The sequence below is a fragment of the Mucilaginibacter inviolabilis genome (assembly GCF_011089895.1).
GTDB classification, from domain to species: domain Bacteria; phylum Bacteroidota; class Bacteroidia; order Sphingobacteriales; family Sphingobacteriaceae; genus Mucilaginibacter; species Mucilaginibacter inviolabilis.
Genome location: NZ_JAANAT010000001.1, coordinates 2,709,260 through 2,939,945 on the forward strand (window position 1 = coordinate 2,709,260; position 230,686 = coordinate 2,939,945).

Sequence of the window (230,686 nt, forward strand, 5' to 3'; positions counted from 1 at the left end):
TTTTTGTATTCCACCTGGCTTTTTTGAGTCCTCATATACCGCTTTTCCCCAACCCCATATATAGCCCAGAGCGTCGGCTGCAATAACATTGGCTAAGCTCTTATCTGGGGGAGGAGGACCATTCACTGATTGCCCTGTGTTTAAATAATCAAAGTTAAAGTCATTTGATGATGAGGCTATACTTAATAACCCATTGAATAGCTCACCTTCGTTTGCGTTGTAAACAGTATTGGAATATTTGACTTTTATTGAGTTTAATTTCTCTTTAATTACGTTGTGATTCTCGGTGTTTGATAGTTGATTAGATGCATTTACCAGTACCTGCTCAATTTCTGCGACCATACCTTGTTCTCTCGTCGTAATTATTAATCCTGAGGTACTCACACTATTTACCGATGAGGTCCATTGTATTTGTAAATCATTGACGTTATTAATTGAAGCTGCATTTTGAAGGTTTTGTATAAGATTGGGGCTGGGCGTTGTTGCAAGAGCCAAGTAATCGCCTAAAGAACTTACATAAGCAGCGGCTTGTTGATAAACTTCTAAAGAAGTAGGTGCTTCAGCAGAGGTACTTGTAGTTTTTAAACGATTAGACTTGTTAAGATTACCGATAACATAAGCCATCCCACTATTATGATACTTACCGATGTTTGCAGTTGTTTTAAGCAAATCTTGAGTATCATCGTTTTTTGATGAGTTATTATTTTTTTTACAGGAATAGATAGCTCCAATAATTAACAGAGCACTAAATAAAAAGAATATTTTTTTCATTGGTGTGTGATTTATTATTAATAAGGTTAGTTTTTAAACATTTTTATACGAGTTAAACTCTCATGACGAATCCCAATAACAATTATTAAAAACAAGCATAGTATAGGTGCTATATGATATCCTAAAACATATGATCTCCAGCAAAGCCCCCATAACATCTTCTAATGAGTTTCCTCTGACAATTACGGAGGGAGTTAAATTATTGCCTTTGACATTTTATTACTATTCTAAACGATGTATATCACTAAGGATACCCAATTTACAGGATAGAGCCTTAGTGATTATACGGCTTGTCGGTACTAATAAAAACTCATCCAGGCCCGGGCATCAGTAGCATTAACCAAATCATAAGTTTTGGGGCCAGTTTGAATAACATAATAACCATTTGGATCCAAAAATTTATTGGTAGTTGCTGAAACTATTTGAGCCGAAGCAGCAGATGGAGCTCCTCCAAATCGTCCATAGTAGGTAAACACGATTTTTCCGTTAGCCGGTAATGATGCTACCAGGGCTGGGTCTCCGGCGCTATAGCTATTGGTAAAAAAGCCAAGCCTGTCATATACTGTTCCGGAGTCAAAACTTAACAGCCGATATACTAAATAGCTTAAACCGGGAATCGTTTTTATTTTGAATGCATCGGAAACATTATCCACCGTAAACCCTGCATTCGATAACCAATATGTATTACCGTTAGATGGCTTATTATGAAATGTAGTAGCGGCTGTCAAATCGTATTTTAAAGGTACAATAGCTTCTTTTATTTGTATTGCATTGTTATTTATCGTTAGGTTGACCCTGTGATTAACTGCATCGCCAGTTATTTTTTCTATAGTTGTTATTGAAGTTTTGCCAACTAAAAGAGGGGTACTAAGCACAATGTTATTAGTTGTACCATCAATATAAAAATTGCTGGAAACTGTTTTTAAATTTGTGTTGCCATCCAGATAAGAAAGATTTAGCACCTTATTTCCTTTATCAATATTGAGTTCGCAATCTATATCTCCTATGGCTATTCTTTTAAAATAAGTCCGTAAAGTGTTCAATGTATTAAACACTGTTGTGGTACCTGTTGTAAAAGAGGTGTATTCGGCCGTTGAAGCAGCTTTTATCAGGGTGAGCCTACTTCCCTTTTTATTGCCAATCAGGGTTATCGTATCGCCACTTGTTTTATCAAAAGAAAACTCAAAATCGGAGCTATAACCTGCGCCCGAACTACCACCAAGTACACTCGGATCAGGATCCGAAAGTAAATGTATATAGGAGTAGGTATCAAACACTAATGATGGTGCTTGCAGTTGTTTTATACTATAAGCGCTTTCCACCGCAGTAGTTGATGTTTCAGCATTTATATCAGAAAGCATGGTTGTTCTGTTGTCAGCTCCAAACTTTATTGAAAATAAATATATGCCGCCACCGCTGGGGTATAAAATAGCTTTCCAGCCATTTGGGGCAGTGGTTAATTGCGCCTGGTACTTACTAAGCGCTTCTGCGCTGCGCTCGGTAGGTGTTTTACCAAAATAGTCGGGATCATTTTTTTTACATGCCGATAAACCCGTTATCAGCAGCAGTAATAAATATGTCGGGTAAATATATTTTTTCATTGTATGTCTCAATTAATTTATTTCACAGTACACTCAACGCTTTGCGCGTCATTAAAACCGGTTATCATTTAATTGCTTATGGCTGCAATAGAAGCATGTACCCGTGTTTGTAAACTGTAAAAATCAATGTTAAAATTCTTCTTAAAATAATCTACTACAATAGCTTCTTTTTGCCTCATCTTAGCGATGCCGGCAGCATAAGCCGGATCAGGGATAAGTCGTTTTTTAGCGGGATCGGTAGGGTCAATGATGGTTTTGTTCAAATAAGCCTCATATCCATCCTTACCCCAGGTAAGCATCCATGAAACCATTTCGGCAATATCCTCGGTATATTTATCCCTTGCATATGCCGAAATAAAGCCCAATTGTAATGGGATCTCCTTGGCAGTAGCCCAGTTTCCGCTGTAATCCCCGGCAGATACCTTGGCATATTCAATTGGTATCACTTTTTTCTGGTTAAGGATGTGGGTAAATTCGTGGTTAATCACATGCACTAATTGTGTTACTGCACCTACATCTTTTAAATCTGTACCATTAACATTGGTCAATAAAATAGTGAGACCTCCCGATGCTTCACCCAGTACCTCGGTACCATCGGTATTTATTTCGGCACTTCCAGATAAGATTATTTGTTTAGGGGTATATATTTTCATGAATACATCGCTGCCGGTTTCGGCATTGTACGGATCAAGCCAGGCTTGTTTAACGCCCTCCATAAAAGGCATAATATTAGTCTCCTGAGGTGGCACCAAAACATATTGCTGGTCAAATAATGATTGATCCCATTTGTATTTAACATCAATGTTATAGGGTTTTACAAACTGAGTATTTAAATAGATATCAATAGCTGTTTTACCGGTAGTTTCGTTCCCTAAATAATTGTCTTGCAATACCAGTTTGTTATCCTTTTTACACGAAAAGAAAAATATCGTGAGCAAAAAAAGGACTAAGTATTTTCTGTCTTTCATCTTAATACTATTTTTTTATTAGAATTAAATATTGTTCAATGTTCTAAGCCTCATTATTAGATTACTCCTATTATGTAGCATCAACGCGGGTTAGGCGCAAGACCAGCCTGGCTTTGCGAGGTTTGCGGAATTTGCATTACCTTGCGCGGGTCATCGGCTGTAAGCGTGTAGCGTTCTACTTCTTTGCCTGAATTATCAAGTATGGTATGCGTTACCGGCAAATGATACCTCAAAATATCAAACCAACGCATTCCTTCATCTACATATTCATAGCGTTTTAAGTCAAGAATGGTACTGATCAGGGCATCTTTGGTAGAGCTTGTTTTATAATATGCCAGGGCTTTAGCTATGGTAAGGCTATTGGCAGCAGGGTCATAATTATTAATGATTGTACTTAAATAAGTGTTCAAACTGCTAACAGCAGCGTCATAATTTCCCTGCATAACCAATGCCTCGGCCCTGTTAAATAAAACTTCGCCGCTGCTTAATAAAGGGATATATATGTAGCCGTTGCCTATTTGAGTACTGCCTTGTACATAGATAAAGTTTTCCAAGAACTTATTTAGCCCTTTCATTTGTCCGGATGCTCCGTAACTCCTTATATCTACAGCCAGGGAGCCATTTACAATTCCTGGTATTTTAACAATATCAATCCTGATATTTGCATTAAGACCATATCTGAAATTTTGCCAATCTCTGGCCCAGTAGGAGGCTGTAGTAGCCAGCAACAGGTTGGCCTTTTGGGTTGATTTGGTGTATAAAGCCCTGAAGTCAAGGTCGGTGATTGGTTTGTAAACCGTATTCCAGGGTCTTAAATAGTTAATGGTCGTATTACCCGGAAAAGCCAGATCTGCTTGCTGAACCACTTTATCATACTGTTGTTTAAACAAGTAAAATCTGGCTGCAAAGGCATGCGCAGCCGTTGTTGTAAACCTGAAAGAAGGTACCTGATAAGCATTATCGTCTAGTAGTGGTATACCTGCAAGTATATCCTTCTCAATCATGTCGTAGACATAGGCCACCGTTTTACGATCATATTTTTTAAGCAATTGAGTTTCCGGCTCCGTTACATAAGGTATTCCCGGGTCAGTAGCTGCGGTAGCCGGGTTATAAGTTTTAGCATAAAGCGATACCAGCATAAAATGTGCGTAAGCCCTGGCCAGCAGAGCCTCGCCTTTATAAGGTTGATACGGCAGCGGGTTTGCAGCTTTATTACAAGCGTCAAGCGCCTGGTTAGCGGCGGCTATCGCGTTATAACAACCCAGCCAGTAATTGTCTGATGATCCTGAAATATTTGAAGGATAATCAATGTACTTGTAGGCATTTTCGTTTATAAGTGGATCAAGTGAACCCTGAGTAGCATATCCTCTGTCGCCGCTGTTATCAGACAGCGATTCACAAAAACTGATGTAATCAGCTGCAGGATATGCAGAAGTAAGTAACTGCGACACTTTGGTTGGGTTATCCAGTGTGGTACGGTTATCGGGTTGTTTATCCAGGTATTTATTACATGATGCCAATGTGATGGTGCTTACCAATGCAACAACGAGCATTAGCAAACTTCTCATAGATGTATTGCCACTTGCTTTTGATAACGCAGCAGCGGCGGTTCTATGAGCTGGTATATGTTGTTTTAAAACTAATTTCATAATGTTTGATGTATTTTTTAAAATCCAACTTTTAAAGAAAGTACCAATTGTTTTTGCAATGGCTGGGCCACACCGCCGGCGTTAAAAAATTCAGGATCCTGTCCATAAAGATTTTTATCGGCGAAAAGAAGCCACAGGTTTGTACCCGAGGCCGTAACCGAAGCATTACTCATGCCTATCCGCCTGGCAAAATCTACCGGAAGCTGGTAGGTGAAAGCCACATATTTTATTCTGACAAAACCACCGTTTGCTACCCTTGCCGATGAAAAATTATAATTATTATAAGGGTATGCATCTTGATTTACAGTGTAATAAGTTTCGGCATCAAGTATAGAAGGTACATTGGTTTTTGTTTCATCGCCAGGCACTTCCCATCTGTTGTTAAATTCTCTTGGAAAAGCATCCAGATCGGTGTATTTAGATTTAAATGCTGGGTTTAGTCGTATTTTATTACCCGCCTGGTAGGTGAGCTGTACTGTTAACGAAACAGGGCCGTAGCGGAAGCTATTGGTAAAACCACCTGTATAAGGCGGATCAACCGGACCCTCATATTTCAGATACTTAGTTACGTTTGATTGTAAATTAACAGCGTATCCTGTTTGTCCGGCTTCGTTCACAAACTTCGGGATACCGGTATAATGGTCGAGCCCTTTAAAATCAAGTGAGAACAGGGAGCTTACCGGATAACCTAGCTGATTAGCTCCCGCAGGCGCAAGCTGATCAAAAATAATTGGGGTATTTTTATAATTGGTTATTTTGTTGGTGTTGTAACTAAATATAAAAGTTGATTTCCATCCCCATTTTTTCTGCTTGATGATATCACCACCAATAGTAAACTCATAACCGTGTGAGCTAAGGTTGCCATAGTTTCCTTGTTTTATCTCCTGGCCGCCTATACCACTTGTACGGATGAAACCGATAAGATCAAACCCTCTCTTGCGATACACATCGGCAGTAAGGGTAAGCCTTCCATTAAAAAAGCCTGCATCTACCCCAATATTGCCCGAATATTGTTTTTCGAAAGTAAGATCAGAGTTTTGGAGATCTTTGATATAAATACCAGATTCAATATCCGAAGTATATTGTCTGAGTGTATTTTGGGTTTGCAAAACAACCGACGAATTTGTTGCCACTCCCGGAGCAGCAGACAAGCCATAACTTGCCCGCAATTTAAGAAGACTGATGCTGGATACATTTTGCATAAAGTCTTCCCTATCTATATTCCAGGCACCGCTTAGGCTCCAGGTTGGCAGCCAGTGCAGGTTACTTCCTATTCCAAACTGGTTGGAACCATCATATCGAATGGAACCGGTTAGTGTATAGCGCTCATTATAGGTATAATTTATATTTGAATAGTAAGATGCAAAGCGATCATAGGTGTAACCCATGCCAAAATATGGGTCATTTTGCTCGGTTCCTTTTTTAATAATACGTGAGTCAACCAAAACAGTACCTCCATAATCATATTGGTAGCCATAGCCATTGTTAAAGGCGTTTTGCCGCTCGGCATATTTTATTTCCTGTCCTAACAGGATATTAATGTTACTCTTCCCAAAATCTCTGACATAGGATAAATGATTTCTTACATCGTAACTCGATAATGAATTTTCTGTACGGTTATAAAGACCACCAGATGGCAGCACCACAACAGGCTCATTATTAGGAAAATCAGGATCTCTATAAAGAAAACTATTACCCTGAGCTATAGTTGGGTTGATATAAGCCCGGTAGGCATTGGCCTGGTTAGAGTTTTCGTTCACCAGGTTTTCCTGGGTAGTTTTTACATATCTGAACGCTCCCAGAAGATCATATCTTAAATATTTGCTTATCTGGTATGACAGATTGGTTTGCAGTTTAACATCAAGAGCAGTAAGCCTGATCTTGTTGTTCTGCAATTCATTAATAATATTAAAAGGAGCGTAATTACGCGTAAAATACTCCAGGTTCCCCTGGCTGTCGTATGGCGTAATAGCCCTGCTGGTAGTTAGCGCAAAATTATATGGATTAATATCAAAGCTTCGGGTTAACTGGCCATAAACCGGATCGGAGGCACGATTAACAGTACCGGGCGCATCCTGTTGCCTTAATGATGCCGTGGTTATGATACCAACTTTAACCTTATCAGAAATAGCGTAATTATTTTGTGAGTTAACCGTGTAACGCTTTACCTTATCGGCTATAGTCCATCCGTTATCATTTAAAAAACTTACGGAGGTATAAGATTGTGCTTTATCAGAACCGCTCGAAAAGCTAAGTGCATGTTCTTGCACTAAAGAGTTACGGAACAGCACTTTGAACCAATTGGTATTGGCTTCTGCATAACGTTTTAAAAAAGCGTTGCGGGCATCGGGGGTATTTAACAAACCAAAGGTTTTTGTGTCTGGGTCATACTGTAATGCATCGTACATTTTACCATATATACCCCTATCAGGATTATTACCGATATCACCCACATTGAGCATCCCTTTGCCGTACATCTCTGAGTAAACACTCATCTGTTCGGCCGAATTCATAATATTAAAGTTGTTGTAGCTGGGGCGCAATGAGGAGCTAAAATTACCGGTATAGCTTACTTGTAAAGGACCGGACTTGCCTTTTTTGGTATTAATAACCACCACCCCATTCATGGCCCTGGCACCATACAGCGAGGCTGCTGCCACATCCTTTAAAATATAAATGTCATCAATATCATTAACGTTTAAACCGGCAACAGATGAACCGAGAAGCGTAGAAGCATCACCACTGGATAGCTGGTCATTGGTCACATTGATTACATCCTCCAGCACAACGCCATCTACAACCCATAAAGGTTTATTGGCACCGGTAAGTGAAGTAACCCCTCTGATCCTGATTTTAGGGGCAGACCCAAATGTACCGGATACGTTTTGTACGGAAACACCCGCTACCTTACCCTCCAGCAAACGGCTAACATCAGTTGTACCATTCATTTTAATGTCTTCAGCCTTTAATCTGGCTGCGGCACCGGTAAACTTATTTTTGTCAAGTGTTTGATAACCAGTTACCACTACCTCTTTCAAAGCGGCAGCGTCTTCTTCCAGTCTAACAGACAATGTTGCGTTTTCCGCAGAAACTTCTATTTCCGCCTTTTTATAACCCAGCATCGAAAATAGCAGTTTGGCCCCCTTGTGAACCCGCAGCGTAAACTGTCCATTAGCATCGGTTTGAGTTCCGTTATTTAAACCTTTTTCTGTGATGGTTACGCCTGCGCCTTTTTCGTCTTTACCATTTTGCCGTCGCAAAAGCACTGTGCCCTTTACCGTAATTAGCTCATCCTGAACTAAAGGAGTATTGGATGTAACGATAATATTTTTGCCAATAACTTTAAAGCTAAGGGACATTTTATCGAAACAGTCATGTAAAGCTTTTTCAATAGTAGCGTCTTTTAAACGGATACTAATAGTTTTATTAGCCAGTTCCTTTTCATTATAAAAAAAATGATACCCAGATTGGTCACTGACCGATCGCAGGACTTTTTCAAGTGGAGCATTGGTTTCTTGTAAACTGATCTGGCTAAATCCTTTGGCGCTCGTCTGAAGAAGCGTAATAACCATCAAAAAGGTGGTTAATTTCATAACTTTTAAAAATTTGCGGAAATACCATGCCTTGGGCACAGCAAGAATAAACGAATAAAAATTCATTACATTTGTTTAGTTTGGGTTAATACATGGAATAGCGAAACAATTCTTTTTCCCGTAAGGGAGGGTTAATCCAACATTGCGCAGGGGTGCTCGAACACTTCTGCGCTTTTTTTGATTACCTTTTAGGAAGCTTGGTAGTTATTTTTCCATAATCTGTTTTTTAGTTTTTAATTAAGTTAATTGATCATTCGGTAACCGTTATTGTTATATCCTGGTTATTCTGTTTCATTTTGAAGTGTACCTTTAAATAACTTAATATATCCAACACCTCAGACATATTAACATTCCTGGTAATTTCACCAGAAAACTCAACGTCAGGTATCTTACCCTCATAATTCACATTCACATTATACCATCTTGAAAGCTGGCGCATTACTGTCGATAAACTGGCTTTATGAAATTTGAACAATCCATTTTTCCAGGCCAGGACTTCTGCCACATCGGCATTATCCGTAATTCTTATACCCTGATTTGTGGGCTGGTTTGGAAATTGTGATTGCTGGCCTGGCTTTAGGATAATGTTTTCTTTATTTCCACTGATCTTAACACTTCCTGCTATCAGCGTCACTTTTGTAAGCGGTTCATCAACATAGCTATTTACATTAAACTGCGTACCTAAATCTTCAATAACCTGATTTCCTGCTATAATTCTAAAGGGTTTAGCAGCGTTGTGTACCACTTCGAAATAAGCTTCGCCGGTAATTTCAACTTTCCTTTCGTCGCCATTAAAAGCTACGGGGTATTTTATGGAGGAAGCCGCGTTAAGCCAAACTTTAGTACCATCGGCCAGTACCAAACTGTATTGACCACCCCGCGGTGTACTGAGGGTATTGTATAACATGACAACTGTTGGATCCTGTTTTTCAGAAGCAGTATAAAGCACTTTTCCATCTGCTGTTCTGTCTACGGCTACGCCACCTTGTTCTGCCAATTTCCCAACCTGATTGGCAGATAGAACCACTTTTTTTCCATTTGCGAGTGTTAAAATCGCCTTATCACTTCCTGGCGGAACATTATAAGTATATTTTTCTACCCCCTGCGGTAAGCGGTGTTTATGCCATAAGAAATAACTGCCTATCGATAAACAAAACAACAAAACGGCAGCTGCCGAAGTTATCCAGGGGATTAATGATTTGATTTTTCGTTGAGGTAAGGCTGTTTGAATGGAAAGTATCTCGGCTAATTGATCATTAGTCAGTTCAGGCAATTTTTGGAATTCAAATTCGCTGTACCAGGATTCAAGCAACGTTTTTTCAGCCTCGGTGCATTTTCCGGCGTTGTATCGGTGTAATAATTTTTTAAAATCCTCGATATTCATTCCCCATTGGTGTAAAATATAACTGTAAGACAGTTATATCCCCACCCAGGGGCTAGTTGATTTAATAAAAATTTAACATTTAGTATAAATTCAATAAAATTCCAACCATAATTAACAGTTCAAATTTAGGCCGTAGCATTTTTAAGGCACTTTTGATGTGATTTTTTACGGTAAATACAGAAATATTTAATTTTTCCGCAATTTCTTTGTGAGAAAGATTCCCTTTTCTGCTTAAAACAAAAACTTCCTTCATTTTTTCAGGAAGGGCATTAATCTCTTTATCTATAAGAGCTACCAGCTCTTTTTCCCGTATCAAAAAGTCGGTTAAATGATTTTCGTCTGCAACAAATTGTATAAATGAAGAAGCATATTTCGATTCAACCTTTTTATGCTCAATGTAATTTAATATTTTATTACGAACAACGGTATACAAAAACCCGGCGAGATTTTTTGTATCAGGTATTTCACCCCTGTCTTTCCACAAAAAAGAGAAAGTTTCCTGTACTATATCTTTAGCCTCTTCAAAATCTCCAAGCTTTTTATAAGCATGTATAAGTAAAATGCCTTTATAGCGACGATAAATTTCGGTATAAGCTCCCCGATCTCCTGATCTAAGTAAAGTGATTAATTCAGTATCGTTCAAGGCTCTATATCATACTATTCTTTAAAGGCTAATATAACTTATAAATCGATTTAAAAAAATTTATAGGTGGAAAAAGCAGATCAAGCTTCAATAAATTTCACCATGCAGATAATGAATATCAGCCAACTAACTACATAAAATACCACCGTGACATGGCGAGAACAAGACAAGCATGTCTAATTTTCGGTTATTTCATTTTCCTACCGGTGATTATATAACATGCAAAGACTCGAATAGCTTATAAAAAGTAAAAACCAACCACTGTGGTTGGTTCTCTGTTGTGTTTACCTGTCCAGGTTACCACAAGCGGGGGCACTTGCGATAGTCGTGGAAGAATTATAAGCTATTAATATCGCTATTTTGATTCAGGTCAGCATCTGAAGAAATAACTACTGTTCTTCTTGTATAATCTAAAATCAGAACACCTATTATCACTTGTATAATATTAAATATAAAGCTGTTAAACTTTATTATTTTAAAATTATTATTAAAACCATCTAGTAAGTCAGCTATTGCGTCAAAGCCAAATGCGAAAATCAAGGCTATACTCACCCAAAGTATAATACATATTTTTGCATATCTATTTTTCATCAGAATTAAAACCAGCAATATAATATCAAAGCAAATTGATAATAGGCCCGACCAAAGAAAGAGCCTGATAGATACATAAGTATTATATATCAATAAAATACTTAAATAACTAATCAAAAGGGAGCGAAATGTTTTGTTTGTAAAAATTACTCTTTTCATCTGACGTTGATTAAAAACGTTTAAGTCCTACATAAAATAACACTACCCCCCCTAACATCATTACTATTGATGATAGAAGTAGATTAAAGTCATATACGCTAGAAATTTTGCTTCCATTATTGGTTTGTTTCATACTATATATGAATAAGGGTATTCCGAAGCCCAAACAAGCCAAACCTTCTAATATAATTTTCATTTATATATTGATATGCAACTCTTTAATTTTATTTTTCTTTATCTTCTATTTTTTCTTTCGCCTTATCCAATGCTTTATCTACCTTATCTCCAATTAATATCTTTTGTGTATCGTTTATAACTTTCTTCTTAACTCCGCCGTCTAACACCTTGTCCGTAACGGTTGATACACCATAAGAGAAAATAGAAAAAACTGCATTTTCATATTTTCCATCATAAAGTTGATTAAAAATATCCATTCCATTTGCAACGTTATCAGCAACGCCGACTGCGCCCAGTACAGGCACTGATACCTCTGGGGCAACAGGTGACACTGTCACCGCGGCTTTCTTTACAGGTGCAACAACCTGGTGAATGGCTAGAGGAACACCCTTTCTAATTACTTTAATAGCTCCCCTAACTACAATTGCTCCGTCTCTTGCTTCACTTGTAGTTTGAATTATTTTTCTTGTCTGATTACTCATTGGCACATCGTCTGGTACAGGCGAAGGTTTATTGGTTAATAATCTCATAAGTGCATTAAAAGCTACTTTATACCAAGGTGGATCACCTGGCCCCATCCCATCCGGGTCAACAAATCGTATCGGATTATTAAAACCGTAATTATACGGCGACCACCGTCTCATTTTTTCCGCCTTTGGATCTACACTCGTCCATCTGGCAATCACCGGATCATAGAACCTGGCACCGTAATCGTATTGCCCCAGTTCTTCCTGCAATTCCTTCTTGTTGTAAAGGTACTCATTCTTCGGACTCACCGTAGTACCCCTCGATATTTCCATCCCGAAAGGATAATAGTCATCTTGCTGTTTGATCGATGTTGCTGAGTTCTGATCGAAGCTTAAACGTGTATTCCCCAAATGATCTGTCAGGCTGTATTCATACAGATAACTGCTGCCGCTGTTGATCGCCCGCCCCTCTTCGGTTTCGATAAAGATAATGTTGCCATTTTCATAATGAATACCACTGATATAATCCGTTGTAGTTGCCCCGTTGTTTTTTCGTAACTTTTGGCCTGTTGCATCGTAGGTGTATGTCAGGTTAAAACCTGTTCCCGTTATATTCTGTGGCAGGTTCAGTAGGTTATAGGTGCTGACGGTCTTTTGGGTACGGGCATCGAATTTCACGTTACCATTGAAGTCATAGGTATAGATACCATTGGTTAACCCGCTTACTGACTGCAACTGGTTTCCTGCATAGTTATACGTATAAGTTGGCGGCGTGGGCAGTGAAGGTGCTCCTCTGGTTAAATGCTGAATGTTTCCCGCCAGGTCATAATCTATCCCCGATTCGCTATAATTGTCCGAGGAAGGGGTGTATATACCTGCCGTCAATCGGTTTAGTGCATCATAGCTGTAATTATACGTCTTACTTGCTCCACCCTGTATTTGCCAGGTCTGATTACTGATATTACCATTGAAGGGAGCTGTATTACCATTAGTGCCGCTGTTGTAAGTTAACTGCATAGCAAACAAAGGAGAGGTACTGCTCTTTAACCAGCCCCGTTCGTTATAGGTATAATTGATGTCTTGCAGGAATGGCGCTGCTCCAGAAGCTCCGTGCAGGTGCTTTGTCAGTACCTGACCGATCTCGTTATAATCGGTTTGGCTTAACAGCACATTCGGTCCTCCATTGATCTGTTCAAAGGTTTGTATTTTACGCCCCATATGATCGTATCTGTAAGTATTATTGATCGTCAGCTTGGGGGTACCGATCAGCGCTGAAGTAAAATGTCGCCGGCTAACGGAGGTATCCTGATTAGTAAAATTATAGGCAGTGAGCACCACATCAAAATTGGATACATTTGATGTTCCACCCAGGTAATGCTGTTGGTAAGTCCGTGTCTCTCTGCCCAGGTCATCATAATAATGTACCGTCCACAGGTAATCCGGAGTCGTATTGGTCGCCGTATTCAAGACCACGGTTTTACTTGCGGTTAACAACCCATCAGTCATCGTGCTCACGCCGCTGCTTACCTGGTAACCGGTCGGCAGACCTGGCATATTATTATAATTATCATAGTAATTTACCTGGAGTACCGTCCCCCTGGGATCAATGTTACTGTAACCTGTAGGTGTAGTTCCATCAGGACTTAACCATAATGTGGTCTGGGCATTGGCCCAGGTGATCAGCCAGTTCTTCAGCGTATGATCCGGCTTGCTTAGATTCGTATCTCCATTACTCCCGGAAGCTCCGGTTGAATTCCACAGCCCCCGGATCACTTCCCGGCCCACCCCATCATATTGCATATAGGTCCATATTTGCGGCGTTTGTGCACGCTGGTTTGCGTCCTGGGTAAAAATAACCTGATCCAATGTATTATATACCATAAACTCCCAGCCTTTGCCAGGCAGTTTTTTCTCTGTCAATCGGTTCCGTTCATCATAACAATACTGGTAGCACAGATTGTCCAGGGTGGATTGATTATTGGTACTATTTAGCCCGTTATCTGGGGTTGCACCTGGCGGCAATACAAAAGCCAGATTACCCAAATCATCATATACGTAATAGGTCGACAATACCTGTACAGTTGTACCCATCTGGTTAAAGGTCCTCTTCAGTACCACATGATTATCTTTATCCTTATACTCTTCCGTGGTACCTATTTTTCCGCTCACCCAGTTCTCATCTTTACTTACCGTTACATATAATTGGCCTGCGGCGTAGGTAGTTCCGCTTAACCAATTCAAGCTTCGGCTTTGGTCGCTATTGATTGTAACCGTATACAAGTTTGCCAGGTAACTGTTGGCATCTCCCAGCGCAGTGGTATTATTGGTGGTATAATCTATCTTATTGGTATGTCCGCTGGTACTGCCAGGCACCGGTTGCCAAACCGCTCCTGCCGCTCCCTGCTCTATTACCCGGTTTAGTGGAGAGGGCTCAAAGTTGGTCAATGCATACGGAGCTGTGATTTGTGACACGCCGGATCCAGATGGCGGACTATTATAAAATGTTCCCTGATCGCTGGTCGCTGTGCTTTTATAGCTCCCGTCAGCAGTACCCTGTACCACATAAGGCAGGTACTTCTGTACTTCCCGCCCTAACGGATCATAGACAATAGGTAGAACAACATCCTTGCCCAAGGCCGAACCCTTTACCTGTACGGTTTGCAGAGCACGGCCCAATCCATCAAAATACTGTACAGTTTGCATCAATTCACAGGTGCTTCGGCTGGCAAGATCTCCTGTGTTTGGTGTCGTACCTGTATTCTGCATCCCGCTTATACGCGGAATAGAAGTGACAATATAGTTCTGATTTGCATCAAAACTACTTGCCAGTGGCTGGCAGTCAGGATTGGCGATGTACAACCTAACACTTTGACCTGCTCCTGGTGTGACTGTTGTACCAGGGCCAAGGAAAATACTGCTATAATTATAATATTGGCCAGGAGCCACAGCGGTTCCGCTCAACTGGCTCGTTGTTACGTATTGTGCTTGGGAGCTAATTGCCGATAGCAAAAGAAACATTGCGATTAGCAAGCCTTTGAATCGGATTTTATATAGATGATAGATGATGATCATGTTGATAAGGTTTATGATGGATGCTTATTGGCCCTGATAATGATAATCTGTGTGTTTGATAATGTTCCCGTCTTTATCTTTCACATTAATCAATCGCTGAAAGCTATCGTATTCATAATATACGATCTCATTCTTCGTGTCTGTCATACTCGTCATTCCCACTAATGGATCGTAGGTATACGTGGTCATCTGCGCCCCCGCTGGGTAAAAACGCACATCATCTATTTGACCGCTAAGGTTAATAGTATAGGTATTATTTGTGACTGCTATATTAAAAAGGGTTTGCAGTACCCAATTACCCCCGTTCTTTTGCCAGTAACTCAGTTTATATGTCCCATTGTCGATGCCTGTTAACACTTTGGAATAACCACTGGCATTGTTAAAACTATAATGGCCGGTCTTGGCATCTCCAGAAGCTGTATTCCCGTCTCCTTCTTCAAATCCGGTATAAAAAATATTTTTCTTTAAAGCATTGCTTACCTGAACTGTTTGGTATTGTTTGTTATACCCCCATTGATAGGCATTGCTGGATACGCCTTTATTAGTTACCTGTTCTATATTATTTCCCGTATCATACTGGTCTAAGCTTTGGTCCAGATCGTAGTGGGCATCTTTGGAAATCCCGGAGGTTGAAACAACTGCCTGGGTAAAATTAGGCACTGCCATATTGGTGTGAAACACATAAGACATACTCGGAACCGGAAGGTCCGGCTTGTATGTAATAACGGTCCCGCTAACTGTGCTCAAACTGTTATCTGCATTTCTCTGTTGCGTGTAGCTCTCAACCAAAGAATTAATATTATTGCTGAACATATTCTGATAGCCCAGATAATCTACCTGGCTTGAGCTTTGCGAGAGGTCTATATCTTTTACAAAGGTCCGATGAGTAACCCAATGCTTACCATTGCTTTGATCTGATTCTTCAACATTTGGATTTAAGCTATTGTAATTATAAGTATATGATTTAGAAGTTGTCACATTATTATTGGTATAAAACTCTGTTACCGTTTCGCTTGACGGTACTTTAGCTACCTGGGTGATGGTCTGGTATTCAGCAATAACGTTGTAATGCGGTATTCCTGCGGTATAATTAACTCCGGGGTTGGCCTGATGGAAGAAAGCATAATTCCGTAATCGCCCCCTTTTGAGACCTCTGACCCATACAGGGCCTGTATTTTTTGGGGTAAATAGCTGATATTGGAAGGCATGTTCTTTAAGTTTAGTTCCCGAAGCATTAAAAAAAGTCTCATCGAGCAAAAGGCCGCGGTTCCAGTCATAGTTGGTATTGGGTGCAAACGGAAAAGTATTGGGTACCCCCTCATCCCCGGTATTTAATAAGCTAAATAAGACAGCTGGAGAATTGGGGTTATAGATATCATTACCATACACCTGCAAAGGCATGGGCGCTACAGCGGTAAACAGCCCATCACATGACCCGGACTGATCAACCAAACAGCCATTAATACTATAATCACCTAATATCCCGAAACCTCCGGGTACGCTATATTTTCTTATCGTTTTGCTATTATCAGCCAGGGTTTCGGTAATTTCCCGATAACCTACATTAACCCCGTCAAAACCGCTTAATACGCTATTTGATATATCCGAGCGCATCGTATTGCGCTGGTAGGTATTGATGGTGCCGTCATCGTAATGAGTAATCATTTCGTTATAAGCAAAAATGGGCATATTGAACAAAACGCCGCTAGAATTTACATTATCTGATGAGTTTAAATAACTATAGGTTTTTATTATATCATTGGCGTGATTTACACCATCATAAGCAACGGATTGCTTTAGCCGCAAGCCACCACCAGTAATATTATGGCCATTATAATTAAAGGTATGTGGTTCGAAGGTAAACTGTGTATATCCCCCTGTCGGAAATGTTATACTCTTAAGTGTGCCGGAAAGAATGGCCGCTGCATTTGTGTTCCTATCCGCTCCCGGAAGAACCAGTTCTGATCCCCAGTGATCCTGCTTAAAGATACTATACTGGTTCTCAACTGGTCCTCCATCCTCCGTGCTCGCGTTGGGATAAATATACAATTTGGGTATTGGGGTGCTGCAGCTATTATTGTTGAAATAGCCCCAGAAATCTTTTTGATAAGAAAAACGATCAGGCAAAGGAATGGTTTCATTATAGCCAAAAGAATAATATGAAATAGGGGTTCCGGAATTCCCCCCAACAGAAAGCGTATTTAGTAAAAGGTGAAGCCTGGAATCACCATATTTTGCAGCATTTACGGTGTCTCCATCAAATACCTTTTGAGGTTTAGTTAAGTCGGCCATAACGTGATAAATCAAATGAAATTCTTTGATTGGGTTGGGGTTCAATTGCCCGTTTGATTTGGAATAAACATCGATATAATCAAGGGAGTTCATCCCATTTACATCAGGTCGCGCGTTTTCTCCCGTAAAAGTTATTTTAAAACTGGTTCCTTCTATCGCTGTCAATCGCTTTCCAAACACATGTGAGGTAACCCGTTCCTGACCAAAGTCGACTCCATTATTAAAATCAGTTGGCTTGATGTTGCAACCATCGGCATCAGAGAGATTAATTGGCGAATTAATAGCCTGGGTATTGTTGGCAAGATCATAAATATACGTTTCATCGGCGTAGGTAAAGTTAACCGTGTCTTTTTGAGCAGTAACTATCTTGGATAGATACCAGGAGGATGTATAGATAGGCCCTTGGGACTGGTAATAATCTGAGCTAACACTGGCGGTTCCGCCACCTGACTCTTGATCTGTAATATCATAGGGATCGACATTGAAAGCCCCGAGATCTACACCTTGAACGGGATCTTCAGGTGTACCAACTAACTTTCCAAAAACATGCATGAATAATTTTTCAGGCACATCAAAATAATACCGATCTCCATTGGTATCTGTAATTATAAATTGGGTAATCGAGCCGTAATTATTATCCTCGCCTCCATAACCGTCCTGGGCCATACTATATTCTATTTTGAGGTCCTGATAAGGTATCATCAAAACCTGCCGGCCATTTGGGCCAGTGACATTATCATCCTTTGGCTTCAAAATGAACTTACCTGCTCTCCCATTAAAATTGAAACAAAAGATATCTGGTTCAGTGTCAAATCCAAAATTTCTAATAAGATTAACATCGGCGGACATTTTTTCCGGCTGTGTAGTATTGATATCTAATTTGGCCACTGCAAACGTAGGCGGAGGAGGGTTAACAAAGCCCGGTTGGTAATAATTATAATGAAGCATACCTGTATTATAATCGATGGTATGGTTACAATCATCCGCTATGTTAACGACACTTCTGGTAACCACTCCACCACAATTCAGAGACCAACCCAAGCCCACCCAGCTTGCTATTTGATCTACCTTAATACCGGAAGCATCATAGCTTAGGCTAAGCGGCAAATTCGTTTTTTTTAATTCGATATCAATCAAGGGAATATTGATGGCAGGCACACCCCGAAAATCACTTACTGGATAGTTGCCATAGACACCTAATGATGTGGCTGTCGGACCAGGTGGCGTGGTTTTCCCAACTCTGGAGTATATAGCTTGTCCGTGACCCTCTTTTAAAGAACAAAGGAGCGCTATCGATAGGAGTATTTTTTTCATTTTTTTACAAAGCGGTTTTATGAAACATGAGTGGTATTGTTGCACTTTTATGAGTAGCAGATGATATATGATTTAGTGGTTTCTAGTCCCCTGCTACTATTTCCTGTAACTGATATTTAATATTCTTAATTTATTTTCTTTGACTTTGATTGATCTGATGTTCTGCTTCTAATTATTTTTGATTTTCTATGAGATACAGTGCCAACCATCCACTTTCATCTCGCTCATATCCAATTTCTTTTTTATCATTTTTTGTTCGGACGGAATTTCTGGTAAATGCTTGTTTATTGTTATAGATATGGTTGCCTGCAGTTGTTCATTGAACATGAGAAATTTGTTCAACGCCGAGCCTTGTGTGCGTGCTTAATTTTCATGATTTAATCCAAAAAGGCTTAGTTTAACTGCATCAAGGTTGTTGACATCAGCCCAATTCATGGTCACTGATGAGGTTCCTTTGTTATTGAGTTATAGCTATCACATTAAAAAATATCCTGGATTATTTAGCTGTGAAGCCACTATTAAATGTGATGATTTTGAGTAAAATCTAAGGGAAAAAAGATTCATATCGTTGTGATAGGTTTAGTTAGATATTAGGGTTTAGATTATTTAATATATTGTCGATAAGTTGATATAAAACTATGTTCTTTAAGTACAAGAAACAATATCAATACCTCAAAAATGTTACATCTTCACAATTTCTTCACAATTTCTCATGTCCTTTTATGGACTAATATCAATTACGAAATTTTTATCGGGTGGAGGCAAGAGATTTGCCAATCGAGTTACATCCAGATGTATGGCATGCCATCCAACACAAGCAATTTCATTCGGTATTCTGCAATTTCGGTTTAAATCACAGAAAGCAAAAACTTGTCTTTTACAGAAAAGTCTTTTTCAAGTTGCTTTTCCCAGCAAAATAATTGATGGTAATGTAAGTTACTTTTCTATTGTGAGTCAATCGATACTTGATATTATAAGTACTGTCTCCTCTTTTGTGATGTCTGAGAACCAAACCTTTGATTAAAGTCGTACTAAATAAGTTCGATGTAAAACATTTTCGTCAAGATGGGCAATTTTTCGTCTTAAACACAACGCATCAGCTTACAAGTGACGAACATTATTTTTTATCAGAAACCTACCCAGAGGGCATAAAAAAAGCCCTTTTACTACTGTAAAAAGGCTTTTTAGAAAAGGGTAAATGATGGGGCTCGAACCCACGACCCTCGGTACCACAAACCGATGCTCTAACCAACTGAGCTACATCTACCGTTTGGAGAGTGCAAAAATAGAAATCTTACGGCTATTTGCAAACTCTTTTTAAAATTACATTCGGCTTACCTGTTTAATTTAGAACGATTTTAATTAATTATTAGATTTGTATTTATGGCTGAGCAATTAATTGAACTGAATGTGACAGGGATGCACTGTAATAATTGCGCCTTATCTGTGCATAAACTACTCGAAAAAAAGGGTTTACATAATATCCTGGTTGATTTTGCCAGCGAAGAGGTAAAATTTTCTACCAGCGATAGCTCCAAATTACCTGAGATAAAAAAAGGAATAGAAAACTTAGGTTTTAGAGTGATTGACGATATTTCACAACATCACCCTTCATTTTATGATAAAGTAGAGAACAAATTTATCTTCTGCGCGCTGTTTACCCTGCCCCTTTTGCTCAGCATGTGGCTGCCCTGGCACGTATTACAACAGCCAATAGTACAATTACTATTATGTTTACCGGTATTTATTGTAGGCTGCCTGCATTTTGGTAAAAGTGCCTGGAGTTCGGTTAGAGGCGGCGTACCCAATATGGATGTACTTATATTTATTGGTTCAACATCGGCATTTATATATAGTCTTACAGGTACACTGCAACACCTGGGTCCTCAATATCAGTTTTATGAAACTTGTGCTACCATTATTACCCTGGTATTATTAGGCAATGTGTTCGAGAAACGCTCCGTAACTCAAACCACATCGGCAGTAAAAGATCTGATCAGATTTCAACAGGTAGACGCCAACCGTGTTGTTAATGGCGGCGTAGAAGTGATCAGCGCTAAAGAAGTACGTCCGGGGGATACTTTACTGGTGAACCAGGGCGATAAAATACCCGTTGATGGCGAAATCCTGTCTGGCAACGCTTCTGTTGACGAGGCCATGCTCACTGGCGAAAGTTTACCTGTTGAAAAGAAAAAATATGACAGGGTAATAGGCGGTACTATATTAGTTAACGGCAATTTTCACATGCTGGCTACCAAGGTTGGTTCCAATACTATCTTGTCGCAGATCATTGAACTGATGAAGAAAGCCCAGGCCGCCAAGCCACCTATCCAAAAACTGGGTGATAAGGTTGCTTCCATATTTGTGCCGGCTGTACTGGGTATCTCCCTGCTCACTTTTGTATTGACTCTTTATGTTGGCCACGCCGGTCTGCAGCATTCCTTGCTGAACGCGATAGCGGTATTGGTGATATCATGTCCTTGCGCGATGGGTCTGGCTACTCCTACTGCAGTAATGGTTGGTCTTGGACGTGCGGCCAAAAATGGTATCCTGATCAAAGGCGGCGATACTATTGAAGCCGTGGCTCATACCAAATATGTGGTATTTGATAAAACAGGCACCTTAACAACGGGAAAATTCAGCATCAATGAGATCAAAGCCGAACCTGGCGTCGATATTGAGTTGATCCGCGGCATCATTATCGCCATTGAAGAACGATCAAATCACCCGATAGCACGTTCATTGGTTAATGGGTTAAAAAGCCTGCCCAAACAAAAGGTGATACTCAAAGTAGCCAAAGAAGAAAAAGGCCTGGGCATGCGTGCCGAAGACGTAGAAGGCAGCAATTACTTCCTGGGTACAGCTAAACTGAATAAGGACGATCATTTCAACCTCTCCCTGTATAAAAACCAGCAGTTACTGGCCCAGATAGCGCTCGACGATGAAATAAAGCCCGAAACTGCCACACTGATAGCCCAGCTCAAAAAGATGGGTATCAAACCCATACTCCTTAGTGGCGACAAAAAAGACCGTTGTACAAAAGTAGCCGCCGCCATAGGTATCAAAGAGGTACATGCCGAAAAACTACCCGACGAAAAGTTGAAAGTAATCGAGATGTACAAACAAAAAGGCAAAACCATTATGATAGGTGATGGCATCAACGATGCTCCTGCCTTAACCAAGGCCGATGTGGGCGTATCCATGAACGATGCCAGCCAGGTAGCCATACAATCGGCCAGTGTAGTATTGCTGAATACTGATCTCCATTCGGTGATTAAGTTTTTACAGATCAGCAAGCATACGCTGCTTACCATTAAACAAAACCTGTTCTGGGCATTTGCTTACAATATAATCGCTATCCCCGTTGCCGCTCTGGGCTTTTTAAACCCAATGGTAGGTGCGTTTACGATGGCTTTTTCTGATGTGATAGTTATTGGCAATTCACTGAGGTTGAAAATTAAAAAGGTAAACTAAGTCGAGCCCCCTAGCCCCCTGAAGGGGGAATTTTTGAAAATCTTATCGGCAATTAATGTAACTTATGCTACTTTTGTTCCCCCTTTAGGGGGTTAGGGGGCTTATGATAGAAATTTACACAGACGGTGCATCAAGCGGAAATCCGGGTCCGGGTGGTTATGGGGTAATTTTGCGTTCGGGCAAGCACTATAAAGAGCTTTCCGAAGGTTTTCGCAAAACCACCAACAACCGCATGGAACTACTGGCTGTAATAAAAGGATTAGAGGCGCTGAAAACCCCTAATCAACAGGTGATGATCTTCTCCGACTCTAAATACGTGATCGATTCCATCGAAAAACGCTGGGTAAACGGCTGGGTGCAAAAAGGTTTCGCGGGCAAAAAAAATAAAGACCTTTGGCTCCGCTATCTCGACATCAGCAAACACCACCAAATCAAATTTACCTGGGTACGCGGCCATAACGGTCACCCCGAAAACGAACGCTGCGATGAACTGGCCGTAGCAGCCGGGAAACAGAAACCGCTGTTGATAGATTCGGTTTTTGAGGTAGAGAATGGGAAATAATTAGTATCAAGTAGCTAGTATCAAGTATCACGACTTTTTTCTTTTTATATCGAAGAGGCATAGCATCTTGATACTTGATACTAGCTACTTGATACCCAACCAACCTACCACCTTCCCGCCAGCTCAATTACCTGCAGATCCTGTATTTTATCCCCATCAATGTTAAAACGCATGAGGGTGCGTACCTTGTGCCAGCCTTGCTGCCCCGCTGCGCCCGGATTCAAATGCAGACAGCCTATCGTTTTATCGGGCATTACTTTTAGTATATGCGAATGGCCCGAGATAAACAGCTTGGGTGGATTCAGGTAAATCTCCTTTTTTACCGCTGGACTATATTTGCCTGGGTAACCGCCAATGTGGGTCATCCATACATCAACACCTTCGCAATTGAAGCGCAGATTTTCCGGATACACCAATCGCACATCCTTACCGTCGATATTGCCGTATACACCTTTTAATGGCTTAAAAGCTGCCAGTTTATCGACCAGTTCCAGCGTGCCAAAATCGCCGGCATGCCATATTTCATCGCAATTTTCAAAATGCTTAAAAACAGCCTCGTCGAGGTAGCTGTGGGTATCGGATATCAGGCCTATGCGGGTCATGAGCGCAAATATAGATACAAGAGGTAAGAGTCAAGAATCAGGGAGTTAATAAATCCGTCATTGCGCGCAAAAATTCCCGAGAAAAGCCTAAAAGTGGGTTTACATGGGTTTACACTTTTTAGAGTTAATATTGATTTAATTTATTGACAATCAATACTTTAAATACAAATAGACCTTATTTTGTGTTAACCCACTTTTGGGGCTATTTTTGGTCGAATGTCATAAGTCAATTATTTCCTACATCAGCAACACAAGGTGCACGAAAACGCACAAAGATAAAATTTGTCATGCTGAACATAGTGAAGCATCTATTAGTCGACAGGCAAAGCTCACGAATACATCCTTTGTCCCTCAGGATGACAAATAAGAACTAAAATAGAGATTAAAATATCGTCAAAAAGTTCTCCAATACTTTTTGGTATTGCCTGCTGTAAACTTTAGGCGAATCGTAAATCACTAATTGCTCTACTTCTGATTTGCCTTTGTCAAAACCCAATGCCAGTATCTCCCGGTGTGCCTCATCGTTTTCAAACGAATGTATACTGATTACTTTTTGTAAATGAAGCTGCTGTTGCGCGGCCAAAGCTTTAACCACCCCCGCAGTATCTATAGGCAATACCAGCCAGCAAATCCCATTCTCCGTTAGATGTTCAGCCACAGCAGATATCAAACGCTCAAAAAAACCATCTCCGGCATGTTTGGCCAAATTCTTCTTTACTCCCGGTGATTGCAGGGAGTTGATATAGAATGGCGGGTTGGATACGATGAGGTCATATTTTTTATCGGGATGAACAGCAAAAAAATCTTCAAAGCCGGTTGCAAACAACGTGAGCCTGTCAGCAAAGGGCGAGCTCTTAAAATTACTTTCGGCGGTTATAGCTGCACTTTCATCAATCTCGACAGCATCTATCCGGGCATCGACAAAACGCTGTGCCAGCATCAGGGCAATTACGCCAGTGCCAGTGCCTATATCTAATATGGATAGCGATTTGTCGGCATCAGCTAATGCACCCAGTAAAACACCGTCGGTATTGATCTTCATAGCGCAACCGGTTTGGTCGACACTGAATTGTTTAAAACGAAACATCGATGCGAATTTATTATTAAATGTTAAAATGCGCATCAACGTTGACATTTACCGGGCGTATATTTGTTGGTGACAACACCAACAAAGTGCGGTTTAAAATAAAAATCTTCTTGTCGCCCGTTGTTGGTGTTGTCACCAACAACTTTCACCAACAAGCATAATTACTTTTCATAAAGCTCCAGCGGTAAACCATCCGGATCGGCAAAGAAAGTAAAGCGTTTGCCGGTGAATTCATCAATACGAATAGGCTCTGTGATAACGCCGTTAGCCTGTAAACTACCTACTGCCTCATCAATATCGTCAACCTCAAAAGCCAGGTGACGTAAACCTGCAGCTTCGGGACGGGAAGCTCTGGCAGGCGGCCCGGGGAAGGAGAAAAGCTCGATCTGGTACTGGTTGCCCACTTCCAGATCGAGTTTATAGGATTGCCGCTCTTCGCGATAAACCTCCAATAATATTTTAAAACCCAGTATCTCGCTATAAAAATGCTTCGACTTTGGGTAGTCGGAACAAATAATGGCGATATGATGTACCCGGTTTAGCTTCAGCATTATTCGCCTAATATGGAGTGTAATACGTTGCTGTGAACCATTTTCAAGTCGGTAACATGACCAAATGGAACTTCGTCAACAGTAAGGGAGCCATTGTTTACGGTACCCAGCAGGCTGAATTCTACATCGCTGGTAGCCATAAATTCAACAAAGCGTTCCTGCTCTTCGGGGGCTACGGTTACCACTACCCTGCTTTGTGCTTCACCAAACAGGAAGGCATCCTTACGAATGTCGTCATCAGTTTCGATGTCAAAGCCTAAACCATTTGGCATAGACGATTCCAACAGCGCGATGTATAGACCACCATCAGCCACATCATGTGCCGATTCGATTACGCGGTGTTGGATCAGTCCTTTGATAGCTTGTTGTACCTCGTATTCTTTGTCGATATCAAAATGCGGAGCTGGTGCTTTTAATATTTTGTGCCATGAAGCCAGGTATTGCGACGAGGCGATATCATTCACTGATTCACCGATCAGATAGATCAGGTCGCCGGGTTGTTTAAAGTCGGCTGTCATGATGTTCTCTACATCGTCCATTACACCCAGCATACCGATAGTTGGCGTCGGAAATACCGAACCACCATCTGCCGACTGGTTGTAAAAGCTTACGTTACCACCGGTAACCGGGGTTTCGAACTTGCGGCAAGCATCACCCATACCTTTTATGGCGCTTACAAACTGCCAGTAAACTTCAGGGTTATAAGGGTTACCAAAGTTTAAGCAGTTAGTGATAGCCACAGGCTCGCCACCGGCGCAGGTAATATTACGGGCAGCTTCGGCAACGGCAATGGCGGTACCTTTATAAGGATCGGCATATACATAGCGTGAGTTGCAGTCTGTTGTTAATACAATGGCTTTATCAGTATCCTTAACCGCTACAACGGCTGCATCGCAGGCCAGGTTGGCGGTCATGGTTTGTACACCTACCATGCTGTCGTACTGGTCGGTTACCCAACGTTTGGAAGCCAGGTTAGGATGTGCAGCCAGGTGCTCGGCTACTTCAACCAGGTTTTCAGGCTCTTTCACATCATCGATGTTGAATTTCTGGTTTTCGGCAAAGTAAGCAGGCTCACGGTATTCGCGCTGGTAAACCGGTGCGCCACCACCTAAAACAAGGTCGTCTGCAGGTACATCGGCAACCAATTCGCCGTTCACAAAATACTCCAGGCGTTTGGTATCGGTTACCTCGCCTATTACGGCGCAATTCAGGTCCCATTTGTCAAAAACAGCCTCTACATCTTTTTCGCGGCCTTTATGCACCACGATCAGCATACGCTCCTGTGATTCGGACAGCAAAATTTCGTAAGGCTTCATATGATCCTGGCGGGTTGGTACTTTATCCAGGTGGATACGCATACCATGCTCGCCTTTGGCGCTCATTTCGGAGTTGGAGCAGATGATACCGGCAGCGCCCATATCCTGCATACCTACTACAGCACCGGTTTTAATTACTTCTAAGGTAGCTTCCAGCAATAGTTTTTCCTGGAAAGGGTCGCCTACCTGAACGGCAGGAAGATCATTTACCGAATCGGCGGTGATATCTTTAGATGCGAATGCCGCGCCGTGGATACCATCCTTACCGGTTGCTGAACCTACTATATATACCGGGTTACCCACACCGTAGGAGGTTGCCGAAACGGTTTCGCCCGCTTTTACAATACCTGCCGACATGGCGTTAACCAGCGGATTTACATTATAACAATCGTCAAAAAACAGCTCGCCGCCTACGGTTGGGATACCAAAAGCATTACCGTAATGACTGATACCTTTTACCACGCCTTTTACCAGCCATTTGGTTTTATCCAGGCTCAGGTCGCCAAAACGCAGGGAATTTAACTGCGCGATAGGACGTGCACCCATGGTAAATATATCCCTGTTGATACCACCTACACCTGTTGCAGCGCCCTGGTAAGGCTCTAATGCTGATGGGTGGTTGTGCGATTCGATCTTGAAAGCGCAGCCAATGCCATCGCCCAGATCAACCAGACCGGCATTTTCTTCACCGGCCTTAGCCAGCATCCGCGGACTATCCTTAGGCAGTGTTTTTAGCCAGGTGATGGAATTTTTATAGGAACAGTGCTCGCTCCACATTACCGAGAATATAGAAAGCTCGGTAAAGTTGGGTACGCGGCCCAATATTTCTTTTATACGTTCAAATTCTTCGGGTAATAAGCCTAAATCTTTGGCGGTTTCAACGGTGGTTAATTCCTGGTGCTCCAATGTACTATTGTTTTATTTGAAAGGATGCGCAAAAGTAGGAAAAAAGGCTGAAAGCTGAAAAGGTAAAAGGCGAAAGGTTTTGACTCGTTCTAGGGTCGGGTTTCGGGCTGCGTGGTTCGGGTACCTGAATAGTTAGCGTACTTTCTTTACCTGAAAATGAAACCTATAAAATTCAACGTATGAAAACTTTTTAAACCTTCGATTTTAACACTTTTCTGCTCAAAAGGGGATAAAAAACCGATCAAAAACAACTCAAAACTTAATCAAAACCATCCATTTTAACACTTTTTAACAAATTTTTGATGGATTTTTAAATTTTAAAAAGTATTAAATAATTGGTAAAAAAGATTCAAGCGAAGAAGGAAGTTTGAATAGGCAGCGCTTCCGGCCCGCTTTCATCAAATTACTTAGTTACAGAAGCGCAGACGTTCTCGTAAAGAAACATTTAGCCAGTGGCCAGTGTTATTTACATAATACTTTATCAACACAATAGAAATTATGCTTTTTAATAAATAAACCTATGGCAAAAAGTAAATTACTGCGGATGGACAATATTGGCATCGTTGTAGAATCTCTTGATGACGCTATCTCTTTTTTCACGGAGCTAGGCTTAAAACTCGAAGGGCGGGGCACGGTTGAAGGAGAATGGGCCGGTCGCGTTACCGGACTGGGCCCGCAACACGTAGAGATTGCCATGATGGTTACTCCGGATGGCCACAGCCGGCTAGAACTTTCGAAATTTCTTACTCCACCCACGATCTCAGATCACCGGACTGCTCCTGTGAACGCACTGGGTTATCTACGCGCGATGTTTGCTGTTGAGGATATTGACGAGGTGGTATCCAGACTCATCAGGCATGGTGCTCAACTCGTTGGCGAAGTGGTTCAGTACGAGAACTCCTATAAACTCTGCTACATTCGTGGAGCCGAAGGACTTTTGATCGGCCTGGCGGAAGAACTCGGCAATAAATAACAGATATTTTAGCCCGGTGCAAATGTAAATGCTTCAAGCGTAATCAGCCCGAGCTAAGGTTTAGAGAGCGTATACGCTAATTTTTGTCCTCTCTGGAGACCCTGAGAGGACAAAAAATCAAGGATAGGCAAACCTTAAACTCCATAAGTGGCAGCCAGGAACTCTTTTAATCCTGATGCTTTTCTTCCTAATAACTTTTCCAGATCGCTTCGATGGGTATCAAACTCTCCGTTGGCTATTGCTGTTCCGAATCCTGCAAGGAAAGAAGCATTTTCCCGGGGAACTCCCGCCTTTACCAATTCATTAATATAAGTTTCTGTATCGGGCTTATGATATTTGATACTTTTACCTGTAACGTCTGAAAGTATCTGTGCAATATCTTCAAATGAATAGGTTGTATCGGCAGCCATGGCATATGCTTTGTTTTCGTGTCCCGGAGTTGTTAGTACAACTGCCGCAGCCTCTGCCATCTCTGTCCGGGCAACAAAAGGCGTTTTACCATCCCCGGCAGGGAAAAAAATACCGCTTTCGGAAACCTTGTCGCCTAAAAACAAAGGGATCACATCAGCATAAAGCGTATCGTTTAATAGCGTGTAAGGAATACCAACTTCCTGAAGATAATCGGCCGTGTCGCGATGAATATGACTAACGTACGGAATAGCGGTTTCTTCAAAGCTTTTAATATCTATGCCCGTATAAACTATATGCTTAACGCCATTCGCTTTAGCGGCATTGATAACGTTTTTATGCTGAACAAGTCGATCCACCATTTCGTTGGAAGAAATAAGCAATAGCTTGTCTACACCCCGAAAAGCGTTTTTAAGCGAGTCGTAATCATTATACTGACCGATCTTTATTTGCACGCCTTTATCTTTTAAATGAGTTGCCTTGTTTTCATCTCTAACTAAAGCGGCAATTTCATGAGCCGGAATACCTTTGTTTAAGAGCGATTCGATTGTCGCATTTCCTAAATGTCCTGTTGCACCTGTAACTAAAATCATCATTTGTATACTTAGAATTAATACTTATTTTTGTTTGTTACACAAAGTAACTAATAATGATTTCAAAAAGTAACTTGTTACCTTTTGGTAACTATAAAAATAGTGGTAACCTATACGTGACTAATGGATAATAAAGCAGAAAATAACCCCTGCCCATTTACGGCAACCATCGCTTTAATTGGGGGAAGATGGAAAACAATAATCATCTATTTACTTTTAGATCATACCCGGCGCTTTGGTGAAATAGCAGCACGAATGCCTTCTATTTCAAGAAAAGTGCTAACCGAACAACTGAAAGAGCTGGAAAGTGACGGACTAATTAGCCGGAAGCAATACAAAGAAATCCCACCACGTGTAGAATATTCACTAACAGAGTTGGGCCAAAGCCTTAAGCCGATATTATCTGATATGGCAGTCTGGGGCCAGGAAAAGTTATTAGATACGGTGTAATACAGCATCTTACTTATGGTGATAACGCCAACCATACGCTAAAAAATTACAGATCTAAAATATTTTAGCCGCTCAATCGTCATCAGGTTATGGTTATCACTCATTTACTTTTTGTTACGGCTTTATTTGTCCTGATGTTGGTTTGCGGTGTTTTCTGGGGCCTTTATTTTGCCCTGAGCCGTTCTTACCAGGTATTTACCCCAGCTGAACTGGCAAAAATGGCGCGCACTATCATAGCCAATCTCGAAGTACCGATGCGCAATATTTCGCTGCTTTGTCTCGCCCTAATGGGTCTGGCTATTGCTTTTTATCCAAACAAAAGCAGCTGGGGACTTTGGGCAATGATTGGCTCCCTTTTACTGATCATCTGTTCGCTCGTGATCACTACAGCTATCGAAGTACCCATAAATAACCAGGTAGTAACCTGGACAAATGAAAAAAAACCAGCCAATTGGGAACAACTGCGCAGCCGCTGGCAATATTATAATGTACTGCGAACCGTTATGGCGTTAATCAGTTTTGTTTTATTTACTACTGCTTTGATTATCGCTTAATTTGATTCAACCTGTGTAGTCGCTCGGCTCTTTTCTAACAGTTTCCTCTTGATTCTTCACTCTTGTATCCCCCTCCCGCTAAATGACAATTCTATAACCATGTATATTTGTTTAGAAGAACATTTGGTCCGATCTTTGAATTAGATGTTTAAACATTTATTAGGAATTGCAAAATGGAAATAGGAATAGATAGCTTCGCTTCGGCGATGTATGGCAGTAAGGAATTGAGCAGCGTTGATGCCATGGAACAATTGCTTGACCGCATCGCATTTGCCGATGAGGTTGGCCTGGATGTGTTCGGTATCGGCGAGCATCATAAAAAGGAGTTCCTGGATTCGGCAACAGCGGTGATCCTGGCTGCTGCTGCCGCGCGAACCAAAAACATTAAATTAACCAGCGCGGTAACAGTACTGAGTGCTGCCGATCCGGTACGGGTATACCAGAGTTTTGCTACATTAGACCTCATATCCAAGGGTCGCGCCGAAATGGTTGTTGGCCGCGGATCATCTGTTGAAGCCTATCCCCTGTTTGGTTTTAACCTGGACGATTACGACGCGTTATTCAAAGAAAAGCTGGACTTATTGCTCAAAGTGCGCGATAATGAGTTTATTACCTGGTCTGGCAAATTCCGTGCGCCTTTAAATAACCGGCCCGTATATCCAAGAGCTTTACAGGAAAAACTGCCCATTTGGCTGGGCGTTGGCGGCACACCGGAATCATTTGCCCGTGCCGGAACATTGGGATTACCCTTGATGGTAGCCGTGATAGGCGGCGAAACACACCGGTTCCGTCCACTGATAGATCTGTATCGCGAAGCCGGCAAAAGAGCAGGCTTTACACCCGATCAATTAAAAGTTGGGCTGCACTCGCCTGGCTATGTGGCAGCAACCAATGAACAGGCCATTGCCGATTATTACCCCGGTTATGCCGAACTTTGGACAAAACTAGGCCGGGAACGCGGTTGGCCGCCGGTAACCAAAGCGCAGTTTGACAGCCTTGTAGCCCCAAAAGGTGTACTGGTAGTGGGCGGACCAGAACAGGTAGCCGAAAAGCTATTACGTCATAGCGAAGCGCTGGGCGGCGTGGATCGTTTTACTTTCCAAATGGATAATGCCGGTTTAACGCATACCCAATTAATGAGCTCCATTGAACTGATTGGTAAAAAAGTTATCCCGCTGGTGAACGCAGTATAAGCTAAAAGAGACAAAAAGGGCTGTCAGTCTGAGCTCCGTCGAAGACTCGCGCGTAGAGGCCTGCCCACCATGCTTCGACGGAGCTCAGCATGACAGTCTATTTTTTACATTAACAATGGTGCCGCCATAATATCGGCCATAGACCAATAAATTAAAAAGCTATCTAAAAAATACAGAAATTGTGATCGAAAAATCGATACATGGAAATATCTGTACAAAATTTTCTTACTCCACCGCAGCTTCAAGCGGCTTATCAATTATGGAATGAGGAATATCCCGCGAAATTGCAATATCATAGTATCAATGATTTCAACAATTACCTGGACAATCTGGAGCAAAAAGCCTATTTCCTGTTAAGTGATCAGGATGGTGTTCTTTTAGGATGGTCAGCAACTTTTTTACGGGATGGGGAACGATGGTTTGCCATCATTTTAAGTAGTGCTGTTCAAGGGAAAAAACAAGGGACCAGGATATTGGAAGAAATAAAAAAACACGAAACCCACTTAGCTGGCTGGGTGATAGATAAAGAAGGAGAATTGAAGGCTAACGGAAACCGCTACACATCGCCACTGGCATTTTATATAAAAAATGGCTTTACGGTACTTAATGGCCAGCGAATTGAATCAGATAAGTTATCGGCGGTAAAGATCAGCTGGCGAGCTGATAGTTGAGGCGATAATACCGGACATAGGTTAAAAAAAAACGTGTCATTTCTCCTCGTACCTCGTTCGAAATGACACGTTTTTTATTCTTTTATCTTGATTCCTGACTCTAATCTCTTGACTCTCTCCCCTCACTTCATTACCGAAAGCACCTGCGAAACCGGTAAATAAGGAGCTAAAACTTTTCGGACAAACTTGCTAAAGAAAGTCGTCGCTTTTTTTTAAAGCGTTGATTACCTCGGCGGTATTTAATACGGTAGCAAACTCCTCGTTTATTTGCGCCAGGGCTGTTAAATGAATGGTTTCGGCATCATAATATTCACCATTGATGCCTGTTTTGGCGAATGCCGCTGTTGCATTGGCTACCACAAAAGTGTTGTAGCCCAAATTGCCGGCCATTCTTGCTGTGGTTGATACACAATGTTCGGTGGTGAGGCCCACGATAACTACGGTATCAATGCCGGCAGCATCCAGCCGTTGTTGCAGATCAGTATCGATAAACGAACTGTTCACCGATTTTTTGATCACCGGCTCGCCGGGCAAAGGTTTTACAATTTCTTTGTGCGCATTGCCGGGATTACCTTCGGCCAGCATAGAATTAGGGTTGGCGGAGCAATGCTGAATGTGAAAGAGCGGCAGCTTATTTGCCCGCCAGTAATCGAGCAGTTTACGGGCATTTGCTTCGGCATCGGGGTTATTGCGTTCGCCGCCCCAGTAAGGGATATTGTCAAAACCCTGCTGTATATCAATCAGTATCAGCGCCGGGTTGGTATTTGTTAATGTTTTCATACCTCAAAATTGCAGCTTTGCCGGCACCCGAATTTTGCTGTGAGGCTTTATTTGTTTGTTATGATAATATCTGTTGGTTACGCGCGCAACTGGGCGGAGCGCCAAACTTTTGCTTATACACTTTTGAAAAATGCGAAATATTCTCGAACCCGCTGCTATAAGCTATCGCGGATACCGGATGATTGGAGTTTTTGAGCTGATATGCCGCATATTCCAGCCGCCGGTTGATCTGCCATTTTACCGGTGTGGTATTAAAACGTTCGGTAAATTCCTTTTTAAAGGCGCTTACACTTCGCCCGGTCAGTTTAGCCATATCGGGTAAGGAAAGCTGCCGGTTAAAGTTTTGTTCCATAAAATAGGCCAGGTCAATTTTATTTTCGCTCACCAGGTGTTTTAAAAACGAAACAAAGGTTTTGGAGCTATCGTTCGACAAAATTTGAAGCAATACCTGGTGCGTAACAAATTTCACAATACAGCGTGAATAATCCTGCGGATGTGCAATATGCTGAATAGCCTGCGCAATGTTGGCTTTTATAAATTCGGATGTTTTAAAAACGAAGGGCGGCAGGTCATCAGTCAGTTTTTCCTGCCTGAATTCCGGCACATGACTTTCTATAAAGTAATCCACAAACTCATTTTCCATAAAAATGAGCATGCTGGTATAATCGTCAGATGGAAATATCTGATAATTCCCTCTCCTCCTGAATTGGATATCGCCTGCACCAAGATGCTGTACATGCCCGCCATACCAAACATCAATAGATCCGGTTAAAACCACCTCGAGGCAATGCATCGTTTGTAAGGTATCATCACAGCTGAAAGGCTGCTTTTTATCAATAACAATACCATACATATCACAAAAGCGCATCCTCATATGCACGTGATGTTCAAGCAGATCCTTTGGAATTTGTATCATCTTTAAAGATTATCCTACTAAGCTACGGACTGTGCGGCTATCTTTTTAGTTTTTGGACTAATTGTAACACAACGATGATAAAAGATGCGGGTAAAAAGAGAGCCCTCAGGGTCCCTTTCAGGAGACCCTGAGGGGACGAAATGATGATAAAAGGTCATTCCCAGATCCCCTCTTGAGAGGGGGCGCATGGGATGGTGTGGCAGCGGGGGTGTGTTCATGAAGCAGCAAAACACACCCCATACACCCCTCTCAAGAGGGGAATCGCACAAGCTCCCGCTTTTTTTGATCCCCCAACCTTTCTCTGCCGAAGCTGAGCGGCTGCCTGGGGCTGTCAGTCTGAGCCTGTCGAAGACTCGTGCGTAGAGGCCCCTGCCCACCATGCTTCGACGGGCTCAGCATGACAGCCATTTTTGATTCTAAAATTATCCCATCACTGCGTCACTCATCGCCAGATCTTCAATTACACTGAGCAATTGTTCCAGGTCGTCCGTTTGAGTAAGCGGGTTCATGAGCGTTATCCGCAGGTAAAACTCCTGTTTAATGGTGGTACCTACTATATAAAAGCGACCATCTTCTATCAAACGCTGCAGCACATCACGGTTCAGTTCGTTAGATTCGGCACCTGCTTTCAGTCGGAAACAAACAATATTACTTTGAGGTTCGCAGGCCAGCTCAAAATTTTCGTGCTGCTGTACCATACGGGCAAATTCTGCAGCCATGCCATACAATTTTTCAATATGCTGTTGGTACAATTGATCGCCATAAAGCCGCATAATGGTATAGGTATGTAAAATGGTCATAGGCTTGGTGCATTCAAAGGTTTGCTTGCCCGAGTTATACCATTCATCGGCCTGCTGATCCTGCCACAGATATTCGGCCTTTTGTAGGAAGGTTTTACCAGCCTGCCTGGCCGATTTAAATAACACGGCCGTTGATAAGGAGGGCGCCATCATCATTTTATGAAAATCAACCATTACAGAATCAGCCTTTTCGATCCCTTTGAGCAGATGGCTATAAACCGGTGAAAAAACAACCGGGGTGCCATGCGCACCATCTACATGAAACCAAATATTATGTTTTTGTGCAAATGAACCAATAGCATCCAGATCGTCGTAAGCTCCAATAGAAGTGGAACAGGCGCAGCCAACAATACAGAATACCTTTTTGCCTTTTGCCGCGGCCTCTTGATAATAATGCTCCAGCGTATCCGCACGCATCTGGAAACGGTTGTTAACCGGTATTTTGATGATATTTTCGGGAGGTAAGCCCATAATTCTTACGGCGCGTTCAATACTGTAATGTGCTTCTTCGGATACCATAATGGCTAACTGCCCGTACTCGGGCTTACCTAATACATTAGGCATAGCGGCGCGAGCAGCCAACAAGGCCGTCAAGTTACCCAAGGTACCGCCTGAAGTAACAATGCCCGATGCATCCTCGCCAAAACCAAATCTGGCAGCCATATGCGCAGTGACTACTTTTTCCATCGCATTACCGGCCATACCCATTTCATAAACAGCCATGCCGTTATTAAAAAAGGAAATCAATGCCGATGTTAAAGCCGTTACAGGCAAGGTTGTTGCTGTTTGGTGCCCGATATAACCGCGACTATGCAAATTAACCGACCGCGATATTACCGAACGGAAAAGCCCCTGAGGGTTATTAATTAAAGGCGAATTAAAATCGTTTTGCCAGTAAGCCAGCTGCTCTGCCGGGCTTTCCCAGTTGATGGTAGCTTTTTTTTGAGGGGCGGTATGCGCTTTTTCGAGCTCAGTAGCTAATAGCTCCACTAATTGGTGTGCCTCGCTCCGGAAAGTTTCGGGCTTAAATGCTTTGTTGATCAGATCTTCCATGGTGGTGGTGGTTTATTACTAAAGCAAAGGAAGTGTTTGCTACTAATAATAAAAAATACTTATATTTCATTAATTGATAACAAATTTGCATAAGTATGGATATTAATGTGCTCAAGAATTTCCTGGTACTGGCCGAAACATTGCATTTCACCAAATCATCTGATAAAGCATTTATTGCTCAACCTGCGCTGAGCCGGCAGATTAAACAGTTGGAAGAATCATTAAATGCGCAATTATTTAAGCGCGACAGGCGCAATGTGGAGCTTACGCCCGCCGGTAAATATTTTAAAACCGAAATGGAGCGACTGGTAAATCAGTTTGACCATGCAGCCAAACGTACTGCCCAACTGCATCAAGGCGAAGCCGGCGAGATCAGAATAGGTTATACTTATTCTGTTATGCAAAGTTTTTTACCGGGAATGATCAGGCATATCAATGAAATTTTGCCCGATATTCATACCGTATTGCTGGAGATAAACAATAAGCAACAAGCTATCGACCTGAAAAATAAAGAAATTGATATCGGCTTTTCTACCAACCCGGTTATTAGTGATGATTTAAAAAGCAAGGTATTACTGCGGGATAATTTCGCGGTGGTGCTGCCGCTCGATCACCCGGTGAGCCCGGAAAATTTCGAGGATTTATCTGTATTTGCCAATGACCGTTTTATTTTGCCGCCACGCTCTGAGGGATCATTGTATGTGGGCACTGTAGAATCTATTTTTATTGAAGCCGGTTTTTTACCCAACATTGTTCACAAAACGCCTTTTGCCAGTACTGGCATCCGCCTGGTTGAGGCTGGACTGGGCATTACTGTCGAACCTATGTCGAGCCTGCGCAACTATCCGGGCATTATTAAATACATTGAATTAAAAGATACCCTCCAAAAGGCCGAACTCACCATGCTCTGGCACCCCGAACTGGAAACAGACATGCCCCGGGTAATTGACCTGTTGATGAATTTTGGCATATAGGTGAGTGACTTTAAAAAATGAAGTGCAGGCCCAGTGCGATTCCCTCCCCACGGGAGGGGCAGGGAGGGGTTTATCCGTTATGTCTATCATAGAAACCCCTCCCTGCCACAACACCAGGCACCACACCCCTCCCGTGGGGAGGGAACTTAATTTACACAACAAAAAAGGGCAAACGAAAAATATTCGTTTGCCCACGGTGGTCATTTAACGATTTCTGTCCCCCCGGAGACGCTATACAACCACTTTATCTTGATTGCCTATGGCTATATACACCCATGGGCAACTTATGGTAACACTTCTGCTAGTTTTTTATTCATGGCCTCTTCATCACCCGATGCCAAAAGCACTTTTCCTTCTTTATCCAACAGCACATAAAAAGGGATAGTTGGGCTTGGAAATAACTCGCTCACTTTTCCTTTTGAATACTTCGAAGAACGTTCATCTATCACCTGCACCCATGGCATTTTTTCTTTATCCAAAGCGGGCAGCCAATTCTTCCAGGAATCGTCAATGGATACACTTACCATATTAAATCCTTTTGGATGGTATTTGGCATATACTTTTTTCCAGTTAGGGATGGCGGCTCTGCAAGGCACGCACCAGCTTGCCCAAAAATCTATCATGGTATATCCACCTCGTGTTGTGGAAAGCGTGAATTTTGTTTTATCCCTTTTTTCCAGCGTAAAATCGGGAGCAACGGTATTAGCTTCGTTATTTTTTAAATTTCCTGTCAGATCTGCCAGATCCTTATAATAGGCAGAAGCTTTTGCCGCACCTGAAAATTGAACAAGAACCGACTGTAAATAACCAGATGGGCTTCTGGATAATGCTTGCTCATAAAGCTCCTTAAATATAAAAATCCCAGCCACTGATGTGGGATATTGATGGATATAATTTTCGATCCATGCTTTTTGCTTTGGCCCCATCGCCTGGCGAACAGAATCCAATTTGGCACGTATAGCTGCAATATCCGATGCGCCGGTAGCCGCGTTAAGTTGCTTAAAAAGAGTTATGAAGTAAGTCGGGCCTGTTTCATCCTCATACCTGGCATAAACATCCCCCATCTTCGATCCTGTTTGTTTAATTTGCCATATCATCGGATAATCTTTGTTACCTTTACGCTGATGCATGGCCCCTGCGGTGTCTATTTCAAATGTCAGCAACGTATCCTCCACAATACCCCGAAATATCCAGTTCCCTGGAACAACCGTAAATGCCCTGATATTAGACGAGCCGGTTTTTCCCCGAAAAGTAAATTTCCCATTGGTAATAGTAGCACTATCTACCGCATTGAGCCCACCCCCAATAGCAAGCATACGCACTACACCCGAGTCTACACCTTTTATAGTGCCCTTAATCTGGAAGCCCTGTTTGTTATCCTGGGCATTGGCCCGCACAATAAACAATAATAAGAAAACGCCAATAGCTGTACCTGATAGTCTGGTCATATGATTTTATAAGGTTAATGTGGACAAAACACTTTTTGGCGTGTTCCCCCGGGCTCCGTCTACCAGCAGAACCCGGGTTAACACCTTGCCGAACTTGCATTTATCTATTGTTCACTTAGCTGAAAACTCATAGGGATATTGTACCGTACCCGCACCGGCTGACCGTTCTGGATACCAGGCTTCCAGGCTTTGGCCAGCTTGAGCACGCGCAGGGCTTCTTCATCAAACCCATACCCTGCGCCACGCTCAACTTTTATATTGGACAAAGAGCCGTCTTTCTCAATAATAAAACTCATGATCACCCTGCCTGATACGCCCTGCTCCTGGGCCACGCCCGGAAAACGAAGGTTCTTTTGCAAGAATTTAGCCCAGGCCGCCGCGCCACCTACTGGTTCGGGCATTACTTCAAGACCGCCATCCCCAATATTACGTACTTCATTATCAGCAGGCGCCGTGCCGGTGCCAGTCCCAGTTTCAGTTTTGGCAGTGACATTATCACCACCAGCCGGTCCTTTAATTGTTTCGGAACCTATAGCTCCATGAATATCTTTAATCACAGGAGGATCAACCGGAGGATCTGTTGGAACAATATGCGGAGTTGTAAATGCTGTTGTTTGTATGGGTGCAGCAGGTTTTACTGGAGCCGCAGGTTTTGCCGCAGGTTCAGCAGGTTTAGGCTTCGCTTCTACAGGAGGTTTCACCAAAGTTGGAGTGATATCCACCGGTATCATTTTAACCACTTCCTGAGGTTTTACCCTGAATACAAAACTTGCCACTACCAAAACAGCAACAGCAATAAAGCTAAGCCCAATGGCTTTGCTCATGGTGCGGCCATAATTCTTTCTCAGATCATAAGCACCGTACTCTTTGTTACGATGGTCAAATACAAGGTCGAGCCACTCGGCGTTGTACAAATCAAATTTGGCAATACTCATAATTTTCAGAATTAAATTTCTTATAAAACGAATATACATATATAATATTTTATAAAACAAGAATTATTTTAAAATAAATTTCATCGATAGTATAAGCCGCCAAATGCGGAGAGCTTTAAATTTTGCGCAAAAAGCCCATCTACTGAATTGGTTTAGCAATTGAAGACATTATTATTTATCCAAAAAATAATGTCATTTCGACGAGGAACGAGGAGAAATCCTTTACGTCAGGCTTTATAAATGAATTTATTGAGAAACTTTTCGACCATTAAGAGTAAAATCACAATATATATTCATTTATTGATTTTTATTTTGTAATTTTTAAACTAAAGTAACAATTTAAAATTATTTTAACTACATATTTATCACATAAACAAACAAAAAGTTAAAATATTTATAAAAAAAATGTATTTATTTTAATTTTTTACTACTTTTAAACATGATCAACAGGCTTTATCAATTTACTGCCTTATTTTTTTTCCTTTTTTTCGGATTTTCAGCGTCCGGACGGGATAGATCACACCATATTAACTATCAGGACGAAAAAAAAGCCTCTTTTAAGACAGCAAGTCCAAATCATCGTCCATCTAATTACGAATACAGCCTTAACAATGTACCTCTTCCGGTTATTAATGTACAGCAACATCGTGGAGCACATTCGCTGCAAGGCTTTTATCACAACCCTAATTTTTTCTCGATAGGGATAAAATACATCACTTTCACTTGCGGCCACGACACAAGTCAGCTGTCACGTTTCCGCAAACTCATCCTTTTTCCGTTTCACGCTTTTTGGTAGCAGAAAAAACAATGCTATCCCGGTGCCCTGATTAAGCATCCGGATCTTATTGTTTTTAAAAATTTAGTTTAATACCTCCGGCATTTTGATTGGATGCCGGGAGTTATTTAAGAATCAAGAGATAAGAATCAGGAATCAGGAATCAAGACAAAAAAAACAAAACAGTTGATCGTTAACCTCTTCGTTTGAATATTTATCCTTCAGATCAGGGACAACACCAAATTCATCACTGTTTTTCTTTTTGTCCTGATTCCTGGCTCTTAACATCCTGACTCCCAATACTGCCTGGTATTTTGATTGGTGCCAGGCAGTATTGATCAAACCTTACTAACACCCTAAAACCCGAAACATGAAAAAATTCATACCCTTTGGCGTACTTATCGTCGTAATTATATTGGCACTTGTATACCCCTCCGTTACCCTCACTACCATAAAAGACAGCAAAATTGATAGCGGCGATACCGCCTGGCTGTTAGTAAGCACCGCCCTTGTACTCATCATGACACCCGGTCTGGCCTTTTTTTACGGCGGCATGGTGAGCAAAAAAAACGTACTATCAACCATGCTGCAAAGCTTTGTTTGCATGGGTGTAATCACTGTTATATGGGTAATCTTCGGCTTTAGCTTGGCCTTCGGCGATTCGATCGGTGGCTTCATTGGCGATCCGCGCACCTTTTTTATGATGAAAGGCACACTGGGCAATGCCACCTGGAAATTGGCGCCAACCATACCGTTGGTATTATTCGCCATGTTCCAGTTAAAATTCGCGGTAATTACCCCTGCACTCATCACCGGAGCTTTTGCCGAGCGCATCCGCTTTAACTCCTATGTAATTTTCCTTTGCCTGTTCATGATATTTATATACGCCCCACTCGCCCACTCTACCTGGCACCCAGATGGATTCCTGTTTGGTAAAGGCGTATTGGATTTCGCTGGTGGCACGGTAGTACACATGTCGGCTGGCTGGGCTGCATTGGCTTCGGCCTTATACTTAAAACAACGCAACGATAAAGCACACGCGCCGGCCCGTATCAGCTACGTACTATTAGGTACCGGCTTATTGTGGTTTGGCTGGTTTGGCTTTAATGCCGGTTCAGCTTTAGGCTCTGGCACATTAGCCGCAACCGCTTTAGCTACCACAACCACCGCATCAGCTGCTGCTGCAATGGCCTGGATGTTTTTTGATATCCTGCGTGGTAAAAAACCTGGCGTTATGGGTGCTTGTATTGGCGCAGTTGTAGGCCTTGTTGCTATCACACCGGCAGCTGGCTTTGTAACCATCCCGCACTCTTTAATTATCGGTATAGTTGCCGCGGTAGTAAGTAACCTGGTGGTAATCTGGAGAACATCAACCAGCATTGATGATACCCTTGATGTATTTCCTTGCCATGGTGTAGGCGGCATGGTGGGCATGTTATTAACCGGCGTATTCGCGCATCAAAATGTAAACGCGGGCAATACTACCGGCAACGGTTTATATTATGGCGAAACCCATTTATTTTTCCTTCATCTCATTACATTGGTAGGTGTTTCCGCCTTCGCATTTTTTGGATCCCTGTTATTACTGAAGATCACAGACATGATCAGCACCTTACGCGTAACACCAGAACAAGAGTTGGCCGGTCTTGACGTAAGTCAGCACGACGAAGAGCTTTAAACTCCACCGTATTATTTATTAAACCAAACAACAAGAAAAAAACTAAAGCTGCATTTTTAAAGATGCAGCTTTTTTAATTATTGAATTATTGATTTAGTGAATTAGTGAGTTTTTTGTCTGAATCAGAATTTTCAGAATTAAAGAATTAACTCGGTTGAGGGCTGCGCCGTTTTCAGAATTTATCTAACTTGCTTACCAATTTTTCACATCTCACATCTCACATCTCACATCTCACATCTCACCATTCACCATTTAAACTACCACTCCTTCGTCGATATTTTATTGATTTTTTTCTGCTCTTTGGGCAAAGCCGATATTTTGAGCATATATGACCTTAATACCCCACCTACTTTGCGACTATTCTGCAATATACGGTTCAAAAACTCCGTAACATCACGCTTATCCAGCTTGTCTTTGGCTTTTTCCATGGGGATGGTAACGCCCGGCACAGGCTCATACACATTGTAACGATTGCGCTGATAGGGCACATATACAAAATCGGTAAACCAATAGCGATATTTATTATCCTTTACCTCCACCCGCAACGTATAGGTTATCTCGCCATCTTCATGAGTAGTTACAAATGATTTTTTCGACACCAGGAAACCACTGCTGCCTACCAGCACACCCTGCGCTTTATCGGTAGTTGATAGCTTTAGTTTATCTTTAGGATAGGCCGACTTAAAAAAATAGAACCCCCTGCTATACAAAGTATCGGCGCTCAGGCCTTCCTGGGTAACCGTTTGATAATAGATATACTTATCATTTTCATCAAAAGCCAGCGAATCTTTTTGAGCCGAAGCACTTTTCGCCAACAACACACAAGCAAACACTATCAGTATATTCTTCATTTTATAATTTATTAAGTTGAGTAAGGATTTGGGGATCAAGGAGCAAGGATTGAAAAAAATTAAAATCCGAGCAGACAAAAGTCCTTATTCCTTGCTCCAAAAACTCTTGTTCCAAAATCTTTATCCCCAAAGATAAAAGCCGTTCCGGTAATAGGAACGGCTTTTACGAAAAGATTTGAAATCTATTTTTTCTTAGAACGCGTAAACCGCTGCTAACACAAACTGCGAAGCCTTGTTTGTTGATACACCGCTGCTGTTAACAAAAGGCGCGTAGAATTTATCGCTCTTGTTGTCAAACCTCACCTCAGGTATCAGCGTTAGCGGGCCAGCCTTGATATTTGAAGTTACGGTGATCGCTTTTACATCACCGCCATCATTTTTCACTTTAAAGTACTCCCCTCTTAAACCAAAGCTTACAATTTTTGATACCGCTAACTGAGGATACAAGGCCACACCACTAAAGCCGCCACCATCATGTGGAGCAGAGAAAGTAGCACCGTTTAATCCTAATTTAAAGGCATCAGTTATTTGGTAAGCTGTGGTTAAATCAAACTCTGTTCCGGAATAAGAACCGGTTAACAAGTTCAGGTAAGCCGTCCAGCCTTTAACCGGGGTTACCACCAATTGAGCGCCAAAAGTTGATACATCGCCCGATGTTGTAGTAGTAGCCCCTACGGTTCTGTATGATGAGTAAGCATTCCAGTAGTTATTAAAAATACCAGCCATTAAACTTACTTTATCAGAAAAAGCATAAGTGGCTTTTAAACCTGCATTTTGGAACGGACCATTGGTAAACAGATACGAAGTGGAATAGTTATAGTTACCTGATGGCGCTATTACTTCATACCCAACAAATGTGGCCATATAACCCGCTGTTAAATTAAACTGATTGGTAACATCATATGAAACATACAGGTTTTGAATATGGTAATTAGGGTTTGGGATTGACTGATCATTTCGCGGACCAAAAGACAATTCGCCCACAAACGAAGCTTTGCCTACTTTTTTCTTCAACCCGAGATCAACCATACCTATCGAAACCGAATTCTGATCAGATGCGAAGCTGGTTGGTATATTGGCATGTTTAGAAAAATCATACTTATAATAAGCATCAACAGACCCGGTTATGGTCAATGGCGGATCTGCCGTTGCCGTTTTTGTGGTGTCTTGTGCTTTCACTGTAAAAGCCGCGATAGAAAAGAAACATAAAAGTAAAGCTGTTTTTTTCATGATAACGATTTAATTGTTAATAAAATTTGGTTTGTTAATTTTTTCGATATAAAATATTGATAATCAAACAATTAATACCATAAAGGACTTTTTATTGTCGGCATAAAAAATCCCTGTGCAGTTGGCGATGCCATTGCATTAAAGCCACACACCAACCACACAAGGTATTACAGGCCCCCGACCGGGGACCCACATTGTTATTTATTCGTCCTAAACTTCGGTAGTCGATTTAACCCCTTTGTCAAAAAGACCGCTTAAACTGATCTCTTCTTCTTGTTGAGGGTAAACCTCGATACCGTGATCAAACACATCGATACCGCCTAAACCTGCTTCGCCATGTTCTTCGATACGTAGTTTCCATGGATTTGGTAGTTTATTGATGATAAACATCATAACAAAGGTTACTACAAACACAGCTGCAGTAATAGCAAAGCTACCGATGGCCTGAGCTTTCAATACACCAAAACCACCACCATATAATAAACCGGTTACCGGTGCTGAATTATCGGCTCCTGTTGGGCCTGTAGCACCAAACTGACCTGATGCGAATAAGCCTAATGATAAAGTACCCCAGATACCGCAAAGACCGTGAACAGAAACTGCGCCAACCGGATCGTCGATACGGAACCACTCAATAATATAAACACCTGCAAATATCACGAAGCCGGCAACCGCACCTAATAAGATAGCACCAAAGGGACTAACCCAGTAGCATGGGCAGGTAATAGCAACCAAACCACCTAAAAAGCCATTGATGGTAAAGGCCAGATCGAACTTGCCTTTTGTCGGGCCCCACCAAAGGGCAGCCAGCATAGCGGCAAAACCACCGGCGCAAGCAGCAAGAGTAGTATTAGCAGCCACGCGACCAATACCCTGCATATCCATTGCAGACAGGGTTGATCCCGGGTTAAAGCCATACCAGCCAAACCATAATATAAAACCACCTACTGCAGCAACCAATAAGTTATGACCGGCAGGTAATCCGCCTTTTTCTTTATCGTCGCGGGCGAAAATCCTTCCTAAACGTGGGCCTAACACCATAGCACCGGCCAATGACGCCACACCACCAATAGTATGTACCACGGTTGAACCGGCAAAATCACGAAAAGGCTGACCTAATGTTGGCAGGAAACCACCTGTAGCTCCCATGGTAGCCAGGAAACCATCCGGACCCCAGGCCCAGTGACCAATTATTGGGTAAATAAAACCTGTAATACCTATACTGTATAAAATATCGCCACGGAAACTTGTACGACCAATCATGGCACCAGATACAATAGTTGAACAGGTATCAGCAAAAGCATACTGAAATATCCAGTGAGCCAAAAGCGGGATACCGGTTGCACCATAAGTAGCCGGAGTATTTTGTAAAAAGAACCAATTAGTAATGGTTTTGCCATCGGCGCCTAAACCACCCCAGCCAATAAAGCCATTACCGTTACCAAACATAAAGGCGTAACCTATTGCATAAAACAATAACCCGCACAGGCATGTATCAAAAATACACTCCATTAAAACGTTAACCGTTTCTCTTTTACGGGCAAAGCCAGCCTCAAGCATCACAAAACCTGCCTGCATACCAAAAACCAAAAAGGCAGCAACCAATGTCCACACCGTATTAACGGTATTGATGAGTGCTGTTTCATGAGCGGTATAAGTGTCGGCAGCGTGAGCAGATGAGCCTAATAAGCCAGGCAAACTGATCATGGCCACCAATACCAGCCCTAAACCAATCATTTTTCCTGTTAAAATGGTGGCTCCCAGCGCCCATTTTTCACGTGACAGTTGTCGGACTGCACTCAGGAGGTTGTGTTTTGTTGAACTTACTTTCATTTGTCTTTAATTTAGTTTGATTGTTTTTAAAAGTTTAATTTAGTTTGATTGTTTATATAATTAAGCTTGATTGTGGGTTAAATTTTACAAATTCATCAAATTCACTCAAAAATCCCCTCTTCTTCCCTTTAAATTATTGTTATTTTTATAAAAAACACAATAATTATGATGTTTCTGTAAATTATTTTCTGAAATTATGTAGTTATTTTAATAATAACAAATTTTTAACAAGAAAATAACGTTACAAAATACAATATTTATGAAAATTGTAAATCAAAACTAAAAATCAAGTCATATTTTGATGATTTTGAAATTTAATTCACTTAGAAATTGATATAAATTGTTTCAATGGAAAAAATTCAATCATTTTTTATAAAAAAGTCTGATTTTTTCATTTTTTAGAACAAAAAACAGGCAAAAAACTTTCAAAAGTTCAGTTTAAATCAAAATCAAGACATCAAAAGGGCATTTTTCAAAACATTCATCATTTTAGGATCATTAACTACTTACATCATATTTCCTTTAATTTTTGTGTATATTTTAAATGATAGTTCTATTTTTGAAAGTTGACCTTTATTTTAACCTCATATCTTATGTCTAACATCCGATTTAAAGCACTACAGGACGTTCTGAGCAGAACCATCCCGGAAGTGAAAGCTCCTTCTTCAAAAATTTCAGATTACTTTGGCGCCAACGTTTTCGATAAAAAGAAAATGAAGGAATATCTTTCTACAGAAGCTTACCAGGGTATCATTAACTCTATTGAAAAAGGAGAACCAATTCCGCGCGACCTGGCCGAGCAAATTGCTGCCGCCATGAAATCATGGGCATTGGGTAAAGGAGCAACACATTACACACACTGGTTTCAGCCCCTTACCGGTACCACTGCCGAAAAACACGATGCTTTTTTTGAACCTACCGCTGACGGTGGCGCTATTGAGCGTTTTTCGGGCGATGCCTTATCACAGCAAGAGCCGGATGCATCGAGCTTTCCTAGCGGCGGTATCCGCAATACATTCGAGGCCCGTGGTTATACCGCCTGGGATCCGTCATCACCTGCATTTTTGATGGCCCGTACCTTATGTATACCCACCGTATTTGTATCCTACACCGGCGAAGCCCTGGACTATAAAGTACCTTTATTAAAAGCGCTGAGCGTTTTAGATAAGGCCGCAGTTGATGTTTGCCATTATTTTGATAAGGGTATTGAAAAAGTAAATGCTTCATTAGGTATCGAACAGGAGTATTTCCTGGTTGATATTGCCTTATTTAATGCACGTCCAGATCTGTATTTAACCGGGCGTACATTGTTTGGCCATATATCGGCCAAAAACCAGCAGTTAGAAGATCACTATTTCGGGTCGATCCCGGAACGTGTATATGCTTATATGCAGGATATGGAAGCCGAGGCCTTATTATTAGGTATACCTTTAAAAACACGTCATAATGAGGTTGCGCCATCACAATTTGAGTGTGCACCTATTTATGAAGAAATAAACCTGGCCATTGATCACAATCAATTGCTAATGGACCTGATGGACCGTGTTGCCCGTCGTCATAACTTTAAAGTTCTGCTGCATGAAAAACCTTATGCCGGCATCAATGGCTCAGGCAAGCACAATAACTGGTCGTTGATCACCAACACAGGTAAAAATTTGTTGTCGCCAGGCAAAACGCCTAAGAATAACCTCATGTTCCTTACCTTCTTTGTCAATACCATCAAAGCGGTTTATGAACATGCCGATCTGTTAAGGGCATCTATCGCTTCGGTAAATAATGATCACCGTCTGGGTGCCAACGAGGCTCCACCGGCTATTATCTCTATTTTCCTGGGCAGCCAGTTGAATGATGTATTGGATGAAATAGAAACTTCAAGGATCAGCAAAAAGATCAAAGAAGATAACCTGCTATGGCAAGGCATCCCGAAGATTCCGCAGATATTGCCCGATAACACCGACCGTAACCGCACCTCGCCTTTTGCCTTTACCGGTAACAAGTTTGAGTTACGCGCCGTTGGTTCATCAGCAAACTCTGCCAGCCCGATGACGGTGCTGAACCTGATCGTTGCTGACCAGCTTAAAAAGTTCAAGTTTGACGTAGATAAGCTGATCAAAAAAGGTGAGAAAAAAGATGTGGCCCTGTTAATGGTGATCAAAAAATATATTAAAGAGTCGAAAAGCATCCGCTTTGAGGGTAATGGCTATAGTGATGCCTGGGAAAAAGAAGCAGAGGTAAGAGGTTTATCCAACATCAAAACCACGCCAAAAGCGCTGGATGCTATGTTATCTGAAAAAACCGATATCCTTTTTGCAGAAACCGGCATATTTACTCCGCGCGAAGCGCATGCCCGTCATGAAATTTTACTGGATGCCTTTTATAAGAAACTACAGATCGAGGCACGTGTTATTGGCGAGCTGGTACTGAATGTGATCATTCCATCGGCTATTGCCTACCAATCCAAACTCATCGAAAACGTAAAGGGCCTCAAAGACCTTGGTTTAAGCAACGACACTTACGCCGCCCAACTGGATATTATTACTAAAATATCTGAACATGTGAACTTTATTAAATCCAACGTGGAGCAAATGGTTAATGAGCGCAAAAAAGCCAATGTGATTGAAGACATACGCCAACGCGCCATTGATTATGACGAAAAGGTAAAATCATTCTTCCAACCGATACGTTACCATGTAGATAAACTGGAGCAGCTAATAGATGACACCTTGTGGCCACTGCCAAAATTTAGGGAGTTGCTGTTTATTAAATAAGCACTAATTGTTACGAATTAAAGCGAATTCCACTAATTTTTTGAAAGAGTCGGCTATGGCCGACTCTTTCTTTTTTAGCCCCTTCTTTCCGCACGTCATTGCGAGGCACGAAGCAATCTCTACAAAGGCAGGTCAACTATACATACTTGCTCTGTACAGCATAGAGATTGCTTCGTACCTCGCAATGACGCGCTTATAATTATGGATTTAAATTCATTAATCCGTATCAATTAGCACCTCTTTAAATTCGTGTAATTAGTATAAATTCGTGACAATTCGTGTCAAAATCATTAGTTTTGCGCCATGGTTTCTTCACAACGTTATGATCAACGTGGCGTATCTGCCTCTAAGGATGATGTACACAATGCAATAAAAAATATCGACAAAGGTATTTTCCCTCAAGCTTTCTGCAAAATTGTACCCGATATATTAACCGGCGATGAGGAATATTGCAATATTATGCATGCCGATGGTGCAGGTACCAAATCATCATTAGCTTATACTTATTGGAAAGAAACCGGCGACATTTCGGTATGGCGCGGCATAGCCCAGGATGCTATCATCATGAATCTTGACGATCTGCTTTGCGTGGGCGCTACGGATAATATCCTGCTGTCATCAACCATCGGCCGTAACAAAAATCTGATCCCCGGAGAAGTGATTACCGCCATTATCAACGGTACTGAAGAAATATTGAGCGAGCTGCGTGATGCAGGAATCGGCATCTACTCTACCGGTGGCGAAACCGCCGATGTGGGCGACCTGGTGCGTACCATCATTGTCGACTCGACCGTTACCTGTCGCATGAAACGCGAGGATGTAATATCCAATCACCGCATCCAGCCGGGTGATGTGATTGTGGGCTTAGCCTCGTACGGACAAGCTAATTACGAAAAAGAATATAACGGCGGCATGGGCTCCAATGGACTGACATCTGCCCGTCATGATGTATTTAACAAAACCATAGCTGATAAATATCCGGAAAGCTATGATGCTGCCATTCCTTATGAGCTGATCTTCAGTGGCAGCAAAAACCTGACTGATAAAATTGACATAGGCAACAACCAATCGGTAACAGCTGGTAAACTGGTATTGAGTGCTACCCGTACCTACGCTCCTATTATCAAAAAAATGCTCGATGCTTACCGTAGTCAGATACATGGCATGGTACATTGCAGTGGTGGCGCACAAACCAAGGTGCTACACTTTATTGAGAATCTACATATTATTAAGGATAACCTTTTCCCCGTTCCACCGCTATTTAAGCTCATCCAGGAAGAATCAAAAACCAGCTGGCAAGAAATGTACAAGGTTTTCAATATGGGTCACCGCATGGAGCTTTATGTGCCCCAGGAAATCGCTGCAGAGCTGATATCCATATCTCAAAGTTTTGGTGTTGACGCGCAAATTATCGGTCGCGTTGAAAAAGCTGATACTAAAAAAGTAACGGTAACATCAGAATTTGGGGTATTTGAGTATTAAAGGAGAAGCAAGATAATAAGAGTCAGGAATCAAGACAGAAAAATATCTATGCATAAAAACATGCTTCAATAGTTGTGTTTTTAAAGACCGTCAACTGTTATTGCTTTTTTCTTGTATCTTGACTTCTTGGTTCTTGACTCCAAAAAAATTCGCCTATGCTCAGGTTCTTGTCGGCACAATCATCTTTTAATCTTTGGGTGATATTTTTGGCCGAGAATCTACTCGTCACTGTACTAGCGTTGCTATTCGGCTGGTTGGTGCTTCAATTTAATCGCAAGCCCATCAAAGCAGCTTCCCGCAAGGAGGTATTCATCTGTATTTTAACCAACGTAATAAATACTGTGATAACCTATGCCGGCTTTTGGCTTTGGAAACATGGTTATATCCTGTTAAGCTATACCTTATCCTGGCGTATCCTCTTTGACTTTGTAACGCTTTTTATACTGATGGACCTGGCCATGTTCCTGTTCCATTACGCTATACACCGTTCTGTATTGTATAAAGCTATCCACCGGTTCCATCATCATTATGCCGATCCTATCCCTATTGATTTGTTTGTACTGCACCCGTTGGAAACAGTAGGTTTTGGCTCATTATGGCTCGTGATGCTCCTGCTATTCAACTTTAATTTTTACGCCGTTTTTATTTACCTGATGGCTAATGTATTCTTTGGCATTATGGGACATTTAGGCATAGAACCTATTCCTCAAAGCATCCGGAAGGTTACTCCCTTTAAGTACCTGGGAACGTCGTCTTTTCATCATCAGCATCATTTAAATATCAATCACAATTTTGGCTTTTATACCAACATTTGGGATAAACTTTTCGGAACTTATAAAGGGTGATTTGGGGAGTAAGGATTTGGGGAACAAGGAGCAAAGATTTCAGGACTATAAAAGAAAAAGCCCGGCCAAATTGGCCGGGCTTTTTCTTTTATAGTCCTGTTTCAGGAGCAAAGATTAGTTAAATATATATCTAACACCTAGCTGAGCCTGGAAACGTGAGAACTGGCTGAAATCTGTTTTGTATGAGTTAGTAACAGGTATCTGGTTATTAGCATCCAGATAAGGGAATGAGTAAGTAGCTCTGCCTGTAGTGGCATCTTTACCCATATACCTTAACACGCTTGCTGCACCAAAATTGTTACCGCTTATTGCTGATACCTGGTAGTTACCCCAGTTACGGTTCAATAAGTTAGTGAAGTTAATTACATCAAAAGTAACTTCAATGGTATTTTTGGTTTTGCCTGCTTTTACAAAAAAGTCTTGTGCAAAGTGCAAGTCAACTCTTTTATAAGTAGGCAATATAGTACCGTTTCTTTGAGCATACTGACCTCTGTGCTGGCTCAGGTATGGATCCTGATTGATAAAGTTGTTTAACTGAGTCCAGATTTGGGCTGGTGTACGTGTATCAACCTGACCATTTGCTGCCTTAGGAGCTGCAACCAGGATAAGATCACTTTGATTTTTAGGAATATACATCAAATCATTCGTAGCACCATCACCGTTAGGGTCATTGGCAGTAAGGTATGATATAGAACCATTGTTTGATGCTTCAAATACTAAACCAACAGTAGTAGCTAAGTTTTTAGCGTACTCTTTACGGTATGATACGGTTGCAATGATACGGTTTGGCTGTACATATGAACTGTTCGACAGGTTATCTGCATTTGGGTTACCTGCAACATAGCGGGTATTCCAAATGGTTGCAGCAGTTGAACCACCGTCGTTAACATCTTTTGATTTGGTGTAAGTGTAAGCTACACTGGCAGCAAAACCATTGGTAAAGCTTTTTTGTAACTGACCGGTAACAAAGTATGAGAAACCTTTGCTGGTGTTTTTCATATAATACAAACCGGTAATTGATGGGTTTTGAGCGGTTGCCGCTGCTGCTGCTGGTGTAGTGTTTTTAGAATCATACTGTATTTGACCTTCAACACCCGGAAGTGTGGTATAGCCATCAGACAATACTAAGTTCTGGTGATAGATAGCACGGATATCTTTGGTGTAAGCACCTTCGATAGTACCGATGATACCGCCAGGCAATTTTTGGTCAACAGCCAAGTTTGTTCTCCAGATTTTTGGATATTTCAGGTTCGGATCAGCCACATCTAGTTCATAAGATGTACTGGCAGCACCTGCAGCAGGGCGGTTTGCATTAACATTTGGGTTAAATATTAATTGTTGGTTTTGTGCCGGAGTATTTCCTTTAGCACCATTTACAATAGTATTTGCACCAAATAATAATCCGTTGTTTGAAGCCTGGTTAGATATCCATACAAATGGCACCGGACCGGTAAATAAACCAGAACCACCACGTACCTGGGTAGAGCCATCGCCATTTACATCCCAGTTAAAGCCTACACGAGGTGAAAGTTGCACTCTGTTTTTTGGCAATTTAGATACATCAACATGTGTACCACCCTGGAAAGTAAGCGCAGCCGCATTAGCGTTAGGGGCTAGTGAAGTTGGGAATACGTTATAATCGGCCCTTAAACCATAGGTTAACCTAAAGTTATCGGTAACATGGTATTTATCCTGTACATATACGCTATAGATAGATGCTTTGATTTTAGCAAACGGGAACCCGCTGCCTACCGCTGAATAACGTAAGGTGTAAGCCTGAGCCGGTAATCCATTGATAAAATCAGAAGCTGAATTATAAGTATATAAACCATTGTAATCCGGAGCAAAGCCGTTAGTGTAGCTTTGGATCTGGTTGCTGGTACCAATAGTGAACTCATGCTTACCTGAATAAATGGTAAAGTCATCAGCAAACTGCCATATATTGGTATTTAATACGTTACCAGCAGTATAAAGCTCAGAACCAAAACTGGTTGCTGTGGCATTTGCCGGGGAAGTAACTACACCATTAGCATCAGAAGCGCCGTTGCCGATATCAACCATTGGTAATGTACCATTCCCCAGGAAATTACGATAATCTCTTAATGCCGAATAACCTACAGTAAGTTTGTTCGACATAGAGTTGCTGATACGGGTATTTAACTCTACTATACCAATATTGAAATTATTATTAATGGTGTAGCCTGAACCGTAGAAAGGCAGGGTATTAATTCCCGGCGTACGGGTTGTACCATAACCTATACCAGCATTGGTGATACCTGAGTTACTGGCTGGCTGATCTTTAAATGATTTTAAGTAGAAATATTTCGCACTTAAAGTATTATTTTTATCAATGTTCCAGTCTAATTTAGCGGTTAATTTATTGCTTGAAGTTCTGTAAACATAGTTTTCATAAGCTCCCGGATCATAACCATAGCTGGCTAATTTGGCTTTAATAGCATCTAAAGTGCTGGCCTGAACGTTTGAAACGTTTGCACCACTTAAGCCCGGACGACCGGCAACATAAACGCTTGCAGGTGGCTGGCTGATTCTTTCCTGCTCACCGGATACAAACAAGAACAATTTATTTTTGATGATCGGACCACCTACGGCAACACCATCTGTATGATAATCAAACGGAGTGATTGGCACATTGGTTGTACCTGCATGGTAACCGGTTAATTTGGTACCACGACCATAATAATAAACTGTACCTTTTACCTGGTTGGTACCTGACTTTACTACAGTGTTAACACCAGCGCCGGTAAAGTTACCCTGACGTACGTCATAAGGAGCAATATCAACCTGGATCTGATCGATCGCATCTAATGATATTGGTTGTGAACTGGCCTGGCCCCCCAAAGTACCTGATAAACCAAAAGAGTTGTTGAACAAAGCACCATCAACAGTAATGTTGTTATAAGTACTTGCACGACCACCAAAAGCTAAACCATTAGCAGAAGGTGTTAACTTGGTAAAATCCTGTAATGAACGGGCAATAGTAGGCAGGTTTTCAATTTGCTGACGGCTAATGGTTTCGCGCGCGCCGGTACGTGATGAGTTGATCACTTTACCTTGTGAACCAGTAACTACTACCTCTTTTAAAGAGGTTAAATTATCCTCAAGTTTGGTATTGATCTTTTGATCCTGACCAATTGAAAGCGTGATACCTTCCTGAACAAAATTTTTGTACCCAACAAAACTTACTTTATAGGTGTACGGCCCACCTACTCTTAAGTTTGGAATGTTGTAACGGCCATCTGCGCGGCTTACTGTAGAGTATACAGTACCAGTTGGCACGTGGGTAATGGTTACGGTAGCGCCCGGAATGGCACCCTTGGCATCAGTAATGATACCGTTTATATTGGCGGTTGTAACACCTTGTGCAAAGGCATTCCTGTTAAGGAACATAAAACCAGCCAATAATAATAAAAGAAGTAAAGGCTTCCTCATAAATTGCTTTTTTAATTATACTTTAAGTTGATTAGCGGCAAAGATAAGTAATAGCCTGATTGCCAATGTTAATTTCATGTTAACAATTGTTCCATTTTTTTCAACATTGTCATCAATTAATAATATTAATAACAAGTAAACAGGTAGATATTCTATATCAATTTACCATTATGATATGATTATAAACACAATCCATTCTCATTATAAAGCATTTTTCATATTTATTCTAAAGTAATAACTTGTTAATCAATACGGCAAAGATCAAAATCTTTGCCGTATTGATATTTGGATACATATCTTTGATGCTATATAAATAAAGTTAATTTGACTTAACTTTTAGTCTGAATGCTTTTATTACAGCCACAACAGGACCGCCATTGTTAGGTACCACATTAAACGATATGCGCAGTAAGGGAGTAGACAATATAGTACCACTATTTACAAGTTGTGGTGGCTCAGGTGAAACCGATGACCATGTGCCTTGTATGCCGCCAGGGGTAGTACTTTGCGGCGACCAAGCCTGATATGTTAATTTTTTGTCATAAGGAAAAGCATATAACTCCAGATTATCTACATTTTCTTTTCGGATAGCGGAAGCATATTCATTAGGATAATCAGACAGTAGTTCCTGCTTTAAATTTGTAATAGCTGCTCCTGTAGGCGAATTATTAATTACATCTGGATTAAAAATGATTGAATATGAATTTTTCTCCAACTGGTAACTTACCAAATCATAATAAGTCATATCCTGTACTGCTCTATCATCAGTTTCACCCGGTGAACTATAAGACCATGCACTTTGACTAAAAACGCCGTCGATAACAGGCGGATTACTTAAACAAAAAAGCCCCATGGGTTTGGAATATAACGACAAAAATCCATTTACACTTGCGGTATCAGTAATCCTCGCCCCCGGCATAATTAAACTTGGGGAAAATATTAAAGAGTTATTTTCAATGCTACCTGTTAGATTAATCTGCGCGGAAGTTTTTAGACTTACATTTGTTACAGTTGAACTACTTTTTTCCCCTGAAGAAAAAATACCGCTCAAAACTGATTTGATAATGGATCCTGCCCCTCCTACTACTTGATTTAATCCTGTGGTTAAAATGCCTGTTAAAAACCCATCTAGCTTCAATTTTCCAATATCGCTTGCTACCGAATCTTTAAGGCCTTTATTAGCTACTGACGAAATACCGCCAAAAAGTAAATTACCAAAAAAATTACTAGATGTAGGCGCCTTAGGTTGTGTCAAAGTCCCGGTTACCGTACCTGAAGATGTTCCATTAATAGTCACATTACTGATATTAACTGAATTTACATCCCACTCTAACAAATTTGAAATTGCATCCAATCCTTTAGTAGCCGGATCATATGCCACCTCAAATTCGGCAGCATACCATGTTCCGCTTGCTGATGTTCTGTAAGGTTGTATCAAATTTCCAACAAGTTGTTTATTGGACATATCAACGGCATCACTCGTAGTATAATTTAATAATGATGTCGCGCCATTTTCTTTCAGTTTAAGTGTATGTGATACATAACTACTAGGTATCGGACTGGTTGGCTTCAAATAAAAAAAAGCTCTTAACAAACCCCGGTATTCATTATAAAGCGCAAAAAATTTTGGCGAAACATCGCGTTTTGTACTAAACGTATTATATACGAGTTGCCAGCCATCTGATTGTTTCTTATCGGTAATAAAGGCAGCCGGAAAAGCCTGATTAGCACCAACTGCAAAAGGAGACAAGATAGTTTCAGTTCCGGGTAAAGTTGGCATTACATCAGCTGTTTCCCAATTAAAATTATCAGGCTTAATGGCCAGCGTTTTAATTAAATGCTTGTCTGGATTTTTTTTATTATCATTAACTACCGACGACTTCTTGCAGCCTGGAAACGATAGTAAAACATAACTTACAAATAAGGAGCACAGGAAAAATAATTTTAAAGTTTTCATAGTATTGATTAATATTAAAAATCACAATATAGATATATAATATATTTCAACATATTAAAAAAGTGTTATACTTTCTTTAACAAGGTGAGCTATAATCGCTTATATACAAACTTTACTATAAAGCGTAAGAATATCTTATTCATACAATAAATAATATAAGATAAGACACTTGTAGCTAGAAAAAGTATTCATATTGTATAGCTCAAGAAAACTTAACCTTAATTTAACAGTACCTAGGAACAGCTCTAAATGACATTCTATTGATTTTTCCTTTTCAGCCCTTTTACTTAGCTTTGGGCCATTAAAATTAACGCCTGTGTGCAACAACACAGTTTAGCTTTAATCCGTACAAAGCGAAAATTTAAATTATACATCATTAAAATATGGATTACGATTTAATTGTTATAGGATCAGGCCCGGGTGGTTACGTAGCAGCTATCCGCGCTTCCCAACTTGGTTTAAAAACTGCTGTTATTGAAAAAGAGTCAGTAGGCGGCATATGTCTTAACTGGGGTTGTATCCCTACTAAAGCCTTATTAAAAAGCGCCCAGGTATTTGAATACATCAACCACGCTTCTGACTATGGCATCAATGTAAACGGTACCGGTGAGGTTAATTTTGAATCGGTTATTAAACGCAGCCGTGGTGTTGCTGATGGCATGAGCAAAGGCATCCAGTTTTTGATGAAGAAAAACAAGATCGATGTAGTTGCCGGTTTTGGTAAATTAAAATCAAAAGGTGTTGTTGAAGTAAAGGCCACTGATGGCTCAACCAAACAGATCACCGCTAAACATATTATACTGGCCACTGGTGGCCGCTCACGCGAATTACCAAACCTGAAACAGGATGGTAAAAAAGTGATCGGTTACCGCGAAGCTATGTCGTTACCAAAACAACCAAAATCAATAGTGGTTGTAGGTTCTGGCGCTATCGGTATCGAATTTGCTTATTTCTACAACTCTATCGGCACTAAAGTTACCGTGGTAGAGTATTTAGATAACATCGTTCCACTGGAGGATGAAGAAGTTTCAAAAGGACTGAACCGTATTCTGAAAAAACAAGGCATCAACATCATGACCAGCGCTAATGTAGAGTCTGTTGATACCAGCGGCGAACTTTGCAAAGTGAACGTTAAAACCGCATCAGGTGTTGAGGTATTGGAAGCCGAAGTTGTATTATCAGCCGTAGGTATCTCTACCAATCTTGAAGGTATTGGTTTAGAAGAGAACGGCGTTAAAACCGATAAAGGCAAAGTACTGGTTGATGATTTTTACCGTACCAATGTAGAAGGCGTTTACGCTATTGGCGATATTGTAAAAGGTCAGGCCCTGGCGCACGTAGCCTCTGCCGAAGGCATCATTTGCGTAGAGAAAATTGCAGGTCAAAATCCTGAACCTTTGAACTACAATAATATGCCGGGTTGTACTTATTGCTCACCAGAAGTAGCATCTGTAGGATACACCGAAAAAGCAGCTAAAGAAGCCGGTTACGAAATCAAAGTGGGTAAATTTCCATTCTCGGCATCAGGCAAAGCCAGTGCTGCCGGTAATAAAGATGGCTTTGTAAAACTGATATTTGACGCCAAATACGGCGAATTCCTGGGCGCGCATATGCTGGGCAATAACGTTACCGAACTGATTGCCGAAGTTGTTACAGCCCGTAAGCTGGAAGCTACCGGTCATGAGATCATCAAATCGGTACACCCGCACCCAACCATGAGCGAAGCTGTAATGGAAGCCGCTGCTGAAGCATACGGTGAGTGTATACACTTGTAGTTGTAAGTCAAAATTCAAAAATAAAAAGTCAAAAGCCGGTCGCTTACATAGCAGCCGGCTTTTGTTTTTATATCAATCGGAATGGAGATTTTGATTTTTACTTTTGATTTAATCAGCCGGAACAGAATTTTTGAATTTTGATTTTTTACTTTTGACTTAGCGAAGCCTGAACTTTTGAATTTTGACTTACCTACTATGAAACTCCACACGATAGATACCGGTTTTTTTAAGTTGGATGGCGGCGCCATGTTTGGCGTAGTACCCAAAACTATCTGGAACAAAACCAATCCTGCCGACGATAATAACCTCTGCACCTGGGCTATGCGCTGCCTGCTGGTAGAGGATGGTAAGCGGCTAACCCTGATCGATACCGGCATCGGCAATAAACAGGACGAAAAATTCTTCAGTCATTATTACCTGCATGGCACTGCCACTATGGATAGTTCGCTGGCAGCCCTGGGCTTTCACCGCGATGATATTACTGATGTATTTTTAACGCATCTGCACTTTGATCATGTTGGTGGCGCCGTATTGCGTGATGGCGATAAATTGCTCCCCGCGTTTAAAAATGCGGTTTACTGGAGTAATCCGCAACACTGGGACTGGGCGGTAAATCCTAATGAGCGCGAAAAAGCATCGTTTTTGAAAGAGAATATCATCCCCATACAACAAAGCGGGCAATTACAGTTTGTGGATAGTACAGATGGCATAAAATTTACAGAAAATTTTCATATACGCTTTGTTTATGGCCATACCGACGCTATGATGCTGCCATTGATCAATTATAAAGACAAAAAGATATTGTATATGGCAGATCTGCTGCCATCTGTCGGGCATCTGCCACTCCCCTATGTAATGGCTTATGACATGTTTCCGCTTAAAACACTGGGCGAAAAGAAACTATTTTTAAATGAAGCCGTAGATCAGGAATATATTCTGTATTTTGAACACGATCCTGTTAATGAATGTTGTATATTACAACAAACAGAGCGTGGGCCAAGGCTAAAAGAGGCGTTTAAATTAAGCGATATTTAATAAGTGTTTTAAGAACACCGCAAAAATCATACCGCTTGCAGGTTTAAACAATTAATAATGTAAAAATGAACAATTTGTTAACATTGAAATAGCTAGTCATTCATAATCAACCACTTATAATTGCAATTTGCAGCGTATTTTTTTTTCAAATACAACTTGCAATTATATTTTTTTAGAACAATTTTATAACTTTGCACGTTCTGTACTAAATAGAAAGTACCGAAGGTTTATTAAATAAATGAGACAACTCAAAATAACGCAATCCATTACCAATCGCGAGTCACAATCGCTGGACAAATATCTTCACGAGATTGGTAAAGTTGATCTGATAACTGCCGAAGAAGAAGTAATATTAGCTCAAAAAATACGCGAGGGCGACCAGGCGGCTTTGGAACGTTTAACCAAAACCAACTTACGCTTTGTGGTGTCTGTTGCTAAACAATATCAAAACCAGGGTTTAACCCTGGGCGATTTGATTAATGAGGGTAACCTCGGTTTGATCAAAGCGGCTAAACGTTTCGATGAAACCAAGGGTTTTAAATTCATCTCCTACGCGGTATGGTGGATCCGCCAGTCGATCCTGCAGGCTATTGCCGAGCAATCACGTATTGTGCGTTTACCGCTAAACCAGGTAGGCTCATTAAGTAAGATCAGCAAAGCGTTCTCCAAACTGGAGCAGGAATATGAGCGTGAACCTTCACCGGAAGAACTTGCTGATATCCTGGAAACAACTGTCGACAAGATCTCTGATACGCTGAGCAATTCAGGTCGTCATGTATCTATGGATGCGCCGTTTGTACAGGGCGAGGAAAACACCCTGCTCGACGTACTCGAAAATCAGGAACCTAACACCGACTCCATACTGATCAACGAGTCATTATCGGAAGAGATCAAACGCTCACTTTCAACCTTAACAGAGCGCGAACGTGAAATCATCGTACTGTTCTTTGGTTTAGGAACCAACCATCCGCTTTCATTAGAAGAGATTGGCGAGAAGTTTAACCTTACCCGTGAACGTGTACGCCAGATCAAGGATAAAGCGTTACAACGCTTACGTCACACCTCCAGAAGCAAAATCTTAAAATCATACCTGGGTTAATCTATAAACCCGCAACATATTTAAAAGCCACCGGTAATACTGGTGGCTTTTTTGTTCTTTATAAGAATGCCTGTTAGAAGACGCAAGTATGCGTCTCTACAATTTTTTCCCGTAGAGACGCATACTTACGTCTCCCCACAAATACCACCTGAGCTTTTCAACACATAAACATGAGCTATTAAACACAATCAAATAAGCTGTTTATGCTCAACTTTGTTTCATCAATTCAAACAAAAAGAAAATGAACAAAGTAATTTTAATAACAGGCGCTTCATCAGGTATCGGAAAAGAAAGCGCCAAATATTTCGCCGCCAAAGGCTGGCATGTCATAGCCACCATGCGCAATCCCGAAAAAGAAACAGAATTAAATACTATCGATAACATCCTGGTAACCAAACTAGATGTGCAGGATACCAGCTCAATAGCCCATGCCATTGAAACCGGCATCAGCCATTTTGGTCACATAGATGCACTGGTAAACAATGCAGGTTACGGCCAGATGGGCATTTTTGAGGCCATGAGCAAAGAACAGGTGATCAATCAGCTTGAGGTAAATGTTTTTGGGGTGATGGACACTGTTAAAGCCATCTTACCTCATTTTCGCGAGCGTAAACAAGGCACCATAGTCAACGTAAGTTCCGGAGCAGGTAAATTTACCTTACCCATGTTATCTATGTACTCGGCATCCAAATTCGCGCTGGAGGGTTTTTCTGAGGCATTATCCTTTGAGCTGTCAACACTTAACATCAAGGTTAAAATAGTTGAACCAGGTGGTACTACTACCAATTTCGGCAAGACCAGCCAGGATGTTTTTGCCGCGGGCATTGCAGATTATGATCCGTTTTTGGCTGCCGCAGGTAAAATGTTTGATGCCATGCGCAACGGGTTGGTAACCGCCGAAGATGTGGCTGCGCTGATTTATGAAGCCGCAACCGATAATACCGACACGCTGCGTTACGTCATAGGCAATGATGATTTTATGTTACGCATGAAGGCCCGCGAAGAAATGGCAGACCAGGATTACATGAATTTAATGCGCAGTAGTTTTGAAAAACATTTAAGTTAAAACCTGACTTTCAGAATAGCTGTAATACAGCTATTCTGCTTAACTTTAATTGATCATGAGCCAGGAGAAATTACCGTATATAGTTTACTCGTGTTATTTTAATGCCAGTCGCGGTGGTGAGCACTTTATAGCCGATCATATTTTCAGTTACCAGATTTCGGGCTCCATTGTGACCAACGACGGGCAGCGGGAATATGTTTTTGCCGAAGGCGATTTCAGGTTCAGCAGACGTAATCAGCTTACCAAGTATGTAAAGATCCCGCCACCAAATGGTTCATTTAAAACCGTCGCTATATTTTTTGATCAGCAAACATTGCGCGAATTCAGCGATACCTTTGGTTACACTGCTTCAAAAAAAGAGCCGACACCCGGGCTTATTAAACTCCCCGCGAGCAAGCTCTATAAAAATTTTATCGACTCCCTGCTCCCCTACCTGGAATCAGAACAACTGCATGACCAGGAACTATTTAAACTCAAAGTAAAGGAAGCCCTACATATCCTGCTCAAAGTAAACCCTGAATTAAAAAATATCCTGTTTGATTTTACCGAACCCGGAAAAATTGACCTGGAAGGCTTTATGCAAAAGAACTTCCATTTTAAAGTAGGCCTAAACCGTTTTGCCTATCTTACCGGTCGCAGTTTGGCTACTTTTAAGCGCGATTTTGAAAAGATCTTCAATACCTCACCCAGTCGCTGGCTCACCAGGCGCCGCCTGCAGGAGGCCTATTACCTCATCAAAGAGCAAGGTAAGCGGCCATCAGAAGTATACTTCGATTTGGGCTTTGAAGATTTTTCCCATTTCTCTTATGCTTTCCGGCAGGCTTACGGGGCAGCCCCTACTAAGATCTAAAAATTGGGGCAGATGCGAGACATAGTGATGCACCTTCCTCTACAAACAAACCCATCTCTTTTTATGTTCATAAACCATGCAACCCTCCCAGTATGAAAACCTTACAGCGGCGCAGGCTATCGCCTATCAGCATGAACTGCGCAGGCAAATCGATCTTACTCCGCTGCATAAATCTATTCAAACCATAGGTGGAGCTGATATCTCGTTCAACAAATACTCGGAGGTGGTTTATGCCGGAATTGTATTGTTCAGCTACCCCGAATTAAAGGTAATTGGCACAGCAACTGCCATCAGCGAAACCAAATTTCCTTATATCTCGGGGCTGCTGGCTTTTCGCGAAGTACCTGCTTTGCTGGAAGCCTGGAACAAACTGCCAACAAAACCCGATGTAATGGTTTTAGATGGTCAGGGCATTGCTCATGAACGCCGAACGGGTATCGCCACACATTTTGGCTTGATTACCAACACACCATCCATCGGCAGCGCCAAAAGCCGGCTTACCGGGCGTTATGATGAGCCCGGTAATCATCCATTTGACCAAAGCCCGATGTATGATAAAGGCGAAGTAATCGGCATGGCACTGAGGAGCAAGGCCAATTGTAACCCCATTTATATTTCGCCAGGTCACCGGGTAAGCATGGAGCAGAGTGTGAGTATCATTAAAAATTGCATCCGCGGATATAGGATCCCCGAACCCACCCGTCAGGCACACTTCCTGGTAAATAAAATACGGATTGAAGATGGCGACAACAATAATAGGCAGATTAATCTGTTTGATTAGGCTTTTCTTTGACAAAATTCATCCTTCAATCGAATATAATTACCGATATTTCGTTATGTTGATGTGATTTAATATTCACATAATAAAAAAGTAATTTAGCTCTACCAGAACATTTTTTATGACCATCCCTATATACCAGGCCGACGCATTTACCGATAAATTATTTGGCGGCAACCCTGCAGCTGTTTGTCCGCTCGCCGAGTGGCTGCCCGACGCTGTGATGCAAAAAATCGCCATCGAAAATAACCTGGCCGAAACCGCTTTTTTTGTAAAAACGGATACCGGTTACAAATTGCGCTGGTTTACACCTGAATATGAGATTGATCTTTGCGGCCATGCCACCCTGGCATCGGCACATATATTGTTTACCGAGCTCGGCTTTGAAGGCGATATACTGCACCTTGAAACCGTAAAAGCAGGCACATTAACCGTAAAAAAAGATGGCGATAAATACACTATGGATTTCCCGTCGAGGCCGCCTATCCCTATTGAACAACCGATGGGATTAGCAGAAGCCCTGGGCGACAAGCAACCTGTAGCCTTTTTACGATCAAGAGATTACTTCCTGGTTTATGAAAGTGAGCAGGACATTAAAGATATTACTCCAGATTTTTTCGCACTGTCAAAAATGGATACCGTGGGAGTTATTGTAACCGCACGCGGTGATAACTCCGATTTTGTATCCCGTTTTTTTGCCCCTGGCGCCGGGATCCCCGAGGATCCAGTTACCGGTTCGGCACATTGCAACCTGATACCCTATTGGGCAAAAGTGCTGGGCAAAAACACCCTGCACGCCTACCAGATCTCGGCCCGTCGCGGCGAACTCTGGTGTGAACTCAAAGGCGACCGCGTACAAATGAGTGGCAAAGCGGTGACTTATTTAAGGGGAGAAATCAACGTGGTTCATTAGTTCATTAGTTCATTAGTGAAACTCGTAAAGCTTAAATATTGTTTGTCATCCTGAGGAACGAAGGATCTATTAATGGCCATACTAATCGCAGATCAGATTCTTCGTTCCTCAGAATGACAAAGTTTTTAAATATCTTTTTCTTCTCCCCCGTCAGCAGAACAGCTTCGGGTGAAAGCGGGCCTTGTACGGCAAAGAAACATTTCTGGTGACAAGCCTTTTGGTTACTTTGTGGCTACAAAGTAAAGGCCCTCCCGCGGCCAAGAGCGGGTATACGCCAAGCAAAACCACTCTGTATAATATAGAGATTGCTTCGTTCCTCGCAATGACGCGTGATAAACTAAACCGCCTCAAAAAAAGTTTAATAAAATCATTTTTTTATGATTACTTTGAAGGTTCGATCTTTTATACGGACACAATAATATAAATGCAGCTTACCCGCTTAGAAATCAAGGGCTTTAAAAGTTTTGGAGATAAGATCACCATTAATTTTAATGAGGGTGTAACTGCTATTGTGGGGCCAAATGGCTGTGGAAAATCAAATGTGGTCGATTCCATACGCTGGGTTTTGGGCGAACAAAGCACCCGGATGCTCCGCTCAGAGAAGATGGATAACGTTATTTTTAACGGAACCAAGAGCCGCAAATCGGCCAATCTGGCCGAGGTTTCCCTCACTTTTGATAACACCAAGAACGTACTGCCAACCGACTATTCGCAGGTTACCTTAACCCGTAAGCTTTACCGTACCGGCGAAAGTGAATACCGTTTGAATGATGTGCAGTGCCGGTTGAAAGATATTACCGACCTTTTCCTGGACACCGGTATCGGCTCCGACTCCTACTCCATCATCGAGCTGCGGATGATCGACGAGATCATTACCAACAAGGAGGGTTCGCGTCGTAATTTGTTCGAAGAAGCGTCGGGCATATCCAAATACAAGCTGCGTAAAAAGCAAACTTTTAGTAAGCTTAAAGACACTGAAGCAGATTTGGAACGCGTGGAAGATCTGCTTTTCGAGATCGAGAAGAACCTGAAAACACTGGAGAACCAGGCAAAAAAAACCGAGCGCTATTACCGCATTAAAGAGCAATATAAAACGCTCAGCATTATGCTGGCTTCGTTCCGCATTGTGTCGTTCAGCGAATCGTTAAAGAAAATTGAAGACCAGGAGCAACAGCAAAAAGCCGAAAAAGGTGGTATTGTTGCCCAGATAGATACCTTGGAGGCAGCCCTGCAGCAACAAAAGCTGGATAGTATCACCAAAGAAAAAAACCTGTCGGTTCAGCAAAAAACCACCAATGAGTTTGTGTCCAAGATCCGTGCTTATGAAAGTGAGAAAAAGATCAAGAACGAGCAGCTCAAGTTTCAGCAGGATAAAGAATCCCGATTAAGTGAAGAACTGGAACGCGATAAAAACCAGCTGAATCACGTACTGTACAACATCAAACGTCTGAGCGAAGAGAAGGCCATGGAGGACGAAAACCTGCAGGCCATCCAAAGCAAAGTAACCGACCTGAAAGAAGCAGTTGATGAGCTGCGGCAACAACAAACCGAAGCCCGTAATGAGCTCAATGAGCTTACCAATATCAATACCCGCTTACAAAACCAGGCTTACAAAGCCGAAAAGGATATTGATATTTTACAGATCCAGCAGCAGGCCCTGGAACAGGAAAGCCAGCGCAACATGGAAGATACCACCAACAAGGAGGTGGAGCTTTCGCACTTTAACCAGGTGGTTGCCGAGCTGCAAACCCGCAAGGAAACATTGGATGATGAATACCAGGCATCTTTAGAGGCAGAAAATAAGCTTAAAGAGCAGATTGTTACAACAGAAACCGAGCTTACCGAGATAAAGGATACCATTATTAAGGAAAGCCGCAAGCTGGACGCCAAGCAAAACGAATATAACCTTACCAAAAGTATGGTCGACAACCTGGAAGGTTTCCCGGAGTCGATCCGCTTTTTGAAAAAAAATACCGACTGGGCCAAAAACGCGCCGCTGTTTAGTGATGTGCTTTTTTGCCGCGAGGAGTTCCGTGTAGCCATCGAAAACTATTTGGAGCCCCTGATGAACCATTACGTGGTAGAGAGCTATGACGAAGCTATAAAGGCCATCAATTTGCTCAGCACTGCTTCAAGGGGAAGGGCACACTTCTTCATCCTCGAAAATTACAGCGAAACAGCGCCAACCGAGCCTGCGTTTGAAAACGCCGGCGCAGTATCAGCACTTAAAGTAATTGAGGTAGACAAACGCTACACCAACCTGTGTAATCACCTGTTAAAAAATGTGTACCTCGTTGATGACGATAAAGATCAGCAGATCAACAACGCGCAATTGCCCGAGGGCGTGGTATTGATTGGTAAAAGCGGCAAGTTCAACAAATCAAAATATACCATGGCCGGCGGTTCGGTAGGTTTGTTTGAGGGTAAAAGGATAGGTCGTGCCAAAAACCTCGAAAACCTGGCCAAAGAGATCAAAGGAATCGAGAACCAGGTGAATGGCTTAAAAACCCGTGTCGATGATCTGCAAAGTAAACTGGCCGCACTTAAAGCATCTACCAAAACTGCGGAGCTGAATGAACAGCAAATGATCATCAACCGTTTAAATACGGAACTTATTACGGTTAAAACCCGGCAGGAACAGTACCAGACTTTTATTGAAAACAGTCTGAACCGCAAGGAGGATATTGCCCGTAAAATAGCCACCATTACCGAGGAGATGCAAAACCTGCACCCTATGTTGGCCGAACTCAAAACGCAAAAGCAGATCCAGAACGACCTGCTGGTTGAAAAACAAGCCGCGTTTAACGAACTGAACGAATATGTATCGGTACAATCAAATGCCTATAACCAAGAGAATATCCGTTTCCATCAGCAGCAAAATAAGGTATCTGGCCTTGTAAAAGATCTGGATTATCGCGATACCCAACAGGAAAGCCTGGAAAGCCGCATCAAGCAAAACAGTGCCGAATTTGAAAATGTAAAAATAGCCATACAAGACAACCTGAAACAAGCCGACAACTCTGACGAAGGTTTGCTGGAAATGTATGAGCAAAAAGAAAACCTGGAGAAAGCCACCCAACAGGCCGAACAGGAATACTACCAGTGGCGCGGTGTGATCACCGAAAACGAGAACGAAATAACCGCCCTGCGCCGTAAAAAAGATAACAGCGAGGTTATAGAGAACGAGCTGCGCGAAGAACGCAACAATCTGAAGCTGGAGCTAAATGCCCTGAAAGAGCGCCTATCGGTAGAGTTCAACATCGATATTGAAGAACTGCCCGAAACCGAGACCCCGGCCGACGAAAACGAGCAGGATCTGCGTGAAAGGGCCGAAAAGCTCAAACGCCAGTTGGATGACTTTGGAGCTATTAACCCCATGGCGGTAGAGGCTTATAACGAAATGAATGAGCGTTACACTTTCATTCAAGCGCAAAAGAAAGATCTGAGCGAGGCTAAGGCATCTTTACTGGCCACTATACAAGAGATTGACGATACCGCTAAGGAAAAATTCATGACGGCCTTTATCATGGTGCGCGAAAACTTTATTAAGGTATTCCGCTCGTTATTTAACGAGGAGGACTCCTGTGATCTGGTACTGACTGATCCTAACCATCCGCTGGAGTCGGATATTGATATTATTGCTAAGCCAAAAGGTAAACGCCCCCTGTCAATCAATCAGTTATCGGGTGGTGAAAAAACCTTGACCGCCACGGCTATACTGTTCTCGCTTTACCTGTTGAAGCCCGCCCCTTTCTGTATTTTTGATGAGGTTGACGCCCCGCTGGATGATACTAACATTGATAAATTCAATAACATTATCCGCACTTTCTCTAAAGATTCGCAGTTCATCATTGTATCCCATAACAAAAGAACCATAGCCAGCACCGATGTAATTTACGGGGTGACTATGGTTGAACAAGGTATCTCGCGCGTGGTTCCCGTTGATCTCCGGGAACTGGCCGACTAATTATTAACTTATTTATTAGCTTATTTATTAGCTTTTAACGTCAGGAACATAGAGTTTTTGCGGGACGACTGTTTGTTCACCGACAACACTCTGCGCTGATAGTCGCTCATCGCTACTGCATTAGTAGATAGGCTTTGGACCGCCAAGGTTGAACTTGTTGGGTAGGCCCCATTTTGAATGTATCCTATGGCCTGGCTCAGTAAAGTTTCATTAATATCACCAAAGTCATTCTGGATATTCTCTATAACCCGTTTACCTTGATATGTTCCGCCGGTTGCTGTGCTACCTACGGGTGGCATACCTGTATAATAACCGCCTTCGCCATTTGAGTTTTTTGTTTCAAACTCTGGTGTATAAAAGTAATATCCGTTAACGGTAAGATTTGACAGGAAGCCAACTGGTTTACCATAGGTTGTGTCGCCAATTAACTGAACATTCATTTTAGGCTTCACGTTATTGATAGTAAGCTCGCTTGCTGATGCCGTGTTACCAGTTACTAAAAAGAAAACACGATTCACATTTACAGATCCCACTTTTGAAAACTTTTCGATCTGGGCAGCATTCGTGGGCTTAAAATACCCTGTAGAGAATGGCCCCAGTTTTTTTTGAATAATGGGGTATTTATCATTTTGCATATTGGCAGTCCAATAAGTAGTGTTCATTACACTCCCGTTTACGCTTGAGGGCGCAATGAGATTGGTGAGGTAAATGCTCATGAGTACATCACCACCGCCATTATAACGCAGATCGATAATCAGGTCGGTTACATTTTTACTGGCAAAAACATTAAAAACGGAATCAAGGCGGGCCTGTACGGCCGGGTTACTTTTCAGGTCAACAAAACTATTAAATACCATATAACCGGCTGTTTTCCCGCCACTAAGCGCATAAGTATTGGTATAAATAACCGGGTTAACCGTATAACTTTTGGTATTCAGGGTAACGGTTTTCTCGGTACCGTTCGCCTTACGGATCTGAAGGGTTATTGTGCTGCTATTATTCACTGCATTACTTACATATTTGTAGCCTGCATCATTAGCAGGGTCTTTAAGATTGGTAATGTAAATACTGTTCCCGGTTTGTCCGTTAATACCGATGATCTGATCGCTTCGTTGCAAGCCGGCGGCGGCGGCTGGTGAACCCGGCTGAATCAAACTTACCCTGATCACATTGGCATAGGTATAAAAGTAATTAAAACCAAAATCCCCTTTTACAGCATTTAAAGCCTTATTAACCGTACCATCATCAATAAACGAATATTTGGAACTTCCCGGGTTAAAAGGATCATACTCATAAGGCAAGTTATGATTAGCAGGATTTTGTGACTTCTGGGTATAAGCATCAATTTCCTGACTAAGATTAAGCAGATCCGTACTTTGCGCAGTGTATTGCCGGGGATTAAAAATACCATATTCTGGCAAGAAACTATTCCAGTAATAATCTTCCTGGGCAATCATATAAATAGAATCCTGTGTTAGCTGAAGTTTTGTAGCTCCGTTGTTACCGGACCCATTGTTATTATTGCCCGGATCATTTTTTTTACAAGCCGAAACAACAACCACAGCAGAAAAAAGTATGAAGTAAAGTAGTTTTTTCATATAGGATCAGTTTAATAAATGGTTAACGCTTTACAAACAACTATGTTACGTGCGTTTATAAAAATTTGTCTATGTTGATATGATCAATTCCTACAGCTTCGGCACACATCCGGTCAGTTTCGGAGTTTTCGATCATGATAATATCTCTTCTTTCTAAATCATGGTCTTGCATGAGCAGGTGCAAAACGTCTGGTTCGGGCTTTAAGGCGGTTTCTTCAGCAAAATAGCAGGCCAGGTACTTTTCCAATCCGTGCCATTCTGTTTGTTTAATTTTATTTATCTGCTGCGAAATAGGACCGTTAGTTACGATGAACAGCTTTTTACGATCAACAACAATTTCCTGCATCAGCGTCAGCATATTCTGATACAATAACAGTTTTAAAGGCAGTTTAGCCGTAATGAGCAAGTTTTCGAACTTATCCCTATACTTTTCCGCAATCGGGAAAGCTTTGGCAACCTCATTAAAAACAGCGTCCTTTCCTAAAGATGCATACGTATCAACCATAATATTGGTTGTCTGTTTTGCGTCAACTAATTCGGTATACTCCAACAAATTGGCAAACAGGTAATAAACCTGGAATAAATAATCTTTTTCGGGATAAAGCACATCATCCAATTCAAAAATAAAAGCGCTCTTGCGCCCGTCGATATCTTTATAATTCATTTCCCTCAACCAGGATTTTTATATTGTATTCATTAAATAATATTTGGGCCTTTAGCAACAGATCAATTTCTGTTTGCCGAAACAGGTAAATCGCTTCAACGCCCATATCCAAACATAAAGTAAGCATTTCATGCGTATAACTTACCGATTTAGGATCGGGCAAACGGATAAGCTTACCAGGTTTCAGCATAAAATCGGGCAAATCCATATGGTCGCCCATGATAATGTTATCACTGTTTAACTGGTTTTTAAGCTTATAGGCAGATGCGGAATTGGCCGCGGTTATTAGTATACTCACGTTTTAAGCTAAAGGTTGTTCGGCAATTAAACCATCTTTCATTAAAATTGTACGATCAGACAAATTGGCCAGATCCTCGTTATGGGTAACGATTACAAAGGTTTGATTAAAATCTTTGCGCAGTTTGATAAACAATTCATGCAGTTCCAGCGCGTTTACCGAATCCAGATTGCCCGACGGCTCATCGGCAAATATCAGTGCCGGATTGTTGATGAGCGCCCGTGCTACAGCTACTCTTTGCTGTTCGCCACCTGACAGCTCGTTAGGCTTATGGTTTATCCTATCGGCTAAACCCAGTCGCTCCAATAGCTCTGTGGCTTTTTTCTCTGCATCGGGGCGCGATATACCGGCTATAAACGCGGGGATACATACATTTTCAACCGCTGTAAACTCGGCCAGTAAATGATGAAACTGGAAAATAAAGCCAATCTTACGGTTACGAAAATCGCTTAAACCCCGGTTACTTAGTTTACTTAGTTCGATATTATTAATAAACAGCTGACCGGAATCGGGCCTGTCTAACGTACCCAAAATATTGAGTAAGGAGCTTTTACCAGCACCTGATGCGCCAACAATGGTTACAATTTCGCCCTGCTGTACCTCCAGGTCAACCCCCTTCAATATTTGCAGCTGCCCGTATGATTTATGGATAGATGTAGCTTTAAGCATTTTACAAATGTAAAATTAGTATCAAGTAGTTAGTATCAAGTATCAAGATTTTTTACAAGGGAATCTTAATCATATAATCTGCATACAGAAAACGGTCGTGATACTTGATACTAACTACTTGATACTTCCCCTCATTGTAAAGACAATGTTAATAAAAGCAACAAGGGCAAATAAACTCCATTTAGGGCATGAACCTTTGAAACAAAATTGTAGATTTACCGCAAATTCTTCAAAAAACATGAATATTCACGAATATCAGGGTAAAGCTATATTAAAGAGCTTTGGCGTTAGAGTTCAGGAAGGCATTGTTGCCGACAATCCTGAAGAGGCTGTTGCGGCTGCGCAAAAAATGAAGGAAGACTTTGGGTCTGACTGGGTAGTTATAAAAGCACAAATACATGCCGGTGGCCGTGGAAAAGGTGGTGGTGTAAAACTGGCTAAAAATCATGATCAGGTTAAAGAGATTGCCGGTAACATTATAGGTATGCAACTGGTTACTCCGCAAACCGGACCAGAAGGTAAAAAAGTAAAAAAGGTTTTAGTAGCACAGGATGTTTACTACCCGGGCGAAAGTGAAACAAAAGAGTTTTACATGAGCGTATTGCTTGACCGCGCCCGTGGCCGTAACATCATCATGTACAGCACCGAAGGCGGTATGGACATTGAGGAAGTAGCTCACTCAACACCAGAATTAATATTTAAAGAAGAAATTGATCCTAAGGTTGGTCTGCAGGCATTCCAGGCGCGTAAAATTGCGTTTAACCTGGGTGTTAGCGGCGACGCTTTTAAAGATATGGTAAAATTCATCACCGCTTTATACAAAGCTTATGATGCTACCGATTCTTCGCAATTTGAAATTAACCCGGTATTAAAAACATCCGACAATAAAATTTTAGCGGTTGATGCTAAAGTAAACCTGGATGATAATGCATTATATCGTCATCCGGATTACGCTGCGATGCGCGATACCGATGAGGAAGATCCAACCGAAGTTGAAGCCGGTAAATCAAACCTGAACTATGTAAAACTCGACGGTAACGTGGGTTGTATGGTAAACGGTGCCGGTTTAGCTATGGCCACTATGGACATCATTAAACTGGCCGGCGGCGAACCTGCTAACTTTTTGGACGTAGGCGGTACGGCTAACGCACAAACGGTTAAAGCCGGTTTTAACATCATCCTGAGCGACCCGAACGTAAAAGCTATCCTGATCAATATTTTTGGTGGTATAGTACGTTGCGACCGTGTGGCACAAGGTGTTATTGATGCGTATAAAGAAATTGGCAACATCCCTGTACCCATCATTGTTCGTTTGCAAGGCACCAATGCTGCCGAAGCCAAAGAACTGATTGATAATTCAGGCCTAAAAGTATTCTCGGCTATCCTGTTAAAAGAAGCTGCAGAAAGAGTAAAAGAAGTATTGGCTTTGTAATTAAAGTTGATATTTAACATAAAAAAGCGATGGGTTTTGCTCATCGCTTTTTTTATGCTCCCTTAAAACAAAAAACCTGCCTCTGGTAAAAGCAGGTTTTTCTTTATGGTATTAATTTAGTTTTGTTCTGTTTTTATATGTCGAACGAGAAATCATCATCGGCACCGGCAGCTTTAGCTACTTCAGAGCCTTCGCTATATTCATAACGTTTTTCAACTACTTCCTGGTTTGCTTTGATATACTCAACGGTTTCTTTTAAACCTTCAGCAAATTTTTCGAAGTCTTCTTTGTATAAAAATATTTTGTGTTTAATAAACACACCATCCTCCAAACGTTTTTTGCTTTCAGTAATTGTAACATAATAATCGTTTGAACGGGTTGCTTTCACATCAAAAAAATAAGTCCTCTTCCCGGCTCTCACCTTCTTTGAAAAAACCTCTTCTCGCTCTCTATTGTCAAAATCTCCCATAATGAATATACCTGTAATTAGTTTTGGTTGGCATAAATATAAATCAAAATTTGAAAGCGCAAGTATTTTATTGAATTTTATTGAACTTTTTGAAACATTTCCGTCATTTTATTGTGTTTACACAAAAAAATCAGGCGTCTTGCTCTTCTTCCAGCAATTGTTTTTCGTATAGTTCAAAGTAAGTTCCTTTGAGTTGCATCAGGAAATCGTGGTTGCCATGTTCTACAATCCGGCCATTATCCATTACCAAAATCTTGTCGGCATTTTTGATGGTTGATATACGGTGGGCTATAATGATACTGGTTTTATTTTGCATTACCCGCCCCAGGTTGTTTAATATCTCCTCTTCGGTACGGGTATCAACTGCCGACAGGCAATCGTCAAAGATCAATATCTGCGGGTGTTTAAAAATAGCCCGGGCAATGGATACCCGCTGCTTTTGTCCGCCCGATAAAGTTACGCCCCGCTCTCCTATCAGGGTTTCAAAACCTTGTTCCAGTTCTACAATATTATTGTATACTGCGGCATCTTTGGCGGCCTGTTCTACAAGTGGCATATTCAGTACATCAGCGCTAAAAGCGATGTTATTGGCAATAGTATCCGAAAACAGGAAAACTTCCTGTGGTACAAAGCCTACCTGCGAACGATAGCCCTCCAGATTCAATTGTTTTACCGAAACACCGTCAATAGCTATCTCACCGGCCGTGGTATCATACATGCGCATCACCAAATTGGCAATGGTTGATTTCCCGGACCCTGTACGACCGATAATAGCTACCATTTGCCCGGGCTCCACAGTGAACGACACATCCTTTAAAGCCTCGATGCCCGTATCGGGATAAGTGAATGATACATGGTTAAACGTAATGGCTCCTTCAACAGTACGAACAGGTACATTAGGCGATATGATATCGGGTTTTTCATGCAAAAACTCATTGATACGTTTTTGGGAGGCGGCCGCACGCTGGATCAGTGAGGTTACCCAGCCCAGTGATATCACCGGCATAGAGAGCATGTTCAGATATACAATAAACTCCGCGATGTTACCCGAGGTAATATTACCCTTCATCACCTCAACCCCGCCAACATAAATAGTGATCACGGTACTTAAACCCACCAGCAACAGCATAGTTGGATAAAACATCGCCTGTACTTTTACCAGATCCATAGAGTGTGTCTTATAGTTTTCGCTCTCTGCGGCAAAATTCTTACGTACAAAGCCTTCCCTTACATATGATTTGATAACCCGGATACCCGAAAAATTCTCCTGCACAAAACTCGACAGGGCCGACAGCCTCTCCTGGATCTGTTCGCTCCGCTGGTTAATCACGTTGTTTACGTAATAGATAACCCCGGCCAGTATAGGTAATGGTAATACGGAAAGAATAGCCAGCCTCACATTTACCGTAAGCATGGCGTATATCACCAGTATAAACAGCACCACCGTATTGATGGTATACATAATACCCGGCCCCAGATACATGCGCACGCGACTCACATCCTCGGTAACACGGTTCATCAGATCGCCCGTATTATGGCGACGGTAAAAAGCGAGCGATAGTTCCTGGTAATGATGATATATCTCGTTTTTAAGATCATACTCGATATGCCGCGACATGAGGATGATGGTTTGCCGCATAAAAAACAGGAACAGTCCACGCAACAGCGCCAACACCAATACCAGTACACCAAACAACATCAGGCTGCTGCCAAAAATATCATAGATCATGCTTTGCCTGTTAAACCCGGCAAAAAGCTGGTAGGCGCCGATGTTTTCGGTCACCAGGTCAAAAGCTACCCGGATCACCTGTGCAGGCAGCACCCCGAAAATATTAGAGATGATCACAAATAGCACACCGGGTATTAGCCGCCAGCGATACTTGTAAAAGAATTTATTAAGGTAAGCAAGGTCTTTCATATTTATGTTGTCCGGAAGTCCGGGGAGCCGGAAAATCCGAAAGATATCGTTGCCGGATATCGTTTAATCAAAAGTATTAAAAAGTTGGCAGAGTGGTTGAATTGAAAAGTCGGAATGATGTAAGAAAATAACCAGGTATCAGGTCTTGTTAAATTTCTTCTCTCTGCCCACAGGCTTTTTAATTTAATCATCCCCCTTAAAAATAGCTTATTTATATCAATAAATCCACTCATAAAGTATTAATACGATTAACACTTCATATTATTATTAACATACTGCTAATCAATAAATAAACAGCTCTTAATTTATTAGTTATTATTTTATATTTGATAAATCTATAACCATTTTTAAACTAAAAATTATGAAGAATTTCCAACATCTAGGTTCCAAAGTATTGAACCGCACCGATCTTAAAAACATTAAAGGAGCGGGTAGCGGTGAGTCTGCCATATGTGATAACGCCGGAAGGTCCTGCAGCCGTTATTGCTCCTCTGGCTTTTCAAACGGATATAGTTCATTTGTACAATGCGTCAGCGCTTTTAATCCATGGCCATGCTCTCCGTTAAATGAGTGGGGAGTTGTTTGTGGCAGCTATAATTGAGCAAAACACAGGTATGCTTACTTAGGTTATAACTAAGTAAGCATACCTGTAATTAACCGGGTGCATTTATTGTTATTATTCGCAGTTTATACTCCTTTGTAACTACCTTATTACATATAGCTTACCATAAACGTGGTCTAAAAACAGGTCGGTTAGCACTTCCCCGCTAATAAACTTTGTCAGAATAAAAAAAACCTCTACTTTTGTCCACGCCTTAAAACATTTACTATCGTATAACTAATGCCCGTTCAAGAACAACCGGAATCTATATTCAATCAGCTCGACGCCTTTGGGCACAAAAAAGTTGTATTCTGCAGCGATCCGGATACGGGTTTAAAAGCCATCATAGCTATTCATGATACTACGCTGGGCCCTGCTTTTGGCAGTACCCGCATGTGGAGCTACAGAACCGAGGCAGATGCTTTAAACGATGTATTGCGCCTTTCAAAAAGCATGACCTATAAATGTGCCATTGCCGGCCTTAACATGGGCGGCGGTTACTCCGTAATTATAGGCGATTCGCGCAAGGATAAAACCGAAGCGCTGATGCGCAAGTTTGGTCGCTTTATTAAAAATCTTAACGGCGAGTTTATTACTTCTGAGGATGTAGGCACCAATCCGCGCGATATGGAATACATCCGTATGGAAACCGAGCATGTTACCGGCATACCCGAAAGTTTGGGAGGCAGCGGCGATCCGTCGCCAGTGGCCGCGCAGGGTGTTTTTCAGGGTATTAAAGCCTGCGTAAAAGAACAATTCGGCAGTGATAGCCTTACCGGCAAATCGGTTATTGTACAAGGCGTTGGCCATGTTGGCGAACACCTGGTACGTTTGCTTCGCGATGAAAATGTAAAAGTTTACGTGAGCGATATTCAGGAAGAGCGCATTGGCCAGATAGCCAAAAGATATGGTGCCGAAGCCGTATCCAATAACAGTATATTTGATATTGATGCCGACATTTACGCACCATGCGCTTTAGGCGGCACTATTAATACACAAACCATCAATAAACTTAAATGCAGCATTATAGCAGGCTCGGCCAATAACCAGTTGCTTGATGAAGCCGAACATGGCGCCATGCTTTTAGAGAAAGGTATTTTGTTTGCGCCTGATTACGTGATCAATGCGGGTGGCATTATCAATTGCTATTCGGAGTTGATGAGTTTTAGCAAGAAACGTACTATGCAGCTTACCGAAAACATTTATGAGGTAACACGCAATATTTTAAAACTTTCTAAATCAGAAAACATTTCTACCGTTAAGGCAGCCAATAAAATTGCCGAAAAACGGATAGCGGATATTAAAAAAGTAAAATCGTCTTATTAAAATCATACTTAACCATTTGCCAGCTGGCAAATCAAATCGTTCTTACACATGTTAAACAGAAGGCACCTCCGGGTAAAGGTATTACAGGCACTATACGCGTATCATCAGTCAGATACTAAAGACGTAAGGCTACACGAAAAAAATATGTTGCATGGCATCGACCAGGTATTTGAAATGTACATCTGGATGCTATCATTAATTTCAGAAGTGGCCAATTACGCGGCTAATGACGCGGAAGAACGTGCCAATAAGCACTTACCAACTGCCGAAGACTTAAATGCCAATCGTAAAATATTGAGCAACAGATTTATCGTTACCCTTAACGATAACCGCGATTACCTGATCGCGTTAAAAAAGTATAAAGTAGAATGGCATTTTGAGCCCGAACTGGCCAAAACCCTGTTCACCACGCTCAAAAATTCGCCCGAGTATGCCGAATACCTGGCCAAAACCGGCGATACCATTCAAACAGATAAAGACATCATTAAATTCATCTTCAAAAAAGTGATCTTGAAATCGTCATTAGCCGAACAGGTTTTTGAAGATAAGTTTATTTTTTGGCCGGTTGACCGCGATGTATTACAGGCATTAATTGCTAAAACATTCAAAAATTTCGCATCAGAAGATGCCAAACAAAACCACCTGGCCGAAATTACCGGCAACTGGATAGAGGACCGCGATTTTGTGGTGAATCTTTTTGATCAAAGCATCCGGTTTGATAAACCTTACCAGGAGTTAATAGCCGCCAAAACCCAAAACTGGGAGCCAGAGCGTATTGCGATGATGGATACCCTGTTGATGAAAATGGCTATCACCGAGTTTATTAACTTCACCTCCATTCCGGTTAAAGTAACCATTAACGAGTACCTGGAGATATCTAAAGAGTTTAGCACTCCTAAAAGTAATTCATTTATAAACGGTATCTTAGACAAGATTTTGATTGACCTGAAAGCAGAGAATAAAATCAAAAAAATAGGACGAGGACTAATAGAATAATATTTTAACCGATGAAACGATTATTTTTAAGCTTATTAACCGCAGGCGTATTATTATCGGCCTGTAACCAAACACCCGCCAATGGTGCCGCATCAACCACAGCCGACAGTTCTGCAACAAAAACTGCTGCTACTACAGCCAATGCCGCGACTGCCCCAATCATGAAGTTTGAAAAAGAAAGCCATGATTTTGGCAAGATTAAACAGGGTGATAAGGTTGGTTATGATTTTAAGTTCACCAACAATGGTAAATCTCCGCTGATTATCACAGACGCGGTTGCCAGCTGTGGCTGCACCACCCCCGAGTGGCCTAAAACCCCCATTAAACCAGGCGAAAGCGGTTTAATTAAAGTGGTATTTAACAGTGCAGGTAAAACCGGCTTGCAGGATAAACAAATAACCATTACCGCCAATACCGTACCGGCCCAAACTATGGTACACCTGATTGGCGAGGTATTAACAAAATAACAATAATTAAAAAAATGATAGCTACTATTTTATTACAAGCACCAGCAGGTGGTTCCGGAGGTTTTGGTATGTTAATACCAATGGTATTGATCATCGTGGTGTTTTACTTTTTCATGATCCGCCCGCAGGTTAAAAAGCAAAAAGATCAAAAGAAATATGTTGAGGAATTAAAAAAAGGTGATAAGGTAGTTACTACTGCCGGTATACATGGCCGTATCATTGATTTAAACGAGACCACCTTTTTAGTTGAAGTAGAAAACGGCAAGATCCGTTTTGACAAATCGGCTATCTCGTTAGATGCATCAAAAGCATTAAACACTCCTGCTGCCCCGGTTAAAGGTTAAAGGCAAAAGGTCAAAGGTTCATTCATAAGCGGTTAATAACCCAACAAAGTGTACCTGACTACTAAAAGTTTAACTTTTAGTACATAGAATTTTAAATTCAGGATTTATTAAAGGCGAAAGGCAATTGGTAATAAAAACCTTTATCCTTTCGCCTTTAACCTTTCACCCAAAATATGGCAATAGTAAAATTATCGGCTACAGAACGAAGGCGCTTATCGGCATTTTTTACCTGCCTGGTGTTGGCTGTTTTGGCCTGGTTGTTTACTACGCTATCTACTCCGCAGCCCTATACTATTCAGGAAGTACTTACCTATAAAAACGCTCCTCAGAAACGCGCTTTTCATTCCCTGCAGCCCGATACCGTGAATGCTACCGTACAGGGCACCGGCTGGCAAATGCTTTTTTCGAGCATGAATAAAGAAAGCAAGCCTATCACTATCGATCTTTCGACGCTGGAGACCCGGAATTATGTGGTACTCAACTCACAGCTCAAACAGATCAATCTCAATAAGGATATTACACAGCAGATCATCTCCATTGATCCGGATACCCTGTATTTTGACTTCTCGAACCGTTTGGTAAAAAAAGTCCCGGTACAGCTGATGCTGGGTATCAAATACCGCAAGCAGTTTGCGGTATCGGGTAATATGACCATTAAGCCTGCATACATTACCGTGAGCGGCCCAACCGAACGTTTAAAACAAATAAACCTGTGGAAAACCGATTCGCTGCTGATGAATGATGTGAGCGAAACCGTGAATACCCGTATCAACCTGCAATCGGTTAAAGAAGGTAATTTAAACATGTACCCCAAAACCGTACAGGTGATTATCCCGGTTGATGAGTTTACCGAAAAAACGCTGGATCTGCCGGTTAAGCTTATCAACAATCATAATTACGATAATGTAAAAATATTTCCGCAGCGGGTTAAGATTACTTTCACCACCTCACTGAGCAGATACCCCGACATGACCGAGGACCTGTTTGAAGCCACCGCCGATCTTGACCTCTGGCGCGATCACGGCTATACCACACTCCCGGTAAAACTAACCCGGGTACCTCCCTTTTGTAAAATTGTAAAAGTGAGCCCCACGAATATTGATTTTATTATTAAAAAGTGATTTTGGAGCAAAGGGCATAAACGCTCGAAAAATTAGAATTTTGGCTAAAGCCCCTATTTTTAGTATCGCTATCCGTCCCATAAATGGGACGGCAATGAATAAAAATATTAGAACTGTTCCATATTTATCATTGCCGTTGGCTTTAGCCAACGGATTACAAAGAAAAAACATCGGGCTTTAGCCAAAACTATTCGTTTTGATTCTTCCGAATAGCAATACTCCTTACTCCAAAGAAAAATCCCTTATCTTTGCTCCCCAAATCCTTGCTCCAAAAAAATGCTTAAAATAGGTTTAACAGGTAATATAGGTAGTGGCAAAACTACAGTAGCCAAAGTTTTTGAGCTTTTGGGCATACCTGTTTTTTATGCCGATGATGAGGCTAAAAAAGTAATGGTGACCGATGTTATACTAATTGATGCCTTAAAACAAACTTTTGGCGCTGAGTCATACTTTGAAGATGGCAGCCTGAACCGCAAACATATTGCCGGGATAGTTTTTAATAACGAGGCCGAGCTTAAAAAATTGAATGCCCTGGTACACCCGGCAACTTTCAGGGCTTTTGATAATTGGCTGCAAAACATTCATAGCGCCCCTTATGTGATCAAAGAAGCCGCCCTCCTATTTGAAAGCGACTCTTACAAAATGTGCGACCGCAGCTTGCTTGTATCCGCCCCCTTGGAGAACCGCATAGCACGAGTTATCAAGCGCGACCATATTACACGAGCCGAAGTGGAAAGCCGCGAAGCCCGACAATTTACCGAAGAAAAAAAGAAGCAACTGGCCAACGATGTGATTGTTAATGACGATCATCAGCTGGTTATCCCGCAGGTGCTGGCTTTGCATGAGCAGTATTTGAGAATCAAGAGCTAAGAATCAAGAAATATGAAAATGTTTAGTTTTCGCCTTTTACCTTTCACCCTTCGGCTTTTCCCTTCCATATAAATGATACTCGACGATTTTGTACAGATAGATGAAAAAGGATTGTATTGCAAATACGGCGATTTTTATCTGGATCCTAAACTACCTGCTAAAACAGCGGTAATAACCCATGCCCATGCCGATCATGCGGTGAGTGGTAACCATGATGTTTACTGTACCCGGGCAACAGCCAGTGTGATGCAGCTGCGTTATGACCGTACCGCGGCCAAAGTTTTTAATATAGTAGGGTTTAACGAACCTTTTACCATTGGCAAAGTAACCATTACGCTGATCCCAGCCGGCCATATGCTAGGCTCTGCCCAGGTGCTGATGGAATACGAAGATACCCGCTACCTGTATACCGGCGACTATAAATTACAGCCCGATGATACCTGCGAACCCATTGAATGGGTAACCACCGATGTACTGATCACCGAAAGTACCTTTGCCGATCCGGAGGTGATACACCCCGATCCGGTTGCCGAGATACAAAAGATCAATTCCATCAAAACCAATATCCTGTTAGGCGCTTATGGTTTGGGGAAAAGTCAGCGGCTCATTAACCTGATCAGTGCACATGCACCACAAAAAAAGATACTGGTGCACCACCGCATTATGCCTATCAATGCCATCTATCAAAAAATGGGAATTGTGCTGGGCCCGCATCAAATTTACGGGCGCAAGCTGATGAAGGTGCAGGATGAGTTTGTATACATCGTTCCACCCTTTACTTTCGATAGCTATATCCGGGCTACAGGCGTAACCCGGCTTTTTGCCTCGGGCTGGAAAAATCTGCAGGTTAACCAGCGCGATACCCTGTTTATATCAGACCATGTGGATTGGAACGATATCCTGGAAACCATAGCCCGCACCCAACCCAAACAAATATGGACACTTCATGGTGATGGCCGACATTTAAAAGCCCATTTCAATGATGACATTTTTGTAAAACTGCTTTAAGATTATGCATTTATAATTACCAATTTTTTTAGTAAATTTGTGTAAACAATGGCCCTAACGCTCTTTTTTCAGAGGTGGCTGCTTGTTGAGCTAAGCATAAATATGACCAAAAAGAGGCAATATTCACCCCAAACTATTAACTATCAACTAATTATAACTTTTTAAACTTCAAAAAACGCATTAAAATCGCGTTTAAATTTGTTAAAAAGTGTTAAAATCGATGTTTTTCGAATGTTTTTGAATGCATTTTGGCTCGTTTTTGAGTCGAAATTTGTTAAAATTCAAGGTTTAAAAAGTTTTTATCGCGGCAGCAGTTTAAATAAATGTTAGAGGAAGGAACAGACTATTACATTAATGAGGATGGCAATTTTGTTTTCACAAAAGAGTATCATTTAAAACGCGGTTACTGCTGTAAAAATAAATGCCTGCATTGTCCCTGGAATTATGGAAAAGCCGATATAGCTGATACTGAAAATGGAACAAATAAAAATGAGCTGTAATGAACTATCCTTAGCTTACGTATAGACTTAGCTCAAATTAAAAATAATTAAACATATTTACATTCTTATTGATTGTTACCTATTATGCGCATTGACGACGAAATACAAAGCACAAATTTTGAAGATAATTATCATAAAGTAGCAATTAACATTGCCTACACCTCGGGTTGGTTAAACAACTACTTTAAGCTTCATTTTGATAAATATAATATTACCCAACAACAATTTAATATCCTGAGGATACTAAGGGGCCAATACCCCAATCCGGCAACTATCAATTTGCTGAAAGAACGGATGATTGATAAAATGTCTGACGCATCACGTATAGTTGACCGTCTGATTCAAAAGGAACTGGTTTCGCGCTGTACCAATAATAAAGACAGGCGCGCCGTTGATATCCGCATCAGCGAACTGGGTTTACAAACCCTGTCAAAAATGGATGATGAATTTAAACCCAAAGATATATTGAAAGGTAACCTGAGTGAGGCAGACGCTGCAGCGCTCAGTGATCTGTTGGATAAGCTGAGGGGATAAAAGAAATCAGGTCATGCTGAACTTGTTTCAGCATCCCACATGCCAGGCTTATACTTTAATGAGGGTAAACCAAGCATGTGGGATCCCGAAATAAATTCGGGATAACTCCGGGAACTAAAAATGTCCTCTTATTTTATCAACTATCTCAGCATCATACAATGATCTTAATTGCTGATGAATTCCTGCTGTTAAATGAGGTAATTTTACAGCCTCTACATTACTGTTAACCTGTGTTACTTTGGATGCCCCCGGTATTACTGTGGTAACTTCCGGATGATCCAATATCCAACGAATAGCCCATTGCGGCATTCGCTCATCTGGCAGCAGTTCTTTTATTTTGTTGGATAATTTTATGCCTTCATTAAACTCAATACCCGAAAATGTTTCACCTGCGTTAAAAGCTTCGCCATTGGCATTGTAGTTACGATGATCGTTCTGGGCAAATTGGGTTTCAGCATTAAATTTACCCGACAACAAGCCACTGGCCAGCGGTACCCGCACGATGATAGCCACACCTTTTTCGGCAGCTTTGGCAAACACCTCATCGGCTACGTGCTGCCTGAACAGGTTAAAGATGATCTGTAACGAAGCTAAACCCTCCTGCTCCAGGCAGATCAATGCTTCCTCAGAAGTTTCCACACTGGCGCCGAAATGGCTAATGAGCCCTTGCTCCTGCAATAGCCGTAAATGATCAAACACTTTCCCCCCACGCATTTCTTCGGTAGGGATGCAATGCAGCTGTTCCAGGAATATGCGTGGAATATCCAGATGTCTCAGCGAATCTTCTACCTGCCGTTTCATAGCATCATAGGTAAAATTCTGTGGCCAGCCATTTGGGGCATCGCCACGGCGACCCAGCTTGGTTGCTACGTATACTTTATGATCAACCAGTTTTAAAAATTTACCGATCACGGTTTCGCTAACACCCATACCGTACACATCGGCAGTATCCAGAAAATTGCCGCCGGCATCAGTGTAAGCTTTTAGTATATTGATGGCTTCATATTCGTTCACATTGCCCCAGTCGGCGCTGCCTAATTGCCAGGTGCCTAATCCAACTTCGGCAATGGCTGTGCCTTTAAAATCCCTGTAATTCATAGTGTAGTTTGCTATGCTGTAAAAGTACAAAGCCGTTCTGATAAACAAAACGGCTTTATGAATAGCATTATTGAAATATTCTTTGACCTATGCTTTAAATGCTGCGCTTTCCTGCTTCAGAATATCCAATACCGATGGTGTAACCCTGCCAAAGAAAGATACCCCTGATGCTCCATTTTTCAAAGCATACTGGATACCGGAGCGTACCTCTTCATCATTATTAAAATCAGACAGATAAAGACCGGCATACAACGGAAATTTGTCATTAAGCACATGGATACCTTCGGCAACAGCATCACCTATCCAGCTTACGCTCTCTTTATAAAAGCCGTGATAGATCATCGGGCAAACGCCATCAAGCTTAAAATTTGTCCAATCTTGGCGTACATTACGGCGCGCCACTTCGGGTGTCGGGAAAACGGCTGCCGTGATCGTTTTTTTATGCTGATGAGCCACCGCCGATACCGCGTTCACCACCCGGATAATATTACCATACCTGAACAGGCGCCAGGAAAGACTGGCCTCCGGGTATTGAATAGCTTTGATATCCTTGCCATACTGCTCTTTGAATTTAGCCTGGCAAACTTCGCAGTAGCAAAAATCGTATTCGGGTAGTTCTTTGGTTTGTTCAATTTTGTATTTATCCCATAGGTTTACAGGAAGTATCACATCGCAATAACGTACATAATCCAGGTGGATGCCATCAACATAATCCTTGGTCAGTATATCATTAACAGTACTGGTTAAATAATCCTGAACCTCGGGGCGGGAAGGACAAAGCCAACGGTAGTACTGCACATAGGGTGGCTTATCGGCACAGGAATCACCGTTGCGGCTTTTGCTGTACCATTCCGGATGATCGGTTAATTTTTCGGCACGATTAAAAGTCCATATCCAGCGATGAGCCTCAATACCCACAGCTTTAGCGGCGCGGAAGTGTTTTTCACTATCATTCTCAAAAAATATACCAGTAATACCGGCTGCTTTGTAGGCTGTGTAATTGGTTTTCAGATCCTCGTCCGTATCCTTTAGGTTAGGATTGATCCAAATCCAGTTTTTCATAGCCTTTTTCTTACTGACAGCTACAGGTTCCTTTGCCTGGCTTTTTACAGGTAATTGAGCTGCAACGGTGGCTACTAAACCGGCTTTTAAAAATTCGCGCTTATTCATTGTGTTTAGTGATTGGTGGTTAAAGGTTCAACAAACCCATCCTGGTTAATGGTATAAGTTATTTTATTCTCCTCATCGGTAATTAAAGCTATAAACTGGTGTTTAGTGGCTTCGAGTTGTAAGTTATTAAATTTTTTTAAAATGTTATAACCACTTTCCAATCCCAATTCTTTTAATGATTGCGCGTAACTATGATTTTGCCTTTGCCACTCTTTTTGCTTGTAATAAATCAGCCATAAATACCTTTTTTTCAGTTCGGCATAAGGCATTTCGAATACCACATCATCGGTTTGATGATCACTAAACAGCAAGTATCCAAAGCGTTCCGGATAATGCATATTGATGAGTCCCTGAGATGACCATGCCCAATTATGTTCTGGCCGATCATAACCTGCACTATCCTTCAACTTTTCATATTGCCCGTTTTTAACCTGAGTATCATACTCCACTCTTAAAAAATTGATACGCCATATAGTTCCAGGCCTAGGGTTTACAGCTCTGAAACCAGGATTTACAGCTTTGAAAGGGATAGCCATTTCAACCGTCCAGCCTTTGTCAACATCAACAGGATCATTTAATGTGCCTTGTATTTTAACAGCGGTACGCAAACCGTGAGCATCCCACCCGGACACCGAGTTACCCTGGTTACGGTATGGCTTTGGTAAAAATAGATCAAAAATGGTATTGAGGGCATTAACCTCAATTTCATAATAACCATGAGTTGTGTTGGTTGGATCAATAAAGACCTCAAAATCATTTTCCCTGAAAAGTGCATCATCATGATTTTTTAGTTTGGCCCACACCTGCGGATCATACATTCGGGCAGCCACATACAAACAGCTATCGTCCCATAACATTTTAATGTTGGTTTGTAGTGGTGGTTTAGGTTTTAAGCTACCCTCAATATCTACAAAATCAGTTGTCCATTTAGCCTGTTGCCATTCACTATCACTTATGTCACCATCAATTACAGGAGCCTTTGAGGTATGTTTTACCACATAACTTTCGGGAACGGTAAACAGATTTTCATAGCCTTTAAAAATATCCTGAGCCTGAAGCTGCCAGGGCATCAGCATCACAAAAACAGTAAAAGCCATCATTTTAGGACGGCTTTTAAATAAATGGAGATTAACGATATGTTTTTTCATTAACTGCCCAGTTCTAATATACGGTCAAACTCCTCGCGTTTTAAACCCATTACTGATAGGCGACCTTGCCTAACCAAGCCCACATCTTTTAATTGTTCATCCGCTTTAATGGTTTCCAGGGTTACGGGATGCTTCAGGGTTTCAACCGGCGACAGATCAACCACCACCCAGTTAGGATCTGAAGTTGTTGGATCCTGATAAGCTTCCTTCACTACTTTGGCTATCCCAACCACTTCTTTGCCATCGTTACTATGATAAAACAGCACCAGGTCGCCTTCCTTCATCAAGCGTAAATTATTACGAGCCTGATAATTGCGCACGCCATCCCAAAAAGTACGTCCATCTTTATTAAACTTTTCCCAACTGTATTTAAATGGTTCCGATTTGACTAACCAGTGCTGCATAAATATTTCTGAATTGATTTGTTTTGTAACTGTAAAGATGTCAAAAACTGCCGATAAACTAAAACAGCATTTTGTAAAATCACGGATGTGTACTGACGCACATGAATTCAATAAAAAACCCCGCGACAGGCATCGCAGGGTTTTAGCTTTATAATTGGTTGGTCTGGTTATTGTCCGGGAATGCTATAGAAAAATCTTTCATAAACAATTTTGCCATCCTTAACTTCATATACGCAGATCTCCTGCATATTTACTCTACCCATTCCTTTAAAGGTGACATCCGTATCCATAGTGACTGCAAAAAAGTTTGCGCTTACAATTGGATCGGAAACAGTGCCTCCATGCACCTCTTCTACCGATTCAAACCATTGTTTTGACTTCCCTATAACAGCTTCTTTGCCATTTGTAAATTCCTGGTGAGACCCTTTGGGCTCCTCGCTTACTATATGATCAGCATAAAGCTCATTCATCGCCTCAAAGTTTTTACCCTCACGGCAAAATTGTACTAATGCGTTAGCTACTTCTTGTGTGTTCATAATGGAATGTTTTAATTGGTGGTTCTTTGTATTAAAGTTATCAATAATCTATTCAAAATCACGAACCTACCATTTTAAGTTTAAGTTACCTTTTGCTGAATTTTAGATTGTCAATAATTTGTTACATCAATCATTATACTGATGATTAAATTATTATAAAGTATTTTAGCACAGAACAATCCGGTTTATTCATCATTTTACCTTTATCATGAATCAAAGCTATCCGCCCCGACTAACCTTTCTGTTAATCATTCTAAGTCTCCTGATTTTTACCTTTCAGACCAATGCACAAACACTAAATGATGACCCTCATTTAGGCATCATTCCTGCGCCGGCATCTATAACCAGGGCTCAGGGTACATTCATATTTAGTCAGTTAACACAGATCAAGGCAGACAATATCAAAGACAGGAACGTCGCTTTCCTAAAAGATTTCCTGCTGAATAGCCGGCACTTCAATAACAAGCTATCCAAATACAACTCTAAAGTAAAATCAACTAAAGGAACTACCCTTATATTAACCGCCAAAGGATCAGTAACGCTGCCTAAAGAGGGATATAAACTCACTATCACTCCGCACCGCATTACTATTATTGGTAAGGATGCCGGTATGTTTTATGGTATTCAAACCCTGATGCAATTATTCCCGGTGGAAACCTCAGGCACCGAAAAATTCAATTGCGTGACCATTGAAGATAGTCCCAGGTTTGGCTATCGGGGCATGATGCTGGACGTATCCCGACACTTTTTTACTGTACCACAGGTTAAAAAAGTTATCGAATTGATGGCGGCTTATAAGCTGAACAATTTCCACTGGCATCTGGTGGATGGCCAAGGCTGGCGCATCGAGATCAAGAAATACCCAAAGCTGACGCAGGTTGGTGCCTATAGGATGCAAACCACCTTCGGCAATAACCGTGACTGGCCCGATTCCTTATCTTATGGCGGCTTTTATACCCAGGATGACATTCGCGATGTGGTTAAATTCGCTGCTCAGCGTTACATCAATGTCATTCCCGAAATTGAAATGCCCGCGCATTCCGAGGCTGCTCTGCGAGCCTATCCCGAACTCAGATGCGAGTCGCCTGCTGATAGCAAGATCCCGGCACGCGATATCAACAATATCTATTGCCCTACCGAAGAAACTTTTACTTTCCTGGAGAATGTGCTGACTGAAGTGATGGAGCTTTTTCCAAGCAAATACATTCACATTGGTGGCGACGAGGCAGGCAAACAACCCTGGAAAGAATCTGCTTTTTGCCAGGCGCTGATCAAAGAAAAAGGCCTGAAGGACGAGCACGAACTGCAAAGCTATTTTATACAGCGCATTGAAAAATTCCTGAACTCCAAAGGCCGCACCATTATTGGCTGGGACGAGATACTGGAAGGCGGCCTGGCCCCTAACGCCACCGTAATGAGCTGGACAGGCGAAGCCGGTGGTATTGCCGCCGCCCATCAAAAACATAACGTGATCATGACGCCGCAAACCACCGGTAATTACTTTGACCATTACCAAAGCGGATCGCCGCAGGAGCCGGTTTCATTTGGTCGTTATGCGGCCCTGGACGAAACTTATAATTATGATCCCGTATCCAAAGAGCTAACGCCCGATGAACAAAAATATGTGATAGGTACACAAGGTAACTTATGGACAGAATATGTACCCACCGTAGCCAAACTACAATACCAGATATTACCACGCTTGTTCGCCCTTTCGGAAGTGGCCTGGAGCCTGCCCAAAAATAAAGACTATACCAATTTTTCGGAGATACGCCTGACCAAACATTTTGCCCGTTTAGAAGCTATGCACTATAACTATCGTGTACCAACCGCACTGCCGGTTATTGACACCATGGTTTTTGGCAATAAATTTACGTTTGCACCAAAATCTGTAGTACCCGGTGCCCGGATCTTTATTACCTATAATGGTCGTGATCCGCTGGATACCGATTGGGAGTATATTTCGCCCGTAACCATTGTAGTACCGCCAAATGAAAAGCGCGAATTTAAAACCCGTGTAATTACACCAACCGGTCGGCGTAGTATAGCAACCCGCATACTGATGTATAACCGGGCACTGGTGCCGGCGGCAAACTATACAGCCAATAAACCCGGCCTAAGCTATAAACTGATTAAAAGTAAATTTACCACACCCGAGCAACTGGATTATGCCAGCGCTCCGGATTCAGCCATTACCGATCGTTTAAATGCCGAAGCTTTTAAAAAGGATAATCCCAATTTTGGCGTGGTGTACAGCGGCTATGTCAACATCCCTGCGGATGGGGCTTACAATTTCAGCACAGCATCATACACCGATACCCAGGTATTTATTGATGGTGAAAAAATAACCGAAAGCGAACCTGCCTTGCCATTGGCAAAAGGTTTTCATGCCATTAAGGTGAAATATATTTACAACGCTCCTGTTCCAGCACCGGGATCATACCGGGTTAGGCAAACCCCGCTGCGTGTTTTTATAGCGGCACCTGGCACAGCAGGCAAAAAGGAAATTATGCCGGGAATGTTGTTTAATTGATCATCCGCGATGAAGAAAACAGTGCGTTGTTGAACAATAATGCGCTGCTTTTTTTAACCTTTATTTCAGCTTGTTTAAATTTTGAAGATATAAATTCATAGCGGCATCATCCAGTAAAATTTCCTTACTCATTAAATACTCAGTTGTGGAATTTAAAAAACCTATTCCATTAGAACCATTAAAAGTATCCGGTTTTACAATTACGGATATTAATTTCCAGCCATCCTGATTCATTCTTAAAATTAAGGTATTGGGGAAAACAACTCTATACTTTTCTTTATAATCGATCATGATGGTGGTCTTTATGCTATCGGGATAAAGCTTGTCATAATTAGGATATTGCACTACACAATACCGCTCATCAAAAGAACTATAGATAGTTAATTTATGTGCTTGAGCAAACGCTCCCATAGCTGTAAAGCTGAGGAGCAGGACAATCAAATACTTTTTCATGATTATAAGGCAGATTATGGTTTAAAGGACTAATTACTTCTACGAGCTTTGATTTGGCTAGATAAAAGATTAAAGGATTAATACTATTAAAATGCCTTGATAAATCCATTTTATATTATATGTTTGTACATTATAACATATTAAACTATCTCGTTAAATTTTAACTGTTTGCATTATAATGAAAAGACCACAATCCCGTATAAAAAGCTTTTGCCTTATCACTATTCTGTTTTTACTGAGCACCGTGGCTACAGGTGTTTATGGTCAAAAAGCTCAACCTGCTTTTACCTCCATAACCCTGCAGCCTACGGTGGCTTATGTAAACTATCATGGCGAAAACAGACGGGTTGTCCGGCTGCTGTTCAGGAATGGCAAAAGTTACAATGCCGGTACGTTATTGGTTTCATTTAATGATCATACCGATCATATCGCTGTACCGGCCAGCGCTACCGGATTGGAGTCTTTTGAGGTGCCTCTGCCGGGCCCTGCTATCAAGCTATCTACCCAGGCTACTGTTACCTTAACCTATAGCGGTCAAACCTATCCGGCCCGTTGTATTGTGGAGCCGGCTCGTGATAATTGGACGGTTTATGTACTGCCCCATTCGCATGTTGATATTGGCTATACCAATACGCAGGCCAAGGTACTCAAATTGCATATGGACAATATTGATGAGTCGATCGATCTGGCCGAAAAAACACAGAACTATCCTGCCGAAGCCCGTTTTAAGTGGACAACCGAAGCTATCTGGGTGGTGGATAATTACCTGAAACAAGCCAATGCCGAAAAGAAAGCGCGTTTCTGGAACGCCGTAAAAAAGGGCTGGATAAACCTGGATGGCGCCTACGGCAATATCAATACCAGCATGACTGATTCGCGCCAGTTAATGCAGATGTTTGCCAAATCGCAAAAACTGGCTCGTGAACAAGGTATCGAGATCCATACCATGTTCCAGGGTGATGTACCGGGAGCTTCATGGGGATTAGCAGCCCAGGCCGAACAAACCGGCATCCATTATTTTTTATCAGGCCCTAACGCGTCCGACAGGATCGGCAACCTGGCCAAATGGCAGGACAAGCCTTTTTACTGGTTATCTCCATCGGGCAAACAAAAACTGCTGTTTTGGCAATGCCAGCCCTACTCTATCGGTTATCAGCTTAAGGGCGCTAAAATACCTAACTTCTTTACTATTGATGATCCTAAACCTTATTATACCGGTCACCCCGAAGAAAATTTCCTGAACCCCTACCTTTTCCAATACCTGGGTGGCCTGGAGCAGAATAATTTCCCGTATAACATGACCATACTCACCTGGGCCATGAGCGATAATGCCCCTATCGATCCGGAACTGCCAGATGCTGTAAAAGCATGGAACGAACATTATACTTCGCCCAGACTGGTGATCACCTCTGTAAAACAATTTTTTAACGATCTGGAAAAACAGCACAAAAATGACATCCCCTCTTTTACCGGCGATTACACCGAGTACTGGACCGACGGTGTGTCATCAGCGGCACGCGAAACCGCTTTGAGCCGCGCTACATCAGACAGGTTGAAGCAAACCGGGGCCATCTGGGCTATTCGTAACAAAGCGGCCTATCCTGCTGATGCTTTCGATGATACCTGGAAAAACCTGTTGCTGTACAACGAACATACCTGGGGCGCCTATAACAGCGTGGGCGAACCTGATAACGAAAAGGTAAAAAGCGAATGGAATGTAAAACAAGGCTATGCACTGCGTGCCGATAAACAAGTGGACTCTTTACTAACGGAGGCCTTAAAACCAGCTGCTACACCAAATAATGCCATCGATGTTTATAACACCACCAATTGGCCCCGTACTGATGTGGTTTATATCCCGGCCAACCTCAGCAAAACCGGCGACGTGGTTAAGGATGCTACGGGTAAAAAGATCCCTTCTCAACGCCTAAGCAGCGGTGAACTGGCTTTTGTGGCGAATGATGTACCGACGCTGGGTAAAAGCATATATACCGTTAATGCAGGTAAAGCATTTGGCAATGGTAAGGCTAAGATCACCGGTAATAGTTTAAACAACGGTATCTATACGGTTGCCGTGGATGCCACAAACGGTAATATCGTAAAACTGATCAAAGGAGCATCTGCCCGTAATTATGTTGCCGCTGATTCTGCCGGGCTAAACCAATATACATATATGCCGGGCGATTCATTAAAGAAACTCGTAACCAGCTCCAATACCCACATCAGCATCAAAGAAAACGGACCTCTGGTAGTAAGCCTGCTTATTACTTCGGATGCACCCGGCACCAATGGCCTTACCCGCGAAGTAAGACTGGTAAGCGGTTTAGATCGAGTAGAGCTCATCAATACCATAGATAAAACAGCCATCAGACGCAAGGAAAGCGTGCATTTTGCATTTCCTTTCAATGTACCGGGAGCGCAAGTTCGTTACAGTATTCCATGGGGCAGCGCCCGTGCCGAAGCCGATCAATTGCCTTATGCCAACCACAACTGGTTTACTATGCAACGCTGGGTTGATGTATCCAATAACGCTTACGGCATTACCTGGTCGAGCCCTGACGCACCCTTATTTGAGATAGGGAGCATTACTACCGGCAACCTGCTGGGCGGTTTACATCATGCACCGCAGTGGCTTTCGTTCACCCCGCAATCGCCGGTACTATATTCATGGGTGATGAATAATTTGTGGCATACCAATTTCCGTGCAGATCAGGAAGGCAAGGCCACTTTCCATTATTTCATACAAGCCCATGAAAGCGGTTTTAATAACTTTAAAGCTAACCAAACCGGACTGGACAATCATCAACCACTGGTTGTATCTACTGCCTCTGGCGCGCCGGAAAAAGGCCTGTTCTTTAAGATCGGCGGCAATAACATTTACGTAAAGGCCATCAAACCTACCGATGACGGTTTAGGCGTAATAGCCCAGCTGGTGAACAGCGGCGATACCGATACAGAAGCAGCTATCACTCCGAATACAGTCCCCGCAGTTAAAGTTTGGGAAAGTAATCTGATGGAAGATAAGTTGAGGGAATTAGGAGATCATTTTACAATCCCTGCTAAAGGCGTAATAAGTGTGAGGGTAGATAAATAACGTAAATCGCACTGAGAAATACAACTCGCGCTGTTCGAAGTCTCTGACTTCGAACCATTATGCTTGTAGTCTTCAGACTACACGAAAACATGAAACCAACTGGCTATCTGTAGTTTAAAACTACAGGAATAGTCGTCCGAAGTCGAAGACTTCGAACAGCGAAGCTACTTGGTGTCGGAAGCTATAAATTGAAAATGAGCTGATCATATTTATACAAAAAGTGGGTTTACATGCAAACCCGCTTTTTGACGATGAAATATATTTAATTATTTGATTATCAAAAAAATACATAAATAAAAACCGCGCTGTTCGAAGTCTCCGACTTCGAACCATTATGCTTGTAGTCTTCAGACTACAGGAAAACATGGAACCAACTGGCTATCTGCAGTTTAAAACTACAGGCATAGTCGTCCGAAGTCAGAGACTTCGAACAGCGAGGTTAGAATTACCCGTGCTGTCACCTATGAATTGAATTTAAGCTGACAATATTTATACAAAAGTGGGTTTACACTTTTTTTCGAAAAAATTACATAATTAATTGATTATCAAATATATAAATCAATATTAACCCTAAAAAGTGTAAACCCATGTTAACCCACTTTTTGTTAATTGTGATTAAGTATCCGGATAGATCAAATAAAAAAGAGGCTGATCATGATTGATGATCAGCCTCTTTTTTATAGTAAAATCTGTAGTATTATTTATGTTTTGATCCCATATAAAAAGTGATCTCGCCGCCATTCATAATATCGGCATGGCTTATGAAAAGGCTGTTAAGCACTTTACCGTTCAGCTCCATTTTTTGCACGTATACATTTTTAGGGCTTTGGTTTTTAACGTTGATGGTAAATGTTTTACCATTATCCAAGTTGATCACCGCACCATTCACAGCCGGGCTGCCGGTTGAATACTGATCAGATCCGGGCGCTACCGGGTAAAAGCCCAGGGAGCTGAAGATGTACCAGGCGCTCATCTGGCCGGTATCGTCATTACCGCCTAAACCGTCTGGTGTGGGTTTGTACATGCGTGGTAATATCATCCGGATGCGTTCCTGTGTTTTCCAGGGCTTGTCTGTCCAGTTATATAAATAAGCCACGTGGTGCGATGGCTCGTTACCATGTACATAATTGCCGATGATACCATCTCGGGTGATATCCTCGGTTTCGGCAAAATATTTATCAGGCAGGTTCATCGTGAATAAAGAATCAAGGTAACCTACAAAACGTTTGTTACCGCCCATCAGCTTGATCAATCCTTCCGGGTCTTGCGGAGCAAACAGGGTGTAGTTCCAGGAGTTACCTTCAATAAAGCCCTCGTTAATAGTACTCAAAGCATCAAACTTTTGGCGGAAGGTGCCATCAGCCAGTTTAGGGCGCATGAAACCTGATTTTGGATCATACACATTCTTATAGTTCTGTGAACGTTTGATAAACTCTTCGTAAATATCATTACGGTTCAGCTTTTTAGCCATCTGCGCGATAGCCCAATCGTCAAATGCATACTCCAGTGTTGAAGATACTGATATACCGCTTTTTTCATCCGGAATATAGCCTCTGTCCATATACTCACCTATACCTTCATAATTGCGATGGCGGGCAGTGGCTACGCAGGCATCCAGCGCCTTGTTGGCATCAAACGGAGCATTACCTTTTACCACCGCGTCGGCCAGTACCGTTACGCTGTGATAGCCGCTCATACACCAGTTTTCGTTACCCGAGTTTGACCATATAGGCAGCATCCTCTCCGGACTTTGATCAAAATGCGCCATCATGGATTGTACCATATCGGCATTGCGCTTAGGCTCAATAATATTGAACAGCGGATGCAAAGCACGGTAGGTATCCCACATAGAAAAAGTGGTATAGTTGGTAAATCCATCCGCTTTATGCACATTCTTATCAAGTCCTTCATACTGACCATCCGCATCCATATAAATGGTTGGGTTAATCATGGCATGGTACATGGAGGTATAAAAGTTTTCTTTAGTCTCCTTGCTGCCTTGTATCACAATTTTATGCAGTTCCTGCTCCCATTGCTGCTGTCCGTCGTTTTTTACTTTATCAAAATCCCAGCCCGGCAGTTCGGTACGCATATTGTTAAGTGCTCCGTCCATACTTACCGGCGATATGGCAAATTTGATCTTGATCTTTTCGCCTTCTTCGGTTTTAAAATCAAAGTAACTTCTAATCTGTCGACCGGCTATTTCAGGGAAGTTTTTGGTTTGATTGAACTTACCCCAGAAACCGCCATAAACTTCGCGTTTATCATATTTCTTAAAACCATGCTGAAAAAATGGTTTAGAAAAACTCATGGCAAAATACAGCGTACGGGTACGCGCCCAACCATTGGTTTGGCGGTAACCTACCACGGTAGAATCGTTCAATACCTTAAGGTAGGTCCACACATTTTTGTCTGGGTAGTTATAGATACCCGCCATCAGATCAAGGATGATGTGCGATTGATCTGATTTGGGGAAAGTGTATTGGTGAAAACCTACACGGGTAGTGGTGGTCATTTCGGCAATAATGTTGCTGGCATCCAGCTTCACCTTATAATAATTGGCCTCGGTAACTTCATTCTGATGCGAAAAAGCAGAGCGGTAACCGCTGCCTGGCTTATCGGCAGTACCCGGATTCAGTTTTAGTGGCCCTACGGTAGGCATGATCAGGAAATCGCCCAGATCGGAGTGCCCTGTACCACTAAAATGGGTATGACTAAAGCCTACAATGGTTTTATCATCATACTGATAACCCGCGCAGTATTTATATACATCGGGATTATAATGTCCGTTGAGCTCGTAGCTAGCCGTATCCGTTTCGGGGCTTAACTGCACCATGCCAAAAGGTACTGTCGCTCCAGGATAAGTATGTCCCATACGTTGCGTACCAATGATGGGGTTAACGTATTGTACCAGTTTTTCTGCCGGATGTGTTTGTGCAGCAGCTATAGAAGCCGTACCCAATAAAAAAGCAGTGAATAAATGTTTCATGTTATATAATTAGTTTTTCTCTGACAGAGAAAATGGAAAATCCTTGTATTGTGTACCCCTTGTTTTGTTTGGCGTTGCCCCCATACCTACGTTGATCACCGCACCCTGCATCAGCGCTTTGTGACTAAGCCAGTTTGGTGTGTATAATTTACCATTAACGTTGAATGTTTGTACGTAACAATTTTGAGTACTATTGGCCGGTGCATTGATCACTACCTGCTTGCCGTTCTCTAATGTCAGGGTTAACTTTTTAAATAGTGGCGCACCCAACACATATTGGTCGCTGGCCGGACAAACCGGGTAAAAACCCATAGCCGAGAACACATACCAGGCTGATGTTTGGCCATTATCTTCATCGCCGCAGTAGCCATCAGGCGTAGCCTTGTACATGCGGTTCATAGTTTCGCGTGCCCAGTATTGGGTTTTCCAGGGTTCACCGGCATAGTTATACAGGTATATCATGTGCTGTATAGGCTGGTTGCCATGCGCATATTGCCCCATATTGGCTATCTGCATTTCACGGATCTCGTGGATCACCCCGCCATAATAACTATCATCAAATACTGGAGGCATGGTAAATACAGAATCCAGCTTGCTTACAAACTTTTGTTTGCCACCCATCAGGTTTATCAATCCCTGAATATCATGAAATACTCCCCAGGTGTAGTGCCAGCTGTTACCCTCCGTAAAAGCATCACCCCATTTAAAAGGATTAAAGGGAGTTTGAAAAGAGCCATCCTTGTTTTTACCACGCATCAAACCGGTAGCAGGATCAAACAGGTTACGGTAATTCTGGCTGCGTTTTTTGTAGATAGCAATTTCAGATTCCGGTTTGCCTATGGCTTTTCCCAATTGGTAAATGGCAAAATCGTCGTAAGCATATTCCAGCGTGCGGGCTGCGTTCTCATTAATTTTTACATCATAAGGCACATAGCCCAGTTCATTATAATATTTCACTCCGTAGCGACCAACGGCTGATATTGGGCCCTCGTTATTGGCACCATGTACCAGCGCATCATAAAGCGTATTGATATCATATCCACGTAAGCCCTTCAAATAGGCTTCGGCAACAACCGAAGCGGAATTATTACCCACCATAATATCGGCATAACCCGGGCTTGACCATTCCGGCAACCAACCACCTTCTTTATAGTCATTGATCAAACCTTCCTGCATCTCTTTGTTAATAGATGGATAAACCAGGTTTAGGAACGGATAAAGCGCCCTGAAAGTATCCCAAAAACCCGTACCGCCAAATAAATAGCCTGGCATAATTTTGCCATTGTATGGACTATAGTGAATTATCTTATTCTGCGCATCTAACTCATACAGTTTGTTCGGGAAAAACAACATGCGGTACATACAACTATAAAAAGTTCGGGTTTGGTCGATGCTTCCACCCTCTACGTTGATACGGCTCAGGGTTTTATTCCATACCGCTTTGGCTTTTTGGCAGGTGGCATCAAAATTATCGTTTGCCAGCTCGCGTTTCAGGTTAAGTTCAGCCTGCTCAAAGCTTACAAATGAGGAGGCTACTTTCAGGTGTACTTTTTCGCCTTTGGCAGTTTTAAAGCCGATAACCGCGCCGGAGTGAGCACTGCTAATCTCCAGCGAATCATGGGCAAGTGTTTTATCATGCCAGGCTTTGGCCAGCGTAAAAGGCTTATCAACATAAATAACAAAGTAATTTTTAAAGTTGGTCATTTTGCCACGTGCATAACGGGTGCTATAACCGATGATCTTTTGCTCCTTAGGTAATATTTTGATGTACGAAGCCCGGTTAAAAGCATCAACAACGATAAATGAGCTATCAGATTTTGGGAAAGTGAACCGGAATTGCGCGGTACGTTCAGTTGGCGTTATCTCGGTAGTCACATCAGCGTCGGCCAGGTAAACACTATAATAGTAAGGTTTGGCCGTTTCTGATTTATGCGAAAACCAACTTGCGCGATCGTCCTGGTCAAAACGTAACTTACCGGTAACCGGCATAATTACAAATTGCCCATAATCATTCATCCAGGGACTTGGCTGGTGGGTTTGTTTAAAACCGCGTATTTTATCGGCAGCATAGGTGTATTGCCAGCCATCACCCATCTTACCGGTTTGCGGTGTCCAGGTGTTCATGCCCCATGGCAGGGCAATAGCCGGATAAGTGTTGCCATTAGACAAGTCGGGTTTAGAATCGGTGCCCATCAGCGGATTGATGTAATCAACCGGGCTACTGGCCGTTTTAGTCTGCTGCGCATAAGTACTCACGCAAAGCGAAACTAAAATGGCGCTAAAAAGTGCTTTCATTAATTATAATTTAGTTGTGATGAAACTGCAGGTTTCAGGTTAATGTGATGTTATTTTATTTATTATCTTCTTTCATTATAAACGCCAACTTCGGCAATGGATACCTGATGATCGGCGGCATCAACAGATACACGTACTTTACTTCCCCATACCCTATCAAAGCGGAATATCTTTACTTTATTTTTGTTCTCGCCGGTAAATAATGGTTTCCAGGTACCGTTATCACAATATTCCAGATGTAACCTGGTTATGTTTGGTTTCTCTTCGGTAACAACAATTGCATTAAATCCCAGATCACGTTTGAACATAATCTCGTACCACGGATTTTTTACGGTTGGGTTGGATACCCATGAAGAATGAAAATCATCGTCATTGGCAAAGTCCATGATATTAGAATCATCGCTCCAGCTGGAATTCGAGAACTGATTTTTAGCCAGATTTGATGATATAATAGGCGCTTCGAGTTTAGGTAATTTAGCCACAGGGCCTTCATTCTTCCACAACTCTCCTATTTTTTTGAGAGCCGCAAGGGCATTATCATCAATGAGTCCATCACGGTTAGGTGCCACATTCAGGATAAAATTACAATCCACATTATTAAATGGGATGATATTATCATTAACCAGTTTAGCGGGATCTTTCACGGCATCTGTCGGATCAGATAAATTCCAGAACCAATGTTTTTGCAGCGGATAGCAGGAAAGTGCCGGCATATTATTGTTCTCTTTTGAAATGTGCTGGCCGGCGCCCTGCTCGTAAGTCTTAATATCGGTATAGAACATACCTTCTGCAGGATATTTAGCCCCATTAAGATCCATAACCAGGCAATTAGGCTGTAACGATTTTACCAAACGATAAATCTCTTCAAAAGGCACATCATCATAAGATATTCTTGACCATGGCGCATCCCAACCATCAATGATCAATGCGCCGATGTCGCCATATTTTGTCAGCAACTCGGTAATCTGGGCTTTGATCATATCAATATGTTTAGGCGTTATACCATTTGGCCTTAACCGGTGATGGGTATCCAGGATAGAATAGTATAAGAATACTTTCAGCCCGTTGGCCCGGAAGGCGTCTGCATACTCTTTAACTACATCCCTTTTCAGCGGACTATTCATTACGTTGTAATCGGTGGTTTTGGTATCCCAGATGCAAAAACCGCTGTGGTGCTTGGTGGTAATACAGCCATAACTCATATGGGCAGATTTTGCCGCTTTGGCCCACTGATCGCAATTGAGCTTTGTTGGATTAAAAATGGCAGGTGATGCTTCAGGGTCGGCCCAATCCTGATTCATGTAGGTTGGGATGTTAAAATGGATAAACATACCAAAGCGCAAATCAACAAACTCTTGTTGCAGCTGTGCCAGTGTTTTTACAGGTTTGTTACTTTGCGCATACGCAGATATACCCAGGCTGCACAACAGCCCCAGGCAAATTGCTTTTATACTATTATTTAACTTCATATAATGGTGTGAATGGGTTACGCTCCAATAACCGGATTAGCTGCATAGGCTGTCCAAAGTTCATCTAATGTTTTTCCGGTTTCCTGCTTCCAGCTATCATTGGTAAAGGTATGGTTGCGTAGTTGGGCATCCAAATTTTTTACCAGGCCTGGTTTAACATTTGTCTCTATCCACACCAGGAAACGGGCGGTAATACGGTAACTATTCTCATAGCTCTGGGTTGCTTTAAAAGCAGGTAATGCCCATTTGGCGCCTTCGTTATCAACACCAAATTTATAGCGGGCATAATCGGCAATACCTTCAGTCAGCCATCCGGGGCCGGTGCTTTGGCCATAATCCTGTACAATATGCATTACCTCATGCGTAACCACATCAATATCATGCGGATGTTTTGTCATATATTTTGAGCTAAAAACAACGCGGCCATCAGCTGTAGCAGCAACACCATTATAAGCGGTATCAATAACAAAGGTTACACTTTTTAAGGTTTTTTTATTGTAGGCTTTTGCCAGTTTAGGATAAACGGTGTAAAAAGTCTCGACCAATTTATTTTTAAGCTCTGGGCTAAAATTGGCATCCTGGTTTTCAAAGGTTAATTTGTATCCTTTTTTGTCAAACACTTCGGTTTGTTGGGCATTACTGTTGGCAGCAAAACCCAAAGTAAATAGTGCGCCTAAAAGAAAAACTTTTTTCATTGGATAAATAATTGTTAAATAAATATGTGGTTAATAATGTTCAAAATTTAGCCGAGTGGTTTAAAAACACTCGGGGTATTATAAAACCCGGCACAAATCAAACACTGTTGTGCCGGGTCTGAAGTTTACTTTTAATTGAGATTCCTTGTAACGTGCTGTAGTTTAACGGTAATCAGGTAAACTCCTTCCTGAAATAACCTGAAGGTAAACCTCGGATTTGCGCTGTAAATTTTGGCCGGAGTTGGTGTAAAACCCGGATCTATCCTCACAAACTGACTCGGGATACGGTAGTAAATGGTAAATCCCTGAGCTGCTCCTTTAACCGGGAATGGCGTAACTTCAAAATTACAGGTTAATGAGGTATCAGAAGCAATCAACGGATGGAACCTGGCAAACGTTTCGAAACTACTCCTATCACCCCGTTTAATATACTCACCATTTTTAGGGTTAAAGGCTACTCCATTTTCATCAACTATTTTTAAAATAGCCAATGTACCCTTAGTTGATAGTTTGGTGATGGTAACCTTGGGTTCACCAATATCACCACTGTTAGTGGTACCATCCTGAAACCAGGCTCCGCCACCTGCATCGATTTCGGCTACATCACCTTCAAAAATATTAAGATTGGCAATACTCTTAAAAGTTTTGGTGCCATTTTCATTAGAAGCAGCAATATCAAACTCATATGCCCCAAGCGGCACATTTGCAGTAGTATTATAAAAAGTAAACGCCCCTGTATGTGTATTAAAATCAAAACTTGGAAGGTTTACATTTTTACGGATACTATTGAGCAAGGCAACAGTTGTATCCACATCCGGATCAAACTCTGAAGTATACACATACCTGTCCCGGTTTTTATAAAGTGAATCGGCATGTTTATGAGTTACCGCATCTCTGATGTCCAACAGCTGATATGTTACCGGCGCACTTGAGCCATCATTATCAACCGCTATACTTTGAACTATGATACCCCGCTGAACCTGGATAGGATTATCACGATACCTGATCTGGCTACTTAAAAACCCATGAGGGGCTTTAACACAACCTATAACTCCGGCTGCCATTAAAATAACGAGAAGTATTTTATAATTTTTTTTCATTTTCTTAGCTATCTAAAAAATTTATCAATTGTTGACATTGTTGAAATAGGTGAACGTATGATTGTTGTTCAACACATGCAACACACCCGTTGTAGTTAGTATACCTGTTGTTTGACACAGTGTAGAGAGCAACTGTCTTGGATCAACCTGTTGTACTCCATTTATATCAACTGGGACCGGTCCTCCGGGTGTCAATGGTACTACTTTGGTAAGGTATATATACTGAGGGTTGGTGGTGAAAATACTATTGGTATAATCAGTTGTCGGTCTCAGCTGAATTAAACGATATTCACCATCCAGAGCCTGGGTATATATTCCTTTTTGTGATAAATTATCTCTCGTAATTTTACCCTTGAACATATAGGCTCTTAAAGAATCTTTGAGTGAAGCAAAATTGAGCGAGTCAAATGTAAAAACCAGGTTTTCATTATTTTTCTGGATACTCAACTGCGCTTTTTTTGCCAGCACAAAGTTGGTTATAGAGTAATTGGTTACTGCAAAAAAGGTTCCTGCACTGTTCACCTCATCTTTCATGTTCATTTTATTGATCATCATTACCAGGGTGTCAAACGCGTGGTTGGTTTTCAGATAATCATAGGTGGTCATGTTTACCTGGGCTTTAAACAGATCGCCCCCTATGGTATAATCCTTTTTACAGGAAAAAAACACAACCGCTACGAATAAGATGGATATAAATATTTTTAATGTTTTCATGTTTGTGTTGTTTAACGGTTAAAGTTTACCTTGCCAGTAAGGTGTTTGTTTCAATACAAAATCGTCCTTAAACATGGTGGGGTCAATAGGCCACAGATAGCCTCCCTGGTTTACCCTCGTATCATTGATGTGTGAATAATCACTAATGAAACTGCTGCTTGAATTACCAATCTGTTTGGTACGAACCAGATCATAAAAGGATTGGCCCTCATAAAAGAGTTCACGCAAGCGCTCTTCCAGTATAGTTCTGGCAAGGGCATTACCAGCTCCGGTGTAATTAGCTATTCCGGCCCTGCTTCGGATGGTATTTAACAAGGTCAATGCTTCCCCGTCACGCCCCAACTGATTTAATGCTTCGGCTCTTAACAGCATAATGTCGGCCAGGCGGAAAATGATAATGTTATTGGATAAACGCGGATCGTTTTTTGCTGATCCATCGGCATAAGTAATATTCGAATATTTAATGGTTTGCCCACTGGTTGATTGTGCCTGAAAAAAGTATTTTTTATACCTCAAATCTGTTGTATCCTTAAACAAGGTATTCACATACAAAGTGCTTACCGGCCATTCCAGGTTTGATTTTTGTGCTACAAAAGGAAAGGCGATAGTAGGTGCATATCCATAATAATTAAGAGATATACCTTCGCTTTGCTGGTAATCTATATTGATCTCAAAAATCCCTTCTACTGATTTACCAATAAATATTTTACTAAATTGAGAGGTATCGGTAACCAAATGATATTGCCCATTATTAATTACCTGGGCTGTAGCTTGCTCGCACGCAGCATAGTCATGTGTCCACGCTGTAATATGTGCCTCCAGTGCAAAAGCCGAACCTTTATTTGCCCTAACAGCACGCTGACTTTCATCGGCATAACCAAAAACCAGATTACTTTCGGCAATCTTTAAATCGGCCAAACATTGTTTAAGTACATCGGCTGCTGGTGTTCTGGGAATATTCACAGCCTGGCTCACGTCCAAATCGGGTTGTAGTTTTAAAGGTACGTCGCCCCAAACCCTGGTCATATAAAAATAAGTGAATGCCCGCAGGTAATAAGCCTCACCAATGATCTGATTTTTATCATCCTGATTGCTGAACTTGTTTATCGGGATACTAGGTACTTTGTTAATGATCAGGTTTATCTGTTGTAAAAGCTGGTAATAGTTTAACCAGTTCCAGATACCCGGCCCAACGTTTAACCCGGTAAACTCACCGTTTGAGATGTTGTAGTTTGCATCATCCAGCCCCGAATTAATGCTAAACTCACTGGTAGTGGCATCGCCATATACATGGAACGAGTAATTATTGAGCAATACCGAACGCAAAAGCGCATAAGCACCTGCAATAGCGGTGTTAGCATCTGTTCCGTTGGTAAAATAAGCATTGGTAAAGGTGGAGTTATGCGGCTGCAAATCAAGTATCTTTTTGCAGGAGCTTACACTAATTAACCCGGTTATCATTAATAATCCGGCTGTGTATCTTATTATATTTCTTTTCATTTCTTTTCGTTTATTGCCGTTAAATATTAAAAGCTTACATCAACACCCAGGGTATATTTTTTTGGAATAGGATAACCGCTGCCATTGTAAATACCAAAGGCGTCAACTTCTTCGGCATCAGGTACGTTTGATTTCTGGAAAATATGCAGGTTATCAACCATGCCATATATCCTTAAGCGGCTAAGGTGAAGATTTTTTAAAACAGCCGGATTAAATGTGTAGGATAAGGAAACCGTTTTTACACGCAGATAGCTTCCATTCTCGACCCAAGCCGAACTTGATGCGGCATATTTATACCGGGTTCCGCTTACCGAACTTAGTGAGGGATATTTTGCATTATCACCAGGATTTTGCCAGTAATTAATGCCGCTTAGATCAGGAAAAGCATTATTAGTAATATCATGGTACGGATCAGAATTACCATCGTCAGTTGGCACCAGATGCGATAATTTACCAACCAGGTAATCGTTAAAAATATCGCGTCCAAGCGTAAAAGTACAGAATACTGATACGGTCCAGTTTTTATAGCCAAAAATATTATTAAACCCGCCGGTGAATTTAGGGTTGGGATTTCCGGCAGGCACATAATCAGTTTGGTCAAGCACACCATCACCGTTTGAATCTTTCCATATCGGGTCGCCACCTTTAAATGGATAGCCATAAAAGCTTAGTGGTTGCCCTGTTACCGGGTTAATAGGAACATCCTTATCTGTTTTGTAAACCCCTGTTTGCTGAAACAGGTTAAACTCGTTAATTGGTTGTCCCTGCCTTAAAACATAATGATCTATATAGATATCGCGTCCACCGTTTGGCAACGAGGTAATTTCATTTTGGTTATAAGCAATGTTAAAATCGGTTTCCCACTGAAAAGCGCTTTTAGGATTAAAATAATGTGCAATAAAAGATGCTTCCAAACCACGGTTTTGTGTACCAATAGAGTTGGTTACAATGGTGGTATAACCGGTGGTTACTGGCAGGCTCAAACTAAAAATACCCTTACTGGTGTTTTTAACATAAGCATCGGCAACAAAATTAAAACGACCATCAAGAAAAGTAAGGTCAACCCCAAGATTTGCCTGTTTTGAATGTTCCCAGGTTAAGTTTTTATTGCTTAAGCCACCGTTAAAATTAGGGGATATCGCTGCAATACCGTTATAAGTATTGGATAGATTTTGCCCGGTTTGCGGACTGCTGCTACCTGTAAAACCACCGGCACCTATATTATAAGTATTAAACGACAGATAATTATCACCACTATCTGGCTGCCGACCAGTAATACCATAACTTGCGCGTAGCTTAAATAAGGTAAGCCAGTTTTTGGTACTTTTCATAAAGGGCTCATCACTGATGATCCAACCGGCAGATACGGAAGGGAAATATCCTACCCGTTGGCCCGCACCAAACTTAGATGACGCATCGGCATTAAACACGCCTGATATGAGGTAGCGACCTTTAAAGTCATAGTTTAACCTTAGGAAACCGGTTTGGATACCGCTTTCAATCAAATCTGAATAAGCTGTGGAATTATTTTTATTTAATACTTTAACAATGGATATCTGATCGTTAGGGATTCCATCTGCTTCAGCATCTGTTGCTCTATAAGAGTGGTATTCTGTATTTTGCCCCAATAAAACGTTGATATGATGGATCTTGTTCAATGTAGTACTAAACTGAATATTATTACTCATCAGGTAGTTGGCCGAGTTATCAACAAAGCTGGAGGCGTATCCCAAACCACTTTGCCTTACCACTCCTGGTGTATAAGCGTCTCTGCGGCTTCCTGCACTTTCGTACGAAATAACTGTATTAAATAACCAATGATCATTGATACGCCAATCAATAGTAGGGCTAATAGTAATACTATTATTGGTATTAGCATCTGTTGATACATTTGAACTACCATAAAGGAAATCTTTATTGTCCTGTGTGAGGTATAAGTTTGATGGTGGTAACGGGCTATTGGCATAATATCCCCCGGTAAATGGGTTTACGTTACCACTTAAATCACTCAGGGATGTGGGGCGGTCAACCCTGTAAAACCTGATCTGAGTACTCACCTTTAATTTAGGTGATATGTTAATACCAACCGTACTGTTTAGGGCATATCGCTGCAGGCCGGTTTTTTTAATAATTCCATCCTCATTGTAGTAATTTAAACCATAACGGTAGGTTACCAAATCATTACCGCCACTTATGGACAGCTCATAGTTATCAACCTTACCCGTTTGGTAAATGCCGCCTCTATAGTCGTTGGCATTATTAAATGCCGGATTTAGAGTATCTGTTAGTATCTGTGGGATATTCCTGAGATTAGCATAATTACCATAATGATTAATCAAGTTTAACTTGGCCCGGGTCTCTTCGGCCCCGGTAAGCACCTTATCCAACTTGGGTTGATCAACAATACCATGATAGGTTGAGAAATTTATCCTGGTTTTACCCGCAGTTCCTTTTTTGGTGGTAATGATAATAACCCCATTAGCTCCCCTTGAACCATAAATGGCCGCTGCAGACGCATCCTTTAATATATCAATATTGTCAATGTCATTAATAGGGATACCCGCAAGCACATCAGTGCCGGTGCCCGTACCGTAATTAATAGCCGCAATATCTTCGGTACTTTGTGGTACACCATCAATCACATATAATGGCCCTGAAATAGCCCTGGCTAAGCTTGCTTTACCCGATGCAGACCCTGTATTATTGTCAATACTACGACTAACGGAAGTATTGCCCCTTAAAGTTACATTACTCCGCACCCCTGGCTCGCCCGAAAAATTCTGCACGTTCAAACCCGCAACCCGCCCCTGTAATAGTGCATCAAATGTTGGCGTAGGGATATCAGCAATGGTTTTAGGGTCAACAGAAGTAATTGCAGCACTTACGCTTCTGCGTGAAACCTGTTGATAACCAATAACCACCACATCTTTGAGTACCTTTTGATCGGTCTTGAGTACAACTATTAAATTTGTATTGGGTTCGGTGATCTTAATGGTTTGTGCCTCATAGCCCAACATTCTTATAGTAATTGATTTACCGGCTTCAACCTTCAGGGTAAATCGTCCCGATGTATTGGCTGATACACCCGAAGCTGCACCCGTTAAAACAATAGATGCACCAGGCAAGGGCCCACTGGCATCTTTAATTAAACCAGCTACAGTAACCTGGTTACCAGTGGCTTTGGTGTCCTGGGCATGCAATACCGGCATTCCCAATACCAACAGGATTGGAATGATGCACGTGTAATAAAGGAATTTTTTTTTGTAGAAAAATTTGATCATAATTTTTAATTAAATGAACAGTTAATGATTGTTTTGACAAGGGCAATGCCCCTGCAAATGAGGAAGTAAGAGTTTTGGTAGCAGATGGCTACCTGCCTTTAAGCGATAAGTCTTTGTTTCTTCATGCAGTTGAATTAGGTTTAACAATAAATTATTAAATATGATAAAACGTTTTATCAGAAAATGCATAACAATTCCACTTCGGTGATAACTCACCGATTTAAAGTATGCTTATAAGCACAATTAGGCTATAAAAGCAACAAAACGTTTACCCAAAAAATGAACCAGTAAGCTGTTTCCCAATTTATATACACACAACAGCCATAATAAAACAAATAGTGCTTTTCACCGTAGTGAAAAATTTAAAAAGTATTGATAAAACGTTTTATCAATACAAATATGTTTTACCGTATAAGATAGAATAATCAAATATAAGATAGTAAAATGTTTTACCAAATTTTCAGATCATTTTTTATTAAAAAACTTAATTTATTTCAATAAACGTATTAAAATTTAATAAAAATTGAAAAATCAATAACACAGGAACTAATTTTTTGAATTTTAAATCAAGATCTTTCTTAGATAATTCAAACATTCTTAAAACAGACAGATTCTAACAAGCAGAAACTCTTATTTTTTTACCAATACTTCTTTCTTTTCTGCTGTTGATCCTCGCTCTATGAGTTTAGAGGGTATCTGCATTTTAATTTTTGATATATTATGCTTATCTGATCCCATTTGAGCCAATAAAAGATCAATAGCCGATTTTGCTATCTCATATGTTGGTTGCTGTATAGTTGTGATTCCGGGCGGATACAAACTAAATATTTCATTATCATCAAAACTTACCATAGCTAAGTCCTGCGGAATATTCAAGTCAAGCTGTTTGATACTTTCTAACCCCATCGTACCTAAATAGTTTGTGGTAAAAAATACTGCATCCATCTGTTTCTGTTGCTTTATAAAGGCTTTTATGGAGTCTATGGCTTTATCCTTATCGGTATCAAAAGGTAATTTAAATATCAATTTTTTATCTTCCTTTATGTCATTTATCTTTAAAGCATCTTTATATCCGCGGGTACGATCCTGCAGTTGGATCAGGTCCAGGTCGGCTGTTATCAGGCCAATCTTTTTATAACCAACCTTTAAAAGATGATTTACTGCGTTAAAAGCACTACCATGATTATCAACCAGTACGTGAGGAATATCCAAACCGGGAAAGTAACCATCTATTAATACAACGGGCTTTTCGTTAGCTACCAGATTTTGTATATCTTTCTCTAATCCTTTCATTGGTGTAATAATATAACCATCAACCAATTGTTGAGAAAGCATCCTGATCACATCTTTTCCTTTTTGGATATTATTGTTAGTACTGCAATAAATAATTCTGTACCCTTCTTTTTCGGCTTCTTCTTCTATCACTTTGGCCATCGCCCCAAAAAACGGACCTCCGATGGTTTCAACCACCAGACCAATTACTTTTGAAACGCCGGTACGAAGACCTACCGCCATCCGATTAGGCTCATACCCGTTTTTGGCAGCCACGTCCAAAATCTTTTTGGTTATCTCTTTACTAATGCGGCCTTTGCCGTTTAAAACAAATGATACCGTTGTAATGGAGGTATTGGTAAGTTTTGCGATATCCTTTATGGATATTTTTTTATTTATCATTATTTGTTAGTCTCTTGTGATTTTCAGGCTTACTACGTTAGCAGCAACAAATTAGGCAAATACCCGGTTTATCAAAAATATAAATTTATAACAATGCTGCTACACTTATTATTTCATTGCAGTGATTAACCATAAACGTTCATTTTTTATAAATAATATATGCATTACTCAAGGTTAGTAAAACCTTTTAGTAATACAGATTTTAATTAATAAATATGCTTAAATTACCATTTTAAATTAACATCCCTTTAATATTAAACATTGATATGTCAAAACTGATATGAGCATTACGCCCAAACTGACCCGCTTTGATCTTTCCATGATCGTTATCAGTCTGGTGATAGGGATGGGAATTTTTGCAACACCCGGTGAAGTAGCTACCAGCTCAAGTAACCCTTTCCTTTATTTTGGAGCTTGGTTTTTTGGAGGTGCTGTTAGTTTATGTGGGGCTCTTACTTTTGCAGAAATAGGGGCGCGTTATCCAACTACAGGCGGATTTTATAAAGTTTTTTCCTATTGTTTTCACCCTGCATTCGCTTTCATGATTAATTGGATATTAGTGATCAGTAATGCCGCTTCGGTGGCTGCTGTGGCGCTCATAGGTGCTGAGTATATTAATCCTATAATTATGCCTGCAAACCTGCAGAATGATTTGGGCATTAAGATCATGACTATCACATCCGTACTTATTTTGTATATTATTAACTTTTTAGGTATTAAAATGAGTGCGAGAACCCAAAATGCGCTTACCATTTTTAAAATAAGCATGATCCTTATCCTTTGCACGGCTGTTTTTAAAAGTCATATAACACCTGGCACCTATAGAATTATTGTACCACCTGGTAATAATAAATATAATTTGAGTGCGTTTGGGATAAGTTTGGTTGCCGTATTTTTCACTTATGGCGGTTATCAGCAAACTATTAACTTTGGAGGCGACATCATTAATGCCAAGACAAACATCCCTAAAGCTATTTTTACAGGGATGATAACAGTTATATTCCTATACCTGCTTATTAACTTTGCTTATTATTCGGTTTTGGGTATCAAAGGCCTGCAGCATAAAACAGCCCTGGCTGCCACCCTGGCTGGTGCCATTTTTGGAGCAGTTGGCTACAAGATCATCTCATTGTTGATGTTTGTTTCTGTACTAGCTTTTATCAACGTTAATATCATGGCCAATCCAAGGGTATATTATGCTATGGCCGAGGATGGAATCTTACCCAACCGTTTTAAGCGTGTTAACCAAAAAACTCAGGTACAGGAGTTTGGCTTGAGCTTTTTTGTGACCGCAGTGCTCCTTATCTTGTTTTTTATCAGCTCGTTTCAAAAAATGCTCACCTATGTTATGTTTTTTGATACTATAGGGCTTTCCACAGCAGCAGTTACTATTTTCATTTTAAGAAAAAAAACCAAACACCTTGATGGATCCGGTATTTATACCATGAAATGGTACCCTGTTATCCCCATTATTTTTATTGTTGCCTACTGGTTTGTTACCATAAGCATCTTTATTGAAAATCCATTGGCTGCGTTGATATGCCTTTGTGCGTTTGTTGCCGGTCTCATCATATATTTTATTACTAAAAACAGCCAGAACACTATTATAATACCTTAACTATGGAGCTTTCATTTATATTAAATGAATTGGGAGAAGAAAGAGAAAATTACTTCAACGCGGTTTCGCCCCCCATCATACAATCAAGCAATTTCACATTTAATACGGTAACAGGTCTCAGACAGGCTATGGCCGATGAATTTGATACCAATTTGTACTCCAGAGGACAAAATCCAACGTTGAGTATATTAAGAAAAAAACTGGCCGCTCTTGACGGAGCGGATGATGCTTTGGTATTTAGCAGTGGTATTGGGGCCATCAGTGTCCCCTTACTTGCATTGCTAAAATCCGGTGATCATGTTGTTGCAGTCGAAAATCCTTACAGCTGGACCATAAAACTTTTCAAAGAGTTTTTACCCAAATTTGGTATAAACACCACTTTTATTGATGGCTCTGTTTATGACAATTTTGAAACTGCCGTTACCCCCGAAACTCGATTAATTTTTCTGGAAAGCCCTAATACTTTTAGTTACGAGCTACAGGACATTAAAAGGATTGCGCAATTTGCCAGATCACGTGGTATTGTGACGATGATTGATAACAGTTATTGCAGCCCTATATACCAGCAACCTATTGGTATGGGTGTCGATCTGGTAGCGCAATCGGCCACCAAATATATCGGAGGGCACTCAGATGTAGTAGCCGGCGTACTTACCGGCAACAAAGAATTGATCAGGCAGATATTTGATCATGAATTTATGAACCTGGGGCCTGCTATTTCACCACATTCTGCATGGCTGTTGCTAAGAGGCTTAAGAACCTTGCCATTACGTTTGCAACGCAGTTTTGAAAGTACCGGAGTTATTACCAAATGGCTGCAAGAGCATGAGCATATACAACAAGTGATATGGCCTTTTAGTGAGGGTTTTAAACAAACACAATTGGCACATGAACAGATGCAAGGTTGCGGCGGATTATTTAGCTTCAGTTTAAAAAAATCTTCTTTTAAAAAAATCGAAGCATTTTGTAATAACCTGCAACATATATTATTGGCTGTTTCCTGGGGTGGGCACGAAAGTTTAATACTACCATCAATCGCCTCCATTCCGGAGCAGGAATACAATGCAACAGATGAACGCCTTCAATTGATCAGGATGTATGTTGGTTTAGAAGATACCGGGTATCTGATTCAAGATCTTGAACAGGCATTGGCTAAAATTTAGTAATTGCTACAGGCGTTCTGAAATTATATCAGCTTGCCAAATCATGCCGTAAAAAGGCTTCCCATGTTACACGACCATAGCTGTTATTAGGCCAGATATTATTTTCGGAACGATAACGATCATATTCTTCGCTCTGAAGCGGTCGTACCTTTAATTCGTCTTTACGGCTGAGTACATGGAGATATGTCTTTGCCATTTCTTCAAATTTAAGCAGTTCCGGTCCGCCCACTCCACGCACCAATCCTACTGGTTCCCTTTGTGCTAAATCGACCAGCAAGGTCGCGGCCTCCTTTACCTCTATAGATTGAAAATGCATACCATCGGGAATGGCCAGTGTACCATTTTTTTTATCAAATGCTTTTAAAATAGAAAGCACGTAATTATGAAACTGGGTAGTACGCAAAACTGAAAATGGAATCCCGCTGGCCGCTATCATTTGTTCAACCCTTATCTTAGTTTGATAATAGGCATAATTACTTTTATCAACGTTAATGATAGAGATATAAACAAAATGCAAGGTTTTCTCCCGGTCTATGGCGTTCAATAAATTTTGCGTCCCTTTAATGTCAACACTTTGCGTATCTTTAGGATTACTTGCACAGTGGATAATAATATCCGCATCCTGTGTGGCATCCTGCAAACCTTTATCTGATGCCAGATCGCCCTTTACCAATTGCACACCAGCGGGGACGGTAGCATTCTTCTTTGAACTTAACACAGTAACTCCATAATTAATGGATAATAACTGATTTACAACTTCTTTTCCCAGCAGGCCTGTACCTCCCGTCACTAATACGTTCTTCATCTGTTAAGCTTTTGTAATAAATAATTAATAAGGTGTAGGTTCGATGAATTATTTTAATTTTTATTTGATAGTTCTAAAACCGGTCGCGGATCAAATATTACTCTAAAAGAGCTTATTTTACCATCTTTAACCTGATACCACCCACAACCGAATATGGTGACGCGCCCCATATCAATATCATAAAACAAACACACATCATCTCCTTCGGCCACGGTATTTTTTAAATCGTATTTAAATTTCATCTTCTCCATATCGTTCATATAGGCCTCTGCCCCATCACGTGCACCCAATACTCCTTTAAAAGTCATATCCGTTGCTAAATATTTCCTGGCCGATGTAAAATCTTCCTTATTCATGGCATCTATAAAGGCCAATACTACTTCTTTAGCATTTTTAGTTAATTCGACGGTATCGTTTTTCATATTATTATTCAGGCAAATCATTATTATATAATAATAAATAAAATAGCCTTAATGTTTCATAAAAAAACAAATAGGAGGTGCTCCTGTGGTGAGAATGTTTTAGAATGAGCTAAAGAGCCCGATAAACACGCAGCAATAAAATTAAATAGACCTTAGCAGCGGATAGATAATACACAAAATATCATCTTATTAATCAAGAATGAATGACAGGCTCTTTTATTTTTTCTGAATAATAGCCGTAGCTTCTATCTCAACCAAAATATCATCTCTGAAAAGCTTACTGACCTGCACCAATGTGCTTGCTGGTGGATGAACTGTATTTACAAATTTATCCCTGATTCCGCGGAGAACCTGTACCTGCGAAACATCGGTCATATAATAATTAAGTTTTACAACGTCATTCATATTACCGCCTGCCGCTTCCACTATATTTTTGATATTGGTGAATACCTGTTGAATTTGAGCAGAGATATCATCCTTACCTACCAGATGGCCATCCTTATCCAGAGCAACCTGCCCGGATAGGATAAGCATGGTGTTTTTGCCCAGATCAATAGTAACAGCTTGTGAGTATCCTTTAGATGTACTCACAGATGAGGGGTTTATAAACGATATATTGCTGTTTTGTGCAAAACTTACAGAGGATATAAATAGCAGAAAGAGATAAAGATGTTTTTTCATTGGGAGATTTTGTTCAATGTTTTTTAGCAACCGAGTTTAGAAAACCGGTTGGCATCTCATGTATTGAGGGCGCCAACCGGTCATTATTATTTCAGGCTTACTTATCTAATCCGCCCCGGCGGGTAGCTTTAACCTGTACGGGCCATTTAATGCCTTCTGTTTTTGTTGTAGAGGTTTTAGCCGGATCTTCACTAGCCATGTAGGCCATAATAGCGGCCAGAATAGCATTGTTTTTCAAGTCGTCAAATACTACTTTGTCATAGGTATCGCGGTTGGTGTGCCAGGTGTATGAACCGTACGACCAGTTTAGTGAACTCAGTGAAAACCCAGGCGCACCAACGGCCACAAACGAAGCAAAATCAGATCCGCCGCCTCCGGGTTGACCAGGGAAGTTGGTTTTGATACGGTTTTTAATAGTATCAGGTACGGCTTCCAGCCAACGGCTTAAATAATCCTTAGCATCGGCAAAACCTTGTCCTGATAGATTTACGACCCTTCCGGTACCATTATCCTGGTTAAACAGGGCCTGTAAATTCTGCACAATTTCGGGATGATCCTCCACAAAAGCACGTGAACCGTTCAGGCCTTCCTCTTCGCTGCCCCAATGGCCAACCAGTATGGTACGTTTGGGGTGAGGATAATATTTTTTCAGCAGTCGCATGGCCTCCATCATAGTAAGCGTTCCGGTACCATTATCTGTGGCGCCGGTGCCACCATCCCAGGAATCAAAATGGGCAGATAGCATTACATATTCATTAGGCTTTTCGGTACCTTTTATCTCAGCAATAGTATTAAAAGTAGGTACTACACCTAGTTCCTTTGATTCGGTATGCATGCTGATCACCGGTTTACCACCCGATTCACTTAACCGGTACAACATACCATAATCTTCCAGCGCGATATCAACCGTAGGTACTATTTTGGTATAAGCGCCAAATATTTTATCAACCCCAAAACCAGCTGACCAGTTATTGGTCAATATACCTACAGCACCCGCTTTTTCAAGTGCTACAGGAAGCGTACGGGTAGTATACCCCGTTTTGCTGATGCGTTTGCGCCAGGCATCAGTCATCGCTGTACGCTCGGCTTTCATCTTTTCAAATGATTCTTTAAGGGCAAATTCCTGCCAGTTATAATCGGGCCTGCCGGTTGGCTGGCACATGGATATCATTACAAATTTACCTTTCACATTAGGCAGCCATTGCTGAAAAGCTACAGAATCGGCCAGGTCTGGAAGAATAATAACTTCGGCACTTACCGTTTTTTTACCCATGCCCGGGCTCCAGGCCAGTTGGGTGCCTTCCAATGATTTTACACGCGGCGACACCATATCAATGTGCGATATACCCCGCTCCCATCCGCGCCATTCGCCCCATTTTTCGTTATGGGCATCTATGTTCCAGCTTTTGTATTTGGCTATAGCCCAGTCATTGGCCTGCTTCATTTGGGGCGTGCCCACCAAACGGGGACCAATGCCATCAAAAAGCTCATGGGCCAGTTTTTCAAGCTGCGAGTTATTGGTTTCTTCCTGCATGATGTTGTCAATGACCGCTTTGCTGGATTGTGCCTGGCTAATACCGCTGCAGAGCAGGGCAGCTGCCATTAATGGAACGGCTTTACGCCAGCAATTGGTGAGTAGATTAAGATCGGTTGTTTTCATGAACCTAATTTATAAAAATTGGATGGCCATTTATAATTTTGTTCCATAAAGTGGGTTTACATGGGTTTACACTTTTTAGGGTTAACACAAGTTTATTTATTTGATAATCAATTAATTATAATATTTTTCCCGCAAAAAGTGTAAACCCACTTTTTTGTCAAGTTTATAGTCCCTGCGTCCCCTCAGGGTCTCCTGAAAGGGACCCTGAGATTCCCTCTAACTCGACTCTATACCTCAGGGTCCTCTTCGAGAGACCCTGAAGGGACTGCAGGGGAAATCTTCCTCTCGCATTCAATTCATAAGCTTTTTGATTAAAAATTAACTTCTGAGCAAACAATTTGTGGCATTTCATACTTTTTAGTCCGGATAACTTATATTTGTTAATTCCAAACATCAAAATTTACCATGAAATTATTTGTCGGCGGCTTTCCTCTTGATATTGCAGAAATTGAATTAGTTAAAATATTCAATTCCTATGGCACTGTTAATACTATCAAGATAGTACGGGATAAAAAGACCCGTAAATGCAAAGGATATGCCTTCCTGGAAATGACCGACCAGGCTGGTGCCGACCGCGCTATTGAAGGACTTGACGGCACCCCCATGGGCGACCGCGTGCTCAGCGTAAAACAAGCTGCTGATAAACCCGCAGCCAAACCACCAGTGCAGCAACGCAGCTTTCGCCCGCAACATAGCAATTATATCAAAACAGACCGGAATAGTTCAGGAAGCACTGCCGGTGGCACTACGGTAAAAAAACGTCCGAGGATATAGGGTAATTGCCTATTAAACGATTTTTATTCAAAAAAAGGATGTCATGCTGAACCCGTCGAAGCATGGTGGACAGGCCTCTCCGCGCGCCCTTCGACAAGCTCAGGGTGACAAGCCTTTACCTCTCGTCAATGTTGGTGTTGTCACCAACATTCTACTGCCTAGTCGATGATAATAAGTTGTTGGTGACAACATCAACAAGGGTGCGAACGACATTGGAGCCAAGGCCTTGTGCGATTCCTTCCCTCGGGAAGGGGAGGAAGGGGTTTCATCGCTTATCAATTCTGTCGCTTGTATAAACCCCTCCCTGCCATTACACCTACCCTACGCGCCCCTCCCGTGGGGAGGGAACTGAAAAAGACTTCCCCAGACCTTTACCGCTTTATCTTCTCTGCCGTACCAAAACGTTCCATCACTTTATTAATGGTAACGCTGTCGCGCAATACGCTCAGGCGCATCCGGGTCATGGCATAATCTGATATTTGCCAGCCGAGTGGCAATACAGGCCAGATATGGGTATTAGGAACCCTTTCGGCAGTTGGGCGGAACAGGTAAAACCCATAATGCTTTATTCGCGACATGGAGTAATTCCAGTCTTCTGATTTTTTCATATACCCAACGCGGCTATTTAAAATACCTACGGGTGGCGCCAGCGGCTCAAATAAATTACCGGGTTTACCCGCGTCTTCCGTTTGCTGTACCGAGTTAGGCAGCGACAGGAATTGTGGTTGGATATGGTTAAAAATCGGATCCTCCTTAATCAATTTGGCCCGTACCCGTTCAAAAACCGTCAGCACGCCCAATGAAGTTTCCGCGCCCGAATTATCCCAGGTGCCCCCATCGGTAAAATGATGTTTGCCATTGAGCTTGGCCGTAGGGCTTACATAAGGGAACCGGGCGCTCAAAAAAGCAGCGGTACTGAGGCGCAGATCGCCGGGGTCTTCAATTTCCTGCTCCAGGAATATGGTGGATGGAAAATCAAGGCTATCCAGCAATACCGGGGCCGATATACCTTTTTTACCGCTGTCCACATCAAATGTATTGGCAAATAGTAAGGGCACCTCATAATTGCCGCCTTTCCACATCCTGCCTAAAGTAACTTTCATATCCAGGTGACGTGCATGGGTGTGCCGCTCCCAATCCTCTTCCATCAACCTTGCCCTGTCGGCCCAGGGGGCTATCCCTAATGACGATGCAATCATGTCACGGCCCAGTAAGGCTACTATGTTGGAGGTGAGATAATCATTACGATAAATAGCCAGCGAATTAACCGGGTAAAAAACAGTATCCTTTACCGGATTTTGCCGGTGCTGATACCTCGCATTACTCAATAAGGATAAGCCTATAGTGCCTCCGGAAGCCCCGGAATAGGAAAAAACATAATGCTGAAAGTCGCGGGTGTTTGGCCCGGCAGGATATCGATCTTTGACCAGGCTATCCAATGTTCCGATAACCATAGTTGTCCAAACTGTAGCCCGTAATCCTCCGCCATAAGCGTTAACAAAAAACACAGGATAAGGCTTATCAGGATTTCTGGCTGCAAAATCTTTAATTTCCTGTTTACGGCTTTTGAGCCAGTTTTCGGTATAGCGGTCCAAGGAATCCAGCGATTTGTGATAACCGTTCTCTCTCTGAACATAGGCTTCATGATAGGCGGTTATGGTACTGATCGATCGATACAGGGTAAACATCAACAGAAAAGTGATCAGACTAAACCCCGTTTTCTTACCGGCGAACAACAAAAAGGAAAAGAACAACAGGTAGCCTGCAGCCGCGCACAATACAATAGGCATGGTATAATAACGGTTGCCGCTGGTTAGCTCATTTAAAAATGGCGGAAAGTTGCACAGGACAAAAAACAGCAAAGCTATCACACCGCAAAAGCTTATCCAGGGTGCCGCGTGCCATTTACGGATACCCGGGATACCCGTACGCAAAGCTGTAGTGATCACAAACATGGCCGATAAAAAGAACAGATCAAGCGACAGGTAAGCCAGGAAGTGTGGCTCCCGGTTACGCTTTCCGTCGATACTCCCCCAGATGATCATGGGTAGTATCAAGGCAGCCATACTCACCCAAAAACGCCATACCACTACTTTACCCTGTGATTTAAACAGCTTATCTATCCATTTATAGCGCAAAATAATCTTATAAAAAATGATGGAAGCCAGCAAGAGGATCAGCGGGGGTACATCTTTCAGCAGGTAATCAATCTGGTAGGCATTCATGGTTTGCAGGATGCCTGTAGCGGGGATCAAGAAAGCGGCAGCGCCAAATAACCTGGCCGTATCCACCTTAAGCGATGGCCTGGAACCCGCGGGTAAGCGACTGGTATCAAAATCAATCGGCCCCATAAAAAAGCATTTGTAGCTTATTTTGATGGAGTTATCAATAGCCTTGGGCAAATGCCAGCACATGAGCGCCAGCAAAGTGATGGCTACCAGGAAATAAAAACTGGCCCATCGCGAGGTATTGATCGACAGCAGCATATCCTGAATCTGCGCGCTGATAAAAAGCCCCAGGAAAAAAACCAGCAGCGTGATCAGTACGATACGGAAACGCCAGGAATAGGTGAGCAGGCGCCCTATCCAGGCGGTGGTATACTCCAACCAAAACCGGGGTTTACCCAGCTTAAAGCCCTCGTACAGCAGTTTACAAGCGATAAAAGCCAGCAACAGGTATTTGATACAGGCCGGTAAACCAATAAGTAAAGTATCGGGCAAAGGCAGCTTCAGTTTAAAATGCTGCAGCGTGCGGTTGGTCATGATGTTCTCAAACACATCCAGCAATGCCGCCAGGAGCACTACTGAGCTTAATGTGATCACCGTACGTTGTGAGATCACCCGGCGGCGGCGATTAGCCTTTTGGCTGCCTATCCGGAAGATGAGAATAAGCAGGATACCTACATAAACCCCGATAAAACTATAGTCGGCATTGTTCCGGAAAACCGCTGTTTCGATACCGGTTACGGTTTCGGGATAAGTGGTTTCGCGGGTATATATCTGGTTTTTCTTAAATCCGGCCTGCCATTCTTTTAAGATGGAATCCCGGCGGGCATTACTGGTATTGATTTCCCAGTTGATGATACCCGAAGGCGTGTATTTGGTTACGATGAGGTAATTATCCTTCAGCGTCATACTGCCGATAACCAGCAAGGCCATCAACAATAATGAAAAAATAGACGAAAAATGACGGTTGACCCAATTCTGTAAACGCCGGAACATATAAATGTGAATAATTTAAAGTTACAGAAAAAAGTATGATCGATGAGGTATTTGGATGTATTAAATTGCTGTATGGTATCAACTCACCCCGACATCGCTGCGCTCGTCACCCCTCTCTCTGCTTCGCGCATGGAGGGGACTTTCTTTCATTTTTTTCATCCTGAGGAACGAAGGATCTATTCTACAATTGAAAAGTTCAACAATAGATACTTCACTGCGTTCAGCATGACAAATCTGTTTTTCTTACCCACCCAGTGAAGCACAGATCAGGTGAGGCTTTTAATTACACCTTGGCATACAGCTCTTCGATCCTCTCGAGCGGAACACCTTTGGTTTCAAACACGTAACGGCTTACAAACAAAATCATACTAATATTAATGATGCCGTAAACTCCAAAAGTGTACACCGGACCCAGTTGCGCAAGCATCACCGGAAACGTAAGCGAAACAATGGAATTGGCTACCCAATTACCAAATACCGCTATGGATGTGGCCGTACCACGAACCCGGTTAGGGAATATTTCGGCAACGTACACCCACAACACTACGCCCCAGGTGCAGGCAAAACCGCCTATATAAACAAATATGGTTAGCAGTACAAAGTAGTTGTGCAACAGGTCGAAATGAAACAGGGCGGCCAGCACAAACATGCAAAGCCCCATGATCACCGAGCCAATCAATAACAATTTTTTACGACCAAGCCTGTCAATCAGCGGGAAAGCCAGGAGGGTAAATATCAGGTTAACCACACCGGTTAGCATGGTTTGAAATAGTACACTGCCGCCCACATTTACCTTTTCAAATATCAGCGGAGCATAGTAAAACACAATATTGATACCCGTAAGCTGGGCTATGGAAGCAAATACCAGCCCGATGATCACCACTTTTCTGAAGCGTGGGGTAAATACCTCTTTCAGGGCAGAGGTATCTTCCGTTGCTATGTCCTTGCTAACCAGCTCAACCTGCTCCACACTTTCGTTTTTTGAATAGATATGATCAAACACCCTTTGCGCATCCTTTATTTTATTTTTGGCGATAAGCCAGCGCGGGCTTTCGGGCACCAGCAGCAACAGGATAAAGAAAATAACCGAAGGCACTACCGCCGCGGCCAGCATATAGCGCCAGATATTCCCATCGTTTAAAAAAGCAAAAGGCGCTTTGGCTATCACATAATTAGATATGAACGACAACAAAATACCGGTTACGATGGCCAGTTGCTGCAGCATACCCAGCCTCCCCCTAAACTTTGGCGGCGCCACTTCTGATATATAAATAGGCGCCAGGGTCGATGCCATACCGATGGCCACCCCACCTATAAAACGGTACACCACCAATTGAACATAACTACCTGCTATACCGCTACCTAAAGCAGCTATCACGTATAATACCGAGGTTACGATCATCAGCTTTTTACGTCCAAACTTATCGGCTAAACCACCGGCAAACAGGGCACCGGGAATACAACCTATGGAAGCGGCGGCTACTACCAACCCTATTTCGGCATCGTTAAGGTGAAAAACGGGTTTGAGGTATTGTAATGAGCCGGCTATTACGGCGGTGTCAAAGCCAAATAATAGTCCGCCCAGGGCAGCCACTATGGAAATTAAAATGGTATAACTTTTCATACAGCAGATTGGTTAACGGTAAAGCCCCAAGCCGGGACAATTGGTTTATAAACTCGATTTAGCAGTACTAAAATCGATGCTTTACAAATATATCATTCCCCCGCATATTTAAGCCGTTCATTTTATATATCAAGAGAGATCGCTTTTAAACAGGAGGCACCTACGGAGCCAACACTTTTTCTATACTTTATCTATAAACAGGTTACTCCTCCGCAGTTAAGTAATGGCACGAATACAACTCCGGAGGAGTAACCTGTTTATAGGCAGAAAACATTAGTTCAAAGGCTCCGTAGGTGCCTCCTGCCCCGTCATTTGTTTTAAAAGCTTTCCTTGATTCGCCATCTGCTTTTTGTCAGCAAATTGTTATTTAAATCACTGGTGCATATTAAATATATACCGATCGGTATATATTTGCTTCATGAATAAAGTCTGGGCATACTTTCCATCTATCCATACAACTAATTAATAAAAAAATTTATCACAAAATATACCGATTGGTATAATGTATATCATGAACCCCATCAAACGACAAATCCTCCTGATCACGGTAATAGCCGCCGCTATTATGGAACTCATTGACACATCCATTGTGAACGTAGCCCTCAATTATATGAGCGGTAACCTGGGCGCCACGCTCGAAGATATTTCCTGGGTGATCACCTCTTACGCCATTGCCAACGTGATCATCATCCCTATGACCAGCTTCCTGGTGAATAACCTGGGTCGCCGCAATTATTATATCGGCTCCATTATCCTGTTTACCTTTTGTTCTTTTATGTGCGGTAACGCCACCAACATATGGGAGTTGGTGAGTTTCCGGTTTCTGCAGGGATTGGGCGGTGGTGCTTTGCTTTCCGTTTCGGCAACGGTAGTTTATGAACTTTTCCCCAAGGAGAAACAAGCTACCGCGAGCGCCTTGTTTGGTATCGGTGTGTTTATCGGGCCTACTATCGGTCCAACACTGGGCGGTTATATCACCGAAAATTTCTCCTGGCCCTGGATTTTTTATATCAATATCCCTATCGGCGTGGCTGCGGCTATTTCCTGCTATTTCCTGCTGCACGAACCCGCTATCAGGCAAAAGATCAAACACGTAGACTGGCTGGGCATCATCCTCCTGATCATCGGCATAGGCTCTTTACAGGTAGTGCTGGAGCGTGGCCAAACGGATGATTGGTTTGCTGCCGGCTACATTGTTTTTTTAACCGTTGTAGCTGCCATTTCTCTCACGGGCTTTATTATCTGGGAGTTATACACTGAGAATCCCGTGGTAAACCTGCGTATCCTCCGGTTCCGGTCGTTAAGTATTGCGGCAGTACTTACTTTTATTACCGGCATGGGTATGTACACTTCTATCTATCTTACCCCAGTGGTGGCGCAGCGCCTACTCAATTTTACCCCTACCCAATCCGGATTGTTGCTTTTACCAGGTTCTATCGTGGCGGTTCTGGCACTGATAGTTACTGGTAAGCTGTTGCAAAAGGGTGTTTCGGCAGCGTTGATCGTGTTTTTTGGTTTTGCGTGTTTTATTTATTTCAACTGGTCGATGTCCAGGATCAACCTGGAAACACCGGCTATTGATATTACTCTAAACCTCATTTTCAGGGCGATTGGCATGGCTTTATTAACTGTTCCACTAGGTACCCTGGCTGTATCATCACTGGAGCTCAAGGATATGCCCCAGGGAACCGCACTCAACAATATGATGCGGCAGCTGGGTGGTTCTTTTGGTATTTCTATCATCAATACCTATGTGGCCCGGCGTATTGCCTCGCACCGGATGGACCTCATTACCCATATTACGCCCGATAACCCCGCCTTTATTAACCGCATAAACGGCTATGCCACAGCCTTTATGCAAAAAGGCTTCGGCTTGTTTGATGCCAAACAGAAGGCTATGTTGCTGGTAGAGAAAGTGGTGATTCAGCAATCATCCTTTTCCAGCTACCTGGATGGCTATTTCCTCATCGGATCGTTTTTTGCGATTGTGCTGCCGCTATTGCTTTTTGTGGCTAAGCGCGATAAGAAAAAAGCGCTGGTTATTCCGTCGTCAGATCATTAATATTTGGGGTTCGAAAAACTTTTTAAACCTTAAATTTTAACATTTTTCTGGCCAAAAAAGGGGCTAAAACGCGTTAAAATTGATCCAAAACCATCGATTTTAACACTTTTTAACAAATTCCAACGCCGTTTGGAGTGCTTTTTAAAACTTTAAAAAGTATTAATTTATTGATTGTCAAATAACTACATACTAAATAGCCAACTTTTGGCCTTATTTGGACCTTAACAAAACAGCCCGGTTATCCTGTAAAAAGGGTAACCGGGCTGTTTTTTATTGATATAAAGATACAATTTTTTTGGGGAAAAGCCTCATCTAAACGGCGAATCACCCAGATACGCCGTGCGTATCGCTTTAGCAATTGACAAGCAAATTAGTGCGGTGTGTGTTGATATACTTTTTCATGATATCAAACAACACAATACAACCATCAATGGTTAATTATTGTATTTTAGTAATTCATCCAAACTTACATGCACCATCTCATTATTCAATATACCTGCCTGCTGGCCATCATTATAGCGATAGTGATGTTGGCCCAAAAAATCAAGATAGCGTATCCTATATTACTGGTAATAGCCGGACTGGGATTGGGTTTTGCACCGGGTTTCAATGGTATTGAGATAGCGCCCGACATGATATTTGTGATATTTTTGCCGCCGCTACTATATGAAGCAGCCTGGAGCACCTCCTGGAAAGATTTTTGGAAATGGCGGCGGGTGATCAGCAGTTTTGCCTTCATCATTGTTATTTTAACCGCCGGAGTTGTGGCCCTGGTATCCAGCAACGTGATTCCGGGTTTTACACTGGCTGCGGGCTTCCTGCTGGGTGGTATCGTATCCCCACCCGACGCGGTATCGGCCACCACTATACTTAAAAATGTAAAAGTGCCCAAACGCCTCATCACCATACTGGAAGGCGAAAGCCTCATGAATGATGCAGCCAGTTTGGTGATCTTCAGGTTTGCAGCTGCGGCCATTGTTACGGGTTCTTTTGCCATTGGCCAGGCTACCCTGAGCTTTGCATTGGTTATTATAATGGGGATATTGATAGGCCTGGCCATAGCGCTGGTGTTTTATGCCATTCACCGCTGGCTACCTACTACTACCAATATCGATATCATCCTTACATTCATTACCCCCTACGCTATGTATATGGCCGCAGAGGCCTTTAATTTTTCGGGCGTACTGGCGGTGGTAAGCGGGGGATTATTCCTTTCTATCAGGCGCGATAGCTTTTTAACCCATCGCAGCCGGCTGCAGGGCATCAACGTTTGGGAGGCGGTAGCCTTTGTGCTTAACGGTTTTGTATTTATGCTGATCGGTCTGGAGTTCCCGGTGATCATTAAAGATTTGGGCCCTAACGGACTCGGTCCGGCTATCCGTTACAGTGCCATTATTTCGGGAGTTTTAATTGTTACCCGCCTCGCCAGTACTTTTGGGGCCTCGGTGTTCACCGTATTCATCAGCAGGTATATTACCACTGCCGATAACCGTCCGGGCTGGAAAGGGCCCTTGCTATTAGGCTGGGCCGGTATGCGGGGTGTGGTATCATTGGCAGCAGCGCTCAGTATACCGGTGGCGCTCCATTCAGGCGCACCTTTCCCCAACAGGAGCCTTATTTTGTTTATCACCTTTTCGGTTATCCTGGTTACGCTTATACTGCAAGGACTTACCCTGCCCCTGCTTATTAAATGGGTGGATATGCCCGACCCGGACTATACCGTATCATTTGAACAGCAACGGCAACTGGTACGAAAAAAACTTTCGGTAGTAACATTGAATCTGCTCCAAAAAAAATACGCCAAACATCTTAAAGAAAACGATATGGTGAAAGCCATTAAAATGAAGATTGATGCGGATATGGAACTGCTGGCCGACTGGGACAAGGCCGATGGCAAAGGCCGCGCCGAAGCCTTTTACCGCGATTATATCATGATACTGGAGGATATGATGCAGGAGCAGCGCGACCTGCTGAAAACATTGAACAAGAAAGAAAACATCAATGACGATATCGTCAAACAGCAACTGGCCCTGCTTGATCTGGAACAGGAGAAACTGCGCCAGCATTTTTCTTTTGATGAGGAGTAGACTCGCCGCGGCATCGCTGCGCTCGTCGCCCCTCTCTTCAGCTTCGCTGAAAAGTGGGTAAAAAAACAGGATTTGTCATGCTGAGGAACGAAGCATCTATTATTGAACTTTTCTATTATAGAATAGATCCTTCACTCTGTTCAGGATGACAATTAACCTTCTTCACCGTTTAACCTTAAACGGTTGTTTGCCGGTTAACAGATCATAAAAGAGTATAAAATCGCTGGCCAGACTATAGCCCGGATACTTAAATGTGGCGGGTTTGTTTTTTTCGAAAAAGAAATGCCCTACCCAGGCAAAGCCATAACCCAAAAACGGAATGGCAATAAAAAAACGCCAGTTGAACACAAAGCCCGCTATTAAAGCTACAAACACCAGGCCCGTACCTATAAAGTGTAATATCCTGGAGGTGGAATTGCTATGCTCGGTTAAATAAAACGGATAAAATTCCTTGAGGGATGTAATTCTGGTTTCTTCCATAACTTGTTTATGCTACTACGGAGTACTTTAGGGTTCTGTTTGATTGGTAATCAAATTTAATAAATAATTGTGTGGTTTAGTAAATGCTGCGTTGGAAGGGTTCTTTTCTGTTTAACCTACCATGGCCTGTCATCCTGAGCCTGTCGAAGGACGCGCGCAGAGGCCTTTGCCCACCATGCTTCGACGAAAAGAGGGAATTCCACTTTACCCAATATGTCATTGCGAGGAGGAACGACGAAGCAATCTCGTAGCTATTCTTATCCATGAGAACGCGAGGAGATTGCTTCGTACCTCGCAATGACATATTTTTTATTTATTATCTAAAAATCCTTTCTTTCTCCAAAGGCTAAAGACGGTGCGAAAACAACAAAGGCCGCCGGGTACCCGGCGGCCTTTGTTGTTTTAAGATCCCCTCTTGAGAGGGGGTGTGTGAGGTTGAGTAGTGGCTGGGGTGTGTTGTTACGCGTTCATTTCGCCTTGATAAACACACCCCTTCCCCCTCTCAAGAGGGGATTCGCACATAGCCCTGTTTTTATTAGGCGCAGATTACCAACCAGCGTTTTGTTTGATAACACCGTTGCTGCGGTCAATTTCTTTTTGGGGTACTGCCCAAACATTGTTTACAGCCGGGTTAAAGTTACGTGCAGGCCATATTACCGAACCGGTATAACCGTGCAGTGGTTTGGCGTAAGTGGCGGCGGCATCACCCCAGCGTACCAGGTCGCGGTGACGGTCGGCCCATTCGCCGGCAAGTTCGCAGCGGCGTTGGTTTTTCAGATCGGCCATGGTAGCACCTGTGATAGCTTTCAGACCGGCACGCTGACGGATCATATTGATCTCCGCATCGGCATTTTTGCCTTGCATCAGTTCTGCTTCTGCTTTGATCAGGATAACTTCGGCATAACGCATCAATGGTACGTTCAGGTTGGTGGTGGGGTGATCGCCATTTGGGCTGATAGATGAACCTACCGGATTAGCATATGAAAATGGCTCCATATACTTGTTGAACTGGTAACCGGATAAGCTGTTTACGGAAGCATAAGTTTTTGGCGCACCAAAATACTGAAACACGTCGCCCGGCTTCAGGATAGTAGCTTCGCGGCGTTTGTCACCTGCCTCAAAAGCATCATACAGCTCTTTGGTTGGCTGATAGTAACCCCAGCCGTTAAATAGTCCCCAGCCTTTGTTCTCCAGCATAACACCGGGCAATATACTGCCCCAGCCGCTTGAACCTTTTGCAGTACTCACCGCCGACCAGATATATTCTGAACTGAAGTTATTGGCCGCTTTAAAAACATCGGCAAAATTAGGTAACAAGGCACGATTACCCTTGCTGATCACCGAATCGGCATATTTTTGGGCATTGGCATAATCCTTTTTGTACAGGTACATTTTAGCCAGGTAAGCCCAGGCAGCTACTTTGTGCGGTCTGCCCTGATCGGCAGGACTTAACTGCTCGAAGTATGGCAGCAGGTTGGCAGCATTTTTTAGCTCACCTTCAATGTAAGTATAGTTTTGGCCAACGTTGGCTGCTCTTGGTGTAGGATTTGGATCATTATTGTTGGAGCGGGTAATGATAGGTAACCCTGCACGATCATCGCCATAATTATAAGCCATTTGAAAATACATCAAACCGCTTAAAAAATAGGCCTCGCCCAGGTAACGGTTTTTCAGGGAACCATCCATGCTGATGGCAGGCACCTTGTTAATCACGTCATTGGCACGCCTGATCACCGAGTAACGCATATCCCACTGGTCAACGGTATAACCACCTGAGTAATAAGTTGGGCTAAAGTTTTTGATGGCATCGGCATTGGTATTGATACGGCCGGTAACCATATCGTCGCTGGCATTGATGAACCACATATAACCACGACCGTAAAATTCTTCGCCGTCAAAAGGCTCGTACATGGCGTTTACGCCCAGCAGGGCATCATCGCCGGTTTGCCAGAAGTTGTTTTCAGATACCGCGCCCTGTGGTTTGATATTCAGATTTTTAGTGCAGGCACCCAAAAGCATGCTTGCCGATAATGCTAATATAATATTGCTGATCTTTTTCATGATTGCTTTACTTACAGATTTAAATTGATACCGAAAATAAACGAGCGCGATTGCGGGTAACGGCCTACGTCGATACCATAGTTGTCAAACCCAACTTCCGGATCAAAACCTTTGTATTTGGTAATGGTGAACAAGTTGTTTGATGTAGCATACACACGCAGGCTGCTGATACCGGCACGGGTTAACAATGCTGGCGAGAAAGTATAACCCAGGGTTACGTTCTTAAAGCGCAGGTATGAGCCGTTCTCGATATAAAAATCAGAGTTGGTACCAAAGTTGCCGTTAGCGTCGCTGGCAGTTACACGTGGGATAGTGGTATTGGTGTGCTGTGGAGTCCAGGCGTTCAGTACATCTTTCAGCAGGTTGTAATTCTGACCCAAACCACCGGCATTTAAGCTGGTATATTTTAAAGCATTGTATAATTTATTGCCTTGCACACCTTGTAAAAAGATATTCAGATCGAAACCTTTGTAGCTGGCATTCAGGCTCAAACCGTAGGTAAATTTAGGGTAAGCACTACCCAGGAACTGACGGTCGTTATCGTCAATTTTACCATCGCCGTTGGCATCCACAAAACGGATATCACCCGGTTTGGCATTTGGCTGAATCAGCTGTCCGTTCTTACCTCTGTAAGCATCCACCTCTGCCTGGCTCTGGAACAAACCATTGGTTTTGATAGAATAGTATGAGTACAACGGCTGACCAACCTGCACCCAGGCAGGTGCCAGCAAGCCACGTACGCTTGGGCTTACACCCGGGATGGTGGTGTTGCCATTAGGTAATGACAGTAACTTATTGGTAAGCGTACTTACGTTGGCATTTACACCATAACGGAATGCTTTTTTAGGATCGCTATTATAACCCAGACTAAACTCAAGACCTTTATCACGTGCCTCGCCGCCATTAACCCATACACTGCCCAAACCTATACCTGCAGGTATGTTCATCAGCATATTTTCGGTTTTTTTAACAAAATAATCGGCGGTTAAGGTGATGCGTTCGTTCAGGAAGCCCAGATCTAAACCGATATCGGTTTGTTTTGAACGGGCCCAGGTCAGGTTCGGGTTGGCGCGGTCATAGCTATAATAACCGTTTAACTGTGCCGGGTCTGAACCTAAGTAAACACTACCTACGCTCAGGTTAGGGCTCACCGCTGTTGTACTTACAGATGATAAGTTACCCAATACGCCGTAGCTGCCTCTTACCTTTAAGTTGCTTAGCCAGGTTAGCTTCTGCATAAAATTCTCGCGGCTTACTACCCATCCGCCAGATATCGAACCAAAGTTCTGGAACCTGTTCTGAGGGGCAACCAACGATGTACCATCCCTACGACCGGTTAATGATAACAGGTATTTGCCATCGTAATCATAATTAACACGGGCAAGGTAAGAGATCAGCGCCTCATCAGTCCGGTAATCGCCAGGTTTTGGAACCGGTGTACCTGTACCATTGATAAAATAGCGGAACAGGGGATCTTCATTGCTAAAACCCGAAAGGGAAGCCGATAAACCCATGCTGCTGTTTTTCTGGTAAGTGTAACCAGCCAATACATCCAGGTTGTTTTTACCTAATGATTTTTTGTAGTTTAAAGTTTGCTCGGTCAGGAACCTTGAATCTTGTGATGATGACTCGTTCAGGGTATTGGTTAAGCTGGGTTTACCAACCTCGGGCACAATCGGTGTAAAGCCTTTGAAATAATAAAAGCTCTTGGTGATCGAATAGTTCGACCTGAACTTCAATCCTTTGATGATGTCGGCCTCAAAATACGGGTTAGCAATAATGGTATTTACCGGGTTGCTGGTATCAATACGCTCCAGGTTGGCTACCGGGTTAACTACGTCGCCGTAGGAACCAGCGTAGGTTAGAGGTAAACCTGAATAAGCGCCCGATGGTGTACGCACTGTAATGCTTGGCGGATAAAATATGGCCGCCTGGATAGCACCGGTATAACCACTAAAGGTATTAGTACCACGACCATCTGAATAGGTATAAGATAAATTTTCGCCAACCTTTAACCAGTTATTCAACTGATGAGTAGAGTTGATACGGTACGCATAACGCTCGGAATAGGTATTTAATAATATCCCTGTTCCTTTGCGGTAATTAAAGCTCATGAAATAGTTGGATTTATCGTTACCTCCGTTCAGGTTTACGTTATAATCCTGTGTATGCCCTGTTCTGAATACGGCATCAACCCAGTTGGTGCGGGTTATTTGTCCGTCGGGATATTGAGTGGCATCAAAAGCCGGCAGGCGTGGCTTGCCAGCGTTATCAGCAGCGGTGTTATATACATCGGCATACTCTTTAGCGTCCAATGCTTCCAGTTTTCTCCAGGCATTCGAAAAACCTTGTTTGGCATCAAAAGAGATAGCCATTTTTCCTTTGGTACCTTTTTTAGTAGTGATGAGGATAACACCACCAGATGCGCGGGCGCCATAAATAGCTGCTGATGCGTCCTTCAAAACCGAAATCGCTTCTACATCGTTGGGGTTAATAACCGGGGTACCGGGATAAAAAACCGATCCGTCGATAACATATAAAGGCTGCTCACCGTTGATACCACCCAGGCCACGAATGTTTACCATAGGCGCATTGGTAGGATCGCCACCATTGTTATTCACAACCACACCCGCCGCTTTGCCTTGTAAAGCTTCCTGCAGGTTATTGAATGAGCGTGAGCTTACTTTATCCAAACCAACGGTTGATACCGCGCCCGATAAGGTTGAACGGGTTTGTGTACCATAACCTATAACTACCACTTCTTTTAAAGACTGGTTGTTGGCTTTTAACACCACATCGATATTTTGCTGACCTTTTACCGCAACTTCCTGGCTATCATAACCAATGTATTTAAAAACCAGTATCGAGCTCTCGTCGGTGCTCAGGGAATACTTGCCTTCGGTATTAGTCATGGTGCCGGTTGTTGTTCCTTTTACGGCAACGCTAACACCTACCAGGGTTTCGCCACTTTCGTCGGTTACTTTTCCGGAAACAGTAATGGCCTTTACCACCAGGTCTTTTTCTTTAACTTTTACTACCGGCTGCTGTTTTTCAAGCTGTAATAGTATATGCTCATCGTCAACCTGTCTGATGTTTCCTTTGTAACCTTTAATCAGTTCTTTCAGCACATCAATCAGCAATTCGTTATTGGCCGATATGGAAATTTCCTTGTCGGCGTCAAAGCTGGTAGAGTTGTAACCTATTTTAAAGGAGGTTTTTTGTTCTATCAATTTAAAAACACTTTTGATGCTTAAATTTTTGGCCGTAAAGCTAATACGTACCGTATTCATGGTTTGCGCTGCTGCCGAAAAAGACGGTGTAGAGCATACGCCAATAATGACCAATATGATGCAGTAGGTTGCCAGCCATTTAAGGTGATTTTTTAATGAAAATATTTGATATAGATTTCTCATTTTTATAATGTTATTTTGTGGGATAAAAAGAATCGTTAAAAATGACATGGTCTGCTGCTACAGCAGCCATACAGCAGGCAGGTGTTCGCGCATCTGCCTGTTTTTTTTGATGGGGAACGGCTACATAGCTTAATGGCAATTTTGTGATTGGATAAAAACTTTATGGTTGGTGTACTGATAGGTAATGCCTGTAAGCTGACTTAACACGTGGAGCACTTTATCTAAAGGCTGGCTGTTAAAACCAATGGTATATTTGCAGTTGCGGCCGGGTTTATCCTGCAGCTGCACATCTATATTATACATTCTGGATAGTGTTGAAGTTATTTCGGGAATAGAGGCTTCGTCAAAATAAAGTTGCCCGTTTTGCCAGGCGCTCAGCTTGTCGGCATCAACGGTTTTAATATAATGCTGGTGTGCTTTAAGGTTATAAACCAGCATCAAGTTGCGGGTGAGTACTTTACCCATAGCAACCACTTTATTGGCAGCCATTTTTTCGCCAACGCTTACCATACCGCTTACAACGGCTATTTTATACTCGCTTTCGTTAGTATAAGCATGCACGTTAAACTGGGTTCCCAACACCTGGGTTTGTATATTGCCGGTACTTACAATAAAAGGCCTGGCGGCATCATGCTTTACATGAAAAAAGCCTTCGCCTGTGAGTTTTACTATCCGTTTTTTTTCGCCAAAATCGGCGCTGATGGTTAAAACTGATGAAGAGTTGAGCGTTACAATGGTGCTATCGGGCAGGGTGAGCACCTTACGCTCGCCGCGCGCTGTAGAATATTGCTGCAAGGCCTGCGGGGCTGGTTGCTGCCATTTGGAATATAGTAAAAAGCCGCCGGGCACCAGCAATAACAGTGCGGCTACTTTTAGATATTGGAGTACATAAATTTTCCGATCGGTAGCCCGTGATGGTATGCCTTTGATTACCCGTTTCCGGATACGGTTTAAAATGCGCTCTTCTGCCGACGGGGTGATACCTGTTAGGGAGGTTTTACCCAATTGTTCTAACCAGGCCTCTACACGGGCCCGTTCGGTGGGTGTACATTCGTCCGCCTGGTACTTTTGTAATAGTGCTTTGATCTCTGCAGATTCTTTTGTGTTCATCTGCCCATATAATCGGTGCTTACCGAAAATAGTACCGTTAAACAATCGTCAAATATTCATTAAGAGAATATTAACAGAATCTGGTGTGAGTTATTTAAGATGGAGCATAACCTTCACTACAATTAAAAACAACGGAAAGCTTTCCATCCGTTTTAATCGCAGCTGCAGGCGTTTCAGCGCTATGGTGAGGTTGTTTTTAACTGTTTGCTCGGACAAGGCCAGACGACCCGCAATTTCTTTAACCGGCAATTGCTCCACCCTGCTCAATTTAAATACATCGCGCACATTGTCGGGCATTTTATCTACTTCGGAGCTTAGCCAGTCTTCCAGTTCGGCTCCAATAACTTCATTCTCCGGTGATGGGGACACCAGGTGCTCATAATCAGGCAGCAAGGTTTCAAAATGGGCTATTTTTTTACTGCCGGTAAGATAAAAATCAATGGTTTTATTTTTGGCAGCCTTAAATAAGTAAGGAGAAAGCGTATCGTTGATAACCACGGCGTAGCGGTTATGCCAAAGAGAAATAAAGATATCCTGTACAGCCTCTTCCGAAGTTTCGAGCGAGCCGGTTTTGGAGAGTATATATCGAAAAAGGGCCTTATCGTACCGTTGCATCAGCACCAGTAAAGCCTGTTCATCATCGTCCTGAAGCCGGGTCAGTAAATCAGTATCCGAAATAAACCTGCCACGCATCATGCCGCAAACTTATATCAGCACCTTTAACTCAATGTTAGCTTAGCATAAAATATCACGGTTTTTAAATCTCCCCCCGATATCTCTATGATTGCCCCTTCGCACCCGGAGGATATCTTATTTTTATGTTCCTATCCTCTTCCTATCATTCAACGTCCGGAAGGATTTGTGATACTATGCAAGCTTTTTTCGCAACCATTTGCGAACCGGCTCATCATACCATTTCAATGCGGCATAGGCCAAAACGATACTACCTGTTAAAATAAGCAACGCATAAGGCCATGTCTGCGCAATAGTTATCCCCTTATGGTTACTGATCCAGGCAACATAAAAATAAACCAGTGGGTAATGTACCAGATAAAGCGGGTAAGATATATCACCCAAAAACTTGCATATCCTGTTCTCTTTTTGAGTTTGTATAACGCCGCTGGCGCCAAGGTATACTATAAGCGGGAAAACGATGATGATACAAACAGATTCATATATTCCATTCATCCAAACATGCCCCGCGCCACCAATGCGCGGCATATAAAGTACAATAACTACTAAAAGACTGCACCAGAAAAAGGCATTTTTAATTTGGGTTGGCTTTGCTATACGTGAAAGTAACAAACCGGCAAAGAATGGGTACATCGTACGGGTTAGCCCTATGCTTACCTGTTCTACATTCAGTGTCCAGCCACCGCTAACATCGCCATTTGTGATTGCCAGATGGGCGAGTACGATAGCAGCAATGCCGACTAAAATAATTAATGCCGTTTTGGAAAACTTTCTGATCCAGACAGCGTAAAGAATATTGGCAATGTATTCAAAGAACAATGACCAGCCCACACTATTGAGCGGGTGCATCTCTTCCCAGCCGCGTATATCAAGCGATAACGGTACCGGAAGGATAGTATAACCGATAAGCATTACCAGCAGCATCTTCCAAACAGGAATAGTATGAATGAGCGGCCATAACGTAGAATCTGTAAAATAAAACCCGATAGCGCCGAGGGTCATTCCCAAAACCACCATTGGTTGAAGACGTTCGATACGGCGTTTAAAAAAACTGCCGACGGTCATTTTATGCCAGCGGTCGTCATAGGCATAGCCAATCACAAAACCTGATAATAAAAAGAAAAGGTCGACAGCCAGGTAACCGTGATTGACGAGATTATCTAAATGACTGGTTGACAAGGGCTCGGTTAGATGAAATGTTACAACAATTATGGCTGCGACACCGCGAAGACCGTCTAATATGGGATAGTGTGGCTTGGTGGCCAGCTCATTATTGTTCATTAATAAAATTGGATATACAGATTATGAATTAAAACCGGCGCAAATTATAAAAAAAATGCATGTGTAAATCGTCCCGACCAGATCATAACAAAAAGAGGCTGCCCCGATGAGACAGCCTCTTTTTGTTATTAATTTTAATTAGCCGGTACCGTTATGGTTTTACGTGTTATAGGATAAGCGCTGAAATAACCCAGGGCACCACCGGTAATATTACTGGTTGGGTTGGATGGGGCTGCGCTGTTACCACTACCTGTTGAGTTGGAATTTAAACTAAAAAAGTATTTGTAAACCGCAGCATCAATACATTCCATCTCTATCATAAGATGTTTGCCTGTCCTGATTTCCCTTGCAGGATCATCATTATCATTATTAAAATTAAGGCGACTGTTTACGGTTTGGCCATTGGTAAACTCATCATCATCTACAAACAAGCTTTTTTCTTTTCTGCCGTCAATGTATTCAATAAAGCGGTAGTAGTTTTGCTGATTAGCAGGGTCCTGATACTTCACGGTAGCTACCCGAAGTTTGGTTTTGTCTTTATTGGTACCAAATTCATCATCAACTACATAAATACTATCCAGTTTAACAATCTGGGGCATGGTACTGGTTGAGGTATAGGTTTTATCATTTAACTTAACTGTTAAATGATAGGTGTGCCCTGGTATACCAATAAGGGTGCTGTTTTGGTATACGCCTGCAGCAGTCGGATCAAAATTATAAGCTGTACCGTCCACATCAACAGTAACCTGCGCGCCGCTGATGCCTGTAAAAGAAGTTTCGTCGTAAAAATTTTGCGACCGGCTTATAGATACTTTAGCACCGCCGGCTTCATTACTTACTGTACCCTCTATTACTGTTTGGGGAGTGCTGTTATTCAATTTCAGGTCGATAACCTTATCGCAGGAGCTCAACAGCCCCAGTGTGATCATCAATATAGCCGAAAAACGTATGGTATGCATGTATTAAAATTTAAAGTTATAAGTAATAGAAGGTACATAGGTAAATAATGTGGTGCGTACGGCCTCTGTTTTATTAGGATCTGTTTTGTTATCTCTGAAAAATATACGGTACGCATTACGGTTACCGTAGGCGTTATACAAACTAAAGTTAATCTCCGAACTGTACTTTTTGGTTTTCTTAAGCTGTTTGGTAGCGCCCAAATCGAGCCGGTTATAAGTTGGAAGCCTAGAAGCGTTACGATTGGTATAGTAATAATAGGTTGCCCCATCTATCAGGTATTTGCCGCTTGGATAGGTAACCGCGTCGCCGGTGTAGAGTACAAAATTGGCCGATAGTGTCCACTTTTCATTCAGCTTATAAATACCTACTATGGCCAGGTCATGCGTACGGTCCTGGCGGGCATTATACCATTGATCATTATTGATACCATCAATCAAGCGTTCTGATTTAGATAGTGTATAGCTTATCCAGCCGGTTAAACGGCCTGTTTTTTTCCGCAGCAAAAACTCAGCGCCATAGGCTCGTCCTTTTCCATACAGCAATTGCGTTTCAATAGGCTGATTGGTAAAAATATTGGCATCGTTACGGTAATCCAGCTGATTTTGCAGCTTTTTATAATAGGTTTCAAAGGTAAACTCATATTTATGCTCGGCCAGGTCGCGGTAGTAGCCTACAGAAAACTGATCGGCCAGTTCCGGCTTGATGATATTGGTGCTGGCTAACCATTTATCGGTTGGTGAACCTGCTGTTGAGTTGCTTACCAGGTGCAGGTTTTGCGCGTTACGGGCATAAGATGCCTTTACAGAACTGATATCATTGAGCTGAAAAGCAGCGGCAACGCGAGGCTCGGGGTTTACATAAGTTTTAACTATCTGCCCGGAGTTGTAATGTGTCGAATTGGTTATCCCGCCATCGGCATTCACATCATAGTAAGTACCCGGACCTATAATAGAAAAAGCAGACAGCCGTAAACCATAAGTAAGCGTAAAACGATCAGTTGCTTTCCAGGTATCGCTTACATAAGCTGCATTATCCCAGGCATAGCGGGTTTCTAATTTTTGTGATATAAAACCTGAGTTACCGGTAGCCGATATCTCGCCGGGTTTAATGGTATGATAAACGCTGTTGACGCCAAAACTTAAGGAATGATCAGAACCGATATCATATTGCATATCTTCCTTAAAGTTCCAGTCTTTAATACGCGATGTAATGCCATAGGTATTTACATCCTGTTTTACTTTGATCTCATAATCGTAATTACTGTAGATGAAAGAGGTATTAGAAAAAAAACGACTGTTAAAAATGTGATTCCAACGCAGGGTTGCGGTGGTGTTACCCCAGTTAATACCATTCACATTATTAGCCGAAAGCACGTCCTTACCCAAATATCCCGAAATATAGAGCCTGTCCTTATCGCCTAAAACCAAATTGGCCTTAGCATTAACGTCATAAAAATAAAGCTTGCTGTTTTTAACTACCGTATCTTTTGACAGTTTTAAAAAAGCATCGGCATAAGTACGCCGAGCCGATATCAGGAAGGATGATTTACCCTTTTGAATAGGGCCTTCGATATTCAGACGCGCTGCTATCATACCCACACCGCCGCTTACACCAAATTTTTGGTTGTTACCGTCGTTCATTTTCACATCTATTACTGATGATAGCCTGCCGCCATATTGCGCGGGCATATCGCCCTTATAAATACTAACGTTTTTAATAGCATCAGAGTTAAAGGTAGAGAAGAAACCTAAAAGGTGATAGGCATTGTATACGGTAGCTTCGTCCAGCATCAGCAGGTTTTGATCGGTGGCGCCACCGCGCACATAAAAGCCTCCACTACCCTCCCCCGCCGATTTAATACCGGGGAACAGCTGTATGGTTTTCATCACATCGTGCTCCCCCAACAATACGGGTACATCATTTATTTCTTTGATGTTCAGTTTTTCGACTCCCATTTGCGGGCTTTTTAAATCACGGGCGCCTTTCTGCGTGGCTGTTATAGTTACGGTTTGCAGCTCCTGTGCGTTATCGTCCATCGTAATGTTCAACCTTTGATCGCTTGTTAGCGAAACCTGTACAATCAGGCTTTTTTGCCCGATAGCGCTGATCAGCAACTGATGATCACCGGCCGGTAGTGTGATCGAGTAAAATCCATAACCATTGGTTGAAGTTCCCTGAGCGCCATCTAGCAGCCGTATACTGGCTCCTATTATCGTTTCCCCAGACTGTTTTGATGTCACTGTTCCGCTGATGGTGAACTTTTCTGCTGCCGGTTTTGCCGCCGGTTCGGCGACCGACTTTTTTAGCTTTGTCGCATCATAGCGGATCAGTATATCCTGATCCAGTTGAGAATAACTATAGGGATAATTGGCCAGCGCGGCATCAAGTACCTGTTTCAGGCTTTGCGCCTTTGCATTAATGCTTAATTTGATGCTACTGGCCGCTACAGCTTCATTGTAGGTAAAGCGCACACCGGTAGCGGCGGTTATCTTATCAAGAGCTTGCCGTAGCGGTACATTATTTAATTTGATAGTGACGGTTTTATCAAGCGGCAATTGCGCAAAAGCCCGCAAGTTGCCAAACATGATGATAAGGGTTATACAAAAAAATACGCTTAAAAATTGGGGTAGTTTCATTAAAAGATAAATCGGGTTAGAGAACCGTAGAGGTCCGGTTTTTTTCATAACTTTAAAAGGCTTAAGCTAACCAGTCATTAGTTTCGAAGGCCATGACTGATCAAAGTTTTAAATACAAGCCCGGTTCTGTTTCCCTGAGCCGGGCTTTTTTTTCATAGGTGTGTAGGGGCAAAATTTAAAATGTCATAGTTGCAGGTTTGTAAAGTGATAGGGGTAAATAAATCATATTTATATTAAGGGTGAAGCAGGTATGTTCCGTTTTGTTTTTCCCAACGCAGTTCCATAACCGTGCTGAGCTTATCAAGCGTATAGCTAATGGGATAAGTAGTTTCTAAGCGACCATAAAAGGCCTTTGATGTTAAGCCGGGCGTTAATGTTATGCGGATGCCATATTGTATTTCGAGATCATGGATAACCTCGGCCAATGATGCCCCGTTGAAATCAAAAATTCCTTTACGCCTGTCAAGAAATTTTGCTGCATTTGGATAGTTTTCTTTTACCAGGGTAGCGGTTGCTTTTTGATATACTGTTCTTTGGTTGGCCGTTAACATGGCTGTACGGGTACTTGTGTTTGCAGATACACCTACTTTACCGCTGACCACCGTAACATCGATAGATTTAGCGTACGCATAAGCCTGAATATCAAAACTAGTACCTAATACAACCGTTTTTACAGCTCCCGATTGTATCACAAAAGGATGATCGGTATCGTGTTTAACTTCAAAATAGGCCTCGCCTTTAATACTTACATTACGCAATTTATCCCTGAATTTTTCAGGATAACTGATGCTGGTTGCCGGGCTAAGCCAAATGTGGGTACCATCGGGCAGGTATATCTGCCTGTATTCTCCCGGATTGGTGGTCAATGTCAGCTGTTTTACCGGATCAACCAGGTTAAGTATCGGTGCCCTGTAAAGTACCGCAACCCCTATTGCTAAAACAACAGCTGCCGCAGCGGCTAAATTCCGCCACAGCTTATATACTTTTACTTTAGGTGTCTGATTTTCATCTATTTTGAAGTTAATCTGGCTTAATATATTTTCTCTGATCTGTTCGGCGGAGGTGTATTGGCTATTGGAGATCAATAGTTCTTCATCATTAAAATCGGCATACCACTGCTCAAACCGCAGCTTTTCGTCGGGTGTAAGTTTGTCTGTCAGCCATTTATGGGCCAGCTCGTCAGGGTTAAAGCTATTACTATCCATGGTTTAATTGGTATGTTTATACATATAGTCAGATATAGGGTGCTTTACCCTTAGTAGTAAATGAAAAAAATATAAATTGTGGTAAATGTCTGTAATTTTACTCATCAACCCGTTATGACTTATACACCGGGTTAGCAGTCGAACATTCTTTATGCCAGTTCGCTACTGTACTTTTTGGGCTTTTTGCCGATGTGTTTTTCAAATACTCTTGTAAAATGGCTTAAGTTTTCAAAGCCCATCTGATAGCCTACTTCCGATACTGATAGTTTTTCATCACGTAAAAGTCTTGCAGCTTCTTTCATGCGCAGGTGCTGGTAGTAGTCATAAATTCCCATTCCGAAAACTTGCGTAAAAAGTTTGCGCATTTTTAATTCGTTCATGCCTGCAATCTGTTTTAACTCCACAATGGTGCTTGGCTTGTTCAATGACGAGATAATTTTATCGCGCACTTTGTAAATGGCTTTTATATCTCTTTCGTTTAGTTTTTGATGAACAGATTTTTCACGTTTTCCCAAACTTTGAAAAAAGTAAAACAGCAGCTCCATTACTTTCAATTTGTAATGATAGCTTTTGAGTGTGCCCGGCTCTTCCTTTTTAACGATATCATTCACAGTGCGCAAAATGTCGTCGGTCATAATTTCTTCAATCAAAAAATTATTGTCGCTGTCAAACAGAAATTGAAAATCCGAAATATCATCGCCTAAAAAACTTTTCAGATAATCGGCACTGATAACCACAGCAGCAATTTTTATATGCGCATTTTTTTTGAAAAGACTTTGGTGCGAGTGTGTAAATGGAAACACATGCACATATGACATTTCGTTCTGCATCTTAGGTCTTACTTTCCCGCTTGCCTGTTCGCCGTGATCAAACATATTGACGAAAAAAAAGCAAATACTGTCTTTAATAAACCTGGGGGCAGTTGTTTGGCGTGTGAAAGTTCTCTTTACTACATATGAAGCAATGAACATAGCTAGCTCAGGTAAAAAATCGAAGCTCTTATGATATTTTATATCCAGATTCTGCGCTGTTTTTTCCCCAATATCATAGCCGATTTTATTTATAAACTGAAGGAGGCTTTGTGCATCTTCTGTCGCTTTCATAATTTTTAAGACTATTTTTATTATTTAAATAGATATTTTAATCCTAAAAATACATACAATTTTGCTTAAGAGATAATAAAATTTAAAAACGATGAAAAAACAAGCTTTGATATCAGGAGCAAGCATTGCCGGATTAACGTTAGCATATTGGTTAAACAGGTACGGCTACCAGGTAACCATAATTGAAATTACAAAAGGACTAAGAAAAGGAGGTTCGCCTATTGACGTAAGAGGCGAAGCTTTAAAAGTGGCGGAACAAATGGGCATATTGGAAAAAATTAAAGCGAAGGAATTTATACACACTGATGAAATTGTAAACGCCCAAAACGAAACACTGGTTAATTTTGCAATAAATGCTCAAGCCGAGTATCTGGGTGATATTGAAATTCACCGGGATGATTTGGTAGATATACTTTTTGAAAACATCCCAGCAAATGAAGTTGAATTTCTTTTTGAAAACAGGATTGAAAAACTGACCCAGCATGAAGACAAAGTTGAAGTAACTTTCAAAGACGGTGAGAGCAGGAACTTTGATTTTGTTTTTGGTGCAGACGGTACGCACTCTGTTGTAAGAAAGCTTGTTTTCGGCGATGAAGAAAATTATTCCAGATTCTTTGGTGCTTACTTTGCCTTTGTTGAAGCACCAAATATAAAACCTAATAAGCCAAATTCAGGAGTAATGTACCAGGAACCGGGTAAAATGGCCGCGCTTTATCCGTTTAAGAATACAGTGAATGCTTTGCTTGTTTTCAGGTCGCCCAAACTAGATTGGGATTACAGGAATACTGAGCAACACAAACAAATTTTGAAAGACAATTTTAAAAATAACTCCTGGAAGATACCTGAAATTCTAGATACGATGCTTCATTCAGATAACTTATATTTTGATGAAGTTTGCCAGATTCACATGCCAACCTGGTCAAAAGGACCTGTTGCCCTGGTTGGCGACGCGGCACATACAACAAGTTTTCCTACAGGAATGGGCACAAGTTTGGCCATGCAGGGCGCAAGCATTTTAGCGCAGGAACTTCACGTGTCAGACGGAGATTACCAATCGGCATTTTCAAAATACTATGAATCTTACAAGCCATTTGTGGAAAGTATTCAGGCAAGAATTGTACGTGGGTTAAACTTTTCAGTTCCCGAAACAGCAGAAGGCATTCAGGAAGCCGTTAAACGATTTAAGCAAGAGGCGTGAGCTAAAGGAGATAAAGGCAGCGTATACAATCTTTTTATAAAAAAGATTGTATACGCTGCCTTTTAGTATTTAAAACTCACTGTAAGCCAACTTATGTGTGATAAAAAAAGAAAATATAAATTATTTTTCGAGTAGGTAAAGCAGCAGCGGGATGGTGATATTTAGTGTTTGCCTGAGCGTGCTTAGGGCCTTGGTCATATGGGCTTCTACCGTTTTTTCGGCAATATTGAGTTCGGCAGCAATTTCGGCGTTTGTTTTATTCTGTTCACGACTCAGCAAAAAAACTATCCGGCACTTTTCGGGCAGACGGCTGATACTTTGTTCAAGCTGCGTACGGAGTTCTTTTTCAGATAACCATTGGCTGGTACTATCCAGTTCACGCGGCGCATGAATGGTCAGGTGATCTATATGCTGCTTTTTACGAAACTGTTTATCCAGATGATTGATGATACGGTACTTAACGGCAACCGATAAATAGGTATTTAAACTATGCGTAAGTTCTATAGTCGAACGCCTTTGCCAAACACTTAAAAAAACCTCCTGTACAACTTCTTCGGCTTCATGCTCATCATTTAACCTGTGCATAGCTACCGTGAATAGCTTATCCCAATAACGGTTATATAATTCGGTAAAGGCTACCCTGTCATCCTTGCGGATCAATTCCAATAACTGGCTATCTGTTGCTGTTTCCGGTTGGTAGCGCTCCATATATACACTATGACAATCAATTGCTGTATTCGTTACACGGCAAAGCATGCAAGTTTACGAGAAATCATCTGATCATACCATAGCTTAGGGATGCTTTATTAAGTATCTCAGTCTTTTTACTTTAAAACAACAGGCAAACACAAAAACAAAGGTTAGCCTATCGAAGTCTATTTGCCTTTTAGCTGTACCATAACCCTGATGGTTTTTAAGATTATCCCCATATCACTGTTAAAGTTGATATTGTTGAGATAGATAAGATCATACCGGATACGGCTGTGCATTTGGTCAAGATTTTCTGCATAACCGTAAGATACCTGCCCTATGGAAGTAAGTCCGGGTTTAATGCGTAACAATTTTTTATAGCTGGGCGATTTTTCAATAAGCTGCTCAATAAAATGCTGTCTTTCGGGTCTTGGTCCTACTACAGACATTTCGCCTTTAAGTACATTCCAGAACTGTGGTAATTCATCCAGTCTTGATTTTCTTAATATCCTTCCCCATCCGGTTATACGTGGATCCCTGTCACTTGATAATTGAGGGCCCGCTTTCTCGGCATTTATATACATGCTTCTGAACTTGTATATGGTAAATGGCTTATGATTCTTGCCTATCCTTTCTTGTTTATAAAATGCAGGGCCTTTTGATGTTAGTTTTGTAATTAACATCAACAAAAGAAATACAGGCAAGCCAACAATCATTACGCTTAATGAAAATACAATATCGAAACTCCGCTTAAAAAATATTACTTTAAAGCTCAATTCAGGATTTGCAGACAGCTGAATAACGGGAAGATTTTCATAATTAACTATGCTGGCATAGTTGTTATTCAGTATCAGATCCGATACCAATTTTATTTTAACCGCATTCTGTTCACCAAAATCAACCAATTTCTGCAGTAATAATGGATGCAGGTATTTATAGCATACAAATATCTCATCAGGCCTTCTGCTAACCAGTTTCTCCATCAAAGTTTGTTCTGGGAAATCCTTGATCATATCCTCCGAAATAAAATCGGTAAAGTAATAACCGTATTCCGGATGTTTCGAGAATGACCTGATCAGTCTATTCGCAATATCCTGATCTCCTATAACCAACACATGCCTTCTGTTGTATCCCTTTTTTCGTATATAATCAAGAATAAAGAATATAACCGATCGCTGTATAATGATAAAAAAGAAGAACAGGGAATAAGTAAAGAACATCTCCCAGCGGCTAACTTCGTACAGCCTGAAAAAATAAATAACACCAAGCACTACAAGCAAATGGTAAAGCAAGGATGATAAAAACCGGTTAAGATTATCTTTTAAGACCAATGGTCTGGAAATAGTATAATTTTTGGTAATGGTTGAAACAGATACCCATACTAAATTAACCAGCAGTACAAAATTTACAGATTGTATCTCGGATGAGTAGTATTTAAACACCAATGAGTGCGCGCATTGCAAAGCAATATTTAATACTATTAAATCACTTATAAAAGTAACGGGCTGAAGAAATTTCGAGTATCGTATTGACATAGATTTAGTTTTGCAAATATAGCACTTTATATGTTATATTATTTACATAACGATAAAGTTTGTATTTTAATACCAATACGATTATAAATTAAGAAGTGATACAGTAAAATTTATTTTTTATCGTTTTTTTCTTGTTGTAAAAATACACTCAAATTATTAACTCATATTCATCTTTTTGTTAACGCAATGTTTGGAACTTCTTCCCAATCAGCTAATAGTTAACATAATACACACATCAGAACTACCTTCCCTCTCCATACTAAAAATGAACGACTACAAGTTAAGTTGCTTATAAACAATCTGATTATTAGCTTAAATACAATAAAAAACGCAGGTTTACAATAAACCTGCGTTCAAATACAATATGAAACGCTTAGATGGAAACCAAGGCATTAATTATCGAAATATTAACTTATAGTTAAGATACATTAATATAGTTATTTTCTTTAAACCATTTAATTGATCTTTCAATTCCTTCTTTAATAGACACCTTTGGTTCAAATCCTATTTCTGCTTTTATTTTTGATATGTCACCATTGAGTATTTTTATATCTCCTGGCCAACTCTTACCTGTATAGGTAATAACAGGATTAATGTTTAGCGTTTCGGAAATTATTTCTATCAGTTGCTTAATGCTGATTGGATTTCCTCCTGATATGTTATAAACCTCGCCGTTTTTTTCAGAAAGCATTACATCATAAAACGCTTTTACAGTATCAGAAACATAGGCATAATCACGTATTTGTTCACCATCACCCAATACATCTAATTTGGTTTTATTGTTGTTTAGCTTTTTTATAAAATCATATAAAACGTAACGGGGTTGCCGCGGACCATAGGTATTAAAAATTCTGATTACATTACAATTTAACCCATATGTTCGATAATAGGCAACTGCCAGCTTTTCACCATATAATTTCGTAAGCCCATAATTAGAAATTGGGTTCAATTGAGTATTTTCTACTACAGGAATGCTTTCGGGCACACCGTAAACAGCCGCAGTGCTGGCAAAAACAACTTTCTTTATATTATATTTAAGTGCCAGATTAAACACATTAAATGTACCCGCAGCATTACTATTAAAATCAACTGTCGGAAAATCATTACTGTACGGTACGTTTCCGTTGGCGCCTATGTGAAAAATATAACTGATCTGATGATCTGAGAAAAATTTATCCAAAAATGCAAGATTACCCAAATCCCCATAAACATATTTGCATGATGGGTTAACGTTTAAGTTATTGCCATAATTTGACCCTGAAAGATTATCAAGTGAAATTATACTGGTGTACCCCTCATTAATTAAAAAGTCAACTATATGTGATCCTATAAATCCATTGCCACCGGTAACTAAAATCTGGTCCGTTTTATTCATTGTAATATATTAAGGTATTTTATACTATTTAGGTGCAAATCAAATTCACCTTTAATTTGCATACATTTATCAGAGTAAGTTTTATAATCTGACTCAATTTGATTAATTTTTTTGGCAAGGGCGTCAATATTAGGTTCGGCCACTTCACCAATTTCTTCCTCCTTTACAAAATATTGCGTGCCGTTGCCTGCATAGTTAGTTGTGAGCGTAGGAATACCGTATGCCATGGCCTCAATTACCACCTTGGGCAAACCTTCTCTTTCGGAAGGCAATAACAAAAGCCGGGCTTGCTGAAACACTTTATCTTTTTCCTCTCCATTTACAAGGCCATGAAAAACCACATAATCATTTGATCCGTACTGTTGGTTAAGATTATTGTATAAATTACCTGAACCCATAATGTGCAAGCTTCTCTTTGCACCAAACTGCTGATTGTAATTTAACACGGCTTCAATAGCATGTTCTGGGTGTTTATGTTCTTCCAACCGCCCTAAAAATATATAATTTTCTTTTTTTAAGGATTGCGCCAAAGAAGTATCTACCAGACTAGGTATAACATGCAGGTTGTTTTCACGGTATTGCTTAACGCACGATTTAACATGTTTGCTAATACAAACAACAGCATCTGTTGCGTTTAATATCTGACTATTGATAAAACGCCATAATTTTGAATTACGATGCTCAACAAAGTCAACTATGGTTTTACTTCTTTTTTTATAGAACCATTTATAAAATAAAGAAGGAAGCATAGGAAACTGGTTAAAAATTATCGCATCCCAATCACCTTTAAAATGACGATGGAGTTTAAAAGAAAACTTAACAATGGTACCTACATCACGCCCGAATCGCCCGTTTTTGTAATAATTTGCATTACTTATTATACGGCTGTATTTTACTCCATTAATATATTCCTGAACTGGTGAGTTCCCGATATGATCAATTGCAGCAATTTCAACTTCATTGCCCGATTTAACCCATTCTTCTGCTAATTCTTTAAATCTTACTTGCTGGCCGCCTAATTGAGGATAGCAAAGTTCATCCACAATTAATATTTTCATATGGTGGTATTGATTTTTAGTTGAGTATTTGTGTACACTGTTTTTTTTAAGATACAAGTACCTGATAAAACAATCTGCATATTGTATCCTGAAATATCTAACAGTTTCATTCTTTCAAGTATGTATATATGTTCATCCTGATAAATGCACATTCTTGTGAGAACATTTTCTAAGTTCTTTATAATAGTGAGTAATTTGTTATTTAAACAACTTTCAATACTTAATATAAATATAATCTGGTGAGTCCTATTTCTTGTGTAACTGAGGTCACCATTTATCTATCAATAATTACAGCGTTTTCCTGTCGACCAAATAATTTAAAACATAATCTTTGACACCTTCTTCAAGAGAAAAGAACTTGTTTTTATATCCTTCTCCCAGTAACTTATTCATATTAGCCTCTGTAAAATATTGGTATTTATCGCGAATGTCTTCTGGCATATCAATAAAGTTTATATCGGGAGTTTTATTTAAGGCTGTATAAATTGAATTAACTAAATCCAAAAAGCTTTGAGCTTTACCTGTACCCAGGTTATACAAACCAGCACTTAATTTATTCTCCATCATCCACATAATTACAAACAGGATATCTTTCACATATATAAAATCCCGTAATTGCTGACCATCCTTAAATTCTTTTTTATGACTGCGAAACAACTTAACACTTCCCTGGTCCTTAATTTGATTATAGGAATGAAAAATAACACTTGCCATGCGGCCTTTATGATACTCGCCTGGCCCATAAACATTAAAAAATTTTAACCCAGCCCAAAAAACTGGCGACTGCTCTTGCTTTAATGCCCATTTATCAAATTCATTTTTACTTATGCCATATGGATTTAATGGCTTAAGATCTTCAACAATATCATTCCTATCATCATAACCCAGCTCTCCCGAACCATAAGTTGCTGCAGAAGAAGCATAAATAAGCGGTACTTGGGCTTTTACGCAATAATTCCACACGTCTTTTGAGTACTCCAAATTTAATTCCTGATGGATGGTATAATCAAACTCTGTAGTATCAGTACGTGCGCCCAGGTGAATAAAAAATGAAATCTTTATTTGAGTTTCCTTTAACCAATCAAAGAGTTTGTCTCTTTCAATGCAATGGGTATAGTGAATTGATTGCCAATTATATTCTTTACCAGGCACAGAAAAGTCATCAACAATAATTAAATTATTGAATCCTGAATAGTTTAAATGTCTTGCCATGCAGCTACCTATAAAGCCTGCTGCACCTGTGATTATAATTGCATCGTTTTTTTGAATTGACATTATTTATTTAATAAAATTATCTAAAGCTGTTTATTTCTTCTAAGGTGGCTGTAGCACTCCCTATTTTGGCAACCACTACTGCTGCCGCATGATTGGAAAACTCACAGGCATCGCTAATTGTCATTTTGTTTGCTAATGCAAACGCCAATGATGCGATTACAGTATCTCCGGCTCCTGTAACATCAAAAACCTCCAATGCTTTTGTTGGAATTTTTTCTAAATTGTTATTATGATAAATGGCCATTCCCTCTTCAGAAAGTGTAACCACTACTGTTTGGCAATTGGTCTTTTCAACAATTATTTCGCAGGCCTCTTTTAACGTTTTGTCATCTGTGATCTCTATCCCCGACGCAATAGAGGCCTCTTTTTTATTGGGTTTAAGGATATCGATATTGTTGTATTTTTGCAAACTCTTGTCCTTTGTATCAACAATTGTTGTAACGTTATGCAATTTGCATAAATCAATGGTCTCTTTAACAAGATGCTCACTTAAAACCCCTTTACAATAATCCGAAAAAATAAGCACGCTAATATCAGGCAAAATCTCTTTTAGCACACTGATCATTTTGTTAGATGTAGCTACATCAATATCATTCTTGTTTTCTCTGTCCAGCCGTATAAGTTGGTGCTTATTTGCCAATACCCTGGTTTTTATAGTTGTTTGACGATGATTATCATTAATTAACTGATAAAAGGATGGGTTTGCATTCTCTACTTCTTTTTGAACGATTTGAGCTCCATCATCATTACCACATACAGCAATAAAATAAGCAGGACACCCTAAGGCGATTAAGTTTTTGAGTACATTACCTGATCCACCAAGTGTATAAGTTTCATTTTTGATATCCACCACCTGAACCGGCGCTTCAGGTGATATCCGATCACAATTACCAAACAAATAATGATCGAGCATAACATCTCCTATAACTGCAATTTTATTATTTGACGAATCTGGAAAAGAATACATAAAGGATTTTTTTATTAACTATTTAATAATTAAGATGAACCTATTAGTTAACTGCAATGTTAGATATAATTTCAATAACTGATGTAGGATCTATTAACTGCATGCAAATATTGGACTGGCATTGCGTGCTAAAGTACTTGCCATAATAACATGGACTGCATAACAATCCACTCCCGCTCCACACCATTTTTACCTTATTAAAATTTTTCCCATAACTAAATTCATGTGGGTTAGTAGGGCCAAATAAGGCTATCACGTGAGGGCTATTTGCAAAAACAGCCAAATGATACGGGCCACTATCATGTGTTACAACAAACTCAGCATTTCTCATTAAAGCAATTACCTCAACGAGCAATAATTTTCCAACTAAATTAACAATGTCTAAATGCTTAAAATGTTCAACTACCCAAGTATCTGATGGCCCTCCGGATAGTATTACCTGATAATTATTTTTCAATAAGATTTCGGTTAGCTTAACATAGTTTTCAACGGGCCATCTACGAAGCTCTTGTTCATATAAAGCATTTTTGGCGCCTCCTGGTGCAATTATCACCCTGCGCTGATCTGCCTTTAGTTCATTTGCGATGACATCCGGCAGTTTTAACTTATCGATTCTGTCTTCCGGAAATTGAATGTAGCCATTAAAACTGTTATCAGATTGCAAAAACAACCTCACATGTTCAAAAGGCCTTGATCGTCCGGGAATTAATGCAGGCCTATCATCATTACGAGTTAAAAACAATTTATTGGTTGATCGCACCAATGCACTTATCAACTTATACCGTCTATCAGGATGATAGTTTATCAAAAAATCATATTTTTTAAAAGCCAACTTATTTTGTATAACAGCAAGTTCTTTAATAGCTTTTAATTTACTGCCTGAAAACAGTTTGCTTTCATTAATGGATATTACTTCGTTTATAGAAGGTATCGATGATAAAATAGGCTTAACAATTTCGCCACAAACCCAGGTGATATGCGAATCGGGATGTTGCCGTTTAATCTCTGTTAATATCGGTAAAGTCATGATTACATCACCTATTGCACCAATCTTAACAATCAATATTCTAGTCATATATAAATTACTTCGGTATTATATCAAATATTATTAAACCTGGTACCCTAATAAAATTTTAGGTACTACAGTAATAGCTTTTATAAATATGGAAAATTTCCCTTTTAACAGCCTTTTAATTAATCCGTAAGTAACCCCTATCATAACAGAAAACATACAAACAGGATACCATTTTTTAGTAAAACGAACTCTATTGATCAATGTATAATAGCCACTTATATCTCTGTTGTTCTTTTTATTGGATTTAACTGCAGTTGAGGCTCCTTCTTTATGATATATTATAGCACTTGTCTGTATGCCAAGCTTGTATCCCCGCTGTTTTATTTTTAATGACCAATCAAGATCTTCAAAATACAAAAAATAGCTCTCATCCATTAAACCAACATTAACGGCTATTTTTAGAGGAATAAATACGGAGGCTCCAACCAGATAGTTTGTTTCCTTAACAACGTATTGATCATATTGTCCGTGATCTTCCTCATTTTCACCAATATGTGAGCCTCTACCTATCCATTTATTATAATCTCCAATAATTGCCTGTAATTTAGATTGATCGTGATAAAAACGCATTTTACTACTTATAACGTAATCCTCTGTACCTGGCCTGGTATAAAAATTCAATAGCTCAACAATACTATTACTATCAATTACGGTGTCATTATTCAAAATCCAGATATACGATGAATCTATCCCATTTTTGAATATATATTTGAGCGCGACGTTGTTTGCTGCAGAAAAGCCACGATTAACTGCTTTTACTAATACTAGTTGTTCTTCATATATATTCGATGCTGTAGCACATGCTATTTCATCAGTTTCAATGTATTTTAAGTTAGTACCTGATATTCGTTCAGTATTATAGTTCGAAACCCACTTTAAAATGCTGTTATTTGATTCATCCGTTGGCGAGTTATCTACAATTATAAGCTGAAAGTCTTTATATTTATTCTTAAAAATGCTTTCCAAACATTCAATTGTATCTGAATAATTTTTATAGTTAACAAGAATTATAAATACTTTATACATAAATTGACGATATCCTTAAGAACCTAACACGTTAAGTTCTCTTTTTATAAGTTTATTTATTCCTACAATTATATCTTTATTTCCCTACAGCCTGGTTATCATAAAACTCCTTTGTTTTATCCTGAGCTTTATAAAAATTATTCATAATCCGACGATCTTCAGCATCATCAATTAATAAATAATTATTATATGGAAAATATGTTAAATAAGAAGCTTCATACTGAAGTGGTGAGACAAATTTGATGCATGCAATTCCTAACAGACATGTGTTATAAAATATACGGTTAAATTTACTATAGCATTGCGACATTATGGCTAATATAAAAGCTGATTCGACGGTAAAGTAATAAGCAAATCTACCATTAATCTCCTCTACCTGCGAAAAAAATATAACCACAAAGATATATGCAATGAACATCATAAATAAGTTGTTATACTTCTTATCCTCCTTAACCATCTCATCATAGAATAACCACATGGAAAACAACATGAAGATATTAGTAAGTGCCAGGAAATTAAAATGTACATTAGTAGGAAACAATTCTATATATGATAGAAATTTCTCAATAAAAAAACTTGATGAGGTAGGTATCAGTAACAAGATCCGGCTTATTGTGCTTAAAATTTTAAATGGGACTATAAAATTTAAAATATACAAAAACGATGTAAGGAGAACCAATCTTCTTGAAAAACGCAGTTTAAATATACCATATATGGGTATAAATATTAGTGCGCTGTTATGGAAAAGCGAGGCTGCCAGACAAATTAAAAGGTATTTGAAAAATGATTTATTTATTTGCGGTATAGCAAACAGTAAAGTGTAAAATGCTAAGCTTTGCCTTAAAATATCAAACTCCCTGAAAATGTTAATTGAATATAGAATCAACATGAACATGTACCGATAATCAGGAATATACCGCTTAATAAATTTTGTTAAACAAAAAAGATTATAAGCAGATATAATTGCTACAAAACCAGGGAAGCCTATACCTATAGTTTTAATAATAAGGCAAAGCCATTTATATCCTATCTCAAATGGTGCATCAGAAAATATCGGGGAATTATCAGGACCGGATAATACCTGTCCAAGGCTTTCTGTATGATCCATAAATTCATTATACTGAAACCAGTCAAGCCCAACTTTATAACGAAAACCTATAAAAATAAAAGTTACAACAATGGTTGGTATCCACAATAACTTTAATACATAATTAACATATTCTTCTTTGAATTTTGCAGACTCAAAAAAGGCCAATATAGCCAAAGGGACAAAGAAAAGAAGATATCCTGTCATAATAGCATCTCAAATATTTCGTCGAATATTTTTTGAGGATCGTAATTTTCAATAATGAATTTAGCTATATTAAGATTGATTTCACTTTTAACCGGAAGCAGTTTGTCTGAAAAATCTTCATAATTCAGATACTCATATTTCAGTTTCATAAAATCACCGATCTCAGCCGACTTTACAATTGGCGTTACTCCATAACATAAATATTCAATAAGCTTGGTAGGGTTTGCCACCCTGTTTACTACAACATCATCCCTGAGTATAAAACCATAATGCGCTTTGTTGTAATATTGCGCAAGCTCATTAGGGTGTACGCTTTTTACTGAAATTTTATCAGCGTTAATATTTAAATTCTTAATTTGTTCATTAAACACTTCCGGCTCGCCTGTTAATATCAAATAATTAATGTTTTCTGATAAATTATTTTTAATAACATTGAGCATCAATTCAATATTTTGCCATTTTTGAGTATTGCCGCTATATATAACATTTATTTTTCCATTATTTTCAATTGCTGTATTATTATCTACAACCAAATTAGCTGGTACGATATAGAATATCTTGTAGGCGCCATGCCATCCTGGATATTTCTTTTTATAATAATCAGCCATGCTTTCAGTTACAAATATCATTAATGACATTTTTCTGAAAGCAACTTTTTCCACTAACGAATATAAGCCTGCCCTAAAATTCCTACCCACACTTACTAACTCTTCAGGAACAACGCCATGTACATCCAAAATAGTCTTCTTTCTAAACAACAAAAACCATGGAAATATCCTGATAACATTATATATGGAATGAAAATATATAACGTCAGCTTTAGAAATACATTTTAAAATGAAAAAAAAGTGAAAAATAACATTTATATCATAACTCTTTACGTTGTCACGCTGATGAGTTACTTTCTTTTTAAAAAACTTATGAATTTTTATATTTAAATAAATCCTATCAAAATTTGATAAATTATCATCAACAGATTTTACACGCTGTATCATTCCATCTTTTATATTTTCTTCATTATAATAAGAGGAAATAACCAAAATTTGAGCTTTCATACGACCTGGATTAAACTTTCAAGGACTCTATTGGATGAGTTACCATCTCCATAAGGGTTAACCGCTTCAGACATGTTCTGATAATGCGTTTCATCATTCAAAAGCCTTTCTGTTTCGAATACGATAACATCCGGATCTGTGCCAACTAAAATAACACAGCCAGCAGCCAAAGCTTCCGGACGCTCTGTAGTATCTCGCATTACTAATACTGGTTTCCCCAAACTTGGGGCTTCTTCCTGTACGCCGCCGCTATCAGTTAATATCAAATAGCTTTTTTTCATTAGGTAAACAAATGCAGGGTACGAAAGCGGTTCAATTAAATTAATGTTATCTACACCATTCAATAAAGAATGCACCGGCTCTAAGACATTCGGATTCAAATGAACGGGGTATACGATCTGCACATCTTCGTGTAAGGCTATCTTTTTTAAAGCTTTGCAAATATTAAGAAAACCATTGCCAAAATTTTCCCGCCTGTGTCCTGTAACCAAAACAAGCTTTTTAGAGCTGTCAAGAATTGTGTTTAAATAATTAATTTCGCTGTCTTCATAATTTTCCAGTTTTTGAACAGCATAAAACAGAGCATCTATTACAGTATTTCCGGTAATTATAATAGTGTCATCTTTTATTCCTTCGTTTATAAGGTTTTGCTTTGCTTTTGGTGTTGGTGCTAAGTGCCAATCCGCAATTCTTGATGTCAATTGCCTATTAATTTCTTCCGGAAAGGGAGACAACTTTTCATAAGTTCTTAAACCAGCTTCAATGTGACATACTTTGGCGCCGCTATAAAAAGCTGCAACGGCAGCAAATGTTGATGTCGTGGTATCACCATGCACATAAACATAATCAGGCTTAAAATCATCTAACACAGGCTTGAGGCCCAATAATATCTCGGATGATATGGTATAAAGATTCTGATTAGGTTTCATCAAGTTCAAATCAAAATCAGGTGTTATTTCAAAAAATTGTAATACCTGATCAAGCATATGTCTATGTTGAGCTGTAACACAAACTTTTGTAATAAATTTATCAGAATATTGAAACGCTTTTACCAATGGAGCCATTTTTATTGCCTCCGGACGAGTTCCAAATATAATTAAAACCTTATTCATCATCTTATTTTGATTATTTTAGCTGGTTGATTCTTTTCTTTTTTATTTAATAAATAGCCTAGTATTTTGGCATAGATCCTATAAAACGGCCATAATACTTTAAGTATAGTTTTATTTAAAACAATTAAAGGATAAACAAAAAACCAATATTGAGGGAATTTAGAATATACTGATGATAACGTTTCATGTAGATTATTATCGTCAGAAAAAAAATGCTTAGTATTTTTTATTCTGTATATCCAATTTGGAAAAGATTCAATTAATAGCCTTACCTTAATTAAATTAAATACACGATTAGTTTTTAAACTCACGTCAAATTCATTAAGAATTTGGTTAAGATTTTCACCAAAAACTTTACATACGCTGAAGCCTCCGCTATTATCGGGTTGTACACCAACCAATGGCTGTATATGAAAAATATTATATGTTTCGCTTAACGAAGCTGTTAATATAAAAGGCAATTGTACTAGGTTTGTGCCAAAATATCGATCAAAATTGATATTGTTAACATATTTTGAATTAACAACATTTCCGGATATAAATGTTGAATTGTGACTAACTTTATTATAAAATTGAAGATAATCATCAAACAATAATATGTCAGATTCAAGGATTAACCTATCCTTTTTAATAAGCTCCCAGTTAAGATATAAAACACCAAAATCCTTAACCTTATTAATTATATCTAAAATAATTGCTACAGAATTGGGATAAAGTACGTCATCGTCACCAAAAGCAACAACATACTTTCCTTTAGCTTTTGTGTAACATTGGGCAATATTCCTATCACTTCCTATGTTCTCAGGATTTGTTATCAAACTAATCTCTAACTTGTTATTCATAAAATCCCCAATAACAGCTTGGGTATTATCTGTAGATGCGTTATCTGATATTATGATTTCAACCTGATTTTTAAAATCACTTTTCTGATTAAAAAGACTCTCAAGTAATCTTCTTAAATAAACCTCCCGATTATAAGTAGGAATAGCTATTGTTAGCAAAAAATCACTCATGGTGCCACGCTTTCTTTCTGGTAATAAATAAATAAATTGTCCAAGGTAGGGCAACCATACAAGTTAAGAAAACATAACTCGTCGTAATTCCTATTAATCCGAATCTCCGTCCCAAAACAACGGTAGATAAACATACCAACAAACCCATTGTTATTGATTGTATTAGCATAGGCTCTTTTTTATGGCATCGTAAATAAGTTGCAAAAGCATATATAAGCTGATTAATTACATTGGCTAAGCACATGCATATTAGTGGTATAAAAGCTAAAAAACGCTCTGCCAGGCTTACATGAAAAAGTTTAAACACCTGTATCACAAGCACAAAGCATATAGTAATAAGCAGGTTAATTCCTGTAGCCTGAAACGCTATTCTGTTAAAACTCACATCTAAAAGAGTATAATCACGCTTCGAGATCAGGTTCGATAAGAAAGGGACTTTAGTATTAATCCAACTCATGGATATTGATAATATACCGGTAAGAGCGGCTATACTCATCCCCATTTGCCCAGCCACAACGGCCCCCTCTGTGGCAAATAAAATCGGGTTAAATAGTTGAAAAATAAAATATCCACTTATCCAACTCAACGCAATCCGCCATTGAAAAGGGAATATTTCTTTAAAATAACTTATCACCCATTCTGACTTAGCTGCCCATATTACCTTCAAATACTTAATCCGATTTGTAAATATAATTTGTGCGTAGTTTACACAAATAGCTATTAATGATGCTAATGCAGCCGAATAAAGTTTTAAACCACAGGCAAAAAATATAAACATTAATATTATGTAGACTGTTTTTTGTACTAGTCTTATTTTTGCCATATCCTTTACATGGCCTAATCCATCAAAAAAGGCAAGCAGGGGATCAATAAATAAATTAAGGGAGGTTGTAAGGCAAAGTGTGATCCACGCACCTTTCCACTCTATGTTTAGCCCTTTACCATAATGGGAGAAAAAGGTAAAGCCCCCGTATAATAACGCAAAGAATAAAATAGCTGCAATTATTGCAAACCATTTAACGCAGAATATAAGTAGTGATGATAATCTGGATTGATAGTGAATCTCACCGATAAGCTCAAAATTATCGATCCATTTTAAATGAGCTGATTCATAAGCAGTATATTGCGTAATAATACCGCTTAATCCCAATTCAAAAAATATCTGAATGGCTAGAATACTCGAAAAAGTATAATAATAGCCTATTTCGGAGGGAGATAAGTATCTCGATACAAAGATAATTGAAATTATTCCACCGCCTGCTTGTATAACACGAGTTAAAATAGTTAGAGCAACAGCACCATCAATACCAACCTTGTTCAGTAACTTTTTTATGGTTATAATCACCTTAAATTATGTAAGTTTTAACTACTTTAAATATTGTAATCACAATTGATCTCATTTCGGATTAATCCCAATAATACTATGATCTCTCATTCTTGAGTTTTTCGTATTGATTATTTGCTAACGGTATCGGGCTAATAATTCATTACAAATATTACCTTATATAAACTATGTTAGGTTTGCTATATTTTATAAGATCAATCGTTTCTCATTATTTTGGTAATCACTTTTCTAATGAAAAGTGTTAGAATAGTGAGAAAAAAACCGACAATTATTCCTATTGCGCTCCCTTTTACTTTAGTTACTTTATCAACTGTTAATGGCAAAACAGGCGAATCAATTAGTTGAATCAATGGAGTTTCTTGCCGGAGCGACATCTTTGATAGCTCTAAATTTTTCACAATCTCGCCATAAATAGCCGTACTTGCTTGTACATCTACTTGCCTCCTTTGTGATGGAACTCTTAATATTTGAAGTGTGGGATTGGCGTTGGGTGCTGCATCAATAGCAGAAGCTACCCCGTTAATTGATCTGTTTAAAACATCTTTTACACTATCTGCTTGATACTGTAACACACGAACGCTCTGATAACTCTTCTTAGTTTTTGTTTGTGAGTAAAATGAGTTTACGTTATCAACAAGTTTTATATTAAACTCCCGTGCAAACAGTTCATCCTTATTCATCACATCTACTCTGATGATACTTATCTTTTTATCCGGTTTGGATACCGTTAGCAACCGTTTATTAAACAGTTTAACAATACTTGTAATAATGCTATCCTGAACGCGGGTAAAATTATCAGAATTACCATTAAATGAAATATTCCCAATACGGTCGTCTTCAAGCCATTTTTTTCGTAAATGATTAAAATCGATATATCTTTCTATTAACTGTTGTCTTTTCCCATCAAAATTGGCTACGCTTAGTAAAGCTTTTTCGATCATTAAGCGCGATTTGTATAATTCTAAAATATTATCACTTTGAAATATTCCCCCACTGCTACTTCCGCCTAAATCAATACCGGCCATTGATGCTAAGCTGGCGTACTGGCTCAACCCTGCCCCTTTATTGCTTTCATCTAACACAAAAGTGCTTGATGCTGTGTACAATGGTTTACTAATTAAAGCGTAAGCCAGACCTAAAACCCCACCTAAAATCCCCCCCATCAATATCACTAACCATTTAGTTTTAAGATATCTGCTTATCGAAAGTATTTTGTTTATAAAATCTTTTAGCGATATTTCATCAGCCTTACCCTTGCTCATATAAGTTACGAATACGTTTTTGTAGTTTATTTATTTAAGCTCAGTATACCTAAAATAATAGCTCCTAGTGAAGCCAACCCTGTAGTGAATCCTAAAATGGATTGTGCTGTATTGCCCTTAGATTCTGATTTTTTAGGCACATAAATTTCACTGCCTGGTTTTACTGATGGGTGGTTATTAAAGAATAAGAATTTCCTAGTGCCTCTCACTGTTCCGTTAGGATAAACTACGTAGGCCCCTCTTCTTAATGCATCCGGACCATAACCACCGGCGTTATATACAAAATCATTAAATGATTTTGATCGATCATATACAACAGCACTTGGGTATAATACTTGACCATTAACACGAACTATTTGTTGTTGTTTTGGAATTCTTAAAATATCCCCGTCTTCCAACAACAGATCGTCTTTTGAGCCGGGCGTTTTTAGGATCTTGGGAAGATTAATGCCTACAAAATTATTGCGCATTACCGTATCTTCATTTCTTGTGGAGTCCTTGTAGGTTCTTTTCAATCGAGATATGCGATCCATACTTTCACGGGCGATTGCTAAAGTATCGGCCTTGCGCTTGTCTATACCCAATATAGCAATGTTCTCTCTTTTTAACGATCCCCCTTCTGCATCAGCAGATGCTGTTAAGCCTCCTGCGCGAGCAACCAGGTCAGAAATCTTTTCATTTTTTGTTTTTATGGTATAAGATCCGGGATACATTACTTCTCCCTCTACTTTAACGGTTTTTTGTTTTTCAAAGCCCGGCAATGTATAAACAGATACGATATCAAAAGGTTGTAATACGAAATTGGCTTCAGATGGTTTTAACTGTCCATCGACATTGACGCTGAAAACCTGGGCAACTGAACTATTTTTTGAATTTGGATCTGCATCACTTATTCTTCTGGCCACTTCAATACGCTTAGTGCTGGCTCCTTCTGCAAAACCCCCCGCTTTGAATATTAAATCCTCCACTTTCATATTTTCGGAGAAAGCAAATTTTCCAGGGTTCCGTACACTACCGTTTATTATGATCTGATATTTATCGCGCAGATCAAATATAGATGATATAGTAACAATGTCTTCCCGCTGCAGAGGGATATTTACAGTCTTGTTAATAGCATCACGAACATTAAAGCCAATTATTTCGGTACTATTATCACTTTTTAGTCGTGTGATAGTTCCCCGTTCCATAAAAGCATCTTCTTTTAAACCTGCCGCGTTTGCAATTAATTGGTTTAATGTTAAGCCATTCTGTAATTCATAATCGCCCGGTTTAAAAACGGCACCTTTTATTACAACTCTATTTTCAAACCGCTCAATAACTGACTCTATAGTGTATTTATCCCCCCTTAATGGTATATAGTTCTTATAATCTGCTTCTACTACATCGGTTATTTTCCGCTGTTGATCGCTAATTTGTGAAACTTTTATACGTGCTGTGTAAGCGCTATCGGTAAAACCACCTGCATAATTTAAAATATTATCCAGAGTTTCTCCTGGCAAAACCTCAAATAATGCGGGTATTTTTATTTGTCCTATCAGTTGCACACGGGTACGATAAGTAGGTACCCGCACTATGTCCTGATCTTGTAATGAAATATTATCCTTCTGACTGCCTTTTACTATAAAATCATACACATCCAGATGCCTGATGATCCTGTTGTTCCTGATAATCTCAATTTGACGCAGACTACCATTATCCGTTGGCCCTCCTGACATATATAAAGCATTAAAAACAGTAGCAAGCGAAGGCAAGGTATAGGTACCTGGTTTTTGTACCTGTCCTACTATAATGACTTTAATACTCCTGATATTGCCAAGTGTTATTTGTACGTTAGTACCATGGCCTATGGCATAATTACTGGCTGAAAGTCTGTTTTTGATTTGCGATGTTGCTTGTTCAATAGTTTTGCCACCCACATTTATTACGCCAACATTTGGAATAGTAATGTTTCCTTCTGGTGATACCTCTAGTTTCCAATTGACTGATGAATTTCCGTAAACATTAACATTTAACTGATCATCAGGCCCGATAATATAATTTATCGGGGTAGCCAACTTTAAATTGGGCTCAAAAGAACTATTTTTATTTTTGAACAGATCGGCGCCAAATATTTTAGGCCTTAAGTTCTCAAACATGTCTTTTTTGTTAGCATCCGAAGTATCAAGACTATCTGGCTTATAATTCAGTTTACGTCCTGTTACTATTCTGCCGTTTGCATCTTCCGTGGTATCTGCCTGTGCCTTTTTTCCGCTTGCTTTACTTCGTATATCCTGTATCCTTGTTTGCAATTTCTGAACCTGTGCACTTGACATCCCTCTTGACTGCGCCTGCCTGATTAATTCCGCATCACTTAAACCACTATTTTGAGCTTGTTGTAATAATTGAATAATTTGTTGGTCAGGTACGTCATCTATATTGACAGATGATAAATTTTGAACATTAATTTGTGCCGAAACGTGATTAATTGCTCCAAAACAAAACATTGCAACAAACAGAAATATGAGGAAACTAGTTTTAGCCATTTTTTAAAATATCGGAATCCGGAACCCCGCAATAAATTGATTTAGATTTTTGCAAAGGTAAACCAATTTGTTATTTAAGACGATTGTAAAATTTTATATTATTTAATGTTCAATTATTAATTTATTAATCATGTACTTAAGTCAACCATACACTAAAAAGAATAACTGATATTTTAATTTTTTAAGCCTTACCAGGAATTTGCTGCCTGATTTTTTCAATTATAGAGGTTGATGAATAGCCTTTCACTAAATCAATGGTCTTTACTTCACCACCATTGGCTAATACTTCTTTGTTCCCTACAATATTTTCTACGGAATAATCAGCTCCCTTTACCAGAACATCAGGTAATAAGCTACTGATGAGATTAAGCGGGGTGTCATCTTCAAAAACTACAACAGCATCAACAAAAAACAGGGCGGCCAATATTGCAGCCCGGCTATTTTGATCATTAACCGGCCGGCTTTCGCCTTTGATACGTTTTACCGAGCTATCCGAATTGAGACCAATAATGAGTTTTTCACCCAGTTCTGCAGCTTTAGCGAGATAAGTGATGTGACCAATATGCAGAAGATCAAATACCCCATTGGTAAAAACGACTTTTAGCCCTTTACTTTGCCAATTTTGGACCTGAGTTTTAAGCAGGGAGATATTAGTTATTTTGTTTACCAGGGTTTTTTCGAGGTCTATTCTCATGTATTAATTTCTTGTTGAATGGGTGCGATTGATTTATGATGCTGATAGGCTATTCAAATAAACTATCAACTGATTGGCAAAGAATATGTCCTATCAATATATGCATTTCCTGTATGCGGGCGGTTACATTGGATGGTATTACGATATTCAAATCACATATACCATTCATTTTACCTCCGTCACGCCCTGATAGACCCAGGGTTTTACATTTAAATTTTGTAGCTGTTTTAAATGCATTAAGTATACCCTGACTATTGCCGCTGGTTGAAATGCCAATAAACAAGTCGCCCTCATGTGCAAAAGCTTCCACCTGTCGTGAAAAAACATGATCATAACCGTAATCATTAGCTATTGCCGTAAGTGCCGATGTATCAACCGTTAATGCTATACCAGGCAAGGCCCTTCGCTCCTTAACAAATCTTCCACTCAATTCAGCAGCAATATGTTGAGCATCGGCAGCACTGCCTCCATTACCCGCAAGTAAAACCTTGTTGCCTCCTTTTATAGTGTCTGATATCATTTGACAGGCCTGTGCAATATCACTTGTAAGTTCGTCTATAACCCGTTGTGTAGTATTCTGATGATCCTGTAGCGCTTCTAAAATCATTGTAATTTATATTGGTTGGAAATGTTGTACTTTATACAGCTTCTTTTCTTATTTGTTTTTGGTACAAGACCTACCTTTCTCTTATCATATCGAGAATGATCGTATCAATAGTTGATCAACTGTTAAGTTGCCGATAACAAGTATATTGGTTTACGGATTGATGATTGTATAGAATGTATCTTGTTTATCATTTATTTAAAACTCAAAGCTCATTAATTATTTATTAATAGTTTGAAAAATTTCGCAAAGATAATTTTTTAAGGTTATTTTTTGCAGTAATAATATTTTAGACTGTCTTTCGTATCAATTTCTAAAAGGTGTTAGCCATATTACGCAAACTAAATACAAAGTATAACATTTCCCCTGCAATAAATTTACTTTATTCATTATTCAAAGTAATAGGTAAAATTGAGTCTTGCGTGTAAATTATAACCATTGCCATGATTATACTGGTAATTTAAAGAATAGACCGGGGTTACCTCAGCAGAAATCAAATATTTTTTAAATTTCATGTTAGCATAAAATGTGCTGTTTATATCTACCCAATGCGAGCTAAAATTTCCTGTACCTGTAAAAGCAGTATAATACAAATCATTATTATGAACTTGTCGCTCTAATGTTAGGCCAAAGGAGTTCATTCCCTTTAAATAACTTATATCAAACATAAAACTGTTACTTCCTGGCCCAATGCCGGCACCAACATACCTTCCATCATTAGTATACCCATCTCTGGGGCTCGTGATATGTGTATACCAGGTAGGTTCATCTCTTAACAAAAACGTAGATTCTCGTTGCAGTTGGGTTAGTTCGGCTTTTACCTGTATATAACTATCTTTAGAAAGCTCAAATAACTTGCGGCCACCTAAAGTAATGGCAGCTGAATGATCAGGCTCCTGCAAAAAGTCATTAATGCTTCCTGTTCTGTCATTTCTGGCCCACTCAAAATAAAGCTCAGCATTATAAAGAGGCAATAACTGGCGTATATTAAGAGCAAATGCGAAGTCCTGGCCATCTCCACGGGTACTGTTAGATACATCGTTCGCTTTGAGCGATGAACCGGTAATTACTGGAAATAATTTTTGAATGATATTCCTTTTATGATAAAGTGAATCTTTATCCAGATAATCGTATCCGGTTAGTCCTAAATACAAACCCTTTAACCATTTAGGTTGCCAGTTAATCGTATAAGCAGATATATATCGGGTAACTTCGGGCTTAGGAATAAATAAACCTTTGGCACTCACTATCCGGTTCGTATCAATTGGAAGATAACCGGACTGTTTTAAATTCCCCCCAATTATCTGCCATTCAAATGACCCTATTATGGTTTTAATAGGCTTAACTGAATTAAATGTCCAATGCAAAAAACCGGGTGCAGAATTACTCATCATGATGGAGTTTTGCACACCTGGCCCCCACCATATATTTTCTGTTGAAATACCAGCTTCTATATTTTTAAAGTTGACAGTTACTTTTGATTGCCCTGGATATAAATGCTGTAGCGATTTATTACCAAACCTTTCCGGGGCATCAATACCATTTATGTTAAAATAATACGCATTTAAAAGCTGCTTATTGGTGGTATTAACTTGCACATCAGCAAAAGTATCAAAGCGTTTATTTTGGGCATATACAAACTCTGGCTTTACCTGTACTGTAAATATGCCCGCCTTTAATAAAAACCCTCCGCTAACCCTGGTCTGGTAACCGGCAGCAGGATACAATGATGAATTATTATAACCATATGGTCTCCTAACGTTATAATCATTTAACCAATTAAAGGGTAATATTTGAATACCGGAGGGCTTACCCATAAACTGAAAATTACCGTATGTTTTGCTGGCCAGAAGTTGTTTAAACGATGAATCGGTATCGTGCCATTCATCGTTTACAGGCCTTACAGTAAAAGATGAAGTATTATCGCTCTTTCCCAATAATTGATTTCGTCTGGCAATATCTTCCGCATAACTCCCTACTGGTACGGTTTGTGAAAAAGTTTTTGCACCTAAAAACAGTAAAGTAACGGCTGATAATAAAGTTTTCTTCATAATTATTGATAAGGACGTTGTAAATCATCTAAACATAACAAGGCTGTCTATTTTTTTGATAAAATCATTTTATTGACAGCTCATTAGCCAGAATTTTCGTGATAAAGTTTAAAGTAATTGTCGATTAAAACGACATCATTGAAACAAAATTACATTAAACTGTCACAAAAAATAAAATACTACAAATATTAACACCCTATTGTTGCTAAATTAACAATAGGCATTAACTTATTGGCAAATGCATTTCGGTTGAACTGAGATCAGAAAAACTCATGTCTGAGGCTGGCGCTTTACAATAAACTAACATTTATCTTATTCATATTATTTTTTATTGCAGGCAACCATCGGCTATTTTCACAACGTATTGGGGTTATAAAAGATTATTATTAACCACTTTTAACCAGTACAATGAATTTACTTAAAAATCTACCCCTCGCAATTGTTGGCATTGCTGCTATGTTTGCCAGTTCATCATGTTCAAAAAACAACAATAGTAAAAGCACGCCAGATCAGCCTGTTCCGGCTAATGCAGTTAAATTATCAACCAATGTAAAATTTGGTAATATCCTTACCGACGCTAAAGGCAAAACGTTATACTTTTTTGCCATTGACGCTAATGGAAATTCAGGTTGCAATGGCGGATGTTCTGTAGTTTGGCCCACTTTTTACCAGGCAAATCTTACTTTGGACAATGGCTTAGATATCAAAGATTTTGGTACCATTACCCGCACCGATGGATCAAAACAAACCACTTACAAAGGCTGGCCACTTTATTATTATCAAAATGATGCCAATGCTGGCGATATCAATGGCGATAAAGTAGGTAACACCTGGTTCGTCGCCAAACCAGATTATACCGTTATGGTAAGCAACAACCAATTAACCGGTAATGACGGTGTTAAATACAATAGCGACCTTAAACCCGGTGATGGTGTAACTCAATATATTGTGGATGATCGTGGCCAAACGCTATACTCTTTTAGCCACGACAAATTTAAAACCAACAATTTCACTAACTCTACTTTCAGCAACAATAAAGTGTGGCCTATTGACACTGCTGTTAAAGCAGTATTGAATGTCCCTTCTGTTTTGGATAAAACCCAGTTTCAAACCATAACTGTATTCGGAAAAACACAACTGGTTTACAAAGGCTGGCCACTATATTACTTCGGTGCTGATAACAACCAACGTGGTAATAATAAAGGTGTATCGGTACCAACGCCAGGTACCTGGCCGTATACCAATGCTACTTCGCCTGTTGCGCCTAATTAATTTATTTTTTTCATAACAAAAGCGGGTAAGAAAATATCTTACCCGCTTTTTTATTGCTCGTAAAAACAGATGATTCGCTTACAGATCTAGTTCATAGGAAAAATCATCAGGCTTCGCATATACTGTATATTTATCTAACGGTCGCGGTCCACAGGAATTTGAGCCTACCCCTAATGTATGGGCGCTTATGGTTAACACCGTGGCTTTACTTTTAGGAAGATCAATTTTATACTCAACCGGCTCCATTTCTTCATCACTATGAGGCTGTGCCGAAACCTGCAGAAATCCGCCAACATGTTTAACTGTTAATGATCCATCCTTACCGGTAAGTTTTGCCCAGCGAATATCCTCGTGATTCCCGTTCTCCATTGGTTTTTCATATGGCGTTACCTGCTGTTTTACTGTACTTGAATAAACACCAATGTCAAAGCCACGCTTTCTGTCGGCATAAGTTTCCATTGGCCCACGACCGAAATAAGAGAATTGATCAAAATCTTTTTTCAGGAATAAACGTACGCCCAACCTGGCCAAAACCACTTTAGGGTCACTAAAAGACACCTTGTTTTGCGCCTTGATAACACCATTACCCCATATTTCATAAGTTACCTTATGATGTACTGTAAAACCTTGTTTACCTGTACCAATTAAGCTGGCGCTAATCACTACTCTGTTAGGAGCGGACTGGGTTGCGGTAACGCTATCAGCTACCCATGTAAGTTTTTTAATTCCATTTTTCTCCCAACCTTCATTAGCCCACATATCGTCATTACGGTGCGGGGCTCGCCACAGATGAAGCATTGGCCCGCCGTTATTTTCCAGCACATTTTCGCCATTCTTCTCCAACTTATCAAATGTGCCGGTCTTTTTATCAAACTCTATTTTAAAGTTTTTGCCTTTTACTTTTATCTCGCTATTTCCATTTGACAATTCCAGAGGTTGATCACCCGCAGGGTCTTTCTTTAAGACAATGTTCTTTGCTGGAAACTCCAGTTGTTGCGATGCCGCTTCAAAACCCTTTTTGGCCCACATTTTATCAGCTTTATAGGTAAACGATACGCGCAGAAAATATTCTGCATCGGGCTTAAGCTTACTGATGATGTCATAAGGAATTTTGACATCCTTTTCTTCGCCAGGATTTATTTTACCTATATCAAAATTACCTTTGGTAGTAACCACACCATTTTCGCTTAGTTCCCAGTTACCGATAAAACCATCAAGATTAATAAATTGATACTTGTTTTTAATAGTGATGATGCCCTTGGTTATATCTTTGGCTTTTACCCCTATCCATTGATAAGCATGTTTTAACTCGGGATAATGCGGTTTAAGCGAGCGATCAGACGCAACTACACCTTTATGAATAAAGTAATGATCATTCGGATACTCTCCAAAACCACCACCAAAGGCCAATATTGGATGCTTGGGATCGCGCCTGTTCCAGATGCCTTGATCCTGCCATTCCCATATACAACCGCCTAAAAGTGTGGGATATTTATCAAACAGATCGTTATACTCATCAACAGAGCCCATAGAGTTAAACATAGCATGGGCATACTCGCACAGATAAAATGGTTTAGTGTATTTATCATCATTGGCTATCTTTTCGGTATTCTCCAGATCGGTGTACATATCACTGTCTATATCTGCCGGATTTTTTTCGCCGATACCAAAACCCTGGTAGTGCGTAGGGCGTGTAGGATCGAGCTTTTTCACCATATCCAAAGCAGCCCTAAAGTTAGAGCCTCCGCTGCCACACTCATTACCTAACGACCAGATGATCACCGAAGGATGGTTCTTAAAGTTTTGAACATTAGCTACATTCCGGTCAATAATAGCATCTTTTATTCGTGGGTCTTCATTAAAATCATCCCAGGCGCCATGGTTTTCGAGGTTGGCTTCGGCAACCAGGTAAATACCATATTGATCACATAGTTCATACCAACGTGGATCATCTGAATAATGACAAGTACGTACATGGTTGCAATTAGCTTGTTTAATCAGTACAATATCCCTGATCATTTGCTCTTCAGTAACCGCGTGCCCAACTTCCGGCCAATTTTCATGGCGGTTAACACCTTTAAGTTTTACACGCACTCCATTGATGGTAAATATGCGTCCTTTAATTTCAATAGAGCGGAAACCTGTGCGTGAGGAGATGGTTTCACTGGTATTATTCCCGCTTTTTAAGCTTAATACCGTAGTATATAATTTGGGCGTTTCAGCCGTCCATTTTTGAGGGTTATTAACCGGAAAGCTCAGCTTTACAGTGATCTCTTCGCCCGGTTTTAAAGCAGGCACATTGCCGGTAGCACCTTTTACTACGGTAGAGCCATTGTAAAGCGTTGCTGTTAATTGATTGGCTTTAGTAGCACTGCTGCCGTAATTTTTAACCTGGGCACTTACCTCAACCACGGCATTTTTATATTGCTTATCCAGATTGGTTTTAATAAAATAATCCCTGATATGTTCCTGAGGAGCGCTCCATAAACTTACATTACGAAAAATACCACTCAACCGCCACATATCCTGATCTTCCAAATAGCTTCCCGTTGTAAAACGATAAACCTCAACAGCTACCATATTTTTTCCCGGCTGTACATATTTGGTTATATCAAACTCAGCAGCATTACGACTATTTACGCTATATCCTACTTTTTTTCCGTTTATCCAGATAAAAAATCCGGCATCAACACCATCAAAAGTGATAAATATCCTACGGCCTTTCCAGTCAGCGGGCACTTCAAAATCGCGTCTGTAGCTCCCTACCGGATTACGTTCGGCATAGGCCGTATATTTTCTGGGTGGCTCACTCATCACATGAGGAAAATCCTTTTTAAAAATGTAGGTAAAATTGCTGTAGTAAGGCGTACCATAACCTTCTATCTGCCAGTTTGAAGGCACCTTGATATCTTTCCAGGCAGATACATCATAAGATGTTTTATAAAAATCAACCGGGCGTTGTTGCGGCCATGATACCCAATTAAACTTCCATAAACCATTCAGGCTTCTGCATAAAGATGAGGCATGCCTGTTTGCTTTAAGTGCTTCCTGCAAATTGGCATAGGGCATTAATGAAGCATGCGCCGGCTCTTTGTTGATCCCGATATTACGTGGATCTTCAATTTCGGTGGGCACAGTGGCACCTTTAACAACAGTATCAGCCAGCCTGGGCCCAGCTGCCATTGCCGCGGTAACCATATTCAAAAGGAAAACACACAAAAGTAGTTTTTTCATTGGTTCTGGATTTATGTTATCTGCAAGGCAGATCGATTTAGTTATATAATGGCGCTTTATTTAAGCAGGGCTAATATATACTGTATTATTAACATTTAAAACAGATTATTTAGTTTTCCTGCATTTTCATCAATAGAAATTATATCTTAGAGCCCCATCTACCTGAATATTTATGTATCTGTTTTATGAATAATATAATTCAAAAAAAGAATAATATAACTATTGAGGGTAACCTTAATGCTACCGAAACAATTGTATTTGCCCACGGCTTTGGAACAGACCAAACCGCCTGGAACTGGGTTAAAGATGATTTTAAAGCCAATTACCGTATAGTGTTGTTTGATAATGTTGGCGCGGGCAGCGCAGACCCCGACGAGTATATTCCGGAAAAATACAACCAGCTTTCTGCTTATGTTGATGATATGCTGGATATAATGGTTGATTTGAATTTACAAAATGCCATTATAATCGCGCATTCCGTGAGCTCAATGGTCACCCTGCTGGCCGCCGCTCAAAAGCCCCAGCATTTTTCAAAACTGGTATTCATTGGCGCCTCACCACGGTATTTGAATGACGAACAGGATCATTATACAGGGGGCTTTACCCAAGCCGTGCTGGATGCTATGTACGGATCAATGGCCGGTAATTATTGCGCCTGGGCCAACGGTTTTTCTGAAGTAGCCATGGGTAATCCCGAACAGCCGGAACTTGCGCAACAATTTGCCTATACCTTATCAGCCATCAGGCCTGATATTGCATTAGAGGTAGCCAGGGTCATATTTGAATCTGATGTTCGCGACCGGCTGCACCAACTCAAAAAAGAAGTATTGCTGCTACAATCATGGGATGATATCGCTGTACCTGCCGAAGTAGCTTACTATCTGCATGCACACATCGCAAACAGCAAGTTAAAGTTTATCGACGCCAAAGGTCATTTTCCTCATATCAGCTCTCCCAGGGCTGTGATTGCGGCTATCAAATTATTTATTTAAGGATACATATCCTCACACAAATATTAATTGATTGTTTTGACGATACCTGCTTTGTAAAGACTTGGAGTGGTGCCCACCATCTTACGAAAAACCCTGCTAAAATAATGCTGATTATTAAACCCGGCTTTAAAACAGGCATCAGCAATACTGCAATAAGGGTTTTGCATAAATTGCTTAGCCAGTTGTATTCTTTCCTTAATGATATAATCAACCGGCGAAACACCCAACTCGTGCTTAAACGTTCTAAAAAAGCTGGCCTTACTCATATAAGCCATCTGGCTCAGGGCATCAATATTTAGCTTTTCGGTCAGGTGCGCTTTAATGTATTGCAAAATATAAGCAAAACGGTTGCTTGTAGACATTTGATTAAGATTATCTTTCATTTCATGCAGATTTTGCATTTGCATAATGCGGATCAGTAATTCTTTGAGCGTTAAATTGGCCAGCACATCTTTAGCTAAATTATCACCTGTACTGATACCAATGAGTTTATTGATCAGCTGGGCCAATTCGTAGTTATTAAAAAAATGGAATTGCTGGTAATTAAGCTGCCAAAGATCATTATTGGCACGTGGGTAATTTTCATTCAAAAAATCAAGTGTATTGCGTATTTCCTGTTGGTTGATGGCCAGGGCTGTACATTGCGAAGGATTTATTTCTGACGCTTCCGGAAAATCAATAGTCATAGTTACGTTTGGGGGTACAATAACGGTTTCGCCCGGTAAATAATCAAAGCCCGGCTTATCAAACAAATGCATCACTTTTTTACCCCTTAACATACTGGTAATTACCAGGTCGCTAAACGTTAATGGCACCAGTTCACTGCGTTCATAGGTTTCGTAGATATTAAGTTCGCAATGATTTAAAGTATAAGCTTTACGGTTTTCAACCAGTGTTCTGAGCTCCTTTTTGCCGCTAAGGGTAAAAGGCGATACCAGGTTTCTCTCATTCATAACAGGTCTATTTTAAAACAAGTTAGGGATAGTTTATGACAGTTGGCAATCATTTTATAAAATGTAACAATAGTGCACTTAATTGATAGTATAGTGCAAAAACTTTAGGGTACAAGCAACTAACTTAGTACTACCAATTAAACTGAAAAACAACTATGAGTATTGCACAAAGACCATCCTTTAAGGATAAGTACGACAATTTTATCGGAGGCAAATTTGTGCCACCGATTAAGGGAGAATATTTTGATAATATATCGCCTATTGACGGTAAGCCTTTTACCAAAGCAGCCCGCTCAACCAAAGAGGATATTGATGCCGCTGTAGATGCTGCTACCGAAGCTTTTAAAACATGGAGCAAAACATCGGCTACCACCCGAAGTAACCTGCTGTTAAAAATAGCCCAGGTGATAGAAGATAACCTCCCCTACCTGGCAACTGTAGAAACCATTGATAACGGTAAAGCTATTCGCGAAACGATGGCCGCCGATTTGCCGCTAGTTGTTGATCATTTCAGGTACTTTGCTGGTGCTATACGTGCTGAAGAAAGCAGCATATCTGAACATGATGAGTTTACCGTAAGCATTAACCTGCAGGAGCCTTTGGGTGTGGTAGGGCAAATCATTCCATGGAACTTCCCTTTGTTAATGGCCACCTGGAAAATTGCGCCAGCCCTGGCCGCGGGATGTTGTACAGTAGTGAAACCGGCCGAGCAAACACCAACCAGCATCATGATTCTGATGGAATTGATTGGTGATATATTGCCTCCGGGAGTATTAAACATAGTCACAGGGTTTGGACCTGAAGCGGGTAAACCACTGGCCACATCATCCAAAATAAGTAAAGTTGCCTTTACCGGTGAAACCACTACCGGCCGTCTGATCATGCAATATGCTTCAGAAAACCTGATACCGGTAACCATGGAACTCGGAGGCAAATCGCCCAATATATTCTTTGAATCAGTGGGTGATGCAGACGATGAGTTTTTTGACAAAGCTGTTGAAGGAGCTGTTCTCTTTGCACTTAACCAGGGTGAGGTTTGTACCTGTCCGTCGCGGATGCTGGTGCACGAAAAAATTTACGATAAGTTTATGGAGCGTGTTCTGGCCCGTACCAATGCCATCAAAATGGGCGATCCGCTTGATTCGGATACTATGATGGGCGCACAGGCTTCTAATGATCAGTATGAAAAAATATTAAGCTATCTGGACATTGGTAAAAAAGAAGGTGCCGAAGTGCTTGCAGGCGGCGATGCCCAAAAACTTAGCGGCGATTTAAGTGATGGTTATTATATAAAGCCGACCATATTTAAAGGCCATAACAAAATGCGCATTTTTCAGGAAGAGATCTTTGGCCCGGTAGTTTCCGTAACCACCTTTAAAACTACCGAAGAAGCTATTGCAATTGCAAACGATACCCTGTATGGTTTAGGCGCGGGCGTATGGACCCGCGACGCGCATGAGATTTACCAGGTACCCCGTGCTATACAAGCCGGGCGCGTTTGGGTAAATTGTTATCATGCTTATCCGGCTCATGCACCATTTGGCGGCTATAAAAAATCGGGCTTTGGCAGGGAAAATCATAAAATGATGCTGAATTATTATCGTCAAACAAAAAATATGCTGATCTCTTATAATAAAAACAAACTGGGCTTCTTTTAGTCTTTAACAAAAGGCAGCTGCAAAAGGACTGACTTTTTGCGGCGCCTTTTTTAATTCATGATCATGACCAAAAGAGTTTCGATTACCCCCGCAGCCGAGAAAGTGATAGACGACTTACGCGGTAAATTTGGCGAACTTATGTTTCACCAAAGCGGTGGATGCTGTGACGGCTCATCGCCTATGTGCTTTGAAAAGGGCGAGTTTAAAATAGGCAGTAATGATGTTAAAATAGGCGACATTTATGGCTGCGAATTTTTCATGAGCATTGATCAGTTTGAGTACTGGAAGCATACACACTTAACACTTGATGTTACTCCTGGCCGCGGTTCCAGCTTTTCGTTAGAAATACCTATGGGCATCCGTTTTATCATTCGATCGAGATTATTTACCGATGCTGAATTAAATGATCTGGAGCCTGTTGAGTATTTTGAATCCTGATCTATTTTAAGAAATACACTTTGATATTCTGAATATTTATATATTTGCAAAATATTTGACAAATCAAGTACTTTACAACAAAAATGACTGATATCAATTCCACATTAAAATTCATCATTAACCTGGCAAAGGCGCAAACTATAGTGAACCGCCGCTTTGATGCCCAGCTGAGCGGTTACGGCTTAGGATTTAATGACTTTGTAATACTATACCACCTGTCGCAGGCACCACATGAAAAAATGAGAAGGGTTGACCTGGCCGATAAAATTGGCTTTACGGCATCAGGCATTACCCGTATGTTGGCCCCTATGGAAAAAATTGGGCTGGTATCACGTGAAAGCAATGAACGCGATGCCCGGGTAAGTTATGTGGTACTGGCCCCAGGTGGTAAACGTTTGCTGGAAGAATCGGTAAAAACAGCCGAACACGTAGCACTCGATATTTTCCCAAAATCAAAAATCAAAAAAATTGAAAAACTCCCTGAAATATTGGATGGCATTGGAGGCCTTTTATGAAAACAGATCTATTAACAACTACTATACCCGAAAGCAAATTTAGTGCTGTAAAAAATGCGCTTAAATACCTATTTAATCATAATGAGATTGAGGACATACAATTACTAACCGGCGGTCTTTCATCAGCATTAGTGTATCGTATGACTGTCGAAGGTAAAGATTACCTGCTCCGCATAGTGATGCATGCTGATGAAATGCATGATCCACCGCGTCAACATATTTGTATGGGATTGGCTGCCTCGGCTAACATAGCGCCACATGTTTATTATTCTAATGATGAGGATGCCCTGGCTATAACAGACTTTGTACAAAATAAATCTTTACGTGAAGGTTTTGCTTCGGGCAAGGACCTCATTACGGCGCTGGGTAACACCATTAAAGCCATGCATGAGCTCCCTCTTTTTCCAAAACTGGTAAACTTTTTAGATGGGGTTGATATATTTATAGAACAGTTTAAAGCATTACATATATTCCCCGAACATGTTACCGCGGAGTATTTTTCTCTTTACGCCGAAATTCAGAAGGCATACCCTCGTCATGACACCGATATGGTATCGAGCCATAACGACTTGAATCCCAATAACATTTTGTTTGATGGAAAAAAGATCTGGGTGATTGATTGGGAAGCCGCTTTTCAGAACGACAGATATGTGGATCTGGCTATTGTAGCTAAAACTTTTGTCCACAATCAGGAGGATGAAGCTATTTTTTTGCAGACCTACTTTGGGGAGCAATTGGATGAATATAAAAGAGCGCGCTTTTTCCTGATGCAGCAAATATGCCGTATGTATTACGCTATGATCATGCTCAAGTTAGCAGCTGCTCAAAAACCTGCCAATCACGTGCACGATACCGATATGGTTCAGCCGGGAATGGCCGAATTCGGAGCTATGCTGATGAGCGGAAAAATATTACTGGATACCTATGAGGGTAAATTACAATATGGTAAAATATTGTTAAATACGATGTTGGCGGCCATGAAAACTGAAAGGTTTAAGGCAGCTATTGATATGATGCGGGTATTTTAATTAATGGAGGGCAATCATTAACCCTGAAGGCCGAATAAGCCGCCTGGATATTGGACAAGCCAATTACTAAAAAACAAGAAGCCTTTACGCTGGGTAAAGGCTTCTTGTTTAAACCACATTATTTTATAAAGGGTTAATTTCTCTTACTTCTACGTTGCCGCCAAAAGCTAAAATAGGGCAGCCTTTAGCCAATTCAGCAGCCTCTTCTAATGATTCGGCTTTAACCAGGGTATAACCACCGATCAGTTCTTTAATTTCGGTATAGGGGCCATCGGTAATAACATTATTGCTTCTCACCACTTTACCATCCCCAAACAGGCGATTTCCACGATTAACCAGTTTATTTTGAGCAGCGATACCGCCTACCCAATCCATCCATTTTTGGGTAATAGCCTGCATTTCTTCTGGTGATCCTTGTGGTGCACCAACAGAATTGTTTCTGAATACAAATAGGAACTCTTTCATTTTATTAAGTTTTTAAGTTTTAAAATCTAATGACGAACACTCTTTTTAAAACTGGACAAATAGGTTAAAATATTTTCAGGGCGGTGGAAAATTGAAGAATGAGTACCAATACCGAAACAAACTTATAATTTTACCAGATATCGGAGGCTATAAAATGGAGCAAATAAATATTAGAAAAGCAGAGTTAAAAGACCTGGATATATTGTTTGAATTTAAACAGGCATTGGTAGAGTCTGAACGTCCTTTTGATCGTACCTTAAAACCCGGGCCACTTTATTATTATAACATCCCCGAATTAATTGAAGCCACAGATGCCAGAATGATAGTAGCAGAAGTGGATTCACAACTTATTGGTTGTGGTTATGCCCGTATTGTTGATTCCAAACCTTATTTAAAACATCAGCAGCACGCTCACCTGGGTTTTATGTATGTAATGCCTGAGCACAGGGGCAAAGGTGTAAACAAATTAATTATAGATGCCCTTAAACAATGGTCTGAACAGCAGGGTATCACCGAGATAAGACTGGAGGTTTATGCCGTTAATACCGCTGCATTAAAAGCCTATGAAAAAGTAGGATTTGCACCTCATATGTTAACCATGCGATTGGGTTTAGCAGACGATAAGAGTTAGACTATTGTTCTTTCTTCAATTTTTCGCGATGATCTATACCCCATTTGATCATTTCAAATATGATATGCCCAAAAGTTTTACAATAATCTGTTGATTCATATTCCACCAAAATCGGCGGACCCGGGTTCACCGTCCGCGTAATTAGCTTATTCAATTCCATATCCCTTAACTCTCTCGAAAGCATCCTGGTAGTTATGCCCGGTATACTCCGTTCAATTTCCCTGAAACGTTTGTTGCCGTTGCATATAGAGTTGATAATGGGCAACTTCCACTTGCCACCGATTACATAAATGGTGTCCTGCAATGCCTGAATTTCCCGTGCCTCATTTCTTTTACCGTCAATGCCATAAATAACCTCATGCATGGCTTTAATTTCCGGTGTCATGTTATCTAATGAATATTCTGTTCCCATACTGCTACTTGGTATACTCTGTGATACTGGTTACAAAATTATATCATTTACGCAATACATTTGCATCATTAAATAAAAAAACACAGAAATGAGTAATTTTCAGAACAAAATAGCCGTAGTTACAGGCGGTAATAGCGGCATAGGTTATGCGGCTGCCAAAGAGTTGAAAGAAAAAGGTGCAACCGTGATCATCACCGGTCGCCGGAAAGATGCCCTGGAAAAGGCTGCAGCCGATCTGGGTGTGACAGGACTTGTTGCCAATCAGGCTGATATCAATGACACAGAGCAGTTAGTGGCCACCGTTACCGAAAAATATGGCCAGGTTGACATTCTATTCATCAATGCAGGCATCGCTGCCATATCTCCCATCGAAAATGTTTCAGAACAGCACTTTGATGACATCATGAACATCAACTTTAAAGGAGCCTATTTTACACTAAGTAAGTTCATCCCAATTTTGCGCGATGGTGGGTCCGTTGTTTTCCTGTCATCGATAGTTGCGAGCACAACCAGCGTTGCCTCATCCGTATATTCGGCCAGTAAAGCGGCATTAAATTCGGTGATGAAATCGGCAGCATTGGAACTGGCTCCGCGTAAAATCAGGGTAAACGCAGTAAGTCCGGGCCCTATTGCAACAGAAATCATGCACAAAGCAGGTTTAGATGATGCCACTTTAAGCACCATAAAAGACAGCCTGATCACTAAATCACCTTTGAAACGCATGGGTACTTCTGAAGAAGTAGCCAGCATAGTAACCTATCTTAGTGATGATGCGGCTGGTTTTATCACCGGGTCCGAATTTATTATAGATGGCGGGATATTGTTAGTATAACTGCATCTTTTATAATTTAAAACAGGGTGGCCCAACAGGCTGCCCTGTTCTATATATAGGCGAAAATTAAATTTAAGTCGTAATTTTCGCCTATGCATATCAGGAATCTTACTCAAAAGTTCGACATCGCCTATGTCATTAAAAATGAATGGCACCTGCCTGTGCATAAACACACCCATTACGAATTACAATATATCATGCGAGGCAAAGGGCAGCACATGATTAACGACCGTAGTTATCCGTACCAAAAAGGTGATCTGTTTGTACTCGCACCGCAGGATACCCACTTTTTTGTTTTTGAGGAAAAATGTGTGATCTGCATTATCAAATTTCATGAAGGCTTTTTCCAGGATCTGTTACTTGATGCCGATTTTAAACAGGTATTTACCCGCTTATCATCACCACATCGCAAAATGGATCTGGCGGGGAGCAGGCAGCAGATCATCCAACTGATGGATTTGATTATAGCCGAACACCGGAAAAAAAACAGCTATCAAAATATCATCATCAAAAATGCACTGGCATTGGTGCTATCCATTATGGCTAAAGAAACCGATCAAAATATGGTTAAGCCAAAAGATGATAAGATACAGACCATACTCAATTATATTGATCAGCATATCACCAATAAACAATTATTATCCCTCCAAAATATTGCCGATACATTTTATATCAGCAAAACCTATTTTAACCAGTATTTCAGTAAGGCTACAGGAAGTTCCTACAAAAAATATATACAGGAATACGCCCTAAAGCTAATCGCCCACCAGTTGATCTATCGGGACAAAACCTTGTCGCAGCTGGCAGATGAATTTGGGTACACCGATGAAAGCCATTTAAGTAATGCTTTTAAAGCACATTTTCAGCAAACTCCTTCAGCCTTCAAAAAGGCAAACCAGGTATAAGTATCCACTTCTCATAACCATATAAAAGACTGGTTCATCGCACCTCAAGCTCAAACAAAATATATCAGATATGTGTTGGCCATTTATAAACCTAATACTTATGGTTTTTTTATCACGCCTGCTTTATTTTATAAGCCATCACGGATTTCTGTTTGCACTTTGCCTCATGGTAATTGCCATACTACTTGCTTTTAAATTTGGTAAAATAGCCTTTCCCATCGCAGCTTTTATACTATCAATTATTGGCGCTTTTACCACACAATATTTAAATGCAGCGTTTTTGAATGCCTTTGGAACAAGAACTACTGCGGTAATTACCAAGGCTACAGAAACCAACTCCACCCTTAACGACTCGCCCATATTTGACTACGATTTTATTGTAAAAAAACTGGACGGGAGCTATACTCAAGGCACTTTTTCAACCATGACGGCTGCCATTTATCCTATTGCAAATTCCATTAATATACCGCAGGAAGGGCAGGAATTTCCAGCCAAATTTATCCCTGGATATGAAAAAAACATTGTGATTTTATACGATGAATCGGAAGATGGAAAACATGCCAAATTATCCGAAGGGCTAAGCGATCTGAATAAAGCTCGTATTCAATATGAAACCAGTCCAAACGATCACAGTTTTTTACAGGAATATGTTAACGCGCTGGAGAAATTCATCCGGGAAAATAAAGATCAGGATATGACAGAATATGAAACTAAACTCGCGGAATTGAAGAAGGCATTATGATATGTTATCAAAAAGATCAATAACAACTTCTTTATATTCAGCTAGCATCTTATCCAACTCTATTTTACTGGTATTTGTAAAGTGAAACAAACCTCTCCATCAGCAGAGCTTACCGTAAGCGTGCCTTCATGCGCATTGGCAATTTCAGAGGCAATGTATAAACCGAGCCCTAACCCCTTTTGGCCAGGCTTAATATCTCCGCGTGAAAATGGCTGAAAAAGTCGTTCCATGATTTCTTCGGATATTTGCTCAGCAAAATTAGATACCGACAAAACAAACCCGTTCTCAACAGTAAAAGCCTTTACATCAATCGGAGTGTCCTTTTCTCCATGCGCGAGCGCATTACTTAATAAATTTGAAAACAACTGGGCTATGCGCCTTCTATCACAATTTACCGGCTGAGTTATATGGAGTTGAACATTGATAACACGATCGGGCCATATTAATCTTAGCTCGGTGAGTACCTGGTTAAGTGTATCTGCCAAAGGTTCATCATTTTTCCGGATCAGGGTAATTCCCCCACCCAATCGGCCACTTGCAAAATCAAGGATATTCTCAATCATTTCCTTCATCCGGTATGATGAATCCTGCACAATGGTGGCCAAACGCTTGGTACGTTCATCAAGCGGCATCCGCAATAACAGTTGGGCTACGTTTGAAACTGCCCCAAGTGGATTACGCAGATCATGCCCCAGTATAGCAATAAACTGTTCGCGCAGCTCTGCGGTTTTGAGCTCATCCTTCAACTTCGACTCACTTAGCGCAAGCCGCTCTATTGCATTCAGATGGAAAGCGATCAACTCGGCAAAAAGTTTAAACATACCTATGGTTTCAGGATTCTTTAAACGGGCCGGCCGGGGGTCGATAGCGCACAATGTACCAAAAAAGCTTCCGTCCTTAAGCATAATTGGCATAGAAATATAGCTCTGGATGCCATACATTGCCGGGGTATGGTGATGTGCGTAAAGCTCATCCTCGACTACATGGTCAATTACAACGGCCTGGTGATTTTGGCGTATTTCATGGCAAATGGTGGTTTCTACTTTTAATTCACTACCGGGTTTTAGGCCAAATTGTATCTCATCACGAACAGCACAGGCTATCCACCTGTCTGAGGTAACCCGGGCTACCGCGGCAAAGCCCATTCCCGTGGTTCGGCAAATAACTTCTAATATGGAGGGTACTGCGTCTATACTGCTTACAGCCTCAACATCAGCCATAAAATCCGTTTCAATATTTGCCAATTTGTGTTTTCTAATTGCACACTATACTACAAATTAAAATTATTATTTACAAATACAAAAAAAGACATCATCATTACCCCCTTCTATTAAAATTTATACTATATTAAGCATCCTTAATAATAACATAAACTACGTATTAAATAAAAATACCTGCTTTATATCCCATGCAAATACACCAGCAAATGCTTCTGCTTAAAGAACGAAAGAGAGGCTTTCATTTAATTACCACCGAAGTTATACATGCCCTGCCGCAACTAGGGCAAATTAAAACCGGGATTATGCAGGTTTTTATTCAACACACTTCGGCGTCCCTAACCATTAATGAAAATGCCGACCCTACAGTTCGGCGTGATTTTGAAATGTATTTTAGCAAAACCGTCCCCGAAAATGACCCCGACTATCATCATGATGATGAGGGGCCTGATGATATGCCCGCACATTTAAAAGCCGCTTTACTGGGCAGCTCGGTCATGATCCCCATCCGTAACGGCAGGTTGGCATTGGGTATGTGGCAGGGTATTTATTTGTGCGAACACCGTAACTATGGTGGCCAGCGCAACCTGATTATTACCGCCTGGGGCGAATAATTGCTCATTATTATACCGCCGGTCATTCATCTTATTCCTCTGATATTTTTATTTAATATATATTCAACCCTGCGTATTTTATTTCGTATACATTATATTTAGATTATAGTCTCAACTCCGTAAAAGTTGCTGGTTAACGAAATACCATTTCATGCAAAAACGCATAATTTGTTTTATACCGCTATTGTTTGCCGCTATCTGTAGTTATAGCCAGGTGCAGGATATTGCCAAAATTAAAAAAGAACTGCCCCATATTACAGATAGCATTAAATATGCCGATGCACTTAACCGTTTAGGGATATTAATGTATGAAAATAACCTCGACAGTACCTTTTATTATGCTAAACGTGCCCGGGCTATTTCCGAAAGATTAAAATACCGGCAGGGTATTGCCGATGCGTTGAACACATTGGGTATAGTTTATGACCTGAGGGGCAATCTTCAATTATCCCTGCGCTATTATAATGATGCTCATAATCATTATATGACCATACATGATTCATCAAATGTGGTGCAGACCCTTATGAATATAGGTCTTGTTTTCAGTGAAAATAATGAAGAAAAAAAGTCTGTAGAGATATTAAGAAAAGCCATAAGCCTGGGCGGCAAGCTAAAGAAGGATTCAATTATGTCACTTGTGCTTTGTGATTATTTGCTTTTATATCCTGATCGTATTCCTAAAGATTCTATTGCCATTTACCTGGCAAAAGCCAGACAGATAGCTACCAGATATAAAGACAACCGGTCGTTGCTGGTTACCGACCAGATACAGGCACAGTTATATTTAAAGAACAAACAACGCGAAAAAGGTATCCGCCTGCTGGAAGAAACAGCAGCTAAAGGTATAGCTATGGACCTGAATTATCTGAGCCTTGATATTATCCAATCCCTTGGCGACCTATACAACCCCGTTGATACGGCTAAAGCTATTGCGCGGTATAAACAGGGCCTTAATATTGCCGATGTAAAGGGCTATCATATGTATCAAAAAATATTTGGCAAGCACTTATATGATATATACATAGCCCGTAACAACCTGCCAGAGGTTCAATACTATGGTAAGAAACTACTCAAACTGTATGACGATGAAGAGCAATTCAACAACACCTCGGGTTTTGACTATATAGATTATGCCTTAAAAGATCAACAATTGGAGGCCATAACCATCCGCAGTAAAAACAGGCAAATAGTGGCTATTATACTAGGCGTGCTTTTTTTACTAACGGCAGTAACCGTGCTTTTTATTTATCGTTTATACCGCCTCAAGAAGAAACATACGGTAACGCTCGAAGCGCTCAACCGATCCGTATTATTACGTAATGAAAAACTGGAGATTGATCATGAATTTAACAACCGCCTGGTATCCATACTGGCGCATGATTTCAGACAACCGATAGGCACCCTGAAAACCCTGGCTACAGTTTTAAAAGATGCCGATTCATTTACCCGCGAAGAGCTGATGGAACTGGTAGACACCATGGAACACTCCTCCAGTATCTCGCTCGAAATATTCGAGAACATTTTACAATGGATCAAACAACAACTCTCTGGTTTTAGCTACGAGCCTAAGCCATTACGGCTCAGAGAACTGATTGATGAAGCCCTGCAACCCTTCAGCCTCATTAGCGAAGAATATCAGCTTAAATTTTTGAATAATGTAGGCAGCGATATCGTGATACATGCCGATAAAGAACTGGTACAATTTATCCACCGTAACTTTATACACAATGCTATCAAGTTTTCGCCCCGCTACTCTACCATTTCTATTTCTGCCACAACTCATTCTGGCGAAACCACACTTTGCGTATTGGACGAAGGCAAAGGTATCTCCTCAGAAAAAATGGAGTCGATATTCAACTTTAAGGTAGCCATGCACTATAACAACGAAAAAGAAAAAGGCGCTGGCGTAGCCCTGATGATCTGCAAAGATTTTATCGAAAAAATGAGCGGTCGTATCTGGGTTGAAAATGGCAGCCAGAAAGGCGCTGCGTTTTGCTACTCCCTGCCCGGTTTAAAATAGCCCTGTAAAACTTTTTAAACCTTAAATTTTAACACTTTTCTGCCCAAAAACGGGCCTAAAACCTCTTAAAATTGACTCAAAACCATTCATTTTAACACTTTTTAACAAATTTCAACGCGATTTTAACTTGTTTTGAAAAGTTTAAAAAGTATCAAATAATTGACGAGCAAATAACTACATACCAAGCAGTCGGTTTTGGGGTGATATTTTCCTTTAACAAAACAGCCCGCTTTTTCTTTTATCCAGAAAAGCGGGCTATGACTTGTATACAAATATACCGTTTTTTTGGGAATAAAAATTTCAAATTTCCCTTCAAAACATAAGATGAATATGATTATCCTGGATATGACGAAAGCACGCAGGATCCGACAGGCGGCTGAAGCGAACCATCCCTGTTATGGCAGTCTCCTACAGATGACATCACACACCAGCCCCTGGTACCATTTATCTGCGGGCAATCAGCATCGCTATTACATTGACTGGCACATGGATAATATCCTCCACCTGTAACTGTTTTCATTTGTTCTCTTGACAAAGCTCCTCCAATACTCAAGGCATTCAATTGCATTTTTTTCATAAAAAGTAAATAATTGGTTAAAAGATAAATTAGTTTATGAATTATTATACGATGTAAACGTTAATAAATAATATATTATTACAACTCAAAAATATATGCGAAAGCAAATTGCCTATTGATTGATAATATTTTATGGTGATATATAAATTTCAGCATCAATAAAAAAACCTCCGGTACTCACTCAAGCCAAGTGATTACCGGAGGTTTTATTTTACAAACTCAGAGCTCGAGATTATCGACTCCCGAACTCAAAACTTTACTTAAATATCACCTTGGTAGCGCCATAGCCAAATTTTTCTTTACGGGCATCCATAAAGGTTTGTACTTTGGGGTGCTTGCCCAGGGCCTTGTGCAGTTCGTTACGCAATACGCCGTTTCCGGCACCGTGAATAAATACCATATCGGGCAGCTGGTGTACAATGGCTGCATCCAGCGTTCTATGAAAGTGTGCCAGTTGTATGTTCAGCATTTCGCTGTTCTGTAAAAACTGGTAATCATCGCGCAGTTTTTCGATGTGCAAATCAACCTCATTGGATGGCTTGTCCAATACTACTTTTTCTTCCGGCGATTTAAAAAAGCTTTCCTTTAATTTTTGCGCGTCAATCACCATTTCCGGTTCATCCAGGCGAATGAGCCAGCCCGTATCTTTTAACAAAGGAATCTGCTTTTTGGTGGTCGAAAAATCCTTGGCTTTAAATTTTTCGCGTACTACCAGAGGTGCAGGAGGTTCTATATTCTGCTTGGTGCTGTAAACCACATTAAAAATAAACGTAGGCCACAACTGCAAATCGGCCAGTTGAGCCGAGTAGATCTTCACAGCCGATCCCGGCGCTACTACTTCGGCAAACTCGCCTTTAAACACCTGTTGTTTTTCGGTAGTAAGCGCCGCCAGTAATTGAAACGAGGTAGTATTTACCAAATGAAAATGCACTACTGAATTAGCCTTAGCATCGGCAACCACGCCCAGGTAAATACCTTTTTTTTCAAATTCGCCGGCAAATACCGGTGTTTCATTATCTATTGTGGCTTTTTTTGCGCCGGCAGGTTCATAACCATGTACCGAGGTCACCTTGCTGGCCAGTACGGGTATCTCAAACTCATCCTCGCCGGTAACCCCTATCATCTGATCATCAATTATACGGGTAACAAAACCCTCCATCTTTTCGTCAACAAAGCGCACAAAGTCGCCCAATTTATATTTCATAGCTGTATGTGTCTGGGCGCAAAGTTACTTTATATCTCCAATTGGATATATAAATAAAACAATGCGGGTTAATATTGCATTAGCCTAAACAATTTGGCATTTTTATAGTTGAATACCGCAGCACTTAATTTCATCATTCACGTCATGGATAATTTGAACACCGAACCTTTAGATCCGCAATTGTTAAAACAGGTATTTGTACATAACCTTAACCGGATATATTTTGGCAAACGCTATTTGAACACCAACCTTGCCCATTTAATAAAACAGGCATCATTTACTGCTCTGCAGCAGGCTATACAGGAATTTTGGGATGACGTAAAAAAGCAGATAGCCCGGATGGATGAGATTTATAAACTAATCAACGAGACACCATCCGACAAAAATTGTAACCCCATCAAATCAATCATCAGGGATGAGTTTTGTTTAGATGAAAAACAGGCCATGTCTATCCTGGGCGATATGGACCTCATCATGTACCTGCAATTACTGGAGCATATCAACATTACCTCGTGCCGTATGCTCATCATGGTAGCCAAACTGTTAAAATATGATGATGCCAAACAGTTACTTACCGAATGTTTTGATGAATCTATTGATAACGACCAGCTTTTTATGCTGATATCAAAGGAATATCTTACAGAAAGCTAACAGGAGGCTGAAGGCCAAAAATTTAAAAATTGCTTTAACTAATTTACCAGGAATAAAATTCTTTTCTCAGTTTAATCCTATAACCTCTATGAGTTAGGTCATATAAAAAAAGCCATCCGCTTTAGCGCGGATGGCTTAAATATTAGTTATTTAATACCCCTATTAAAATAACTTAAGCAAAGTAAAAAAATATATCCCACCTACGCAACCGATTTCGTGTGAAATTCACCTTTGTTACAAATTTGTTACGAAATCATAAAATTGACTAGCCGCGACTTTCCGGGTTACGAAAACCTGCATGTTAAATTCATGATAATCGCTTATTAATTATCAATTGATTTACATTAATTTGCATTTGAATTAACTAAAAACATGATCAAATCTATAATTCTATCAGCCTTTGCCTGCCTGATGCTGGCACAGGTACAGGCTCAGGATTTGTATATGCCACGGGATATACAACATGCCTTCAAAAACGGAACCCGCTCTGCCGATGGCAAACCCGGAAAAAACTACTGGCAAAACTATGGCCGGTATAACATCACCATCACAGCCCTGCCTCCCAGCAGAGACATTAAGGGTACTGAGCAAATCACTTACATCAATAACAGTCCGGATACCTTGAAATCGCTTAATATGAAGCTCATATTAAACATTCACAAACCCGGTGCGGCCCGTATGGGTAATGCTCAGCCCGATTATTTAACCCCGGGCATACAGATTGACACTTTCCTGATCAACGGTAAAGCTAAAAAGATAAACAATGCCATAGCTTCAACCAACCAAATGGTGGGTTTACTAAAACCACTCATGCCGCATGATTCGGTTAATCTGCATATTGCCTGGCATTTCGAGATTTCTAAAGAGAGCGGTCGTGAAGGGATGATCGATTCTACCACCTATTACCTGGCTTATTTCTATCCACGGGTATCTGTTTATGACGATTATAACGGCTGGGACAGACTTCCGTTTTTAGATGCCCAGGAATTTTATAACGATTTTAACGACTATACCCTGCAGGTAAAAGCCCCCAAAAACTATATAGTTTGGGCCACAGGAACCCTGCAAAACCCCAACCAGGTGCTGCAGCCCAAATATGCCAGGCGTTTACAGGCATCCATGACCAGCGACTCCACCATCCACGTAGCTACAGCCGCCGACCTGGCCTCAAAAAATATTACTACCCAGAATGATGTGAATACCTGGATATGGAAAGCAAATGACATCAGCGATATGGCCGTAGGCATCAGCGATCATTACGTTTGGGATGCAGCCAGCACCATTGTTGATGATGCTACCCAACGCAGGGCCAGCATGCAGGCCGCGTTTTTAGATAATGCCGAAGATTTTCATCATGCCGTTCAAAATGGCCGTAACTCCTTAAGCTGGTTATCACACAACTGGCCGGGTGTACCTTATCCGTTCCCTAAAATGACCTCTTTTCAGGGTTTTGCCGATATGGAATACCCGATGATGGTGAACGACAGCCATAACGCCGATATCTACTTCTCCCAATTTGTACAGGACCACGAGATAGCGCATACCTATTTTCCTTTTTACATGGGTATTAATGAAAGTCGTTACGCCTTTATGGATGAAGGCTGGGCCACCACGTTTGAACGCTTGATAGGTGCTGCCGAAGTTGGCCAGGAAAAAGCCGACGCGCTGTATAAGAGCTTTCGGGTTGAAAGATGGATAGGTGACGCGTCAACAGCCGAGGATCTGCCGGTAATAACCCCGTCGAGCGAGTTAAGAGGTGGTTACGGCAATAATTCCTATGGCAAACCATCATTAAGTTATTTCGCGTTGAAAGATATGCTGGGCGATGCCTTGTTCAAAAAGGCCCTGCATGGCTATATGGATCGCTGGCATGGCAAACACCCTATCCCATGGGATTATTTTAATTCTATGAGCAGTGTATCGGGCCGTAACCTCAACTGGTTCTTTAACAACTGGTTCTTCACCAATTATTATATCGACCTGGCGTTGCAAAACATCAGCAAAACAAACGGCGGCTACACTGCATCCATCAAAAACATCGGCGGTTTTGCAGTTCCCTTTGATGTGAAGGTGACCTATACCGACGGAACCACCGAAAGCATACACCAAACACCCGGCGTTTGGGAGAAAAATCAAAAACAGATCAGTGTGAACATCAAAACTAACAAGACCATTCAGTCGGCCGAGCTGGATGGCGGCATATTTATGGATGCCGATGTAAGTAACAATAAATTCACCGTTAAAAAATAAAATGATAACGTATTACAACAAAAAAGCCCGGCAAATGCCGGGCTTTTTTGTTGTATAGTAGTCCTAAAAATTATGCGCCCTGTACAGAATCGTTCCAGTTGTCGGCAGTATCTTTTACTTTTGATTTAGCCTCATTTATAGCATCTTCACCTGCATCTTTTGCCTTACCAGCTACATCATGAACTTTTGATTTTACGGCGTCAACCACATGTTCGCCTCTCTCACGCAAATCGCTAACAGTACCGCTAAATCTTGATTTTGCTTTGTCAACGGCATTGCTACCGTATTCTTTAATATCATGAGCGGTTGATTGCGCTTTGTTTTTAGCGGCACCAACCAGATCATTGATATAATCGGCAATGTCTTCACGTAAATCGTCGCCCTTTTCAGGAGCTAACAATAAACCTACTGCGGCACCGGCTGCCGCGCCAATTAAAAGTGCTGCTATAATTTTTGCTTGATCTTTCATGTTCAATTTTTTAGTTAGATGATTTAATCTGCATAGATGTAAACAACAACAATGCCAGTTTTATTTGGAGATGGAAGGATTTTTGGAACAAGAATGTCCTGCGAATCGACTCACCCTGTTATTGCTGCAGCAGAAAGGGGAGATTTTTAGATAGCAAATTAAACCATGTCATTGCGAGGTACGAAGCAATCTCCTCGCGTTCTCGTCGATAAGAATAGCTACGAGATTATTAATGTTGTGTTTATTTTTAACGGTATTAATGAGCTCCCTCCGGTCGGTTGTCTTCGTGCCTCGCAATGACATAATGGAATCAAGGGAACTCCACATCCATTTTATGAGCCAAAAAAAAAGGCATCCACTAAGTGGATGCCTGTATGCTTAATGGTTATATTATAATTAAATAACTTTTACATTTACCGCATTTAAACCTTTTCTTCCGTTCTCTACTTCAAACTCTACTTTATCATTTTCACGGATTTCATCGATCAGGCCTGTTGAATGAACAAAGATGTCTTGACCACCACCTGTTGGTGTAATAAAACCAAAACCTTTTGTTTCATTGAAAAATTTTACTGTTCCTTCTTTTTGCATTATTTTATTTATTAAAGGCCGCAAGGTACAACAATATTTTATAAACCCAAGTCGGCAAGCCGAAATCACCATTACCACAATTAGCTAAATACCTTATTTACAGCCCATAATACCATATAAAAAAATTATCGGGTGATGCATGATCCCTCATGCGGCTTAATTTTCAAAATAGGTATGTTTGCCAAAAAAAATTCACGTACATGAAAGCCTTTATTTTTGACCTTAACGGGACTATGATCAATGACATGCCCTACCATACCAAAGCCTGGCAAACCTTATTAAATGACCAGCTGGGTGGCAGTTTTACCTGGGACGAAGTAAAGCAGCAGATGTATGGTAAAAACCCCGAAGTACTGGTACGGATGTTTGGCCCCGACCGGTTCACGTTGGAGGAGATGAACAAATTATCCTACGAGAAAGAGGAAAAATATCAACAGGAATTTTTACCGTACCTGGCCTTATTGCCTGGCTTGCCGGAGTTTTTAGAGGCTGCTTATCAACAAGGTATCCCCATGGCTATAGGCTCGGCGGCTATTCCTTTTAATATTGATTTTGTGTTGGATAATCTGAACATCAGGCACTATTTTAAGGCCATTGTAAGCGCCGATGATGTATTGCTTAGCAAACCCCATCCCGAAACATTTTTAAAAGCTGCCGCGTTGCTGAATACCAACCCTACCGACTGCACCGTATTTGAAGATGTACCCAAAGGCGCCGAAGCGGCCGCCAATGCCGGTATGAATGCCGTTGTGATCACCACTACTCATGAACCGCATGAATTTGAGAAGCTATCCAACGTACTGCATTTCGCAAGCGATTTTACCGATGGATATTTTAAGGAATTGTTGGGGTAAAATATAAAAGGCTGTCATGCTGAGTTTGTCGAAGCATGGTGGGCAGGCCTCTGCGCACGCCCTTCGACAGGCTCAGGGTGACAGCCCCTGTTTTAATTCAGATATTTACTCCGAGTATATACTCCCTACTCTATCGCGCAGGTTATAGCCCGATGCCATTACTTCGCCGTAAGCGCCGGCTGTACGTATAGCGATCAGGTCACCGCGGAATGATTCGGGGAACTCCACATCTTTCTGAAAACAATCGGTGCTTTCGCAGATAGGGCCAACTATATCGTATTTTATGTTGTCAATGGTGAGTGGTGAATGGTGAGTTTTTTCTTGACTCCTGACTCTTGACTCTTGACTCAAATTTTCTATCTGGTGATAAGCCTGGTAAAGCATAGGACGCATGAGTTCGGTCATACCGGCGTCCAGTATCAGGAAGTTTTTCTTCTGACCATTTTTTACATACAACACCCTGGATATGAGCGATGCACTTTGAGCTACCAGGGCACGACCTAATTCAAAATGTACTTCCTGACCTGGTTTTACATTCAGGAAATTTTTGAATACCTGGAAATAGTTTTCAAAATCGGCAATGTTGCCATCGGGGTTGTAGTAATCCACACCCAAACCTCCACCGGCATTAAGCACCTTAACGGGGAAGCCGTGATCTTCGAACCAATCCTGCATTTCGTTGATGCGGGTGCACAGGTTTTTATATACTTCCAGATCAGTAATTTGTGAGCCAACATGGAAATGGATACCTAAAAATTCCAGGTTTTTACATTGACGCAAAGCGGTAGCTACGTCGGGCAGTTGCCATATATTGATACCGAATTTATTCTCGTCAAGACCGGTGGTAATAAAGTGATGGGTATGCGCATCCACATTAGGGTTGATGCGGATAGCTACCTTGGCCTTTTTACCTTTGGCTGCAGCCAGTCCATCTATAATATTCAACTCCTGTACCGACTCTACATTGAAGCAAAAAATATCAGTATCTAAACCAAGGTTTATCTCCTTGTCAGATTTACCAACACCGGCAAACACAATTTTGCCTTTGTCAAAACCACGGTCAATAGCCGCCCTTACTTCGTTACCGCTCACGCAATCGGCACCAAAACCAAAGGATTGGATCATTTCCAGCACTCTCGGATTAAAGTTGGCCTTCAGCGCATAATGCACATGAAAGCCATGCTTAGCCGAAGCATCACGAGCAGCAGTAAGCGTTTGGCGCAATACCTCCAGATCGTAGTAATAGAATGGGGTATCTAAATCATTAAAGCGATTTATTGTATCTGTATTGAACATTATTTTAAGTCAAAAATCAAAATTAAAAAGTCAAAAATGTTATGCGAAGAAGCTAAATCCGAAATCGAAACTCCGAATTCCGAAATCAAAACAACCTGTTATGCAGGCTCCTCAGCGTTTCTATCTTATCTTCGGTTTTTACCAGTAACGACAGATTATGGTCGCTGCCGCCGTATGATATCATCCTTAGTGGGATATGCTTTACGGCTTCCAGCACCCTGGCCGCATAACCATGCTTTTCGGCACCAAAATCGCCTACCACGCAAATGATAGTATGATTTACATCCAACTCTACGGAACCAAAAGCATTCAATTCAGTAGTAATATCGCCCAGGTAAGTGGTATCGTCGATGGTTAGGGATACCGCCACTTCCGAAGTGGTGATCATATCAATAGAAGTTTTATAACGCTCAAATACCTCGAACACCTTACGCAAAAAACCATGTGCCAGCAGCATCCGGCTTGACTGGATCTTGATGGCCGTAATACCATCCTTGGCGGCGATGGATTTGATTTTATCCTTTTCGCTGGTGTTAGTAATAAGCGTACCCTGTGCCTTGGGATCCATGGTATTGAGTAAACGTACCGGGATCTTATATTTTTGTGCCGGGAACACGCTCTGAGGGTGCAATATCTTAGCACCGAAGTAAGCCAGCTCGGCAGCCTCATCAAATGACAGCTGGGCAATGGGCTGCGTACCTTTCACAATACGCGGGTCGTTGTTGTGCATACCGTCGATGTCTGTCCAGATCTGTACCTCTTCGCTGCGGATACCTGCACCTATTAGAGATGCGGTATAATCGCTGCCACCACGACGCAGATTATCTACTTCGCCAAAGGCATTGCGACAAATAAAGCCCTGGGTGATGAACAGGTTTACTTCGGGATGCTTATCCAGCAGTGGGGTTAGTTTTTCGGTGATATGGTCAACAACCGGTTCGTTATCCTCGTCAATCTTCATAAAATCAAGCGCAGGTAACAGTACCGATGGCACGCCGATCTGTTTCAGATAAACATGGTACAATGTAGTCGATAGCAATTCGCCTTGCGCCAGGATAATCTTATCTTCAATAGTAGTAAACAGATCATTGGCCAGGTTGCTGAGCACCGAGAAATGGTAGTCGATAACCTCTTTACCTTGTTTTAAAAATTTGTCATCAGTAAATAGTTCCTTGATAAACAGTTCGTACTTGTCCTTCAGCAGCTTAATAAGGGTAATGGCCTTTTGCTTATCACCGGTGAGATAAGCTTGTCCAATTTCAACCAGGCTATTGGTGGTGCCTGATACTGCCGAAAGCACAACGATCTGCCTTTCGGAGGGGTTAATGATGTCGAGCAGATTTTTCATACGCGCGGGGCTACCCACCGATGTTCCGCCAAATTTTAAAACTTTCATTTTTTAGCTTGTATATTCCATTGCATACCGGGCAAAAACAAGCACCGGTATTTGAGGCGCTAAAAATAAGATTTTAAAATGCTTATAGCTTATATCAGGTCAAATTAAATGTTTTGGTAAAAACCAATTATATTTAGCTATAGTATGGATATAGAAAATCACCAGGTAGATCAAAAGAAGATAATCCTTGAAAAAGGGAATATAGTTGAATTTGATTTTCCTATAAAAGAAACTTTAGCATTTGACGGCAAAATAATAGTTCTTTTAGATATTTTGGAAAACATCCGATACAACAAAAATGTATTTGCTATAGATTTTGATGGTAAAATTTTGTGGCAAATTGCCAAAACGGAAAACCTTGATATGATTGGATACTGCCCCTTTATAAGTATTGAAATAGAGAATTTAAAATTAGTTTCGTTTAACTGGTGCGGTTTTAAATTTACAGTAGATGCTAAAACTGGATATGTAACAGAAAGAATATTTACAAAGTAGGTAGCCACGACTTTAAGAATTCATACTATTCCAACTTCAGACTCTCTTAAAACGCCTCATTCAAACCCAAAAAGAAGCCTTTGGAACCATATTTACCCCAGGCATAGTCCAGACACAGATTGGTGCGCGTAGCCTTGTTAAACAATACCCGTAAGCCGCCGCCGCCACCGGGCTGCCATACCTGGAACAATTTGGTACCCAACTCGTCATTGGCAGTTTGCACATTGAAGAAGGTAACCCCGCTTACAAAGCCATTCCGGAGTATCGGGAAACGGTATTCTACCTCGGAATAATTATATTGGGTTCCTTTGAAATAAGTAGAGGTATACCCCCTGCCGCTGCGGAAACTGCCATCACGTGCGGTGCCCGGAAGTTCCAGGTAAGGCAATGTGCCGCCAAGTAAATACGAGCCCCAGTTCCAGAACGCGATCACGTGCTCTGGGTGACTTTCAGACAGGCTAAAGTATTTCCTAAAATCGGTAGTAAACTGTACCGCGCTTTTGGTACTGCCCATCCAGGTTTGGTTAACACGGAAACCGGCATCTACATAAATACCCTTGTATGCCCGGTTCTGGTTATCACGGGTGGTATACTGCACGTTAAAAAGCAATCCATTTGCGGAGTAATGATCCTGCGGAAGCCCGTGTTGTTCGTTGTAAATGCGGGATGGGGTTAGTTTATTGGTGGTATCCTTGGCTTCAATGTTTCGTCTGATATCAAAGGATACACCTGCGCCTACAAAAAGGCCTTTTTGTATTTCTTTATAAGCCTTCTCCCTGAAATTAAAATAAAGCGATTTAAGTGTGTATACTTTACGCTGCGGATCGGCCAGTATTTTATCGGCCTCGCTGCCCTCTACATTTTGTCGGCCAATGCCCAGGCCAAAATCTGGCGTAACGGTTTTAGCAGCAACCAGGCTGCCCTGAAAATTCCATTTATTGCCTGGGGTGTACACGTTATGGTTTACATAAAAATAAATGATACCCTTAGTAGTGATGGAGGCCGATGTGGCCGCTACAGACAACAACGTATTTGGGTCATTCCCTAATTTACGGCCTGCTACGGCTTTGATACCAATCTGGGAACCGATAGTAGGGTTTGCTGCTACATTGGGAATAACAGTGATACCTGATGATTTTTTCAGTACAGAATCGGGCTTTTTATGCGGATGAAGAATAGCATGTGCCAGATCGCCCACATCATATTGCTTGGATAACGCCGCTGCTTCTTTTTTTTTGATGAGCGCAGCGCTTTTCCGTAAAGAATCTTTCTTTAAAGAATCAGTGTTAACTGCCTGACCGTGGGCAAAATCGGGCATACCGGCCCATAATATCAATAGTAAAATATTAAATGCTAAATAAAATCTTCGATTTGTTATATGTTGTGTTTCCAGGATGTTAAATATTTAATTTTCAATTACTAATAAATCTATTATGATTAGGTAAGTCCATTTTTAAACCCTGCAATGCTCAAAATGTTTGGTAATTAAATTATACAAAATGGTTACAGCCCTCATAATGCCAGGCCCATATGCTACAAATTATGAATATAAGTTAATAGTAAACCTGCCGAAAAATGCGAAGCATGGGTATCCACAGGATTTCCCGATAGGAAATTACTTTCATTAGGATTATCAAAATTGATATCCTGTAAATATTTATTGGTGGTGCCATATGCCAATAACAGCCCGGCCCTGAAATTAAACTTTCGCCGTTTAAGGTTAGCGCCCAACTGGCAATGATAAATATTGTAATAAGCGATGTTGCTGGACGAGCCATTTTCATCTTTATACAAATCATTATTGGCATAATTAAAATCGGTGTGTAAGGATACAAAACCGGTTACATCAGGTCGTATTAAATAGCTTGCCCCAACCCCAAAGTTAATAACGGATCTCCTTACATCTTTGAGCCGAAGATCTGATTTAGCAGAAACTTTGATCGGCACCTGACCCTTTACAGCGTCAACATCCCGCGGAGTTATAATATTATATTCGTTCACTTTGGCAAAATATTCGGTAGCAAAATATAGTTGTCCTTTTTCATAATCATAGGCATAGCCAAAACCAATGCTTAAGGGCATTTTATAAATAGCCTTTAGTCTCTGCTGCCTGGAATTGATCAAAAAGTTGATGGTATCCCTACCGGCCGGATGCTCCGGGTCATCACCGGTTATGATCAGGTTATTCACTGCATTATCGCTCAAAATGTTTGCCCTGCTGGCTATATGCAACAGGGGTGATGTGATAGTAAGACCAAAATGGTTTCGGTCATCATCATAAGCCAGGCCGGTTTTAAACCTCAAACCTATATGATAATAGGAAGCCAGGTATGATTCTTCAGACGAGCTTAAAGGCAAAAAACCTGTATTGGTAGTTACATTGATCAACGCTCTTGAGCTGGCGTCATAATCACCGGTCTGTTTACGCAGCTGCCCCTCGGCCGATAAGCCCAGGGCCCAATGATCGGCTATTTTAAAACCTCCGCTTATAATACCGGTAGTTTCATTTATAGTGCTCTGTTTTTTAACCTGCCCCAAAAAAGACTCATCGCCAGGACTGTACGAATCATCAAGCACATTAAACTTGGCATCGCGCTGCTGCGTTACCTGGTAATTCATCACCGGGTTATGGATAAGGGCATATCCTAATGTAAAAGGCTTTTTCCCCTGGAGTGAAATAGTTGCAGAAACTATTTGCGGAATGATGGCAGCCGAACTTGAATTAAGATTGAGCCCGGTCCCGGCGCCATTTTTTACCCTGATATTGCTATATTGATAAATTGACCCGCTGATGGATGCCGTAGTTTTATTGCTATAGGCCAACAAAGCAGGATTCAGAAACATCACCCCACTATCGCGGTTAAAAGCGATTACGGCACCCGGTGTTAAGAAACCGGCAGGATTATAACTTGATGACCAATAATTGGCATCCTGAGCCTTAACTCCCTGAAAAAAAAGCAATAAGCAGAAAAAAGCAATAAAGGTTTTTAGCATCGGGGTATTTGTTTGCCGTAAAATTATTATAAATTCAACCTAAGGGGAAAATATTGGCAGCTATTGTTAAACTATTTTGCCCTTGCAGTTCGTTTAAAGGTTTCTTATGAAGTTTGTAACGCTTACCTTAACACTATTTTGTTTTACCGTTTTTGCACGAGCTCAAAACCTGAGCTTTAGTCAGCCTGTTAATTTTTTACCCGCCGCCCGTACCGATAAGGCTATTGATATTACCAGTTTTAAAGGCAATTATTTTGTTACCTGGAAAGAAGCCGGCCCAACCGGCAGTATCCACGTATGTTATGTAGGCAAACATCACGATATCCGGCTTTTAGCAAAAGACGCCACATCCGGTATCGAAAAGAGTGCCTTTGCACCAGTTTTAAGAGTGACTAATAATCATATCTACGTTTTATGGCTGGGTACCGACGGCTCGTTAAAATATATGATCAATAATAGCGATACTACATTCAATACGCAATTTATTGGTACCGTGAATTTTGAAAATTCACCTAAATTACGATCAGGTATTACGGCAACAGTGGTCAACGGGCGCATCATGATCGCCTCGCATGCGGCTAACAAAAACGATATGGTTGTAGCCTTTATTGATGCTGATGATAATGGGATACTTAAACCGGCTGTATTACAAACCGTACCCAATAAAAAAAGCGCTGAGTACCCTTTTATAGTCACCCTATCCAACAACACGGTAAGGCTGTGTTATTATAACGACCAGGGAATCTACTATACCGATCTGAATACTGATACCCAAACCTGGACGGACCAGTCGCCTGTATCCGGCTCAAAAACCAAGGTATCGCCGGCTATTTATCATCCGTTTAATACTACCCGTTTGTTTTATATCTGGAAGGACACTAAAAAGGACAATAATGTATATTATGCAACCGGCGAAGAACAGGCCAGATCATTAACAGGGCACTCCTTACCTAATTATTTCAAAACAGCCTACCCTGTTGCCGTTTGTAAGGTAGATGATAAAAAATTTGCCATGGCTTTTATTGGCGCCGATCAGAAGTTGTACCTCAGCTTTTTCACCACTTACAACCCGACCCGGTGGATGGAAGATACGCTTTTCCCCACCAAAGGCGAGTTAACGCTTAAAGATATCGTGATCCCCGGCTCGCACGATGCGGGCATGTCGGCATTAAACGGTACCGGTGGCAAACAGGCTGGTTCTATCAATAACTGCAATACACTTACACAAAAATTAAATATAGGCCAACAGCTTAACGCCGGCATCCGGATGTTTGATTTGCGGGTGGGATCATTTAAAAACAGCATTTATACCAAACACAGCTCATCTGATTGTATGGCAGAAGCTATGGGCGGCGGTTATGGCGAGCGTTTTAAAGATATAATTGACTCTGTTAAAAACTTCCTTGCTCGGAACAAAAAGGAGTTCGTTATTTTAACTTTTAGTCATTTTTGCCCGAAAGAAGCCTCTACAGATGAAGTGGCCGATTACATTTTCAGCACACTGGGTAAGGAGCATATCTTTAATAACCAATCCAAAAGTATCGATCAGATTAAACTGAACCAACTGGCAGGCAAGGTGATCGTAACCTTTGAACAATATGCCAGTGCCGATAAACTGATCGACTCCAACTCCATGGCCGATAAAAGCAAAACCTTCCTGAACATCCGCAGGGCTTACGCGGCTACCAACCAGATCAATAAACTACTGAACAAAGAGGAGCTGTTTTTTAACTCGATAATAAGTGGTGTCAATAAAAATGATCTGATACGCCTCGACTGGCAGCTTACCCAAAGCAGTGACGAGGCGGCACTGGTATGCAACGATTTTCAGAATGAGAATGTGGACCCTGTAATTAATGGCCTGATGCTGCTCACCAATGTAATCAAGAAAAATAAGAGTATCATTGACATGGCCACGGGCGGCAACAAATACCTGCCGGCAAAAGTTAATGGCTGGATAGGTACGGGTACCATCAACAAAAATAACAAACCCAATATTTTATACGTCGATGTAGCAGGCCCCTGGATTACTGATTATTGTATTGAATTGAATGGGATGGCGATTTATAACTAAGAAAGAAAATCACAGAATAACAAACCCAATATTTTATACGTCGATGTAGCAGGCCCCTGGATTACTGATTATTGTATTGAATTGAATGGGATGGCGATTTATAACTAAGAAAGAAAATCACAGGATATCTTTAAATGGGAGTGACTTCAAGCTATCTAAAAAATACGTGATCCCCATTGATGAGGATCACGTACAAAATAATTAATTATTACAGAGCTACTTAAATGGCCAATGGATTAAATAATGTTATCGAAAATAAAAATCGACTATGGAGTTAGTGGTCCCATTATTTTTTATAACCGTATTTTTCCCTGATGGTGTAGGTCTTGCACCATCATTGGTTTGTATCCATGTAATTGGCTGATTGGTCGACCCGCTTCCAACATATTGCAGGTTCATTGACTTCATTGCAACGTATTGATCTGGCGGAAAAGAGGTATAACTACTGGCATATGATTCCCAGCATTCTATTACTTCATTTGCCGGATCGGGGTAAGTTTGGGTATAAGTTATAGACGGATACCCGGTAAACCCTATAGTATATTTATATGCTCCGGGAGCGGCAGAAACCTGCGTCATTACCCCTGTTACAGTTGTACCACTGGCTATAGCCGCACTTGCATTGGAGTGAAAGTATGCCCCATTTGCATAACCCCAGTTTTGAACATACCAAATATGGCCATAGCCGTTGTTCCAACACAAAACAGGCTGCATAAAGGCACTTCCGCCGTTAGCATTATCTGCCCCGTTCCACAAAAACTGTACGGTATCTGCGCCTGCAACCGGCGCGCTTGGAACAACCCAGGATGTAGAGAATGACTGGATGTTTTTTCCTGATGGCAGAGGAGAGTCGACATAATAACCGTTACCTAAAGTATTTCCCGAACTTTGAGTGGCCAGACTTTGTGTTAAAGTTTTTTTTACGGCATTAGTATTTGTTGCCTGGGTAGCGGAACCATAATCGGCCAGTATGGCCCCTGTTGTTGAATTTATTTTTTTAATATTTCCATCCACTACAGCTATTTCGGTACCCTGCTCCACTAAGTGTACTTTAGAGGCAGGCACTTTTCCAAAAGGGGTTAATACAAACTCCGTTTGTTGATTTGTTGCAGCAGCAACGGTTGTCTTAGCCGGATTTACTGCACCTTGTTTTTGACAGCCTGCAAATACCGCCGTAAAAAGGATCCCTGCTGTAAGCAGTACGAATGAGCTTTTTTCCAACTTAGCGTTAGGATTAATTTTTTTGTGTTTCATAATGATGTTAGTAATTTAGTTTGGTTTGATTGGTTGGTTTAAAAACGCGTTAACATATACGATGTATTGGCCATTTTAGTTAATTCTAAATTAACATTAAGCAACGCGGGCAATTCAAAAACATCAACGCAATCGTTTGTTTACCAATTAAATAGCATTACTCGACTTTATCAAACAGGCGTCAGCAGTCAGCAACATCAATGGGTATAATTGAATATTATTTTTTTTTAAAAAGTAGAAATTTAATAGCAAATCTGCTTTAATTTTTATGACAGAAAGATAAACCAATGGTTAAATTGCAATTATTATAATTAAATCCCAAACAAACGTTTGCGTAATAATTTCTTGATAAACCTGCTATCAAATCAAACACTAACCACAGTACAGACAAGATATTTATCTATCCAAACACATTCTTTTTTACCAAAAAAATCGGTAACGAACCATGATCCAACACCCGGGAATGGAAATCCCTGATATTAAAATTCTTGCCCTGTTTCTTTTGTAGTTCTTCTTTCCAGTGCAGTAATTGCAGCGCGCCGTATTTGTAGGTTACTACCTGCGCGGGCCAGCGCCTCATGCGGGCTATTTCACGCATGGCTATATCATCCTGGTTGCGGATGTTCTTTTTCCAGAAGGCAAGGGCCTGAGCGTCGGTCCAGCCGTAATAGTTTAATCCAACATCAAGGGGTACACGTACAGATCGTACTATATCCCACTCCCACTTACCCATTTCATCATAAGGTGTTTGATAGGCACCCAATTGCTTGCCCAGTTCTTCGGTATAGGCAGCCCAGCCTTCGGCCAAGCCTGCGTAAAAAAAGAGTTTTTGTACTTCGGAGGTTTTAGTTTGCGCCACTATACTGAGCTGGTAATGGTGTCCCGGAACAGCTTCATGAATAAAAAGCCAATCAAACTGGCGCTTATTGTAAGGCTTATCAAAAAGGTTATAGTAAAAAGTATTGTCGTTGTAATAGCCCGGGGTTTGTGCCAGCTGCTTGGCGGCTCCCTTTTCTATTTTTAACGGCGGGATATTGGTATTGTTAAAAAGCCTGGGCAGGTTGGCATATACAATGGCCTTGGTATGCTCAAACTCATGCTGTACCTTTTCCGGATCTTTTTCAAAAAAAGAAGAATCATTTAAATGCTTATAAAAAGCATCTTCGCTTAAACCGGTTTGCGCCCTCACGGCTTCTATATGTTTCTGTACCCGGGTAACTTCGGTTAAACCAAACTGGTAGATCTGATCGGGTGTAACGTCGGCATCAACCCAGCGCTTTAGTAAATACGCGTACCAGGCTTTGCCGTTGGGTATGGTAATGATACCACCTGTAGGTATTTGCGCCGGTTTATGCTTAAGCCAGTCCTGCTCTAAAGCCAGGTGTTCCAGGTTGAGTTTGGTTTCATAGGCAATCAGCGCGTAATCCGTTTTTTGGGTAGGACTTAGCTCTTCAGACTTATAACTGGCAAGCTCCGTCTGTATCGATTTGAAAAACGTCAGCTGTTTTTGCAAGTCATCTGCCGAACCAATGCGCTCCAGCCCGGTTACATAACTCAGGTCGAGCTCCGGCAAATTGAGCGCTTCATAACCACTTACAAACCTGCTGCAAAAAGCATCGAAGTTTTGCTGCTTGCTAGTATGGAATAACGAAAGTACACAAAGGCTGATCGTGGCTATAAAGGTCTTCATGATGTAATGACCAAAAGTTGCCTGCTTTGTTACATAATTTACTTAAAATAAGCTGATTTATAGACTAAAGACTTCTTTCAAAAGCTTAAATATATTTTTAGTGCCACCAAAAATACCAGACCACCCTCTATTGTTACCGTCGGCAAAATAAGCACGCGATAATTCGCCATTACTGCCGTAGTATTCAACTTTTACCCAATTATTTATAAAGTCTCTGCCTTGCTTGCCATAGGATATAGAAATAATTTCTGTAATAACTATTTCTGTTTTAGTTCCTCTAAAACTTAATATACCTGGAGATATATTTAAGATTCCTATATCGTCCATAGCCATTACCTGTTTCTTTTGCCGGGTGTTTTCAGAAGAAAGGTACCATACATTGTTTAATGCACTCATTTGTGGTTATATTACTGATCCTCCGTTGTTTCCTTCAGCTCATCTTCCTTCTTGGCTTTCCCCATTTTTATTTTGGGGTTTTCCTGAGTGCCGGTGATGGTCATCGGGATGCCGAATATACCGAATGGTGGTAGGCCTAATCTGAATTGCAAGTTCAGTTTGCCATCCAGGCTCACCTGGCCTTCAAACCTTGGCCGGAAACCGGCCATACGCATTTTGGTGCGTTCAATGGTCATGATATTATTGGCGATGGTGCTTTTAATATCCACTTTGCTAACATCGCCTTTGGCCAGGCTATCGTGCCCTGTTTGTTTGCCTACCGCACTGAACAATTTAAAGCCATACAGCTTCACCTTCTTTACAGAAAGCACGCCGCCACCCTTTATAGAAGGATAAATGGGTTTCATATCACCGTTGAGTTTACCATTTAGCTTATAATCTAACGACACAATACCCTGCACATGCGCGGCTGATGAAGCCATGTCATGAAACATCTTTACTTCTTTATAAGCACGCTGTATATCAAACTCTTTAGCATTGATGTGGTAATCAAAATAGGCCTTTTGCGGTGTGGTGCTGCCATAAGTAGCATCCATAATCACAGGTGCGCCTATCAGGGTAAAGCCGGTTTGTTTCAGGATGATCTGCCCTTTGCTGATGCTCATTTGCCCCTTGGCATCGCTAATGTCGAGTCCCATGTATTTTACTTTTTTCACATTGGCAGTAAAATCAAGGTCGAGGTTGGCGGGTACCAGGATAACCCCGTTTGATTTGGTAGGTGTAGGTTTAGCCGATGCCGGAGTACCTGCAAAAGCCATAAAATCATCGGCAATGATCAGATCACTTTGCAGATTAAATTGTCCTTTTAATGGTGAATTTTGTTTAACGGCATAATCAATAACATTTGACAAGGCGCCATTCAAAACAATCACCGATTTACCATAATTAGCCGTAAACTGATCAAACTTCATCTTATCCTGGTTAAAGCTAAACAGTCCGGTTTTGATCAGGAAAGGTTTGGGAAATAGCTCCGAACGAAGCGTGATATCCTTCACTTTCATGGTACCCGAGTTAGCCAACAGGTTATATCTGCCTGCAAGGGCATCGCTTTGTTTTCCTTTTAGTGAAAAGTTGGTGCTGATAAAGCCTTTTACATCATAGCCTTTCATCGCAAACACCTGGTAGATTTTGCCAATATCCAATTGCCCGCGCGAGGCTATACGGTAATTCAGATCGTCAAAATTGTGCAGATCGGCTTTCAGCATAAAAGGCTGTCCTTCAAAATTAAAAGATACCGGTTTAATGTTCACTTTCAACCCTTTTAATGAGGTGGTGGTGTTGGTAATATTGGCGCTCACCTGTATATCCTTCACCGGGTGCGGGTAGTATTTGGTTTGAATATAGCCGTTCTTCAATTCCAGTTTGGCATCGGTAACCGGGAATATCCGGCGTTCGGGAATGTACCTGCCTTTAATCTGCAAATTCGCGTCCAGGTCGCCGCGTACATCCATACCGCTATCGGCGGGTAAAAACTGTTTCACATCGCTCAAGTGGAATTTGGTTTGAAGCCCCGCGTCGATCATGGCACCAGCAGTGTTACTCAGTTTTAAATACCCTTTGATATAGTTATTAAGAGCTATGGCATTCAGGTTATCTACCTGCAGGGTGGCATGTGCTATATCATGATCGGGACAAGCCGCATTCAGATTGAAGCTAATGTTTTTAAGTGCCTCGGGCAGGTTGGCATATTTGATATACCCGTCCCGGAAGGTGGAATGCAGGGTAAATTTAGGGATACTGGTGATCACTGTTTCGGTCTTTGGCCGTAACCCACCGGTTCTTTTCAGTCCTTTGGCATACTTACCTTCGGCCAGCAGGTGCAGCGAATAGCGTCCTTTCAGGTCGACAGCCTTAACACCAAAGGCAAGGTTCCATTTTTGCAGATCGACCTCGGTATTGATCTTGGCGAAGATCTGTGGTTCCTTGACCCCTTTCACCTTGATCACCGAGCCAAAATAATCTTTACCAATGTTAAAATAGATCGAATCGACATTAAGATTTAAGCTATCCGGATTAAGGCCCGGCAGTTTTGCATTCATGTTGATGAACACATTTTTCACCGGCTCGGGGGTGCTTTTGTTCACTACGGCACCATCACGTACCTTCATATTGAAAGTAAAGTCGGGCATGATGTTTTTGGAGGCGATGTATTTACCGGTTAACGCAATCTGGATATTACCGTTACCGCTGATATCCATATTATCTACATATTTTTCATACTCGGCAGGCAGCGCGGTAAAAATATCTCCCAGATCGTTCTGGTCGGATGTGATCCGGAAATCCATATCATAACCTTCTTTCAGGAACTCAAACCGGCCCTTAAATTTAACCGGCAGCTTATTAATGAGCAGATCGTTTTTCTGAAAGGCAAAAGCCAATGATTTGGTATTGATGCTGGTGACCAGGTCGGCATTTACTTTTTTATGATGAACATAGCTTTTACCGCCATAAATAAAGTCGACAGAGGCTGCAGCGATATGGCTCGACAGATCAAAAATATCTTTACTCAAATCGCCGCTGCCCTTATAATTAAACCCGGTGGCCTCAATTTGCATGGGAACCGACTTATCATCATATACCAACCGGCTTTTTTCAATCAGGATTTGTTCAATACCCAGCGATGCACTGCTGGTATCGGCCGCATTCGCGGGTTTGCTATCTTTTGATTTGTATACGTTGTAGTTGGCCTTACCGCTGCTATCAACCTTAATATTGATAACCGCCTGACTGAGGTATATTTTATTGATATTGATCTTGCTTTTAAATACCGACGAAAGATCTATCGCCAGCGAAACTTCTTTGGCTGCAACCAGGGTGTCATTCTGGAAAGGTGCGCTGCCATCTAACAAAAAATCATTTAACGTAAGGGTAAGTGCCGGGAATCTTTTAAAGAACGACAGTCGCGTACTGGTAAAATTCAGTTTACCGTTGATGCTGCCGCCAGCCCATTGTTTAATCTTGTTAGTAATAGTTTGAGGAAAAAGATAAGGCAACAGAAACATCAGCGCCAGCAAGCTCACCAATGTTATACCACTTATTTTGAGCGTTTTAAATATGATTTTTTTGATCGGCATCGGCATAAAAATAATTGCAGATAAGGAGCTATGAAGATAAGGATAAAAGCCAAACGCCGTGGGTAAAATAATTATTAAGCCTTTTTAGGTAAAATGTTTTAACTGATGATTAAATGAATAAATATTATTCAACCGGTGTATCGAATACACCGGTTTCAGCGTATTGTATATTGTCGGTACTATAAGTTCCTTGTCCCCATTACGGGCCCCTCCAAAGGGGCCCGGGGGCAGGGATATTTTTAGCTACCTAAAATTACTTAGTTCAGAGTAAAAACCCATTGCAATAACTCAACGTGAATTCGATATAAGGAAGTGCAATACCAATAAAAAAGTGTCATTTCGAACGAGGTACGAGGAGAAATCTTCTTCGATTTGCAATTGAAACTTTGCCCCACGTAGAAGATTTCCCCTCACCCTATCACTTTGTCCATCGCTGTTTGTCGAAATGATATGGAGGTTTTCTTGAACTCGAATTAACCTATTGATCAGGGAATTAAAATAATCTTCCCGGTACTTTGTTTGCTTTCCATATACTCATGGGCCAGTTTGCCATAGGCCAGTTTAAAGGATTTGGGAACCTGCAGTACCAATTGCCCGGAAGTTATCCAGTTAAACAACACCCCTGATCGTTTGATCCGCTCCTCTTTTGAATCCAGGTAACTCCAAAGGTCACCGCCCGTAATGGTTTGCGAGCGATCCATCAAAAGTTCCAATGATGGAGGAGGCTCGGGCAATCCGCCGGCTTTGCCATATAACACTACGGTACCTAACGTACGGGTTACCTCTAAACTGTCATTCAATGTTTTTGCTACACTATCATAGGTTACATCTGCACCTTTGCCACCGGTATAGTTTAATACCTTTTCTTTCCAATTATCCTGATATAAAAAAACGGTATCGGCTCCCGCTGCCAGAGCGGTTGCTTTTTTAGCTTCGGAGGATGTAAGCCCGATAACTTTTGCACCCAGCAACTTGCATATTTGTGTAAGCAACTGACCAACACCTCCGGCTACTGCATGTAGCAAAACGGTTTCGCCGGGCTTAACCGGATAGCTATCTGTTGCCAGGTAATGCGCAGTCATGCCTTGTAAAAGGATAGCGGCAGCTGTCTCAAAGCTTATTTCGTCAGGTAAAGGAATAGCGTGGGTTACGGGAACGGCAACCAGCTCGGCATTAGCAAAGGGTACATCTCCAAAACTCACCCTACCGCCCACTTTAAAATCAGGATGGCCATTATTGTCAGCTACTATACCGGCGCCCTCGTAACCCGCAATATAGGGAGGCTTACCCAACAGGTGGTAATTCCCTTTGCGTCTTTCGGTATCAGAAAAGTTAAGTCCGATGGCTTTCATTTCAACCAGTATATCCCCTGTTTTTAATACAGGTGGAGCGATCTCCTGATATTGAAGAACCCCGGGATCGCCAAATGAGGAAAATGTTAATGCTTTCATATCATCTAATATCTGTCTTTTTTAGATCATCGATTTAACATGGCTGATAATTCAACATAAACAGACAATAGCATGATATTTTGAACAGCCGTTCTACCCAAATAACGTAACATTTAATTTACAGATAAAATTTCGATCATCTGTAGCATTCTTACCTGTGCTATACGTAAGGTTGGGTATATGTTTATCTCTACAACAATTAATTTTATGAAATACGTTCAACAAAATTTAAAAAGGCGGGCAGGCATAGTCGGGATGATATGTTTGCTGGCTGTACTGCTTACTTCCTGCTTAAAAAATCATGACAATGACTATGTTGAACCTCCGGTAGCATTTTTGTCGGTAATCAACGCCTCACCGGATTCACAACCTGTAAACTTCTTTTTGGATCAGAACCGCGCCAATGATTTCCCCATCAATTACGGACATGGGATCGACTACATCAGGGCCTATCCGGGTAAAAGGGTAGCCAGCTTTTATATAGCGGGTACACAGCAAAAGCTTAAAGGAGATACCATAAATCTTACCGCCCAAAAATTCTACTCCATGTATTTGTCTAACGTGGCCGCCACCCCGGATATGATATTAACCACCGATTCCATCAGTCGCCCGGACGCAGGAAAGGCCACTATTCGCCTCGTAAATGTTAGCCCGGATGCCGGTGCGGTTGACCTGGGAATAAAAGCAAGCACCTTACTGGCCAGCAATCAGCCATATAAAGGAGCCTCGGTTTTTGTACCCATACAAGGCAACAGCACTTATACACTGGAAGTTCGCAAGGCAGGAACTACCACCGTTTTGGCCACATTACAAGATGTAAAACTGAACAGCGGTTCGGTATATACCATATGGCTACAAGGACTGGCCGCAGCCACCGACCAAAAGAAGCTTAGCGCAAACGTACAAACTAACGCCTTTTATTATTAATTAAAAACACCTCTCAAATAAAACAAAAAGCCTCTGCAATGTATTGCAGAGGCTTTTTGTTTTAAGGTGCATTTTTATTTCCAAAATTCTTCTAAGAATCAACGCTTTAATTAAACTTTGTGGCGATTTTTGAGTCTAAACAACACAAATTATTCAACCTATGAAAACATTACTTATCATTTGCGTGGCTATAGGGCTATTATCGTCATGCAGTACCTACCAGATGAATACACTCAGCAGCACCAACACTGTTCATAACGAACAAACCGGTGAATTTAAACTGGAGAACGATTCCGTGAAGATCCTTTACTCTTTTGCGGGTGAAAACGTGCCCATCCGCATCAATATTTATAACAAACTCAACGAACCTATTTATGCCGACTGGGAACGCTCTGCCTTTGTTATGGATAAAAAAAGCACCAGTTATGCCAATGGCGTTTTACAGGTAAATGGATCGATATCCTCAACATCCATAGGCCGCGGAATCCGTTATTCTGATGGAAATATCAGTGCTCAGGTAACTCTCCCACAGAACGTAACTTTTATTCCTCCCCATTCCCAGGTCAGTAAAACCATCACCAATGTAGATAGCCGGGAGTTTCAGTATATTGCTGATACGCTTTTTGCAAAATCAAAATTACCTTCGGGTTTTGGCGGCAGCGATCTCAAGGTAAAAATAGCGAAGTTTGAGAAGGACAACAGCCCTTTGTTTTTCAAAAGCTATTTAACTTTGTATACCCTTAATAACAGCGTGCAAAAGCTCATCACCTATCAGAACGATTTTTATGTTTCAGAGGCGTTCAGGTCATCCTTAGGTCCTGAGAATTTCGCAAATTTCGGAGATAACAGGGGCGATCATTTTTATATTAAAATACCCAACTAAATCCAATTTAATCAGGCCGGGCTATTTTCTTTAATCAGTAATACTCCGAAGAACATTCTCTTACGGACGGTAAAATAACGTCCTTCATCCACCCTTTTCGTCTGGCCAAATTGGTACAGCTGTCATATCTGTGCCAATTTCGCTTACTCTTATGACAAATTCCCGAAGTTTTAATCCACAAACATTTATCATATTTAGGCACCATTATATACTAATTTATTAAAAACCCATATTAATAGTAACTATGTACCCGGCAATGAATTGCCTGGTGCCTGCCCCGATTATTTAAAAATACGCTATGTCCCACTATTGTGCTTATTCGGATAAAGAATTGGCCTGTCTGTTAAATGATAGTGACGAAGCGGCTTTTACAGAAATTTACAACCGGTTTTATGGAGTCCTTTACCGGCATGCGTATAAAAGTTTACCCGACCCTGAAGCAGTAAAAGATGTACTCCAGGAGGTTTTTGTATATGTATGGAACAACCGTGGCAATATCAATCCGGAAGATAATCTTGCGGCTTACCTCTACACATCAGTTCGAAATAAGGTACTGAACAACTTCAGGCATCTTAAAATTAAAAATGATTATATCACCTCCTTTCAAAATTACCTGGATACTGATAATCAGCCTGAAGCGGATGAGGCTATTCGTATAAAACAACTCATCGCCATAGTGGAGGCTGAAGTAGCCATGCTCCCTCCACAAATGCGGCTTATATTTCAAATGAGCCGCAACAATAATTTTTCGCACCAGGAAATTGCCGATCAACTCAACATCAGTGTATTAACCGTTAGAAAACAGGTTAATAACTCCTTGAAAGTTTTAAGATTAAAACTGGGAAGTAAATTTTTTTTACTTTTTTTATAATTCATCTACTCCCTACACCTTCCTGAAGTGCATATAGCGTAATAAGGGTCCTCCCCCCTTTACCAATTATGTCAAAAAAGGACGCAACAGATCTATTGATCCGATACCGTAATGGCCAGGTATCCGAAGAAGAAAAAGCTTTGGTTGAAAGCTGGTATGCTCATTATACCCAAAACGCTGCTACTCCTAAAATTGATGATCAGGAGCTGGAAAACAATCGTGACGAAATTCTCAGGCGTATTATGTCTGATCTACCGGGCCAACGGAAAATTAATTACCGGCGATTGATCAGTATTGCCGCTCTCGCTATTTTGATACTATGCGCCGGTGTATTATTTATAAAACAGCGCAAGCCTCATCAAAACCAGCCACCCCTAGCTGCTGAAAAAAACAACAGCAATTTACTCCCTGGTGGTAATAAAGCCACGTTGATTTTATCCAACGGCAATTCTATCAATCTAAACGACACCAAAAACGGGGCTTTGGCTAACGAAAAAGGCATAGTTATTCATAAAAACTCTAATGGCCGTATCACTTATGATCAGGCCGGGCACAATACCCCCCATGAGGCTAATGTATTTAATACTGTTGTTACCCCCAAAGGTGGCCAATACCAGCTTGTTTTAAGCGACGGAACCAAAGTTTGGCTAAACGCTGCATCCTCTTTAAAATACCCGGTAACGTTCACTGGCACAAAGCGGGAAATAGAACTTTCCGGAGAAGCCTATTTCGAAGTCGCTCATGATCGGCACAAACCATTCCGGGTAATATCAAACGGCCAAACTGTTGAAGTTTTAGGTACTCATTTTAATGTGAATGCCTACCCGGACGAAAAGCTCACCCGAACCACGCTGCTGGAAGGCAGTGTTAAAGTATTGGCCGGTGAAACAAGCAGCCAAATAAAGCCCGGTGAACAGGTTCAATTAAAGGATGGCAATTTAGCAGTATCGCAAGCCGACATAGAAGAAGCCATAGCCTGGAAAAAAGGTTTCTTTTATTTTAAGGATGATGATATTCAAACCGTAATGCGCCAGCTTTCCCGCTGGTATGATGTATCTGTAAAATACGAAGGACAAATTCCCACCAGGGAGTTTTCGGGACAAATGAACAAAAACATCACTGCCGCACAGCTCATGCATATTTTAAGTTTTGAGCAGATCCATTACCGGATAGAGGACAGGACCATCATTATTATGCCTTAATCATTAACGCACCAATTATTCACTTAACCAATAATATATGAGAAAAAAAGTACAAGAAACAGTCCCTTAGGCAAATCGCCGTTGGTTAATTAAAAGCAGAAACGTACCCCGACTGCAATCGGGATACGCATATCTGAGTTAACCTCCTTTACAGAAAAATGATCTTATTCAGCAATCATCCATTAACTCAAACTTTTCAAAAGTATGAAATTAAAGTCTCTTTTTGTGCCTACGGGAATACTGTGGGTACCCCCGCAAATAATACTGATTATGAAATTGACTACCCTCATGATTTTACTGGCAATGCTGCAATGCAGCGCAGCGGTTTTTGGTCAAAAGATTAATCTTAATGAAACCAATACCCCTTTAAAAAAGGTGTTGAAAGTCATTAATGATCAAACAGGTTATGTATTTTTTTATGAATCTAAAGCTATCCGTAATAAAAACATCACCATCAAAATCGAAGACGCTTCTCTTGATGCGGCATTAACTGCCTGCTTAAAAAATCAAAAATTAAGCTATGAAATACTTAATAACACCATTTTTATTAAAGAGCAGCAGGCAACCGTTCAAACACCCGCAGCGGCAAATTCACAACAAGTTGCTATCAAGGTAACCGGGCGGGTTGTTGATGAAAAAAGTCAGGCATTGCCAGGCGTTACCGTGAAATTGAAAGGAGGAAACGCTGTTGTAGTTACAGATAAAGACGGAAAATTCAGCATCGATGTTCCGAATGGGGATGCCGTGCTTGTTTTTTCTTTTATTGGTTATGCCACCCGGGAAATTTCGGCAAAACAAAACCTGAACAACGTACAATTAACGCCCACATCCTCAGATTTGAATCAGGTGGTAGTGGTAGGTTACGGAACCCAAAAGAAAGTTGATCTTACCGGTTCTGTCGCCACAGTTAACGGGGCCGTTCTTAATCAAAGATCAACGCCAAACGCTGCTAACCTTTTATCCGGAACAATAGCCGGGCTGGATGCGGTACAATCAACCGGGCAGCCAGGTAAGGATGCTCCCAATCTTCAAATCCGCGGAATGGGTTCATTCGGGGCTGGCAGTGCGCCCCTTATCCTGGTAGATGGAATAATTGTAACCAGCTTAAATTCCATTGCCGGAAACGATATAGAATCGGTAAGCGTATTGAAAGATGCCGCGTCGGCCTCTATTTATGGCAACAGGGCAGCTAATGGCGTTATTTTAATTACCACCAAGCGCGGTAAACCCGGAACTACCACCATCAACTACAATACCGACCTTTCCATAAACCAAGCCATTGGCCTGCCCAATTTGGTATGGAACTCCGCCGAGTACATGACTATGTTTAATCAGGCACGGGAACATAACGGCACCAATAGTACACCCGTTTATACGCAGGCCCAGATAGATGCCTATAAAAACGCGCCGGCTAACAGCGCCCAGTATCCCAATTATAATTATATAGATCATTATATTAAAAATGCGTTTTCACAAAATCATCACATTAGTGTAAGCGGTGGCAGTGAAAATACCACGTTTAATATAGGGGCCGGCTATTTACAGCAAAACGGTACTGTTAAAGGTACAGATGCTAAACGCTATAACTTATTGGTGACCCTGGATTCAAAAATCAATAAAACCTTTAAAGTAGGTGGAACTGTAGCATTAAGCAAACAAGATATTACTGAACCTGTTTTAGGTAACGATGGTCTGATACTTTTAATTTACGGAGCTGGACCAACATATGCTCCATATTTAACTGACGGCAGCGGCCGGATTGCCAAAACAGATTATTCAAACAACAACGCAGGTCATAACCGCAGTATTGAATACGTTTTAAACAGCGGCAGCAGGGTAACCAATAATTACGAGGCAAGGGCCCAAACTTATCTGGAGGCTAATATAACTAAAGGCCTTACCTGGCTGGTAAAAGGAGCCTTTAACTATAACGATCAGTTTCTGAATATTAATCAATTTGCGGTAAATCAATACGCTTTTCAACCAGACGCCAGTGGTAATTATACCGTGTTGGATAATGGCAGCCCCACCAGCTTAGGTGTTTTTAATCAGGATACGCGCCAATTGTATGCCAATGCGTACTCTACCTTAAATTATAAAACCACCATAGCAACTGATCATCATTTAAATGTTTTAGGTGGATTCAGCGTTGAGTCTTATACCCAGCAATATTTATCCGGGCAAAGAACGTCGTTTCCCAATAATCAGTTAACGCAGCTTAATGCGGGCTCGGTAACAGGTCAGAGCCTTAACGGCGACCAATACCAGTATGCATTGGAGTCATTTTTCGGACAAATTAATTATGATTATAAAGGAAAATACCTGCTTCAATTAGATGGTCGTAACGATGGTACTTCCCGTATTTCGCCATCCAAAAGATGGGGTTTCTTTCCGGCAGCCTCTATCGGCTGGCGCCTGTCAGAAGAAAATTTCATGAAACCGCTTACCTGGATTGATAATTTAAAGATCCGCGCCTCTTATGGCAGGCTGGGTAATCAGAATATTGGATATTACCCATACCAGGCTTTATTAAATGTAACCCAATACTCTTTTACCAGCTCCGGACCAGTTCAAGGAGTTAATCAGCAAAACCTAAACAATCCCGATATTCAGTGGGAAAAAACAGACAATACCGACATTGGCTTTGATTTAAGTATCAAACAAGGGCTTTTTACAGCTACCGCCGATTATTATAATAAAAAAACATCGGGCATTCTGTTTACACCAAACGTATTGGCAGCTGTAGGATTAAATGCACCGGTTACCAATGCAGGAACGGTACAGAACAGGGGTTTTGAGCTTGATCTGGGCCACGCTAATCATATTGGAAAAGACTTCAGATATTCGGTTAACGCCATATTTTCACTTAACCGGAACAAGGTTCTGTATCTGGCTAACGGAACACAGGACCAAGGTATGTATATCAATAAGGTTGGGCTACCCTACGGATCATTTTATATGCTGAAGTGGACGGGTATCTATAATTCGCAGGATGAGATCAATAATTCGCCCAAGGAGGCCTTTGCCAGTCCCAAACCGGGCGATTTGAAATTTGCAGATGCCAACGGCGATAATAAAATAGATGCTAATGACAGGCAAATTATCAAAGGCGCTTTTCCTGATTACACTTATTCCTTCAGGGTTAATTTCGGTTATAAAAACTGGGATCTCAGTACTTTCTGGCAAGGGGTACAAGGAGTAAAACACTATGTACAAGGCTGGGGAATTGATCCGTTTAGACAGGGTGGAGCTCCGCCAACATTCTTCAGAAATGCCTGGACACCTGAAAATCATTCTCAAACTGTGCCTGCTATATTCGATTATAACGGTAATTCGGGCTATGCACCCAATACAAGTCAAAATTCAACCTATTATTTAAAAGATGCTTCTTTTCTGCGATTAAAAAATGTGCGTTTAACTTATCATTTAGTACCCGATCTGGCTAAAAGGCTATTGATGAAAAATGCATCCGTATTTATCTCTGCCGATAACCTTTTCACTTTCACCAAGTTCCCGGGCGATCCTGAACGTTTACAAACAGGACCAGTTAGCCAGTCTGGGTCAGGCACCTACGGAGCCACAAACAATTATGCAGCCTATCCTCAGATACGCATGTTTACCGCGGGTTTAAATGTTACATTTTAATAAAAACGTCATGAAAAAAATATATAAACATCCAGTAATGTTGTTTCTTTTGGCTTCGATGGCTGTTATATCGTCTTGTAAAAAGAGCTTTTTAGACAAACAACCCCAGGACCAGATATCTACAGCTATTTTTTATAAAACAGCAAGTGATGCCCAGCAAGGTTTAACCGGGGTTTATGCCTCCTTAAAACAAGGATTTAACGGCGCCGGTAAAGTTTACCAGGATTGCCTGGCCGACAATGCTTATGCAAACTTCAACAGTTACGATGCCAACAATATACAACTTGGCAATTATGCCACCACTAACAGTGCGGTAAATACGGTGTGGAATGCCAATTATGCCGGCATAGCACAATGCAACCTCTATATTGCCAATGTTACACCCATAGCAATGGATGCGGCAACCAAAAATCAATATTTTGCAGAGGTACGCTTTTTACGCGCGTTCTTCTACTCTAACCTGGTTAACCGCTTTGGTGATGTAATTTTGTATGACAAAGCCGCAACCCTGGCCCAGGCCACCGCGCCTGTAGCCAAAACTCCAAAAGCGCAGGTATTAGCTTTTATAAACAGTGATTTAGACTTTGCTATTGCTAACCTCCCCGATGCTGCCTTTAACGGGCACGTAGTAAAAGGTTCGGCGCTGGCGTTAAAGGCCAAAGTGGCGCTCTTCAATCAGGACTGGACCAATGCGGTTGCACTAACTAACCAGGTTATCACCGGCGGAAAATTTAGCCTTTATGCAGATTATACAGGTTTATTTTTCAGAAAAAACCAGGACAATAACCCCGAGATCATGTTCTCTACCAACTACAAGGCACCTAACGATCAGCAGGAAACCAATGGTTTAGATATTGAAATTGGCTGGTGGATGGCGATAAACCCTTTCCAGGAAATGGTAGACAGTTATGAAACCGCTGATGGTAAACTGATAACCGACCCCACTTCGGGATATACCAGGGCTAAGCAATATGTTAATCGCGATCCGCGGTTAAAGGCGAGCTTAAGGGGCGCCGACCAACCCTGGTACAATCCGGATGGCAGCCTGGTTACACATGATGGTAACACTTCTAAAACCGGTTACCAGATGGTGAAATACATCGACTCGACATTATTTCCTATGGGCTATAGCCATACCAATGATCGTGATGAAAATATTATCCATATCCGGTATGCTGATGTGTTGTTAATGTATGCAGAGGCCAAAAATGAGCTATCAGGACCCGATGCTACCATCTACGCCGCATTAAACCAGATCAGGGCAAGAGTGCATATGCCTAACGTAAATCAGGCTTTATACGGAAGTCAATCTACACTAAGAGACTTCATCCGCCATGAAAGAAGAATTGAGCTGGCATTTGAAGGTAATCGGTATGACGATTTAATCAGATGGCAGACCGCCGAGCAGGTAATGCTAAAAGTAAAGCTTCCGGGAAACAGCCCACCACCTATAAATTTTGATCCATCCAAAAATTACCTGTTCCCGATTCCTCAAAATGATCTCACCATTGATCCATTATTAAAGCAGAACCCGGGATATTAACCAAAGGATATAGAATGAGTATGAAAGGCTAAATAAAATGCCGGACTTTGATAAATTAACCCGGAAAATGCCTGGAAATACAGCCTATTTTTCGTATCTTTAATCAAACAGTAACAGCGGCCTCACTTACTTGAAAAATGTAAGTGGGGCCGTTTTACTAAAAGGATAAGAAGGCATAAAACAAGCCGATTTTTAAATCAAAAACCTAATTATCAGCATATTAATACTTTTTAAACATTTCAAAACCCATCAAAAATTTGTTAAAAAGTGTTAAAGTCAATGGTTTTGAATGAATTTCAAGCAGTTTTCGATCAGTTTTAGCCTCATTTTCGAAGCAAAAAATGTTAAAATAAACCTTTAAAAAGTTTTCCCTAATGATAAGTGGTTTGAATTTTATAAGTTTCTTTTTTATTCTTTCACTATCGTGTGCCCTCACGCTAATAAATACTCCATATCAATGCAATTTCTAAAATCGACTATCCTGGCCATCACGCTTGCCTCTTCGGGCATTCTAATGCAACCTTGCTACGGGCAAAACAACATTTACGTATCTAACAGCGGTAACGATAAAAATGATGGTACTTTTAAGCACCCCGTTCAGCATCTGGAAACAGCCTTGTCAAAAGCAAGCGGATATATTAATAATGATGTGGTTGTTATATTGCGGAGCGGCATTTATCCACTGCAAAAAACAATAGAAATAACCCCGGACAATTTCAAAGAGCATTCTTTGACCATTAGCTCATACCCCAACGAAAGAGTAACCATTACGGGTTCAAGCAAAATAAAACCGATATGGCAACCCTATAAAGGACACATCGTCAAAGCAAAATTATCTGTTGATTTTGTTCCTGATCAATTATTCATCAATGGTAAAAGCTTGCCGATGGCCCGTTACCCCAATTTTGATTCCACAGCCAGGGTCTATAACGGAACGGCAAAGGATGCCATAAGCGAAAGCCGGGTAAAAACCTGGCAAACACCAGCCGGAGGCTATATTCATGCCTTACACGCCGGGGAATGGGGCAGCTTTGATTATTTGATCACCGGGAAAGATGATAAGGATGTACTCACTTACGAAGGTGGCTGGCAAAACAACCGCCCTTCACCTATGAATAAACAATATCGGTTTGTAGAAAATATTTTTGAAGAATTAGATGCTCCCGGCGAATGGTTTTATAATAAATTAACCCAAACGCTTTATCTGTATCCGCCGGCAGGAGTCGATTTGAATAAGGCTGTATTTACCATTAGTGGTTTAACAGATCTTATACATGTCATCGGTAGTAAAGAGAAGCCTCTGAGTAACATCACCATTAAAGGCATCGACTTTACGCAAACGGCCCGGTCATTTATGCTGGCCAAAGAGCCTTTACTACGAAGCGACTGGAGGATGTATCGCGGAGGAGCAATCCTGCTCGACAGAACGGAACATGTAATCATCAGCTATTGTAATTTTTATGAGCTCGGCGGCAATGCGGTATTTTTAAGCAACTATAGCAAGAATGATACTATCCGCGACAATCATATACATACCATTGGTGGTAATGCGATTGCTTTTGTTGGCAATCCCGACGCAGTACGGTCTCCCGCTTTTAGTTATGAAACTTTTGTTCCCTGGGACAAAATGGACTATCAACCCGGCCCTAAAAGTTCCGACTATCCACAATATTGTGTAGCCAGCGGCAACTTGATACATCATATTGGCACTATTGAAAAACAAGTAGCAGGTGTACAGATCTCTATGTCGTCACATATTACGATAAGCCATAATACCATTTACCATACACCGAGGGCCGGGCTCAATATGAGTGAAGGAACCTGGGGCGGGCATATGATCGAGTTTAATGATGTATTCAATACGGTATTGGAAACCGGCGATAACGGGGCTTACAATTCCTGGGGCAGGGACCGTTACTGGCGCCCGGAGCGTAACCTGATTGATAGCATAGTGGCGGCCAGGCCAGGCATCCAGTTTCTGGATGTAATTGATCCTATCATCATCCGTAATAATCGTTTTCAGTGCGATCATGGCTGGGACATTGATCTGGACGATGGCAGCAGCAATTATCGTATATACAATAATGTTTGCCTGAGCGGGGGCTTAAAGCTACGTGAAGGCTACAATCGTACAGTTACCAATAACATCATTATCAATAATACCTTCCACCCGCATGTGTGGTTAAAAAACAGCAATGATGTATTTGAACATAATATTGTAAGCTTGCCCTATGCCCCCATCCTGATGAATAACTGGGGCAAAAACATCGATCAAAATTTTTTCCTCACCAAAGAAGCGTTGACAGCGTCTCAGCATTTAGGCTTAGATAAAAACAGCACTTATGGTGATGCCCGGTTTATTGACGAAAAAAGTGGAAACTATCATTTAAAACCAGGCTCCCAGGCTTTAAAAACAGGCTTTAAAGATTTTGATATGAATTTTGGAGTTACCTCTGCTGTTCTAAGAAAACTGGCTCAAAAACCGACGATCAATCCTCTGGTTATTTCTGTAAATCAGGGTACACAAAACAGGATAGAGTGGCTGGGGGCACATTTTAAAAACATTGAGACCCTGGGAGAAAGATCGGCAGCCGGATTGCACGATAACAATGGCGCATTGCTTACAGATCTGTCAGCAGCATCCCTTGCCGCAAAAAGCGGCTTAGAAAAGGGAGATGTGGTGATTAAGGCAAATGATGATAGTGTTAATTCTGTAGAAGAATTACTTAAAATATACCAAAAAATTAAATGGATGGGAAAGGCTAAACTTGTTATCGTTCGCAACCAAAATGAGCAAGTAATCATTGTGAATTTTAAATAATGTACAATATGTTAGTAAGATCCCCTCTTATTGATTGGCGGACCATTTTCCTTAAAAAGTGGGTTTACATGGTTTACACAATTTACGGTTAACATCGATTTAAATATTTGACAATCAATAAATTAATTACATTTCACCATCAAATAGTGTTAACCATAATTTGTTCAGCCAAATAGCTGATTTACATGGTTAAAGCCGAAGTATTTCACGCCAATTAAATAAGGGGTTTACTATGAAGCACTTTTACCGGTGGCGTTATTCTTTTTGATCAAATAACAAACAGCAATAGCTACAGCAATAACTGCTATATACATTGTCCAGGTATCCAGGGGGCAGTTTCCAATCGGATCAACTAATACATCGCACGGCTCACCTGGGTCATCGGCCAATACCATAAATACATTACTTACAATTAACAAAAGCAGCAAAATTGCCCTTTTCCCGAAGACAGCCATATTCACTCTGTTTATGCTTCTAATTTTTTTCATAAGAATTTGAATAAATACCTATCTTTTTATAAATTTTCCTTGCCCAACCAGCGCCCCATTTAACCCATCATATAAATTAACGATGTATATGCCGGGGGTAAAATAGCCTACGTTGGCTGTCCAGCTGGAGCCCGTAACTTTTAGTTTGCTCATTACAAATCCGGTTGGACCAATAATGCTTAAGCTGTAAGCCTTGTTAGATGATTTGTCCGCAATCTGCATTTGTATCTGCGACTCGGCGGGGTTAGGATAAACCTTAACCACAGCTCCGTTAGGAGCCTGTAACGTATAAACAATACTAATTTTCTGAGAATAGGTTACGGTTCCGTCCCGATCAGTTTGCTTTAACCGATATACATTATCCCCGGTTGAGGCCAGGAGATCGGTATAAGTATAATTACTTGTACCATTGCTTTTAAGCTGATATATGGAGTTGAAATTACCTGCCTGATCCTGTTTTTCCAGCGCAAAAGAGGTAAAGTCCTCTTCATTCTCCACCAACCAATTAATATCAATTCCTTTGGTTGCTTTTTTTCCTGTAAAACTGAGCAGATGATAATTTGACGGGATTTTATTAATAACCAGCTCAAATCTTTTGCCGCCATAGGTAGCTGCGTTATTCCTGTCTAAATTAAAATTATAGGTATTGTTATGAGTCATATCCAATGAATCATTCAATAACTTATCGTGTAAAAAAACGGTGTAGTAGCCGGGCAAACCACTTATTTCGGTTTTTGAAACTGTATATATGCCCGAGGTAGTAGCGCTGACATACAAGGGAATAATGGTTCTGGATGCAGAAAGCGTTGAATATTTGTTCAGGGCCAGCCTTACACTATCTGTACTATAACTTGAAAGATAAACGCTTGGCCCTAGTCCGTCTAAATCTATCCCGTCCTCTTGCTGATTATAGGCAGATAACCAACCATCCTTAAAATAAATGGCACAGTTATCATTACGAACACTATCGGCAGATAATTCTAATTTAATATCGGGAATAACCTCATCAGTAGTTTGTGTTAAAACGGCATTTGCAGATGCTGTAACTGATGCCCTCACATTAGCAATATGCATTTGACCTGGGACAGACATCAGCAATGGGGTTGGTTGCTGGTTGGTACTTACTTTTGCAGCCTCTGTAAAAGTTACTGTTGTAGTGGGGCCTACAGTTGGGATACTGATAAAAAAGCCCTGCCCGCTGCCCAGATACCGCGACGCTCCGTTACCATCGCTATTCCCGGCTGTGCCAATGGTAGGATCCCAATAAGAATAGCCTTTGTTTACAGGATTAAAAACCAGAAACCTGGTTGAAACAGCTGCTGTATTAGAAAAATTAATCCCCGTTCCGCCAGATTTTAAATTGGTGTTATTTAAATCTAATGCACTGGCATAAGGATTGCCCAAAAGATAATACCCCGTACCCGGATTGTGCTTACTAAGCGTAGAAGAAGCTCCTGCGTAAGCCCATGGTGTAAAGGTAACAGAGCCCTGATTTAATGCACCTGAAGCCGAAAGGGTAACGGTTTCGGGCGCCAAACCTACTGTCCCACCTTTTTGCCCGGTCCCGGTACCTAAGTTATTAATATTGTCACCGATAAAATAAAACATAAAACCATTACCAACGGGTATGGTGGTATTGGCTACACCGGTGATATTAACGGTGTTACTACCTACAGTGAGTTTCTCCAAACCTTTAAAGGTTCCGGATGTAAATGTTGTATTACTAGTAGGCACATTTTCCTGATAAAAATATAAGGTTGGATTGTTATTAACGGTAGCATTAAATCCATTTGATGTACCTCCCAAACCCGAAATAAATGCCCTGGCGGCTACATAATTGACGTTAAAAATACCGCTCCCCGTATTAACCGGACTCGACATTAGACGGTAACCACGCTGGCTGGTGGAGCCACCCTGTAAATAGCGCTCCACATTTACATTTCCGGTTATTGGTGTAGTATAATTTATTGGCCCAACCGTAGCGCTTGAGGCAGCGGTTGATTTTAACGTAAGATATGCTGCACTGCTGGTACCGGCCACAAGCTTTGCCGGGCTTACCATAGTTAATATGCCGGTAGGTGATACGGAAAAATTGCCCGTACCTGCGCTCATTGTTGAAACACTGGCGGCATTGGCACCATTAAATGTTACTTTATTAAATACAGTACCCGCGGTGCTATTATCAAGCAATGTTTGTGCACTTGTACCGTTAAAAAAGGTAGTACCCGTGCCCTGGGTGTATATGCCCCCACTGTTATTGGTATAATTACCCCCGATATAAAAATTAGCTAAACCCAGATTAAGGGTACCCGTATTGTTAACCGCACCTTTAATAATAATATCACCCGCATCCTGGTTCACTACGGTAGATACCTGATTTGTCCAGCCACCCGTTACAGTAACAGTTGGGTCATTGGTATTTAAGTTCACAACACCGCCTCCTGTAGTCCAGTTGTTGCCAACGGTTAAACCCTGTGGCGCAGCCGTACCAATAGTGCTGTTTTTATCAACAACCTTTGTACTTGCACCGGAGAACGTCAGATTATAATACGCGGGAGCTATTGTATTAATATAGGTTGCCGAAGTGGTAGCAGAAGGTTCATTGGCGGTATAAACCGTTTGATTCTCGGCATTGTTATCACTAAACAAAGTGGTACCACTATTACCGCCGAATTCAAAATAAACATAAAAGTTATCTATAAGGGGCGTAATAATGGGCGTTTTATTCCGTAGCTCAAAAGTGTTACTATTGCTGGCTGCAGTAGCCGCATAGCCCGTGTTATCAGCCACAACCTGACCGTAACCTGTAAAACCAATCACTCCTAGATTTAATCCGGCAAAACCTGTTATAGGAGGCGAAAAGTTTTTAACAAGATTCATTTGCCCTAATAGTGTTGTTGTCCCTTTTTCAACCGAAAAACTGGGATAACAAACCTGACCGCTACTTGCATTATTAACACCGTTACTGTTGAGTAAAACATTCCCGTTGATGGTCAATTGATTTACCTGTGCGGAAAATAGAGCTACATCCGCCACCGTACTGGCTGGCTGTGTTGCAGCATCCCCCACTACAAGGTTACCCTGACAAAGCACATTCCCTGTTCCGGCTATGATAGCATTAAAAATATTCCTGTTGTCGGCTGCCCCTGCATAATGATTCTGCGTTATATTTCCAGTTACTGTTAATGTAATTGCGACACCATTAACCGTTAACGGCATATTATACTTTGTTCCAAAGCTTTGCTGTGCCCCGGAGGTATTCCGTAAGTAATATGTTGCGGCTGTAACCCCATTATTGCCAAAGGTTAGGGATTTCCATGTTGTATTGGTGGCTACAATTGGAAAGTTGGTAAGTGTAATGGTGGTAGTGGTAGGAATTATACCTAAAAAATAGGTTGTATAGGTTGTAGCTACTCCAATGTTTACATCATCGCCACTTCCGGGAACGCCATTGTTAACATTAACAGCTGTTCTGTTGAACCAGTTATTGGCATTACCCGCGTCGGTACTTGTCCCCCCTATCCAATCATAGACAGTAGCATTTGCCGTAGGAGCAATTAGCAGTGCAAACGAAAAGAGAATGATTTTAAAAATCAGTAAACTACCAATATTGCTGTGTACTCTCATCAGATTATGACCAATTATTGAAATTCGGGCTGCTTAATATCTTTATTGATCAATACTTTTTATCCCTGCTTATTTACTTGTGGTGGTGGGTCATTAATGGAAGTGTTATAAAGAACTATTTACTTAGTAATATGATGTGAATCAATTTAGCAACCACCGATATGATATAAATTTGACGGTTTTTAAGTTAAGTTTTAATGGCTTCGACACACAAGCAAATCATGCCGACGAAATGACAATCAGGCACGATGGAATTTCAATAAAATTGATAATGAGCTAATTCTTACATGTTAGTTGTAAACCCCATGGATTACTTGTTACCATGGGAACATGTCCTAAAAGAAGGTTGTTATTGAATATTAAATATGCGTTGGGATTCAGTCAGATTTATTATTTATCTTATATCTTCTATTGTTGATGAATAAAGGAATCGCCCCTACTGATTATATTACCCACTTCAGCGTATCAGATAAAACTATTATTCAAAATCCAGAATCTCTGATTAGTTTATTATAGGATACGGTATTACCAAAATTGTACCGGAAACCTATCGTGAAGTGGGCATACTGGTCAGGAGCATTGTTTTTAAACTTAGCCGGAGGGTCATTGTAGCCATCAAGGCCTTCGCCAAAAGTATAATTATGCTCATAGCCCAGGGTAATGGTATAGCCAACCTGATTGTATGAATCATAAATTTTAAACTCATAGCCAAAACGTAATGGTAAAACCAGGTTGATACTTTTGTCTTTACCCTGAAAGCCTTCTTTAGTACCCAAAGGGCCGTGATAATAAGAATTACTGGGATCGGAAAACGCGGGCGGGTTGCCACGCTGTATAAATTTCATGTTATTAGATATAGCACCGATCCCTGTACCTACATAAAAGTTTTTAACCCCGTTTAAAAAACCATTGTCTGCATAATCAATAAAGCTACCTAATTGTACATCGGCATGCAGCAATAAAGCTTTATAAGCATTCTTGTACATACGTCCGTAAGCATCCTTGTCGGGGGTAAGTCCCCCTCCGGAAAGCGTACCAAACTGGTATTCAAGCGCAACAGGCACATAAGGATTAAAATTGTAGGCCAGGTTTAGGTTATAAATAGCATGCCAGTCCTGCCTTTTGGTATCGGCATAAGCCCTGCCATAACCAATACCGCCGCCAACACCCCATTCATAATAATTATACCCTTCCTGTGCCTTTACCTTAAACCCTGCAACTGCTAAAACAAAAAACAGAATAAATTTTTTCAAAGCTAAATTTTATGAGTTTCAAACAGAGCTCACCTAAATATATAGGGTATTTAATACGCCTAAGGTGACATTAGACATAAAGGCAAAAACATCCGATGAGTAAACAGAAATAATCGTTGAATGGGGAGTAAGTCTCAAGCTATTTGCTCGCGTTTTTTGGAGCGCTCTTTGGAACGGATGCAGAAAGTGATCATCCAGTTAAAAATAATGGGAATTAATAGGATCACCGAAATCAAAAAGGTATTGCTCAGATCGCTGAAAAGTAACACAAAACCTATAGCGCCCAGGTTCATGCCCGCCAGCAACAGCGTGGCCTGTAAATGGGTAAGCCCCAGCTTCAGCATACGGTGGTGCATATGGTTACGGTCGGCATCAAAGGGCGATACTCCTTTTAATATCCGCAGGGTGAATACCCGCAACGTATCAAAAACAGGTCCTATCAATATAGCTACCGTAAGCGCAGGTGCGGTAAACAAATGCGGTACATCGGATACGCTGACCTTACTGATCTCGGTATATTTAATAGCCATCACTGCCGATACCAAACCGATGAGTAAAGCTCCCGTATCCCCCATAAATATTTTGGCCGGGGTGATGTTATAGCGTAAAAATCCCGCTACCGCCCCTACCATGGCCAGGCAAATAGCAGCCAGTTCATACTGTTTTACCGACATCAGCATCAAAGCAAGGGTACCATTAACAATCAATCCGGTGGTGGCAGCAAGGCCATCTATCCCATCTATCAGGTTAAAGGAGTTTACAATCAGCATGATCAATAGGATAGAGAAGATAGCGCTGGGTACATAGGGCAAATTAAAAATACCGAAGATGCCATACATGCTGGTGATCCGGATATCGCCCGGCAATACCAGAATGGCCGCCACAATAAACTGGATGAGGAATTTGGTGCTGGAGTTTACGCCCGAAAGATCGTCCTTTAAACCCATAGCAAATAAAATGATACAGGCTATCAGCAAATAACTAATGGGCAGGGCTTTATCTATAATACTGAATAACAAGGTAGTGATAATAAAACTTACAAATATGGCCACACCACCCAGGCGTGGTATGCCATGGTCATGCTGTTTGCGGAAATGCCCTACATCATCATATAAATGACGAGCCCGTGCCACATGTAAAATGGACGGTATGGCCAGTAAGGTGATCAGAGCGGCTACGACTATTACTAAGACATTATACAGGAAGTGATAAGAGTGTAAAAATTCCATCATATAGGCCTGAAGTTAAGAGCATGTATTTAAACTGTTCCTTTGCAATCACTGCGCATTATTCAACTATTTCACTCCATCCGGAGGTAACATATCGCCTGATATCCGATACTAAAATTAGCATATCAGGTGGTTCATTTTTAACATTCGACACGTAGTGATTTCTAATCGACGGAAAGGCATATACAACCGCCAAAACGGACAGCCCCAGAATAACTTTCAAAAACATTTGCCGGTAATCTTCCGAAAATTGGACTTATACTGCCTGCTGGCTATAATAATTATATTCCAGACTTTGACTGATGCTTTGGTAGTGCTGTTGATCTTATCTACTGATATTACAAAGCAGATGATCAGATATTTGCAAACAGGGATCTCAAAAAAATGAATCCATAAAGAAAGCCCTTAAATAAATTATTTAAGGGCTTTTTACATCTTCGAAAAAATGATTTGTGATCCCGCTGGGATTCGAACCCAGGACCCCAACATTAAAAGTGTTATGCTCTACCAGCTGAGCTACGGAATCATTACTGTACTGAAATAAAAAGCCTCCCCAGGTTGCTTAGAGAGGCTTCTGTGATCCCATCAGGATTCGAACCTGAGACCTACTGATTAGAAATCAGTTGCTCTATCCAGCTGAGCTATGGGACCATCGCAATTTTTTCGCGGTGCAAAGATGCAAAATTATACGGAAATATCAATCAATTTTTTGAATTCTGTTAACTCTTAGATAACTGCAATATTTAAACGACTATGTTGCAGTTACCTTGCCCGTAAGCAAATCGACATTATAAGTTTTGTTTTTAATAACTACACTTGCCTTGTGATTGCCTAAAAAATTAATAACACCTTCATAATACCACTTTATACCATTAACCTCACCAATGGCTGCAAAAGCTATTGCCCCTGCTGTTATGTCGCCATTTTTGGTTAAATCAACCGTTACCTTATTTACATTATTTAATGTGTAATAGGCATGTATTGATGATGGTATCTGTGTCTTTTTAGTTGATGCGGTATCAACAAATGATTTGATACTCCCGTTATTAAAAGAGATAAGCTTGTTAGCACTGCCATTAATAGCCAGGGGAGCATCTTTATCAAGAGCCTTGGCTTCGTAAAAAGCTTTAACATTATGAACAAACAGCCCGCTGGGGGTTTGGCCTGTAGTAGCCAAAGAATCATAAGCCACATATCCATTTAAACCGGTAAAATCAGGATACTTTGCTCCCGGAGCTCTTACAGTATCGCAGCTAAAGTAAAATTTGAATAACCCGGTGGTTTCTGATTTAATGGTATCACCTATAACCGTTCTATAATTAACCACCGTATCCGGAAAGAAAGAGCAAAGATTAACAAGTCCTATTATGAGTGGTTTTGATTGTCTGATGGTGGTAAGATCGGGCAGAATTAACCCTTTGCTGATGTTAACACCGCCATAAGCTCCCGACAATGTTTGTGTTATATTTCTGATTATTTGACCGGTTGCCAGACTTGCGGTGTCAATCTTAGATGCTGGTGGTTTGCTGTTTGGGTTTAGTTTTACTTCTTTTCGGCAAGCGGTATAAAATAGTGCAGTGCCCGCTAGTGCTACAAGGAGGATTTTTAAATTTAATTTCATGATAAGGACAGGTGTAGATTTTTCTTAATACGATATAATTAGATGATTGTGAATTTAGTGCCAAGTAAGCAATTCAAATGCCGTTAATTAATTAACCAAACAAAAAGGCCGATTTAACTGCAAAGCAACTATATACCGATTTGTTAAGCATTTAAATAATCTATAAATTTTAAAAACATGAGTAAAACAATGGACTATGGGGAAAAACACCGGGTAAAATATTACGCATAAAAATTATGGCTCATTATATTGGGTCATATTGCAAGCAGGGAGCCGGATACTGGGTTTAGGGCAAACCGGTTAAAAGAAAAGCTATCTACTGTCAAAACAACACATGCTATCCAACAATTCCCTGTCATTTTTGTAGTTGTAAATCGTAATAGATTATAAAACATTATTTGTTGCTAAATAATTTAACATTACGTACAATTGCAAATTAAGTAGATTAATTACCGATGAGCTAATTACATGTTAATCATACACTTGTTATAATGAACAGCTTTTTGATAAAACATGTATCAACATTAGTATTTAATGTATTTTTAACTGATAATTTATGCAAAAACAAAGCTCTATTGACTTGAAAATCGCAATTTTTGCTTTTTAAAATGGAAAGTGTTTTTTTTACAATAAGTTAATCATACTTTTAACCCAATTTTTTTTAATAAAACTTAATTTATGATCATAATTGCTGACGGTGGATCAACTAAAACAAATTGGTGTCTGGTTACCGAAGAAGGTAAAAAAGTGTATTTTAACACTGAGGGTTATAACCCTTATTTTTCTAGTACGGAGTATATCATACAATCTTTAAATGAAAGTTTGCCTACCGACCTGGAGAAGGATGAAATAACCGAAGTAAATTATTACGGCGCCGGTTGTTCAACGCCCGAGATGCGTAAAATTGTTGAAGAAGCGATGAAAGCTGTTTTCACCAAAGCAAAGGTAAACATTGGCCATGACCTGCTTGCTGCCGCCCGTGCCCTGTTAGGCAACAACGAGGGTTTTGCAGCTATTTTAGGTACCGGTACCAATACCTGTATCTACGATGGTAAAGATGTGATCAATAACATTGACTCAGGAGCTTATATTTTAGGTGACGAAGGTAGTGGTTGTTATATCGGTAAAAAATTACTGGTTGATTATCTACGTGGTTATATGCCAGAGCCTGTACGTAACCTTTTCTGGGAAACTTTTAAACTTACACCAGATGATATAAACGAACAGGTTTATACTCAGCCACGTGCTAATCGTTTTTGTGCAAGCTTCAGCAAGTTTGTTTATGATAACAACGTACATATTGAATATTCACGTAACCTGGTACGTACCTCATTTGAAGACTTTTTCCGTAATCTGGTAACTCATTACCCAGATTATCAAAAATATACTTTTAACTGTATCGGTTCAGTTGGTTACAATTTCAGGAATGTTTTGGAAGAAGTAGCTACCGAAAACGGCATGGTAGTGGGCAGCATTATCCGCTCGCCTATAGATAACCTGGTAAAATATCACCTGGAGCTGGCTCCAAGCTCTTTGTAAAAAAAGAGGCAAGATATAAGAGTCAAGAATCAAGATAAAAAAAGGCCCGGAAATTAATTCCGGGCCTTTCTCATTTTTATTTTAATGTCTTATATCTTGCTTCTCTTCCCTCTATCCAATATTCATTTCGCCCTGGAATATTTTGCCGTATTTGCGTTTGTCGAATTTGTACAATTTGGCGGCACGGTAGGACACGCCTTTTTGTTTTTCGTCAAGCTCCTTTAAAAATCCGTAGCTCAGCATTTTCTTTCTGAAGTTGCGTTTATCCAGTTTTTTACTTAAAACGGCTTCATAAAGAGACTGCAACTGGGTAAGCGTAAATTTTTCTGGCAGCAACTCAAAGGCAATTGGCTGATAATGCAGCCTGCGGCGGATCTTGTTAAACCCCGTATTAAATATCTCGCTGTGATCAAACGCAAGCTTTGGCAATTCATTAACCGGGTGCCAGAAAGCTTTTTTAGCATATTGGGTTACCGGTCGTAGTTCCTTTTGCCCGTTTATCCTGATCAGCGCATAATAAGCCACAGTGATAACCCGGCCCTGAGGGTGCCTGTTTACTTCGCCAAAAGTATGAAACTGCTGCATATGCAAATCGCGCAAGCCGGTAAGCTCATATAATATACGCTCGGCGGCATCGTCAATACTTTCGTCTTGTTCCACAATATAACCGGGTAACGCGAGTTCATCTTTATAGGGCTCTTCGTTACGTTCAATAAGCAAAATTTTAAGTTCGCCGGCTTCAAAACCAAAAATTACGCAGTCAATAGAGAATACGGAATCAAACTTAGGTAGCATTACTTCCAAAATTGTACGGGGATTTAAGTTTAATTGTTAAATATATGACCTTAATTCCTAATCCAAAAAAAAACAAATAAAATTTAATGGTGTAATTTACACACACTATCTTCGTAGCGCAAATCTAAGTAATGTAAAAATGCAGAAAATTTCAAAAATTGCGGTTTTAACTTCTGGTGGCGATGCCCCTGGAATGAATCCCTGTATAAGGGCGGTTGTTAGAACAGCACTATACAATGGCCTGGAGGTTGTTGGTGTTAGGCAGGGTTACAAAGGGCTTATCGAGAACGACATGTACAACATGGACAGACGCTCGGTAAGTAACATACTTAATTTGGGAGGTACTATTTTAAAAACAGCCCGTTGCCTGCCTTTTAAAGAAGATGAAGGCATGGCCACCGCTTACAAACATTTAAAGGAACATGGCATTGACGCCCTGGTGGTTATTGGCGGCGATGGTACCTTTACCGGTGCACTGCGTTTTTCAAAAAAGTATCCGGATATTTCGGTAATCGGCGTACCAGGTACCATTGATAATGATCTGTGCGGATCAACGTACACATTGGGTTTTGATACCGCCACTAATACCGTTATTGAAGCCATTGATAAGATACGTGATACTGCCGATGCCCACGACCGATTATTTTTTATTGAAGTAATGGGCAGGGATTCTGGGGCTATCGCTTTACGTGCGGGTATTTCCTGCGGTGCCGAGGCCATCCTGCTTCCGGAAAAACAAACAGCTATTGAAGATCTGATTAAGAATTTAAAAGACGGCTCATCTAACAAAAAATCATCAAGCATTGTTATTGTAGCCGAAGGCGATAAAAATGGCGGTGTATATGATGTAGCTAAAGCTGTGCAAAAAGAAGTTAAAGATTACGATATTAAAGTAACTATATTAGGCCACTTGCAAAGAGGTGGCAGTCCATCAAGTTTTGACCGCATTTTGGGTAGCCGACTTGGCTATGCCGCTGTAAATGCGTTAATTGCGGGCGAAACACAAAAAATGGTAGGTTTGCAGGCCAACCATATTCTGCTTACCAGTTTGGAAGAAGCCCTTAACCAACATGAATTTAAGCTCGAGGCTGATCTTTTGGAAATGGCAGATATATTATCAATATAATAAATGATTGCAGTTGTATATAGCGGATCGTACTTTGCACATTGGCGGCTTGCCGATAAAGGAAGAACTGTTGCTTCGTTTAAAACCAATGGCATCAATCCCTATTTTAACGACGAAAAATATATCCTGCAACTGCTCAATAAAAACATTAACCTGATACATCACGCTGAAGAAATAAAACGCATTTATTTTTTTGGCGCCGGTGCCTCATCTGATGAACGCAGGCAAATTGTCCACAACGCGTTATCGGCCTTTTTTAAATTCGGCAAGGTAGTGGTTGAGCACGATATTACGGCAGCGGCAATTGCCTGCTGTAAAAACTCACCCGGCATTATCAGTATTTGCGGCAGCGGATCCAATGCAGCATGGTATGATGGTAAAAAGGTACTGACCAATAATTATGGGTTGGGTTATATTCTGGCCGATGAAGGATCTGGCAATTGGCTGGGCCGACAGCTGATCAAGGGTTTTATGAACGAAACCCTTCCTCCAAATATCAAAAAAAAGTTTGTGAGCAAGTACGATGTGGACAGGAAAACCCTTCTGGAAAAAGTTTACAGGCAAAAACAACCTGCTTTATTTTTAAGCTCGTTCACCGAATTTTATCAGGATAATCATAACGACCACTATCTACAAAACGTCATAAAAAAAGGTTTTAGCAAGCTAATTTCAACATATTTACTACCTTTATCAAAGCAACATCCGGGTGCCTCTATTCATTTTGCAGGTACGGTAGCTGCCAACTTTCAGGAGTATTTACATGAAGCTGCATCGGAGGCAAACCTTCAAATAGCAAATATCATTAAAGAACCTATAAATAATTTATTAACCTACTATTCTAATAAAAATTAAAAAAATCATGAAAATAGGAATTAACGGTTTTGGCCGTATTGGACGCCTGGCATTCAGAGCCGCAATTGAAAGATCAGACATTGAAGTTGTTGGTATTAATGACCTTGTTGAGCCTGATTACATGGCTTACATGTTGAAATACGACTCAACTCACGGTCAGTTCAAAGGCACTATTGCTGTTGAAGGCGGCCATTTGGTTGTAAACGGTAAAACTATCCGTGTTACTGCCGAGAAAGATCCTGCTAACCTTAAATGGAATGAAGTAGGTGCCGAGGTGGTTATCGAATCAACTGGCTTATTCTTAACTCAGGAAACTGCTCAAAAACATATCGATGCCGGCGCTAAAAAAGTGGTAATGAGCGCACCAGCTAAAGATGATACCCCTACTTTTGTAATGGGTGTTAACCATAAACAACTGAAAGCCGATCAAACTATCGTATCAAATGCTTCATGCACTACCAACTGTTTAGCTCCTATCGCTAAAGTATTGGATGATAACTTTGGTATCGAAGAAGGTTTGATGACTACTGTACATGCTGTTACAGCTACTCAAAAAACAGTTGATGGCCCGTCTGCAAAAGACTGGAGAGGTGGCCGTGGTGCTTACCAAAACATCATCCCTTCATCAACAGGTGCAGCTAAAGCAGTTGGTTTAGTTTTACCTCAGTTAAAAGGTAAATTAACCGGTATGTCATTCCGCGTTCCTGTGGCTGACGTTTCTGTAGTTGATTTAACTGTACGTCTGAAAAAAGGTGCTTCCTATGAAACCATCAAAGCTGCTATGAAAGCTGCATCTGAAGGTGAGTTAAAAGGCATTTTAGGTTACACTGAAGATGAAGTTGTATCTGAAGACTTTAAAGGTGATGCACGCACTTCAATTTTTGATGCAAAAGCTGGTATCGGCTTGAATGACAACTTTGTTAAAGTAGTATCTTGGTACGATAACGAATGGGGTTATTCAAACAAACTGATCGACCTGGTACAGGAATTGGGCAAGATCTAATTTTTGATCAATCAATTTTAATTTATATAGCAAAGCCCGCGGTTTACCGTGGGCTTTGTTGTTTTTACATACTATAGATTGCTCTAAAAAGCTATATCATTGCGAGCGCAGCATGGCAATCTCCTCGCTTGCATATTAAACGCGAGGAGATTGCTTTGTCGTTCCTCCTCGCAATGACATAATTTATTATTTATCTCCCGTCTTTGCTCCTTATTCCAAAAATCCTTGCTCTCTAAAAACCTACCACGGCGTTTCTCCATAGTCGCTGATATATTTTCCGGTTGGGCCATTTTTATCCAACATGGCGTAGGCTACAATCGGAGCTGCACCATCTTCTACCGGTTTAGGGCCCTGGTTGTTATTAAATTCGGTATTGGTATAACCAGGATTTACCGCGTTTACTTTAAAGGAATCCTTTAACTCAGCCGCCAAAGCAACGGTATAGGCATTCAAAGCTGTTTTTGACGGGCCATAAGCTGCCGATTTAAAATGATAATGCTCCCAATCAGGATCGTTATGCAATGTAAGCGAACCCAGATCGGATGTTACATTCACAATTCTTGGATTTTCGGCCTTTTTAAGCAGATCAATAAATATCCTTACCGTACGTATCGGGCCAAAAAAGTTCACTTCAAAAACGTTATGCAAGTTATCGTTATTGGCATTGGAGGGTTGTTGTGGAAAAGCGCCGGGAATGCCTGCATTATTGATCAGCACATCCAATTTATCGGTACGTTTAATCAATTCATCATGAGCCTGCTGAACCGAAGCTTCGCTTGTAACATCAATCAGCAACAATTCAACATCGTTAAAACCTTCGGCTTTTAGTTTTTCAACAGCGTTGTCGCCATTATTTTTATCCCTGCTGCCCAAATATATATGATAACCCGCTTTGGCCAATTGGCGTGCGGTTTCCAGGCCAATTCCCTTATTGGCGCCGGTTATTAAAACTGTTTGTTTATTCATAAAGCAAAGCTATGGAAGCCCATTTGAATAGCTGCTGTACATAGTCGGGCACTAACTGTACATTTCCCGGATTTGCTCGCGATAGCTTGCTGGTGGAGCGCCTGCAATCCGTTTAAAAAAGCGATTAAAATAGGCCGCATCATCAAACCCAAGCTCATCTGCTATTTGCTTTACCGATAGTTCGGTATGCAGCAAGCGGCGTTTAGCTTCAACAATAAGGCGCTCATGTATATGCGTAATGGCTGTTTTGCCGCTCTGTTGTTTAATAACTTCCGTGAGATGACCGGGTGTTATGTTGAGTTTTTCGGCATAGGCAGCAACATCATGCTGAGTAGCGTAATGCTCGCCGATAAGTGCCTGGAAGCTTTTAAGCATGCAATAGCTCACCGTAAGGCAACTTTCGCTGAATTGTTCGTTATACAGCCTGCTCAGGTAAATCACCAGCACCCGCAACCATGAGGTAAGCATTTGATTGCGCCAGGTACCGTCAGCATTAAACTCTACCAGCATCTTGCGCATTACATCCTCAATAAAGCTCATATCAGCCGCGGTTAGCAACAGTTCATGGGCTCCGGAGGGGTTTTGGATAATGGGTAGTTGTTTTAGTGTGCGGTTTTCTTCAAGCTGCAAAAACTCGTCAGTAAAGCTGGCCATCAGGCCTTCCATTTGTCCCGCATGTTCTTTTAGGTGTACCTGGTGAGGTACGGTAAAATAAAACGTATTGGGTTTAATGGTATACGGCATAAAATCAATCCAATGGCGATTATTCCCTTGCTTTACCAATACAAACAGATAGTAATCTTTGCGGTGAGGTATCAGAAAAGCCGGATCAAGCTTAAACACTTCACATCCTGCACTCGCCTCGCGCACCTCGATCATGCTGCTGCCGATGGAGCTGTTTTGCAGCAGCGAATAGGTTGGTATTGCTGGTTTCTCAAGCGTATCTAAAACTGACATACAGCAAAATAACAAAATAAATTAGGCGTGATTACATAGATATGCCAATCTAACACCAAGGTAAGTTACAAGTTGACGTAGATATTATAAAACAGGGAACGATCAAAGCAGGGATCCGGCTATCAATAACACTTTTTCTATAGCATTCTCTTTAAGCTGCATATGCTTTACTCTTTC

Annotated in this window: 174 protein-coding genes and 3 tRNA genes (2 of these 177 cut by a window edge); 67 read left to right on the forward strand and 110 right to left on the reverse strand. The window is 40.9% G+C overall.

Translation table 11 applies throughout. The annotated features are described in order from the left end of the window. The 11 genes from G7092_RS11120 to G7092_RS11170 all read right to left on the reverse strand — a co-directional run. Window positions 1–771: the 5' portion of a hypothetical protein gene (locus G7092_RS11120; protein WP_166089182.1), read on the reverse strand. The gene continues 450 nt to the left of window position 1, outside the view; only the first 771 of its 1,221 coding nucleotides appear in the window; the start codon lies at window positions 769–771; its stop codon lies beyond the left edge, outside the window. A 299-nt stretch (window positions 772–1,070) separates the two neighbouring features. Continuing rightward, window positions 1,071–2,372, reverse strand: coding sequence for a DUF4302 domain-containing protein (locus G7092_RS11125; protein ID WP_166089184.1), 1,302 nt, complete (start codon window positions 2,370–2,372; stop codon window positions 1,071–1,073). Window positions 2,373–2,440: 68 nt separating this feature from the next. Next, a complete protein-coding gene (locus tag G7092_RS11130) occupies window positions 2,441–3,340 on the reverse strand; it encodes a substrate import-associated zinc metallohydrolase lipoprotein (protein ID WP_166089186.1) in 900 nt (299 codons plus the stop codon). A gap of 80 nt (window positions 3,341–3,420) precedes the next feature. After that, on the reverse strand, window positions 3,421–4,989 hold the full coding sequence (locus G7092_RS11135) for a RagB/SusD family nutrient uptake outer membrane protein (protein ID WP_202985256.1): 1,569 nt from the start codon (window positions 4,987–4,989) through the stop codon (window positions 3,421–3,423). A 17-nt stretch (window positions 4,990–5,006) separates the two neighbouring features. Beyond that, entirely contained in the window at window positions 5,007–8,582 is a 3,576-nt protein-coding gene (locus tag G7092_RS11140; protein WP_166089188.1) for a SusC/RagA family TonB-linked outer membrane protein, read from the reverse strand. A 250-nt stretch (window positions 8,583–8,832) separates the two neighbouring features. Next, entirely contained in the window at window positions 8,833–9,966 is a 1,134-nt protein-coding gene (locus G7092_RS11145) for a FecR family protein (RefSeq protein WP_166089190.1), read from the reverse strand. 79 nt (window positions 9,967–10,045) lie between these two features. Then, window positions 10,046–10,609, reverse strand: coding sequence for an RNA polymerase sigma factor (locus G7092_RS11150; protein WP_166089192.1), 564 nt, complete (start codon window positions 10,607–10,609; stop codon window positions 10,046–10,048). A 336-nt stretch (window positions 10,610–10,945) separates the two neighbouring features. Then, window positions 10,946–11,200: a hypothetical protein gene (locus G7092_RS11155; RefSeq protein WP_166089194.1), complete on the reverse strand. Its 255-nt coding sequence runs from the start codon at window positions 11,198–11,200 to the stop codon at window positions 10,946–10,948. Window positions 11,201–11,583: 383 nt separating this feature from the next. Then, window positions 11,584–14,964 carry a DUF6443 domain-containing protein gene (locus G7092_RS11160; RefSeq protein WP_166089196.1) on the reverse strand — a complete coding sequence of 1,127 codons (3,381 nt, stop codon included), beginning with the start codon at window positions 14,962–14,964 and terminating at the stop codon, window positions 11,584–11,586. A 135-nt stretch (window positions 14,965–15,099) separates the two neighbouring features. Then, on the reverse strand, window positions 15,100–18,681 hold the full coding sequence (locus G7092_RS11165) for an RHS repeat domain-containing protein (protein ID WP_166089198.1): 3,582 nt from the start codon (window positions 18,679–18,681) through the stop codon (window positions 15,100–15,102). A gap of 1,193 nt (window positions 18,682–19,874) precedes the next feature. Further along, window positions 19,875–19,948, reverse strand: a tRNA-His gene (locus tag G7092_RS11170). A 116-nt stretch (window positions 19,949–20,064) separates the two neighbouring features. Between G7092_RS11170 and G7092_RS11175 the strand changes: the two genes are divergently transcribed. Together G7092_RS11175 and rnhA are read left to right on the forward strand one after the other, a co-directional pair. After that, on the forward strand, window positions 20,065–22,155 hold the full coding sequence (locus G7092_RS11175; RefSeq protein WP_166089200.1) for a heavy metal translocating P-type ATPase: 2,091 nt from the start codon (window positions 20,065–20,067) through the stop codon (window positions 22,153–22,155). Window positions 22,156–22,258: 103 nt separating this feature from the next. Continuing rightward, window positions 22,259–22,717 (forward strand): ribonuclease HI, encoded by a 459-nt coding sequence (gene rnhA / locus G7092_RS11180; RefSeq protein ID WP_166089202.1) that lies wholly within the window; start codon window positions 22,259–22,261, stop codon window positions 22,715–22,717. A 104-nt stretch (window positions 22,718–22,821) separates the two neighbouring features. On the opposite strand, the gene G7092_RS11185 is transcribed toward rnhA, so the two are convergent. From G7092_RS11185 to purL, 4 genes are all read right to left on the reverse strand, one after another. Beyond that, on the reverse strand, window positions 22,822–23,319 hold the full coding sequence (locus G7092_RS11185; protein WP_166089204.1) for a metallophosphoesterase family protein: 498 nt from the start codon (window positions 23,317–23,319) through the stop codon (window positions 22,822–22,824). Window positions 23,320–23,701: 382 nt separating this feature from the next. Then, window positions 23,702–24,406: a tRNA1(Val) (adenine(37)-N6)-methyltransferase gene (locus tag G7092_RS11190; RefSeq protein WP_166089206.1), complete on the reverse strand. Its 705-nt coding sequence runs from the start codon at window positions 24,404–24,406 to the stop codon at window positions 23,702–23,704. Window positions 24,407–24,567: 161 nt separating this feature from the next. Beyond that, on the reverse strand, window positions 24,568–24,957 hold the full coding sequence (gloA2, locus tag G7092_RS11195) for an SMU1112c/YaeR family gloxylase I-like metalloprotein (RefSeq protein WP_166089209.1): 390 nt from the start codon (window positions 24,955–24,957) through the stop codon (window positions 24,568–24,570). Further along, window positions 24,957–27,179, reverse strand: a complete 2,223-nt coding sequence (purL, locus tag G7092_RS11200; RefSeq protein ID WP_166089211.1) for a phosphoribosylformylglycinamidine synthase subunit PurL — start codon at window positions 27,177–27,179, stop codon at window positions 24,957–24,959. Before purL ends, gloA2 begins: the two co-directional genes overlap by 1 nt. A 520-nt stretch (window positions 27,180–27,699) precedes the next feature. Here purL and G7092_RS11205 point away from each other — a divergent pair. Continuing rightward, window positions 27,700–28,152: a VOC family protein gene (locus G7092_RS11205; protein WP_166089215.1), complete on the forward strand. Its 453-nt coding sequence runs from the start codon at window positions 27,700–27,702 to the stop codon at window positions 28,150–28,152. Window positions 28,153–28,286: 134 nt separating this feature from the next. Here G7092_RS11205 and G7092_RS11210 read toward each other — a convergent pair whose 3' ends face one another. Then, window positions 28,287–29,156: an SDR family oxidoreductase gene (locus tag G7092_RS11210; RefSeq protein ID WP_235953813.1), complete on the reverse strand. Its 870-nt coding sequence runs from the start codon at window positions 29,154–29,156 to the stop codon at window positions 28,287–28,289. Between the two features lie 120 nt (window positions 29,157–29,276). On the opposite strand from G7092_RS11210, the gene G7092_RS11215 reads away from it, so the two are divergent. The 4 genes from G7092_RS11215 (at window position 29,277) to G7092_RS11230 (ending at window position 32,021) form a co-directional block, all read left to right on the forward strand. Then, window positions 29,277–29,603, forward strand: coding sequence for a winged helix-turn-helix transcriptional regulator (locus G7092_RS11215; protein WP_166089217.1), 327 nt, complete (start codon window positions 29,277–29,279; stop codon window positions 29,601–29,603). 89 nt (window positions 29,604–29,692) lie between these two features. After that, window positions 29,693–30,157, forward strand: coding sequence for an anthrone oxygenase family protein (locus G7092_RS11220; protein WP_166089219.1), 465 nt, complete (start codon window positions 29,693–29,695; stop codon window positions 30,155–30,157). Between the two features lie 173 nt (window positions 30,158–30,330). Further along, the gene (locus tag G7092_RS11225) at window positions 30,331–31,350 is read left to right on the forward strand and encodes an LLM class flavin-dependent oxidoreductase (RefSeq protein ID WP_166089222.1); all 1,020 of its coding nucleotides are present in this window, start codon (window positions 30,331–30,333) and stop codon (window positions 31,348–31,350) included. Between the two features lie 200 nt (window positions 31,351–31,550). Further along, the gene (locus G7092_RS11230; RefSeq protein WP_166089224.1) at window positions 31,551–32,021 is read left to right on the forward strand and encodes a hypothetical protein; all 471 of its coding nucleotides are present in this window, start codon (window positions 31,551–31,553) and stop codon (window positions 32,019–32,021) included. 189 nt (window positions 32,022–32,210) lie between these two features. On the opposite strand, the gene G7092_RS11235 is transcribed toward G7092_RS11230, so the two are convergent. The 3 genes from G7092_RS11235 to G7092_RS11245 form a co-directional block, all read right to left on the reverse strand. Then, window positions 32,211–32,801, reverse strand: coding sequence for a cysteine hydrolase family protein (locus G7092_RS11235; protein ID WP_166089227.1), 591 nt, complete (start codon window positions 32,799–32,801; stop codon window positions 32,211–32,213). A 58-nt stretch (window positions 32,802–32,859) separates the two neighbouring features. Then, entirely contained in the window at window positions 32,860–33,717 is an 858-nt protein-coding gene (locus tag G7092_RS11240) for a helix-turn-helix transcriptional regulator (protein ID WP_166089229.1), read from the reverse strand. 422 nt (window positions 33,718–34,139) lie between these two features. Next, a complete protein-coding gene (locus tag G7092_RS11245) occupies window positions 34,140–35,570 on the reverse strand; it encodes a pyridoxal phosphate-dependent decarboxylase family protein (protein ID WP_166089231.1) in 1,431 nt (476 codons plus the stop codon). A 95-nt stretch (window positions 35,571–35,665) separates the two neighbouring features. On the opposite strand from G7092_RS11245, the gene G7092_RS11250 reads away from it, so the two are divergent. Further along, window positions 35,666–36,544, forward strand: a complete 879-nt coding sequence (locus tag G7092_RS11250; protein WP_166089233.1) for a LysR substrate-binding domain-containing protein — start codon at window positions 35,666–35,668, stop codon at window positions 36,542–36,544. A 284-nt stretch (window positions 36,545–36,828) separates the two neighbouring features. Here the strand turns inward: G7092_RS11250 and G7092_RS11255 are convergent, their stop codons facing one another. Continuing rightward, window positions 36,829–37,992, reverse strand: coding sequence for a TlpA disulfide reductase family protein (locus G7092_RS11255; protein ID WP_166089235.1), 1,164 nt, complete (start codon window positions 37,990–37,992; stop codon window positions 36,829–36,831). Between the two features lie 104 nt (window positions 37,993–38,096). Continuing rightward, window positions 38,097–38,927: an energy transducer TonB gene (locus G7092_RS11260; protein ID WP_166089237.1), complete on the reverse strand. Its 831-nt coding sequence runs from the start codon at window positions 38,925–38,927 to the stop codon at window positions 38,097–38,099. A gap of 1,145 nt (window positions 38,928–40,072) precedes the next feature. On the opposite strand from G7092_RS11260, the gene G7092_RS11265 reads away from it, so the two are divergent. Beyond that, complete coding sequence (locus G7092_RS11265) at window positions 40,073–41,380, forward strand: ammonium transporter (protein ID WP_166089239.1); 1,308 nt, start codon at window positions 40,073–40,075, stop codon at window positions 41,378–41,380. Window positions 41,381–41,637: 257 nt separating this feature from the next. On the opposite strand, the gene G7092_RS11270 is transcribed toward G7092_RS11265, so the two are convergent. From G7092_RS11270 to G7092_RS11280, 3 genes are all read right to left on the reverse strand, one after another. Then, the gene (locus G7092_RS11270) at window positions 41,638–42,231 is read right to left on the reverse strand and encodes a DUF4468 domain-containing protein (RefSeq protein WP_166089242.1); all 594 of its coding nucleotides are present in this window, start codon (window positions 42,229–42,231) and stop codon (window positions 41,638–41,640) included. Between the two features lie 192 nt (window positions 42,232–42,423). Continuing rightward, window positions 42,424–43,461, reverse strand: a complete 1,038-nt coding sequence (locus G7092_RS11275; RefSeq protein ID WP_166089243.1) for a porin — start codon at window positions 43,459–43,461, stop codon at window positions 42,424–42,426. Window positions 43,462–43,671: 210 nt separating this feature from the next. Further along, window positions 43,672–45,294: an ammonium transporter gene (locus G7092_RS11280; protein WP_166089245.1), complete on the reverse strand. Its 1,623-nt coding sequence runs from the start codon at window positions 45,292–45,294 to the stop codon at window positions 43,672–43,674. Window positions 45,295–45,887: 593 nt separating this feature from the next. On the opposite strand from G7092_RS11280, the gene G7092_RS11285 reads away from it, so the two are divergent. The 3 genes from G7092_RS11285 (at window position 45,888) to G7092_RS11295 (ending at window position 50,389) form a co-directional block, all read left to right on the forward strand. Next, entirely contained in the window at window positions 45,888–48,062 is a 2,175-nt protein-coding gene (locus tag G7092_RS11285) for a glutamine synthetase III family protein (protein ID WP_166089247.1), read from the forward strand. Window positions 48,063–48,365: 303 nt separating this feature from the next. Further along, a complete protein-coding gene (locus G7092_RS11290; protein ID WP_166089249.1) occupies window positions 48,366–49,544 on the forward strand; it encodes an AIR synthase related protein in 1,179 nt (392 codons plus the stop codon). 155 nt (window positions 49,545–49,699) lie between these two features. Next, on the forward strand, window positions 49,700–50,389 hold the full coding sequence (locus G7092_RS11295; protein ID WP_166089252.1) for a sterol desaturase family protein: 690 nt from the start codon (window positions 49,700–49,702) through the stop codon (window positions 50,387–50,389). Window positions 50,390–50,503: 114 nt separating this feature from the next. Here G7092_RS11295 and G7092_RS11300 read toward each other — a convergent pair whose 3' ends face one another. Both G7092_RS11300 and G7092_RS11305 read right to left on the reverse strand, forming a co-directional pair. Further along, window positions 50,504–53,839 carry a TonB-dependent receptor gene (locus G7092_RS11300; protein ID WP_166089254.1) on the reverse strand — a complete coding sequence of 1,112 codons (3,336 nt, stop codon included), beginning with the start codon at window positions 53,837–53,839 and terminating at the stop codon, window positions 50,504–50,506. A 319-nt stretch (window positions 53,840–54,158) separates the two neighbouring features. Beyond that, window positions 54,159–55,796 (reverse strand): hypothetical protein, encoded by a 1,638-nt coding sequence (locus G7092_RS11305; protein ID WP_166089256.1) that lies wholly within the window; start codon window positions 55,794–55,796, stop codon window positions 54,159–54,161. A 383-nt stretch (window positions 55,797–56,179) separates the two neighbouring features. Here G7092_RS11305 and lpdA point away from each other — a divergent pair, with 383 nt between their 5' ends. From lpdA to smc, 8 genes are all read left to right on the forward strand, one after another. Next, complete coding sequence (gene lpdA / locus G7092_RS11310) at window positions 56,180–57,571, forward strand: dihydrolipoyl dehydrogenase (RefSeq protein WP_166089258.1); 1,392 nt, start codon at window positions 56,180–56,182, stop codon at window positions 57,569–57,571. A 195-nt stretch (window positions 57,572–57,766) separates the two neighbouring features. Further along, window positions 57,767–58,606, forward strand: coding sequence for an MBL fold metallo-hydrolase (locus G7092_RS11315; protein WP_166089261.1), 840 nt, complete (start codon window positions 57,767–57,769; stop codon window positions 58,604–58,606). A 238-nt stretch (window positions 58,607–58,844) separates the two neighbouring features. Next, the gene (locus G7092_RS11320; protein ID WP_090466905.1) at window positions 58,845–59,705 is read left to right on the forward strand and encodes a sigma-70 family RNA polymerase sigma factor; all 861 of its coding nucleotides are present in this window, start codon (window positions 58,845–58,847) and stop codon (window positions 59,703–59,705) included. 241 nt (window positions 59,706–59,946) lie between these two features. Then, window positions 59,947–60,771 carry an SDR family oxidoreductase gene (locus tag G7092_RS11325; protein ID WP_166089263.1) on the forward strand — a complete coding sequence of 275 codons (825 nt, stop codon included), beginning with the start codon at window positions 59,947–59,949 and terminating at the stop codon, window positions 60,769–60,771. Window positions 60,772–60,826: 55 nt separating this feature from the next. After that, a complete protein-coding gene (locus G7092_RS11330; RefSeq protein ID WP_166089265.1) occupies window positions 60,827–61,621 on the forward strand; it encodes a helix-turn-helix domain-containing protein in 795 nt (264 codons plus the stop codon). Window positions 61,622–61,697: 76 nt separating this feature from the next. After that, entirely contained in the window at window positions 61,698–62,402 is a 705-nt protein-coding gene (gene nfi, locus G7092_RS11335) for a deoxyribonuclease V (protein ID WP_166089268.1), read from the forward strand. Between the two features lie 118 nt (window positions 62,403–62,520). Next, a complete protein-coding gene (locus G7092_RS11340) occupies window positions 62,521–63,312 on the forward strand; it encodes a PhzF family phenazine biosynthesis protein (RefSeq protein WP_166089270.1) in 792 nt (263 codons plus the stop codon). Between the two features lie 424 nt (window positions 63,313–63,736). Next, window positions 63,737–67,279 (forward strand): chromosome segregation protein SMC, encoded by a 3,543-nt coding sequence (gene smc, locus G7092_RS11345; RefSeq protein ID WP_166089272.1) that lies wholly within the window; start codon window positions 63,737–63,739, stop codon window positions 67,277–67,279. Window positions 67,280–67,299: 20 nt separating this feature from the next. Here the strand turns inward: smc and G7092_RS11350 are convergent, their stop codons facing one another. Genes G7092_RS11350 through G7092_RS11365 form a run of 4 tightly spaced genes read right to left on the reverse strand, consistent with a single transcriptional unit; the run spans window position 67,300 to window position 70,508 of the window. After that, window positions 67,300–68,877, reverse strand: coding sequence for a S41 family peptidase (locus G7092_RS11350; protein ID WP_166089274.1), 1,578 nt, complete (start codon window positions 68,875–68,877; stop codon window positions 67,300–67,302). A gap of 55 nt (window positions 68,878–68,932) precedes the next feature. Beyond that, window positions 68,933–69,541 carry an HAD family hydrolase gene (locus G7092_RS11355; RefSeq protein WP_166089276.1) on the reverse strand — a complete coding sequence of 203 codons (609 nt, stop codon included), beginning with the start codon at window positions 69,539–69,541 and terminating at the stop codon, window positions 68,933–68,935. Beyond that, window positions 69,531–69,839 (reverse strand): hypothetical protein, encoded by a 309-nt coding sequence (locus G7092_RS11360; RefSeq protein WP_166089278.1) that lies wholly within the window; start codon window positions 69,837–69,839, stop codon window positions 69,531–69,533. The genes G7092_RS11355 and G7092_RS11360 overlap by 11 nt, the downstream gene beginning before the upstream one ends. A 3-nt stretch (window positions 69,840–69,842) precedes the next feature. Beyond that, window positions 69,843–70,508: an ABC transporter ATP-binding protein gene (locus G7092_RS11365; RefSeq protein WP_166089280.1), complete on the reverse strand. Its 666-nt coding sequence runs from the start codon at window positions 70,506–70,508 to the stop codon at window positions 69,843–69,845. 145 nt (window positions 70,509–70,653) lie between these two features. Here G7092_RS11365 and sucC point away from each other — a divergent pair, with 145 nt between their 5' ends. Then, window positions 70,654–71,940: an ADP-forming succinate--CoA ligase subunit beta gene (sucC, locus tag G7092_RS11370; RefSeq protein ID WP_262889482.1), complete on the forward strand. Its 1,287-nt coding sequence runs from the start codon at window positions 70,654–70,656 to the stop codon at window positions 71,938–71,940. Window positions 71,941–72,073: 133 nt separating this feature from the next. Here sucC and G7092_RS11375 read toward each other — a convergent pair whose 3' ends face one another. Both G7092_RS11375 and G7092_RS11380 read right to left on the reverse strand, forming a co-directional pair. Further along, the gene (locus G7092_RS11375; protein WP_076377769.1) at window positions 72,074–72,409 is read right to left on the reverse strand and encodes a DUF3276 family protein; all 336 of its coding nucleotides are present in this window, start codon (window positions 72,407–72,409) and stop codon (window positions 72,074–72,076) included. A 130-nt stretch (window positions 72,410–72,539) separates the two neighbouring features. Then, window positions 72,540–74,327, reverse strand: a complete 1,788-nt coding sequence (locus G7092_RS11380; protein WP_166089284.1) for an ABC transporter ATP-binding protein — start codon at window positions 74,325–74,327, stop codon at window positions 72,540–72,542. Between the two features lie 361 nt (window positions 74,328–74,688). Between G7092_RS11380 and G7092_RS11385 the strand changes: the two genes are divergently transcribed. The 10 genes from G7092_RS11385 to G7092_RS11430 all read left to right on the forward strand — a co-directional run bounded on the left by G7092_RS11385 (window position 74,689) and on the right by G7092_RS11430 (window position 82,094). After that, window positions 74,689–74,928, forward strand: a complete 240-nt coding sequence (locus tag G7092_RS11385) for a hypothetical protein (protein WP_166089286.1) — start codon at window positions 74,689–74,691, stop codon at window positions 74,926–74,928. A 240-nt stretch (window positions 74,929–75,168) separates the two neighbouring features. After that, window positions 75,169–76,254, forward strand: coding sequence for a Glu/Leu/Phe/Val family dehydrogenase (locus tag G7092_RS11390; protein ID WP_166089288.1), 1,086 nt, complete (start codon window positions 75,169–75,171; stop codon window positions 76,252–76,254). A gap of 48 nt (window positions 76,255–76,302) precedes the next feature. Further along, a complete protein-coding gene (locus tag G7092_RS11395) occupies window positions 76,303–77,250 on the forward strand; it encodes a transcription antitermination protein NusB (protein ID WP_166089290.1) in 948 nt (315 codons plus the stop codon). 11 nt (window positions 77,251–77,261) lie between these two features. Further along, window positions 77,262–77,717, forward strand: coding sequence for a DUF1573 domain-containing protein (locus tag G7092_RS11400; RefSeq protein ID WP_166089292.1), 456 nt, complete (start codon window positions 77,262–77,264; stop codon window positions 77,715–77,717). Between the two features lie 14 nt (window positions 77,718–77,731). Further along, the gene (yajC, locus tag G7092_RS11405; RefSeq protein WP_166089294.1) at window positions 77,732–78,061 is read left to right on the forward strand and encodes a preprotein translocase subunit YajC; all 330 of its coding nucleotides are present in this window, start codon (window positions 77,732–77,734) and stop codon (window positions 78,059–78,061) included. 173 nt (window positions 78,062–78,234) lie between these two features. Next, window positions 78,235–79,182, forward strand: coding sequence for a CdaR family protein (locus G7092_RS11410; RefSeq protein WP_166089296.1), 948 nt, complete (start codon window positions 78,235–78,237; stop codon window positions 79,180–79,182). 276 nt (window positions 79,183–79,458) lie between these two features. Continuing rightward, window positions 79,459–80,052, forward strand: a complete 594-nt coding sequence (gene coaE / locus G7092_RS11415) for a dephospho-CoA kinase (RefSeq protein WP_166089298.1) — start codon at window positions 79,459–79,461, stop codon at window positions 80,050–80,052. Window positions 80,053–80,124: 72 nt separating this feature from the next. Further along, entirely contained in the window at window positions 80,125–81,060 is a 936-nt protein-coding gene (locus G7092_RS11420; protein ID WP_166089300.1) for an MBL fold metallo-hydrolase, read from the forward strand. A 323-nt stretch (window positions 81,061–81,383) separates the two neighbouring features. Continuing rightward, window positions 81,384–81,560 (forward strand): C1orf53 family protein, encoded by a 177-nt coding sequence (locus tag G7092_RS11425; RefSeq protein WP_166089302.1) that lies wholly within the window; start codon window positions 81,384–81,386, stop codon window positions 81,558–81,560. A gap of 84 nt (window positions 81,561–81,644) precedes the next feature. Beyond that, complete coding sequence (locus tag G7092_RS11430; RefSeq protein ID WP_166089304.1) at window positions 81,645–82,094, forward strand: MarR family winged helix-turn-helix transcriptional regulator; 450 nt, start codon at window positions 81,645–81,647, stop codon at window positions 82,092–82,094. A 114-nt stretch (window positions 82,095–82,208) separates the two neighbouring features. Here G7092_RS11430 and G7092_RS11435 read toward each other — a convergent pair whose 3' ends face one another. The 5 genes from G7092_RS11435 to G7092_RS11455 form a co-directional block, all read right to left on the reverse strand. Next, complete coding sequence (locus G7092_RS11435; RefSeq protein WP_166089307.1) at window positions 82,209–83,192, reverse strand: aldo/keto reductase; 984 nt, start codon at window positions 83,190–83,192, stop codon at window positions 82,209–82,211. Between the two features lie 87 nt (window positions 83,193–83,279). Continuing rightward, on the reverse strand, window positions 83,280–84,362 hold the full coding sequence (locus G7092_RS11440) for a family 10 glycosylhydrolase (RefSeq protein WP_166089309.1): 1,083 nt from the start codon (window positions 84,360–84,362) through the stop codon (window positions 83,280–83,282). A gap of 5 nt (window positions 84,363–84,367) precedes the next feature. Then, window positions 84,368–85,510 (reverse strand): carbohydrate-binding family 9-like protein, encoded by a 1,143-nt coding sequence (locus tag G7092_RS11445; protein ID WP_166089312.1) that lies wholly within the window; start codon window positions 85,508–85,510, stop codon window positions 84,368–84,370. Continuing rightward, the gene (locus tag G7092_RS11450) at window positions 85,510–85,914 is read right to left on the reverse strand and encodes an EVE domain-containing protein (RefSeq protein ID WP_166089314.1); all 405 of its coding nucleotides are present in this window, start codon (window positions 85,912–85,914) and stop codon (window positions 85,510–85,512) included. The genes G7092_RS11445 and G7092_RS11450 overlap by 1 nt, the downstream gene beginning before the upstream one ends. A 167-nt stretch (window positions 85,915–86,081) precedes the next feature. Further along, the gene (locus tag G7092_RS11455; RefSeq protein WP_166089316.1) at window positions 86,082–86,450 is read right to left on the reverse strand and encodes a nuclear transport factor 2 family protein; all 369 of its coding nucleotides are present in this window, start codon (window positions 86,448–86,450) and stop codon (window positions 86,082–86,084) included. Between the two features lie 208 nt (window positions 86,451–86,658). Here G7092_RS11455 and G7092_RS11460 point away from each other — a divergent pair, with 208 nt between their 5' ends. Then, entirely contained in the window at window positions 86,659–88,983 is a 2,325-nt protein-coding gene (locus G7092_RS11460; protein WP_166089318.1) for a family 20 glycosylhydrolase, read from the forward strand. Between the two features lie 60 nt (window positions 88,984–89,043). On the opposite strand, the gene G7092_RS11465 is transcribed toward G7092_RS11460, so the two are convergent. Beyond that, the gene (locus tag G7092_RS11465; RefSeq protein ID WP_166089320.1) at window positions 89,044–89,436 is read right to left on the reverse strand and encodes a hypothetical protein; all 393 of its coding nucleotides are present in this window, start codon (window positions 89,434–89,436) and stop codon (window positions 89,044–89,046) included. Between the two features lie 178 nt (window positions 89,437–89,614). On the opposite strand from G7092_RS11465, the gene G7092_RS11470 reads away from it, so the two are divergent. Beyond that, a complete protein-coding gene (locus G7092_RS11470) occupies window positions 89,615–92,530 on the forward strand; it encodes a glycoside hydrolase family 38 N-terminal domain-containing protein (protein WP_166089323.1) in 2,916 nt (971 codons plus the stop codon). Window positions 92,531–93,227: 697 nt separating this feature from the next. Here G7092_RS11470 and G7092_RS11475 read toward each other — a convergent pair. The 9 genes from G7092_RS11475 to G7092_RS11515 all read right to left on the reverse strand — a co-directional run bounded on the left by G7092_RS11475 (window position 93,228) and on the right by G7092_RS11515 (window position 108,247). Beyond that, window positions 93,228–95,519, reverse strand: coding sequence for a GH92 family glycosyl hydrolase (locus tag G7092_RS11475; protein WP_166089325.1), 2,292 nt, complete (start codon window positions 95,517–95,519; stop codon window positions 93,228–93,230). Between the two features lie 9 nt (window positions 95,520–95,528). Then, the gene (locus G7092_RS11480) at window positions 95,529–97,814 is read right to left on the reverse strand and encodes a GH92 family glycosyl hydrolase (RefSeq protein WP_166089327.1); all 2,286 of its coding nucleotides are present in this window, start codon (window positions 97,812–97,814) and stop codon (window positions 95,529–95,531) included. Window positions 97,815–97,876: 62 nt separating this feature from the next. After that, complete coding sequence (locus G7092_RS11485; RefSeq protein ID WP_166089329.1) at window positions 97,877–99,283, reverse strand: alpha-L-fucosidase; 1,407 nt, start codon at window positions 99,281–99,283, stop codon at window positions 97,877–97,879. 17 nt (window positions 99,284–99,300) lie between these two features. Beyond that, window positions 99,301–99,978: a basic secretory protein-like protein gene (locus G7092_RS11490; RefSeq protein ID WP_166089331.1), complete on the reverse strand. Its 678-nt coding sequence runs from the start codon at window positions 99,976–99,978 to the stop codon at window positions 99,301–99,303. Window positions 99,979–100,109: 131 nt separating this feature from the next. Then, window positions 100,110–101,078, reverse strand: a complete 969-nt coding sequence (locus tag G7092_RS11495; RefSeq protein ID WP_202985257.1) for a DUF5007 domain-containing protein — start codon at window positions 101,076–101,078, stop codon at window positions 100,110–100,112. Between the two features lie 24 nt (window positions 101,079–101,102). Further along, window positions 101,103–101,792: a hypothetical protein gene (locus G7092_RS11500; protein ID WP_166089333.1), complete on the reverse strand. Its 690-nt coding sequence runs from the start codon at window positions 101,790–101,792 to the stop codon at window positions 101,103–101,105. An 18-nt stretch (window positions 101,793–101,810) separates the two neighbouring features. Continuing rightward, window positions 101,811–103,292: a RagB/SusD family nutrient uptake outer membrane protein gene (locus G7092_RS11505; RefSeq protein ID WP_166089335.1), complete on the reverse strand. Its 1,482-nt coding sequence runs from the start codon at window positions 103,290–103,292 to the stop codon at window positions 101,811–101,813. A 26-nt stretch (window positions 103,293–103,318) separates the two neighbouring features. Next, window positions 103,319–106,573, reverse strand: coding sequence for a SusC/RagA family TonB-linked outer membrane protein (locus tag G7092_RS11510; RefSeq protein ID WP_166089337.1), 3,255 nt, complete (start codon window positions 106,571–106,573; stop codon window positions 103,319–103,321). A 630-nt stretch (window positions 106,574–107,203) separates the two neighbouring features. Further along, window positions 107,204–108,247, reverse strand: a complete 1,044-nt coding sequence (locus tag G7092_RS11515; protein WP_166089339.1) for a LacI family DNA-binding transcriptional regulator — start codon at window positions 108,245–108,247, stop codon at window positions 107,204–107,206. A gap of 280 nt (window positions 108,248–108,527) precedes the next feature. Here G7092_RS11515 and G7092_RS11520 point away from each other — a divergent pair, with 280 nt between their 5' ends. Both G7092_RS11520 and G7092_RS11525 read left to right on the forward strand, forming a co-directional pair. Further along, window positions 108,528–109,865 (forward strand): APC family permease, encoded by a 1,338-nt coding sequence (locus G7092_RS11520; RefSeq protein WP_166089341.1) that lies wholly within the window; start codon window positions 108,528–108,530, stop codon window positions 109,863–109,865. 2 nt (window positions 109,866–109,867) lie between these two features. Continuing rightward, the gene (locus G7092_RS11525; protein ID WP_166089344.1) at window positions 109,868–111,028 is read left to right on the forward strand and encodes a trans-sulfuration enzyme family protein; all 1,161 of its coding nucleotides are present in this window, start codon (window positions 109,868–109,870) and stop codon (window positions 111,026–111,028) included. A 28-nt stretch (window positions 111,029–111,056) separates the two neighbouring features. Here G7092_RS11525 and G7092_RS11530 read toward each other — a convergent pair whose 3' ends face one another. The 4 genes from G7092_RS11530 to G7092_RS11545 all read right to left on the reverse strand — a co-directional run bounded on the left by G7092_RS11530 (window position 111,057) and on the right by G7092_RS11545 (window position 114,596). After that, window positions 111,057–111,833, reverse strand: a complete 777-nt coding sequence (locus tag G7092_RS11530) for an SDR family oxidoreductase (protein ID WP_166089347.1) — start codon at window positions 111,831–111,833, stop codon at window positions 111,057–111,059. A 53-nt stretch (window positions 111,834–111,886) separates the two neighbouring features. After that, a complete protein-coding gene (locus G7092_RS11535) occupies window positions 111,887–112,255 on the reverse strand; it encodes a nuclear transport factor 2 family protein (protein ID WP_166089349.1) in 369 nt (122 codons plus the stop codon). A gap of 216 nt (window positions 112,256–112,471) precedes the next feature. After that, the gene (locus tag G7092_RS11540) at window positions 112,472–112,936 is read right to left on the reverse strand and encodes a RidA family protein (RefSeq protein ID WP_166089351.1); all 465 of its coding nucleotides are present in this window, start codon (window positions 112,934–112,936) and stop codon (window positions 112,472–112,474) included. 97 nt (window positions 112,937–113,033) lie between these two features. After that, on the reverse strand, window positions 113,034–114,596 hold the full coding sequence (locus G7092_RS11545) for a M20/M25/M40 family metallo-hydrolase (RefSeq protein ID WP_235953814.1): 1,563 nt from the start codon (window positions 114,594–114,596) through the stop codon (window positions 113,034–113,036). Between the two features lie 405 nt (window positions 114,597–115,001). Between G7092_RS11545 and G7092_RS11550 the strand changes: the two genes are divergently transcribed. Then, window positions 115,002–115,370 (forward strand): RNA recognition motif domain-containing protein, encoded by a 369-nt coding sequence (locus G7092_RS11550; protein ID WP_166089353.1) that lies wholly within the window; start codon window positions 115,002–115,004, stop codon window positions 115,368–115,370. Between the two features lie 371 nt (window positions 115,371–115,741). Here G7092_RS11550 and G7092_RS11555 read toward each other — a convergent pair whose 3' ends face one another. Both G7092_RS11555 and G7092_RS11560 read right to left on the reverse strand, forming a co-directional pair. Then, a complete protein-coding gene (locus G7092_RS11555; RefSeq protein ID WP_166089356.1) occupies window positions 115,742–118,591 on the reverse strand; it encodes a hypothetical protein in 2,850 nt (949 codons plus the stop codon). 283 nt (window positions 118,592–118,874) lie between these two features. Continuing rightward, entirely contained in the window at window positions 118,875–120,215 is a 1,341-nt protein-coding gene (locus G7092_RS11560) for a sugar porter family MFS transporter (RefSeq protein WP_166089358.1), read from the reverse strand. Window positions 120,216–120,726: 511 nt separating this feature from the next. Here G7092_RS11560 and G7092_RS11565 point away from each other — a divergent pair. Next, window positions 120,727–122,277: a DHA2 family efflux MFS transporter permease subunit gene (locus tag G7092_RS11565; RefSeq protein ID WP_166089360.1), complete on the forward strand. Its 1,551-nt coding sequence runs from the start codon at window positions 120,727–120,729 to the stop codon at window positions 122,275–122,277. Window positions 122,278–122,747: 470 nt separating this feature from the next. Further along, the gene (locus G7092_RS11570; RefSeq protein ID WP_166089362.1) at window positions 122,748–124,364 is read left to right on the forward strand and encodes a Na+/H+ antiporter; all 1,617 of its coding nucleotides are present in this window, start codon (window positions 122,748–122,750) and stop codon (window positions 124,362–124,364) included. Between the two features lie 162 nt (window positions 124,365–124,526). Here the strand turns inward: G7092_RS11570 and G7092_RS11575 are convergent, their stop codons facing one another. The 10 genes from G7092_RS11575 to G7092_RS11620 form a co-directional block, all read right to left on the reverse strand. Further along, entirely contained in the window at window positions 124,527–124,844 is a 318-nt protein-coding gene (locus G7092_RS11575) for an Mpo1-like protein (RefSeq protein ID WP_166089365.1), read from the reverse strand. A gap of 546 nt (window positions 124,845–125,390) precedes the next feature. Beyond that, the gene (locus tag G7092_RS11580; protein WP_166089368.1) at window positions 125,391–126,905 is read right to left on the reverse strand and encodes a RagB/SusD family nutrient uptake outer membrane protein; all 1,515 of its coding nucleotides are present in this window, start codon (window positions 126,903–126,905) and stop codon (window positions 125,391–125,393) included. An 11-nt stretch (window positions 126,906–126,916) separates the two neighbouring features. Next, window positions 126,917–130,318, reverse strand: coding sequence for a SusC/RagA family TonB-linked outer membrane protein (locus tag G7092_RS11585; RefSeq protein ID WP_166089370.1), 3,402 nt, complete (start codon window positions 130,316–130,318; stop codon window positions 126,917–126,919). A 129-nt stretch (window positions 130,319–130,447) separates the two neighbouring features. Further along, the gene (locus G7092_RS11590; RefSeq protein ID WP_166089372.1) at window positions 130,448–131,428 is read right to left on the reverse strand and encodes a FecR family protein; all 981 of its coding nucleotides are present in this window, start codon (window positions 131,426–131,428) and stop codon (window positions 130,448–130,450) included. Window positions 131,429–131,518: 90 nt separating this feature from the next. Then, window positions 131,519–132,124 (reverse strand): RNA polymerase sigma factor, encoded by a 606-nt coding sequence (locus tag G7092_RS11595; protein WP_166089375.1) that lies wholly within the window; start codon window positions 132,122–132,124, stop codon window positions 131,519–131,521. A 171-nt stretch (window positions 132,125–132,295) separates the two neighbouring features. Continuing rightward, complete coding sequence (locus tag G7092_RS11600; protein WP_166089378.1) at window positions 132,296–133,402, reverse strand: acyltransferase family protein; 1,107 nt, start codon at window positions 133,400–133,402, stop codon at window positions 132,296–132,298. A 134-nt stretch (window positions 133,403–133,536) separates the two neighbouring features. Further along, window positions 133,537–134,361: a DUF4249 domain-containing protein gene (locus G7092_RS11605; RefSeq protein ID WP_166089381.1), complete on the reverse strand. Its 825-nt coding sequence runs from the start codon at window positions 134,359–134,361 to the stop codon at window positions 133,537–133,539. Window positions 134,362–134,364: 3 nt separating this feature from the next. Then, window positions 134,365–136,947 (reverse strand): TonB-dependent receptor, encoded by a 2,583-nt coding sequence (locus G7092_RS11610; RefSeq protein WP_166089385.1) that lies wholly within the window; start codon window positions 136,945–136,947, stop codon window positions 134,365–134,367. Between the two features lie 284 nt (window positions 136,948–137,231). Beyond that, a complete protein-coding gene (locus tag G7092_RS11615; RefSeq protein ID WP_166089387.1) occupies window positions 137,232–138,203 on the reverse strand; it encodes a FecR family protein in 972 nt (323 codons plus the stop codon). A 149-nt stretch (window positions 138,204–138,352) separates the two neighbouring features. Next, window positions 138,353–139,306, reverse strand: coding sequence for a helix-turn-helix transcriptional regulator (locus tag G7092_RS11620; protein ID WP_166089389.1), 954 nt, complete (start codon window positions 139,304–139,306; stop codon window positions 138,353–138,355). Between the two features lie 91 nt (window positions 139,307–139,397). Here G7092_RS11620 and G7092_RS11625 point away from each other — a divergent pair, with 91 nt between their 5' ends. Then, a complete protein-coding gene (locus G7092_RS11625) occupies window positions 139,398–140,504 on the forward strand; it encodes an FAD-dependent monooxygenase (protein ID WP_166089391.1) in 1,107 nt (368 codons plus the stop codon). Window positions 140,505–140,624: 120 nt separating this feature from the next. Here G7092_RS11625 and G7092_RS11630 read toward each other — a convergent pair whose 3' ends face one another. The 18 genes from G7092_RS11630 to G7092_RS11715 form a co-directional block, all read right to left on the reverse strand. Next, window positions 140,625–141,212: an RNA polymerase sigma-70 factor gene (locus G7092_RS11630; RefSeq protein ID WP_166089394.1), complete on the reverse strand. Its 588-nt coding sequence runs from the start codon at window positions 141,210–141,212 to the stop codon at window positions 140,625–140,627. A 167-nt stretch (window positions 141,213–141,379) separates the two neighbouring features. Beyond that, window positions 141,380–142,729, reverse strand: coding sequence for a sugar transferase (locus G7092_RS11635; protein WP_166089396.1), 1,350 nt, complete (start codon window positions 142,727–142,729; stop codon window positions 141,380–141,382). A 418-nt stretch (window positions 142,730–143,147) separates the two neighbouring features. Further along, window positions 143,148–144,104: a GDP-mannose 4,6-dehydratase gene (locus G7092_RS11640; protein WP_166089398.1), complete on the reverse strand. Its 957-nt coding sequence runs from the start codon at window positions 144,102–144,104 to the stop codon at window positions 143,148–143,150. Continuing rightward, window positions 144,101–145,162, reverse strand: coding sequence for a glycosyltransferase family 4 protein (locus tag G7092_RS11645; protein WP_166089400.1), 1,062 nt, complete (start codon window positions 145,160–145,162; stop codon window positions 144,101–144,103). The genes G7092_RS11640 and G7092_RS11645 overlap by 4 nt, the downstream gene beginning before the upstream one ends. Window positions 145,163–145,450: 288 nt before the next feature. Continuing rightward, on the reverse strand, window positions 145,451–146,437 hold the full coding sequence (gene rfaD / locus G7092_RS11650; RefSeq protein WP_166089402.1) for an ADP-glyceromanno-heptose 6-epimerase: 987 nt from the start codon (window positions 146,435–146,437) through the stop codon (window positions 145,451–145,453). A gap of 16 nt (window positions 146,438–146,453) precedes the next feature. Further along, window positions 146,454–147,404 (reverse strand): D-glycero-beta-D-manno-heptose-7-phosphate kinase, encoded by a 951-nt coding sequence (gene rfaE1, locus G7092_RS11655; RefSeq protein WP_166089404.1) that lies wholly within the window; start codon window positions 147,402–147,404, stop codon window positions 146,454–146,456. A 43-nt stretch (window positions 147,405–147,447) separates the two neighbouring features. Further along, window positions 147,448–148,479, reverse strand: coding sequence for a glycosyltransferase family 9 protein (locus G7092_RS11660; protein WP_166089407.1), 1,032 nt, complete (start codon window positions 148,477–148,479; stop codon window positions 147,448–147,450). A 33-nt stretch (window positions 148,480–148,512) separates the two neighbouring features. Next, window positions 148,513–149,505: a glycosyltransferase family 2 protein gene (locus G7092_RS11665; RefSeq protein ID WP_166089409.1), complete on the reverse strand. Its 993-nt coding sequence runs from the start codon at window positions 149,503–149,505 to the stop codon at window positions 148,513–148,515. Window positions 149,506–149,581: 76 nt separating this feature from the next. Further along, window positions 149,582–150,799 (reverse strand): EpsG family protein, encoded by a 1,218-nt coding sequence (locus tag G7092_RS11670; RefSeq protein WP_166089411.1) that lies wholly within the window; start codon window positions 150,797–150,799, stop codon window positions 149,582–149,584. Then, window positions 150,796–151,854, reverse strand: a complete 1,059-nt coding sequence (locus G7092_RS11675) for a glycosyltransferase family protein (RefSeq protein WP_166089413.1) — start codon at window positions 151,852–151,854, stop codon at window positions 150,796–150,798. The genes G7092_RS11670 and G7092_RS11675 overlap by 4 nt, the downstream gene beginning before the upstream one ends. Further along, window positions 151,851–152,969: a non-hydrolyzing UDP-N-acetylglucosamine 2-epimerase gene (gene wecB / locus G7092_RS11680; protein ID WP_317169992.1), complete on the reverse strand. Its 1,119-nt coding sequence runs from the start codon at window positions 152,967–152,969 to the stop codon at window positions 151,851–151,853. The genes G7092_RS11675 and wecB overlap by 4 nt, the downstream gene beginning before the upstream one ends. Continuing rightward, window positions 152,966–153,979, reverse strand: coding sequence for a glycosyltransferase family 2 protein (locus G7092_RS11685; protein WP_166089415.1), 1,014 nt, complete (start codon window positions 153,977–153,979; stop codon window positions 152,966–152,968). Before G7092_RS11685 ends, wecB begins: the two co-directional genes overlap by 4 nt. Further along, window positions 153,972–155,324, reverse strand: coding sequence for a lipopolysaccharide biosynthesis protein (locus G7092_RS11690; RefSeq protein ID WP_166089417.1), 1,353 nt, complete (start codon window positions 155,322–155,324; stop codon window positions 153,972–153,974). The genes G7092_RS11685 and G7092_RS11690 overlap by 8 nt, the downstream gene beginning before the upstream one ends. A 194-nt stretch (window positions 155,325–155,518) precedes the next feature. Then, window positions 155,519–156,586, reverse strand: a complete 1,068-nt coding sequence (locus G7092_RS11695; RefSeq protein WP_166089419.1) for a lipopolysaccharide biosynthesis protein — start codon at window positions 156,584–156,586, stop codon at window positions 155,519–155,521. A 26-nt stretch (window positions 156,587–156,612) separates the two neighbouring features. Continuing rightward, entirely contained in the window at window positions 156,613–159,108 is a 2,496-nt protein-coding gene (locus tag G7092_RS11700; protein ID WP_166089423.1) for an SLBB domain-containing protein, read from the reverse strand. A 181-nt stretch (window positions 159,109–159,289) separates the two neighbouring features. Continuing rightward, entirely contained in the window at window positions 159,290–159,802 is a 513-nt protein-coding gene (gene rfaE2, locus G7092_RS11705; RefSeq protein ID WP_166089425.1) for a D-glycero-beta-D-manno-heptose 1-phosphate adenylyltransferase, read from the reverse strand. A 49-nt stretch (window positions 159,803–159,851) separates the two neighbouring features. Further along, the gene (locus tag G7092_RS11710) at window positions 159,852–160,409 is read right to left on the reverse strand and encodes a D-sedoheptulose 7-phosphate isomerase (protein WP_166089428.1); all 558 of its coding nucleotides are present in this window, start codon (window positions 160,407–160,409) and stop codon (window positions 159,852–159,854) included. Window positions 160,410–160,795: 386 nt separating this feature from the next. Next, entirely contained in the window at window positions 160,796–162,457 is a 1,662-nt protein-coding gene (locus G7092_RS11715; RefSeq protein ID WP_166089430.1) for a capsule assembly Wzi family protein, read from the reverse strand. A gap of 408 nt (window positions 162,458–162,865) precedes the next feature. On the opposite strand from G7092_RS11715, the gene G7092_RS11720 reads away from it, so the two are divergent. Further along, window positions 162,866–163,729: a hypothetical protein gene (locus G7092_RS11720; protein ID WP_202985258.1), complete on the forward strand. Its 864-nt coding sequence runs from the start codon at window positions 162,866–162,868 to the stop codon at window positions 163,727–163,729. Window positions 163,730–163,807: 78 nt separating this feature from the next. Here the strand turns inward: G7092_RS11720 and G7092_RS11725 are convergent, their stop codons facing one another. After that, window positions 163,808–166,963 carry a glycoside hydrolase family 2 TIM barrel-domain containing protein gene (locus G7092_RS11725; RefSeq protein WP_166089432.1) on the reverse strand — a complete coding sequence of 1,052 codons (3,156 nt, stop codon included), beginning with the start codon at window positions 166,961–166,963 and terminating at the stop codon, window positions 163,808–163,810. Window positions 166,964–167,148: 185 nt separating this feature from the next. Here G7092_RS11725 and G7092_RS11730 point away from each other — a divergent pair, with 185 nt between their 5' ends. Beyond that, a complete protein-coding gene (locus G7092_RS11730; protein WP_166089434.1) occupies window positions 167,149–167,955 on the forward strand; it encodes an alpha/beta fold hydrolase in 807 nt (268 codons plus the stop codon). 23 nt (window positions 167,956–167,978) lie between these two features. On the opposite strand, the gene G7092_RS11735 is transcribed toward G7092_RS11730, so the two are convergent. Further along, window positions 167,979–168,908, reverse strand: a complete 930-nt coding sequence (locus G7092_RS11735) for an AraC family transcriptional regulator (RefSeq protein ID WP_166089436.1) — start codon at window positions 168,906–168,908, stop codon at window positions 167,979–167,981. A 155-nt stretch (window positions 168,909–169,063) separates the two neighbouring features. Between G7092_RS11735 and G7092_RS11740 the strand changes: the two genes are divergently transcribed. The 4 genes from G7092_RS11740 to G7092_RS11755 all read left to right on the forward strand — a co-directional run bounded on the left by G7092_RS11740 (window position 169,064) and on the right by G7092_RS11755 (window position 172,547). After that, a complete protein-coding gene (locus G7092_RS11740; protein WP_166089438.1) occupies window positions 169,064–170,566 on the forward strand; it encodes an aldehyde dehydrogenase family protein in 1,503 nt (500 codons plus the stop codon). A gap of 63 nt (window positions 170,567–170,629) precedes the next feature. After that, window positions 170,630–171,004, forward strand: coding sequence for a DUF779 domain-containing protein (locus G7092_RS11745; RefSeq protein ID WP_202985259.1), 375 nt, complete (start codon window positions 170,630–170,632; stop codon window positions 171,002–171,004). 83 nt (window positions 171,005–171,087) lie between these two features. After that, window positions 171,088–171,519 (forward strand): MarR family winged helix-turn-helix transcriptional regulator, encoded by a 432-nt coding sequence (locus G7092_RS11750; RefSeq protein WP_166089442.1) that lies wholly within the window; start codon window positions 171,088–171,090, stop codon window positions 171,517–171,519. Continuing rightward, on the forward strand, window positions 171,516–172,547 hold the full coding sequence (locus tag G7092_RS11755) for a phosphotransferase (protein WP_166089444.1): 1,032 nt from the start codon (window positions 171,516–171,518) through the stop codon (window positions 172,545–172,547). Before G7092_RS11750 ends, G7092_RS11755 begins: the two co-directional genes overlap by 4 nt. Before the next feature lie 123 nt (window positions 172,548–172,670). On the opposite strand, the gene G7092_RS11760 is transcribed toward G7092_RS11755, so the two are convergent. Then, the gene (locus G7092_RS11760) at window positions 172,671–173,012 is read right to left on the reverse strand and encodes a YciI family protein (protein ID WP_166089446.1); all 342 of its coding nucleotides are present in this window, start codon (window positions 173,010–173,012) and stop codon (window positions 172,671–172,673) included. Between the two features lie 154 nt (window positions 173,013–173,166). On the opposite strand from G7092_RS11760, the gene G7092_RS11765 reads away from it, so the two are divergent. Further along, the gene (locus G7092_RS11765; protein WP_166089449.1) at window positions 173,167–173,643 is read left to right on the forward strand and encodes a GNAT family N-acetyltransferase; all 477 of its coding nucleotides are present in this window, start codon (window positions 173,167–173,169) and stop codon (window positions 173,641–173,643) included. 1 nt (window position 173,644) lies between these two features. On the opposite strand, the gene G7092_RS11770 is transcribed toward G7092_RS11765, so the two are convergent. Continuing rightward, the gene (locus G7092_RS11770; protein WP_235953815.1) at window positions 173,645–174,055 is read right to left on the reverse strand and encodes a winged helix-turn-helix transcriptional regulator; all 411 of its coding nucleotides are present in this window, start codon (window positions 174,053–174,055) and stop codon (window positions 173,645–173,647) included. Window positions 174,056–174,143: 88 nt separating this feature from the next. Here G7092_RS11770 and G7092_RS11775 point away from each other — a divergent pair, with 88 nt between their 5' ends. The 3 genes from G7092_RS11775 to G7092_RS11785 all read left to right on the forward strand — a co-directional run bounded on the left by G7092_RS11775 (window position 174,144) and on the right by G7092_RS11785 (window position 176,534). Next, the gene (locus tag G7092_RS11775) at window positions 174,144–174,887 is read left to right on the forward strand and encodes an SDR family oxidoreductase (protein WP_166089452.1); all 744 of its coding nucleotides are present in this window, start codon (window positions 174,144–174,146) and stop codon (window positions 174,885–174,887) included. A gap of 92 nt (window positions 174,888–174,979) precedes the next feature. Beyond that, window positions 174,980–175,792 (forward strand): AraC family transcriptional regulator, encoded by an 813-nt coding sequence (locus tag G7092_RS11780; RefSeq protein WP_166089455.1) that lies wholly within the window; start codon window positions 174,980–174,982, stop codon window positions 175,790–175,792. A 100-nt stretch (window positions 175,793–175,892) separates the two neighbouring features. Then, window positions 175,893–176,534 carry a hypothetical protein gene (locus G7092_RS11785; protein WP_166089457.1) on the forward strand — a complete coding sequence of 214 codons (642 nt, stop codon included), beginning with the start codon at window positions 175,893–175,895 and terminating at the stop codon, window positions 176,532–176,534. A 59-nt stretch (window positions 176,535–176,593) separates the two neighbouring features. Here the strand turns inward: G7092_RS11785 and G7092_RS11790 are convergent, their stop codons facing one another. Next, window positions 176,594–177,778 carry a GAF domain-containing sensor histidine kinase gene (locus G7092_RS11790; protein ID WP_235953816.1) on the reverse strand — a complete coding sequence of 395 codons (1,185 nt, stop codon included), beginning with the start codon at window positions 177,776–177,778 and terminating at the stop codon, window positions 176,594–176,596. 164 nt (window positions 177,779–177,942) lie between these two features. On the opposite strand from G7092_RS11790, the gene G7092_RS11795 reads away from it, so the two are divergent. Together G7092_RS11795 and G7092_RS11800 are read left to right on the forward strand one after the other, a co-directional pair. Continuing rightward, on the forward strand, window positions 177,943–178,365 hold the full coding sequence (locus G7092_RS11795; protein ID WP_076377617.1) for a secondary thiamine-phosphate synthase enzyme YjbQ: 423 nt from the start codon (window positions 177,943–177,945) through the stop codon (window positions 178,363–178,365). 151 nt (window positions 178,366–178,516) lie between these two features. Continuing rightward, window positions 178,517–180,385: a tetratricopeptide repeat-containing sensor histidine kinase gene (locus tag G7092_RS11800; protein WP_166089459.1), complete on the forward strand. Its 1,869-nt coding sequence runs from the start codon at window positions 178,517–178,519 to the stop codon at window positions 180,383–180,385. 334 nt (window positions 180,386–180,719) lie between these two features. Here G7092_RS11800 and G7092_RS11805 read toward each other — a convergent pair whose 3' ends face one another. Beyond that, the gene (locus G7092_RS11805; RefSeq protein ID WP_166089461.1) at window positions 180,720–180,962 is read right to left on the reverse strand and encodes a hypothetical protein; all 243 of its coding nucleotides are present in this window, start codon (window positions 180,960–180,962) and stop codon (window positions 180,720–180,722) included. Between the two features lie 256 nt (window positions 180,963–181,218). Continuing rightward, window positions 181,219–182,166: a Smr/MutS family protein gene (locus G7092_RS11810; RefSeq protein WP_166089464.1), complete on the reverse strand. Its 948-nt coding sequence runs from the start codon at window positions 182,164–182,166 to the stop codon at window positions 181,219–181,221. Between the two features lie 144 nt (window positions 182,167–182,310). Here G7092_RS11810 and G7092_RS11815 point away from each other — a divergent pair, with 144 nt between their 5' ends. Beyond that, a complete protein-coding gene (locus G7092_RS11815) occupies window positions 182,311–182,817 on the forward strand; it encodes a DUF892 family protein (RefSeq protein WP_166089466.1) in 507 nt (168 codons plus the stop codon). 372 nt (window positions 182,818–183,189) lie between these two features. Continuing rightward, window positions 183,190–185,067 (forward strand): M1 family metallopeptidase, encoded by a 1,878-nt coding sequence (locus tag G7092_RS11820; RefSeq protein ID WP_166089468.1) that lies wholly within the window; start codon window positions 183,190–183,192, stop codon window positions 185,065–185,067. 70 nt (window positions 185,068–185,137) lie between these two features. Here G7092_RS11820 and G7092_RS11825 read toward each other — a convergent pair whose 3' ends face one another. Together G7092_RS11825 and G7092_RS11830 are read right to left on the reverse strand one after the other, a co-directional pair. Continuing rightward, on the reverse strand, window positions 185,138–185,536 hold the full coding sequence (locus G7092_RS11825) for a YtxH domain-containing protein (RefSeq protein WP_166089470.1): 399 nt from the start codon (window positions 185,534–185,536) through the stop codon (window positions 185,138–185,140). A 396-nt stretch (window positions 185,537–185,932) separates the two neighbouring features. Then, a complete protein-coding gene (locus G7092_RS11830; RefSeq protein ID WP_166089472.1) occupies window positions 185,933–186,127 on the reverse strand; it encodes a cold-shock protein in 195 nt (64 codons plus the stop codon). 200 nt (window positions 186,128–186,327) lie between these two features. Here G7092_RS11830 and G7092_RS11835 point away from each other — a divergent pair, with 200 nt between their 5' ends. Further along, on the forward strand, window positions 186,328–186,981 hold the full coding sequence (locus G7092_RS11835; RefSeq protein ID WP_166089474.1) for an HAD family hydrolase: 654 nt from the start codon (window positions 186,328–186,330) through the stop codon (window positions 186,979–186,981). A 105-nt stretch (window positions 186,982–187,086) separates the two neighbouring features. On the opposite strand, the gene lysA is transcribed toward G7092_RS11835, so the two are convergent. After that, a complete protein-coding gene (gene lysA / locus G7092_RS11840; RefSeq protein WP_166089488.1) occupies window positions 187,087–188,277 on the reverse strand; it encodes a diaminopimelate decarboxylase in 1,191 nt (396 codons plus the stop codon). A gap of 85 nt (window positions 188,278–188,362) precedes the next feature. Continuing rightward, window positions 188,363–189,673 (reverse strand): aspartate kinase, encoded by a 1,311-nt coding sequence (locus G7092_RS11845; RefSeq protein ID WP_166089490.1) that lies wholly within the window; start codon window positions 189,671–189,673, stop codon window positions 188,363–188,365. Between the two features lie 144 nt (window positions 189,674–189,817). Here G7092_RS11845 and G7092_RS11850 point away from each other — a divergent pair, with 144 nt between their 5' ends. Next, window positions 189,818–190,168 carry a DUF7957 family protein gene (locus G7092_RS11850; RefSeq protein WP_166089492.1) on the forward strand — a complete coding sequence of 117 codons (351 nt, stop codon included), beginning with the start codon at window positions 189,818–189,820 and terminating at the stop codon, window positions 190,166–190,168. A gap of 46 nt (window positions 190,169–190,214) precedes the next feature. On the opposite strand, the gene G7092_RS11855 is transcribed toward G7092_RS11850, so the two are convergent. Together G7092_RS11855 and G7092_RS11860 are read right to left on the reverse strand one after the other, a co-directional pair. After that, a complete protein-coding gene (locus G7092_RS11855) occupies window positions 190,215–191,486 on the reverse strand; it encodes a BamA/TamA family outer membrane protein (RefSeq protein ID WP_166089494.1) in 1,272 nt (423 codons plus the stop codon). Window positions 191,487–191,701: 215 nt separating this feature from the next. Continuing rightward, a complete protein-coding gene (locus G7092_RS11860) occupies window positions 191,702–193,162 on the reverse strand; it encodes a hypothetical protein (RefSeq protein WP_166089495.1) in 1,461 nt (486 codons plus the stop codon). Window positions 193,163–193,268: 106 nt separating this feature from the next. On the opposite strand from G7092_RS11860, the gene G7092_RS11865 reads away from it, so the two are divergent. Further along, on the forward strand, window positions 193,269–195,236 hold the full coding sequence (locus G7092_RS11865) for a phosphatidylinositol-specific phospholipase C domain-containing protein (RefSeq protein WP_166089497.1): 1,968 nt from the start codon (window positions 193,269–193,271) through the stop codon (window positions 195,234–195,236). A gap of 246 nt (window positions 195,237–195,482) precedes the next feature. Here the strand turns inward: G7092_RS11865 and G7092_RS11870 are convergent, their stop codons facing one another. The 5 genes from G7092_RS11870 to G7092_RS11890 form a co-directional block, all read right to left on the reverse strand. Next, complete coding sequence (locus tag G7092_RS11870) at window positions 195,483–196,490, reverse strand: hypothetical protein (protein WP_166089499.1); 1,008 nt, start codon at window positions 196,488–196,490, stop codon at window positions 195,483–195,485. Window positions 196,491–196,890: 400 nt separating this feature from the next. Further along, entirely contained in the window at window positions 196,891–198,180 is a 1,290-nt protein-coding gene (locus G7092_RS11875) for a DUF885 domain-containing protein (RefSeq protein WP_166089501.1), read from the reverse strand. Window positions 198,181–198,237: 57 nt separating this feature from the next. Next, complete coding sequence (locus G7092_RS11880; protein ID WP_166089503.1) at window positions 198,238–198,576, reverse strand: hypothetical protein; 339 nt, start codon at window positions 198,574–198,576, stop codon at window positions 198,238–198,240. A gap of 11 nt (window positions 198,577–198,587) precedes the next feature. Further along, window positions 198,588–201,710, reverse strand: coding sequence for an AsmA family protein (locus tag G7092_RS11885; protein WP_166089505.1), 3,123 nt, complete (start codon window positions 201,708–201,710; stop codon window positions 198,588–198,590). Window positions 201,711–202,195: 485 nt separating this feature from the next. After that, entirely contained in the window at window positions 202,196–203,161 is a 966-nt protein-coding gene (locus tag G7092_RS11890; protein ID WP_166089507.1) for a quinone oxidoreductase family protein, read from the reverse strand. 207 nt (window positions 203,162–203,368) lie between these two features. On the opposite strand from G7092_RS11890, the gene G7092_RS11895 reads away from it, so the two are divergent. From G7092_RS11895 to G7092_RS11925, 7 genes are all read left to right on the forward strand, one after another. Then, on the forward strand, window positions 203,369–204,088 hold the full coding sequence (locus tag G7092_RS11895; protein WP_166089509.1) for a DUF4397 domain-containing protein: 720 nt from the start codon (window positions 203,369–203,371) through the stop codon (window positions 204,086–204,088). Between the two features lie 160 nt (window positions 204,089–204,248). Continuing rightward, on the forward strand, window positions 204,249–204,971 hold the full coding sequence (locus G7092_RS11900) for a hypothetical protein (RefSeq protein WP_166089512.1): 723 nt from the start codon (window positions 204,249–204,251) through the stop codon (window positions 204,969–204,971). A 298-nt stretch (window positions 204,972–205,269) separates the two neighbouring features. Next, window positions 205,270–205,842: an RNA polymerase sigma-70 factor gene (locus G7092_RS11905; RefSeq protein ID WP_166089514.1), complete on the forward strand. Its 573-nt coding sequence runs from the start codon at window positions 205,270–205,272 to the stop codon at window positions 205,840–205,842. Window positions 205,843–205,910: 68 nt separating this feature from the next. Further along, the gene (locus tag G7092_RS11910) at window positions 205,911–207,044 is read left to right on the forward strand and encodes a FecR family protein (protein WP_166089516.1); all 1,134 of its coding nucleotides are present in this window, start codon (window positions 205,911–205,913) and stop codon (window positions 207,042–207,044) included. Window positions 207,045–207,314: 270 nt separating this feature from the next. Further along, entirely contained in the window at window positions 207,315–210,689 is a 3,375-nt protein-coding gene (locus G7092_RS11915; RefSeq protein ID WP_166089519.1) for a TonB-dependent receptor, read from the forward strand. Window positions 210,690–210,699: 10 nt separating this feature from the next. After that, complete coding sequence (locus G7092_RS11920; protein WP_166089521.1) at window positions 210,700–212,232, forward strand: RagB/SusD family nutrient uptake outer membrane protein; 1,533 nt, start codon at window positions 210,700–210,702, stop codon at window positions 212,230–212,232. 457 nt (window positions 212,233–212,689) lie between these two features. Then, a complete protein-coding gene (locus G7092_RS11925; protein ID WP_202985260.1) occupies window positions 212,690–215,053 on the forward strand; it encodes a right-handed parallel beta-helix repeat-containing protein in 2,364 nt (787 codons plus the stop codon). Window positions 215,054–215,283: 230 nt separating this feature from the next. On the opposite strand, the gene G7092_RS11930 is transcribed toward G7092_RS11925, so the two are convergent. The 7 genes from G7092_RS11930 to G7092_RS11960 all read right to left on the reverse strand — a co-directional run bounded on the left by G7092_RS11930 (window position 215,284) and on the right by G7092_RS11960 (window position 223,271). Next, the gene (locus G7092_RS11930) at window positions 215,284–215,541 is read right to left on the reverse strand and encodes a hypothetical protein (protein WP_166089523.1); all 258 of its coding nucleotides are present in this window, start codon (window positions 215,539–215,541) and stop codon (window positions 215,284–215,286) included. Window positions 215,542–215,559: 18 nt separating this feature from the next. Beyond that, entirely contained in the window at window positions 215,560–219,168 is a 3,609-nt protein-coding gene (locus G7092_RS11935) for a beta strand repeat-containing protein (RefSeq protein WP_166089526.1), read from the reverse strand. Window positions 219,169–219,650: 482 nt separating this feature from the next. Further along, entirely contained in the window at window positions 219,651–220,421 is a 771-nt protein-coding gene (locus G7092_RS11940; protein ID WP_166089528.1) for a hypothetical protein, read from the reverse strand. A 134-nt stretch (window positions 220,422–220,555) separates the two neighbouring features. Beyond that, on the reverse strand, window positions 220,556–221,653 hold the full coding sequence (locus G7092_RS11945; RefSeq protein WP_166089531.1) for an MraY family glycosyltransferase: 1,098 nt from the start codon (window positions 221,651–221,653) through the stop codon (window positions 220,556–220,558). A gap of 450 nt (window positions 221,654–222,103) precedes the next feature. Next, a tRNA-Lys gene (locus G7092_RS11950) sits at window positions 222,104–222,176 on the reverse strand. 51 nt (window positions 222,177–222,227) lie between these two features. Beyond that, window positions 222,228–222,301: transfer RNA gene (locus G7092_RS11955), tRNA-Arg, on the reverse strand. A gap of 100 nt (window positions 222,302–222,401) precedes the next feature. Further along, on the reverse strand, window positions 222,402–223,271 hold the full coding sequence (locus tag G7092_RS11960) for a hypothetical protein (protein ID WP_166089533.1): 870 nt from the start codon (window positions 223,269–223,271) through the stop codon (window positions 222,402–222,404). 678 nt (window positions 223,272–223,949) lie between these two features. Here G7092_RS11960 and G7092_RS11965 point away from each other — a divergent pair. Next, window positions 223,950–224,810, forward strand: a complete 861-nt coding sequence (locus G7092_RS11965; protein ID WP_166089535.1) for an N-acetylglucosamine kinase — start codon at window positions 223,950–223,952, stop codon at window positions 224,808–224,810. A 111-nt stretch (window positions 224,811–224,921) separates the two neighbouring features. Here G7092_RS11965 and G7092_RS11970 read toward each other — a convergent pair whose 3' ends face one another. Beyond that, window positions 224,922–225,614, reverse strand: a complete 693-nt coding sequence (locus G7092_RS11970) for an NUDIX hydrolase (RefSeq protein WP_076374039.1) — start codon at window positions 225,612–225,614, stop codon at window positions 224,922–224,924. A gap of 130 nt (window positions 225,615–225,744) precedes the next feature. On the opposite strand from G7092_RS11970, the gene pfkA reads away from it, so the two are divergent. The 3 genes from pfkA to gap are packed head-to-tail and all read left to right on the forward strand — an operon-like array spanning window position 225,745 to window position 228,586. After that, a complete protein-coding gene (gene pfkA, locus G7092_RS11975; protein ID WP_166089537.1) occupies window positions 225,745–226,731 on the forward strand; it encodes a 6-phosphofructokinase in 987 nt (328 codons plus the stop codon). A gap of 3 nt (window positions 226,732–226,734) precedes the next feature. Next, entirely contained in the window at window positions 226,735–227,583 is an 849-nt protein-coding gene (locus tag G7092_RS11980; RefSeq protein WP_166089540.1) for a hypothetical protein, read from the forward strand. 7 nt (window positions 227,584–227,590) lie between these two features. Continuing rightward, complete coding sequence (gene gap, locus G7092_RS11985; RefSeq protein WP_166089542.1) at window positions 227,591–228,586, forward strand: type I glyceraldehyde-3-phosphate dehydrogenase; 996 nt, start codon at window positions 227,591–227,593, stop codon at window positions 228,584–228,586. A gap of 240 nt (window positions 228,587–228,826) precedes the next feature. Here gap and G7092_RS11990 read toward each other — a convergent pair whose 3' ends face one another. The 3 genes from G7092_RS11990 to G7092_RS12000 all read right to left on the reverse strand — a co-directional run. Beyond that, window positions 228,827–229,552, reverse strand: coding sequence for an SDR family NAD(P)-dependent oxidoreductase (locus G7092_RS11990; protein ID WP_166089545.1), 726 nt, complete (start codon window positions 229,550–229,552; stop codon window positions 228,827–228,829). Between the two features lie 51 nt (window positions 229,553–229,603). Further along, window positions 229,604–230,509, reverse strand: a complete 906-nt coding sequence (locus G7092_RS11995) for a helix-turn-helix domain-containing protein (protein ID WP_166089547.1) — start codon at window positions 230,507–230,509, stop codon at window positions 229,604–229,606. Window positions 230,510–230,611: 102 nt separating this feature from the next. Then, window positions 230,612–230,686, reverse strand: the 3' portion of a protein-coding gene (locus G7092_RS12000; RefSeq protein WP_166089549.1) for a DUF1330 domain-containing protein. It continues 228 nt past the right edge of the window; only the last 75 of its 303 coding nucleotides appear in the window; the start codon falls outside the window, past its right edge; it ends in the stop codon at window positions 230,612–230,614.

What these genes read in the sequence shown, in the direction of transcription:
- G7092_RS11775 (WP_166089452.1), top strand. Translation starts at nt 174,144, where the DNA reads ATGAGTAATTTTCAGAACAAAATAGCCGTAGTTACAGGCGGTAATAGC.
- G7092_RS11385 (WP_166089286.1), top strand. Translation starts at nt 74,689, where the DNA reads ATGAAGAATTTCCAACATCTAGGTTCCAAAGTATTGAACCGCACCGAT.
- G7092_RS11125 (WP_166089184.1), bottom strand. Translation starts at nt 2,372, where the DNA reads ATGAAAAAATATATTTACCCGACATATTTATTACTGCTGCTGATAACG.
- G7092_RS11605 (WP_166089381.1), bottom strand. Translation starts at nt 134,361, where the DNA reads ATGCATACCATACGTTTTTCGGCTATATTGATGATCACACTGGGGCTG.
- G7092_RS11380 (WP_166089284.1), bottom strand. Translation starts at nt 74,327, where the DNA reads ATGAAAGACCTTGCTTACCTTAATAAATTCTTTTACAAGTATCGCTGG.
- G7092_RS11925 (WP_202985260.1), top strand. Translation starts at nt 212,690, where the DNA reads ATGCAATTTCTAAAATCGACTATCCTGGCCATCACGCTTGCCTCTTCG.
- G7092_RS11285 (WP_166089247.1), top strand. Translation starts at nt 45,888, where the DNA reads ATGTCTAACATCCGATTTAAAGCACTACAGGACGTTCTGAGCAGAACC.
- G7092_RS11720 (WP_202985258.1), top strand. Translation starts at nt 162,866, where the DNA reads ATGAATTTACTTAAAAATCTACCCCTCGCAATTGTTGGCATTGCTGCT.
- rfaE2 (WP_166089425.1), bottom strand. Translation starts at nt 159,802, where the DNA reads ATGAGAATAGACCTCGAAAAAACCCTGGTAAACAAAATAACTAATATC.
- G7092_RS11245 (WP_166089231.1), bottom strand. Translation starts at nt 35,570, where the DNA reads ATGGAAGATCTGATCAACAAAGCATTTAAGCCCGAAACTTTCCGGAGC.
- G7092_RS11895 (WP_166089509.1), top strand. Translation starts at nt 203,369, where the DNA reads ATGAAATACGTTCAACAAAATTTAAAAAGGCGGGCAGGCATAGTCGGG.
- G7092_RS11140 (WP_166089188.1), bottom strand. Translation starts at nt 8,582, where the DNA reads ATGAAATTAACCACCTTTTTGATGGTTATTACGCTTCTTCAGACGAGC.
- G7092_RS11945 (WP_166089531.1), bottom strand. Translation starts at nt 221,653, where the DNA reads ATGATGGAATTTTTACACTCTTATCACTTCCTGTATAATGTCTTAGTA.
- G7092_RS11780 (WP_166089455.1), top strand. Translation starts at nt 174,980, where the DNA reads ATGCATATCAGGAATCTTACTCAAAAGTTCGACATCGCCTATGTCATT.
- G7092_RS11860 (WP_166089495.1), bottom strand. Translation starts at nt 193,162, where the DNA reads ATGCTAAAAACCTTTATTGCTTTTTTCTGCTTATTGCTTTTTTTTCAG.
- G7092_RS11445 (WP_166089312.1), bottom strand. Translation starts at nt 85,510, where the DNA reads ATGAAAAAACATATCGTTAATCTCCATTTATTTAAAAGCCGTCCTAAA.
- G7092_RS11305 (WP_166089256.1), bottom strand. Translation starts at nt 55,796, where the DNA reads ATGAAAACTTTAAAATTATTTTTCCTGTGCTCCTTATTTGTAAGTTAT.
- G7092_RS11815 (WP_166089466.1), top strand. Translation starts at nt 182,311, where the DNA reads ATGGATAATTTGAACACCGAACCTTTAGATCCGCAATTGTTAAAACAG.
- G7092_RS11505 (WP_166089335.1), bottom strand. Translation starts at nt 103,292, where the DNA reads ATGAAAAGAAATATAATAAGATACACAGCCGGATTATTAATGATAACC.
- G7092_RS11325 (WP_166089263.1), top strand. Translation starts at nt 59,947, where the DNA reads ATGAACAAAGTAATTTTAATAACAGGCGCTTCATCAGGTATCGGAAAA.
- G7092_RS11865 (WP_166089497.1), top strand. Translation starts at nt 193,269, where the DNA reads ATGAAGTTTGTAACGCTTACCTTAACACTATTTTGTTTTACCGTTTTT.
- G7092_RS11785 (WP_166089457.1), top strand. Translation starts at nt 175,893, where the DNA reads ATGGTTTTTTTATCACGCCTGCTTTATTTTATAAGCCATCACGGATTT.
- G7092_RS11275 (WP_166089243.1), bottom strand. Translation starts at nt 43,461, where the DNA reads ATGAAAAAAACAGCTTTACTTTTATGTTTCTTTTCTATCGCGGCTTTT.
- G7092_RS11765 (WP_166089449.1), top strand. Translation starts at nt 173,167, where the DNA reads ATGGAGCAAATAAATATTAGAAAAGCAGAGTTAAAAGACCTGGATATA.
- G7092_RS11570 (WP_166089362.1), top strand. Translation starts at nt 122,748, where the DNA reads ATGCACCATCTCATTATTCAATATACCTGCCTGCTGGCCATCATTATA.
- G7092_RS11375 (WP_076377769.1), bottom strand. Translation starts at nt 72,409, where the DNA reads ATGGGAGATTTTGACAATAGAGAGCGAGAAGAGGTTTTTTCAAAGAAG.
- G7092_RS11575 (WP_166089365.1), bottom strand. Translation starts at nt 124,844, where the DNA reads ATGGAAGAAACCAGAATTACATCCCTCAAGGAATTTTATCCGTTTTAT.
- G7092_RS11875 (WP_166089501.1), bottom strand. Translation starts at nt 198,180, where the DNA reads ATGAAGACCTTTATAGCCACGATCAGCCTTTGTGTACTTTCGTTATTC.
- G7092_RS11960 (WP_166089533.1), bottom strand. Translation starts at nt 223,271, where the DNA reads ATGAAATTAAATTTAAAAATCCTCCTTGTAGCACTAGCGGGCACTGCA.
- G7092_RS11130 (WP_166089186.1), bottom strand. Translation starts at nt 3,340, where the DNA reads ATGAAAGACAGAAAATACTTAGTCCTTTTTTTGCTCACGATATTTTTC.
- G7092_RS11355 (WP_166089276.1), bottom strand. Translation starts at nt 69,541, where the DNA reads ATGAATTATAAAGATATCGACGGGCGCAAGAGCGCTTTTATTTTTGAA.
- G7092_RS11425 (WP_166089302.1), top strand. Translation starts at nt 81,384, where the DNA reads ATGTTAGAGGAAGGAACAGACTATTACATTAATGAGGATGGCAATTTT.
- G7092_RS11660 (WP_166089407.1), bottom strand. Translation starts at nt 148,479, where the DNA reads ATGACTAGAATATTGATTGTTAAGATTGGTGCAATAGGTGATGTAATC.
- G7092_RS11630 (WP_166089394.1), bottom strand. Translation starts at nt 141,212, where the DNA reads ATGGAGCGCTACCAACCGGAAACAGCAACAGATAGCCAGTTATTGGAA.
- G7092_RS11210 (WP_235953813.1), bottom strand. Translation starts at nt 29,156, where the DNA reads ATGATGATTTTAGTTACAGGTGCAACAGGACATTTAGGAAATGCGACA.
- G7092_RS11615 (WP_166089387.1), bottom strand. Translation starts at nt 138,203, where the DNA reads ATGGATAGTAATAGCTTTAACCCTGACGAGCTGGCCCATAAATGGCTG.
- rfaE1 (WP_166089404.1), bottom strand. Translation starts at nt 147,404, where the DNA reads ATGTATTCTTTTCCAGATTCGTCAAATAATAAAATTGCAGTTATAGGA.
- coaE (WP_166089298.1), top strand. Translation starts at nt 79,459, where the DNA reads ATGCTTAAAATAGGTTTAACAGGTAATATAGGTAGTGGCAAAACTACA.
- G7092_RS11545 (WP_235953814.1), bottom strand. Translation starts at nt 114,596, where the DNA reads ATGAAAACAACCGATCTTAATCTACTCACCAATTGCTGGCGTAAAGCC.
- G7092_RS11910 (WP_166089516.1), top strand. Translation starts at nt 205,911, where the DNA reads ATGTCAAAAAAGGACGCAACAGATCTATTGATCCGATACCGTAATGGC.
- G7092_RS11980 (WP_166089540.1), top strand. Translation starts at nt 226,735, where the DNA reads ATGATTGCAGTTGTATATAGCGGATCGTACTTTGCACATTGGCGGCTT.
- G7092_RS11835 (WP_166089474.1), top strand. Translation starts at nt 186,328, where the DNA reads ATGAAAGCCTTTATTTTTGACCTTAACGGGACTATGATCAATGACATG.
- G7092_RS11145 (WP_166089190.1), bottom strand. Translation starts at nt 9,966, where the DNA reads ATGAATATCGAGGATTTTAAAAAATTATTACACCGATACAACGCCGGA.
- G7092_RS11990 (WP_166089545.1), bottom strand. Translation starts at nt 229,552, where the DNA reads ATGAATAAACAAACAGTTTTAATAACCGGCGCCAATAAGGGAATTGGC.
- gloA2 (WP_166089209.1), bottom strand. Translation starts at nt 24,957, where the DNA reads ATGCTGAAGCTAAACCGGGTACATCATATCGCCATTATTTGTTCCGAC.
- G7092_RS11485 (WP_166089329.1), bottom strand. Translation starts at nt 99,283, where the DNA reads ATGAAGTTAAATAATAGTATAAAAGCAATTTGCCTGGGGCTGTTGTGC.
- G7092_RS11995 (WP_166089547.1), bottom strand. Translation starts at nt 230,509, where the DNA reads ATGTCAGTTTTAGATACGCTTGAGAAACCAGCAATACCAACCTATTCG.
- G7092_RS11600 (WP_166089378.1), bottom strand. Translation starts at nt 133,402, where the DNA reads ATGAACAATAATGAGCTGGCCACCAAGCCACACTATCCCATATTAGAC.
- G7092_RS11450 (WP_166089314.1), bottom strand. Translation starts at nt 85,914, where the DNA reads ATGCAGCACTGGTTAGTCAAATCGGAACCATTTAAATACAGTTGGGAA.
- gap (WP_166089542.1), top strand. Translation starts at nt 227,591, where the DNA reads ATGAAAATAGGAATTAACGGTTTTGGCCGTATTGGACGCCTGGCATTC.
- G7092_RS11715 (WP_166089430.1), bottom strand. Translation starts at nt 162,457, where the DNA reads ATGAAGAAAACTTTATTATCAGCCGTTACTTTACTGTTTTTAGGTGCA.
- G7092_RS11315 (WP_166089261.1), top strand. Translation starts at nt 57,767, where the DNA reads ATGAAACTCCACACGATAGATACCGGTTTTTTTAAGTTGGATGGCGGC.
- G7092_RS11350 (WP_166089274.1), bottom strand. Translation starts at nt 68,877, where the DNA reads ATGAAAAAACTACTTTACTTCATACTTTTTTCTGCTGTGGTTGTTGTT.
- G7092_RS11725 (WP_166089432.1), bottom strand. Translation starts at nt 166,963, where the DNA reads ATGAAAAAACTACTTTTGTGTGTTTTCCTTTTGAATATGGTTACCGCG.
- G7092_RS11410 (WP_166089296.1), top strand. Translation starts at nt 78,235, where the DNA reads ATGGCAATAGTAAAATTATCGGCTACAGAACGAAGGCGCTTATCGGCA.
- G7092_RS11750 (WP_166089442.1), top strand. Translation starts at nt 171,088, where the DNA reads ATGACTGATATCAATTCCACATTAAAATTCATCATTAACCTGGCAAAG.
- rnhA (WP_166089202.1), top strand. Translation starts at nt 22,259, where the DNA reads ATGATAGAAATTTACACAGACGGTGCATCAAGCGGAAATCCGGGTCCG.
- G7092_RS11510 (WP_166089337.1), bottom strand. Translation starts at nt 106,573, where the DNA reads ATGATCAAATTTTTCTACAAAAAAAAATTCCTTTATTACACGTGCATC.
- G7092_RS11845 (WP_166089490.1), bottom strand. Translation starts at nt 189,673, where the DNA reads ATGAAAGTTTTAAAATTTGGCGGAACATCGGTGGGTAGCCCCGCGCGT.
- G7092_RS11540 (WP_166089351.1), bottom strand. Translation starts at nt 112,936, where the DNA reads ATGAAAAAACATCTTTATCTCTTTCTGCTATTTATATCCTCTGTAAGT.
- G7092_RS11290 (WP_166089249.1), top strand. Translation starts at nt 48,366, where the DNA reads ATGGTTTCTTCACAACGTTATGATCAACGTGGCGTATCTGCCTCTAAG.
- G7092_RS11550 (WP_166089353.1), top strand. Translation starts at nt 115,002, where the DNA reads ATGAAATTATTTGTCGGCGGCTTTCCTCTTGATATTGCAGAAATTGAA.
- G7092_RS11620 (WP_166089389.1), bottom strand. Translation starts at nt 139,306, where the DNA reads ATGAAAGCGACAGAAGATGCACAAAGCCTCCTTCAGTTTATAAATAAA.
- G7092_RS11735 (WP_166089436.1), bottom strand. Translation starts at nt 168,908, where the DNA reads ATGAATGAGAGAAACCTGGTATCGCCTTTTACCCTTAGCGGCAAAAAG.
- G7092_RS11810 (WP_166089464.1), bottom strand. Translation starts at nt 182,166, where the DNA reads ATGAAATATAAATTGGGCGACTTTGTGCGCTTTGTTGACGAAAAGATG.
- G7092_RS11820 (WP_166089468.1), top strand. Translation starts at nt 183,190, where the DNA reads ATGATCAAATCTATAATTCTATCAGCCTTTGCCTGCCTGATGCTGGCA.
- G7092_RS11280 (WP_166089245.1), bottom strand. Translation starts at nt 45,294, where the DNA reads ATGAAAGTAAGTTCAACAAAACACAACCTCCTGAGTGCAGTCCGACAA.
- G7092_RS11885 (WP_166089505.1), bottom strand. Translation starts at nt 201,710, where the DNA reads ATGCCGATCAAAAAAATCATATTTAAAACGCTCAAAATAAGTGGTATA.
- G7092_RS11235 (WP_166089227.1), bottom strand. Translation starts at nt 32,801, where the DNA reads ATGAAAACATTAACAAATACCAACCCGGCGCTGATACTGATTGATATA.
- G7092_RS11710 (WP_166089428.1), bottom strand. Translation starts at nt 160,409, where the DNA reads ATGATTTTAGAAGCGCTACAGGATCATCAGAATACTACACAACGGGTT.
- G7092_RS11155 (WP_166089194.1), bottom strand. Translation starts at nt 11,200, where the DNA reads ATGAAAAATAGATATGCAAAAATATGTATTATACTTTGGGTGAGTATA.
- G7092_RS11830 (WP_166089472.1), bottom strand. Translation starts at nt 186,127, where the DNA reads ATGCAAAAAGAAGGAACAGTAAAATTTTTCAATGAAACAAAAGGTTTT.
- G7092_RS11595 (WP_166089375.1), bottom strand. Translation starts at nt 132,124, where the DNA reads ATGATGCGTGGCAGGTTTATTTCGGATACTGATTTACTGACCCGGCTT.
- G7092_RS11230 (WP_166089224.1), top strand. Translation starts at nt 31,551, where the DNA reads ATGGAAATATCTGTACAAAATTTTCTTACTCCACCGCAGCTTCAAGCG.
- G7092_RS11900 (WP_166089512.1), top strand. Translation starts at nt 204,249, where the DNA reads ATGAAAACATTACTTATCATTTGCGTGGCTATAGGGCTATTATCGTCA.
- pfkA (WP_166089537.1), top strand. Translation starts at nt 225,745, where the DNA reads ATGCAGAAAATTTCAAAAATTGCGGTTTTAACTTCTGGTGGCGATGCC.
- G7092_RS11300 (WP_166089254.1), bottom strand. Translation starts at nt 53,839, where the DNA reads ATGAGGAAGCCTTTACTTCTTTTATTATTATTGGCTGGTTTTATGTTC.
- G7092_RS11755 (WP_166089444.1), top strand. Translation starts at nt 171,516, where the DNA reads ATGAAAACAGATCTATTAACAACTACTATACCCGAAAGCAAATTTAGT.
- G7092_RS11880 (WP_166089503.1), bottom strand. Translation starts at nt 198,576, where the DNA reads ATGAGTGCATTAAACAATGTATGGTACCTTTCTTCTGAAAACACCCGG.
- G7092_RS11490 (WP_166089331.1), bottom strand. Translation starts at nt 99,978, where the DNA reads ATGAAAAAAGTTTTTCTTTTAGGCGCACTATTTACTTTGGGTTTTGCT.
- G7092_RS11330 (WP_166089265.1), top strand. Translation starts at nt 60,827, where the DNA reads ATGAGCCAGGAGAAATTACCGTATATAGTTTACTCGTGTTATTTTAAT.
- G7092_RS11610 (WP_166089385.1), bottom strand. Translation starts at nt 136,947, where the DNA reads ATGTTTGGCAACTTGCGGGCTTTTGCGCAATTGCCGCTTGATAAAACC.
- G7092_RS11670 (WP_166089411.1), bottom strand. Translation starts at nt 150,799, where the DNA reads ATGACAGGATATCTTCTTTTCTTTGTCCCTTTGGCTATATTGGCCTTT.
- G7092_RS11580 (WP_166089368.1), bottom strand. Translation starts at nt 126,905, where the DNA reads ATGAAAAAGATCAGCAATATTATATTAGCATTATCGGCAAGCATGCTT.
- G7092_RS11930 (WP_166089523.1), bottom strand. Translation starts at nt 215,541, where the DNA reads ATGAAAAAAATTAGAAGCATAAACAGAGTGAATATGGCTGTCTTCGGG.
- G7092_RS11635 (WP_166089396.1), bottom strand. Translation starts at nt 142,729, where the DNA reads ATGTCAATACGATACTCGAAATTTCTTCAGCCCGTTACTTTTATAAGT.
- G7092_RS11585 (WP_166089370.1), bottom strand. Translation starts at nt 130,318, where the DNA reads ATGAGAAATCTATATCAAATATTTTCATTAAAAAATCACCTTAAATGG.
- G7092_RS11480 (WP_166089327.1), bottom strand. Translation starts at nt 97,814, where the DNA reads ATGAAAGCACTTTTTAGCGCCATTTTAGTTTCGCTTTGCGTGAGTACT.
- G7092_RS11460 (WP_166089318.1), top strand. Translation starts at nt 86,659, where the DNA reads ATGAATCAAAGCTATCCGCCCCGACTAACCTTTCTGTTAATCATTCTA.
- G7092_RS11465 (WP_166089320.1), bottom strand. Translation starts at nt 89,436, where the DNA reads ATGAAAAAGTATTTGATTGTCCTGCTCCTCAGCTTTACAGCTATGGGA.
- G7092_RS11320 (WP_090466905.1), top strand. Translation starts at nt 58,845, where the DNA reads ATGAGACAACTCAAAATAACGCAATCCATTACCAATCGCGAGTCACAA.
- G7092_RS11855 (WP_166089494.1), bottom strand. Translation starts at nt 191,486, where the DNA reads ATGCCCGATTTTGCCCACGGTCAGGCAGTTAACACTGATTCTTTAAAG.
- G7092_RS11215 (WP_166089217.1), top strand. Translation starts at nt 29,277, where the DNA reads ATGGATAATAAAGCAGAAAATAACCCCTGCCCATTTACGGCAACCATC.
- G7092_RS11225 (WP_166089222.1), top strand. Translation starts at nt 30,331, where the DNA reads ATGGAAATAGGAATAGATAGCTTCGCTTCGGCGATGTATGGCAGTAAG.
- G7092_RS11685 (WP_166089415.1), bottom strand. Translation starts at nt 153,979, where the DNA reads ATGAGTGATTTTTTGCTAACAATAGCTATTCCTACTTATAATCGGGAG.
- G7092_RS11665 (WP_166089409.1), bottom strand. Translation starts at nt 149,505, where the DNA reads ATGTATAAAGTATTTATAATTCTTGTTAACTATAAAAATTATTCAGAT.
- G7092_RS11805 (WP_166089461.1), bottom strand. Translation starts at nt 180,962, where the DNA reads ATGAAAAAAATGCAATTGAATGCCTTGAGTATTGGAGGAGCTTTGTCA.
- G7092_RS11625 (WP_166089391.1), top strand. Translation starts at nt 139,398, where the DNA reads ATGAAAAAACAAGCTTTGATATCAGGAGCAAGCATTGCCGGATTAACG.
- G7092_RS11470 (WP_166089323.1), top strand. Translation starts at nt 89,615, where the DNA reads ATGAAAAGACCACAATCCCGTATAAAAAGCTTTTGCCTTATCACTATT.
- G7092_RS11800 (WP_166089459.1), top strand. Translation starts at nt 178,517, where the DNA reads ATGCAAAAACGCATAATTTGTTTTATACCGCTATTGTTTGCCGCTATC.
- rfaD (WP_166089402.1), bottom strand. Translation starts at nt 146,437, where the DNA reads ATGTCAATTCAAAAAAACGATGCAATTATAATCACAGGTGCAGCAGGC.
- G7092_RS11965 (WP_166089535.1), top strand. Translation starts at nt 223,950, where the DNA reads ATGATCATAATTGCTGACGGTGGATCAACTAAAACAAATTGGTGTCTG.
- G7092_RS11365 (WP_166089280.1), bottom strand. Translation starts at nt 70,508, where the DNA reads ATGCTTAAAGCTACATCTATCCATAAATCATACGGGCAGCTGCAAATA.
- G7092_RS11530 (WP_166089347.1), bottom strand. Translation starts at nt 111,833, where the DNA reads ATGAAGAACGTATTAGTGACGGGAGGTACAGGCCTGCTGGGAAAAGAA.
- G7092_RS11675 (WP_166089413.1), bottom strand. Translation starts at nt 151,854, where the DNA reads ATGAAAGCTCAAATTTTGGTTATTTCCTCTTATTATAATGAAGAAAAT.
- G7092_RS11640 (WP_166089398.1), bottom strand. Translation starts at nt 144,104, where the DNA reads ATGAATAAAACGGACCAGATTTTAGTTACCGGTGGCAATGGATTTATA.
- lysA (WP_166089488.1), bottom strand. Translation starts at nt 188,277, where the DNA reads ATGTTCAATACAGATACAATAAATCGCTTTAATGATTTAGATACCCCA.
- G7092_RS11795 (WP_076377617.1), top strand. Translation starts at nt 177,943, where the DNA reads ATGCAAATACACCAGCAAATGCTTCTGCTTAAAGAACGAAAGAGAGGC.
- nfi (WP_166089268.1), top strand. Translation starts at nt 61,698, where the DNA reads ATGCAACCCTCCCAGTATGAAAACCTTACAGCGGCGCAGGCTATCGCC.
- G7092_RS11220 (WP_166089219.1), top strand. Translation starts at nt 29,693, where the DNA reads ATGGTTATCACTCATTTACTTTTTGTTACGGCTTTATTTGTCCTGATG.
- G7092_RS11535 (WP_166089349.1), bottom strand. Translation starts at nt 112,255, where the DNA reads ATGAAAAACGATACCGTCGAATTAACTAAAAATGCTAAAGAAGTAGTA.
- G7092_RS11890 (WP_166089507.1), bottom strand. Translation starts at nt 203,161, where the DNA reads ATGAAAGCATTAACATTTTCCTCATTTGGCGATCCCGGGGTTCTTCAA.
- G7092_RS11205 (WP_166089215.1), top strand. Translation starts at nt 27,700, where the DNA reads ATGGCAAAAAGTAAATTACTGCGGATGGACAATATTGGCATCGTTGTA.
- G7092_RS11850 (WP_166089492.1), top strand. Translation starts at nt 189,818, where the DNA reads ATGGATATAGAAAATCACCAGGTAGATCAAAAGAAGATAATCCTTGAA.
- G7092_RS11745 (WP_202985259.1), top strand. Translation starts at nt 170,630, where the DNA reads ATGACCAAAAGAGTTTCGATTACCCCCGCAGCCGAGAAAGTGATAGAC.
- G7092_RS11185 (WP_166089204.1), bottom strand. Translation starts at nt 23,319, where the DNA reads ATGACCCGCATAGGCCTGATATCCGATACCCACAGCTACCTCGACGAG.
- G7092_RS11695 (WP_166089419.1), bottom strand. Translation starts at nt 156,586, where the DNA reads ATGAGCAAGGGTAAGGCTGATGAAATATCGCTAAAAGATTTTATAAAC.
- G7092_RS11645 (WP_166089400.1), bottom strand. Translation starts at nt 145,162, where the DNA reads ATGAAAATATTAATTGTGGATGAACTTTGCTATCCTCAATTAGGCGGC.
- G7092_RS11395 (WP_166089290.1), top strand. Translation starts at nt 76,303, where the DNA reads ATGTTAAACAGAAGGCACCTCCGGGTAAAGGTATTACAGGCACTATAC.
- G7092_RS11400 (WP_166089292.1), top strand. Translation starts at nt 77,262, where the DNA reads ATGAAACGATTATTTTTAAGCTTATTAACCGCAGGCGTATTATTATCG.
- G7092_RS11270 (WP_166089242.1), bottom strand. Translation starts at nt 42,231, where the DNA reads ATGAAGAATATACTGATAGTGTTTGCTTGTGTGTTGTTGGCGAAAAGT.
- G7092_RS11430 (WP_166089304.1), top strand. Translation starts at nt 81,645, where the DNA reads ATGCGCATTGACGACGAAATACAAAGCACAAATTTTGAAGATAATTAT.
- G7092_RS11340 (WP_166089270.1), top strand. Translation starts at nt 62,521, where the DNA reads ATGACCATCCCTATATACCAGGCCGACGCATTTACCGATAAATTATTT.
- G7092_RS11520 (WP_166089341.1), top strand. Translation starts at nt 108,528, where the DNA reads ATGAGCATTACGCCCAAACTGACCCGCTTTGATCTTTCCATGATCGTT.
- G7092_RS11740 (WP_166089438.1), top strand. Translation starts at nt 169,064, where the DNA reads ATGAGTATTGCACAAAGACCATCCTTTAAGGATAAGTACGACAATTTT.
- G7092_RS11760 (WP_166089446.1), bottom strand. Translation starts at nt 173,012, where the DNA reads ATGAAAGAGTTCCTATTTGTATTCAGAAACAATTCTGTTGGTGCACCA.
- yajC (WP_166089294.1), top strand. Translation starts at nt 77,732, where the DNA reads ATGATAGCTACTATTTTATTACAAGCACCAGCAGGTGGTTCCGGAGGT.
- G7092_RS11250 (WP_166089233.1), top strand. Translation starts at nt 35,666, where the DNA reads ATGGATATTAATGTGCTCAAGAATTTCCTGGTACTGGCCGAAACATTG.
- G7092_RS11500 (WP_166089333.1), bottom strand. Translation starts at nt 101,792, where the DNA reads ATGAAAACATTAAAAATATTTATATCCATCTTATTCGTAGCGGTTGTG.
- G7092_RS11935 (WP_166089526.1), bottom strand. Translation starts at nt 219,168, where the DNA reads ATGAGAGTACACAGCAATATTGGTAGTTTACTGATTTTTAAAATCATT.
- sucC (WP_262889482.1), top strand. Translation starts at nt 70,654, where the DNA reads ATGTTAATAAAAGCAACAAGGGCAAATAAACTCCATTTAGGGCATGAA.
- G7092_RS11700 (WP_166089423.1), bottom strand. Translation starts at nt 159,108, where the DNA reads ATGGCTAAAACTAGTTTCCTCATATTTCTGTTTGTTGCAATGTTTTGT.
- G7092_RS11175 (WP_166089200.1), top strand. Translation starts at nt 20,065, where the DNA reads ATGGCTGAGCAATTAATTGAACTGAATGTGACAGGGATGCACTGTAAT.
- G7092_RS11515 (WP_166089339.1), bottom strand. Translation starts at nt 108,247, where the DNA reads ATGATAAATAAAAAAATATCCATAAAGGATATCGCAAAACTTACCAAT.
- G7092_RS11920 (WP_166089521.1), top strand. Translation starts at nt 210,700, where the DNA reads ATGAAAAAAATATATAAACATCCAGTAATGTTGTTTCTTTTGGCTTCG.
- G7092_RS11455 (WP_166089316.1), bottom strand. Translation starts at nt 86,450, where the DNA reads ATGAACACACAAGAAGTAGCTAACGCATTAGTACAATTTTGCCGTGAG.
- G7092_RS11560 (WP_166089358.1), bottom strand. Translation starts at nt 120,215, where the DNA reads ATGAAAAGTTATACCATTTTAATTTCCATAGTGGCTGCCCTGGGCGGA.
- smc (WP_166089272.1), top strand. Translation starts at nt 63,737, where the DNA reads ATGCAGCTTACCCGCTTAGAAATCAAGGGCTTTAAAAGTTTTGGAGAT.
- G7092_RS11390 (WP_166089288.1), top strand. Translation starts at nt 75,169, where the DNA reads ATGCCCGTTCAAGAACAACCGGAATCTATATTCAATCAGCTCGACGCC.
- G7092_RS11255 (WP_166089235.1), bottom strand. Translation starts at nt 37,992, where the DNA reads ATGACCAGACTATCAGGTACAGCTATTGGCGTTTTCTTATTATTGTTT.
- G7092_RS11135 (WP_202985256.1), bottom strand. Translation starts at nt 4,989, where the DNA reads ATGAAATTAGTTTTAAAACAACATATACCAGCTCATAGAACCGCCGCT.
- G7092_RS11440 (WP_166089309.1), bottom strand. Translation starts at nt 84,362, where the DNA reads ATGAATAAGCGCGAATTTTTAAAAGCCGGTTTAGTAGCCACCGTTGCA.
- G7092_RS11260 (WP_166089237.1), bottom strand. Translation starts at nt 38,927, where the DNA reads ATGAGTATTGCCAAATTTGATTTGTACAACGCCGAGTGGCTCGACCTT.
- G7092_RS11475 (WP_166089325.1), bottom strand. Translation starts at nt 95,519, where the DNA reads ATGAAACATTTATTCACTGCTTTTTTATTGGGTACGGCTTCTATAGCT.
- G7092_RS11770 (WP_235953815.1), bottom strand. Translation starts at nt 174,055, where the DNA reads ATGGGAACAGAATATTCATTAGATAACATGACACCGGAAATTAAAGCC.
- G7092_RS11240 (WP_166089229.1), bottom strand. Translation starts at nt 33,717, where the DNA reads ATGATACAAATTCCAAAGGATCTGCTTGAACATCACGTGCATATGAGG.
- G7092_RS11730 (WP_166089434.1), top strand. Translation starts at nt 167,149, where the DNA reads ATGAATAATATAATTCAAAAAAAGAATAATATAACTATTGAGGGTAAC.
- G7092_RS11295 (WP_166089252.1), top strand. Translation starts at nt 49,700, where the DNA reads ATGCTCAGGTTCTTGTCGGCACAATCATCTTTTAATCTTTGGGTGATA.
- G7092_RS11420 (WP_166089300.1), top strand. Translation starts at nt 80,125, where the DNA reads ATGATACTCGACGATTTTGTACAGATAGATGAAAAAGGATTGTATTGC.
- G7092_RS11915 (WP_166089519.1), top strand. Translation starts at nt 207,315, where the DNA reads ATGAAATTGACTACCCTCATGATTTTACTGGCAATGCTGCAATGCAGC.
- lpdA (WP_166089258.1), top strand. Translation starts at nt 56,180, where the DNA reads ATGGATTACGATTTAATTGTTATAGGATCAGGCCCGGGTGGTTACGTA.
- G7092_RS11265 (WP_166089239.1), top strand. Translation starts at nt 40,073, where the DNA reads ATGAAAAAATTCATACCCTTTGGCGTACTTATCGTCGTAATTATATTG.
- G7092_RS11165 (WP_166089198.1), bottom strand. Translation starts at nt 18,681, where the DNA reads ATGAAAAAAATACTCCTATCGATAGCGCTCCTTTGTTCTTTAAAAGAG.
- G7092_RS11555 (WP_166089356.1), bottom strand. Translation starts at nt 118,591, where the DNA reads ATGTTCCGGCGTTTACAGAATTGGGTCAACCGTCATTTTTCGTCTATT.
- G7092_RS11565 (WP_166089360.1), top strand. Translation starts at nt 120,727, where the DNA reads ATGAACCCCATCAAACGACAAATCCTCCTGATCACGGTAATAGCCGCC.
- G7092_RS11825 (WP_166089470.1), bottom strand. Translation starts at nt 185,536, where the DNA reads ATGAAAGATCAAGCAAAAATTATAGCAGCACTTTTAATTGGCGCGGCA.
- G7092_RS11590 (WP_166089372.1), bottom strand. Translation starts at nt 131,428, where the DNA reads ATGAACACAAAAGAATCTGCAGAGATCAAAGCACTATTACAAAAGTAC.
- G7092_RS11495 (WP_202985257.1), bottom strand. Translation starts at nt 101,078, where the DNA reads ATGAAAAAAAATTATAAAATACTTCTCGTTATTTTAATGGCAGCCGGA.
- G7092_RS11905 (WP_166089514.1), top strand. Translation starts at nt 205,270, where the DNA reads ATGTCCCACTATTGTGCTTATTCGGATAAAGAATTGGCCTGTCTGTTA.
- G7092_RS11190 (WP_166089206.1), bottom strand. Translation starts at nt 24,406, where the DNA reads ATGTTTCGTTTTAAACAATTCAGTGTCGACCAAACCGGTTGCGCTATG.
- G7092_RS11435 (WP_166089307.1), bottom strand. Translation starts at nt 83,192, where the DNA reads ATGAATTACAGGGATTTTAAAGGCACAGCCATTGCCGAAGTTGGATTA.
- G7092_RS11525 (WP_166089344.1), top strand. Translation starts at nt 109,868, where the DNA reads ATGGAGCTTTCATTTATATTAAATGAATTGGGAGAAGAAAGAGAAAAT.
- wecB (WP_317169992.1), bottom strand. Translation starts at nt 152,969, where the DNA reads ATGATGAATAAGGTTTTAATTATATTTGGAACTCGTCCGGAGGCAATA.
- G7092_RS11870 (WP_166089499.1), bottom strand. Translation starts at nt 196,490, where the DNA reads ATGAAACACAAAAAAATTAATCCTAACGCTAAGTTGGAAAAAAGCTCA.